Source organism: Bacillus cereus group sp. MG1 (genome assembly GCF_040460035.1).
GTDB classification, from domain to species: domain Bacteria; phylum Bacillota; class Bacilli; order Bacillales; family Bacillaceae_G; genus Bacillus_A; species Bacillus_A cereus.
Genome location: NZ_JARVGY010000001.1, coordinates 1,790,001 through 2,012,500, shown reverse-complemented (window position 1 = coordinate 2,012,500; position 222,500 = coordinate 1,790,001). Strand labels below are relative to the sequence as shown.

Below are 222,500 nucleotides of genomic sequence, written 5' to 3'. Positions count from 1 at the left end.
CTCCCAAGGCTAAATACTCCCTAGTGATCGATAGTGAACCAGTACCGTGAGGGAAAGGTGAAAAGCACCCCGGAAGGGGAGTGAAAGAGATCCTGAAACCGTGTGCCTACAAATAGTCAGAGCCCGTTAACGGGTGATGGCGTGCCTTTTGTAGAATGAACCGGCGAGTTACGATCCCGTGCGAGGTTAAGCTGAAGAGGCGGAGCCGCAGCGAAAGCGAGTCTGAATAGGGCGTTTAGTACGTGGTCGTAGACCCGAAACCAGGTGATCTACCCATGTCCAGGGTGAAGTTCAGGTAACACTGAATGGAGGCCCGAACCCACGCACGTTGAAAAGTGCGGGGATGAGGTGTGGGTAGCGGAGAAATTCCAATCGAACCTGGAGATAGCTGGTTCTCCCCGAAATAGCTTTAGGGCTAGCCTTAAGTGTAAGAGTCTTGGAGGTAGAGCACTGATTGGACTAGGGGTCCTCATCGGATTACCGAATTCAGTCAAACTCCGAATGCCAATGACTTATCCTTAGGAGTCAGACTGCGAGTGATAAGATCCGTAGTCAAAAGGGAAACAGCCCAGACCGCCAGCTAAGGTCCCAAAGTGTGTATTAAGTGGAAAAGGATGTGGAGTTGCTTAGACAACTAGGATGTTGGCTTAGAAGCAGCCACCATTTAAAGAGTGCGTAATAGCTCACTAGTCGAGTGACTCTGCGCCGAAAATGTACCGGGGCTAAATACACCACCGAAGCTGCGGATTGATACCGAATGGTATCAGTGGTAGGGGAGCGTTCTAAGGACAGTGAAGTCAGACCGTAAGGACTGGTGGAGTGCTTAGAAGTGAGAATGCCGGTATGAGTAGCGAAAGACGGGTGAGAATCCCGTCCACCGAATGCCTAAGGTTTCCTGAGGAAGGCTCGTCCGCTCAGGGTTAGTCAGGACCTAAGCCGAGGCCGACAGGCGTAGGCGATGGACAACAGGTTGATATTCCTGTACCACCTCTTTATCGTTTGAGCAATGGAGGGACGCAGAAGGATAGAAGAAGCGTGCGATTGGTTGTGCACGTCCAAGCAGTTAGGCTGATAAGTAGGCAAATCCGCTTATCGCGTATGCTGAGCTGTGATGGGGAAGCTCCTTATGGAGCGAAGTCTTTGATTCCACGCTGCCAAGAAAAGCTTCTAGCGAGGTAAAAGGTGCCTGTACCGCAAACCGACACAGGTAGGCGAGGAGAGAATCCTAAGGTGTGCGAGAGAACTCTGGTTAAGGAACTCGGCAAAATGACCCCGTAACTTCGGGAGAAGGGGTGCTTTCTTAACGGAAAGCCGCAGTGAATAGGCCCAAGCGACTGTTTAGCAAAAACACAGCTCTCTGCGAAGCCGTAAGGCGAAGTATAGGGGGTGACACCTGCCCGGTGCTGGAAGGTTAAGGAGAGGGGTTAGCGTAAGCGAAGCTCTGAACTGAAGCCCCAGTAAACGGCGGCCGTAACTATAACGGTCCTAAGGTAGCGAAATTCCTTGTCGGGTAAGTTCCGACCCGCACGAAAGGTGTAACGATTTGGGCACTGTCTCAACCAGAGACTCGGTGAAATTATAGTACCTGTGAAGATGCAGGTTACCCGCGACAGGACGGAAAGACCCCGTGGAGCTTTACTGTAGCCTGATATTGAATTTTGGTACAGTTTGTACAGGATAGGCGGGAGCCATTGAAACCGGAGCGCTAGCTTCGGTGGAGGCGCTGGTGGGATACCGCCCTGACTGTATTGAAATTCTAACCTACGGGTCTTATCGACCCGGGAGACAGTGTCAGGTGGGCAGTTTGACTGGGGCGGTCGCCTCCTAAAGTGTAACGGAGGCGCCCAAAGGTTCCCTCAGAATGGTTGGAAATCATTCGTAGAGTGCAAAGGCATAAGGGAGCTTGACTGCGAGACCTACAAGTCGAGCAGGGACGAAAGTCGGGCTTAGTGATCCGGTGGTTCCGCATGGAAGGGCCATCGCTCAACGGATAAAAGCTACCCCGGGGATAACAGGCTTATCTCCCCCAAGAGTCCACATCGACGGGGAGGTTTGGCACCTCGATGTCGGCTCATCGCATCCTGGGGCTGTAGTCGGTCCCAAGGGTTGGGCTGTTCGCCCATTAAAGCGGTACGCGAGCTGGGTTCAGAACGTCGTGAGACAGTTCGGTCCCTATCCGTCGTGGGCGTAGGAAATTTGAGAGGAGCTGTCCTTAGTACGAGAGGACCGGGATGGACGCACCGCTGGTGTACCAGTTGTTCTGCCAAGGGCATAGCTGGGTAGCTATGTGCGGAAGGGATAAGTGCTGAAAGCATCTAAGCATGAAGCCCCCCTCAAGATGAGATTTCCCATAGCGTAAGCTAGTAAGATCCCTGAAAGATGATCAGGTTGATAGGTTCGAGGTGGAAGCATGGTGACATGTGGAGCTGACGAATACTAATAGATCGAGGACTTAACCATATAATATGTAGCAATGTTATCTAGTTTTGAGAGAACATAAAAAACTTGTTGACTTTTAAAGTAAATAAGTTATAATAATGATTGTCTCAAAAGAATAATGTCTGGTAATGATGGCAGAGAGGTCACACCCGTTCCCATACCGAACACGGAAGTTAAGCTCTCTAGCGCCGATGGTAGTTGGGACCTTGTCCCTGTGAGAGTAGGACGTTGCCAGGCAATATTATTCCGCAGTAGCTCAGCGGTAGAGCTATCGGCTGTTAACCGATCGGTCGTAGGTTCGATTCCTACCTGCGGAGCCATTGGAGAGCTGTCCGAGTTGGCCGAAGGAGCACGATTGGAAATCGTGTATACGTCACAAGCGTATCAAGGGTTCGAATCCCTTGCTCTCCGCCATAGGATTTATAGTATTTGGCCCGTTGGTCAAGTGGTTAAGACACCGCCCTTTCACGGCGGTAACACGGGTTCGAATCCCGTACGGGTCACCACTTTGGAGGATTAGCTCAGCTGGGAGAGCACCTGCCTTACAAGCAGGGGGTCGGCGGTTCGATCCCGTCATCCTCCACCATATAAATTTTATATGAATAGTATTATCGCGGGGTGGAGCAGCACGGTAGCTCGTCGGGCTCATAACCCGAAGGTCGCAGGTTCAAATCCTGTCCCCGCAACCAAATGGTCCCGTGGTGTAGTGGTTAACATGCCTGCCTGTCACGCAGGAGATCGCCGGTTCGACCCCGGTCGGGACCGCCATTTTAATAAGGCTCGGTAGCTCAGTCGGTAGAGCAGAGGACTGAAAATCCTCGTGTCGGCGGTTCGATTCCGTCCCGAGCCACCATTTATTTTAATAAAATACGCCGGCTTAGCTCAATTGGTAGAGCAACTGACTTGTAATCAGTAGGTTGGGGGTTCAAGTCCTCTAGCCGGCACCATGTAAGTTTCGGAGGGGTAGCGAAGTGGCTAAACGCGGCGGACTGTAAATCCGCTCCTTCGGGTTCGGCAGTTCGAATCTGCCCCCCTCCACCATTTACATAGGGGCATAGTTTAAAGGTAGAACTGAGGTCTCCAAAACCTCCAGTGTGGGTTCGATTCCTACTGCCCCTGCCAAATATATTTACACAACATGGCGGTTGTGGCGAAGTGGTTAACGCACCGGATTGTGGCTCCGGCATTCGTGGGTTCGATTCCCATCAGTCGCCCCATTTTTATTTTAAAAATTACAAATAATCTAATGGATACTTACATATAATTAAGTAAGAATTCGATGGGCTATAGCCAAGCGGTAAGGCAACGGACTTTGACTCCGTCATGCGCTGGTTCGAATCCAGCTAGCCCAGCCATTTTTGCGGAAGTAGTTCAGTGGTAGAATACAACCTTGCCAAGGTTGGGGTCGCGGGTTCGAATCCCGTCTTCCGCTCCAATAAAATTTAATATGGCGGCATAGCCAAGTGGTAAGGCAGAGGTCTGCAAAACCTTTATCACCGGTTCAAATCCGGTTGCCGCCTTTTCTTTTGTGCCGATGTGGCGGAATTGGCAGACGCGCACGACTCAAAATCGTGTTCCTTCGGGAGTGTCGGTTCGACCCCGACCATCGGTATCATGAACGGTTAAGAGAAGAGATGAGTAATCATCTCTTTTTTTGCGTTTGTAAGCGGACAATATGCGAGAATACTACGAAATATCAAGCGTTTCCTACTGCGGTGGGAGACGCTTTTTTTATGCCCTAAGCGCACTAATTATGCGCTAATACTTCTCCGCCAATCGTGTACACCAATTATGCGCAATGATAGGAGGACAGGCGCTTGTGAGTAGACGTAAAAACGTATTAGACGATAGTGAATTAGCCATTATGCGTCGGACAACAAAATCGTATGTAGAGACGTTTGAGGATGCGATAATTCTCTTTTTAAAAGACTGCGAAATCCGCAATCTTAGACCCCATACCATGAAATTTTATCGAAGTGAATTAAATACATTCATTAATCACTTAGGAGAACAAGGTATAGATACTAACTTTTTAAAACCAAGTCATGTAACAGAAGAGCATATTAAAGAGAATGTAATCTTGTATCTACGAAATTATAAAGGAAATCGCATTGTTACCATTAATACACGATTACGTGCTTTACGTGCGTTCTTCAATTTTCTTTATAAAAACAAACACATTCCAAAGAACCCATTTGAAAATATAAAGTTGTTAAAAGACCGTAAACATGTAATTGCAACATTTACGAAAGAACAGTTGGACAAGCTATTTCGACAACCTGACTTAAAAACATTCACAGGGGTTCGAGATTACACGATGATGATGTTATTACTCGAAACAGGGGTAAGGGCGAATGAATTAATAGGTCTGTCCCTAGCGGATATTCGATGGGAAGACAACTTGCTATGTGTACGTAATGCGAAGAGTTATCGGGAGAGGCTAGTTCCGTTTCAATCGAATATGAAGAATCAGTTAAAGAAATATATTGCGATTCGTGGTTACGTAGAGGAGGATGCTTTGTTTGTAACAGTGGATAATTCACGATTATCTAAACGTGCATTACAGAATCGTTTACAAAAGTACGGAGAAATGTCGGGCATAAAAGATGTTAGATGCAGTCCGCACACTTTCCGACATACCTTTGCGAAGCTATCTGTACAACAAGGAGCAAATATATTTGAGTTACAAGCGATCTTAGGGCATACAAGTATGGAAATTGTAAAGACATACGTTAATTTATTTGGAAATGACGTGAGAGAAGCACATAAGAAGTTTTCGCCATTGAAAGTTTTAGAAAAACGATACGTTTAAGGTAGAGAACGAAAAAAGTCCCCGACGGCAATCGGAGACTCAAAACATTCACATATAAGTAAATAACCGATGACACCGTCATTCAGTACCTTCATTCTATCGAAAAAATTCGAAGATTGCAAGGCGTCTTTAGTAATGTCTTTTTTAGGTACTGATGCGGTAAGTCACGACGTGGAAGCCGTACCAAGTCGATAACTTAAAAACGTAAAAGGGGAGCTGAACCGCCGCAAACATCAGCGCTATACAATCAACGCATATCATTCCCCGTGCGTCGTATAGGTCTAGCCGATTGCGGGCATTGTACGGCAAGGGTGGAAATACGTTGTTACTACGGTAACAGGGTGTATCGAAAGATTTACGCACTATGGGACGTTTTGTAGTGTAGAAAGTCGATATGTGCGAAAGCACAAGGACGGGGAATGCGTTACTGAAAACCTCACACAACGAGCCGACGCTAGTTGTTAACGCCTTACCTCTATTCGCATTGATATATACGAAATCTGATGAAGTTTAAACGCTTCGTTATTTTTTTATCTTTGCGAAATAGGGGTTCAAATTGCGCCCTGCTTCCTACGACTTCCTCGCCTCAGCTAGTCGATGTGTCACCGCTTGTCAACAGCATAAATTCGGTATTAAACGTCACTAGCGGAAGCGAGTTGAATATCGGAGGTAGACACAGGCGCTATAAGAGGTGGAAGACTTACGTATGGAAAGCAGACTTACTATAAGACGATACGCAAATAAAGGCGAAGACATAAACACAACATTAAATAGAATAGCGATACTAGCTAAGGAAGAAGTGGAAGATTATTACACTGGAATATGCGATAATAAGTATGTAGAAAAAATTGAAGCGCATTACATACCGTTGATTGAGCGCTTAGCTAAAGATAACTGGTATAAGATAAATAACGAAGTACACTTTATCGATGATTGTTTCCGTAGAATAAGATATGCGATTAGAACGTTTGATATAAATAAGGGCGATTTCGATAAGAGGGTTAAGAGTTTTATTTATCAGGCTTTACGTAAATATTGCGGAGAAAGAGGAAAAAGAAGAACGGTACTTACACTTATAAGTGATATAAATGTACTTGAAACGCTAGGGGATTGTGCAGAAAATGCGGAAGAGAAAGCGATCTGTAATATAATGACTAACCGAGATACTTACGCAAAGCTATATGAAAACATATGCAAGAAGAAAATAGATTTCATTGTACTAGATACTATGATACATACGGTAGAGAATAACAATAGGGTTACAGAAGCCGAAATCTCTAGAGTATTATCGAAAAAGACGGGGCGATCATTTGATTCCGCTAGAAGTACGGTGAGAGGATTTAAGCAGAGAATCCGAAAAAGAAATGTTAGAAAGGAAGACAGGGCGTGAAGGATAGAAAGAAAGAGAAAAATACAAGGGCGAACCTGTTAATAGTTGCATTTGTATTGCTGGTTGTTACAAAGATAATCGGAAACGCCATTATAGGTGGCCTATCAGTATTATTTGCAATGGCTGTAGTCGCATCGGTTATAACTGCTAGGATTGGAGAGTTTATGCGGAAGAGGAAAGGAAAAGAGGACGTATAAAGGTTCAAAGAAAGAAGGGGAAATTACTATGAAATCATTTAAGAAAGTAGTTTTATTAGGTGTGGCGACAACGTCAATCTTTAGTGCTTGCTCAACGAAAGAAAAAGCGGACTATGAGCCATATAAGAAACACGAATCTGTTGAAACTGCGCAAGGAAAAGAGGAAAAATCCAATCCGACTAAGGTCGAAAAGGGTGAAGAAGAACCTACGCAGGACGCGAAACCGCAACAAGTGGAGGAATCTACGAAGGAAGATACGGAGATTAACGACAGACGTCCATATTATAAAGATGCGAATAACGATGCACCAACCGTGTCACTAGAACAGTATGACGACATCAAGGTCGGAATGTCTGCGAATAAAGTCAAAGAGATAGCGGGAACGCCTAGATTCATCGAGAAATATAAGTCGTTCTCTATTTACGGATATTTAGGTCATGGTGGAGAAGGTTCGATGACTATCACGTTTAACCCTGATGGAAGTGTAACGAAGAAAGAGCAAGATGGTCTTAGAAATAATGCGGTTAAAGACGCAAAAGCTAACGAAGATCGTGCGACAGGTAATGGTGACCGTAATTCTAAACCTGCTACGAAATCTAGTACTAAAATTCCGAACGATTACTGTGGACATGGACACGATGAAACGAAGGAACTAGCGCATGGTTGCGACAAGATTATTGATGAAGAGGCACACCGAAGGCATCTAGAGCAACAGGAAAGAGATTATGAAGAACAGCAACGTAAGGAAGCGAAAAAATACCAAGATGAAATGACCGAGGAAGATAAGGCGAGAATCCTACGTCAAGAAAAACGTTGGAATACGCCTAGCGGTGGTATTGGTGATAAGTGGCAAGATGAATTAAAAGAAATGGAAGAGCAGGGATAACAGAACTTAGTTACCACACTTGTCTTTGTTATGGAGTGATATAATAAATTTATAGAATCATATATATATATGAATTGGGGTAGGATAAATGAATAGTGTCGAATTAATTGAAAATGAAGTGTTTGGAATTTTAGATGAGATTAGTGGTATTTTTTCAGTTAAAATTACTGAGCAAGTACGTGAATTTTTAACGGTTACAGATGGGGAAGACTCTTTACAAATTGTTTTACGTGGACATTTATATGTGGAATATGAATTAGAAAGATTGTTAAGACATAATATAGAAAATCCAGATTCTATTTTAACTAATAGATTTATGTTCATGAATAAACTTAATTTAGCTACAGCCCTGGGATTATTGCCTGAAAGTAAGAAAAAGGCTTATAAAAAATTAAATGATTTAAGAAATAAGTATGCTCATAAAATTAGATTTGAAGTAAGCGATAAGGATTTAGAGGATTTTATAAGTGTTATGGATAGAGAGGTGAAGGATGATTTTGTGGAAAAGCATAAAGGTGTTCATGTGGCGGATACTAATCTAAAGTTAAAACATGCACTTTCAGCTTTATGGACGGATGCCTCTAGAACTGTATATTTCCGAGAGATAGAGAAGTATAAGGAAACTATGGAGTTTGTACGTGAGTTAAGTGGGGTTTTTGATGGTAATAGAGAGGAGTTTCTCAATTTTAAAAAACAAAAATTATTGGAGTTAAAAGGACGTATTGAATTTATAACAGATGAATATTAGAGGAAAAGTCGCTCTTTTATTGGAGGGGCTTCTTTTTAGCGCGGATGATGGTATTTTGGTAGTTCCTCTACTTGTTTATATGAATGTGTTTCTAATAATGATAGGGCGTGTTAACGTCACGTCCTATATCTTAAAAGATATTATAACACTTCCTTTTTGATATTTAATAGTTGATTGTACGCTGGTTTGATATGAAATAGTGTTAGTACTAAATATAGCGAAATAAACCGATTTACAAATATTTGTAGTGAAATGTAGGGTTATCCATCGATTTAACTGCAATATAAATCGTATAAGTGTATTCGTTTTTATAAAAGTGTAGTCAAGCGTAGTGTAATGAATTGAAATGTAAACTATCTGATAATCTAACGGAAAGTAATCGAATCTCTTGTGAGAGTAAGCGTTACACGCATGTGAATCAACGTAAATAAGTTTGCGAGAGTTTACGTATATAAGGGTGGGGAGAATATGCGCAGGAATTACGATAGGTTATCGATTTTATTTCGCCTATATATCTGCTGGAAAGGTCTAGAGCGAAGGGATTCCGAAATTCAGGGGGTTTGACGTTTTTATAGATTTCCACTATTAATATAGATCGCTGGAATTATCGAACTTCTGCGAAATAAGAAAAAGCACCAGCCTAGCCGATGCCTTATCTCTTATAGTACGAATGTATTAAGGTCGTTCTCTATTTCCTCCGATGTAATTCCGATATAAGTCAACGTAACTTGCGGATGACTATGATTAAGTATCGTTTGTAGTTTCGCAACATCTTTCGTTTGCTTATAGAACCAATAACCGAACGTTTTGCGCATTGTATGAGTTCCGACGCTTTCTACTTCTGCGAATTCCGACGCTTTTGTAATACTGCGATATGCTTGTGTAGGTGATATCGCCTTATCGCCTTTTCTCGAAGGGAATAACCATTCACTATCGTTAGATTTCGCATAGGCTTGCACCTCTTCGTATATGTTCGATAGATTAACTTCGCGAGATTTCTTTGTTTTACCTTCCGCAACCTTCACCACTTTTCTACGGAGCACATCCGATGTCTTCAACTTTAATAGATCGCTGACACGTAATCCTGTGTTAATACCAATAAGGAATAATATGTAATCTCTCTCGGAGCAATGACGGCGAAGCGCCCACTTCATATCTTCTATTTGTTGTCTAGTGCGGATTGGCTGGACATCCTTAATTTGATTCATGTTATTTCCTCCTGTTACAAACCCAATATTCATGCGGAAATGAATGTACGTTTTTTTAAGTTATTTATAATATACTACCTAATCAACACGAAATCAATGTTATCAATGAAATGAATGTACGTTTTTATCTAATTTCATACATTGAACCCACGGCACGTGATGTATATAAAAGACCCCGTTATATGTTTTATATTTTCACAAGTCTGCACATCATTCGACCAATAGCCTGCATCATACTACCAAACCACCAATACCTAATCGCAATCCTCTGACGCATATAGCCCGTCATACCACACGGACACAGAGCGTGCCACACAGGCTCATATAGGCGTTTCTATCTGCGTATGTATTGTAAGTATTCTAAGTAATTAACGGCTCGTTTGCGGTGCTCTAACGTTACTAAATGACGACCTATTCCATAATACACCACGCCAATAATACGCACACCATATCGTACTATCAGGTATCGTTATACTGCATCGTACATCATGAAGTACTGTGCGTTAGTGTTTGCGCTAAGTGTGTTCGAAAGAGTTATCGAAAAAGATTCTATTAATCTGTTCTCGAAAAGAGTTCAGAAGTCTTCGAAGAGTTATTCGAAAGTGATCGCTTTCTTTTATTCATCCTTTCATTCACTCTTTTCGATTCTCGTTGCGCATTTAAAACGTTATTAAATCAACGTTTCTTTTAATGCATAAAAGTTTATTCGAAATGAATGTGCGAAGAAACTTCGAAGAAAGCTTTTAAATCAACGTTTTCAAAGAACTTTCGAAAGTAACAAAAAGTCCTTCTGTTTCATTCAGTATGCAAGCGAATGAATATCGAATTCACCAAACCAGTTGTCCATTCCTCGAAATCTCATGACCCCCCAAGCCACCCTACCGCCCCCCTGAAGCAAGCCCCTACAAATAGCGCACACCATTTTTAACTCGGGGTGTTATTCCCTGCAATCTTAACCGAAATCTATTATCTGATTGCGTTTATAGGTACGTAGGGACAAGTTGACTATCATTATTAACCTTTTATCGCAATCTAGCGGACTTATTGTCTTATAAGGCGAGAGTAATCGTTTTTGTATCGCTACATATTTCATTGCATAAGTTACCGAGATATTAACCTATTTTGGGACAGCGACGCCCCTATATGAGTGTAAGGCAATCACGCATAACTAGCATTAGTGACGGTTTCCCCGCCGTCTCTCTTTCTTCTATTAAAGAGTATCTGCGCTTCGCTTCGAGTGTTCGCAGGCTCTCACAATAACTATTACTGCGTATCGATCTTTTAGGAAATTAACGCACTCTATCAAAATGATATTCCGCCGATAGAAGGAATGGCGCATGTGTAGTTGATGCGTCAAAGGGGTTCAATATTTACACAGATAACAGAGTACTTTAATGGGCAAATTCGTTTACATCCCGCACGGCTCTAAGGATGAAGCCTATTATATAAACAGTAAAATATGTGACAAATTCCGAGTCGAAGCAGTCGAATATGTGACAAGTGTACATTCGATTACATGAAGGAGGAAGAGAAGCAATGACAAAGAAACCTGAATTCAAGGCACTGAGTGACGCAATACACAACGGAGAAATAGCACTACCCGAGGAACTGCAAACGGCGTTAAAACAGGCAGTGGCAATTGCAGAGAATCAAAGAGTACGTACATCCGCCGAACTAGATGCGATTCGACACAAGGAGTTACGCAAAGAAGATACAAGGCGCTTCGTAATGGTTAACGGTAATGAAGGCGAGCAAACACGATATGACCAAGCTACACTCAATCAACTGGGCGTATTATTCAAACTATCGTTATACCTTCAAATGAATGCGGGCGGACTACTGATGCATGATACTGGGCGAGGGAAGTACGGTATTCGACCACTAACAACGAAGGATATACAGAAGTTACTAAAACGTGGGGAGAAATCGACACTCAAGGCACTAATGTATCTAGAGTATATCGGCGCAGTCGTTCGAGACAATTCGCAACGCCCGACGCTCTACTATATTAATGAGGATTTAATAAGATGCGGAAGAACTGACGGAACGTTCGACAACTTCACGAAAGTCTATAAAGAAGAAGCGAAACAACTCCTGTCGAAACTGTCAGACCGTCAAGCAGGCAGTATTTTCAAACTAATGCCATATGCGCACAAGGATACATATGTATTATGTACAAATCCGCAGGAGTTCGAGCCGTCACATGTAGAGATTCTAAGTTCCCGTGATATAGCGAAGATTCTAGGCATCGCATATAACTCAACACGCAATCTATTATCATCACTCATTAATGACGGGGCAATGATATCAGTAAGCGGTGCGAAGACTGGCGTTAAGGGTCGAGGCTATGTTATCAGCCCGTATGTGTGCGATAGAGGTGTGTTAAATAATCCGCTAGAAGGCGAGATTAAAGAATTATATCGCCAATTTACAGAAAAGTCGGCGTGAGTATGTAATCTTCGTCGGAAGAAATCAAGATTAAGTAAGAACTCTAATTCTAAGATGTTTGTGGTAATAAAATGCGAGAGGGTTTAGGTAGCCCTCTTTCATTTTTAGTAAATAAATTAAAGGATTTTGCTTTCAGTATACAAATAACATGGCGTTAGCAGCCGATATATAAAGAAGGAGACCATACAAAATACATGGTTTTTATATTACTAACTTAACTTTGCTTTGTGTTCACCTGCACTGAGCTGATTCATAGGGGACAGGCTTGACATACCTGTCCCCACCTCCATTTTAATTTTGAACCATATCAAATATATGGTGGAAATATCAATCAATTAAATATAAGGAGTTGATAGAAAGTGAGTGAAGCAACTAGGCGAGCAAATGCGAATAGGATACGTCTTATGAGGAAAATCCTCGGCATGAGCCAAAAAGAGTTTGCAAAGCACTTCGGCGTACAACCGCTTGCGGTAAATCGCTGGGAAAATGCGAAGCAAATCCCTAACGAGTACCGAATGCGTAAAATGGAACAATTAATCGGTAGTAATAACTTATACAAGTTAGACATTCTTATTAGGGATATAGCGACAAAAGGTGCAAGACAGGCGGTATCATCAGAAATCAAAAAGCTGAAACAGGAGGGGAGTGATCATAGTGACTAAGTCAACTAACGTAAATAAGCCGATTCTAGTAACAAATATTCATAGGTTATACGGCAAGGAGTTTCTAGTTTCGTATGTTTATGATTTCGGTAAACAAGTAGCTGAATTCGTAGTACCAGTCGATGAAGTGCGTCATTTACCAACACAATTTCGAGAGTACGTACATAAGAACTGCAAGGCGCATAATCCAGCGTTTGATTTATTAACCTGCACCGAAGAAATATTCAAAATGTGCATCAATGAAACAGATATCTCGCAATTCTTCAAGCATGAGTCGGAAGTTAGCGAAACATTCCGCACAATGGAACATCCGAAAGTTATTAATGCGTTATGTAGTATTTACGAATTAGTACCCCCTGAAGAAATACCAAAGAAGAAAGTATCTAAAGCAGAGAAATTCTTCGTTAAAGTATTAAACAAAGTAGCGGAAACACTTAATAAACCGACTAAATCAACCAAAGGAGATGTTAAGTAAAATGGAACGAATGCATTGGGATGGGAAAACTAGATGGCTATCGAAGAACACTAAGGAGAATGAGTTTGACGCGAAATACAAACAGGCTGTAGCAGAAGCCAAAGAATCCGTTAAAAAAGCGACCGAGAATTACGAAGCTATCTTATTGAAAGAGTTTGCAGGTGATGATGTAGTTGCTGATAAAAAGAAAGCGTTGGTATCCATTGAAAAGGCGAATAAGATACTAAAGATCGCCGAAGACGAATTAAAAAAAGCAGAGGAATATTCGTCAGTAAATCTAAGGGATAACATGACTATCGATGAGTTAGCGGATAGTTGGTGGCAATATAGAGCTGAAGTTCGTGCGACACAATTAGCGCCGATTATCGAACGGCAAAGAAACGCGTTGAAAGAGTTTTATGAATCCCTAATAGAGTATGAGAAGTTCGCAGATAAATATGAAGAGGACCGCCAGTGGGCTAGTGACTTAACGCGTAGAATTAGGGGGGAGAAGGGCTATTACTCCCTAGGCAGGATAACAGATGGGCGCGATATTATATATCCTTCTGACAATGAGTTAGAACTAGCACGAGTACAGAGACGTGTACCAACTAGATTACTAAAAGGAGATGAATAATATGAACTCAATGAATCTAAATGAAATGAGAGCAGATATTCTTAATAAGTTACGAAATGGTGTGGAATTAACACAAGGAGACATGACAAGCGCAAGCCGTGTCGCATTAGGTAGTGGGCATATTAACGATAAGGTTACATATGTAACGGTTAAACATACGTTACAGTCTCAATTAAAGAAAGTAGGTTCGGAACAATGATAGGGAAGGTAAAACCTTCCTTCTCATCTATTAAACCATATTAGGAGGATTCAATTATGAAAACAATTATTGAAATTGAAATTAAAAAAGGTAAGCAAATTAATTACAAAAATATTCAAAGAGTAATGTGTGGTCTACATGAAAGGCATGGTCAAGATATTACTGTTAAGTTTGAAGAGGACGGAACATACACAGCCGAGAAGAACTAATTGAGGGACATATCACAACAAGATATATATTATTTAATTAGAGAAAGGAATGAAAAGAATAAAGGGTAAGAGAAAGACATCGAATCTATTCAATTAATGAGAACTATTAATATATGTGAACAACAGAAGCGAGGGGAGTTAATCCTGTCGCCTTTTTGTTGCATTCAAACAACGAGGGGGAATTGAATAATGTCAGCGAGTGCAGGAGAAGTCAGGGCAAGGCTGGTCTTAGATAATACGCAGTTTCGTGCGGGAGTACAACAATCTCGTACGGATATGCAGGGACTAGAAAGAGGTTCGCAAGGAACTTCGAAAAGCATGTCAGCACTCGGTAAGGCGTCGGCTGTCGCAGGTATTGCGATGGTGGGCGCTATTGGCGCATCTATTAAATCAGCGATGAACTTCGAGCAATCTATGGCGAAGGTTAAAGCGATTTCAGGTGCGACAGATGCCGAGTTCAAGCAATTAAATGATACAGCGAAGCACATGGGTGCTACCACACAATTCAGCGCAAGTCAAGCAGCGGATGGTCTTTCATTTCTATCTATGGCGGGATTCAAGGCGCAGGATAGTATGGACGCATTACCAGCCGTTTTAAACTTAGCGGCGGTCGGTGGAATCGAACTCGGAAAGAGTGCCGACATCGCTTCGAACATTATGACTGGCTTTGGATTATCTGCTAAGGATACCGATAAAGCCGTCGATATTCTTGCGAAAACAATGACGACAGCAAATACCGATTTAGACATGTTAGGTATGGCGATGAAATATGTTGCACCAGTTTCGAATGCCCTTGGTTGGGGAATGGAAGATACGGCAACAGCAATCGCAAAAATGTCGGATGCAGGTATTCAGGGTTCGCAAGCAGGTACGTCGTTACGTGCGATGTTACTATCGTTAGCAAATCCGACAGGTCAGACCGAGAAGGCGTTCAAGAAATTAGGTATTTCCGTTACAGATGCGAATGGGCAATTCAAGCCATTACCTGAGTTAATCGGGCACATCAGCGGGAAGATGGAAGGTATGACAGATGCGCAGAAAACCGTAACCGCTGCCCAGTTAGTAGGGACGGAAGCATCCGCAGGTTTCCTTGCATTAATCAGTCAAGGACAAGGCTCATTACAGAAGTACAAGAACGAACTAGAACTGTCGGGCGGAACAGCCGAACGAGTAGCGAAAATCCAGCAAGAAACACTCAACGGTGCATGGACGCAAACTAAATCGGCAATGGAGGGCGTAGCAATCGCAATCGGTGAATCGTTACTTCCTGCGTTCACTAGCTTCGCCAATGGTGCGACAAGTATGGTCGGCATCTTAGGGAAACTAGACCCCCAATTAGTCGGATTCGGATTGACTGCTGGTGCGGTTACCGCTGGTACTGCGTTACTTGCTGTAGGTATTACAAAGGTAGTAACAGCAATGAAAACACTGTCTATGGCTATCGTGACGAACCCAGCTACGGCATGGATCGCTGGTGTTTCGTTAGCTGTCGGCGTACTATCGTCTGCTATGATACATGGCAAGAGTCAAGCAGAACAGTACAAGGCAGTCAGCATGGATACGTATAAGGAAATCGGCGAGCAAGCACGTACAGTCGATGACCTAGCGACTCAATTCGATACGATGCGTGGAAAAATCAACCTAAGTAATGACGAGCTACTTCGTTATAGGGATGTAATGAAAGAGGTTGAGAGAGTCGAAAATCCTGAAAAGAAAAAAGCGCTAGTTGCCGAAATGGATAGACTCGCTAAAGCATCAGGTGTATCGCATGAAGAACTGAAAAAGTTCTTAGGCGTTAACGACGAAATCATTGCGAAAGCACCTTCAACGGCGCAAGCTTACAGTAAAAACGGCGAAGCACTCGCATTAAATGCGGACGCAGCGAAAGAGTTGGTTTCTGCTCTTAAAGAGAAACAGAAACTCGAATTAGACCAGCAGTTAAATCAGTCGTACAAGAACCAAGCGAAAGACCTGAAGGACTACGCACAAAATGTCAAGGAAGGAAACGAGAAAATCGCCAATCGTAAGAATCTCGTTAAGGACGTAGAAACGCAACAGAAGAAAGTAAATGAATTGGAAACAAAGTACAACGAAGCAAAGGATAAGGGACAAAAAGGAACTGCACACATGCTCAAGAAGGAATTGTCTCATGAAGAAGCGATCTTGAGTAAGAAGAAGGAAAAGATAGATACGAATGAACTCGCAATCTCCCAGCACCGTACCGAGATTCAATCGATTGTAGACAAACGAAAAGAAGCGGAAAACATCGTACGTACTCGTGTAGCTGAAGCGATGCAAGCAACGAAAATCTCGTATGAAGTCGGAAAGGAAGTCGAAGCAATCGATAAGGCTCTCGAAGGTCATAACAAAACGATTGCATCTTACGAGAAGAAGCAAGCCAATCAGCAGAAGATTACCGAGAAACAACAGGAAGAGTACGATAATGCGGTAAAGAATAAGGGCGTGTTAGAAGAGACGAAGAACTCTATCGGAGAGTTGCGAGAGAAGCATGCGAAGAATACCGAAGAGTACGATAAGCAACTCGAAAAGGCTGGGAAGTTGAACGAGAAGACGAAAGAGCCTGTCGATAAGAAGGTGAATCTCGAAACTGACGAAGCTAAGTCGAAGAACAAAGAAGTCGAAGGTGAAATCGAAAAGCAGAAAGACAAAAAGATGGGAGTGGACGATAAGCAAGCGCAAGACGGTATCAAGAAAACCGAGAAAGATATCGAGAATAAAAAGGATAAGAAAATGGGCGTTGATAAGAAGGAAGCCGAGAAGGGAGTCGCTGAACTCGACAAGAAAGCAGTCGCCGAAAAGATTAAGAAAATCTTCGGTAACACGACAGCAGCGAAACTAGTTATCGACCTTCTCGACAAGCAAGCGACAGCCGAAAAGACGAAGAAAGTCAAGGCTGACAAGTCGCAAGCAGATAGAGAAATCGCCGATACTGACCGCAAAGCACTAGCGGAGAAAGTCAAGAAGATTCTCGGTGACGGAAAGCTGGCGGAAGGAGTCATCAAAGTACTCGACCAACATGCGGAGAAGAAGGCAACGAAACCAGTCGATGCGGATACATCAAGCGCAGATTCAAAGCACGAAACGTTACTCGGTAAACTTACCAAGACAGCGGTGAAGCGAATCTCCTTAGAATGGCTGGGCGACCTTAATCCATTAAAGTACTTCCATTCAGGCGGTACAGTTGGAAGTTCTCCTTCGAATAGGTCGGTACGTCCGAAGTTCCATAACGGCGGGAATCCTCGTGGACTAGTCGGAAGACGTCCGAGATTCGACGAAGTAGATGCGAGACTTCTGAAGAACGAGATGGTATTAACGCAAGCACAGCAAGCGAACCTGTTCAACTTCATTCGTACTGCGAATCGACCTTCGACAATGGGCGTCGCATCACCGAAGAAGGGCGGAGGACAGGTCGGAAATACTATGATGACTGTAAACGTCAATGTTGCAGAAATGAATGTACGTGACGACCAAGACTTACCGAAGTTGGCGAAAGAAATTAGTCAGGAAATGGCGAGAATGGAACGACAAAAATCAAGAGCGAGGGGACAGTGGTAATAACGAAATCAGGGCGGGGGCGCAATGCCTTCGCTTTATTAAACTAAACGAAATTACGAAGGGAAGCGAATGGAATGGCAGAATTAAAACAAACGTTATTAAAGCTACAAAATGCGGTAATGATCGAGGAAATCGGAAACATATTAAGTGAAGGTGGAGAACTAAGTCCCGACGCTTATTTAGAGATTACGAGAATTGAGCGAGAGGACAAAGGAGCGTCGATTACAGAAACGGCTCTAGTAAGTGCGGTTTGGAGAATCCGAGAGTTACAGAAAGAGATTAAACGACTAAAGGGCGATGCTTAATTGCGTTGCCTTCTTTTTTGGGGGTAGTAGGTCGTTAAATAGCGGAATATTTAAGTCAGTTATTTTTCTCTTGAAGAAGATTTTGGTAAAATAATACTAGTAAACTTATTAATAGAAAGGGGTAAACTATAATATATAATTTTAGCGAATATTTATTGAAAAGCCGAGAAATTACGTTGCTTGATACTTTAATGGTGGCAATCGTAGGTGGTATTGTTAGTGGTTTAGTTGTATACCTTATACCTAAAGTTGTAGGTGCAGTATGTAAGTTTGTAAAAAGCGTTACTATCAAATCAAAATACAAAATAAAGAAAAAAATCAAGTATTATAAAGGAGAAATCACTGCAGGAGATTATATGTATTTAAAGCAAAAACCTCCCGAAAAACTCACCAGACATGAGAGAAAAATAATAGAAGATACTGAACGGGTTTGGCAGGAACAAATGAAGGAGTTTAGCGAAACGCACAAAAACACTGGCATTACTAGTGTACAAGAACTTAGGGAAATGGTGCGGGACACGCAAAGTTTTAAAAAACATTAACTGTCGGGAAGCAAGGTGGAATTGGTGTGACGTTCAGACGGTTAATAATCAATACCATATAGAGAAAGATGCGCAGGAGTTGGCGGGGATGAGTTCCTCGCTCTTTCTTTTTGCGTAATATACTCGTATATAGGGCGGTATAGGTTCGTAGATGTCGCCGAGAGAACGATTTTAAGACGATTATCTTTTGTTTCGTGGATAGTAGGGCATCTAATTGTGTTAGAATCGCGCGTAGGGAAATCGATAGAATATCAAAAATATATTACTATATAATAGGGAAGCTTTTTTTCTCGTTGCGATCTTTAGCGTGATATAGTACAATGAATTTAATAATAAATAATCGTGTGTAACGATTTGAACGGAAAAGTAACTGCGGTGCAATTAGCGCTGAATACTTCGATAATATCCCGCATATATGACGGCTTACAAATACTTATCTACGACTCAAAATCGTGTTCCTTCGGGAGTGTCGGTTCGACCCCGACCATCGGTATCATGAACGGCGTAAAAAAGCTCTATACAATTAGTATAGAGCTTTTTTGTTTTCTTTTCATTACATGACAAAATAAGCAGAAAAAGTATTGTATATACAATATTTCTTTCGAGTACTCTAGAGAGAATTTCTCCACCCCGGTGACATGAAGTTAAATCCGATACCACCAGTAGATATTAGTACACTATCAACGGTTAAGTTTGTAATCTCTAAAAACTTCTTTTCAAACCCTTCTCTGTTGTACTTATACATAGTTGAGTGGCACGCCCACATATGCGTTGAAGTACTTAACCAGTCCCCTAAATCTTTTAATTCAGGGAACGACTCAAATTGAATTGGTTCATCTAATTTCATGAATCTCACTTGATAGATAGTTGGGTTTAACTTTTCTTCTATCCCTTTAAGACTATGTGCTTTTTTCTCATTTGAATGTGTCATAATTCTCCTTCTCTCTTTTCTTCAAATTTTTCCCTATTTTTATTATACAACAATAGAAAGTAATTATGGGAATAGGTGTCAGCAATATAAAAAGACTCTAACAGAAATGTTAGAGTCTTTTTGTTAAATTATACTATGTGCTTCTAAAATTCGTAATAAACGTAGGAATTCATGTATAATATAACTTGTCGAAAGAACAAAATGATAGTGATTTATATTATGTCTATAATATGAATCAAAAATGAACTTTTTATATTTCTTTTAAAAATGTGTTGAACACACATTATATTTCATATTAATATTTTTATGTAGATTTAAAACGGGAAAGAGAGTGGAAAGTATGGGCCGTAAATGGAACAATATTAAAGACAAAAAAGCATCAAAAGATGCAAATACAAGCCGTATATACGCGAAATTTGGGCGTGAAATTTATGTGGCAGCAAAACAAGGCGAGCCAGATCCAGAATCAAACCAAGCGCTAAGAGTTGTATTAGAGCGTGCGAAAACATACAATGTTCCAAGAACAATTATTGATCGTGCAGTTGAAAAAGCAAAAGGCGGTTCAGAAGAAAATTATGACGAGCTTCGTTATGAAGGATTCGGACCAAATGGAGCTATGGTTATTGTAGATACACTTACAAATAACGTAAACCGTACTGCAGCAGATGTACGAGCTGCATTTAGCAAAAACAGTGGTAATATGGGTGTGAACGGTTCTGTAGCTTACATGTTTGATGCGACAGCTGTTATCGGCCTTGAAGGTAAAACATCAGATGAAGTTCTTGAAATTTTAATGGAAGCAGATGTAGATGCACGTGACATTCTAGAAGAAGAAGATTCTGTTATCGTGTATGCTGAACCAGATCAATTCCATGCAGTACAATCTGCACTTAAAGGTGCTGGCGTTGAGGAGTTTACAGTTGCAGAATTAACAATGCTTGCACAAAGTGATGTAACACTTCCTGAAGATGCTCAAGCACAATTTGAGAAAATGGTTGATGCATTAGAAGATTTGGAAGATGTTCAACAAGTTTATCACAACGTAGACTTAGGAGAGTAATACGATAGATGACCCTTTTCGCTTAGCGGATAGGGTCTTTTTTATGAAGTTAATTAAGGTGATGAAGTATTAAAGGTATTTTGTTGTAGGTAGTGAATATGATTATAGGGATATACAAAATATTCATTATCTCTAGGAGGCTTAATATGGAACATAAGACACCAAAGCATATAGTTGCTGTAGCAGGTTATTTAACAAATGAAAAAAATGAAGTGTTATTAACAAAAGTGCACTGGCGAGCTGATACGTGGGAGTTGCCAGGAGGACAGGTAGAAGAAGGCGAAGCGCTCGATCAAGCTGTCTGTAGGGAAATAAAAGAGGAAACAGGGTTAACGGTGAAGCCTATCGGAATTACAGGGGTTTATTATAATACCTCTATGCATATTCTAGCTGTTGTTTTTAAAGTAGCATATATAAGTGGTGAAATAAAAACTCAACCCGAAGAGATACAAGTGGGTAAATTTGTTGATTTAAATGAAGAGAACATAGATGAGTATATAACGCGTCCTCATATGAAATCCAGAACGCTTGATGCAATGAGAGCAACACATTTTATTCCGTATGAAACGTGGGAAGTACAGCCGTATAATTTAATAGGAAGATTGTAAAGAAAAGAGTAGCCGATTTGAGATACATTCGAATCACTACTCTTTTTTGTATACTGTTTAAGAAAAAGGTCAAAATAATAATAGCACTAGTATTGATTTGCAGAACATTTGTTCTGTATAATAAATCTATATGTTATATACATTTAGATTACTAGATAGTCAAAAGTATATATATTTGTAGATGATATAATTAAAGTGTAAAGTGAAAATATAATAGTCTTAAGGGTTTCTCTTTTATTGGTTATTCGTGCTTTAACATAACCTATATTCAATATTTCAGATGAATAGTAGATAAAAAAATACTGTGATACAATACTTTTTTATCCCACTATTTGCTGGGCAGTAAGCTTGATTGATGAGGGCTCATTAAAGTTTCACTTTATACCTTACAATGATGTAAGGTACGTGTAAGAGAAATCGATGGGATATTTTTTTACAACAATGTATTCTTAAAGTAAGAGTTATATGCTGTGTGGAAAAGAGGTGTTCAAGATGAAAGAACGAGTATTATCTAGGGTGAACTATCATCAAAAAGTTGCATTAAATCCAATGACTAAACTTTTTTATAAAGCCATTATATTATTATTATTGTTAAGTTGTACGTTATTATTCGTTGGAAATGTAATGATTGAGAAAAGTGATATTAGTAAATTACATGTACCGGCTAAGTTAGAGGTGCCAGAATCATTAACACATGCATTTATTGCGACAGAAGATAAAAGATTTTATCATCATAACGGTTTAGATTATATAGCAATTATTAGGGCCTCAGTTGAGAATATAAAGGCTGGTGGTGTCGTGCAAGGAGGAAGTACGATTACACAACAGCTATCTAAAAATGCCTTTTTAACAAATGAACGTACATTTTCTCGTAAGTGGAAAGAGATTTTTTATACGAAAAAAATTGAACGCACATTTACGAAGGATGAAATTTTAAAATTATATGTAAGTAATATTTATTATGGAGAAGGAGCATGGGGAATTGAAAAAGCAGCAAACCTTTACTTCGGTAAAAAGGTGAACCAATTAACGTTGGCTGAAAGTGCAATGATGGCTGCTGTAGTAAAAGCACCTGCTTATTACTCACCTGCCCAAAACTATGATAAAGCAGTAGAGAGACGAAATGTCGTTTTGAGACTAATGGAGAAAGAAGGCTATATAAGCCATGATGAGTATGTTCAAGCAGTTAGTGAGAAATTAGTAATTCGTCATGATATAAAAATAGAGCAGTCGATGTTAAATAGCGCGCGTAAAAAAGCAGTAAGTTAAGAGAAGTTCCTACAGAGGAGCTTCTTTTTTTTGAATAAATTGTGACAAATTGTGACACAATATCGTCACAATTATTGTGTTTTTGTAATTTATGTGAGCGTGTTCATTGCGTGACGTATATAAGTGTTGATATTATGTGTATTGTGTACAATGCTGTATACAGAATATGAATTTAAAGAGGAATGTATATGAAATCAAATAAACTCATGGCTCTTGGTATAGTTTTTTCTATCGCAGTATTGATTGTAATTGGAACAATTGCGTATAGCATCATAAATGACAAAAAAGATAAAGGGAATGAGATGTTTGCTTATTCTACGCAACAATCTTTAGGGAAAGATGATGCTCCAGTTAAGGTAGTTGAATTTGGAGACTTTAAATGTCCTGCTTGTCGTACTTGGGATGTAACGGTATTACCTCGATTAAAAGAAGAGTATATTGATAAAGGCAAAGTGCAGTTATATTTTATTAACTTCCCATTTATCGGAAAAGACTCGGATTTAGGTGCAGCAGCTGGTGAAGCAATTTATAAACAAGATAAAGATTCATTCTGGATTTTCTATGATGAGATTTATCAAAATCAAAAGAAAGATACGGAAGAATGGATTACAGAAGATTTGCTTCTTAGCATTGTGAAAGAGAAACTTCCAAAAGTTGATGTAGAGCAATTTAAGAAAGATTTACACAGTAAAGACATTAAAGAAAAAGTACGTAAAGATTCAGATCGTGCTCAAAAATTAAAAGTTCAAGGTGCTCCTTCTGTATATGTAAACGGAAATCTTGCAAACCCTGATTTCGATAGTATGAAGAAGGCAATTGATAAAGAATTGAAAAAGTGATGAGGTCTCTCATCACTTTTTCGACTTTTTTCGATAAAATTCTTGCCTCTACTTTTTTTACATGCTATACTACTTTACATAAGTTATTCTAATATCTTATATGTAATTCATATTTGCGGGTGTAGTTTAGTGGTAAAACAAGAGCCTTCCAAGCTCTGGTCGAGAGTTCGATTCTCTTCACCCGCTCCAAATTTTATTAAATGTTTTTCTATAAATTGTGATCAACGCAGTGTTTCGTTTCCGAGATAAACGAGGCATTGCGTTTTTTAATGTTTGAAAAACCTAATTACATGCGAAAATAGAAGTAAATAATAGTATTCCAAAAGTGAATTACTAACCAATAGGGTCGTTACATAAGGGATGGATTCATCTGAGGAGGCGATTAGGAATGGATTTTGAACAATTAAAGCAAGATGTAATTGCGTATAGTAAAACAATTGGCATAGATAAAATAGGCTTTGCGAGTGCTTCTCCTTTTGAGGAATTAAAGCAGCGCTTAATCCAGCAACAACAATTAAATTATCAATCTGGATTTGAAGAGCCTGATATAGAGAAGAGAACGAATCCGCAACTGTTATTACCGGGTGCTAAATCAATTATTGCGATTGCTTTAGCATATCCTTCAAAATTAAAAAATGCACCATTAAGTAAGCGTGGAGAACGCCGTGGGATTTTTTGTCGTGCTTCTTGGGGACAAGATTATCATCTTGTTTTACGAGATCGTTTGCAAAAATTAGAAGCATATTTAATTGAAAAACTTCCGGATATAGAAGTGAAGTCCATGGTTGATACAGGTGAATTAAGTGATCGAGCTGTATCAGAGCGTGCAGGCATTGGATGGAGCGGTAAAAACTGCTCTATTATTACACCTGAATTTGGTTCGTACGTATACTTAGGGGAAATGATTGCAAATGTTCCATTCCCGCCAGATAAGCCGATAGAAGATCAATGCGGGGGCTGTACGAAATGTATCGATATTTGTCCTACCGGTGCTTTAATACAGGGGGGACAGTTAGATTCGAAGAAGTGCATTGCGTTTTTAACACAGACGAAAGGATTCCTACCTGAAGAATATCGCGATAAAATAGGAAATCGTATATATGGATGTGATACGTGTCAGACTGTTTGCCCGAAAAACAAAGGAATGGATTTTCATAATCATCCTGAGATGGAGCCGGATCCTGAGCTAGTTAAACCATTATTAACACCACTTTTAACAATTAGTAATCGTGATTTTAAAGAGAAATATGGGATTATGTCAGGATCATGGAGAGGGAAAAAGCCACTGCAAAGAAATGCGATTTTAGCATTAGCACATTTTAAAGAAACATCGGCAATTCCTGATTTAATTGGTGTTATGAAAGATGACCCAAGACCAGTACTACGCGGAACGGCAGCATGGGCACTTGGGAAAATTGGCGGAGATGGAGTAGGCGAAGCGATTGAGAAAGCGATGGAACGTGAGAAAGATGAAGAAGTGCTTCATGAAATGAATCGCGGGCTTGAATTGTTAGCACAGAAAAAAGAGTAGATAATATTTCCCTTTTTCATATTGTAATATGGGAGGGAGACAGAATGGTTGTAAAAACGAAGATTGAAAACCAAGTACAACAATTTTTAGCATATATAACGGAGAAAAGAACGAATGTGGATGGTATTGCTGAGGATTTACTACAAATGGCACTGAGAAAGAAACAATTGTTTCAAAGACGTAGTGCACATATAGTGAAAGCAACTGCGGATGTTTCTTTCATTAGACAATTAAATAGTAATGACCATCAAGAAATTGATTATCAAATACATTTTAAATATTTAATTAAGCATAAAGAATTATTTTATATTGAAGAGGAACAATTAAAACGAAGAGTTTGTTTAAATAATAGTCGAATTATAGGCGATTATGCTATTGAAGTGTCAGAAGAAATTAGAATGGGTGAGACATTAGAAAGGGAAATTACGAAAGAGAAGTACGGTTCTTATCAGTATAATCGTTTAGAGGCAGTGAAATATGCAGAGCGTTGGTGGGATGACCGAAATCCTATGTATCGTAATTTCCCTGATAATTGTACGAATTTCATTTCTCAATGTCTTCATACTGGAGAAGTACCTATGAGCGGATATCCTAATATTCGTAAAGGATGGTGGCAAAGGGAGAATCAGTGGAGCTGGAGCTGGGCTGTTGCACATTCTTTTTATTGGTATTTGTCAGGTGCTACAACAGGACTTCGAGCAGAGGCGGTAGAGAGGCCAGAAGAACTTATTCTTGGAGATGTCATTGCTTATGATTTCGAGGATGACGGAAGATGGAATCATACGACGATTGTAGTAGCAAAAGATGCAGATGGTATGCCGCTTGTAAATGCACATTCAGCGAATAGCCGTCGACGTTATTGGAACTATGAAGACTCTAGTAAATATACACCACAAATGAAATATAAATTCTTTCATATTATTAATGGGTAGAGATTTTTCGCTCAAGTGGTATAATACGTAGTAGACAAAAAACAGAGGTGAATATCGCGTGGGAGTACATGTTGTTTTATATCAGCCAGAAATTCCAGCAAATACAGGGAATATTGCTCGTACTTGTGCAGCAACTGGAACAGAATTACATTTGATTAGACCGCTTGGATTTTCAACGGATGATAAAATGTTAAAGCGTGCAGGATTAGATTATTGGCAGCACGTGAAAATTACGTATTATGATTCAATTGAAGAATTTTATGAAAAAAATAAAGACGGTGAATTCTTCTATTTAACAAAGTATGGCGAGAAAGCTCATACAGCGTTTGACTATAGCAAGCGCGAGAAGGATTACTATTTTGTATTTGGAAGAGAAACAAACGGCTTACCAGCTAATGTAATCGAAGAAAACTTTGATCATTGTTTACGTATTCCAATGACAGATAAAGTACGTTCATTAAATTTATCTAATACAGCAGCAATTTTAATTTATGAAGCGTTCCGTCAACAAAATTACCCTGGATTAGATTTAGAAATCGTTTATTAAAAGTCGCCATATGGCGACTTTTTTTTATAAAATAAAAATAATATATAATCATACATTTAAAAGAGAGGACATAATCATATAGAATGGGATATATGATTAAAAATAGATAAGACGGGTTGAGATAAATATGAAGGAAGAATATAGTAATCAAAATACCTTTTTAAGTATGATAGATATGGATTTAATTAGACAAGGATTATTACATGCTATTCAAGATTTAGTATTCATATTGAAAGTTATTGATAATGAAACGTTTCAATATATGTATGTGAATAAAATAGGAATGGATTATGCTAGGTTAAGCGAAGAGTGCTATGGAAAAACCTTTGCAGAAGTATTACCAAAAGATATAGCGGGGATATTGCAAAGGCAATATGCAAAAGTAGTGAGAGAAGCGAAAGCACACACCTTTTGTGATGTAGTCAATTTACCAAAAGGTGAGATACACTATGAATCTTCACTTAATCCTGTCTGCGACGAAGAAGGAATATGTCAATTTGTTATTTGTATTACAAGAGATATTACAGCTCAAATTGAGGAGAAGACAGAGATAGAGGAAAAACAAATGTTATTTAAGTCGTTACTGGAATATAATAATGACTCAATTATATCTATAGATTCTATAGGGAGAGTTACATATGCAAATCCGGCAACGTATGAAATATTTGGATACCGGTATGAGGAATTAAATAATAAATTTATTTTTGAATTCATTAATAAAGAATATGAAAAAGATTTTCAAATTATATTTAAGGGATCGATGCAAGGAAAAGCAAAACAAATTGTTTCAAAGAAATATGTTCATAAAGAAGGGTACGAGCTATATATTTCTTTGAGAACTATCCCGATTATTGTGAACGGTGAAATTGTTGGGATTTATATTGTTACGAGAGATGTTACAAGGCAAGTATTAAACGAAATGCGAACAGAATATTTAGCTTACTATGACCAGTTAACGGGATTAATGAATAGAATTTCATGTACAAATAAGTTAAATACTTTTTTAAATGAGAGTGTAAATTTTGCACTTGTATTTATAGATTTAGATGAGTTTCATCGTATTAATGATACATTTGGTCATAAAGAGGGAGATAAAGTATTACAAAAAGTTACAGAATGTTTAAGTAATCTAAAAATAGAAGATATGCACTTATTTAGAGAACACGATGATCAATTTGTTATGTTGATAGAAAATATAACGAAAGAATATGTAGAGGAAGTTGCAAAAAGCATATTAAAAAACATTAGTGAATATTTTGTAATCGAAGAAGAAGATGTATATTTAAGCGCGTCAATTGGAATTGTAATGGCTCCAACAGATGGAGAAGATGAAAAAATACTATTTCAGAGAGTCGATGCTGCTTTAGAAAAAGCAAAAGAAAAAGGAAAAGGACATTATCATTTTTATTGTAGTGGATTAGACTGTGAGCGTGAACAAAGGTTTATAATAGAAAACCAGTTACATCGTGCTATAGAAAAAAATGAATTTTTCTTATATTATCAGCCACAAATTAATATTGAAACGAAAAAAATAGCTAGTATGGAAGCTTTAATAAGGTGGGAGAATAAGGAATTAGGATTTGTTTCTCCAAACCAATTTATTCCGTTGGCAGAAAGAACAGGATTTATTATTAAGCTGGATGAATGGGTAGTAAATCAAGTGTGTCAGCAATTGCGCGAATGGTTAAATAAAGGGTATGATGTGGTCCCAATTGCAGTTAATATTTCAGCTAGACACTTTCGTTCTATTACATTAATAGAGATGATTACACGGGCTTTAAATAAGTACAATGTACCAACTCATTTATTAGCGATAGAGGTTACAGAAGGAGCTCTTATACATAAAGATATATCGAAGAGAGTGTTACTACAATTAAAAGAGCAAAATTTAAAGATTCATTTAGATGATTTTGGAACAGGCTATTCATCTTTAAGTTATTTAAAAACATATCCAATTGATACTTTAAAAATTGATCGTTCTTTTATGGAAGGTATACATATAGATGAACGTGATACGAATATTACAGCTGCAATTATTCATTTAGCTCATACTTTAGAATTAAATGTAATTGCAGAAGGAGTAGAAAAAAAGGAGCAAATACAGTTTTTGAAAGAAAAGAATGTGAAGCTTGTACAAGGTTATTATTATAGCCGACCACTATCCAAATATGATATGGAAAATATGTATTATAAATAAAAAAAATGATGTGCTAAAAGCACATCATTTTTTATGTGTACCTGGTTTGTCATTGTAACCGGATGTAAAAATAGCTGTAAGAAATGTGAGTGATACACCTAAAATTAATAATAATTTCATACTAATATCCTCCTTACTTTTTTCGGTTCATGAGTTTTATTTATTACCCAAAATGTATGTAAGGTTCTTAGAAGAAAAGAATTTATTTATAATGAATAGCAGTGTAAAAACGTTAATACCTATATTATACAGAATTTTCTTTGAATTTTGGAGAGAATTTTAGTGTGCTATTATATATTTCGTTTTGATTTAAAGAATGTTTAAGGACATCCTAGCATACCTTTTATAATAATCCGATTGAACAAGGAGATGGGGGAGGAGCTATAATGGATATTCTAAAAAAGATTGAACAGCATCGAGCAGCAGAAGAACGTTTACAATGGGAAGGTACGTTTGCAGAGTATTTGGAGCTTGTGAAAGAAAGACCATGGGTGGCTCAAACAGCACACTCTCGCATTTACAATATGATAAAAGATGCTGGAATTGAAGAAGTTGATGGTAGAAGAAAGTATAACTTCTTTAGTAATCAGCTCTTTGGATTAGAGGATGCTCTAGAACGTCTTGTAGAGGAATATTTTCATCCATCTGCAAAACGATTAGATGTTAGAAAAAGAATTTTATTATTAATGGGTCCTGTTAGTGGAGGGAAATCAACGTTAGTTACAATGTTGAAACGAGGATTAGAAACATATTCAAGAACAGATCGCGGAGCAATTTTTGCGATTAAAGGATGCCCAATGCACGAGGATCCACTGCATTTAATTCCACATCATTTACGAGATGATTTCTTTGATGAGTATGGGGTTAGAATTGAAGGGAATTTATCACCACTAAATGTCATGCGTTTAGAGCAAGAATACGGATCAAGAATTGAGGATGTAGTTGTAGAGCGTATCTTCTTCTCTGAAGATCGTCGTACAGGGATTGGTACATTTAGCCCGTCTGATCCAAAATCACAGGATATTGCAGATTTAACAGGTAGTCTGGACTTTTCTACGATTGCAGAATATGGTTCAGAATCAGATCCGCGTGCGTATCGATTTGATGGAGAATTAAATAAGGCAAACCGAGGAATGATGGAGTTCCAAGAGATGTTAAAATGCGATGAGAAGTTTTTATGGCACTTATTATCACTTACGCAAGAAGGGAATTTCAAAGCGGGAAGATTTGCGCTTATTTCAGCAGATGAATTAATTGTAGCGCATACGAATGAAACAGAGTATCGCTCATTTATAGCAAATAAGAAAAATGAAGCATTGCACTCAAGAATTATTGTAATGCCAGTTCCTTATAATTTACGAGTAAGTGAAGAAGAACATATTTATGAAAAAATGATTCGTGAAAGTGATGTATCGAATGTTCACATTGCACCACACACACTTCGCGTTGCAGCAATGTTCACCATTTTAACTCGTTTAAAAGATCCGAAGCGTCCGGATATTGATTTAATTAAAAAGATGCGTTTGTATGATGGGGAAACGGTAGAAGGTTATAATGCGATTGATGTAGAAGAATTACAACGCGAATATCAAGATGAAGGTATGAAGGGTATTGATCCTCGTTATGTCATTAACCGAATTTCGTCTACAATCATTCGAAAAGAGGTACCATCTATTAACGCGTTAGATGTACTTAGATCTTTAAAAGATGGGCTAGATCAGCATCCATCCATTAGTAATGAAGACCGTGAACGTTACATGAACTTCATCTCATTAGCGAGAAAAGAATACGATGAAATCGCGAAGAAAGAAGTACAAAAAGCGTTTGTTTATTCATATGAAGAATCAGCTAAGACGCTTATGGATAATTACTTAGATAACGTTGAGGCGTACTGCAATAAATCGAAATTACGTGATCCGTTAACAGGAGAAGAAATGAGTCCAGATGAAAAATTAATGCGCTCAATTGAAGAGCAAATTGGAATTTCAGAAAATGCTAAGAAAGCGTTCCGTGAAGAGATTTTAATTCGCATTTCTGCTTATGCCCGTAAAGGAAAACGCTTTGATTATAATTCACATGAACGTCTTCGTGAAGCGATTCAGAAAAAACTATTTGCTGATTTAAAAGATATAGTGAAAATTACAACGTCAACGAAAACGCCGGACGAAAATCAGCTTAAGAAAATCAATGATGTTGTTGCGCGTTTAATTGATGAGCATGGCTATAATTCTTCTTCAGCAAATGAATTACTACGCTATGTAGGTAGCTTGTTAAACAGATAGTTTGATAACAAAACGCTGTCTCTTGTATTTTGCGGGACAGCGTTTTATTATCCGTTCATATGTGTATAAAGTGTCATACCTTGTCCAAATGTAATAAATTAAGATGCAATTTTATGAATTTATTGTCAATTATTTTTACAATATGCATATGATAGAGTAACCAACCATTCATACGAAAAAAGCCAACACAATACAATATGTTGCAAAGTAAAAATATGTGCAACAATGCATTGTGTTTCTTTCTTATCAGTGGCTGAATATTTCTTTCTATTATGTGAGTGGCAAAATTTTGTTTAGGATGCTCGGGGTATTGTATGAAAAACGTTATAAATGTTTATGGGATGATTTTCTGTGGGCAGTTACCTTTCAAACATTCTAGCTTGCACATTACAGAACAAAATTTATAGATTGCTGTTCATACAGGAAGACAATTACAGTAAGGAGGGAAAGGAATGGGCGAAGAAAATCAACCAAATTATACGATTTCACAGGAAAACTGGTCCCTCCATCGCAAAGGATATGACGACCAACAGCGCCATCAAGAAAAAGTACAAGAGGCAATTAAGAATAATTTACCCGATCTTGTAACAGAAGAAAGTATAGTTATGTCTAATGGCAAGGATGTTGTAAAAATACCAATTCGTTCTCTAGATGAATATAAGATTAGATACAATTATGATAAAAATAAACATGTTGGGCAAGGAAACGGTGACAGCAAAGTTGGTGATGTCGTTGCGAGAGATGGATCAGGTGGTCAAAAACAAAAAGGGCCAGGAAAAGGGCAAGGAGCAGGAGATGCAGCTGGGGAAGATTACTATGAAGCTGAAGTCTCTATTTTAGAATTAGAGCAAGCGTTTTTCAGAGAGTTAGAACTGCCTAATTTAAAGAGAAAAGAAATGGATGAAAACCGGATTGAACATGTTGAATTTAATGACATTAGAAAAACAGGATTATGGGGAAATATCGATAAGAAAAGAACAATGATATCCGCATATAAACGAAATGCAATGAGTGGTAAAGCATCTTTTCATCCAATTCACCAAGAAGACTTAAAGTTCCGCACTTGGAATGAAGTATTAAAGCCAGATTCAAAAGCTGTTGTATTAGCGATGATGGATACGAGTGGATCGATGGGAATATGGGAGAAATATATGGCACGTAGCTTCTTTTTCTGGATGACAAGATTTTTACGCACAAAGTATGAAACAGTAGATATTGAATTTATTGCCCATCATACGGAGGCAAAAGTAGTTCCAGAGGAAGAGTTTTTCTCAAAAGGAGAAAGTGGCGGAACGATTTGTTCTTCTGTATACAAAAAAGCACTCGAACTTATCGATAATAAATATTCACCAGACCGCTATAATATTTATCCATTCCATTTTTCAGATGGTGATAATTTAACATCAGATAATGCTAGATGTGTAAAACTTGTTGAAGAGCTAATGAAGAAGTGTAATATGTTTGGGTATGGGGAAGTGAATCAGTACAACCGCCATAGTACACTCATGTCAGCCTATAAAAATATTAAAGATGAAAACTTTAGATACTATATTTTAAAGCAAAAAGCAGACGTATTTCATGCGATGAAAAGCTTTTTTAGAGAAGAATCAGGTGAGAAAATGGCATAACCTCTTTTAAAGAGGTTCTTTTTTTGTAAACTTTTTATTTTCCTAGTTGACAATGATAATGAAAATCATTATCATTTATTCGAGAAATGATTACATTTCGAATTATATATTTCGGAGGAGATGTAAAGTTGAAACAAAATAAAAGAAAACGTATAAATGCAATGATTATAGCGGCAGCGTTATCACTTCCGTTTGCTGTTTATTCAACACCTGCTTTAGCGGCAGTAGCAATTGAGGCGAATAAAACTGGACAAGGTTTAGAAGATGGTACATATGATGCTGTTATTAAAGCGTATAAAGATAAAACGAATGAAGAGTCTATGGCAGCTGTTTATATAAAGGATCCGAAATTAACAATTGAGAATGGAAAGAAAATTGTAACAGCAACATTAAGTGATAGTGATTTCTTTCAATACTTGAAAACAGAGGATATTCATACTCCAGGTGTGTTTCATGATGTGAAAGTAATATCAGAAGATAAAAAGAAAAATGGAACGAAAGTGATTCGGTTTGAAGTAGGGGAATTAGGAAAAAGGTATAATATGCGAATGCATATTTATATTCCAACAATGGCCTATGATAATAAGTACCAAGTACAGTTTGAAGTAAATACATTGAATTTAGAGAACAATGTTCCAGAAAAACAAAAGGAAAATAAAGAGGATAAAGTGGATCAACAAGATGGAATTGGAAATGTAATAGTAGATAAGCAACTACAAAGGCATATTAATAAATATAATTTGAATAGAGAAAATCTAGATACCCCAATAACTAAGGAAGATTTATTAAAAGTTAAAGCTTTAATAGTCGTTGAAGCTAAAAATAAAGGAATACAAGACGTAAGCGGTCTAGAATATATGACGAACTTAGAAAACTTAACTTTGGAAGAAGTTAAGTTAAAAAATATAAAATTTATCTCGGGATTGAGACAATTAAAATCATTAAGTATAACCTATGGTGAACTTGAAGATATTGGACCTTTGGCTGAGTTAGAGCATATTGAGTTTTTAACTTTGAGAAACAATAAAATCTCAGATTTAAGCCCATTAAGCCAAATGAAGAAGATTAAAATGCTAGATTTAAATAGTAATTATATAAAAGATATTAAACCATTATTTACAGTGAAATCTTTAAGGACTTTGACTGTGGCAAATAATCAAATTAGTAATGATAACCTTGCTGGAATTGAGCAATTGAAAAATGTAAAAAACTTATCTTTAAGTAACAATGGACTTACGAATATTGAACATATTACATCAATGAAAAAATTAGTAGAGTTAGATCTTGCTAAAAATGAATTAGAAAACATCGAACCTTTATCAAGATTATCTACTGTACAATCACTTAATTTAGAAGAAAACTATATTTCAGATATAACGCCACTTAGTCACTTAACAGACTTATATGATTTAAAGCTAGGTTCAAATGAAATTCGTGATGTTAGACCTGTTCAAGAGCTAGGAAAAAGGATATATATCGATATTCAAAGACAAAAAATCTTTTTAGATAATGTAGAAAAAGATAAGGAAGTTAAAATACCTATCTATAATTTACAAGGAGAGCCACTTGATACTATTCAATTGAAGAGTGAAGATGGGATAGTTAATAATGGTTCTGTTAAATGGGGGACTACTGGTGAAAAAATATATGAATTTACGTTGGATATAAAGCCAGAAGAGAATCGTATTAAGTTTAATGGAACAGTAATTCAAAATGTTGTTGAAAGATTAGACGAAATCAAGGAAACAATAAAAGAGGATAATGAACAAAAGGAAAATATAATTCTCGATAAAAATTTACAACAACATATTAATAAAGAGAATTTAGGTAGAGAGAATTTAAACGCTCCTATTACAAAAGAAGATTTATTACAGATTAAAAAATTAGAGATATTTAAAGAAAATGGAAATGAGATAAAAAATATAACAGGTTTAGAGTACATGACGAACTTAGAAAAACTCACTTTAGAAGGAGTAGGCCTGAAAAATATTGAGTTCATCTCAAACTTGAAACAATTGAATAATGTGAATGTATCTCATAATCAAATTGAAGATATAACACCACTATCTTCATTGGAAAATTTACAGTGGTTAAATCTTGCGGACAATCATATTAAAGATGTAACGGTTATTGGTTCCATGCTAAACTTATTTAGCTTAAATCTAGCTGGGAATGAGATTCGTGATGTCAGGTCGTTAATACAATTAGGGCAGTGGTTTACAATTGATGTTGGAAGACAAAATATCATTTTAAATGATGCAAAAATAAACGAAGAAATTCAAGTTCCTGTATATGATTTAGAAGGAGAAAGTATTGAAAATATTCAATTGACAAGTGAGGGAGGGACGTTTAATAACGGAGTAATAAAATGGAATACGCCAGGTGAAAAGGTGTATAAATTTGATTTAGATTCTGATGAAATTAGCATAAGGTTTAACGGAACAGTTATACAGAATATAGTGGAAAAAGAAGAAGTAAAAGAACCGGTAAAAGAAGTTGAAGAAGCAAAAGAAGAAGTGAAAGAACCAACAAAAGAAGTTGAAGAAACAAAAGAAGAAGTGAAAGAACCGGTAAAAGAAGTTGAAGAAGCAAAAGAAGAAGTGAAAGAACCGATAAAAGAAGTTGAAGGATCGAAAGAAGAAGTGAAGGAACCGGTAAAAGAAGTTGAAGAAACAAAAGAAGAAGTGAAAGAACCGATAAAAGAAGTTGAAGGATCGAAAGAAGAAGTGAAGGAACCGGTAAAAGAAGTTGAAGGATCGAAAGAAGAAGTGAAAGAACCTGCAAAAGAAGTTGAAGAGCCAAAAGAAGAAGTGGACGAGCTAACAACAGGAGTTGAAGAGTCGAAAGCGGAGGGGAAAGAAACAGGAAAAGAAATTGAAGGTTCAAAAGAAGCAGTAAATCCATCCGAAGTAGTCCAAGAACAAAACATGAATCATCAAGTTGTGAAAGAAAATAAACCAGTTGCTAATAAACAGGAAGAAAGTAAGAAATCATTAGGAGCAACAGGTGGACAAGCGAATACATCAAAGTTACTTTCAGGCGTAGTATTAGTTCTTTCAGCACTGAGTATGTTTGTATTTAGAAAGAGATTATTTAAGAAATAAATAACGTGTTATCTTATTATATTGTAAAATAATTGTATAAGTTTTTGAGAAGACATTATCATGGCAGTTTCATTTTGAAATAGGCTTATGATAATGTCTTTTTTAAGGGGGATATAAATGGAAAAGGTGTCGGAGAGCAGTTATTACAAGTTGCAATTCAGTATATTTTCTCCTTCCAAGGGATGAGAGAGATAGTACTATGTTTGAATACGAATAATGATCGTGCGATGAAATTGTACAAGAAAGTAGGCTTTGAGGAAAAAGCATGTTTACAACACTATATAATAGAGTGAAAAACCCATTCATATGAAAATGATATTTCATATGAATGGGTTTTATTACGGATTTAGAAGTGATTTGAGGCGCCAATCGTTACATAACCTTTTTTATTTTTTTCGGCACTTCTTTCGTTTGCAAATTAACATCTTCTTTTCGTAGCTCTTTAAAGAGTGAAGTAACCATAAGAACGACTACAATAGAAAATGGTAGCGCAGCAATTATAGCTGCGATTTGTAGTGCATTTAATCCTCCAGCTTGTAATAAAATAGCGGCAATTATCGCGATTGTTAATCCCCATATAAGTTTTAAACTATTTTTCGGTGATAAACTTCCGTTACTCGTTTGCATTGAAACAACAAATGTTGCTGAATCGGCAGAAGTAACGAAAAATGTGGCTACTAAAATTAACCCGATAATCGTTAAAAATGTAGAGAATGGTAGATGTGAAATAACAGCAAATAATCCAATCTCTGTACCATTTTTTGCAATTTCATCAGCTATTCCAAGCGATTGGAACATTTCCATATGGATTGCGGTACCACCAAATACTGCAAACCAAAATGTACAGATAAGAGTCGGGACTAATACAACTCCAAAAATAAATTCTTTTATTGTGCGCCCTTTAGAAATACGAGCGATGAATGTACCGACGAATGGAGACCAAGAAATCCACCATCCCCAATAGAAAATAGTCCAGTTTTCAATCCAAGAAGAAGATTTTTCATTAAATGCTCCTAAATTTAATCCCATACTAGGTAAAGCGCCGATATAAGAACCGAGTGTAGATGTGAAATATTTCATAATAAATACAGTTGGTCCTAAAAGTAAGAAAGAGATGAGTAAAATACCTGCAAGAGAGAAATTCAAGTTACTCAAATATTTAATCCCACGATCTAAGCCAGTTTGTGCACTCGTTAAATATAAAACGGCGAAGATAGCTATAAGTACGAGCTGAGTAAGTAAAGTGTTATGAATGGAAGGGAATAAATAGCTTAATCCTCCAGCAATTTGTTGAGCACCAATCCCAACAGATGGCACAATGCCAAATACTGTGGCTAAAACAGCTAGAATATCAACTGTTTTTCCAATACGAGAATTTTTCGATCGATTAAATAATGGAGTAACTGTAGCCCCGATAGTGCTACCTTTTTGTTTGCGGAATGTGAAATATGCAATTGTTAAAGCGACCATTGCGTATAGTGACCACGGAAAGAGTCCCCAGTGGAAAAATGAATATTGCATAGCGAGTTTGGCACTTTCCTCTGTCCCCGCTTTTCCTGTTAATGGATCTGTAAAATGTGAAATCGGTTCAGCGATTCCATAAAAGAGGAGTCCAATTCCCATTCCTGCCCCAAACAACATGGATAGCCAAGATGGATAATTATATTTTGGCTTTTCTCCATCTTTACCAAGACGAATAGAACCGTACTTAGAAAATGCTAAATAAACAGCCAAAATAATCATTGTAGTCATAAGTAGAGAGTAAAACCACCCAAATTTATTGAGGATAAATGAGTTTAAAGAAGATGTAACACTTTGTAAATCGTAGCCTTGTATCCAACTTGCTGGGGTAATTCCCCATATAATGAATAATGTTGTTAGCAAGAAGGAGATATAAAATACACTGTTTTCTTTTTTTATCATAGAATCCCACCCTTATTTAATAAAGTTAACAATTATAATAATCATAACAATTAAGTTTTTAATTGTCAAAAAATTACCTTTTTATAATGTGAAAGGATGCAATTTGTTTTAGGGAGGTAAAGAGCAATGTGTTCACGATATGTACAAATTATAGGAAGAAATAATATGAAATATTGCATTTTATATTGTTACATCCAGATTTTATGTTAAATTCTTGAATGGAATATTAAAATAGGGGGCAAGGATATGAACAAGAAATCAAAGATCAATAAAGTGATGCTTAGCATTAGTACAATGGCTTTATCGTTAGGCGCACTTCAAACTCATGCAGCAGCGGAAGAAAAAGTACCGTATAACGTGTTGAAAACGAAACCGGTTGGAATTGAAAAGTCGGTAGATGAAGTTGGACATATTTCAAAAGTTGATGAAACTTTATCATTTCAAGAACGTTTAAAAGTAGGAGATTTTTCACAGCGACCAGCATCTATTACGAAGAAAACTGCAGTAAAGCAAGTTAAAGAAAGCTATTCAATGGCTGATTTAAACAAAATGAATGATCGAGAATTAGTTGAAACGTTAGGCAGTATTAAGTGGCACCAAATTACAGACTTATTCCAGTTTAATGAAGATGCAAAGGCTTTTTATAAAGATAAAGGAAAAATGCAAGTCATTATAGATGAATTAGCTCATAGAGGTAGTACATTTACGAAAGATGATTCAAAAGGAATTCAAACGTTTACTGAAGTGCTGCGTTCAGCTTTTTATCTTGCATTTTATAATAGTGAATTAAGCGACTTAAATGAAAGAAGCTTCCAGGATAAATGTTTACCTGCTTTAAAAGCAATCGCAAACAATCCAAACTTTAAGCTTGGTACAGTTGAACAAGATACAGTCGTATCTGCATACGGTAAATTAATTAGTAATGCTTCAAGCGATGTTGAAACGGTTCAATACGCATCGAATATTTTAAAGCAATACAATGATAATTATACTACTTATGTAAATGATCGAATGAAGGGACAAGCAATATACGATATCATGCAAGGTATTGACTATGATATACAGTCGTACTTAACTGAAGCTCGTAAAGAAGCGAATGAAACGATGTGGTATGGAAAAGTAGATGGGTTTATTAATGAAATAAATCGTATTGCTCTTCTAAATGAAGTAACGCCAGAAAATAAATGGCTTGTTAATAATGGCATTTATTTTGCTAGCCGTTTAGGGAAGTTTCATAGTAATCCAAATAAAGGATTAGAGGTTGTTACACAAGCAATGCATATGTACCCGCGCTTAAGTGAACCGTATTTTGTTGCGGTAGAACAAATTACAACAAATTATAATGGTAAAGATTATAGCGGGAATACAGTAGATTTAGAGAAAATACGTAAAGAAGGAAAAGAGCAATACTTACCAAAAACGTATACATTCGACGATGGATCAATTGTGTTCAAAACAGGAGATAAAGTATCAGAAGAAAAAATTAAGAGACTATATTGGGCTGCGAAGGAAGTAAAGGCACAGTATCACCGTGTAATTGGAAATGACAAAGCGTTAGAGCCAGGAAATGCGGATGATGTATTAACGATCGTAATTTATAATAGTCCAGATGAATATCAGTTAAATAGACAATTGTATGGATATGAAACAAACAACGGTGGAATTTATATTGAAGAGACAGGTACATTCTTTACATATGAGCGTACACCAGAGCAAAGTATTTATAGTTTAGAAGAGTTATTCCGTCATGAATTTACTCATTATCTGCAAGGGAGATATGAAGTTCCTGGTTTATTTGGAAGAGGAGATATGTATCAAAATGAAAGGCTAACTTGGTTCCAAGAAGGAAATGCAGAGTTTTTCGCAGGATCTACTCGTACGAATAACGTTGTACCAAGAAAGAGTATAATTAGCGGATTATCATCTGATCCTGCAAGCCGTTATACAGCAGAGCGTACACTATTTGCTAAATACGGTTCTTGGGATTTCTATAATTACTCGTTCGCATTGCAGTCTTACTTATATACGCATCAGTTTGAAACATTTGATAAAATTCAAGATTTGATTCGTGCGAATGACGTGAAAAATTATGATGCATATCGTGAAAATCTAAGTAAAGATCCTAAGTTAAATAAAGAGTATCAAGAGTATATGCAGCAGTTAATTGATAATCAAGATAAATATAATGTACCGGAAGTAGCAGATGATTATTTAGCTGAACATGCACCGAAATCGTTAACTGAAGTGAAAAAAGAAATTAGTGATACGTTGCCTATGAAAGATACAAAAATGACAAAACATAATTCTCAATTCTTTAATACATTTACATTAGAAGGTACGTATACAGGTAGTGTCACAAAAGGTGAATCAGAAGATTGGAAAGCAATGAGTAAAAGAGTAAATGAATCTTTAGAACAATTGGCGCAAAAAGAATGGAGTGGCTACAAAACTGTTACAGCATACTTCGTCAATTATCGTGTGAATAGTTCAAATGAATTTGAATATGATGTAGTCTTCCATGGAATCGCAAAAGATGATGGAGAAAATAAAGCTCCAACGGTTAATATAAATGGCCCTTATAGCGGTCTTGTAAAAGAGGGAATTCAATTTAAAAGTGATGGCTCAAACGATGAAGATGGAAAAATTGTTTCTTATTTATGGGAATTTGGAGATGGAAGCACAAGTGCAGAAGTGAATCCAGTACATGTATATGAAAGAGAAGGTTCTTATAAAGTATCATTAAGAGTAAAAGATGATAAAGGCAAAGAGAGCAGAAGCGAAACAACTGTTACGATTAAAGATGGAAGTTTAACAGAATCAGAACCAAATAATCGTCTAGAAGAAGCAAATCGTATCGGGCTAAATAGTACGATAAAAGGCAGTCTTATTGGCGGGGACCACACTGATGTTTATACATTTAATGTAGCATCAGCGAAAGATATCGACATTTCTGTTTTAAATGAGTATGGAATTGGGATGACATGGGTACTTCACCATGAATCAGATATGCAAAATTATGCAGCTTACGGTCAAGCCAATGGGAATCATATAGAAGCGAAATTTAATGCAAAACCAGGCAAGTATTACTTGTATGTATATAAATATGATAATGGTGATGGAACGTACAAATTATCAGTAAAATAAGTGTCTTTCCAATGTATGTTTAACTTTACTTTTTGTGGAAAATAGTATATTATATAGATATATAATATATCGGTTATTTTCTAGGAGGAGCCTGTCACAATAGGTTTCTCCTGTTCTTTTTTAGAGGCCTGTCTTACAGGCTTTTCTTTAAAAGGTAAATAACTGAAAATTAAGAACTATAATCTTTGAAAGAGGTGGGGCATACATATAACAAAAAAGGGATTGTTTAAGAAAGGGGGATAAGAAATGGTCTTGTTTGGTTATCCACTTGAAACAATTTATTTATATGGATTTATTATTGCTACTATACTCACTGTTATTTATATCTTCTTTGGAGATATATTTGAATCGATATTTAGTTTTGGGGGCGGAGCTGTATCCGTTGTTACTTTATTACTTAGTTTCTTCGCCATGTTATGTGGGCTTAGTTATATAGGAGAATATTTGTTTTCCTTTAATAGTATTACTATTTTTGGGGCTGCATTTGCTATATCTTTTATCGGTGTTTTCATCATGAAAATACTAATTTTAAAACCGATTGCAGAAGCAGAGCAAAATACCGTACAACGTATGGATGAATTTATCGGTTGCAAAGGAGAAGTCATTACGACAATTCCTACAGAAGGATTTGGTGAAGTATTAATTTCATCCCAATTTGGAAGTAATGCAATCCCAGCTAAAACAGTTGGAAAAAAAGATATTTCGCAAGGAACAGAGGTTATTATCGAGGGAGTCCAAGATGGTGTTTTACTTGTACAAAACATCGCTTATTCTTTAAAAAAACCAAAATTATAAGGGGGAATTTACATGACGATTCCATTAATTATCGGTGGAGTTTTACTGGCAATTTTAATTCTACTCATTTTAGTATTCATTACGAAGTATCGTACGGTTGGTCCAGATGAAGCGTTAATTGTTACAGGGAACTGGCTTGGTGGAGGAAAGAATGTTGTTACCACTGATGATGGAAAGAAGATTAAGATTATCCGCGGGGGCGGTACTTTCGTAGTTCCAATTATGCAAAGAGCAGAACCTTTAAGCCTATTAAACTACAAATTAGAAGTTGGTACACGTGATACGTATACGAAGCAAGGTGTTCCAGTTACAGTAAATGGTGTTTCTATTATTAAAGTAGGTTCTACAATTGAAGAAGTATCTACTGCAGCTGAGCAATATTTAGGAAAAGAAACGGAAGAGTTAAAAGTAGAAGCAAAAGAGGTTTTAGAAGGTCACTTACGTGCAATCTTATCTTCTATGACAGTAGAGGATGCGTATAGTAATAGAGAGCAATTTGCTCAAAAGGTACATGAAGTAGCTTCTACAGATTTAAAGAAGATGGGACTTCGCATTGTTTCTTTCACAATTAAAGAAATAATGGATAAAAACGGATACTTAGATGCGCTTGGTCAGCCGCAAATTGCGACCGTTAAGCGTGATGCAACAATTGCGAACGCAGAGCGTGAAAAAGAAGCACGTATTGAAAAAGCACGTGCTGAAAAAGAGGCAAAAGAAGCAGAATATCAACGTGATGCACAAATCGCTGAAGCTGAAAAACATAAAGAATTAAAAGTACAGTCCTATAAGAGGGAACAAGAGCAAGCCCGTGCAGATGCGGATCTTTCTTACGAATTACAACAAGCGAAAGCACAACAAGGTGTTACAGAAGAGCAAATGCGCGTTAAAATCATTGAGCGTGAAAAGCAAATCGAGTTAGAAGAAAAAGAGATTGCGCGTCGTGAAAAGCAATATGATGCAGAAGTTAAGAAAAAAGCAGATGCAGATCGCTATGCTGTTGAGCAATCAGCGGAAGCAGAAAAAGTAAAACAAATTAAAAAGGCAGATGCGGATCAATATAAGATTGAAGCTGAAGCGAGAGCTCGTGCGGAAGAAGTACGTGTAGAAGGTTTAGCGAAGGCGGAAATCGAAAAAGCGCAAGGTCAAGCGAAAGCGGAAGTACAAAAAGCACAAGGTACGGCGGAAGCAGATGTTATTAGATTAAAAGGTTTAGCAGAAGCAGAAGCGAAGCAAAAAATTGCAGAGGCATTTGAGTTATATGGCCAAGCGGCAATTATGGATATGGTTCTTAAAATGCTTCCAAGTTATGCGAAGGAAGTTGCAAGTCCGCTTAGTAACATTGATAAAATTACAGTTGTTGATACAGGCGGCGGTGGTAAAAATAGCGGCGCCGGAAAAGTTGCGGGTTATGCAACTGATTTAATGGCAACGATGCAAGAAACGTTAAAAGCTTCTTCTGGAATTGACTTAAAAGAGCTATTAGAAGGATTTGCTGGAAAAGGAGCGGTACAACAATTATCAAGTGATAAACCTGTTGTATCTGTAGTAGAAGATGAGAAAAAAGAAGTAGAAAAAGATAAAGAATAGTAAGGTGGAAAGAACCTCTAGTAAGTGAAATACTGGAGGTTCTTCTGTGAATTATAATATTTCGAATAATATACATTTTTATATATTGTTTTAATTATTTAATTTATATAGAATGAAAAAGGTATGTATTAACTCTTTAATAGAAAAAGAGACAAAGAGTTAATACAATTAATCGTGTAATTTATATAAATAAATTAAATGTGAGATAATTACATTTAAAACGGTATGGAGGGGTAGAAATATGTTTCAAGGGAAATTAAGGAGTAGTAGTTTAAAAACAAAGTTACTTGTGTCATTTGTTATCATTTTAATTCTTCCAAGTATTGTAATTGGTTGGACGTCTTATCAACAAGCAAAGACAAATTTTAATGAAACAATTTTACAATCAGCGGAAGATAACGTAAAGATTTTAAATAATGTTATTAACAAGGAGATAGACAGTAAAAAGGTAGACGCAGTATATTTTACAAAGTTATTTAATGGAGTAAGTTACGGAACTGATCAGCTCCAAAATGTGCAAAATAAATTAGAAGAATATAATAAATTACATCCAGAAATAGAAGCAGTTTATACGGGATCTAGTACAGGACAATTTATTCAATCACCGTCTATTCAAATGCCAGATGGGTATAATCCTACCGAAAGAGATTGGTATAAAGAAGCAGCGAAAAAAAGCGGAGAAGTGGTTATCACAGCCCCATATAAGTCAAGTACAACAGGGAATATTGTTATTACAATAGCAAAACAAAATGAGGATAAAAGTGGTGTTCTCGGTATTGATTTAATTATTAATGATATTGTAAATACTTCAAAAATGGTCAATATCGGCAAAAAAGGATATGTAGCAATCTTTGACCAATCTAAAAATGTAATAGCGCATCCGACGATGAAGCCAGGTGACAAGGTAGAAGAAAAAGTGGAGAAGGAATTGTATAAACAAGAAACAGGTGATTTTAAATTCAAACTTGATGGTGATGATCGCAATATTACCTTTATAACAAATAAGCAGACTGGATGGAAAATAGCAGGAATTATGCCTTCAAAAGAAATTATCGAAGCAGCTAACCCTATTTTCTATAAAACAATAACTGTTATTGGTATTTCATTAGTAATTGGTGGGATTTTAATTTACTTCATAATTGCTTCTATTATTAGTCCGTTAAAACAACTTGTTATCTCATCGAAAAAGATTAGTGAAGGCGATTTAACAGAGTCAATTACAGTTCATTCTAAAGATGAAATTGGGCAGCTAGGAGAAAGTTTTAACGAGATGGCTGCATCGTTACAAAGTGTCATTTCCAATATAAACACTTCAGCAAGTCATGTAGCGGCATCTTCAGAAGAATTAACAGCTAGTATGAAGCAGACAAGCGAAGCAACGGAACAAATTACACAGGCGATAGAGCAAGTATCAAGTGGTGCAGAAATACAAACGAAAGAAGTTGAAGAAGGAGCAACATTGTTAGAAGAAGTTACAGAAGGAATTCAGCGTGTTGCAGATAGTTCTTCATTAGTATCTACAGCCTCTATGTATACGAAGAAAAAAGCTGAAAATGGTGGGAAGTTAGTTGAACAAACTGTGAATCAAATGCAATTAATTCATGAGTCTGTTTCACAGTCAGACAAAATCATTGGTTTGTTAGACGATAAGTCGAAACAAATTGGAGCAATCCTTGAAGTGATTCAACATATTGCAGAACAGACAAATTTATTAGCGTTAAATGCGGCAATTGAGGCTGCGAGAGCTGGAGAGCAAGGAAGAGGATTTGCAATTGTAGCAGATGAAGTGCGAAAGCTAGCAGAACAATCAGGACAGTCTTCTACGGAAATTGGGAAACTAGTGAAAGAGATTCAATTTGATATAAAAGAAACAGTAAGCTCTATGAATCAAGTTGGAGCAGAAGTACAATCAGGACTTGTAGTTGCAAATGAAACGAAGCAAAGCTTTGCTGAAATATTGAAATCTACGGATGATACAGTTGTACAAATTGATAACATGGTAGATGTAGCAAAACAAATGACGGTAGATGCAAAACAAGTAAGTGCATCTATTAATGAAATTGCAGCTACAATTGAAGAAAATGCAGCAAGCGTTCAAAATATTGCTGGTTCCTCTGAGGAACAATTAGCTTCAGTAGATGAAATAAATGCAGCAGCAGTCCATTTATCACAAATGGCAGAAGAATTACAAGAGATGATTAGTAAGTTTAAAGTGTAATAACGAATGTTAAGAAACGAGGTAGTAATTTTACTTCGTTTCTTTTTTTATGAAGAGAAAAAGAAATATAGAGTAACCGTGTTATGATTAAGTATAATTAAAGAGACTGTATATTCTTTAAATTCTATCTTTAATCATGTTAGGGGAATGGTTTTGAAGTTAAAAAAATTAAAACTCCAACCGAGAATTACATTAACTATTAGTATACTTATTTTAGTTGTACTTATGCTAACGAGTTATTTATTTTATTACATATTATCTGAAACGGTAGAAGAGCAAATTGGCAAAAGGGCTTTACATGTTGCGAAAACAGTTGCTGCTATACCTGAAATAAAGGAAGCTTTTCAAAAAGAAAACCCAGCTTCTATTATTCAGCCGATTGCAGAAAGAATTCGAATGGATACAGAGGCTGACTTCATTGTAGTTGGAAATAAAGAGGGGATTCGATATGCACATCCTGAGCGAGATAAAATAGGAGAAGCGATGATTGGTGGAGATAACAAAGGCGTTTTATTAGAAGGAAAATCATATGTTTCGAAAGCAACTGGATCATTAGGCCCTTCATTACGCGGAAAAGTTCCAATCCATAATCAGGAAAATGAAATCATTGGTGTTGTGTCTGTTGGATTTTCAATGGATGATATTCATGGAGCGGTAGAAGTGTATGGAAAGCGTGTATTTTGGATTACAATAATAGGGCTATTAATTGGAGTAATCGGCTCTATATATTTAGCGGCAAGTATAAAAAGAATGATGTTCGGTATGGAACCAGAAGAAATTTCATCTTTATATGAAGAGCATAGTACAGTGATTCAATCTGTACGTGAAGGGATTATTGTAATCGATAAAAATGGCATGATTAGTTTAGTCAATCAAGCAGCCTATGATATTCTTTCGCTAGATAAACAACAAAATATTATTGGGGAATTTATTTTAAATGTAATTCCTAATTCAACGATACTAGATGTACTTCAAACTGGTGAAGAACAGTTTGATCGCCAATTAAATATAAAAGGACAGGCTGTTATTGCGAACCGTCTACCTATTAAAGTAAAGAATAAAGTAACTGGCGTTGTATCGAGCTTACGTTTGAAATCTGAAATGGATCAGTTAACAGCAGAATTATCTCAGACGAAGCAATATACAGAGGCATTACGAGCGCAAGCGCACGAATATAACAATTTATTGTATACGCTTTCAGGTCTTATCCAATTAGAATCATACGAAGATGCTTTAGAGCTTATTCATAAGGAAACAGCGGTATATCAAGATTTTGTTCAATTTATTATGAAGCGGATTCAAAATCCATGGCTAGGTGGAATTTTAATTGGATTTTATAATAGAGCACGAGAGTTGAAGATTGATTTTATGCTAGATAGAGAAAGTGGTTTAGACAAATTAAGTCCACATATTGAGAGTAATTATGTCGTTTCTATTTTAGGAAATTTAATTACGAATGCATTTGAAGCAATTGAAAAAAATGAAGAGAATGATAAGAAAGTAAGGATGTTTGTAACTGATATTGGAGAAGAAATATTAATTGAAGTGGAAGATTCAGGGCAAGGGATTCATGATGAAATAATTACTAGCATATTCTATAAAGGCTTTTCGACGAAAGAAGGAGGAGAGCGAGGATATGGATTAGCAAAAGTGAAAGAGTTAGTAGAAGATTTAAATGGAAGTATTGCAATCGAAAAAGGGGATTTAGGTGGTGCGTTATTTATTATTGCACTACCGAAAGAGAGAGGCGAATAGTAATGGGTGAGGAGATTGAAGTATTAATTGTAGAAGATGATATTCGGATTGCGGACATTCATCGTCGTTTTACTGAAAAAATTGAGGGATTTAAAGTAATTGGAACGGCAACGACTGGAGAACAAGCGAAAGAATGGCTAGAGCTTGTGAAGCCACAGCTTGTTTTATTAGATGTGTACTTACCTGATATGCAAGGAACGGAACTTGTCACATATATTAGGAATCATTTGCACGATACAGATATTATTATGATTACAGCAGCATCGGAAGCAGATGTAGTGAGGCACGCCCTGCGGGGCGGAGTAACAGATTATATCGTAAAGCCACTAATGTTTGACCGATTTAAAGCAAGTCTGGAAGGCTATCAAAAAAAGATTATACAGTTAAAGAAAAACAATCAATTATCTACGGAACAAATTGAATATTTATGGTCTCAAAGAGGCGTGAAGGGAAATGAAATGGAATATGCCCCGAAAGGGATAGATCCTTTAACTTTAGCGAAAATAAAAAAGCATATGTTAACAGTTAATGAAGAAGGGATTACAGCAGAGGTACTAAGTTCAATGGTAGGCGTAAGCCGATCAACTGCAAGGCGCTATTTAGAGTATTTAATATCTGGGAAGAAAGTCCACGCAGAGCTAATATATGGGAGTGTGGGGAGACCGGAGAGACGGTATTTTCTTGTTTCTTCATAATAAAAAACAGTAGAGGATTTATTTCTTCTACTGTTTTTTGCGTCTTATATTGGAATAATCCCAATTACAATGCCAGTAATCAACATCACCATTGTCGTTCCAACTGCCCACAATAAAGTAAAACGTTGATGTTCACCAAAATCAACTTTTGCCATCCCAACTAATAAATAAGTGGAAGCGACAAGAGGACTTAATAAGTGAACGGGTTGCCCAAGTAAGGAAGCACGTCCCATTTCAGCTGCACTAATTCCGTAAGTAGCAGCAGCCTTAGTTAAAATAGGTAATACCCCAAAGTAAAATGCATCATTGGACATGAAAAATGTGAATGGCATACTGAGAAGAGCTGTAATAATTGGCAATTGTGGTCCAAGTGCATCTGGTATAAGAGTTACTACACTGTTAGCCATTGCATCTACCATTTTTGTTCCAGATAAAATACCAGTGAAAATACCGGCAGCAAATACGAGAGAAACAACTGCTAATACATTCCCTGCATGAGAAGCAATACGTTCTTTCTGTTGTTCTAAGTTTGGATAGTTAATCATAACAGCAATAGCAAAAGCGACTGTAAATAAAACAGGTAACGGCATAACTTCTAGTATGAGACAGACAAGTAATGTAGCGGTTAATAAAAAGTTAATCCATAGAAGTTTAGGACGTTTATGCACTGCGGCTTCGACAGTTGCAGCTTGCTCATCCATTGTTTGCATTTGTTTTAAATACTGTACATCCATAATTCTTAAACGTTTTCTTTCTTTTTTTCCAAGATAGTAAGCAACGAAAACAACCCAAATTGCACCAGCAATCATTCCTGGAATAAGAGGTGTAAATAATTCAGAAGCCTCAAGTCCAAGTGCGCTCATAACACGAGCTGTGGGTCCACCCCAAGGTGTAAGATTTGTTACCCCCGCCCCTAACATAACAACTCCAGCTAATATGAGGGGGTTCATTCCAAGGCGCTTATATAGTGGATACATTGCGGAAACTGTAATCATGTATGTTGTTGTACCGTCACCATCTAGAGAAACGATAATAGTCAATATAGCTGTTCCGACAACGATTTTTAAAGGATCTCCTTTTACAAATTTTAAAATCTTACTAATGACAGGATCGAATAAACCGCTATCAATCATAATCCCAAAATATAAAATAGCGAACATAAGCATAATACCAGTAGGTGCTAATTTTTGAATTCCCTCTAACATCATAGGCCCCATATTGGCATAGAATCCGCCAATTAATGCAAAAACACTCGGAATTAATATTAATGCTACTAGCGCTGACATACGTTTCGTCATAATTAAAAACATAAAGACAAATACCATCGCAAATCCAAGTAGTGCTAACATGTAATTTCCCCCTCAAAAGAATGATTGCGCTTTCAAAATAGAATAAAAATTCAGAAAAAGGTTTTTTATTTATAATAAAAGCATCTATTCAAATGGTAAATAATTTGAAAAATAACATCATTAGAAGCATAATTTTTATTTTGTTCATTTTGTTCATGGTAGTTAATTTGAATTTTTAAAAAGTAAGCTGCTCCTCGTAAGAATGGTAGAATAAGATGAAAATAGTGAAGTGTGAAATAGGGAGTAGATGTTATATGAAAACGAGAATTGAAGAGATTTATAGCTCTTATGAAGGAAAAGTAGAGGAGATTTTTATTAATGAATCTTCTTACGTATATGAATGGGAGAAATTACTGATGATCCGAAAAAATGACGGTGAGCTTAAAAAAATTGCAGTCGGGATTAGTGGAAATATAAGATTGGTAAATGTAGAAGTTGGACAGGAAATTAGTGAGGATACATTATTAGTTAAATTAGAAGATGATTTATTAATTACAGGTTGTGAGTGATGAGAGATGTGTAGAAATAACTACACATCTTTTTTTGTTTCCTATATTACAAAAAGCACATTGTTTTTTCACAAATCTCACACAACCTTTTGGTATTCTTTTCGTGGAGTATACGGTTTCTAGGGAGGAATATTGATGAAAGTAAAATATGTCGTACTTGCTATATGTTTATGTTTCGTATTTACGGTAGTCGGGTGTGGGAAAAAGGAAACAGCAGCTGTTGCCATTGATGAGAAACATGATAAATGTGATATTTGTCAAATTGGGGTAACAGATAATCAATTTGCAACAGAAATTATTTTAGAAAATGGAAAAGCGTTAAAGTTTGATGATATCGGTTGTATGTATAAATGGATGGAGATCAACTCAGGTGAAAAGACGAAAGAGAAATTTGTTCGAGATTATGATTCGAAAGATTGGATTTCGTTAGAAGACGCTACTTACGTATATGATAAAACAATAACGACACCGATGGCTTATAATGTCATTTCATTTAAAAATAAAAAAGATGCAGAGAGCTTTGTATCTAACTATAAGGGGAAAGTTCTTTCATATAAAGAGCTAGCAGAGCATAAATGGGAAATGAATAAAGAGATGATGGGGAAACCGAAAGCAGGAAATCATGGTGGACATCATTAATAATAGAAAAAGACAACTATATAGTTGTCTTTTTCTATTATTAATCAGGTGCAAATATAGAAAAGGTGTAAAATTTTTAGAAGAACGGTTACAATGGAATATAGTAACCTAAAGCAATCATTTATCCCGCATTAACGGGCAATAAGATCCCCACCTCAAAATTTAGTGAAAGCAAAGAAGTTAGGTGGAGTCGGGCTGCCCGTAAAAGCCCGATTGGTGTGGGCTAATAATTAGTGGTGGATGAACAAAACCCCCACTAATTAAAGTTTCACTTTATGTACTTTTTAGAAATGTATACAAATGCGGTAAAAACGTGCTAAACTAATTGCTTCATAATGTTAATGATGGGGCCATCAGGCGTATCATTTCAATAGGTTGAGAAACATAGTATAAGCTTAAGATAATCCGATTAAAGAAGGAATATAAAGGGCTTATGGATAAATGTACTCAAGAAGAGTTATTGTATGTGATGGAGGAATGGTTAAGAAAACATTATCTTTCATAGGAGCTGTAGTTGTGAGAAAACAAAAAATTTTATTATGTATTTTATTAGGACTTTTAATGACGGTAGTGGCTTGCGATAAGCAAGAAGAACCAGAATCGAAACCGGTTCATGTGAAAAATGAAAAGAAAAAAGAGAAGCATAAAGAACAGGAAGAATCTAAAGAAGAGAAAAGTATAAATTTAATGGACAAACAGTTGTTACTTTCAGCTACCCTTGGAGATACAGAGACAGCTATGAAGTTGATTCAGGATGGAGCGAATATAAACGTAGAAGGTGACAACGGAGAAACGCCTGTCCTTGCAGCGACGTACCAAAATCATGTAGAGACAGTTAAAGCATTAATTGGTGCAGGTGCTAATATTGAAATTAAAGATGAGAAAAAAAGTAATCCACTTCTTTATGCAAGTAGAGAAGGATATACGGATATTGTAAAAGTATTAATTAATGCAGGAGTTAATACGAAAGAAACGACTAGGTCAGGTGGGACAGCACTTATTTCTGCATCTGAGCGTGGCCATGTAGAGGTTGTTAAAGAATTATTAGAGCATACAGATATTGATGTGAATTATACAAATGAACGTGGTGGAACAGCGTTATTAGAAGCAATTGTATTAGGAAATGGTAGTGAAAACCATAAGAAAGTAATTCAATTGCTTATTGATCACGGTGCAGATGTAAACATGGCTAACAAGGAACATCTGACGCCACTGCAATACGCTGAAAAAAGAGGTTTTAAAGATATTGTAAATATGTTGAGGGTAGCTGGAGCGAATGAAGTAGTACAGCCACAACAGCCAGTAGAGTAAAAAACGAAAAATAATCCCATTTAGATAGACAGAATGAAGAAATCAGTTAGTATGATGGATTCAGTAATGTGTATTTGAATGGGATTTTTATTTTGAATATGAAAAATAGATTATGAATGGATGGTAAATGGAGTAAATAAGGAGGCAACCTTATTTGGCAATTGTAAAAAATGAAAAGGTAGTTTCTGTTTGTTGCAGTGCCAGAAGTACGCCCGTAGCTGCTGAGGCAAGTGTGGAAACTTTAGCGGAGTTTCAAGGGAACGGATATGGTACTGATGGTGTTACAGCCTGGGCGATATCAATAAAAGAAGAAAAAAGCATTCCACTTTATAGTACTTCTTGGAATAATTATGCTTCACAAGCCGTTGCGAGAAAACTAAAACTTATTAACTATGGAATGAATTTACATATCACTTAAATTTTAAAGATAGTTGTTTGCCGTTGGGATTTATTTGTATATCTAGATTAATATTAAGAAAATATGGTGAATATTAACATTTGATTAACACCTAATTAACAATCTATCAAAACTGACTTAATAAATGCGTAATATAGTAAAGGTAACAAAATAAATAGGGTAGAGAACATTTGAGAACACCCACTTACATATAATGTGCCACTTTCTTAGGTGTGCTCTATTCCCTAGAGTTCAAATAAGGAGAAAGGCGTTCTATGTAAGTAGGTGTTTTTAGTTTGGATAAAAATAGAACAGTTAGGTGGAAAAATGTTTAAAGAACCTTATATTGCGATGATAAAGGATTGGAAAGGATACAAAGCATACAAAAAATTGCCGAAAAAAGTTTTTCTTATGACTGGTTCAATGCTGGAATTACCAGAGCGTGTATATGAATTGCAGAAACATGGACATGATGTATTTCTTCATTGTGATTTTATACAAGGCTTAAATACGAATACAGAGGAAGCGCTTTTGTATATTCAAGATGTTATCGGGGCACAAGGTATTATTTCAACAAAGGGTTCAACAATTCGAAATGCTAATAAAATTGGATTGAAAACAATTCAACGTATTTTTATTGTAGATACTTTATCCCTTACTAAATCAATTGAAAATTGTAAAACGACTAAACCAAATGCAGTAGAGATTATGCCGGGGATTATGCCTTCTATAATTAAACAGCTAGTAGAGGAAATAGAGTTTCCTATTATTGCAGGTGGGCTGATTCAAACGCGAGAAGATGCGGAAATTGCAATTCATGCAGGAGCAAGTGCGATTTCAACAAGTCATTATGAAGTATGGATACAAGAAGAAAAAAGGAGTGCAACCTTGTGATTGAATTGAAAAATGTTTCAAAGGTATATAAAAATGCAGAAGAGACAGCGGTTAAAGGCGTATCGGTTCATATTAAGAAGGGTGAATTTTTTGTTTTAGTTGGACCTTCGGGATGCGGGAAAAGCACATTATTACGAATGATCGCTGGCTTAGAAGAGATTTCTTCAGGAGATTTAATTATTAATGAACGTGTTGCAAATGATCTAGAGCCGAAAGACCGTAATCTATCAATGGTATTTCAAAATTATGCATTATATCCACACTTATCTGTAGAAGAAAATATTTTATTTGGACTTAAGGTAAGAAAAGTACAAAAAGAAGAGCGACAAAAGCGATTAATGGAAGCCATTGAAATGGTAGGACTGAAAGAGTATGTGAAAATGAAACCAGGCCAATTATCAGGCGGACAAAGACAGCGTGTTGCACTTGCCAGGGCAATTGTGAGTCAAGCACCAATCTGTTTAATGGATGAACCACTTTCGAATTTGGATGCGAAATTACGTGCGCAAATGAGAATTGAAATTAGAGAAATTCAGCAGCGATTAGGAATTACGATGATTTACGTTACCCACGATCAAATAGAAGCGATGACTATGGGAGATCGTATCATGGTTTTAAATAAAGGAAGTATACAGCAAGTTGGAACACCACTTGACATATATAACGAACCAGCAAACGAATTTGTTGCAAGCTTTATAGGTTCTCCTTCTATGAATATAAATGATGGGGAAGTAAATAAAGAAAAAGGTGTATTACATATAGGGCAATTGCAAATTCCATTATCTATTAGACAGTTAAAGCAATTACCAGAAGGAACAATTCGCATAGGCATGCGTCCTGAGCATATTGCACTGTCTGAGGAGGGACAAGAAGTGACGTTGCAATCTGTAGAAGTATTAGGGAATGAATCTATATTGAACTTTGCGGTAAATGGAACAACTTGGAGTGCGAAAGTCATCGGACAGTTACTCTTGAACAAAGGTGACAAAGTAAAATTATTATTCTCGCAAGAAAAGTTATGCTTCTTTAATGAAAACACGAATGAACGCTTAAAAGTGGTAGCTGAAGAAGAGTTGAAAGTGGTGGCGAAATAATGATCGAAGTAAGTAAGTTACCAGTTCAAACAAAGGTGTCAAAAAAGAAAAAATTATGGGGGAGAACGAAAGATTTAAGAATAGGATTATTGTTTTTGGCGCCATCTATTTTGTTATTTTCGATTTTTTTGTTCTATCCATTGTTTAGGACAATTTACTATAGCTTTTATTTAACCGATATACATGGGGAAGCTAATCTTTTCGTTGGCTTAGAAAATTATCAATACTTATTCTCTGATCCAGCCTTCTACAAAAGTATAAAATCAACTTTATTATTTGTTTTATATACAGTGCCTACGAGTATTATATTTGCTTTGTTTCTTGCATTGATTGCAAATGGAAAAGTAAGAGGTATTGGGTTATTCCGAGTTCTGTTTTCTTCGACGATGGGAATATCAGTAGCTGCTAGTGCAGTGATTTGGCTATTTTTATTTCATCCAAGTGTAGGATTATTTAATAATATATTAGCCTCTATGAACCTTCCTGCAATCGCATGGTTAACGAGTCCGGACTGGGCACTATTCTCTGTATCAGTTACAACAGTTTGGGTGAATACAGGTTTTGCATTTTTAGTTATATTAGGTGGTTTACAAAATATCGATACGTCGTTATATGAGAGTGCATCTATAGATGGTGCTAGTTATTTATATAAACTTCGCCGTGTTACATTACCGATGCTATCACCAACTTTATTCTTTATTGTAACAGTAACATTAATTAGTGCGTTCCAAAGCTTTGGACAAATTGATATTTTAACGCACGGTGGACCAAATGATGCAACGAATTTGATTGTGTACTCGATTTACAAAGAGGCGTTTGTGAATCATCAATTTGGAACAGCAAGTGCACAAGCAATGGTATTATTTGTTTTCATTTTTCTTGCTACATTACTTCAATTTAAGTTTGCTGAGAGAAAGGTGCATTATAAATGATTGTTAAACAGTGGAAACAAAATTTCCTATTATACATGCTGCTCATTATTAGTGCAGTAATGGTATTTTTTCCTGTACTGTATGCATTTTTAATAAGTTTTATGACACCAGACGATATTCAAATGAGAAGGTTATTTCCGACCCAGTTTACTTTTGATAATTTCATTAATATTTTTCAAAAAGTACCACTTTTTACATACTTATATAACAGTTTAATTGTATCGACAGTCGTTATGATTGGACAACTTATCGTATCAAGTTTAGCAGCTTATGCTTTTGTTTTTCTTCAGTTTAAAGGGAGAAACTTAATTTTCTTCCTGTTTATTTCAACGATGCTGATTCCGTGGGAAGCAACGATGGTGCCTAACTTTTTAACGATTCAAAACTTTGGCTGGATCAATAGTTTCGCCGGGATGACAGTGCCGTTTTTTGCAACAGCTTTCGGTATTTTCTTGTTACGTCAACATTTTATGACACTTCCGAATGAACTAAAAGAAGCTGCGTTTATTGAAGGGATTGGAAATATAAGATTTCTATTCAGCGTTGTAATTCCGTATTGTAAAACGAGTTTTATTACGCTTGGAGTATATAGCTTTTTAACAACATGGAATATGTATTTATGGCCACTTTTAGTGACCACTGATGAAAAAGTAAGAACAGTGCAAATCGGTGTGAAGCAGCTTCAGTCTCAAGAAGTTGCAACTGATTGGGGAAGCGTAATGGCCGGTGTTACGGTTATCGTTATTCCAACATTGATTTTACTATTTTTAGGGCAAAAGCAATTACAACAAGGATTAACAAAAGTTGCAATTAAATAACTAAGAGAAGGTGAGATTTAAATGAGTCTAGTTAAAAAAGGTGCTGCTCTATTAATGGCAGCAACAATGGCATTATCTAGTGCCGCTTGTTCAAATAGTAAAACAGAAGGAAAACCTGAAGCACAGGCAAAAGTAGCACCAGTTGAAAAAAATGGTGATAAAACTGTAATTCGCTTCTGGCATGCGATGGGTGGAAAAACACAAGGAGTACTAGATGGTCTTGTTGCAGACTATAATAAGTCACAAAATAAATATGAGATAAAGGCAGAGTTCCAAGGAACATATGAAGAGTCTTTAACGAAATTTAGAACGATGTCTGCAACGAAAGAAGCGCCAGCTCTAGTTCAATCGAGTGAAATTACAACGAAATATATGATTGATAGTAAAAAAATCACACCAATTGATAGCTGGATAAAAAAAGATAAGTACGATACGTCAAAATTAGAAAAAGCAATTACAAATTATTATTCAGTTGATGGAAAAATGTATTCTATGCCATTTAATTCATCTACACCAGTATTAATTTATAATAAAGATGCTTTCGCAAAGGCGGGCTTAGATCCAGAGAAAGCTCCGAAAACATATGCGGAATTACAAGAAGCAGCGAAAAAGTTAACGATTAAAGAAGGCGGAAATGTAAAACAATATGGATTCTCCATGCTTAACTACGGTTGGTTCTTTGAAGAATTGTTAGCGACACAAGGTGCTTTATATGTAGATAACGAAAACGGCCGTAAGGATGCTGCAAAAAAGGCGGTATTTAACGGTAAAGAAGGACAGAAAGTATTTGGAATGTTAGATGATTTAAATAAAGCTGGCGCACTTGGAAAGTATGGAGCAAGTTGGGATGATATTCGTGCCGCGTTCCAGTCTGGACAAGTTGCTATGTATTTAGATTCTTCAGCAGGTGTTCGTGATTTAATTGATGCATCTAAGTTTAATGTAGGTGTTTCATATATTCCGTATCCAGAGGATTCGAAACAAAATGGTGTTGTTATTGGTGGAGCATCATTATGGATGACGAATATGGTTTCAGAAGAAACGCAACAAGGTGCTTGGGACTTTATGAAATATTTAACGAAGCCAGACGTACAAGCAAAATGGCATACTGCAACAGGCTATTTCTCAATTAATCCAGATGCATATAATGAGCCATTAGTAAAAGAGCAATATGAAAAATACCCACAGTTGAAAGTAACAGTAGATCAACTGCAAGCAACGAAGCAATCTCCAGCAACACAAGGTGCTTTAATTAGTGTATTCCCAGAATCAAGAGATGCAGTTGTAAAAGCATTAGAAGCGATGTATGACGGGAAGAATAGTAAAGAAGCGTTAGATGAAGCTGCCAAAGCAACAGATAGAGCAATTAGCATTTCAGCTCGTACGAGTCAAAAATAAGAGAAAGCCGTATCCTTAAAAGGGATACGGCTTTCTTTATAGGGAGATAAGGGATCAAAGAAATGATGAAGTCTTATCTCTTTTATATGAGTAAAGGGTCTAGAGTAAATGTTGTCCTTTTCATTATTTATTTAACTCCATTGTGACTTGTTTACCATTTACGAAAACCTCTACTACCGCTACTACAACTTCCATTACTTTTTTCATCTCTCATCTCTCCTTGTTTTTTGTTTCATTTCTTACTTTCAGTATAAGGAAATACAGTAATTACAACTATCGAATTGGATGACAAGAGACTTACATCGTTGTAAGGATAATCATTTTATTTGTAATAAATGTGATTTTAGATTTGAGTTCAGAAATTTCTGCCGTTTTGAACTATAATTAGAAAGAGGGGGGATAATATGAAAAGAATTCTTGTTATTAGTGATATTCATGGAGAGATAAAAAAGTTTGAACAGTTATTGGAAGAAGCTCAATATGATGCGAAACAGGATCAATTAATCTTACTGGGAGATTATGTAGATCGTGGTCCAAATGCGCGTGCTGTAATTGAAAAGGTAAGAGAATTGAAAGAAGAGGGAGCACTCATTTTAAAGGGAAATCATGAAGATATGATGATTAAGGCGTTAACGACAAATGAGGAACATTCATGGAACCATTGGGTAAAAAGAAATGGTGGAGATAAGACATTATATAGCTATGGATTTGTAGAAGAAGATATTGCGGTTAATGAGAAAGACTTCCAAAAACCGATTTTACACTCCCGTGTATTAGAGGAACATATAAAGTTTATTCAAGAATTAGATCATTACATTGAAACAGAAGAGTATATATTTGTACATGCTGGGGTTGAACCGATGAAACGAGTTTCTGAATCTGAACCATATACGTTAATGTGGATCCGTAATGAATTTCATAATGGATATAGCGGTGAAAAGGTTGTTGTATTTGGGCATACGGAAACAAAAACGCTTCATGGTAGTGAGGAGTGCGGAGTGTATTTTGGTAGTAATCGTATTATTGGAATTGATGGCGGGGCTGTGTACGGTGGTCAGCTAAATTGTTTGGAATTGCCGAGTAAAAAGGTATATGTAATAAAAAATTGAAAGAGATAAGAGGAATCTTATTTCTTTCAATTTTTTATTAAGCTAAATTTAAGACAAAGTTTTTATAATAAAACTTCAAAATTTTAGAAGGAAATAGTTAAAAATGAAAATACGTAATGTAACTACATTCTTTTGTTATGAAGAGAAGAAATGTAATAATAAATAGAATTGAACTATTTGATGGAAGGTGAGAGCATGCGCTTACTTGTAGTAGAAGATAATGCCTCGTTATTAGAGTCTATCGTACAAATTTTGCGTGATGAATTTGAAGTAGATACGGCAATAAATGGAGAAGATGGATTGTTTTTAGCGCTTCAAAATATATATGATGCAATTTTGCTGGATGTGATGATGCCAGGGATGGATGGATTTGAAGTAATTCAAAAAATACGTGATGAAAAGATTGAAACACCAGTCCTGTTTTTGACAGCGAGAGATTCTTTAGAAGATCGGGTGAAGGGATTGGATTTTGGTGGAGATGACTATATCGTTAAGCCATTTCAGGCCCCTGAATTAAAAGCGAGAATTCGCGCTTTACTACGCAGAAGTGGTAGTTTAACAACGCAGCAAACGATTCGTTATAAAGGGATTGAATTGTTCGGAAAAGATAAAGACGTTCAAGTAGATGGACAAAGTATTAAGTTGACATTGAAACAATATGAGCTACTAGAGTATCTCATTCAAAATAGCGGGAAGATTTTAATGCGTGAACAAATTTTTGATCGTGTTTGGGGATTTGATTCAGATACGACAGTAGCCATTGTGGAAGTGTATGTGCATCATTTGCGTAAAAAATTAGAACCATTCGGTTATCAGAAAGATATTCAAACTGTTCGAGGTATTGGATATATATTAAAAGAACAATGAAAAAGGGAAGTATGTTTCAAAAGACACGCATTCGTTTGACTATAGTGAATTCATTAGTATTTATCCTATTAATAGGTATATTAGGTAGTATTATTTATTCATACACATATAAGCGTATTTATAATGAAGTGGATCAATCTATAAAAATGATGGCTCAGTATAGAGAAAAATTAGATGTTAAAATACCACCAAGAAAACGTATGGAGAATATCCAAATTGGAGATCCGCGAGTAACTAGAATAACTTGGAATGGGAAAATAGTGAAAATAGAGGGCGATAATCGTAAATTCCGTTCAATTTTTGAAGAGAATTTGGAAAAGTTTTCTCCGGAAAAAATAGGGGAGTTACAAGATATCAAAGTACAAGGACGATATTTTAGAGCATCTTCGCTTCAAAAAGATGGAGAAATAGTTCAAATCGTGCGAGATATAACAGCGGAAGAAGGAATGTTAAATACTTTATTTTTAATCCTCGTTATAGGTTGTAGCATAGGAAGTTTATGTGCGATAGGTATCGGCTTTTTCCTAGCTGGCAGAGCACTCGTACCTATTCAAAATTCATGGGAGAAACAGCAGCAATTCGTTTCTGATGCATCACATGAACTAAGGACACCGCTTGCAGTTATTCAATCAAAAACGGATGTGTTATTTCAGTCACCATCCGCTACGATAGAAGAAAAAGCGATGGATATTTCTACAATTTCAAAAGAATGTAGGCGGTTATCAAAACTCGTTAGTAATTTATTATTACTAGCACGTTCTGATTCTAATCAAATTGAGATGGATAAAAAAACATTTGAACTTGATAAATTGTTAGAAGAAATAGTAGCTCCATATAAAGAGATTGCTTCTTATCAAGAAAAAGAAATGATACTAAAAGTAGAACGTGACGTATCTTTTATGGCTGATAGAGAGCGGATTCATCAAATGATGGTCATACTGTTAGATAATGCGATGAAGTATACAAACGAAGGCGGGCATATTCAAATTGATTGCACGCAGACGAGTAGTTCGATTCGCATACAGGTGAAAGATGACGGGATAGGAGTGAAAGAAGAAGATATTCCGAAATTATTTGATCGTTTTTATCAAGGGGATAGAGCAAGAAGTACGTCAGAAGGAGCTGGATTAGGTCTTTCAATCGCAAATTGGATTGTAGAAAAGCATTACGGAAAAATATCAGTAGAGAGCAAATGGGGAGATGGCACTTGTTTTGAAGTGATTTTCCCTAAAAACCAAAAAATATAAGTAAGAAGACGATCTTGTTTTTACAAGGTCGTCTTTTTTTAAGACAAAGTTAAGAAACTATTTATATTATATATGGCATGAAGAAAGTTCGTTACATGAAGAAGAGACTAGGTGTATGTGAGTGGGGTTTATCAATCATAATGTTATCTCAAGCAGCGATGAGATGTATGTATAGTATTAAAAAAACTAGGGGAATGATGGGAAAGAAAGTATAAGAGGGAGGAATTAATTTTGAAAAAGAAAATGATGACGGTATTCACTATTGGAGTAATGAGCTTAAGTATATTAGGGGGTGCCTCTCCTTCTGAAACATCAAAAGGAAAGACAGATTACACACAACGTAGTAAAGAACAATTAAATAATGGAAAGATACATGCTGTGCATACAGAAGAAAAGGCAGAGAATCTAGGTATTGAAACGGAAGGGAAAGAACAAATTACGTTAGAAAAAGAAATTCATGAGACAGAAGTAGGAAGAGAAGCGAAGCAGCTAGGAATTTCGATTGAAGGAAAAGATGTTGGGACGCTGTCAGAAGAAATCTATGAAACAAAAGTAAAGCAAGAAGCGTTAAAACTAGGCATATCTATAGAAAATACATCAATTGTAAATTTAATTAATCAAATTAATACGATTAAAATTAATGATGAAGCGGATAAATTAGGTATTTCGACAAATGGAAAAGAAATAGAGGACATTGCAGAAGAAATCTATGGAACGAAGGTAAGAGAGGAAGCAGGGAAGTTAGGTATTTCACCAAAAGGAAAAGAGATAGAAGTGTTAGCACAAGAGGTGTACGAACAAAAAGTGCAGGAAGAAGCAAAAAAATATCATATTGATTTATATGGGAAAGATATATATCAAGTATTAAGAGAAATTAATGAACAAAAGGTGCTACAATTGGCAGATGAGCTTAATATGGATAAAGCGAACATGAATATTCAAGAGCTAACAGAAAAAATAAAAAAAGATCAACCTGAGAGAGAAAAAGAACTAAATTTTGTACCAGTGATTCGAACGGATGCTGACGCATTTTATTCTTATTTAACGAACTAAAAAGGGCGTGAGAGTGATACGGAGGTTTAAGTGGTATATATGTATAGCATTACTAGCTATAGCGGTATGGAGTGTATATACAAATGGAATTACAAAGTATGGGGAGAAGTGGACATTCTTCAATATACAAAACGGGAAAGAACCGGAATTTAGTAATAATGATGAAAAGGTCATTTTATCAAGTGTACCATTAATTCAGCAACTACCAGAGCTAGATAGAGGCTGTGAAGTGACAAGCTTAGCGATGATGTTACAATACGCTGGTGTTTCAGTGGATAAGATGACATTAGCAAATGAAATAAAAAAAGTTGATTTTATAGACGATGGTGTGCGCGGGAATCCAAATGAAGGATTTGTAGGTAATATTTATACATTTTCTGAATCGGGATATGGTGTATATCATGGGCCACTTTTTCAGTTAGCGGAAAAATATTTACCTAATAAAGCTGTAGACTTAACAGGGAAGAATATAGAAGAAATTTATAAGAGGATAAAAGCAGGGCAACCTGTAGTCATGATCACAAATGCAACATTTGCACCATTAGATGCAGCTGAATTTACTACATGGGAAACAAATAGTGGAGATGTTTCTATTACGTATAATGAACATTGTGTTGTACTTATTGGATATGATCAGGAATTTGTATATATTCGAGATCCACTTGAGGATAGCTTAGATGTAAAAGTACCGAGAGAAACCTTTGAACAGGCATGGGTACAAATGGGAAGTCAGGCAATTAGTTATGTAAAGAGCGTCAAATAAATTAGGACGAAGAGTTTTAGTAATATGACTATAAGGCGAAGGGTAAAGATTTAAGGATTATAAGAGAAGTTTTATAGAGTAGAAGCTGTTAAGAAATAAGAGAACTTTAGCATATATAATGCTAAAGTTCTCTTATTTTTATGATTAAAATACGTATAAGGAGTGGATATGCAAAAATGCATAATTGACGAAAAATTTACATGTTATCATTATATATTGTTTTATGCATGTTAATTGTATAAAATGACACAAGTATCCACATTACATAAAGGAGGCTTATTATGCAAAAAATATTTAACTGGGTTAAATGTATGAGTATCAATAAAAAATTAATCATTTCATTCTTTATTATTTTAACTATACCAGGAATTATTATTGGTGGTGTTTCATATCAAACTGCCAAAACAAATTTTGAACATCAAATGACAGCTAAAGCAAAGGAGAATATTTCGATTTTAAATACTGTTATTTCTCAAAATATAGAAGAGAAATTTGTTGATGCGACGTACTTTGCAGACATCTTAACAGAAGATACATATCTAAATGGACAGGAAGAAATAGTAAGAACGAAGCTAGCGCAATATATAAAACTTCATCCAGAAGTAGAAGGTATTTATATTGGAACAGAGACGGGAAAGTTTATAAGAGAACCATTTATCCAAATGGCTGATGGATACAATCCAAGAGATAGATCTTGGTATAAAGAAGCACATGAAAATAAAGGGAAAGTAATTGTTACTTCACCATATCAATCAGCATCTACCAAAAATATGGTAGTGACAATTGCTAAAGAAGTAAAAGATGGTAAAGGTGTTATAGGAATTAACTTAAATTTAGATAACATCTTAAAAATTTCCAAAATGATTAATATTGGTGAAAAAGGTTATGCAGTTATTTTAGATCAAAATAAGCAAATTGTTAGTCATCCATCTAGAAAACCAGGTGCAAAAGTTACTGATCCTTGGATTAAACCAATTTATGAAGAAAAACAAGGAAATGTGTCTTATACAGAACAAGATGATAAAAAGAATTTAATCTTTGCAACAAATGAGAAAACAGGCTGGAAAGTAGTTGGTGTTATGTTCGATGAAGAAATTAACCAAGCTGCCAATCCAGTGTTTTATAAGACTTTGATTGTCATTGCTATTGCTATTGCATTTGGTAGTATATTAATTTATTTCATTACAAAGTCTATTACAGGGCCATTACGAAAAATAGCTGAATCGGCATATAAAATTAGTAAGGGAGATTTAACAGAGAAAATTACAATCCATTCCAAGGATGACATAGGGAAATTAGGGAATTCATTTAATGAAATGTCTATGTCTTTACAAGATGTTATTACCCAAATTAGCTTTTCAGCAGAACATGTTGCAGCATCGGCTGAAGAGTTAACAGCGAGCGTACAGCAAGCAAATGATGCGACAGATCAAATTACAATTGCGATGGAACAAGTATCAGGTGGGGCTGAGTCACAAAGTCAAGGTGTTGAAGAAGGTGCGGCTACATTACAACAAGTAAATACAGCAATTCAAGATGTAACTGGAAGCGCAGAGTCAATTTCTATTTCCTCATTACATGCCCGTGAAAGAGCTGAAGAGGGAGAAGATTTAGTTGAACAAACCGCAAAACAAATGCAGTCTATTTCTAGGTCGGTATCCGAGTCAGATGCTATTATTAAACTTCTTGATGAGAAATCAAAGCAAGTAGGAGCTATTTCTGAAGCAATTCAAAACATTGCAACTCAAACAAACTTATTAGCTTTAAATGCGGCTATTGAAGCAGCAAGAGCAGGTGAACAGGGACGAGGATTTGCTATTGTAGCAGATGAGGTTAGAAAATTAGCAGAGCAATCAGGAGAGTCATCTGGAGAGATTGCAAATTTAATTGCAGAAATTAAGGCGGATATTGAACATACTGTTAAGGCGATGGATAATGTGAATGGAGAAGTTCAACAAGGCCTTGATGTTGTAACAAAAACGAAAGTAAGTTTTACGGAAATTTTAAGTTCTACTACACATATTGTTTCTCAAGTTAATCAAATGGTAGAAACAACGAAGAGAATTGCTGGAGATGCAAATGAAGTGACAAATGCTATTGATGAAATTGCAGCTGCTGCAGAAGAAAATACAGCTAGTATGCAAAGTGTTGCAGCTTCAACAGAAGAACAGGTTAATTCCATGGAGGAAATTAGTTCAGCTTCGCAAAACTTAGCTGAGATGGCAGAAGAACTACAAGCGATGACTAGTAAATTTAAAGTATAATAACAGCAGATAAGTAAGGTGAAAATAATATCACCTTACTTATTTTTCTATTCAGCAATTAGGGGAGTCATTAACAGGATGAAAAAAAGAAAAAGACTATGGAATTTATGGAAAACGATTACATTGTTAGTTTGTACAGTTGTAATTTTTTCTTTACTTGTGACAGATATATTAATTAGTCATAATGTAGAACGGACGACGGAGGATAGCCAAGCAGAGAAAGCAAAAACAATTGCACACATTGTGGCGAATGATTCGATTGTAATCGATGGTTTGGTTGGGAAAGCAGATACCTCTGCAATCCAAACGTATACAAATAGAATATTACAAAACACAGGTGTTCAATTTATTGTAGTTATGGACATGAATGGAATAAGAAAGTCACATCCAAATCCTCAAAAAATAGGGCATCATTTTATTGGGGGAGATGAAGGGCCTGCATTGAAAGGAAAAGAACATGTATCGTTAGCAGAAGGAACTTTAGGTATTTCCATGCGAGTGTTTGTACCAATATTTTCTGAAACAGGTGAACAACTTGGAGCAGTGGCTGTTGGTATTTCAGCAGATAATGTAAAAGAGAGAGTTAAGGAAAGTAGACATATTATTTATATTGGTGTCGGAGTGGGTGTATTAGTCGGAATTATAGGAGCAATATTGCTAGCTAGACATATAAAGAAAAGTTTATTCGGTCTTGAGCCGCACAGGATAGCAAAAATTCTTGAAGAAAGAAATACGATGCTACAATCTGTAAAGGAAGGTATTATTGCTGTAGATAAAGAGGCTAGAGTAACGTTAATTAATAATGAAGCGAAACGTCTATTTAAAAAAAGCGGACTTGAAGAAGATTTTATCGGTAAAGATGTTGAGTTGTATATGCCAAATTCACGTATAAAAGAAGTATTGCAAACGGGAGAAGTACAATTAAACGAAGAACAAAATATTTATGGAATTACGATTGTGACAAATCGAGTTCCTTTATATGTAAAAGGAGAAATAGTTGGTGCAATTGCAACATTTCGTGATAAAACAGAGATTAGAAAACTAGCAGAGGAACTAACTGGTATTAGACTATATGCAGAAGCATTACGGGCACAATCTCATGAGTTTATGAATAAGATGCATGTCGTATTAGGGCTTACACATATGAAACAGTATGAAGAATTACAGAAGTATATAAGCGGCATGGTATCAGAGCATCAATATGAAATTGGTGGAGTTATGAAAAGAATAAAAAGTCCAGTATTTGCTGGTTTTTTACTAGGTAAGCTCAGCTATGCTAGAGAGAAAAATATAAAATTAATTATAAGTGAAGATTCTTACATGCCGGAAATAGATGTTGAAAGTATTACTCATGAACTTATTACGATTGTCGGAAATTTAATTGATAATGCATTAGAGGCAGTTACGAATTGTGAAAAGAAGCGAGTTGAAGTTAAGATACAACATGGGGATATACTAACTATTACAGTGCAAGATACAGGAAAAGGTATACAAGAAAAAGAAATAGAGGAATTATTTACGAAAGGTTATTCCACAAAGGGAGATAACCGCGGTTATGGTTTGTATCTTGTAAAAGAAAGTATACAGCGAATAAATGGGGAAATTCATATGCATTCATTAGTAGGAAAGGGAACAACGATAACGATTGAAATACCTAAAGGTAGGGATGAGAGGCAAATATGATTAAAGTTTTAATTGTAGAAGATGACCCGATGGTAGCAATGTTAAATACGCATTATTTAGAGCAAGTAGGAGGATTTGAACTTGTTCAAGCAGTTAACTCAGTAAAGTCAGCGATAGAAATATTAGAGAAATCACGAGTAGATTTAGTATTACTTGATATTTTTATGCCTGAAGAGACTGGTTTTGAGCTTTTAATGTATATCCGGAACCAAGAAAAAGAAAGCGATATTATAATGATTTCAGCTGTACATGATATGGGAAGTATAAAAAAAGCATTACAATATGGCGTAGTAGATTATTTAATTAAACCATTTACATTTGAACGATTTAAAAAGGCATTAACTATATATCGAGAAAAACTTACTTTCATGAAAGAACAACAAAAAATTAGTCAATCGGAATTAGATTCATTAATTTTACAAAAAGAAAAAAGAGAGCCTACTGTGACGAAAGAGCTTCCAAAAGGGTTAACGAAGCAAACGTTGCAATTAATTTGGCAGAAGATCGAGTCTCTGAATGGAAGAGTATTTACAACAGATGAAATGGCACAATTAGTTGGAATTTCAAGAGTTTCTATTCGAAAATATGTAATGTTTCTGACTGACATTGGGGTGTTAGAAAACGAAATGATGTACCAACATGTGGGAAGACCTGTAAGTAAATTAAGATGTGTTGATCAAAAGAAAATAGAGTTTTACGTATAAGCGACTTAACATAAGTCGCTTATACTTTTTTTAATTACAAAATCAATTACAAAACTTACAAAAACTATTTTTACTATTGAAAGCGTTTTAATATTGTTATTAAGAAAACGAGGGGGTGCCATATGGGAATTCAAAAGAATGTGGAAGCGGTATCATTTTCTGAAGGAAATGAAGTACAAAGAGAATCTTTCGCTTCTAAAATTATGAATGTAAAAATCGGTGTTATACCTTTACCGTTATATGTAGTATTGGCTGCTATTATTTATGGGGCATCTGTATATAATAAATTGCCAGCAGATATGATTGGTGGATTTGCAGTTATTATGATCATGGGGATTTTCTTAGGCGATATTGGGATGAGAATTCCAATTTTAAAAAATATCGGTGGTCCAGCAATACTTTCGTTATTTATTCCATCATTACTTGTATTTTTTAACTGGATGAATCCAGCTTCAATGGAAGCTGCGACTATGTTAATGAAAAAATCGAACTTTTTATATTTATATATTTCTTGTTTAGTAGTCGGAAGTATTTTAGGAATGAACCGTAAAGTGTTAGTACAAGGTTTCGTTCGTATGTTTATTCCTTTAGTAGTAGGGACGTTAGCTTCTGTAGCAGTAGGATTATTGGTCGGTTCATTATTTGGATTTGAAATGAAGCACACATTCTTCTTTATCATCATACCAATTGTGAGTGGTGGTATCGGGGAAGGGATTTTACCATTGTCGCTAGCTTATAGTGATATTTTAAATGAATCATCAGCAACGTTTGTATCACAGCTTATTCCAGCAGCTATTATTGGAAATATGTTCGCAATTGTAAGTGCAGGGTATATGAAGCGTTTAGGTGAGAAGAAACCGGAGCTTAGTGGTAACGGTGTATTAGTGAAAACAGACAATCAAGCAGAATTATTAAAAGAACAAAATACAGAGAAGCCAATTGACTTCTCATTAATGGGAGCAGGTTTATTAATTGCGTGTACGTTCTTCATCTTCGGAGGATTTGCTTCTAAGTTCATCGGTATTCCTGGGGCAATCATTATGATTTTCTCAGCAGCGCTTGTGAAATACTTTAAATTAATGCCAGCAAAAATGGAGCAAGGAGCATTCCATTTATATAAATTTATTTCGAAGAATTTAACTTGGCCTTTAATGGTTGGATTAGGATTGCTATATATTCCGTTAAAAGACGTAGCAGCAGTTCTTTCAGTAGGATATGTTGTTGTGTGCGCATCGGTTGTTCTTACAATGGTAGCATCAGGTTTTCTTGTAGGGAAAGTGATGAAAATGTATCCAGTTGAATCAGCGATTGTAACTGGATGTCATAGCGGTTTAGGTGGAACTGGAGATGTTGCTATTTTATCAGCTTCAAATCGTATGGAATTAATGCCGTTCGCGCAAATTTCGACTCGTTTAGGCGGAGCGGCAATGGTTGTAACAGCGACAATATTATTAAAGATGTTTTCATGATCAAACAAGCTAGCTATATTCATATAGCTAGCTTGTCAAATTAAGGGGAGATTATAAGTATGTTAGCAAATCAAATTAATGAAAGATCATTGTTATTGCATAAAGAATTAGTAGGAAAAATTGAAATTACAAGTAAAGTAGAAGTAAATTCAGCGGATGATTTAAGCCTGACGTATACACCAGGTGTAGCGGAGTCTTGTAAAGCAATTGCGGCAGATGAAGAAACGGTGTATGACTATACAGCACGTGGTAATATGGTGGCAGTTGTCTCAGATGGAACAGCGGTACTCGGTTTAGGAAACATTGGACCGAAAGCGGCTATGCCTGTTATGGAAGGGAAAAGTATTTTGTTTAAGAAGTTTGCGAATGTAGATGCTTTCCCATTATGTTTAGGCACAACGGATGTAGATGAAATCGTTACCCTTGTGAAAAATTTAGAGCCTACATTTGCAGGGATTAATTTAGAAGATATTGCAGCACCGCGTTGTTTTGAAATTGAAAAACGATTAAAAGAAGAAACGAATATTCCTGTATTCCATGATGATCAACATGGAACAGCTATTGTCGTTTTAGCAGCTGTTATTAATGCATTAAAAGTTGTTAGCAAACAAATGGATAATGTGAAAATCGTTATTAACGGTGCGGGTTCGGCAGGAATTGCAATTGGAAAATTATTATTAAAGGCTGGTGCAAAGCACATTACGCTAGTTAGCCTAGAAGGTATTGTTTGTGAAGGTGAAACATGGATGAACGAAGCGCAAATTGAAGTTTCAAAAAAGACAAATCGTGAACATGTGCGTGGAACGTTAAAAGAAGCGATTAACCAAGCTGATATTTTTATTGGCGTATCTGCTCCTAACGTATTAACGAAAGAACTTGTACAGACGATGAATGAGAAAGCAATTGTGTTTGCAATGGCGAATCCAATTCCAGAAATCTTCCCTGAGGATGCATTAGAGGCTGGGGCAGCTGTAGTAGGAACTGGGCGCTCGGATTATGCGAATCAAGTAAATAATGTATTGGCGTTTCCCGGAATATTCCGCGGTGCGTTAGATGTGCGCGCAACTGATATTACAGAAGAGATGAAATTAGCGGCAGCATATGGGATCGCTAACATCATTACTGATGAAGAACGTAATGCGAATTATGTAATCCCGAATCCATTAGATAAAAGAGTTGTTCCAAGTGTTGCGGAAGCAGTAGCGAAAGCAGCTATTGATTCAGGCGTGGCACAAATTACGAAAATACCACGTTATTAATAGCTAAAAGCAGTGCCTAAAAGGCACTGCTTTTTTGAGATAAGAAATCAAAATAATGAAGAAGTGTAGAATTATTTATGTTTCTTCACTATTTATTTAATTCCATTGCAACTTGTTTACCATTCACTAAAACCTCAGTTACTGCTACGATTACTTCTATCATTTTTTTCATCTCTCATCTCTCCTCGCTTCATTTCTTACTTTAAGTATAAGAGAAGAGAGATAATTCAACTATCGAAGTACATGACGTAGAAATTACATTGTTGTAAGAAAGTGGTTTATTTTTGTCACTTTACTTAGCGGTGATTACAAACTGATCATAATATTTTTCATTCACATAGATATTTAATAACCATAATCCAGATGAAGGTAGTGACATAGCGAGAGGGAGTTCGCTTGTAGTAGAATTGATTGTATTTGAAGTAGTCCAAGTTTGTTTGGAAATTTCTTTTTGAAAGAGTACTGGTGTTGGAGTTACAGATCCTTGTTTTAGCGCAATAATAGACAATTTTCCAGTAGGTATTTCAGAATCTAGAAAGTACCACATTATTTCATTTTGTTCATTTGCGATAATAGGACTATCAGCCATTGCGATTTTTCCTTCGATGCCTTTTAAAGGTATTTTTCCGTCTATGAATGAGGGGGCTTCTTCCCAATTTACATCTTTTAAAACACTAAGGTGAAAGAAGGAAGGTGCGTTCACTTGAGTGGATGAAGTTGCTATTACGTCTTTTTTTTGTTCTTTTGAATCCGGTTGAGTTTGTGTGCATCCAGTGATGAGGAGGGAGAGAAGTAGCATAGTTCCGATTTTTTTCATGGTGCCACACTCCTAGTTTTTATTGTTAGTGTAATTGTATTTGCTAGAAGGCGGGACAATTCCTTTAAAGTATAAAAAGAGGTCGTAAGTTTTGTACGACCTCTTTTGACATTTTTTATCCCGTAAAGCCCGATTGGTGTAGGTTAATAATCAGTGGGAGATAGCCCCACTAATTAAAGTTTCATTTTATATTTGTTCCGTTGTATAGGTTGGTTCGGTTTCTTTTTGAGGCATCGTCAAAAAAATAACGGACAGAACGATACATACGCCGCCTAATAATTGGTATGCTCCAAAAGCTTCATTTAGCCAAGTGATTGAAACGATGGCAGCTACAAGGGGTTCAATGCTAGATAAAATGCTTGTTTCTGTTGCTGCTAAATATTTAAGACTACCGATATATAGAAGGAAAGAAAGGGTACCACTAACAATGATAAGAATAAGCATAGAAAAAGTTTTCAGTGTAAGGGTTTGTGAAAATTGATTCCACCCGAATGAACGATTATAAATAAGTAGTGCAATTCCTCCGATTAACATTCCCCAACCAATTACTACAGTTGTCCCGCATTCTTTAATGAGAGAAGCCGGATGAAGGGTATAAAATGCAAATCCGATTGCTGTTAATAGTCCAAAAATAATAGCTTCTTTAGATAAAACAATATTTTCAATTGAGCCATTTGTAATAATAAAGTATGTTCCTATTAGCGCGGCTATAATTGCGAATAGTTGCATGGAAGCAGGGAATTTTCTTTGTTCAAATGCAACATACACGGTAATAAGAACAGGACCTAGAAATTGAAATAGCGTTGCAGTGACCGCGTTACTAATATGAACCGTTTCGATAAAGGCGTATTGTGCACCGAGCATGCCGAGAATAGAAAAAATAATAAGTTGTATAGAATATCTAAGGTGTTTCCAAATTTGAAATATGTTTTGTTTCTTTATAAGTAAGAAAGACAAAATAAATATTCCTGCAAGCAACAATCGAATTGTTAAAAAATCAATTGAGGATACATTAGTATGCTGAAATAGCCACTGAATCATTGGACCAGATAATCCCCATAATGTAGCCCCTGTAATAATCATAATAAGTCCGATACGTCTACCGTTGTTCATTATCATGTTTCTCCTCTCCAGTATTTGATTTTTGATGTGTGACATGATAAAAGGAATTATATATATAATCTGGTACTGTAAAAAGTATCAGATTTTAGTTTTATTAAGGGGTCAGATACTATGTTAGAATTAACGCCTAATTTAAATATGAATAGTAAAAAGGCATTATATGTGCAATTGTATGAGTATATAAAAAAAGAGATTAAAGATGGATCAATTGTCCCTTTTACGAAATTACCGGCTAAGCGAAAGTTAGCGATACATTTACAAGTAAGTAAAAATACAGTAGAGGCAGCGTACGAACAATTACTTGCAGAAGGTTATATTGAGTCGATATCGAGAAAAGGTTATTTTGTATGCAAGATTGAGCAAATGGTTCATGTAGAGGATAGCGAAGAGAGGATAGAAGAAGTCCCGTTTCAGGAGAAGCGTTATAAATTTGACTTTACACAAACAGGAATTGATACAAATGCTTTTCCATTTAATATGTATCGGAAAATTGTAAATGAAGTATGGCAGCCGCATAATAACGAACTTCTCTTTCTAGGACACCCTCAAGGGGAAGCAAGCTTAAGAGAAGAGATTACGAATTATTTGTATGAATCTAGAGGTGTGCGTTGTTCAGCTAGTCAAATTGTATTAGGAGCGGGAACACAAATATTAGTGAAACTATTGTTTCAATTGTTAAAGGGAAGCAATTATGCAGTTGAAAACCCAGGGTATCATAGAAAGATGGTTGTTTTTGAACAGGGAGAAGCAAGAGTCCAAATGTTATCTTTAGATAGAGATGGAATTTGTATTGCAGATTTAGAAAATAGCAATGCGAATGTTGTATTTGTTACACCTTCCCATCAGTTTCCATATGGAATGATTATGCCTATTACGAGAAGGATGCAGCTTTTACAATGGGCAAAGAAAGAAGAGAGCAGGTATATTATTGAAGATGATTATGATAGTGAATTTCGCTATTCTGGAAAGCCTATACCGGCGCTGCAAGGGTTAGATACAGAGGGGAAAGTTATTTATATGGGGACGCTATCTAAAGCATTATTGCCATCGCTACGGATGAGTTATATGGTGTTGCCGAAGAAATTAATTAAAAAGTATCAACAGCAATATTTATTTTACACACAAAGTGTTTCAAGAATGGACCAAGAAGTGATTAGAAGATTTTTAAATGAAGGCTATTGGGAAAAACATATTCATAAAATGCGTGTCGTCTACCGAAAGAAGAGAGATCGACTTGTTTTTGAAATAGAGAAGTATTTCTCTAATCGTGTTAAAGTGATAGGAGAAGATTCGGGATTACACATTTTATTAAAAGTGCATAATGGAATGCGGGAAGAAGAATTAATTCAAGAAGCTGCGAAATATAGTATCAAAATATATCCTGTGTCTACGTACTATAAAGACGGTACGGCGCCTGAGAGTGTAGTTTTACTTGGGTTTGCGATATTATCAGAGGAAGAGATTGCGAAAGCGATTCAATTATTACACACGGCATGGTTTACAAGAAAGTAAAAAACATCCTCCAAACATGAGGATGTTTTTTATTATTTATTTTCATCTAAGAATAAGACCATATGCTCTTCGTCCCAATATTGTCCGTTATATTTTAATGAACGTTCTTGTACACCGAATGTTTTAAAACCTAATGATTCATAAAGTTTTTTCGCTCCATCGTTGCCAACAACAACATCAAGCATAACTTGTTCTACTTCTAAAGATTTAGCAAGTTCAAGACATTCTTTAATAAGTGCTTTTCCTGCTCCAAGTCCGCGTGCTTTTGGAGATACATATACAGAACCGATTTTAGCTTTATGTTCTTGTTTTACATATGGTTTCGTTTCCAGCGTTGCAACCCCGATTAATTTTCCATCTTTAAATGCACCTAGCGTATAGTTTTCATCTTGTGCTAATTTTTGTGCTTTATATTCAATCGCACACTCTTTATTAATAATATCTTCATAAGAAGAGCTGAATGCTTCAGGGTTTTGCTTTAATCCTTCTACGCGAAGTTCTAAGTAAATTTCTGCTTCGTCTTTTGTTAATACATGGATATCCAATTATATCACCCTCCAAATCTTTGCAAATGTACCTTTATTTTATATTGAAATAAGAATAATTTCAAAAGCTTAGCTTATATGAGCTGTTTTTATGAACAAAATAACACCAGTAGTGTTTACTACTACTGGTGTTTTCACACGCATATTATTCAAAAGGTAGCTCGATTATAAAGTTTGTTCCCGCTTCTAATTGGCTTGTTACTAGAATAGAACCGTTATGCAATTCTACAATTTCCTTTGCAACAGCTAGCCCGATGCCTTTTCCGCCTGTAGCTCGTGTTCTGGATTTATCAACACGATAAAAACGGTCAAAAATATGCGGGATATCTTCTTCAGGAATACCTTCACCTTCATCTTGTACACTTATTGTAAAAGAATATGTTTCCATGAGTACACGTATCGTAATGGATGTGTTTTCTGGCGAATGTTGATAAGCGTTGTGTAATAAATTTAACATAACTTGTTCCATACGTCTTTCGTCTATACAAACTTCTAAATCATCTTTGCAATATACATGAAGTTGCATTTGCTTATTCGTTAATGTTGTTTTTGTTTTTTCAACCATTCGTTCTAAAAATGGCTGAAGAAGCACTTTTTGTTTTTTTATAACAAATTGGTGTTGTTCTAATTGTACAAGCATAAATAAATCTTGGACGAGATCGGTTACACTATCCGTTTCATCCTCAATGATTTGTAAGTATTCTTCTCGCGCCTCTTTTGTTAAAGAGTCTCTCTTTGCTACCTTTGCATAACCTTTCATATAGGTCAATGGAGTTAATAGTTCATGAGCGACACTAGCGAGAAATTCATTGCGCTCTTTTTTCATATACGTAAGCTCACTCGATAAATCTTCAATTGTTTTTGCTAAACTTCCGAGTTCATCATTTCGTTTAATACCTAATTGAATTGGCTTGTTTAATTTTGACATTTTTTCTGTCGCTCTCTTCATTTTTATAAGAGGATCTGTAATAAATTTAGAAAAAACAAAGACAGAAATAGTTGTTAAAATAATCGTCAAAATACTAATGATAAGAAATTGATGCAGGAGTTTAAGTAACATCTTTTCTAAGAAAGATGTTTTTAATAACATATGTAAATTACCTTGAAATCCTTGAATTTCAAGTGGACTTACTGTTGAGATGAATTTTGATTTTTTCCAGTTTCTTTCTACAATTAACCCGCTTTTTGGAATAGATTTTGTTTTACAAATAAGTTGTTTTTGCATTTCTTTCGTTATGGGTTCTGAGTTAGAAATAATTTTGCCGTTATTGTCAGTTATAATGATTGTGATATCAGTATTAGCAATTAATTCGGAACCGATTAAATCTTCAGCCGCATGCTCGATAGTGAAATCCTGATACCGAGGGTGTTTAGGACGTTCTGTGTATTGCTGTTGTTTAGAATGATCATTCCATCTTGCACGGTTTACAATCTTATCACGATACCGATTACCTTTCTCTAATAGAGCATCGGTTTCTTCTTTCACACGCATTGTTGAAAGGCTTTTATAAAAAGATACGAAAGCAATTGTTTCAATACATAAAGCTAATATTAAAAAGTATGTCCCAATTTTAAGGGAAAGTTTACTCATTTTCTCACCATACCTTATTCATAATTACTTCGGTCAGTGGTATACGATTTCCCACTGACCGAAGTAATTATTCACTTTTCCATTTATATCCGACTTTATAGACCGTTTCTAGGTAATCTTCAATCGGAAATCCTTTTTTGCGTAGTTTATCACGGATATTACGAATGTGTGAATCAATTGTTCTATATTCGATATCTGTTTCATAGCCCCAAATTTTTTCGATTAAATCATCTCGGCTATAAGCACGGTTTGTATTTTGCAAAAATAGTCCGAGTAACGAAAATTCGATAGGAGTTAGCGAGATTTTTTCATCGTACACTGTGACGGTATGTTTCGTTTTATCCCACTCAATACCATTGAAACTAACAAAGCCATCTTTTTTTGTACGGCGTAATATAGCCTCGATTCGTGCGACTAATACATGCTCATCAAATGGTTTTGTAATATAATCATCTGCGCCCATCGTGAGGCCTTTCACCATATCGTAGTTTTGGTTGCGAGCTGTTAACATAATGATAGGAACGTTAGAAATTTGACGAATTTGATAGCAAGTATCCCATCCATCCATATTCGGCATCATAACATCTAATAAAATAATATCGAATTCTTTTTGTTCGATTAATTTTAGTGCTTCAAGGCCAGAGGTAGCTTTCATACAAAAATAGCCGCGAGGGCTTAAGAATAGATCTAATAATCGTAACATACGTTCTTCATCGTCTACTAATAAAATTTTTACCATAATCTTGTGCACCCCAAACTGTTCATTCTACTTGTATAGTTTACATGAAAATAATAAAAAACTCTTTTTATGTGATTGAATGGAGGGATGATTTTTTCGCTCGGAGTAATTGACATAAAAAATGCACTAGTTTTGCACAACTATTTTTTATAATAAAAAACGTAGCGACACAAAATACCCTATGTTGCGACATAACGTCATGTCATTTTATTTATAAAATGACAATTCCATTCTATTGTGTATGTGAGATAGAGAGGGTTTTCGTATTCACCTCGCATCGGATAAGAAAAATTTCCTATCTCACACTTTTTTTAAAAGGAGATCATACACATGAATCCAAAAGAAGAAATTTCAAAAAAAGAAAAGCAAGATCGTAATACGGTTGTCATGTGTGTTGCCGTATCTATGGTTATTATTATAAGTTGTGTAAATAAAATTTTAGGGATTTTATAAAATAAAAAAGCTGATTGCTTCTTAAGAAGCAATCAGCTTTTTTCATTGTTAGGGGAGTATTCCTATATGATAAACCAAGGTAAAATTGCTAACCCAGAAGTTACAATTGCTGTAGTAAATATTAAAAGCATAGCTCGTTTGTTTTGTTTCATGTCACATTCTCCTCTATATATCAAGTACATGCGATCAGCGTGGGATGTAGTTCCCCACTGAGTAAAGTTTCACTTTATATTTTTAGTATAATAAATGGTAAGGATTGGTACGATCGATAAAGGTGACATGAAGATTACATTGTTGTAATGCAAAAAAACATCTTTCTTATTAAGAAAGATGTTTTTGCAGAGTGTTGGGAAACCCTTTAGGGTTCCCCACACTCTGGAATCATTTTGATTTTAGCGAATAAAAACAACATAAAATAATAGAGTTTCAAAAAAATAGCCCTCCACCAGACCTTTTTTGGTCAGATGGAGGGCTATTTTTTTCATGTTTTGACAAGTTGCGGTGAGATAAGCCTGCATTTGGACAGACTTCAGCCCCCGAAATCGAGCATATCGATAGCCATGTAGTTCTTTGGCGTCCGCAAAGCTTCGCTCTATAGTTGAACAGCGTACTTTGTACAACTTTTTCCCTGTAACTGTTAGTTTGTTTTTTCTAGCGATATCCTTATATTTCTCCCATATATGATGAGTGATAACTTTTTGTTTTTGTTTCTTTGAAAAACATACCTCACGTAGCGGACAAACAGCGCAGTCTTCTGGGTTGGATTTATAGTGACGATATCCTTCACGATCCGTTGTCGCATACTCTAAAATACACCCCACCGGACAAGCAAATGCATTCATTTCTTCTACATATTTAAATTGGCTTTTTGGTACTTCTTTATTTCGTTTTCCAAATCGGCGATACCCCATCACCATAAATATATTTCTCTCCGATAATTTCTTACAGATATACCCTGTAAAATAGCCTGCATCAAGAGCTACAGCTTCCACTTTAAATCCGAATTTATCAATTTGAGCTTGTAGACGCGCTAAATATGGCTCGGAATCTGCCATATTTCCAGCCGTTACATAAGTATCTGTAATAATATTGTACTTCGCATCAGTCGTACGATGGTCTAAGAAATGAAAACCGTTCGGTTTTCCATCTCTCATTAAAAATCCACTATCTGGATCCGTAGTACTTATACGAGTTTTTTTAGTGGGAGTATCACTTTCCTTTCTGGGTTTTAATTCTTTTTTTCGTGTACCTCACGATCTTCAATTACCGCAGCTTCTAGTTCATCTATATAAAACTTTGCCTTTTCTTTTTTATATTTATGTACAAACTTATTTTTATTAGCATTGGCCTTAATGTGCGTAGAATCTGTCATCAGCGCACGTCCTCCCACCATCCGGTGCTCTGTCGCTTGCCTCACGATCTCATCAAAAATTTCTTCGAAAATATTTGTATGAATAAAGCGAGTACGACGATTCCAACTGATTGTAGAATGATCTGGAATAGTATCTGATAGAGAAAACCCTAAAAACCAACGGTAGGCGATATTCGTTTTAATCTCTTTTTCCAATTGACGCTCCGAACGAATACCGTAAAAATATCCAATAAACATCATTTTAAATAAAACGATAGGATGGATTGACGGACGTCCATTGTTTTCACAGTAATAAGGGCGTAACTTCTCTTCAATAAAATCAAAACTAATTGTCGCTTCGATCGCACGAAGGAAATGATCTTGTGGAACCAACTCTTCTACAGAAACAGATACACGTTTATCACGATGATTTTTTAAAGCACCCATCATAAAAAATCTCTCCTTTACCTCTTTTTATCAGTGTTGACACATAAAAAGAGGTTCAGACACAAAAACAGGCTGTGGAGAAGACTTTCTCCACAGCCTGAAAAAACATCTTTCTTATTAAGAAAGATGTTTTTGGAAAACTACCCCGCTATTTGTGGGCAGTAACTCCCATCTTAAAATTCAGCGAATGCGAGGGAGTTAGGTGGGCGATAACTGCCCGTAAAAGCCCGATTGATTCAGCTAATACTCAGTGGAGGATGGAAAAATCACCCACTGAGTAAAGTTTCACTTTATATTGAAGTATTAATCATTTAAGAACAGAACCATATGTTCCTCGTCCCAATATTGACCGTTATGTTTTAATGAACGCTCTTGTACGCCGTAAGTTTGGAAACCTAATGACTCATATAATTTTTTTGCTGCATCGTTACCAACTACAACATCGAGCATAAGTTGTTCTACATGTAATTTATCGGCATTTTCAATAATTGCTTTAATTAGAGCTCGTCCTGCTCCAAGGCCACGCGCTTTTGGAGAAACAAAAACGGAACCGATTTTTGCTTTATGTTCTTGTTTAATAAATGGTTTTGTTTCTAAAGTAGCGATACCAATTAAATCATTATCTTTGAAGACACCTAGAGTATACTTATCCGGATTGCTTAATCGTTTAGCCATAGCAGCCACAGGATTTTCATGTTTAAGAACATCTTCATAAGAAGAGCTAAAAGCTTCCGGATTCTTCGTTAAACCTTCCATACAAACTTTTAAATATATTTCTGCGTCCTCTGTTGTTAATAAGCGAATTTCCATAGTTGTAACCTCCCTGGTGGATTTCAAATAAATCCATTACTTTTATAAGATTGAGTATATGTTTTGTTAGTATTCTCTTTTAATTTGTAAAAGAATGAAAAGATATATGCTACAATGTTTTGTTTTAATTATGTAATGAAATTATATATTAACTTTGTTAACTATTCAAGTGTTTAATATGTTACATTTTTATAACTAAAATAACTCCTCGATTGAGGAGTTATTTTTTAAACATTGGATTGATAGCCATCAATTCGTTTTGGATGTGTGTAAATATTACAAGATTCATTTCTAATAAACCCTACGACTGTAATGCCTAAATCATGGGCAAGTTGCAATGCCAGTTTTGTTGGAGCGGATTTAGATAGAACAATTTCACATCCGATTTTTGAAACTTTGAGTAAAATTTCGGATGAAATACGTCCGCTAAATGCGATGATTTTTCCTTTAATGGATATATCGTTACGCAAACAATGACCATATATTTTATCTAATGCATTATGTCTTCCAATATCCATTCTTGATAGGAGGATATTGTTTCGATCACATAGCGCGGTATTGTGAACACCGCCAGTTTGGCGAAATGTAGTAGAAGATTGTTGCAAGGTATTCATTAAATGAAAGCATTCTTCAGGAGTAATTTTTACATGTATATCATGTAAGTCTTTTGCTTTTGCTGCGTCGTTTACGAAAATAAAACCTTGTCTACCTTTTCCGCAGCAAGAAGTGATGTATCGTTTATTATATAAAGTTTGATAGAGCGGATTCACTTTTGATGATTTTACATGGACAATTCCGTTATCTTTTTGAACCCATAGTTCTTCAACATCTTTATAGGAAGAAATAATCCCCTCAGAAATTAAAAAACCAATTACCATATCTTCAATATAATTTGGTGTGCATACGACTGTTACATATTCTTCACCATTCAATTTAATAGTAATAGGAGATTCTGTAACAATCTCATCAAGTTGTTTTGAAAATGTACCAGATTGATAACGTACAATTGTATAAGTCTCTTGCGTAGGCCCCATATTTAATTCCCCTTTTATATGTATTTCTCTCCCACATTTATCATAAAACAATGGAAAAAATAAAAACACCTATTAAAAAGAAGATCACAGATTATTTTGGTTATTATTGTATATGTACGATATAATAGAACTGTAGAATAGTGATATTTTCAAGCTTTCGTAGTTATACCTTATAACATCTAGAATCGACTTCATAAGAAAGTATTTGGGTAGAGCGTTTCAAAAATATGTACAGTAATGCGATTTTGAAAACGGATTCATAATTGTGTTGTACAGTTGGTTGTAAGGAGAGGGGAAACTATGGCAGAACAGACAGTCCGTGTAACCGTCGATGGTAAAGAATTTTCTGCATCAGGTGAAAAGACGATACTACAATTATTTAACGAGAGTAATTTGGAACATCCTCAAATTTGTCATGTACCAGAAGTAGATCCAATTCAAACTTGTGATACGTGTATTGTAGAAGTAAATGGAAAGTTATTGCGTGCTTGTTCAACGAAATTAGAGAACGGTATGCATATCGAAAGACAGTCCCAGCGTGCAAAAGAGGCACAGACTGAGGCAATGGATCGAATATTAGAAAATCATCTATTGTATTGTACCGTTTGTGATAACAATAATGGTAACTGTAAAGTCCATAATACAGTACATATGATGGGAATTGAGGAACAGAAATATCCGTATGAGCCAAAAGTAAGTGCGTGTGAAGTGGATATGTCACATCCATTTTATCGATATGATCCAAATCAATGTATTGCTTGTGGGCAGTGTGTAGAAGTATGTCAAAACTTACAAGTGAATGAAACTATATCGATTGATTGGAGCTTAGACCGTCCACGTGTTATATGGGACAATGGTGTAAGTATAAATGACTCATCTTGTGTAAGTTGTGGGCAGTGTGTAACAGTATGTCCATGTAATGCGTTAATGGAAAAAACAATGCTGGGTGAAGCTGGATTCATGACAGGATTGAAACCGGATGTGTTAGATCCGATGATTGATTTTGTAAAGGATGTAGAGCCGGGATATAGTAGTATTTTAGCAGTTTCAGAAGTAGAGGCTGCGATGCGTAAGACGAAAGTGAATAAAACAAAAACAGTTTGTACATTTTGTGGTGTAGGTTGTTCATTTGAAGTATGGACGAAAGACCGCCACATTTTGAAAGTGCAGCCTGTTTCAGATGCGCCGGTTAACGGTATTTCCACATGTGTAAAAGGCAAATTTGGATGGGATTTTGTAAACAGTGAAGATCGTATTACAAAGCCATTAATTCGCCAAGGAGATACGTTTGTTGAAGCTTCATGGGAAGAGGCTCTGGAAGTTGTTGCATCCAATATGCAGCATATTAAATCAGAATATGGAAGTGATGCATTTGGATTTATTTCTTCTTCGAAAGTAACGAATGAAGAAAATTATCTTATGCAAAAACTAGCCCGTCAAATATATGGAACGAATAATGTAGACAATTGTTCCCGTTATTGTCAATCTCCAGCAACAGACGGTTTATTTAAAACTGTCGGTATGGGCGGGGACGCTGGAACAGTGAAAGATATTGCGGAAGCAGGCCTTGTCATTATCGTTGGAGCAAATCCAACAGAAGGACATCCTGTACTTGCAACGCGTGTAAAACGTGCTCATAAATTACATGACCAAAAATTAATTGTGGCAGACCTTCGTAAACATGAAATGGCAGAGCGTGCGGATTTATTCATTCATCCGCGCCAAGGAACTGATTACGTATGGCTCGCTGGTATTACGAAATATATTATTGATCAAGATTGGCACGATAAAAAGTTCATAGCTGAAAATGTGAAGAATTTTGATGAATATAGCAAAATGGTAGAAAAGTATACGCTTGATTATACAGAAGAAATTACGGGGATTTCGAAAGAAAATCTGAAAGAAATGGCTCGTATGGTATATGAAGCAGATGGTACTTGTGTACTTTGGGGAATGGGTGTAACTCAAAATACTGGAGGAAGTACAACTTCAGCAGCAATTTCAAATCTATTGCTTGTTACGGGTAACTATCGTCGTCCTGGTGCAGGAGCATATCCATTACGCGGACATAATAACGTACAAGGCGCTTGTGATATGGCAACATTACCAAACTGGCTTCCAGGTTACCAAGCGGTTTCAGATGATGCGCTCCGTGCGAAATTTGAAAAAGCATACGGTACTACAATTCCGAAAGCACCAGGTTTAAATAATATTGCAATGTTACTTGCGGCAGATGAAGGAAAACTGCGTGGTATGTATGTTATGGGTGAAGAAATGGCTTTAGTAGATTCGAATGCCAACCATGTACAACATATTTTAGCGAATTTAGATTTCCTTGTTGTTCAAGATATGTTCTTATCGAAAACAGCTCGTTTTGCTGATGTTATTTTACCGGCAGCACCAAGCTTAGAAAAAGAGGGAACATTTACGAATACAGAGCGCCGTATTCAAAGATTATATGAAGTATTGAAGCCGCTTGGTGATTCAAAGCCAGACTGGTGGATTTTACAAAAAGTAGCTCGTGCACTTGGCGGGGACTGGAATTATGAAAATCCAAGTGAAATCATGGATGAAATTGCATCGCTTGCACCTTTATATTCTCAGGCAACATACGATCGTTTAGAAGGATGGAATAGTTTATGTTGGGGTAGCCATGATGGTAGCGATACACCGCTATTATATGTGGACGGATTTAACTTCCCAGATAAACTAGCTCGTCTATCATTAGATGAATGGGTACCACCAGTTGTAGCACCAGATGAGTATGATTTACTTTTAAATAATGGTCGTATGTTAGAACATTTCCATGAAGGGAATATGACGAATAAATCGGCTGGTATTTTATCTAAAGTATCTGAAGTGTTCGTTGAAATCTCGCCTGAACTTGCCCTAGAGCGCAATGTGAAAGATGGTGGCCTTGTAGAATTAGCATCACCATTTGGGAAAATTAAAGTACAGGCACTTGTTACAGATCGTGTAACGGGGAAAGAGCTATATTTACCGATGCATGCAACGGTAAATGAAGAGGCAATCAATATTTTAACTGGAACGGCGACAGATCTTTATACGTGTACACCAGCGTACAAACAAACGATGGTAAAGATGCGTGTACTACGTGAAAAAGGGAATCGTCCGTTACCATCTTCAAACCCGAGAGATAAAAAGCGTAATCCGCAAAATGGTGTTGAAATCCAGCAAAAATGGCAAAGAAAACAATACGTATCACTTGTGGACTAGGGGGCGGAGATAGTGGCGAAAGAAATTACTATAATTAAAAAGAAAGTTGTAACAGAGGAAGAACAGAAACAGCAATTAGCAGATGAACTTCTAAATGAGCTATCTAATAATCGTGAAGCAGTAGAAGAAACGATGCAGCTTTTAGCACAGTTGCAGAAGGCTGGCATATTAGATGCAGCGATTAGTTTACTTGCTGCGAAGGAAGATGTTTCAAAAATCGCTGTGGAGCAATTAAATCGTGAACCAGTTAAAAATGCACTCAACAATATGATGGGGGCAGGAGAAGCGTTATCTTCAGTTGACCCAGAAATAACGAAGCAAATTACGTCCAGTTTAGTTACAGGATTGCAATTTGCAACAGATGAATTAAATAGTGGTAAAAAAACAAAAGTGATGGATTTCTTTAAAGTATTAAAAGATCCAGATATCAATAGAGCTATTACATTCGGTTTTAGCTTCTTGAAAGCATTTGGACAAGGGCTAGAGAAAAAATAGAATAAATGAAAAAGTGATGGGAAGTAGCCATCACTTTTTTCATTATATGTATAAGAGTGTTCATGTTAAGCGGAATATATTATTATTAAAAAGATGGATTAGAACTGGAAATATGGAATCCATCTCAAATATCGTTTTAGAATGTGGAGGAATATATGCAACACCGTAAAAAACTATCTATACCAGGAGTAATAGGACATTCCTTTCAAACAGTTAAATTTGCTTTTTGGAATGTATTAACTTTTCAACTTGCTTATAAATTATTAGCAGCGATTGTGTTTGTTCCACTATTTGGAATCATTTTTAATAAGTTATTGTATTTTGGTGGTTATGCAAATGCGACAAATGATGAATTATTAGCGTTTTTAAAGACGCCTTATGGGATCTTAGCAATCGTAATTTTATCATTGTTAGCACTGTTTCTTATCTTTACAGAATTTGCGGTGCTTATTATTATTTCGTATTTCGCTCATAAAAGACAGAAGGTGAAATTACGTCCGATTTTATATAAAACGGTAACGTATTTACCTACTCTTTTTACATATTGCTTACCAGGATTTATTTTATATGCTGTCGTATTGTTGCCTCTTTTAAATATGGGATATGAAACGGCATTAATCCCGCAAATTCAAATTCCTAACTTTATTACAGGAGAACTGTTTAAGACAACGATGGGACAAGTTGGTTATTACACGTTCTTTGCTGTAGTCGCGTATTTGAATCTTCGATGGATTTTCGTTCTACCTATTGTTGTTTTAGAGCAAAAACCATTTCGCGTGGCAGCACGTAAAAGTGCAACTTTAGTAAAGGAAAGCTTTTTTAAAGTACTATTCTTTTTAGTAGGGTTTTTTATTTCAATTGGAATTGTATATGTCGTGTTTTTGGGAATATATTTATTGTGCCTATGGGGTGTTTATGAATTTACAAACCCGAAAGGAACATTTGCATTATTAGCTGAATCAACGATTTCTGTATTTTTAACGAGCACATTGTATTTATTCAGCTTTATCGTGACGCCATTTTATATTATGGCGATTACGCGATTATACTTACAAAAGGTACCGGTTGAGGATGTTTTATTAGAAGAAGGATTAGATTATTCGAAAACGAAAGCAGATAAATGTTTTTTCCAAAAACATCGTTGGAAATTCATTGGCGTATACATTGTAGGAATTATTACTGCCGGAATGGTCGTTGCCTTCATTGTAACGTTTATTTCAAATTCGTATAAAGAACCGATTATTATGGCGCACCGCGGGTATATATCAAAAGGCGTAGAAAATACGAAAGAAGCTGTGCAAGGTGCGATTGATGCAAAAGCAGACTACGCTGAAATAGATGTATTACAAACGAAAGACGGTGAACTAGCGGTTATACATGATTTGAAGCTGAAACGTCTCGCAAATGCCAATGTGCATGTGTCAGATTTAACGATGGCGGAGTTAAGGCAACTTACCCTTAGTCAAGATGGACTTTCAGGACAAATAAGTACACTTGATGAAATCATTAAGCTAGCAAATGGCAAAATCAAACTTAATATAGAAGTGAAGCTTCATGGGGGCGAAAAAGATTTTGTAAACAAAGTCTTAAAAACGATTAAAGATAATGAATTTGAGAAGCAATGTGTAATTCAAACGTTACACTATCCACTTATTAAAGAGTTTAAGCGTGCAAATCCAGATATAAAAGTAGGGTATATATTGTATGCAAGTAGAGCTAACTTAAAGAATGTGAAGGCTGACTTTTACGTAGCAGAAGAATATATGTTAAATAAGAAATTAGTAAAAGAAGCAAGGAAGTTAAACAAACCAATTTACGTATGGACAGTAAATGATATGGAAAATTTAAAGGCATATTATAAGTTGAACGTAGATGGTATCATAACCGATTACCCTGAAGATGCACGTGAAACAATTAAGATGTTAAAAGAGCAAGAAGCGGAAGAAAGTGATCTGTTTGATAAAATTACTGAAACGACAGATGATTTATTTTCTAAGTTATTTATAAGTTACCCAGCTGCTGGCTAAATGCTAGTAGCTGTTTTTTTGTGAAAAGAATATATCTCTAAAGTATTGAGTAAAGTAATAACTGTATATGTATACGTTATCGCTTAGGTTTCTTACATTGTTACATTATTGTCAAATAATAAATGATTGCTGTTTATTTTGAAGCAGTATAATAAAAATAGAGTGAAAGATAATGAAATGACACGAAACACCTAATAGAATCAATGTTTTATATATTTACACTATTCTAAATATAAAAACTTTAGTAAAATGGTATGTTAGCGTTTTCATAACTTTTAAGTTATGCTAGAATAAGGACATAAGTTATTAATTATTACAAAAAGAAAAAAGAATCTCTTTTTTCTGTTAATTATAAGGGGGCATTTCATTATGCGTATTGGGGTACCAGCAGAAATTAAAAACAACGAAAACCGTGTGGCAATGACACCAGCAGGTGTTGTACATTTAATTCGTAACAATCACGAAGTATTCATTCAAAAGGGTGCAGGTTTAGGGTCTGGTTTCACAGACGCTCAGTATGTGGAAGCGGGAGCAAAAATTGTTGATACAGCTGAAGAAGCTTGGAACATGGAAATGGTTATGAAAGTTAAGGAACCAATTGAAAGCGAATACAAACACTTCAGTGAAGGCTTAATCTTATTCACATACTTACACTTAGCTCCAGAGCCAGAATTAACAAAAGCTTTAATCGAGAAAAAAGTTGTTTCTATCGCATATGAAACAGTACAATTAGAAAACCGTTCATTACCATTACTTGCACCTATGAGTGAAGTAGCTGGTCGTATGGCTGCGCAAATTGGTGCACAATTCCTTGAGAAAAATAAAGGCGGTAAAGGTATCTTACTTGCAGGTGTTCCAGGGGTTAAACGTGGTAAAGTAACAATCATCGGTGGTGGACAAGCTGGTACAAATGCTGCTAAAATTGCAGTTGGACTAGGTGCGGATGTAACAATCATCGACTTAAGTGCAGAACGTCTTCGTCAATTAGATGACATTTTCGGAAACCAAGTAAAAACTTTAATGTCTAATCCTTACAATATTGCAGAAGCTGTTAAAGAGTCTGATCTTGTAATCGGTGCAGTATTAATCCCAGGTGCAAAAGCTCCAAAACTTGTAACAGAAGAAATGATTAAATCAATGGAACCAGGTTCTGTTGTTGTAGATATCGCGATTGACCAAGGTGGTATTTTCGAAACAACTGATCGTATTACAACTCATGATAACCCAACTTATGAAAAACACGGCGTTGTTCATTATGCAGTTGCAAACATGCCAGGTGCGGTTCCACGTACATCAACTCTTGCATTAACAAACGTAACAGTACCATATGCAGTACAAATTGCTAACAAAGGCTACAAAGAAGCTTGCCTAGGTAACACTGCATTACTAAAAGGTATTAACACATTAGATGGCTATGTAACATTCGAAGCAGTTGCAGAAGCTCACGGTGTAGAGTACAAAGGTGCTAAAGAATTATTAGAAGCAGAAACAGTATCTTGCTAATAGAAGCATTATACAAAACAAAATCGAACAATATATAAAACAACATGATAAGGGCTAAGAGTGAAGATCTCTTAGCTCTTCTTGGCAAAAGGGGGCATACATCGTGGCCAACCTATTTAAAAAGAAATCCGTTACGCAATTGTTAGGGGAAAGTAAAAGTAAAACTTTGACGAAAACGCTAGGGGCATTTGACCTAACAATGCTAGGGATTGGTGCGATAATTGGTACAGGAGTTCTAGTATTAACTGGATTAGTAGCAGCAAGAGATGCTGGTCCAGCAGTTATTTTTTCATTCATGATTGCAGCCATCGTTTGTGGATTTGCAGCATTATGTTACGCAGAGGTTGCTTCTACACTTCCTGTTTCAGGTAGTGTGTACACATACTCATATGCAACAATTGGTGAGTTTGTAGCTCATTTAATGGGATGGACATTACTATCCGTATATGTTGTAACGACTGCCGCAGTAGCTGGCGGATGGACTGGTTACTTCCATAACTTAGTGAGTGGATTAGGGCTTGAAATTCCAAAAGCACTGCTAACGATTCCGTCTCAAGGTGGTATAGTGAATTTACCAGCAGTTATCGTTACATTAGTTATAACTTGGTTATTATCAAGAGGTACGAAAGAAAGTAAACGAGTGAATAACATAATGGTATTAATTAAAATTGGTATCGTTGTTTTATTCATTGCAGTTGGTGTATTCTACGTGAAACCAGAAAACTGGATACCATTTGCACCGTATGGTTTAAGTGGAGTTTTCGCGGGGGGGAGCAGCAGTATTCTTTGCTTTCTTAGGATTTGATGCATTAGCAACTTCTGCTGAAGAAGTAAAAAATCCGCAACGTGATCTACCGATTGGTATTATCGCTTCGTTAGTCATTTGTACAATCATTTATGTTGTAGTTTGTCTCGTTATGACGGGTATGGTTTCATATAAAGAGCTAGATGTACCGGAAGCGATGGCGTATGTGTTAGAAGTTGTAGGACAAGATAAAGTAGCTGGTATAATCGCAATTGGAGCTGTAATTGGTATTATGGCAGTAATTTTTGCTTACATTTATGCAACGACACGTGTATTCTTCGCTATGAGCCGTGACGGTTTATTGCCAGAATCTTTCGCGAAAATTAATAAAAAGACAGAAGCACCAACATTTACAGTTTGGTTAACAGGAATTGGTAGTGCTTTAATTGCTGGATTTATCGATTTGAAAGAATTGTCGAATTTAGCGAATATTGGAGCGTTGTTAACATTTGCGATGGTTGGTGTGTCAGTTATTATTCTTCGTAAAACACATCCAAAATTACAACGTGGATTTATGGTACCACTTGTACCGATCTTGCCGATTATTTCAATTGCATGTTGTCTATTCTTAATGGTAAACCTACCATTAAAAACATGGATGTACTTCGGTGCTTGGTTAGCAATCGGAGTAGTTGTATACTTTGTTTATTCGAAAAAACATAGTCATTTAAAAGACGATGGAAGTTCGCAGGATAATTTAGAACAAGCTAATTAAAGGGATATAAACACAGTAAGCCTTGTGCGTCTAGGGAGCGCGCAAGGCTTTTTCTTTTGTTGAAATAAAGGGAATGTATATTATTTTGTCGAATTTTTCTGTCGGAATATGAAAAAAGGGTGGGAGCGAAATGGAAGAAGCAAAAGTTGTTGTTGGAGCAGAGGGTTATAATAATAACCCTGGTTGGTTACATACGAATGAAGAAGAATTAAATTTATTACGGAGAGAAGCTTGGCTTGATAAATTTCAACCTAATTCTTTATCAGTAATTTTGGCAGAACATGTATGGGAGCATTTATCATATGAAGAAGGAATTGAAGCTGCAAAAATTTGTTATGAGTTTTTAATGGAGAATGGATATATTCGTTGTGCAGTACCAGATGCATTTTTTCCAGATGAAGAATATCAGCAAGGGGTACAAGTAGGTGGACCTGGTCCATTAGATCATCCTGCAGCAAGTCATAAAATTGTTCATAGCTATAAAACAATCACGTCCATGTTTGAATCAGCAGGTTTTCAAGTAAGGCTCTTAGAATACTGTGATGAGAATGGTAAGTTTCACTATAATGATTGGAATGAGAAAGATGGATTTATTTATCGTTCGAAACGTTTTGACCATAGAAATCGGGATAATCATTTAGGATTTGTTTCTTTAATTGTGGATGCGGTGAAAAATGAAAAGTAAGTAAAAAGGGGGGTGCGAATTGTGCATCCTTTTTTGTATGAGAATATAGAGAGTGCGAAAAATATGTATACGACTTATTAAAATGTGAACGGAATGTTCATAAAAAAAATTCAGATTTCATTGACACATATGAGTGGGCGCTCATATAATAAGAGTATAAGATATATGAATGATTGTTCATATGTTCAATTAAAGAGGTGAGCTATAATGGCTGGAAATAAAGTAGAAACACCACAAGAGACATGTTCTCAAACGATAATTCATGAAGAAGTTGTAGAGCAAGTAAAACAAACAATTCCAACTGATGAAAGTTTAAGTAAAGTAGCAGAACTATTTAAAGTATTAGGTGACCGTACACGTACGAGAATATTACATGCGCTATTTGAAGCTGAAATGTGCGTTTGTGATTTAGCTTATTTATTAGGAATGACACAATCATCTATTTCGCATCAGCTTCGTGTGTTAAAGCAAGCGAAACTTGTGAAGAATCGTAAAGAAGGAAAGGTTGTTTATTATTCGTTAGCTGACCAGCACGTAATTCATATCTTCGAGCAAGCGTTTGAACACGTAAACGAAGAAGAATAAAAGAACGCGAGGAGGGAGAACGATGGCTGAAGCATTGGTGAAAAAGAAACTGATGTTAGAAGGTTTAGATTGTGCGAACTGTGCAATGAAAATTGAAAAAGGTGTTGGGAATATAGAAGGAGTAAATTCTTGCTCTGTAAACTTCGCAACAAAGACAATGATCTTAGAAACAGCACAAAATAAAGAAAACGAAGTTGTTACGGAAGCAAAACAACTCGTTACAAAATTAGAACCGCATATTAAAGTTCAAGAAGAACAAAAAAATAAAATTGCTAAAGAAGTATTTATATTAGAAGGTTTAGATTGCGCGAACTGTGCAATGAAAATTGAAAATAAAGTGAAGGAAATGCCAGCTGTCTCAGAAGCAACTGTTGATTTCGTATCGAAGAAATTACGAGTAGAAGTTGCGAATAAAAGAGAACTAGAAGCGACTGTAGCAAATATAACAAATGTCGTTCAAAAGTTAGAACCAGATGTGAAAGTTGTTCGTGAAGAGAAGAACGGTCATGACCACGGACATAGTCACGATCATGGTGAAGCAAATGTGAAAAAGATGGTAGGGAGATTAGTGGTCGGCGGAATTTTGACAGCAATTGCTGCATTAGCGGGCTTACCACAAATGGTAACAATTCCGTTATTTGTCCTTGCTTATTTATTAATAGGTGGAGATATCGTTTGGAGAGCGATAAGAAACATAACTCGTGGCCAAGTATTTGATGAAAACTTCTTAATGGCAATTGCAACTGTAGGAGCTTTTGCAATTCAACAATATTCTGAAGCTGTAGCAGTAATGCTATTTTATCAAGTAGGAGAACTATTCCAAAGTATTGCGGTAAACCGCTCCCGAAAATCAATTACTTCATTAATGGATATTCGTCCTGATTATGCGAATGTAAAGGTTGGAAATGAAACGAAACAAGTATCACCAGAAGATGTACAAATTGGCGATTATATTATCGTTAAGCCAGGTGAGAAGGTGCCGTTAGACGGAAAAGTAATTGAAGGAACATCAATGGTAGATACTTCAGCATTAACAGGTGAATCTGTACCACGTGAAGTTGAAGTTGGAAATGATGTATTAAGTGGCTTTGTGAACCAAAACGGTGTGTTGACAATTGAAGTTACAAAAGAATTCGGTGAATCCACTGTATCGAAAATTTTAGATTTAGTTCAAAATGCAAGCAGTAAAAAAGCACCAACGGAAAACTTTATTACGAAGTTTGCACGTTACTACACTCCAGTTGTAGTTATTACAGCGGCGATCATGGCGTTTATTCCACCACTTATTTTAGAAGGAGCTACATTCTCTGAGTGGATTTATAGAGCTTTAGTGTTCTTAGTAATCTCTTGTCCATGTGCGTTAGTTGTATCCATTCCTCTTGGATTCTTTGGAGGTATTGGTGGTGCATCTAAAAGTGGTGTGTTAGTAAAAGGTAGTAACTATTTAGAAGCTTTAAATGATGTAAAATATATTGTTTTTGACAAAACAGGAACATTAACAAAAGGTGTTTTCAAAGTTACAAAAATGGAACCGAGCGAAGGTACTACAAGTGAAGAGTTATTAGAGTATGCGGCATTTGCTGAAGTATATTCTAACCATCCAATTGCCCAATCTATTCGAAAGGCATATGGAAAATCAATTGATGAAAAAATAATCGATGATTATAACGAAATTTCTGGTCACGGTACAGTCGTAAAAGTACAAGGAAAAGAAATTTTTGCAGGTAATGCAAAATTAATGAGAAAAGAAAATATTGAATTTAAGCAACCAGAAACAGTAGGTACATTAGTTCACGTTGCTGTAGATGGAAGATATGCAGGTTATATTGTTATCTCTGATGAGGTAAAAGAGGATTCGAAACAAGCGATTCAAAAGTTAAAAGAACTAGGTATTAAAAAGACAGTAATGTTAACTGGTGATGCAAAACCAGTTGGTGAAGCTGTCGGTAAAGAATTAGGCTTAGATGAAGTTCATGCGGAATTACTACCGCAACAAAAAGTAGAAGAGATTGAAAAAATTGATGCAGCGAAGCACGGAAAAGAAAAAATTGCCTTCGTTGGTGACGGTATTAACGATACACCAGTATTAGCCCGTGCAGACGTTGGTATTGCGATGGGTGGTTTAGGATCAGATGCAGCAATTGAAGCGGCAGACATCGTTATTATGACTGATGAGCCTTCAAAAATTGCGACAGCTGTAAAAATTGCAAAACGTACAAGAAGTATAGTGTGGCAAAATATCATCTTTGCTCTAGGTGTAAAAGGGATCGTTTTATTACTTGGTGCTTTTGGTATTGCAACAATGTGGGAAGCTGTTTTCTCAGATGTTGGTGTGACACTACTTGCAGTGTTAAATGCAATGCGTGTATTAAGAGTGAAAGATTTATAAAAAAGAGGACGCGACCCGCGTCCTCTTTTTTATTGGTGATTTTGTTGAAATTGACTCAATAAAATAATACCAAATATTATTTTACTTTTAAATATCGTTATATTAAAATTTACAAATAAAATACATTCGTCTTATTCTTTTAATATATTTTTTACAAATATCCATATAGTATTGAAAAAACAGAGAAGGGGAAACTTCTCTGTTTACTTTTGTATGTTTTTTTCGACTTGTTCTCGAACTGTTTGAATGTAATTCATTTTATGATCCCAGCACTCTTGGCTTAAATCGACAGGGTATTCTTCAGGATTTAAAGTTCGCATATATTCTTCCCAAAATAGAGAGAGACTCTGTTCATTATATTTTTGAATATCTAATATACTTGGTAGTTCATATGTTCTTTCACCGTTAACGAAAATATCTTTATGCAGTTCACGGGCTTCAAAGTTTGTTACGAATTTACTTATATATGTGTGAACTGGATGGAACATTTTTAAGCGCTCTTCTTTTCCAGGTTCTTCAGAATCTAATGCAATATAATCGCCTTCTGCATGATCATTTACCCGATTGATAATACGATAAATTCGTTTCAGTCCTGGAGTGGTAATTTTTTCAGGGTTAGATGAAATTTTAATCGTATCATTTAATTTTCCGTCAGTATCTTCAATCGCAACTAGTTTGTAAACAGCCCCCAATGCAGGTTGCTCAAAGGACGTAATTAATTTTGTCCCAACGCCCCATACGTCAATTTTTGCTCCTTGAGATTTAAGGTGCATAATTGTGTATTCATCTAAATCGCTAGAAGCGATAATTTTTGTATTTGTAAACCCTGCTTCATCTAATAGTTTTCGTGCCTTTTTCGATAAATAAGCCATATCACCACTATCAAGACGTATGCCATAGAAATCAATACGATCCCCAAATTCTTTTGCAACACGAATTGCATTTGGAACACCAGATTTCAATGTGTCATATGTATCAACGAGAAAGACGCACTTTTTATGAGTTTCAGCGTATTTTTTAAACGCGACGTATTCATCGCGATATGCTTGAACGAAAGAGTGAGCGTGTGTGCCAGCTACAGGGATCCCAAAGCGTTTCCCAGCACGAACGTTGCTTGTAGAGGAGAAACCACCAATAAAGGCAGCACGCGTCCCCCAAAGGGCAGCATCGAACTCATGGGCACGTCTTGTGCCGAACTCTAAAAGCTCATCATTACTTGCAGCATGTTTCATACGTGCTGCTTTTGTTGCAATTAATGTTTGGTAATTCACAATATTTAAGAGGGCAGTCTCAATAATTTGTGCTTCACCAAGTGGTGCATCAACACGTAATAAAGGCTCGTTATTAAATACAACTTCACCTTCTTGCATACTACGAATCGTCCCAGTGAATTTCATATTTTGTAAATAATGAAGGAATTCTTCTTCAAATTGTAATTCTGCTAAATAAGCGATATCGCTTTCAGTAAAACTGAAATTTTCAATGTACTCTACAATTTTCTCAAGGCCAGCAAAAACAGCGTAACCGTTCTCAAATGGAAGCTTTCGAAAATATAAATCAAAAACAGAACGGCGATTATGAATACCATCTTTCCAATATGTATAAGCCATGTTGATTTGATATAGGTCTGTATGTAAGGCATAACTATCGTCTTTATAATGAGTCATCGCGAGAACACCTCCATAATTTGGTTATAGTATACCAATTTTTCACCATTGGTAGCAAAGAAGAGATATTGATGTGAAGTCAAGAGAGAAAAAAATGAAATTATGCATATTTTTTAGAAAATTTATATTTATCAATTTATATTTCTCCAAATTTTATGTATTATTAGAGTAATGGGGTAATGAGAATGGAGGAGGACAATGCAACAAACATTAGAAAAAATAGGCAAACAAGTCTTTTACAAACGGCTTCAGCAAAAAATGACACAAGAAGAATTATGTCAGGGCATTTGTTCTGTCTCATACTTAAGTAAGATCGAAAATGGAAAGATCGAAGCATCAGAAGAAATTCTACAATTGCTCTGCGCAAGATTAGAAATTGCTGTGACGGATTTGAGAGATGTAGAAGAAGATGTGAAGGGGAAGCTGGATGAATGGTTGAATGCACTAGTTCATTTGGACAAGCAACAAGTAGAACGTATATATGAAGAGTTGCAAGGTGAAATGAAGCATGTGTTGGATTTTGAAATTATAAATTATTATAAACTGCTGTATACACGTTATTTAATGATGAAGCGAGATCTACCTGCTCTTGAAGAAGAATTGGACAGATTGAAGAAAGTGTACAAGAAATACTCACCCTTTCAAAAGTTATTGTATACGTACAGTAAGGCATTATTACTTAGTTTGCAATATAAGCATAAGGAAAGTTTAAAATATTTAATTGAAACAGAAGAAATGGCTAAAGAGCAAGGATATTATGAAACGGGGATATATTATAACCTAAGTCTTGCGTATAGTCATCTAAATATACCACATTTAGCCATGCATTTTGCTCATATTGCCATGGAGGGGTTCCGTAACGAATATAAATTCCGTTATGTAATAAATTGTCAAACGATTATTGCTTTAAGTTATGTTGAAAAAGCACAATATGAAGAAGCTCTAAAGATTTATGAGAGTATATTAAGAGAAGTAGATTCTTTTGCGGAAAAAGATATGATTAAAGCTATGACTTTAAATAATATGGGGGAATTATACCATTATAAAAATGAGCATGATAAATCTAAAGACTATTTTCTTCAAAGTTTCGAATTGCAGAAGACTGTCAATATGAATTATATTGAAACAATTTATGGACTGGCTAAGCAATACATTCATCTTAAACGTTATGAAGAAGCGCAGGAATGGATAGAAAAAGGAATTGATTGCTCACGGAGTGATGAGAAATACAATAAAATGATTTATTCATTCTGTATATTTAAGTATAAATATTTTGGAGAATCTCAAGAATTTAAGAGATTTTTAGAGAATGAGGCTATTCCGTTTTTTAAGAGTGTAGGTAGTATGAAGGAATTAAAAAATGCTTATTTAGAATTAGCTATGTATTTAGAGAATGAATTTAAGTATGAGGAAAGTAATAAATATTATAAAGAAGTTATTAAAGTTTTAGAAGAAAAGGAGGAATTGAATTGAAAAAGCGCATTTATGGTGCAGTAGGGCTTGGAATAGTAGCGATTCTTTCTTTAGGCGTTAATTATTCAAATCCAGACATATATGGGGTAAAGTCTTTAAAAGAAGGCTCAGTAAATTACTCTAATCCAGATATTTATGGATTAAACGCTTTAAAAGAAAGTAGTATAAAATATTCTAACCCAGATATTTACGGTTTTAAATTTTCAGAAGAAAAGGTTATAAATTACTCTAATCCAGATATTTATGGTTAAGAAAATATTGAAAAAACCCCTTTCCAATCGGAAAGGGGTTTTTTCAATATTTGTTCCTCAAAATTCTACAAAACTTGAGAGATAAATTAATTGAATTTTTAGTATATTAATAGTGGAAACATAATGCTAATATGAAACTACTCTTTTTCAAAAAATTTTTTATTAGGGGGAAGGTTATATGAAAAAGAAGAGTTTAGCATTAGTGTTAGCGACAGGAATGGCAGTTACAACGTTTGGAGGGACAGGCTCTGCGTTTGCGGATTCTAAAAATGTGCTCTCTACTAAGAAGTACAATGAGACGGTGCAGTCACCTGAGTTTATTTCTGGTGATCTAACTGAAGCAACTGGCAAGAAAGCAGAATCTGTTGTGTTTGATTACTTAAACGCAGCAAAAGGTGATTACAAGCTAGGGGAAAAGAGTGCACAAGATTCTTTCAAAGTGAAACAAGTGAAGAAAGATGCTGTAACTGATTCAACAGTAGTACGTATGCAACAAGTTTACGAAGGAGTGCCTGTATGGGGTTCTACTCAAGTAGCTCACGTAAGTAAGGACGGTTCTTTAAAAGTATTGTCTGGAACAGTTGCACCTGATTTAGACAAAAAGGAAAAGTTGAAAAATAAAAATAAGATTGAAGGCGCAAAAGCAATTGAAATCGCGCAGCAAGATTTAGGGGTAACACCGAAATATGAAGTAGAACCAAAAGCGGACTTATATGTATATCAAAACGGTGAGGAAACAACATATGCATATGTTGTAAATCTAAACTTCTTAGATCCAAGCCCAGGAAACTACTACTATTTCATTGAGGCAGACAGCGGTAAAGTATTAAATAAGTTTAATACAATTGATCATGTGACGAATGATGATAAGTCACCAGTTAAGCAAGAGGCTCCTAAACAGGATGCGAAAGCTGTTGTAAAGCCTGTAACAGGAACGAATAAAGTAGGAACTGGTAAAGGCGTACTAGGAGATACGAAGTCTCTTAATACAACGTTATCTGGATCATCTTACTACTTACAAGATAATACACGCGGGGCAACGATTTTCACATATGATGCGAAAAACCGTTCAACATTACCAGGAACATTATGGGCAGATGCAGATAATGTTTTCAATGCAGCGTATGATGCAGCAGCGGTAGATGCTCATTACTATGCGGGTATCACGTATGATTACTATAAGAATACATTTAATCGTAATTCAATTAATGATGCAGGAGCGCCGTTAAAATCAACAGTTCATTACGGAAGTAATTATAACAATGCATTCTGGAACGGATCACAGATGGTATACGGAGATGGTGATGGTGTAACATTTACTTCATTATCTGGTGGAATTGATGTAATTGGTCACGAGTTAACGCATGCTGTTACGGAAAATAGTTCAAATCTAATTTATCAAAATGAATCAGGGGCTTTAAATGAAGCGATTTCTGATATCTTTGGTACTTTAGTAGAATTCTATGATAACCGTAACCCGGATTGGGAGATTGGTGAAGATATTTACACACCTGGTAAAGCAGGAGACGCGCTTCGCTCTATGAGTGATCCTACGAAGTATGGTGATCCAGACCATTATTCTAAGCGTTACACTGGTTCAAGTGATAACGGTGGCGTTCATACAAACAGCGGCATTATTAATAAACAAGCTTATTTATTAGCAAATGGCGGTACGCATTACGGTGTAACTGTAAATGGTATCGGCAAAGATAAATTAGGTGCGATTTACTACCGTGCAAATACACAGTATTTCACGCAATCTACTACATTTAGTCAAGCTCGTGCTGGTGCAGTACAAGCTGCAGCAGACTTATATGGTGCAAATTCTGCTGAAGTAGCAGCAGTTAAGCAATCATTTAGTGCTGTTGGTATTAACTAAGGACTTAACGGATAGCTATTAATAAAATACCTCAAAAATAAAGAAGGAGCCTATGCTCCTTCTTTATTTTTTTCTCCATTTTTTCCACAAATAAAACAATCCAATAACGCCTGCGATTGTTACAACCCACTTCGCTTCATTTGTTCCGTTCATGACTTGGTATGCCGAATATACTTCAATCAATAAGGCCGGTATTTTACCTATTGTACTGGCAATACTGAAGGAGAGTAATGACATTTTCCCTAGAGCTGCAAATAAAGTAACGATACTTGATGGGATGAAAGGTATCAATCGAAACGATAGAACGAGTAGAAAGGCCTCTCTACCTTCTACATAAAGAAGACGCTCTACCTTTGGGTACTTATTGACTTTATCGTGAGTGAACTTTTGAAGGCCCATGCGATAAATATAAAACGAGATAATAGCCCCTAAGGCCTCACCTGCGATCGAAATGATTGTGCCATTGGTTACACCGAAGAGCTGTATGTTAATGGCGGTTAAAAAGATGCTAGGAATAACACCTAAAAGACTAATGATGATGTTAATTAAGATACTAAGTGGAATTGCGATTGAATAGTATTCTGTTAAGAAATTTTGAATCGTTTCAGCCATTGTTTAAAATCCTTTATCTTTTTTTGCATTACACCACATTTCGTTTGTATAGGCAAGGGTAAATTTACATAATGTAGAAAAACGTTGATGAGAATGGTGTTTATACCTTATACAGGTATTATGTATATAAAAACAGGGGTATTTTAAATTATTTTTAAAAACACTATAAAAACCTTTGTATAAAAGAGTTTTATAGTTATGTTATTGGCGATTTTATCTGGGAAATAATTATAAAATATAGGGGGTATATATTATAAAAGGCGAAAAATAGAGGGTTGATGAAATTGCGCGGTAAATATGGAAAAACAGATGAAAAAAATGAAAAATGATAGATTTTTTCGTTGTGAAATTGACTTTTAGTGAAGTTGCGATAATAATCATGGAAGAGGTGATATGATGAAACGAATAAGTAGTCTTTTCTTCAGTAGTTTATTGGCATTAATGCTGATCTTAAGTGGATGTGCAGGAAAAGAACAAAAATCAGAGAAACAGACAGGGAATCAAGCTGCATCGGTAGAAAAAATTAGTGATAATATTTTAGATGAAATGGAAGGACCACCTAAAAATGGTCATACGATTGAAAGACATGTAGGCAAGTCAGAAGAGGATTTGAAGAATCGCTTGAAGACAGATAAAGTGTCAGCCGCAAGTACATACTATGATAAAGAAACAGCGACGAAAGCTGTAAAAGATAGCTTGAAGCAACATGACAAGGAAATTCAAGATTGGTTAAAAAATTCTAAAGAGGCTCGTCTCGTATTAAATACAACTCATTCATTCCCTGTTGGAAAAACGGTAATAAAGAAAAATATGAGTGTAAAAGACAAGTTAGTAAAAACTGTTACTGTTTTAGCAAGAGATAAGTCAGGGGAATTAGGGTTTAAGATTATTACTTCTTATCCATCTGATAAATAAGAAGGGGGAGTACATTATGTATACGACATTACAATACTTTCTTAAATCGTACTGTACGTTAAGTATTCATGAGGATGAAATAGTAAGCGTGATGGAAGAGTTTATTGAACAAGAAGACGAAGAAATTGTTTTGAAATTACGTGATGAATTAATAAATATGAAGAAAAAGAACGCGTGGGAAGAGGCGTGTGTATTAGCTGCGAAGCAAGGAAATCGTATGTGGTCTTTAGAAGAAACGAAAGACCATCTTGAAACTTTTTTACTATTACTGCAAAAGAAAAAGGCGTGATTAAATCACGCCTTTTTCTTTATACTATTCGGTTGATAGTATCTATTCCTTTGGGGCGCTTTTATATACACTTTTTGAAATTTGTCCATTTGATATTACTTCCCCGTTTTGTGTTACTTTTTTATACGTAACCGCTGTGATTTTATCACTAGTCCTACTAATTACTTGAGAAGAAACTTCAACATTTTTACCAGTATTTGTACCGAAAATGCGTGTAGTAATACTACCTCCATTTGAAAATGCTTGAATATAAATATAATTGCCTGTATTATTTTTAAATTTTAAATCTGGACCATAATCTGCTACTGCTGCATCTTGCCCAAGTGGTAAATAATTTACTGGCATAGAATGATTGCTTCGAGAAACAATTCCTAAATCAGCCCTTAAAGCGGCGCTGTATAAAGTACTACTGACTTGGCAAACTCCTCCGCCTGCACTTTGTATTACTTTACCTTGTGAATATACTGCTGCAGATTTGTAACCATGTGCAGCATCAGTTACGCCAACGCGGCCGTTAAAACTAAATGTTTCATCAGGTGCCACAATAACCCCACTTAAAGTATTAGCTGACTTATTTACGTTAAATGATTGATTTCCGTTACGGCCAGCCATTGGAGTAGAATATTCAGCAATGACTTCTTTAATACCCATTTTCTGTATATCTTCTGTAGAACGTTCTGGTTTTATGAATGTAACTGGTAATGTAACATCTGATTTACCAGTAGTAATAGCTTCGTTTGTTAAACTGTTTAGTTTTCCTTTATCAATTTTTTCTCCGTTTTGGCTTTGACTAACATTTACTGTTGAGCCTTCAATGCTTAATTCTGCATTAACAGGATTTTTTAATGTTTCATTATATTTATCTTTTATAAAGGTTTCATAAGCTGTTGCATTTAATTGTGGTGTTAATTTATAGTCACGTTTTAATTCACCGTTTTCAGCTTGCTTGCGCATTTTGTAACGATTCATTACGTTTCCTTCTTGTTCTTTGAAGATTTTGTCAATAATATCTTTCTCTTTATAATTTACCCCTAAATCTTTCCATGTGTAAGTTTGTTTATCGTTTTGGAATATGTAGGTAAGGGATTTTTGATCTAATTCAGTTACCCTTTGATTAATAATTGCTTGAATATCTTTCTTATTTTTTCCATCGAGAGAAATACCTTCAAATGTAGTATTTGGTAATGCAGTAGTATCTAATTGATTATTTAATTTGGATACATATTGATATCCCCCAACACCGCCTACACAAAGTAATATGCCCCCAGCAATTGCAGAACCAATCAGTATTTTACTTAGCTTCATTTATTTCCCCCCAGAAATTTATGTATAAATATATGTATTACATTTTTTGTATAAAAATGATGAAAATAACATTATGTACGTACTAGTATACTATTATTTTCACTGTGTGTGTAATGTTTTCATAAAAAATGTTACATCGCTGTAATAATTGTCACTTCTTGTCACAATGTGTATGAAAAATATGTTGAAAAATATAATAAAAAGGCTGTCTAGAATGATCTAGCAGCCTTTTTATTATAATTTTTTATGTTCATTTTTATTCGTAACACCGAGATGTTTTTGAAGGGTAGTTGAAATAGTATCGACGCTTTTTTCATTTGGCACGTAATAATAAATACCACCTATATATTTATCTGTACCTTCTACTTGCATTTTTTCCATCTTTAAATTTGAATCCATTGAATTTTTTGTAATTGTCATCATATCATCAAAAGTTAAATTGGTTTTTAAGTCTTTATCGACAGCGTCTAGTAGGCCACCGATTTTATTAATGGAATTAAGAGATAGTGCCTTTTCAGCAATGGCCTCTAATACAAGCTGTTGTCGTTGGCCACGCATATAATCACTATCGATGTGACGAGTTCTAGCTAGTGCCAGTGCCTCTTCTCCATTTAAATGTTGACGTCCTTTTTTTAGATGAATTGCATCTGCTTCATCTTTACTATTTTGCTCTGTGAATTCAACTGGAACGTCCACAGTAATGCCACCAAGAGAATCAACAATTTTAATAAAGGATTTAAAATTGAATTTTACATAATAATCAACTGGAACATCTAAAAAGTTCTCTACCGTATCAATTGTGCTGTCTACACCACCGAATACGTGCGCATGTGTGATTTTATCGTATTTATCACGTGATTTAATGTAGACGCGTGAGTCACGTGGAATGCTTACAAGTTTAACGGATTTATCGTTTTTATTAATTGTTGCAAGTAATAACGCATCTGTTCGAGTTGCTTTTCCATAATCTTTTTCCCTAATATCACTTTCATCAACACCCATAATTAGTACGGAAATGTTGTCGGTCATAGGTTTAACAGCTTTTTCACGTTTACTGGACTTTTCTCCTCGACCTAGTTCAGCATAAGCATTATTTAAGACGGACTTTGCTTTACTGTATATATGGAAGGAGTAGCCTCCTGCTCCAAGTGCTACAATTAGTAATGGAATAAGAAGGAACCAAAGTAGGCGTTTTTTCTTTGAGCGTCCTTTTTTGGCTCGCGTATCGTTGTTCGTGTCGGATTTCATCATTTTTTCTCCTTTAAAACTATCAAAGTGTATACATTTAGAAGTGTATTCAAACACATAAAAAATATTTTACGCTAAATAAAAGCGATTGTACATGTATAAAAAATAGATGTCTTGATTATTTATCCGGTATTAACGAGCAGTAAAACGCCCACCTCAAAGTCCAGTGAATACAATGAAGTTAGGTGGGAGATAACTGCCCGTAAATACCCGATTGATGAAGGCTAATAATCAGAGTGGGGATAGCCCCACTCTGATTAAAGTTTCACTTTATAAGACACCTATTCGTTATTGTATACAAAAGATAGGGATAAGAAAATGATAAAATTTTACCTAATTACAACATAATGCTTACGATAATTGCAGATAAAATACTAACGAGAGTAGCTCCATATAGTAATTTAAGGCCAAACCTCGCAACAACGTTTCCTTGTTCTTCGTTTAGTCCTTTTACCGCACCTGAAATAATACCAATGGAAGAGAAATTGGCAAAAGATACAAGGAAAACAGAAATAATACCAACTGTACGGGGAGAAAGGCTATTAGAAATTTTACTAAGGTCCATCATTGCGACAAATTCATTCGTTACAAGCTTCGTTGCCATAATGCTACCAGCTGCTACAATTTCAGAGCTTGGTACACCGATAAGGAATGCGATAGGTGCAAATACGTAGCCAATTAATTGTTGGAACGTAATACCGAATATAATGAGGAACAAGTCATTAATACAACTAATTAATGCGACAAATCCGATGAGCATAGCGCCGACAACAATGGCTACACGAAAACCATCAAGAATATATTCTCCAAGCATTTCAAAAAAGCTTTGTTTTTCACCTTTGATTTCTAAAATATCTTCGTCATCTTTAACGTCGTAAGGGTTAATGATGAGTACGATAATAAAACCGCTAAATAAATTGAGAACGAGTGCAGTTACTACATATTTAGGTTCAATCATTGTCATATAGGCACCTACGATAGACATAGATACGGTTGACATAGCGGAGGCACAAAGTGTATAAAGACGGTGTTTTGGAATTTGAGCTAATTGTTTTTTCACTGTAATAAAAACTTCTGATTGGCCGACAATGGCAGAGGCGATAGCGTTGTAAGATTCTAATTTCCCAAGACCATTTATTTTACTAAGAAAGTACCCGATCCAATGAATAAAAAATGGTAGTATTTTGAAATGTTGTAATATACCAATTAAAACAGAAATAAAGACGATTGGTAATAATACAGTAAGGAAAAATGGCATTTCACCTTTATTTGCAAGACCACCAAATACAAAATTTACTCCATCAGCAGCATACTCGAGTAGCTTTGTAAACAAACTGGAAATGATTCTAATAAGTATGAGGCCGATTTCTGTATTTAATAGTAAATAGGTTAAAATTAACTGTATAATAAGCATGATAAAAATTGGTTTAAATTTAATATGCTTCTTATTATTGCTAGCAATATAAGCGAGCAAGAAAACAATAATTAATCCGACGAAAAAAGTAATGAATTTCATGGTAAGCCCCCTAAAAGAGATATTCTGCTATATATGTTTTTCATTTCAAGGGAGAATATGCATCTTTGGTAAAGAAAGGAATAGAGAGAGTATGAATATATGTAGAGTGCATCACGTTGCAATTATTTGTTCGAATTATGAGACGTCAAAGGATTTTTATACTAGAATATTAGGGTTTAAAGAAATGAATGAAGTATATAGAAAGGAACGAGATTCTTATAAATTAGATTTATGTGTAGGAGAAGAGTATCAAATCGAATTATTTTCATTTCCAAATCCGCCTGAGCGCAAAAGTTTTCCAGAAGCAGCCGGTCTTAGACATTTAGCATTTGCTGTTACAAATATAGAAGAAGCTGTGAAGCATTTAAATCAATGTGGTGTTGAGACCGAACCGATCCGTATTGATGAAATAACGGGGAAGAAATTCGTCTTTTTCCAAGACCCTGATGGTTTACCTTTAGAATTGTATGAGGTTTGAAAATTGGTGGATTTTATATAGAGTTGCTTTCCAATAATTGAAGAAACTAAAGTGAAACTTCTTTTTAAAAGGAGGTGTAACTTTAGCTAAGAAAGCTAAAGAGCATATGTGGATATTTTAAAATTATTGATGGTAGTCATTCTTATTGGGTTAACAGCATTTTTTGTGGCTGTTGAATTTGCAATTATTAAGGTACGTAGCAGTCGTATTGATCAACTCGTTAGCGAAAAAAGACGAGGTGCACTGGCCGCTAAAAAGGTAACTACAAATTTAGATGAATATTTATCGGCCTGTCAGCTAGGTATTACAATTACTGCTTTAGGGCTCGGGTGGTTAGGGGAACCAACCATTAAACATTTACTCGAGCCGTTGTTTTTAAAATTGCAATTCTCACCTGCAATTTCCAGTACAGTTTCATTTATTATTGCCTTTGCAGTAATTACATTTTTACATGTTGTCATTGGGGAACTTGCTCCAAAGACATTTGCTATACAAAAAGCAGAACAAGTTAGCTTATTGTTATCGAAGCCACTTATTTATTTTTACCGAGTTATGTATCCGTTTATTTGGGCTTTGAATGGTTCAGCGAGGGTTGTAACTGGTCTATTTGGATTAAATCCAGCTTCTGAACATGAAGTAGCTCATTCAGAAGAAGAATTAAGGTTAATCTTATCTGAGAGCTATGAGAGCGGAGAGATTAACCAAAGGGAATTTAAATATGTAAATAATATTTTTGAATTTGATAATAGAGTAGCAAAAGAAATTATGGTACCTCGTACGGAAGTTGTAGGCTTATATGAGGACGAACCATTTGAAACACATATTAAAGTAATCGCGCAAGAAAAGTACACGAGATATCCTGTATTTGGTGAAGATAAAGATGAAATTATTGGGATGGTTAATGTAAAAGATTTATTTATTCGTTATATGGATGGTAGTCGGGACGAGGAGTGCTCGATTATGCCATATACAAGGCCAGTTATTGAAGTGCTAGAAAATATTCCAATTCATGATTTACTATTACAAATGCAAAGAAAACACATTCCATTAGCTGTATTGTATGATGAATATGGTGGTACAGCAGGGATTGTTACACTAGAAGATATTTTAGAAGAAATTGTTGGAGAAATTCGAGATGAATACGATGAAGATGAGAATCCACCTATAGAGCATGTAAGTGAAGGCTATAAAATCGTAGAGGGAAAAGTGCTTATTAGTGAAGTAAATGATTTGCTTGGCATACATTTAATTGCTGATGATGTAGATACAATTGGTGGCTGGATTATGGTACAAAAACAAATCGTTGCTGAAGGAGATATTATTGAGAAACACGGTTTTTATTTTAAAGTCCTTGAAAAGGATATGCATCAAATTAAACGAGTGGAAATAAGGAAAGTAGGAGAATGATTTTCTATAAACTTTAATAAAAAGGATATACAGAAAAATAAATGTTTGCGCTTTCAAAAAAGGTACTATATAGTGAAGGTGGATACTGAAAAATTCTTCTGAATGATACTCGTGTTTTTAGAGGGCGGATTTTTTGGATAAGGATTTAGAATGAAAAAGTATAGGTGATAAAAATGATAGCAACGAAGGATATACGTATAGAAAAAGATTTTTTAGGTGAAAAAGAAGTACCAAGTGCAGCTTATTATGGTGTACAAACATTACGTGCCGTAGAAAACTTCCCAATTACAGGATATCGCATTCATCCATCACTCATTACAGCAATGGCAATTGTGAAAAAAGCGGCGGCGCTTGCGAATATAGATACTGGTTACTTAGCTAAAGACATTGGACATGAAATTGCAGAAGCAGCGCAAGAAATTGTTGATGGAAAGTTTCATGATCAATTTATCGTAGACCCTATTCAAGGCGGAGCCGGAACTTCTATTAATATGAATACAAATGAAGTAATTGCGAATAGAGCGTTAGAACGTATGGGATATGAAAAAGGGGCGTATGCGAAAATTAGCCCAAACACTCATGTGAACATGGCCCAATCAACGAACGATGCGTTTCCGACAGGAATTCATATTGCAACTCTTATGATGTTAGAAAAGCTTCTTATTACAATGGAGGAACTTCATTCTGCTTTTCTTAAAAAAGCAAAAGAGTTTGATCACGTTATTAAAATGGGACGCACACATTTACAAGATGCAGTTCCAATTCGCCTTGGACAAGAATTTGAAGCGTATAGCCGAGTGCTTGCGCGCGATATAAAAAGAATTAAACAGTCCCGTCAACATTTATATGAAGTGAATATGGGAGCGACAGCTGTTGGTACAGGATTAAATGCAAATCCTACGTATATTGAACAGGTGGTAAAACATTTAAGAACGTTTAGTGGGTTCCCACTTGTTGGTGCAGAGCATTTAGTTGATGCAACGCAAAATACAGATGCATACACAGAAGTATCTGCAGCACTTAAAGTATGTATGATGAACATGTCTAAAATTGCAAACGATCTTCGTATTATGGCGTCTGGGCCACGTGTTGGGTTGGCTGAAATTCAATTGCCAGCACGTCAGCCAGGTTCATCGATTATGCCAGGTAAAGTAAATCCAGTTATGGCAGAAGTGATTAACCAAGTCGCATTCCAAGTAATTGGAAATGATCATACAATTTGCCTAGCATCAGAAGCGGGACAATTAGAGTTAAACGTAATGGAGCCTGTGCTTGTATTTAATTTAATTCAATCTATTAGTATTATGAATAATGGATTCCGTGTATTTCGTGAATATTGTATTGAAGGAATTACAGCAAATGAAGAATTGCTGAAGCAATATGTTGAGAAAAGTGTTGGAATTATTACAGCAGTTAATCCTCATATTGGTTATGAAGCAGCATCTCGTATTGCACGTGAAGCGATTGAAACAGGAAAATCTGTTAGGGAGTTATGTTTAGAGCATGGTGTACTGACAGAAGAGGAATTGGATATTATTTTAGATCCATTCGAAATGACTCACCCTGAAATTGCTGGAGCTTCTTTATTAAAAAATAAAGAAATGTAATGTGAAAAACACCGATCCATTTGGATCGGTGTTTTATTTTTAAAAGATATTAAATACAGCGTTTAATTGAAGTAAGCTAATAACAGCTAAGAAGATTAAACTGTATTTCATTGCTGTTTTAAATAGAGCAGATTCTTTACCAACTAGTCCAACTGCGGCACAAGCAACTGCTACAGATTGTGGTGAAACCATTTTTGCCATTGTACCACCTACTACGTTTAAGGCAACGAGTGTAGAAGGGACGATGTTTAACTGGTCTGCTGTTACTGCTTGAAGTGGTGCGAATAAAGAACCACTTGAAACTACTGAACCTGTAATGAATACGCCAATCCATCCTAAGATTGGAGAAAGAATTGGGAATGCATTACCAGTAGAAGAGAATGCAAGTCCAAGTGTAGATGACATACCAGAGTAGTTCTCTACGTAAGCTAACGCGATAACGCTACAAATTGTATATACTGGAGCTTTTAATTCTTTCATTGTTTCAATCATTAATTCTTTAACCATTTTACCTTTTACGCGGTAAACGATAAGTGAAACGATAATTGCTAGTACAATCGCAGTAGTTGTAGAAGAGAATACATCAAATTTGAAAACAGCTGCGAAAGGTGTATCAGCTTTTGTAATTGGTGTAGTTTTCATAACAGCATTATGAAGACCAGGGAACTGAATGTTAAATACTAAGTTTGCTAACGCACCATCTGGAGCAAATAAAGCTTTAATCGGTTTTAAGTTAAAGATTGTTACAAATGCAGTTAAGAATACGAATGGAGACCAAGCATATAAAATTTGATTGAATGTATGTGATACTTTAGTTTCTTGTTTTTCTTCTTTAGTAGAAGATTTTGGTTGCCAAACACGTAAGAATAATGCAAGAGAGATCATACTTACAACGGCTGCGAAAATATTAGTAAGTTCTGCGCCTAAGAAGTAAGTTACAGCGAATTGAGTAATAGCGAAAGAAACACCACTTACAAGAATACCTTGCCAAGTTTCTTTAATACCTTTAATTCCATCGACCATTGAAACAAGTAAGAAAGGTAAGATAACACTAATGAAAGGTAAAATAAGAACAGTTTGACGACCAATAGTTAATGCGTCAAGTTGAGTTAATTGTGCTGGTACTGTAACTGGAATACCCATAGCACCCATAGCACCACCAGCAATATTAGCTACTAAACAAATACCTGCTGCTTTTAATGGATTAAAGCCCATACCTACAAGTAGTGCAGCTGTAATAGCAACTGGAACTCCTAGACCAGCTGCGCCTTCTAAGAAAGCACCGAAAGAATAAGCGATTAATAATACTTGTAAACGTTGATCATTTGTAATGCTTGAAATACTATCGCGAATAATATTGAATTGCTCTGTTTTAACAGTTAATTTGTAAAGGAAAATTGCGGCGATAACGATAGTACAAATTGGATAAAATCCAGATAAAACACCGAATCCGGCAGATGCTACAGCTACTGTTGCTGGCATTTTATAAACAAATATTGCAAGGATAATAGCGACAATTACACTATAAAGACCAGCCATGTAACTTTTCATTTTGAATCCCATTAAACAAATGATGAAACAAAAGATTGGAAGTGCTGCGATTAGTGCAGATAACCAAATATTGTTTAATGGGTCATAAATTTGTGTCCAAGTACTCATAATAATGACAACTCCTATCTATTATATGTGAAGAAATTCACATTATTTGTGAAACTATTCACAATCAACTTACATGCTTAGTATATTCTCCTTCAACACTATTGTCAACGTAAAAAAGTATAATTATTCCATAATAGTGTTAAAAGAAAAGCTTTGTTCATAAAGTAGACAAAAAACACACTCAAATGAATTTAAGTGTGCTGTATAAACTATGTGCATATTATTTTGCTTATTCAGATGGCATGTTCCTTATAGGCGTATATTAGATGAAGTCTTTTATATTAAGTATAAAGTTTGATATATGCAATTATCTGTCCTGTTTGATCTAGTGGGGGGAACGGTGAGTGGATTTAATAGGAAGTTTTGCACAACAATCCAACCGCTTGCAATACGAATAAAAAATAAGAAACAAATTTTTAATATCACATCATCTCTTTTTACTGAAAATTCCTTTTAGCGTAACAAAGAGGTTAATTATAGTTCAACTACATTACGATAGGTTATCAATTATAGACGGTATTTTACAATACCGTTACTGTGCATTTCAATGAGGTGAAAATATAACAAAAAGCCTGATAAAACAACGTTTGCAAGCAAAGTATTCGTAGGCCATTATTTTGCTTTTTCGTTATATCATATAGTATAATATTCAAAATCAGCAAGGATTTTTTCCTGAATTTTTGCTGATGAAGATGGAAAAATTTTTCGGCTTTATAGGTTGATAAAGTTATGTCGTAACAGGAAATATAAGAACAGATATATAAATAAATAAAAAGAACATAAAAACGCAAATAAAAACGAAAATGAGGGGAACTTTATGAGCCAAAATCAATTCGAATGTCGTATTTCAGAAGAAGATGTACAAATGTTAAGAGCGTTAGCTCACCCACTTCGTCTACGTCTAGTAATGGAACTTATGCAAAGAGGAACATGTAATGTAACACAGCTACAGGAAGTATTAGAAATTCCACAATCAACTGTTTCACAACATTTAACGAAGTTAAAGCAAAATAAAGTAGTACGCTTTGAAAGACGAGGATTAGAAGTGTATTATCAAATCCATAATGATAAAGTAAGTGCGGTAGTAAAAACATTATTTTCTTAAAATTTGAATATTATGGAAAAAGACGTGTAGAATATACGTCTTTTTTTATTTGTCAGAAAGGTAGCGAGAGAGTAAATATTAGCATGTTAGGAAGAAATGACTATCAATCAACATGCTGCCTTACGGAATATATTCTAAAAGGAAAAGAAAAAATAGAAAGGAGTGTAGTAAGCAAAAGGAGGGATAGTAGTATGGATGTGAAACGTGTGAAACAAATCTTATCTTTTTCAAGTAGAATTGACGTTACATATGAGGGCGTACCAGTATGGATTGAGAGCTGTGATGAGCAGAAGGGGAGTGCTCAAGTGTATGATGTATCTAATCCTGGTGAGAGCGTTCATGTGGACGTGACAGCTTTAGAGGAGAAGTAATAAAAAAGACGCTTCTAATTTTAGAAGCGTCTTTTTGTTATTCCATCATATGTGCAATTTTCTTAGAGAACATAAGAAGTACTAATCCCAGTACAATTACGATAATACCGATGCTTGCGAATACTTCTAAATATCCTAAAGATTGAGTGAAAGCGGCTAATTGTCCTGCTAATAAGTTTGCGAAGCCAGTACCAGCTAACCATACACCCATTAATAATGATGCTAATTTAACAGGAGCGATTGCACTTACCATAGATAATCCGATTGGTGATAAGAATAACTCACCGATTGTGTGGAACATGTAAGTGAATACAATGAATAGTAAGTTTGCTTTCATTGTAATGTTACTTTCATCGCTACCAGTTTTTAAAACAGCTAAAGTTAGAACTAAATATCCAATCCCTAGTAAAATCATACCTAATGCCATTTTTGTTGGGATTTTCAAATCGCCATTTTTTGTTTTTGAAAGTTTAATCCATAACGCAGAAACAGGTAATGCTAGTAAGATAATGAATAGTGGGTTTACAGATTGGAACCAAGGTGTTGGAATTGTAAATCCACCAATTGTACGATCTACGAACTTATCTGTGTAAAGTGTTAAAGAACTACCAGCTTGCTCAAATCCTGCCCAGAAGAATACAACGAAACAAGTTAAAATTAAAATTGCAGCAGTACGTTTTTTCTCTTGTGTTGTTAAAGGTTTTTTCTCAATTGCTTTTGCATTTTTTTCTTTAGATTTTTTTCCTACAACAGTTGTTCCGATAGACCCTAAGTAACGAGGTGCTAAGAAATTAAAGGCAAGCTGCCCAATAATCATACCGATACAAGCTGTTAAGAAACCGTATCTATAATCTGCGAAGTAACCGCAAATGAATGGAGCGATAAGAGCTCCTAAGTTAATCCCCATGTAGAAGATAGTGAAGGCACTATCACGACGAGAATCGTTTTCGCTATATAATTGACCTAATAAAGTCGAAATATTTGGTTTGAAGAATCCGTTACCAATAACTAATAATCCTAATCCTAAGAAAAGTCCAGTTTTTGTGTTCATTGAGAATAATACAAAGTTACCAATTGCCATGATGATACCACCAATAGTAATGGCATGTCGCTTCGTAATGAAATGGTCAGTTAACCAACCACCAATAATAGGTGTGAAGTATACTAACATTGTGAAAATACCGTAAATTTGAACTGCAACTGCTTTATCAAATCCTAAACCGCCGCTTACTAAGCTCGTTGTTAAATAAAGAACTAATAAGCCACGCATTCCGTAATAACTAAATCTTTCCCATGCCTCTGTAAAGAACAACAAGTATAACCCTGGTGGATGTTTTTTTGGTGATTGTTGCTCTCCAGCTTTGTCTAATTTTAAAGCTGCATCCATTTTTGTTTCCCCCTAATCCTGTATAACGGATATTTATGTAATCATTTTAATTTACAAAATATTTAGGAGTCAATAGAATTATATGGAAATAGAAAGAAAATTTCTAAAAAAGTTCTATTTTTCTTCGACCGTTACTGTATTTTGCCCTGAAAACGAGATGATAAGCGTTTTCAAATGTAATAATTGAATTCTAAAAGAAAATAAAATAGTGATTAATCAGAAAATTTAGATTAAAACATTTATTCTGATATAAAGAAAATATATTCTATTTACTTTCTCAATATAACATATTGGGAATAAAAATACAAAACGAAATAATGTGACATTTAAGTGAATTGAAAAATAACCAGCTCCACAGAAGGGAGCTGGTTAAGGAAATATTATTTAACAAAGCGTTTTTCGATGTCATCTAATAGTAGGTTAGCGGCCATTACGCCACCAGCTGTATTCCAAATAACGTCATCAACTTTGTATGCTTTACCATTTTTTACTGCATTTAAATTTTTAAATAGAGGATCGTTTATATACTCTTTTTCTAGTTCAGATCCTTTTTTCTCATTTCCTTTATCGAATGTGAAGTAGAATAATACGTCACCATCCATAGCAGAAATACGCTCTTTAGATACGTTACGCTCTGCAAAATCATCTTTATTTTGATCTCCAGGACGTTTAAATCCAAGTTCTTTTAAAATAACACCAGAGAATGTATCGCCATGATAAATACGAACATCACCAGGCATGAAACGAACCATAGAGATTTCTTGGTTTACTTTATCACCAAGTTTGCCTTTTAAATCTTTTATACGTGATTCGTAATCAGCTACAACTTTTTGACCTTCTTTTTCTTTATTTAATGCTTTTGCATAAAATTTGAAGTTATCTTTCCATTCACCACGTAATGTATCTGAGAACACAGTAGGTGCAATTGCTTTTAGTTGTTCGTACACTTTTTCGTGGCGCATTTTATTACCGATAATTAAGTCTGGTTTTAAAGAAGCAATTGTTTCAACGTTAACTTGTCCTTCATCACCAACAACTTTTACATCTTTCATTTTATCCTTAATATGTGGATACCATGGGTCACCAGTCCAAGACTTTACAGCACCAACTGGTTTCACACCTAATTCAAGTAAAGCTTCAGTTCCTTCATTTGTTAAGATAACTACACGTTTTGGATTAGCAGGAACTTCTGTTTTACCCATTGCATGTTCAACCGTAATCATTTCTTTTTTTGTATCTTCTTTCGTATTTGATTTTCCACAAGCACTTAAAAGTAGTGAAAAGGCTAATAAAAATACAAATACTGTAAACGAATTTTTTCGCATGAAATTCATTATGTACCCCCTACATAGTGAGAATTTTTTTCAATAGCAAGCATGATGTTAAGTCTTTATCTTTTTATTGTCAATACATATGGATGAAAATAATTCTCATTTCCGTTGACAATGAGAATTAAGTTGAAATACACTAACAACGTATCATTATACATTGAAGGGGAAACGCTGCATGTTATTAAAAACAAATCGAGCAAAATGGATTGGATTATTTGTTGGAATCATTGCAGTCGTTATTTGTATTTGGGGAAGTATTATTTTTGGATATACAAATACGAGTTGGAAACTAGCATTGGATGCTTTTTTCCATTTTAACGGTTCCAATGAACATATTATTATTCAAAACGTACGTCTGCCTAGGGCGTTAATTGCAGCTAGTGTTGGTGCTAGTTTAGCCATTGCTGGTTGTCTTATGCAAACTTTAACTAAGAATCCACTTGCTTCTCCAGATTTTATTGGATTAAATTCAGGTGCTGCGTTCTTCATAGTTGTAGCAATTGTAATCTTTTCAGTAACATCATTATCAGCTTTCACATGGATTGCCTTTTTAGGAGCGGCGGTTGCAGCTGTACTTGTATTTGCTTCTAGTTCTTTAGGAAAAGAAGGAACTACTCCTCTTAAGTTAACGTTAGCAGGGGTCGCAATTAGTGCGTTATTTTCATCATTAACACAAGGATTACTTGTGTTAAATGAAAAAGCACTTGAAGAGGTATTATTTTGGCTTGCTGGATCTGTGCAAGGGAGAAAGTTAGAAATTTTACAATCTGTATTCCCATATTTATTAATAGGATGGATTGCATCTCTTATGATGGCAGGGAAAGTAAATACATTGATGATGGGAGAAGACGTCGCGAAAGGACTTGGACAACGAACAATTTTAATGAAATCATTCGTGTTACTTATTATTGTACTGTTGTCTGGTGGTTCGGTTGCGGTTGCTGGCCCAATTGGATTTATTGGAATTATTACCCCGCATTTTGCCAGATTTCTAGTTGGAGTAGATCATAGGTGGAGAGTACCGTATAGCGGTTTATTAGGTGCAATACTATTAATCTTAGCTGATATAGCAGCAAGATATGTCATTATGCCACAAGAAGTACCAGTAGGAGTTATGACAGCATTTATTGGAGCTCCATTCTTTATTTATATTGCACGTAAGAGAGGGCTTAGCAAATGAAAAAATATATTCCGTTTCGTATAGGGAAAGGCGGGCCCTCGTTTTTAATGTATAAACGAGCTTGTCTCGTCTTATTTAGTTTATTAGTTGTTTTAATAGGATTATTTTTTGCGAGTGCAGGTATGGGAGACATGAAAATTGCTCCTTATGATGTATGGCAAGCGATCACTGGAAATGGCGATGCGATGTCTAACATGGTTGTAAATAAGTTTCGTATGCCGCGTATTTTAATTGCCATCCTCGTAGGAATTGCGCTTGCTGTAGCAGGATGTATTTTACAAGGTCTCGTTCGAAATCCACTTGCTTCTCCGGATATCATCGGGATTACGGGCGGGGCAAGTGTTGCAGTTGTATTGTTTTTAGCTATATTTAGTGATAAAAATAATGCGCTAACTGTAAGCATTCATTATATGCCGTTAGCAGCCTTTGTTGGGGCAACGATTGTGGCGCTTTTTGTATATTTATTTGCATGGAGAAATGACGGGTTATCGCCGATTAGTCTTGTTTTAATTGGTGTGGGGTTTTGGGCATTAACGAAAGCGGCAACGACTTTGTTTATGTTGTTAGCACCAATTTATCAAGCGAGTCAAGCGAATGTATGGATTACAGGTACTGTTTATGGTTCTTCATGGCAAAACGTTATGGTGCTTGCACCGTGGGTTCTCATTTTAACGGTAATATCATTTATAGCTGCTAGACATTTAAATGCGCAAGAGCTAGGGGATGATATTGCGGTAGGACTTGGTGTTCCTTTAACGAAGTCACGCGTATTCATGTTATTACTTAGTACGGCTTTAATTGGGGGAGCAGTTGCCTTCGCCGGAGGAATTGGATTTGTCGGTTTAATGGCACCTCATATTTCACGAAGGCTAGTTGGTTCTTTATACGGTGCATTACTCCCAGTTGCAGCTATTGTTGGTGCAATTCTAGTACTTGCTGCAGATTTAATTGGGCGTACAGTTTTCACACCACTTGAAATTCCAGCAGGGGTATTTACATCAGCAATTGGTGCACCTTATTTTATTTATTTACTTTATAAAAGTCGGAATTCATAAAGGGAGATGAATATGCAAAAAGCATTGGAGACGAAACGTTTGACGTTGTCTTATGGTGAAACAATTATTATTGATGAGTTGAATTTAGAAATTCCAAAAGGTGAAATTACAATCTTTATCGGTTCCAACGGTTGCGGGAAATCAACTTTATTACGTTCACTAGCTAGATTATTAAAGCCAACAACTGGTGACATTTTGTTAGATAATCAAGCTATTCAAAGTATGCAAACTAAGCAAATTGCTCGTCAAATGGCAATTTTACCGCAAGGACCGCAAGCACCTGAAGGGCTTACAGTATTGCAACTTGTAAAACAAGGACGCTATCCATATCAAACATGGCTGAAACAGTGGTCAGAAAAAGATGAGGAAATGGTACAGAAGGCACTTGCAGCAACAGGTATGACAGAATTTGCTGAGCGTGATGTGCATGCTCTTTCAGGTGGACAACGACAACGTGCTTGGATTGCAATGACGCTTGCACAAGATACAGATATTATTTTACTGGATGAGCCTACTACATATTTAGATATGACTCACCAAATTGAGGTGCTAGATTTATTATTCGAATTAAATGAAACAGAACAAAGAACAATTGTCATGGTATTACACGATTTAAATTTAGCATGTCGCTATGCAGATAACATTGTAGCCATTCAAGATAAACAAATATATGCACAAGGTAAACCTGAAGAAGTGGTAGATGAGAAACTAGTACGTGATGTATTCCGAATGGAGTGTCAAATTAGTACGGATCCGTTGTTTGGAACACCGCTTTGTATACCTCACGGAAGAGGAAGACGTGTAGTTAAAGAAGTTGCTCAGGCAATGAGATAAAAAAACGATGAGTGATTCATCGTTTTTTTATTTGGTACAAGAAAATAAGAGGAAGAGAGGAATACGTAAGCGACGTTTATACTCTTCTTCATTTTGAAAATAGGTTGGATTTGGTGTAGCTTCTTTTAATGATGTAATGGTAAATCCGGCTTGCTGTAATAATGTGAAATAATCTTCCGTTGTACGATGATATTTAATAACTTCTTGGTCAATCCATGGTTCAACCCGTTTGCCTAGTTTAAAGTAATCATCGACGAGCCAACTCATTCTTTTACCACTTGTTTGTAAGCTTTCAAACGAAGAAGTAATAACAGGATGTTGAACGCTAAAGGTAAAGGTGCCATTTGTTTTTAAAGTTTGAAACACATTTTGAAAAATGCTATCAAGATGTTCAATATAATGTAAGGCGAGTCTAGATGTTACTAAATCAAAAGTGGAAGAGGGGTAGGTATAATCTTTGAGGTTTAAAAAATGAACAGTTCCATTTTTATTTTCTAGTTGTTTTTTAGCTTTTTCATACATAAGTTCGGAGCCTTCAATGCCGGTGTAAGAGTAGCATCCCTTTTCTAATAATTCCGCGCCAAACTTAGCATCACCACAGCCTAAATCGAGAATTTGTTTTCCTCGTACATGACCAATGAGCTGAAAGAATATTGGTTTTTCAATGGATTCATTTGGGCTATTTTCTCGGTATCTTCGTTTCATATATTGTTCGAAAAATGCTGTGTTATTGTATACATCAGATTCTGTAAATGCCATGTTTGAAACCTCCTGAAATATTTTTTTAATTCTATCAAATATGAAAAGTAAATAATAGATTTATTGTAATGAATCATATATAATCTAAAATTGTAAGCGGTTACTTTAAACTATTTTTCTATAATAAATTCTGAAAACGTGTTAAGCTAGTAGAGGGATTATTAGAACTATTAAGACAATAATCCGCTTACATGAACGATGGGAGGCTTCACGATGTCTAGTAAAACACTTGCGAAATTTTTAGAAGAAAATTTAGAGGATTTAAAATCAAAGGGGCTTTATAACGTAATTGATCCGCTTGAGAGTTCAAATGGACCGATCATTACAATTGGCGGAAAAGAATATATTAACTTATCTTCAAACAACTATCTTGGATTAGCAACAGATAGCCGTTTGCAAGAAGCAGCAATTGGTGCTATTCATAAGTACGGTGTTGGAGCAGGGGCTGTTCGTACAATTAACGGTACTTTAGATTTGCATATTAAGTTAGAAGAAACAATTGCAAAGTTTAAACATACAGAAGCAGCAATTGCTTATCAATCAGGATTTAACTGTAATATGGCAGCGATTTCAGCTGTTATGGATAAAAATGATGCAATTCTTTCAGACGAATTAAACCATGCTTCTATTATTGATGGTAGTCGTCTATCAAAAGCAAAAATTATTGTTTATAAACATTCGGATATGGAAGATTTACGCCAAAAAGCAATTGCGGCGAAAGAATCAGGTCTTTACAATAAATTAATGGTAATTACAGACGGTGTCTTTTCAATGGATGGAGATGTTGCAAAACTACCAGAAATTGTTGAGATTGCAGAAGAGTTAGATTTAATGACATACGTAGATGATGCACACGGTTCAGGTGTACTTGGAAAAGGTGCAGGAACTGTAAAGCACTTCGGTCTTTCTGATAAAGTTGATTTCCAAATTGGTACATTATCAAAAGCAATTGGGGTAATTGGTGGATATGTAGCAGGGAAACAAAACTTAATTGACTGGTTAAAAGTTCGTTCACGTCCATTCTTATTCTCTACAGCATTAACACCAGCTGATGCAGCAGCTTGCATGAGATCAATTGAAATCTTAATGGAAAGCACAGAGTTACACGATCGCTTATGGGAAAATGGCCGCTACTTGAAACAAGGATTAAAAGAACTTGGCTTTAACATTGGAGAAAGTGAAACGCCAATTACACCTTGTATCATTGGGGACGAAGTATTAACACAAGAATTTAGTAAACGTCTAAATGAAGAAGGGGTATACGCAAAATCTATCGTGTTCCCAACTGTAGCAAAAGGAACAGGGCGCGTTCGTAATATGCCTACAGCAGCTCATACGAAAGAAATGTTAGATGAAGCAATTCTTAAGTATGAAAAAGTAGGAAAAGAAATGGGCATCATTTAAGTAACGACATCTTTTGAATAGCTTGCAAATGAGGAGTGGGGAAAATGAAAAAAATTCTAGTAACCGGTTCTTTAGGGCAAATTGGTTCTGAACTAGTAATGAAACTTCGTGATGTATACGGCGCATCAAATGTTATTGCAACAGATATTCGTGAAACAGATAGTGAAGTAGTAACGTCTGGTCCATTTGAAACGTTAGATGTAACAGATGGACAAAAACTACATGATATCGCAAAGCGTAATGAAGTAGATACAATTATTCATTTAGCAGCTTTACTTTCAGCAACAGCAGAAAAAAATCCGTTATTCGCATGGAACTTAAATATGGGCGGACTTGTAAATGCATTAGAAGCAGCTCGTGAATTAAACTGTAAATTCTTCACGCCAAGTTCTATCGGTGCATTCGGTCCATCGACGCCAAAAGATAATACACCGCAAGATACAATTCAGCGTCCTACTACGATGTATGGGGTAAACAAAGTGGCAGGAGAATTACTGTGTGATTATTATCATCAAAAATTTGGCGTAGATACGCGCGGTGTCCGTTTCCCAGGTTTAATTTCTTACGTAGCTCCTCCAGGAGGCGGAACGACTGATTATGCAGTTGAAATTTATTATGAGGCAATTAAAAAAGGTGCATACACCTCATACATTGCTGAAGGAACGTACATGGACATGATGTATATGCCTGATGCTTTACAAGCGATCATTTCATTAATGGAAGCTGATCCAAGTAAGCTAGTGCATAGAAATGCATTTAACATTACAGCAATGAGCTTCGAGCCAGAGCAAATTGCAGCGTCAATTCGTAAACACATTCCGACGTTTACAATGGATTATGCAGTAGATCCAGCTCGTCAAACAATCGCTGATAGCTGGCCAAACTCTATTGACGCAACTGCAGCAATGAAAGAGTGGGGCTTTAAAGCAGAATACGATTTAGACAAAATGACAACTGACATGCTGGCTAAGTTAAAAAAAAAGCTCACAGCTGAGTTAGTGATGAATTAATAGGAAGAGTCGATTCTTAGGAATCGGCTCTTCATTATTTTTGGGAGGAGAGAAGTCTTATGCAAAGAGTTGATGTCGTATACGCACTAATACATGACGAAGAAACAGATAAAATATTAATGGTACATAATGTAGAACAAAACGTTTGGTCATTGCCAGGTGGGGCTGTGGAAAAAGGTGAAATATTAGAGGAAGCACTAATAAGAGAAGTGAAAGAAGAGACAGGTTTAACCGCCTTGGCTGGGGGGCTTGTTGCGATCAATGAAAAATTCTTTGAAGAATCAGGGAATCATGCACTATTTTTTACATTCCGAGCGAATGTAGTAAAAGGGGAACTTATTGCGGAAGATGAAGGTGAAATTTCTGCAATAGAGTGGGTAGATCGAACAATTGCGAATGAGCGTTTCCCATACTATGACGGAGGATTTGAATCTTTATTAGAAGTAGCCATTCCATACAAGTTTCAACCAGAAACAAAGTAATTGAACGAAAAAACAGGAGCCATAAGGCTCCTATTTTCTATTCAATCGTCTTCAGTAATAGTTTTTTCAGCAATGGTTTAATCTTCAATCGTAAATCTTCAGCATGATTTGCAACTAAGAAGTGATGGTTATAAATGTTTTTCATCAATTGATAAGTTGCTTCTTTCGCTTCGCCTTCTTCGATGAAGATACCGATTACTTCCATACCACTTTTACGCGCGAGTTTAACAGCTTCATGCGTATCTAAAATTCCGTCTTGTTGATAGTCTAGCGCAGAAGGCTCACCGTCTGTGAAGACTAGTAAGAATTTATGTTTCTCAGGTCTTTTGGCAAGTTTTTCAGAAACGATACGAATAATATATCCGTCGCGGTTATCTTCTTCTTCACGAAGTTGCATAATTTCTGGACCAACGTTTGGCAACGTTGAGTTTTTATAATTTACAACTTCATGGATAACGTTCGGCTTATCTTCAGGTTTAGCGCTAGAGGCATCTTCCCAAAATCCGCTAATAGCGTGCGGGATTTTTAAAGACTTTAAAGCTTCATGAAATAGTACAACACTCTTCTTCGTTTCTTCCATTTTGTTATACATAGAACCAGAACAGTCAACTAATAGTTGGAATGCAACATCGAGTTCTTGTGACTCTTGTCCTTTTTTATAAAACATACGCGGTTGTTTTTCGGTATAAATACGAAGGAATTTCTTACGAAGTCTTCCGTAATATTTATCACTATTCGCATTCGTTTTATTTTCAATTGTTTTTTCGATAATTTTCTTTAATTCTTTTACATCTTTATTGACGACTGATTTGATAGCTTGGTAATCTTTTTTCTCATCTGAGTTTGGTTTGCGAGCTTCTTTAAATGTATGAGAAGCACCTACATTATACTTACCGTATGCACCGTCGTGCTGGCTAGAAGCGTGTGAAGCCCTTGCTTCTTCTGTATCAGCGCCATCAAAGTTGGATTGTGTACTTTTTTGTGAGGTACCTTGTACAGAACCAAGTGCTTGGTCGCCATCTTCTGATTCACGGGCAGTATCACCCATCATATTAGTTTTTGTTCCGCTTTCTAATTCAAAGCGTAAAAAGTTCTCGTTTTCGTTATTTTTATTTTCACGATGCCATGTGGAGAAACTTTCATCCATTTTGTTTTTATTTTCATCGTCATCTATAAGCTGCGTATCATCATTTGCTAAATCTTCGACGCGACAGTTCTTTTCGTCTGCAAGGACAGATAAGTAAAGTGGAGCATGTCCGAAATAGTTGTTAAGCATATCGCTTTCAAGAAGCGCCTCTAAGCGATAGCGAATTTTCTCAACGATATACATAATATCTTCAGTATTACGTGCTTGGAATGTTTCATGTAAAATCGCTTCAATTTGCTCAAAATATTCATTATTAAACATTTCGTATTTATCGCTAGTTAATGAAAGATAGCATAGGCAAAATAGACGATCACCGTGATAATTACGAACACGGTTTATTTCATTTTGAGAGCCGAAATAATTGCGGTACATTTCTTTTCGACGTTTAAAAACATGCTTCGTGCCAGGACGTAAGTTCTTTACGATTTCCTCAACGCGTAAATCTTCTAATAGAACAAATAATTGTGTTAAAAACTTTTTTAGGGGCGATTCTTGCAATTCAATCGCATAAGAGCGAATTAAAGTCATGTCCGAGTAATGTTTATTACCAAGTGCTTTTAAGAACACTTCGCTTTTTAATCCGATTACTGTATCTTCTTCTTTTCGATCATCCCAAAAGTGACTAATGACAACTTTCTTTTCAATTTCGTCGTAGTATGCTTTATAGCCATATTCAAGATAGGCATCGTCTTCTTTTAGAAGGGCATACATTAAGTTTTCCATTTGTAGAAACAGCGACGCATCAATTTTTTTGTCACTAAAAATTTGTCTCATAAATTATCCCTCAAAGAAATAACTTTCTGCTAATTCACGGACAGTCATTTGTTCTGTTTCATCATTAAGTTTTGCAATTATGCTTCGTTCAATCGCTCGCATAACAGGAATATATACACCTAAATCACATGCGTCGATAATACCACGAATACTTGCTGCTTCTTCACTTACACGTCCATCGCGAGCTAAAGGCATAAGGTCGCTTGCAAATGCAACAAACTTTTCAATTGTTGCAACATCATTTAATTTTGATTCTGCTAATAATAGTTCTTTTAATGTATCACCTTGAATGTAAGGAACTTCAATAATAACGAAACGGTTTTTTAACGCTTCATTTAGTTCACTTGTTCCAACGTAACCTTCGTTAATCGCAGCAATTACACGGTATTCGTCATCACCGTATACAACCTCTTGTGTAAATGGGTTTGTAATCATTTTACGGTAATCTAATGCGCCGTGAAGAAGTGGTAACGTTTCAGGTTTTGCCATATTGATTTCGTCAATATATAGGAAGTGACCGTTCTTCATTGCTTTCATAAGAGGACCGTTAACGAATGAAACTTCAGATGCACCATCTTTCGTTTGTAGTGTGTTGTATCCTAAAATACCCTCTACATCTAAGTCGACAGAGCAGTTAATGCTATGCATTGGTTTTTGGAATAAAGAAGAAAGAGTTTCCGCTAGTACTGTTTTACCACTACCAGTCGGTCCTTTTAATAGAATATTCTTGCCAAGAAGAAGTGCTGTAATCGCATCTTCAATAATGCTATTATCAGACGCTTTATATATTTTCGTTCCGATTAAATGTGCATTTTCACCAGCTTCTTGTTTATTCTTTTCATGAATCGTAGAAAGCTGTTGTTTTAAATCAGCATGTATATGAAATTGTTCTAACATGTATTTCCCACCTAACATTATTTTCATAAAGTAATACATCTTATGATAACTTGTTTTAATATGGTATGCAAAGAAAAGGAAGGAGGATAAAGGGAAAAGAAAAAGCAATCAAGATGAAGTTGATTGCCTACAGTAAAGGAGAAATGAGCCTCATGAAAGACTCCAATATGCGTTTTTTTATACTTCTTTTTTGGAAAGAGTTCCATTTAATTTCAGTTGAATGTTTAAAATCTTCTTCAAAATCACGTTTAATGTCGTGAACTGTTTTTGATTCATAAAGAACGCTAATAATTTCGTAATTCAATTCAAAGCTACGTACATCCATGTTCGCTGTTCCAATAGTTGCAATTGTATCATCAACGAGTACAATTTTTGCATGCATAAAACCATCTTTATAACTGTAAATAGAAGCACCAGCTTTTAAAAGCGGAGTGAAATAGGATTGAGATGCTTGATCACTAATGATGCTATCACTTTTACCTGGATATAAAATCCGTACATCTATTCCGGCAATTGCACTTAAGCGTAATAATGTTAAAGTTTCTTGATCTGGAATAAAGTAGGGTGTAGCGATCCAAATGGATTTTTTTGCAGAGCCCATAACAGCTAATAATGTATTACGAATACTTTTATCATCGGAGCTTGGTCCGCTTGCTACGATTTGAACAGCACCTTCTGCATTTGAAATCTCTTTACCTGGGAAGTATTGTCTATTCATGAATTGATCCCAGGAATAAGTATTTAAACCACTAGAGGCATAGAGCCAGTCTTCTAGAAAGATTGCTTGTAATTTATATAATGCTTTTCCTTCTATTTTTAAATGACTATCACGCCAAACAGGAAATTTCTTGGAACGGCCAAGATATTCATCACCGACATTGAGTCCTCCGGTAAAACCAATTTTTCCATCTACAATAACAATTTTTCGATGGTTACGATAATTGACAGTTTCAAGTAACCAAGCTGAAAAAATAGGGTCAAATTCTACAATTTCAATCCCAGCTTCTTTCATAGGTTGCAAAAATCGTCGTCGTAACGTATTACTTCCAAGGCCATCATAAAGGAAGCGTACAATAACACCATCTTTTGCTTTTTGTATTAAAGCATCTCGAACTTTTGTACCAATTTCATCAGATTTATAAATGTAGTATTGAATATGTATATGATGCTTTGCCTGCTCTATAGCTCGCAAAATCTCTGAAAATGTTTGATCTCCGTTTGTTAAAAGTTTTGTAGTTGTTTTATCTGCGGCAGGACCACCTCCAAATTTTTGTATGACTTCTGTTAAATGTATGGAACGTTCATTTAGTGGGACTGTGAGTAATAACTCTAGTCTTCTTCCTTCTAATATTTCACGGAATAATTTTCTTTGTTCTTCTGAACGATGGAGATGTTTTTTTCTTCTCCAGCGGCTGCGTCCGAAAATAGCGTATAAAAGCACACCTATAATAGGAAGAAGTGCTAATACTAAAAACCATGCTAACGTACTTTGTGGAGATCTATTTTCTATAAAAATAACGAATGAAATTCCGACAATTGTGATGGACCATAGAGCACCGACAAATGTATATAACGAAATATACGATGTATTTAATAGGAACAGAACGATAGATACAATTGTAAATATTAATAGTAATTGAACGATAGGCTTCTTCATTTCTATATAATTCCCCTAATCTTTTTTCAATATAGACTTCTTAAATAGAAGATGTAATATGACATCTTTATTATAAGGTGTTTTGCTTTTTTTACAAAATATAGACATTTCACCTATACTTTCCGCATTTGTCCTACATACAGTGTACTATCCCATTTTTTATCCCACTCTTAACGCATATGAAAATGAAAAAATCGAAAAGGAGCGGAGAAACATGAATTATATAGAAAATAATGGATTGTACTATCGAAATCATCATCATGGTGGACATCATCACCATGGAGGACACAATCACTATGATCACCATCATCATCACGGAGGCGGATGGGGCTGGGGTGGTGGTAGTTCATGGGGAGGCGGATTTTTCCCTGGAAGCTTTGCAGGAGGAGTGTTAGGCGGACTGACAGCTGGTGCATTAACAGGTGCAACAAGTGGAGGATATTATCCGGCTCCATATCCAGTAGCTTATCCATCACCATACCCTGTAACGTATCCAATGCCATACCCAGGTTATCAGCAAATACCATATTCGTATTAAACTAAAAAAGAGGCTATCCTCTTTTTTAGTTTAATACAGTATTTATTTATAAAATAATTCCAAAGTTAAGGTGGAAATATGTTAATATTTTGTTATTGTAATTCAAAAACATGCACATTAATGTAGATTTTCATATTATTATTTGTGAATAGTTATGTAGTATGATCTAATTTCTATTTCGTTATTAAAAACAAAGAGATCAGATATGAGTGGTATTAGTTGGAAACAAGGCTTGCATAGAGCTACTTAAAAGGATTGCGGTATAATAAGGCGCGAAGTAATTAGAGATATGGGAAGCTACCAGTTATAATTGAAACGGTATAATATTGCTTTTTATTACAAATAATATTATGTTATTTTAATCGGTTTATTTAAAAAGATAATTTATGTAAAGGGCTAGTATTAGAAAATGAAATATCTCTATTTCTATGAAGAGAAACAGGTTGTGTTTTAGTCAGATAGAAGCAAGGAGAGATGCGCATGCTAGAACAGAGAGGTCATGCATTATATGACTCTTCGTTGCGAGATTTAAAGTTAGCATTAGATGAGTCTTCAATTGTTGCAATTACAGATCGAAAAGGTCTTATTACATATGTAAATGATAAATTTTGTGAAATCTCTAAATACAAAAGAGAAGAATTAATTGGAAAAGATCACCGTATTTTAAATTCAGGTCATCATCCGAAAACCTTTTTTCAAAACTTATGGAAACGTATTTTGAATGGGAAAGTATGGACAGGTGAGATTCGGAATCGAGCAAAAGATGGTACATATTATTGGGTCAAAACAACAATTGTTCCATTTTTAAATGAAAAAGGAGAGCCTTACCAGTTTATCGCAATACGAAATGATATTAGTAGTAGAAAAGAAGCGGAACAGAGGTTGCGGCTAAGTGAAAGTCGTTATAGGGAACTTGCCTATCATGATGCTTTAACGAGTTTGCCGAACCGTTTGCAATTAATAACGACCGTTAATAAATTGATTGCAGATAAAAAAGAATTTGGTATGATTTACTTTGATTTGGACCGTTTTAAATTAGTAAATGATACGTTAGGTCATATGATAGGGGACTTACTTTTAAGCGAAGTCGCTTCAAGGTTGCATTATGTACTAGGAGAGAAAGATGTTCTGGCTAGGCTAGGTGGCGACGAATTTGTGCTGTTAACAAAAAATCATAGACAAGATGATATGAGGCAGTTAGCGACATCTGTGTTGTCATGTTTCCAGGCACCATTTATTCTTGAAGGCCATGAAGTATATATTTCAGCTAGTCTAGGACTTTGTTCTTATCCACAAGACGGACAAGACGTGGAAACATTATTGAAAAACTCCGACTTAGCTATGTATAGTGCAAAAGAACAGGGGAGAAATGCTGCATGTTTCTTTACAGATGAGCTACGCGCGAAAATAAATCGTAGAATGAAAGTTGAGTTTGCTTTGCAAAAGGCAATTCGTGATGAAGAGTTAGATGTAGTATTGCAGCCTATTATTGATTTGAAAACGAAGAGATATTCTGGTATAGAAGCTCTAGTACGCTGTATGACAGAAGACGGACCTATTTCACCAAACGAATTTATCCCGGTAGCTGAAGAGTCTGGACTTATTATAAAGCTAGGAGACTGGGTATTAGAAAAATCGTGCCGATTGTTTAAAACATTGCCCAATTATCAAGAAGGACTAAAGTTATCAGTGAATTTATCTATACAACAATTAATGCAGAAACGTTTTATTTTCTCTGTACGTAGCATTTTAAAGAGAACTGGTTTTCCTCCGAACCGTTTAATATTAGAAATAACGGAAAGCATAGCAGTCCGCCATTTTGATTATATTATTGCTACATTACAAGAATTAAGAAATATGGGTGTTTTAATTGCTTTGGATGATTTCGGAACTGGCTATTCTTCCTTATATTATTTAAAACAACTACCACTGGATATTGTAAAAATTGATCGTAATTTTATTCGTGAATTTCATTATGATCACGCACAACCAGAACGAACGATTGTAAAATCCGTTATTGAAATTGCTCATAGTTTAAATTTAGCAGTAGTTGCTGAAGGAGTAGAAACAGTAGAGCAAGAGAGTTTGTTACAATCAATGAGCTGTGATTATGTACAGGGATTTTATTATGCGAAACCTTTATCTGTAGGAGAGCTAAAAGAAAAGTTAATTACAGATTTTTAATAAAAAAGAGAAGCCAGCAGCTTCTCTTTATTTAATCCGTTTTTTGTGAGTCTTTCATTAGTATTGGATAAAGAATAAGACCTAATACGAACAATCCAATTCCTAAGAAGAATGTTTTTAAATCAGCAGTTCCCGTTTTGATAACCCAAATAGAGTATACCAACGCTAATGTCGTAATGATTCCATCTTTTACTCGAGATCCGGGCAGTATATCATACGTTTCTCCTGTAATAACTAATTTTAATTGGTACAAGGTAGAAACAAGGTATGGAATTAAATAGGCTAATGTTGCTACGACGATAGCGAAACTATACGCTTCTGAAACAGTACCAGAAATCGTTGAAAATAAGAAAATTTGCGTCATTATATTTGTAATCAATAGTGATTTTGAAGGACTACCTTTTTTATTTGTTTTCCCGAAAAACTTAGGGAAAAGTCCATTTTTTGCTGCCTGGTAAGGTACTTCTGAACTAACAACAATCCAGCCAACTGTAGATCCAAATAAAGATATAAGAGCGAGTAAAGCCATTATATATGCACCTTTATTTCCAATTGCTAAATTTAATGCGTCTACTAATGGTTTTTGAGACTCTTTTAAAGCATCTTGCGGAAGAGCTCCCATTGTAAGTAAAGTAATTGACATGTAAATAAGAAGAGCGATAATTAATCCGAAAATCGTAGCTTTTTTTACATCGCGCTGTGATTTTGCACGATTAGAAAGCATAACTGCTGATTCAATACCGATAAATGCCCAGAGTGTTGCAATAGCAGCTGAATTGATTTGGCCACCTAATGAGATTGATTGTCCTGCTTCATTCATAAAGGTTTGACCGTCTCCGAAATTAGAGGCGTTGAAAATGAACAATGTAATTACAATAAACATTGTAAATCCAATAATTTTTGCAATAGTAGCAAGTAGATTCATATTTCCAGCTCGATCAATATTTTGCGAAAGAATATATTGAATTCCCCACAGCATAAGGCTACATACGAGGAAAGTTAATCCTTTTCCGAGCTCCAGTGAAAATCCATTTATTGAAAAAAGAATTTGCTTACTTTGTAAAACTGGAAAGAATGTTGATAAATATCCAGCAAAGGAAATAATAACAGATGCTGTTGCAGCCCAGTTAGCAGCCCAATATCCCCATGCCATACTATATCCTGCAACTTTACCAGCTTTTTTTGAAGGAAACATCGCTTGAGCATAGCTTTGTGGTCCAGCTTTTAATTCTGGTTTCCGAATCGCTAAATTTCCAAATACAAGTGCAATCATAAATACGCCAAGGCCTGTAATACTCCATGCGAGTGTAGAACCCATTGGACCTGATACTTGTGCTAAATTTGCTGGAAGCATAAATACGCCACCGCCAACCATATTCCCGATAACAAATGCTGTTAAAACCCATAATCCCCACTTTTTCGTTTCCATTTTTGTTAACTCCTTTGTAGTAAGTTTTGCTTAAACATCATTTTTTACTAGCTTTTTGACAATAAAAAAAGAGCCATGTAGATAAAAAAATACCTACATGGCTCTTTTGCCAAAGCGTAGGTACAACGGGAATAACCCTTGTACCTACGCGTAATTTTTCCGCTAGGTTTCAAGGGTTACGTATGATGATGATGTTTTTGTGCAAATGTAACTACAGTTGTTGTATAAGTAAGCATAGTTCTTTGCTCCCTTTCTCCTCTGATTTTGAAGTTAGTATACTACATGTTTTTTTGAATGAAAAGAAAAATATAAAAATTTTTATAAAAATACGTTTTAAAGATTAAATATTTACCTATATTTTTCTTGTACTGGAAAATAAGTGAGAGATTGGCAGAAGAGTGAAGCATGTTATAATACATATAGAATTAGAAGGTGACAAGGGGCTAGTGTAGATGATGAGTAAGTATGAACAAATTTATACAGAAATCAGTAAATCTATTGATAATAAACAATTAAAAGAGGGATGCAAAATCCCATCAGAAACAGAATTAATGAAGCAGTATGAGGCAAGCCGAGGAACGGTAAGAAAAGCTGTAGATTTACTGCAAGAGCGTGGATATGTGCAAAAAATTCATGGAAAAGGTGTTTTTGTTTTAAAGCGAAAAAATATTGAATTTAATTTTGGCGGTATTGTAAGTTTCCAAGAAGAAAATGAACGTTTAGGACGTCATTGTATTACAGAAGTTGTGGAAATGGACAAAGAAAAAGCCACAAAAGAAATTGCAAAATTATTAAATGTAAAAGAAAAAACAGAGATTGACCATATTAAACGTGTACGAAATATTGATGGAGAAAAAGTAATTTTAGATATAAATCATTTTGTATCTGAGTTTGTTCCAGGATTAACGAAAGAAATTGCAACTGCATCGATTTATAAATACATCGAGAAAGAGCTTGGGCTACATATTAGTTATTCGCAGAGAGTAATTGAAGTACAGCCATGTACAGAGGACGATAGAAAGTACTTAGATTTAAATGGAACAGACTATGTTGTCGTTGTGAAAAACTTTACACATTTGTATGATGGAAGTCAGTTTGAATATACAGAATCACGCCATCGTTTAGATATTTTTCACTTTTCGGATGTGGCACGCAGGAAGTAAAGAGGTGGAACAAAATATTGTTTCATCTCTTTTTTTTATAAAAAAAAAACATAAACTCGTATATACGAGTGTTGACTAACTTATATATACGAGTTAATATGTAATTGTAAACGGTATCAAAAAAAGAAAAGAGGGACGGGAATATGGGGAAAGACTATCGTAAAACAGCAGAGGAAGTGTTGCAGTATATTGGTGGGAAAGACAATATTGAACAAGCTGCACATTGTGTGACGAGGCTCCGTATCGCTTTAAAAGATGAAAGCAAAATAGATAATGATAAATTACAGTCTGTTTCATTAGTGAAAGGAGCGTTTCATAACGCTGGGATATTTCAAATTGTAATTGGTCCAGGGGATGTAGATCGTGTTTACGCTGAGTTGATAACGCTTGCAGGTATGAAAGAATCGACTGTAGCTGACGTAAAAGACTCTGGAAATCAGAAGTTAAATCCAGCTCAAAAGTTTGTGAAAATATTTTCGGATGTATTTATGCCGATATTACCAGCGATCGTAACAGCTGGTTTACTAATGGGTATTAACAATCTATTAGGCGCAAAGGACTTATTTTTTGATGGAAAAAATTTATTAGATGTTTATCCGAACTTAGGCGGGCTTTGGGATTTAATTAATATGATGGCCAATACAGCATTCGTATTCTTACCAGCACTTGTCGGTTGGTCAGCAACGAAGCGTTTTGGTGGTAGTCCAATACTAGGGATTGTTATGGGATTAATGCTTGTGCACCCGGCCTTATTAAACGCTTGGGACTATGGAAAAGCAGCGACTGGTTTAGAGGGTCAAAAGATTGAGTACTTCAATATTTTAGGACTGTTCCAAATTGAGAAGGTAGGATATCAAGGACAAATTTTACCTGTTTTAGTAGCAGCATTTGTATTAAGTAAAGTGGAAATTTTCTTAAAGAAACATGTACCAAATGCAATTCAATTACTAGTTGTACCAATTACAACAATCGTTGTGACAGGTGTGTTAGCGTTAGGAATTATCGGTCCGGTTACACGTCATATTGGAGATTTATTAACAGTAGGATTAGTAGGTGTATATGAAACAGTACCAGTAGTTGGAGCAGTATTATTTGGAGCGTTATATGCACCGCTCGTAATTACAGGTATGCATCATATGTTTATTGCAATTGATTTACAATTGATTGCACAACATGGCGGTACATTTATTTGGCCGATGATTGCTCTTTCTAACATTGCGCAAGGTAGTGCGGCACTTGCGATGTTCTGGATTTCTAAAAATCAAAATGATAAAAGTATGGCATCAACATCAGCCATTTCAGCATACTTCGGTATTACAGAACCAGCGATGTTTGGTGTGAATTTACGAAATAAGTTCCCGTTTTATGCAGCGATTATAGGGTCTGCTGTGGCAGCGATATTCATTACATTAAATGGTGTATTAGCACCTGCTATCGGAATTGGGGGATTGCCAGCATTTATTTCTATCATTCCGAAATCGATTCCAATGTTTATTGTCGGAATGATTATTGCAGTTGTAATCCCATTTACTTTAACATGGTTATTTGCAAAAAGAGTGAAACAGAAGTAGGAGGAAGTTAAACATGAAGGATTGGCATAAAAGTGTAGTATATCAAATTTATCCGAAGAGCTTTAATAGTTATTACAATAGAGAAACCGGTGATATAAAAGGGGTTACAGAGAAACTAGATTATTTAAAAGAACTCGGAGTGGATTATATTTGGTTAACACCGATATACCAATCACCACAAAATGATAATGGATATGATGTAAGTGATTATTACAGCATTGATCCATCTTACGGAACGATGGAAGAGTTTGAAGAACTTTTAGCAGAAGCGAAAGTACGTAACATTGAAATTATGCTTGATATTGTTGTAAATCATAGTTCGACTGAACATAAGTGGTTTAAAGAAGCGAAGGAAGATAAAAATAGTCCATATCGTAATTACTATATTTGGCGTGATGAAAAAAATAATTGGCAGTCTAAGTTTGGTGGATCTGCTTGGAAATATGATGAGAAGACGGAGCAATATTATTTACATCTATTTGATGAAACACAAGCTGATTTAAATTGGGAAAATGAAAAACTGCGTGAAGAAGTATATGATATGATGCGCTTTTGGCTGGATAAAGGGGTAACGGGATTCCGATTAGATGTCATTAACTTAATTTCAAAAGACCAATGTTTTTTAAACGATGAAGGTAGTACTGCGACAAGTGATGGACGCAAGTATTATACAGATGGCCCGCGTGTTCATGAATATTTACAAGAGATGAACCGAAATGTTTTTGCAGGAAAAGATGTCATTACAGTTGGAGAAATGTCATCTACGACAATTGATAATTGTATTAAATATTCTAATCCTGAGCGTAATGAATTAAGCATGACGTTTAGTTTCCATCATTTAAAAGTAGATTATCCGAATGGTGATAAGTGGACGAAAGCAGAGTTTGATTTTATTAAATTAAAAGAGATTATGTCTAACTGGCAAATTGAAATGCAAAAGGGCGGAGGATGGAATGCGTTATTTTGGTGTAATCATGACCAGCCTCGCATCGTGTCACGCTTTGGTGATGATGGAAAGTACCGAAACGAATCTGCAAAAATGTTAGCGACAGCCATGCACATGCTGCAAGGAACGCCTTATATTTATCAAGGGGAAGAAATCGGTATGACGAATCCTAAATTTGAGTCCATCGAGCAATATCGTGATGTAGAATCGTTAAATATATACGATATAAAGCTAAAAGAAGGGCTATCAAAAGAAGAGATTATAGGGATTTTAAAGCAAAAATCTCGTGACAACTCTCGCACTCCGATGCAGTGGAATGAAGAGATGAACAGTGGTTTTACAACAAGTACACCTTGGATTTCAGCGGCTGAAAATTTTAAAGAAATAAACGTAGAGAAGGCATTAGAAGATAAAGAGTCCGTATTTTATCATTATAAAAAGTTAATAGAGCTTAGAAAAACGTATGATGTAATTACAGAAGGAGAATATGCTATTTTGGATAAAAATGATCCTAAAATTTGGGCATATACTCGTACTAAAGAAAGTGAAGTGCTACTTGTTATAAATAACTTCTATGGAGAAGAAATAACGTATTCAGTACCAGCGCACGTTCAGTTAGATGGAATGAAACAAGAAGTACTACTGTCGAATTATAAAGATGCCAGCAAGGATATTGCAAAACTTAACTTAAGACCATATGAATCAATTGTGTATCGATATACGAAATAAAAAGGTTGTATGCCCGAGCGGCATACAACCTTTTTATTTTAAGACACCACTATACAAAATGCTTACTTCTACTTCAGGTTTGAATTTTACTTTTGCATAATCTTTATTCCAATTTTTTTTCTTCCATAAGTTAGGATGATAAGCGATAAGATGTCTTCCAATACCGAAAGCATCACAATTTGCTTTTTGTAGTTTTCGTGTTATTTTTTTCGCTTCTTTCGTGAGTTGTTTAGAAAGTTCTTTATTTAGTTTTTCTCTATCGTCCATTGTATACATATTATCTCTTGGAGATTCAAGTGCTATAACTTTTAATTGGAGCTTAATGTGAGCATAAACATTTCCTTTTTTATCTGTTGTTATTTTTAAGTCGCGTTTTAATTTTCGATTACTAATTTCCATTGTTAAATAATCAGATGTCTTCTCAGATTCATCACTAGTCAGTTTTTGGGTTATACGGGCACTTGTTCCCATTTTTCCGGTTAATAACACGAATAAAACAGATTGTTGCAAAGGTAAATGCCCAGTTAATTTATCATTGTTAAATAAAGCTAACCCGTTTGTAACTACTTCTTTTCCTTTTATTTTTATAGAAGGAAGGGTAAAGTCTTTACCGGGATCTAACATTTTTGTAGCAGCTGTTTCTAAAGTTTCTTTTGGAAATACACTCATATCTTCTAAGCTTTTCACTTTTTTCTTTAGAAAATCTCCAATTAGTAAATTTCCTATTTTCTTTTTTTCGAGTATCTCCGATGTTTCACCATCTACTGCAATAAGTTTTACTAAAGCAGTTGGGTTTGTTGGATCTCGAAAGCTGACATCTAAATAGGGGAGTATACCCTTTTTTAGAATTTTGGTTCCGAGTAATTGAACACCATATTTAAAATAGCGAATATTCCCAGTCACATTTTTTTTTAGGGCATCGCCTGTATCCATTATGTTATGCCCGGTTGCTGAATATATTTCATTCTCAAATGAAGATTGCTCTCCGCTTGAACTTTTTACAAGCTCGATTGTTTGCTGGAGTTTATTCTCTTCCGTAATATCAGCTCCAACGCTATAAGCTAAACTTGCCTCCCTTAATGGTTCTTGATCCCAACAGCCAGAAAGGAGGGAACTAGTACATAATATTAAAAGTAATTTAACTCTTTTTGGGAACATACTGTTCTCCTTTCTTCTTTCTTATTATTGAATAAAGTAGAAATAAAAGAGGGAGGACAACGATGAAAATATAGGTGAACTTATCAGTGAAAGTTGAAATTACTTTTAATTCTTCAGGTGTATCTATAAATAAGGCTACACTAAAAGCAATAATACCAACGATTGGAACAGCCTTTTTATGATTAGCAAGGTTGAATATATGTCCAATTCCGATTGAAGCAGCGCAGTAATAACTAGCAATAGAAGCGACAACTGTTATCATCCAAATTGGGATGAAGATTAGGTCCGTTCGATCTATAATTCCAATATGCAAGGAGCGTAATAAGTAAGCAACTGGCTCTGGAATAAGCTCAATTTGCTTTGGACTAAATACGATAAAGCAAATCCAAACGGTAAAAGTATAAAAAAGAGTTACAAATCCATTGGCGATAGAAATGGCCTTCAGTTTTGCAATAGAACTCCCATTTACTTTTGGGAAAGCGATAAGAATAATTTCAAAACCATACATGGCTGTAATTGTTTCCTTGGATGCTTGAATTATATTCCACCATCCGGCTTCTGTAATAGGAAAAATATAAGAGAAATCAGCTCGTGAAAGCCCTAGGGCAATTAAAAGGGCCATTGGAATAATGAGAATAGAGGCCATGACATAAAATCGTACGATGACTTTAAATGTGTTATAAGCTACATAACAACAAGCTACTGTACATAATATGAGAATTGCAGACCACGGAGTTGCGTGTAAAACCCATACTTTAATGACGTTACAAGCATTCAACATAACCGTCATACCGATAAGGGTAAAATAAAAAACATAAGAAAAGCCCAATAGTTTTCCTAACTTATTACCAAATAGCATACAAACACTTTTATACATATCTGCATCAGGAAATCGTTTTAAGAAAAGCCACATAAGTAAAATAATAAGTTGAATGGCAAGCCCCGCGATGAGCGCAGAAATCCAACCACCACCTTTTGCTATCGGATGAAGCCGGTTAGGTAGAGATAGTATACCGACCCCAATTTGGCATTGAATAACGAAAAAGGTAAATTGAACAAGTGAAATTTTACTTTGCGTGTTTGTCACCGTCCTCATCCTCTCTCGTTACATGTTGGCGCTGCATTTTTTTCGGTTTTGGATCATGTGGTCTTTCCCAAAATGACCAAATTGGTAGTCTTATGAAAGAATCTTTCATATCTTTAATCCGCATCGGGGCAACAGGAGAAAGATATGGTGTATGAAATGAATGAAGCTGACATAAGTGAACGAAAGTTATAATGAGACCGAATGATATTCCTACATATCCGAATATGGCAGCAAGGAGCATTAATGGAAAACGAAGAATCCGAACTGCTGAACTCATATCGTTTGATGGAACGAGAAAAGATGAGATTGCAGTTAAAGCTACAACGATGATCATTGTGTAAGAAACGAGTCCAGCTTTTACAATTGCATCCCCAATTACTAAACCACCTACAATACCGATTGTTTGTCCAACGCGGCTCGGCAAGCGAATACCAGCTTCTCGTAATAACTCGAAAATTAACTCCATTAAGAGAGCTTCAAAAATAGGAGGAAGCGGTACTTTCTCTAATGAAGCTTTAATCGTATACACAAGTTCGAGCGGTAACACATCAGGATGAAAAGCAACAGTTGCAATATATAAAGCTGGTAAGAGAAAGGCAATTAAAAAACTTACTAAGCGAATCATTCGGACGAAAGAACCGACAATCCAACGGTTATTATAATCATCTGGTGATTGATAGAAAGCAAATAACGTAACAGGAACGATGAGCGCTGTTGGATCTCCATCAGATAAAATAGCAACACGCCCTTCCATTAAATTAGCAACAGTTCTATCTGGACGCTCTGTATTTAATTGCTGCGGAAATGGGGAGAAAGACGTATCCTCTATAAATTCTTGTATGTATCCTGGTGGCATAAGTGCATCCGTTTTAATGGTTTCCAATCTTCTTTTCACTTCTATAACTAAATCGTCATTCGCTATATTTTGCATATAAGTAATTGCCACTTTCGTGTGCATTTCTTCACCGAGTGTAAAATACTTAACAACTAAATTTGGACTCTTAATGAGTTTACGAATAGAGGTTAAATTAGTTGCTAGATCCTCTACAAAACCAGTATGTGGACCGCGCACAACTCCTTCATTATCAGGCTCTGCTATATCTCTCTTTAAAGATAAGGTTGTTTCGAAAATACAAAAACTGTCGACGTGTTCATGAAAATATAAGGATTTACCTTGTAATAAAAGTTGTATCCCATAATTTAAATTCGTTTCTTTTTTCATATTTAACGTAGAAAAAGCTTTATCTAAAGATAAATCTGATCGCGTTAATAATGGCTCAAGGACTAACTGATGAATTAGATTTGGATCTGCTAAAGATTCGATATATAAGATTGCTCCTTTTCCGTTTTGAAAAGGGAGATCTAATTTTTTTATATCATCAGAATGAGAAAGTTTATTTTCAATGTAATTAATGTTCTCCGGAAGTGATGGAAACATATGCTTTTGGTTTTTACTCTCTTGTTGTTCTTTTTGCTCTGTCATAATTTCCACCTCTCTTAAAGTGCAATTGTTTCTGTTAATTTTTGTCGTTTGTGAGAAATTTATGCTTGAATTATTTTAAAAAAAGAGGATTGAAGGTTACGTTACATTGTCTTTTGTGCATTATTCAATTTCATAGCAGTACTTCTAACATTTGTGTCGAATTAAGAAGATATATAGGAGGGATACATATGGAAATAGCTGTAGAACGTGTTTTTACAAAAGAGATTTTAAAAAGAGCAGCGAGTTTGTTTCATGTAACAGTGGAAGAAAAGCCACTTGGAGATTTTGAAAATTATATTTTTAAGGCAAAGGGTGATTGTGGCGAAGATTACGTATTGCGTTTAACTCACTCTTCTCATCGCTCCAAAAAAGAGGTAGAGGCTGAACTAGATTTTTTACGATATGTTGCGGAGAATGGGGCAAAGGTAGCAGGACCTCTTTATTCAACGTCTCAAAATCTTGTAGAAGAAATCGTAGCAGAGGATGAAACTTTCTTTTTCGCTTCCTTATTTACATATGCAAAAGGTGAGCAAGTAAAAGGAGAGGAATCGCCTTATTGGGGCGAGCCTCTCTTTGAAGCATGGGGAAAAGCGATTGGGCAACTGCATCGCCTTACAATGGAATATCCTAAAACAGACTATCGTGATACGTGGGAAGAAGACGAGAGTGGGATTGTTAATGAACTAGAAGATGATCAAGTGAAAAAAATCGCTGCGGTATTAATGGATGAGATAAAGGCTCTTTCAATTGAAAGAGAAACGTTCGGCCTTATGCACGGGGATATTCATCCAGGTAATTTTCATTATGATGGTAAAGAGTTAACAATCTTTGATTTTGATGATGCAGCTTATAATTACTTTATACATGATTTAGCGATGGTTCTTTATTACTCTGTTCTATTTACACCGTGGACAGCAGAAGAGAAGACAGATTTTGCTCGTAAACAGTTACAAGTGTTACGAAAAGGATATGAGTATGAGCACAGGCTGGCGGATAGTTGGTATGAATCGTTGCCACTATTTTTACGTTTACGTGATATAGGTTTATATGGAACGCTTCAGAAGAAGTTTAAAGGGAAAGATATGCCTGATAACTTCTTGAAATTATCAGAAGAGCTATACGAAAGAATTATTAAAAGAGAAGCAATTGTGAATATATAATACATTTAGTTCAAAACAAAGTATATAAAACAAATATATACTTTGTTTTTTTATACAAAAATATGTTTACTTTATTAAAATAATATTGTCCTAGATTCGGTATGCACTTATAATTTTATATATATTCTGAATATTCTTTATAAAGAAGGAGGGGGAATGTTGGGAACTTTCGTAAATTGGTTAAATAATATTGTTTGGAGTCCAGCACTTGTTTATTTATGTTTAGGAGTAGGTTTATATTTTTCTATTCGAACGAAGTTTTTACAAGTAAGGCACGTAGGAGAAATGGTGAAGCTGACATTTCAAGGAGAAAAATCAGAGGCTGGTGTTTCTTCATTCCAAGCGTTAGCACTTTCGTTATCAGGACGTGTTGGAACAGGGAATATCGCTGGGGTAGCAACAGCGGTTGCATTCGGTGGACCAGGAGCTGTATTTTGGATGTGGGCAGTAGCCTTTTTAGGGGCAGGATCAGCTTATGTAGAATCAACACTCGCGCAAATATATAAGACGAAACATCAAGGGCAGTTTCGTGGTGGACCTGCTTATTACATCGAAAAAGGTCTAGGAGTTAAATGGTATGCTTTAGTATTCGTTGCAGCGACAATTCTTGCAACAGGACTTTTACTACCAGGCGTACAAGCAAATAGTATTGCTGTAAGTTTAGAAACGGCTTTTGGTATTAATACTACCGCATCAGGGGCTATATTAGTTGTCGTATTAGCTCTTATCATTTTCGGTGGAGTAAAGCGAATTGTTAACGTAGCGCAAGTTGTCGTACCTTTTATGGCAATAGGCTATATTTTAGTAGCTTGCGTCATTGTTGCTATGAATATTGAAAAATTGCCAGAAGCATTTATGTTAATTATAAGAAGTGCATTTGCATTAGAAGCTGCTTTCGGTGGTATTATCGGTTTAGCAATCTCTTGGGGGGTAAAACGTGGTATTTATTCCAATGAAGCAGGACAAGGGACTGGACCACACGCAGCAGCAGCAGCCGAAGTATCACATCCAGCTAAGCAAGGTTTAGTGCAAGCATTTTCCGTTTACATTGATACATTATTTGTTTGTTCAGCAACAGCATTTATGATGATTATTACAGGCATGTATAACGTATTTGATGCAAGCGGAAAAAACTTTATCGTTAATAAACTAAATGGTGCTCAGCCAGGACCAGGATATACACAGGCGGCGGTAGAATCTGTTTTCCCTGGATTTGGAAACGGTTTCGTTGCAATCTCGTTATTATTCTTCGCGTTTACAACAATTATGGCGTATTACTACATTGCAGAAACGAATATTGCGTACTTAAATCGTGATAAAGACCGTCCTTGGATGTCTATGGTACTAAAGTTTGTATTTTTAGGAGCTGTATTCTATGGATGTATAAAAACAGCAGCAACGGCTTGGGCTTTAGGCGACATTGGGGTAGGAATTATGGCATGGGTAAATATCATTGCGATTTTACTATTACAAAAACCTGCATTAGTCGCATTAAAGGATTATGAAAAACAGAAAAAAGAAGGAAAAGATCCAGTATTCGATCCAAGGCCATTAGGAATTAAAAATGCTGATTTTTGGGAGCATGAATACGGGAAAGATAAGAAAGAAGAAGTATCTTAACAGAATAGAAATGAAGAAGCAAAGGGGAAACTCTTTGCTTTTTTTTATGGACAAATTGAAGCTAAAAGTTATTTTTGGGACTATTTTTGAATATAAAAAGAATGTACATGCATTGTTAGGGGAAGGGGGAGTATGTTGATAGAATTTCGTAATGTAAATAAATATTATGGTAACTTTCAAGTTTTGAAAAATATTAATGTGCAAGTGAAAAAAGGCGAAGTGGTAGTAGTTGTCGGGCCTTCAGGATCAGGAAAAAGTACATTGCTTCGATGTATAAATCAATTAGAGGCAATTACAGATGGAGAATTAATTGTACAAAATACAGAGGTACACAATAAAAAAACGGACATGAATGAATTGCGGCGAAATATTGGGATGGTCTTTCAACATTTTTATTTATATCCACATAAAACGGTTCTTCAAAATATTACATTAGCACCGATTAAAGTAAATAAAGTTTCCAAAGAAGAAGCAGAGAAAACAGCAATGTTTTATTTAGAGAAAGTAGGAATCCCGGAGAAGGCTAACGTATATCCACATCAATTATCCGGAGGACAACAGCAACGGGTGGCAATTGCTAGAGGACTTGCAATGCAGCCGGAAATTATGCTATTCGATGAGCCTACGTCTGCTCTTGATCCAGAGATGATTGGAGAGGTACTTGATGTTATGAAAGCACTGGCTAAAGAAGGGATGACAATGGTCGTTGTCACGCATGAAATGGGATTTGCTAGAGAGGTAGCAGATAGGATCTTATTTATGGATGATGGTCAAATTATTGAAGATACAACACCGGCGCACTTTTTTGTAAACCCTGAACAAGAAAGAGCTCGTTTATTTTTAAGTCGGGTGCTAAATCATTAGAGGAGGAATTTCATGCTTAAAATGAAAAAATTATTTACTTTAATCGTATTTTCATGTTTATTCGTGCTTGTTGTTGCTGGTTGCGGAAGTAAGAAAGATGAGGCAAAGGAAACAAATACGAAGCAAGGCGGGGCTGTTGAGCAAATTAAGAAACGAGGGAAATTAGTAGTTGGGGTGAAGAATGATACGAATTTATTTGGATTAAAAAATCCTTCAACAGGGCAGGTAGAAGGATTCGATGTTGATGTCGCGAAGGCACTTGCGAAAAAGATTCTTGGAGATGAAAAGAAGCTAGAGCTGAAAGAAGTAACGTCTAAAACACGTATTCCAATGCTGAAAAATGGTGATATTGATGCAATTATTGCAACAATGACAATTACGGAAGAACGCAAAAAAGAAGTGGATTTTTCAGATGTATATTTTAAAGCAGGACAATCGTTACTTGTGAAAAAAGGAAGCAATATTAAGAGTGTCGATGATATAAAACAAGGCGTTAAAGTATTAGCTGTAAAAGGATCAACATCTACAAATAACATTCGTCAAAAGTCACCAGAAGCGACTGTATTAGAGTTTGAAAATTATAGTGAGGCATTTACAGCGTTAAAGGCAGGTAAAGGTGATGTGTTAACGACAGATAATGCGATCCTTTACGGAATGGCAAAACAAGATTCTAATTATGAAGTAGTAGGAAAAATTTTCACAGATGAACCATACGGAATTGCAGTGCAAAAAGGGGCAGATGATTTAACGAAAGAGATTAATACTTTAATTAAAGACATGAAAGCAAGCGGGGAGTATGACAAATTATATGAGAAGTGGATTGGACAAAAACCAGAAAAGTAGATAGTAAAAGTGAGAGGATGAGAGTGCTCATCCTCTTCTTGTAAAGAAAGAGGGGAGAATATGTGCCTGATTTTTCTATATTAACGAATAACATTGATATGTATTTAGAAGGATTTAAATATACAGTTATGTCTAGTGTAATTGCATTGATAGGCAGTTTTATTTTAGGAGTAATTTTGGCAGTAATGCGTATTGCACCTATTCGTATTTTAAATTGGATAGGATCAGCTTTTGTGGAGTTTGTAAGAAATATTCCACTCGTATTAATTGCATTTATATTCTATTTTGCTTTACCTGTAATAGGAATTACTTTAAATGGTTTTGTAGCAGGAACAGTTACGCTTACGGTATATACGGCAGCTTTTATTGCAGAAGTAATTCGCGCTGGTATTTTATCAGTTGCGAAAGGGCAAATGGAAGCTGCCCGCTCTTCAGGGCTAACGTATGTGCAGGCGATGTATTATGTTGTCTTACCCCAAGCAGTGAAAATTGTAATTCCCCCTTTAGGAAACCAGTTTCTCAATTTAGTTAAAAACTCCTCAATACTTGGAATTATTGCTGGTGCTGATTTAATGTATCAAGGAGATTTAATTTCAACGAAGACGTTTGTTACGTTTGATGTTTATATATTTGTCGGGATGTTTTATTTAATATTAACAATTCCGCTCAGTATGCTAGTGCGTTATTTAGAAAAACGCTTGGCAAAGGAGGCGGTGTAAATGGATTTCAAGGGAGCAATTACAGGAGATCATATTCTATTTTTATTAAAAGGATTACTTATAACATTAGAGGTAGCGCTCATAGCAATTGTACTTAGTTTTATTATTGGAAGTGTAATCGGTATATTGCGCTACACGAAAATACCTGTCGTCTCACAAATATTAGGAGTTATAGTTGAAGTGATTCGAAACTTACCACTACTGTTAATTATATTTTTCACGTATTTTGCACTTCCAGAAGCAGGCTTGAAATTAGAAATTATAACAGCTGCAATTGTTGCTTTAACAATATTTGAGGCAGCAATGATATCTGAAATTGTTAGAAGTGGTTTATTGTCTATTGAAAAAGGGCAGGTTGAAGCCGCAAGATCTTCGGGATTAACTTATGTGCAAGCGCTTTGGCATATTATTTTGCCACAAGCATTAAGGAGAATGGTTCCGCCGCTTGTCAGTCAATTTATTTCATTGCTGAAGGATACGTCGCTAGCGGTTGTTATATCACTCCCTGAGCTTATGCATAATGCTCAAATTATTAGCGGGCAAAATGTGAATTACATGATTCCAACATTTATATTAGTAGCTTGTATGTACTTTATCGTAAATTATAGTTTATCAATTTTATCGAGAAGATTAGAACTTCGTTGACTCTTACAATATATGTAAGGGTTTTTTCCTTGTTTCTCCTTATTTTCCTCTAAATAGAATCTAAATCTTGCAATAATTCGATTTTTATATTATTTTATCAGAAAAGTTTTAATTTTATATAGAAAATATAATCGCTTTCGTGTATATTTTTATTATCAGAAAATTTTAACAAGATATAGGGGTATTGGTAGGGGGAGGATTTAGATGCAGCAACCAACGAATGAGAAATTACATCGTACGATGAAGAGTAGACATTTATTTATGATCGCACTTGGTGGTGTAATCGGAACTGGTTTCTTCTTAGGTTCAGGTTACACCATTAATCAGGCTGGACCAGGGGGAGCCATCCTTTCATATTTAGTAGGCGGATTTATTATGTATTTAACAATGCTTTGTCTTGGAGAGTTAACGGTAGCAATGCCAGTTTCAGGTTCTTTCCAAAAGTATGCAACGAAGTTTATTGGACCAGGAACGGGCTTTATGATTGGCTGGTTATACTGGCTTGGCTGGGCAGTAACAGTGGGTCTAGAATTAACGTCAATAGGTTTAATGATGAAAAGATGGTTTCCAAATGTTGATGTTTGGGTATGGTGCCTTGTATTCGGTGTTATTTTATATGCTTCAAACGCAATTTCGGCAAAAAGTTATGCTGAATTAGAATTTTGGTTTTCTAGTATTAAAGTAGTTACCATTCTTGCCTTTGTTGTTCTTGGTGGTAGTGCATTATTAGGGTTTATATCATATGACGGAAAAGAAGCAGCACCTCTTTTCTCTAACTTTGTAAGCGATGGTGGATTATTTCCGAATGGACTAGCTGCCGTATTACTTACGATGATTACAGTTAACTTCTCGTTCCAAGGAACAGAGTTAATCGGGATTGCAGCGGGAGAAAGTGAAAATCCAGAAAAAACAATTCCACGCGCGATCCGTAATACAGTATGGCGCATTATGTTATTCTTCATTTTAACAATGACGATTTTAGTAGGGTTAATTTCTTGGAAAGAAGCTGGCGTAATTGAAAGTCCATTCGTAGTCGTATTTGATAAAATCGGTATTCCGTATGCAGCTGATATTATGAATTTCGTTATTATTACAGCGTTACTATCTGTAGCGAATTCAGGATTATATGCGGCAACTCGTATACTATGGTCACTTGCAAATGAAGGAATGGCACCAAAGTCTTTCCAAAAAGTAAATAAACGTGGTATTCCAATTACAGCGTTAGTTGTAACAATTGCTGTAGCTGCTTTATCTTTATTAACAAGCTTCCTTGCAGAAGATACAGTATACATGTACTTATTATCTATAGCTGGTTTATCAGCTGTTTCAAGTTGGATCATTATTGCTTTATCGCAACTTCGCTTTAGAAGTCAGTATATAAAAGGCGGAGGAAAGTTAGAGGACTTAAAGTATAGAACACCACTATACCCAATCGTTCCAATTTTAGCTTTAATTACAAATAGTATCGTTGTTATTAGTTTAGCGTTTATTCCAGAACAAAGAATGGCGTTATACTGTGGTATTCCATTTATCATTTTCTGCTATATATATTATTATATTAGTAAGAAACGGCAGAAACCGATGAAAGTGGAGATGGAAAAAACAAATGAAACTAACAATCAAACACGATGATATAGAAGCAGATTTATCGTATGGTCAATTAGCGATTGGAAAAGAAAACGGTTATTCACCGTTACAATTACTCGTTTCTTCTATCGCAGGGTGTAGTGCAATTGTCTTTCGAACGATTTTAGAAAAGAAACGTATTCCATACGATACGTTTACAATCGAAACTGAAATTGGTAGAAGTGAAGCGTTATCGAAGCCAGTTGAAAGTGTTCATTTGCACTATAAAATTAAAGCGCAAAATATTACAGAAGAGCAGCTGGACAAGGCGCTGCAACTTGCAGTGAAAAATTGTACGATTGTTCAATCTGTAAAAGATAGTATAAAGGTTACGGAAACAATTGAACTAATAAAATGAAACATAAAAACGTGAGAATACGGCTCTCACGTTTTTATGTTTTTAATAAAGGGGGAAATATGATGGAATGTTTAGGGTGTAAATTAGCAGGCGGAGAGGAAATTATATATATAATATATGAAGATGATTATGTAACTTGCTTTTTAGATCATGCGCCTTTCTACCCAGGACATACTTTAATTGTGCCAAAGCAACATGTTGTAGAAGTAGATGAATTAAATGATGTTGTAGCAAAATCCGTTATGGATGCTTCTAAGCTTATTGCAAAAGCGATTAAGATAGTATATAAACCTGACGGAGTTACAGTTTGTCAAAATGGTGGAGTATTTAACGAGTTAACACATTATCATATGCATGTCGTACCAAGATATAAAGAGCGTTCGTTTGCTGAGTTTTATATGGTACAACCAGGAGAAAAGCAGAATCATAACTTGGAAGAGACACAGAATTTGTTAAAAGAAGCGATAGAGCATATGCTGCTTACTGAAAAGGCGTAGCGGTCAGGAAAATTCTAATATTAAAAAGCCCAATTTCTCAGTTAAAATAGAGAAATTGGGCTTTTGTTTATTCTATTATTAAATTTTATACATAAAAAGATTTTGCAGTGTCACAAAGTATAGCGCTTATTCGTTATATAGAGTGAGAGGAGGAATTATATGAAAGTTACAAACAACGATTATGAAAAGATGGAAGAGCTATATGAGTTGTATGAACAAAAGATTTATTATGTAGCGTATTCTATTTTAAATAATATTCAACAGGCTGAAGATGCGGTTCAAGAGACGTTTATTACTCTTTATAAGAACTTGGAAAAGCTCCATAGCTTGGCTACTCAAGAGCTTAAACGCTACATTTTGAGGGTCGCGAAAAACAAGGCGATTGATAGTTACCGGAAAAACAAACGACATGAAACATTTTTAGAAGAATATGAAAGAGAATCTGTAGAAGCAGTAGATGAAAATATTGAAGAGTGGGAAAAACGTAAAATGTCTGAGGTTCAAATTGATGCATTGCTAAAAGAGTTAAACGAATCTAATAGACAGGTGTTTAAGTACAAAGTCTTCTATAACTTAACGTATCAAGAAATTTCAAGTGTCATGGGGATAACCGAGGCAAATGTCCGCAAGCAGTTTGAACGCGCTCGAAAACGAGTCCAAAATATGATAGGAGGTATACAACATGACGAATTCAAAGAACTCCAAAGAAATATATGAACTTGCTGAAAAAATTGCTTTAGATGATTTTGATAAACTTGAAGAACAACATGAATTTTCACATACATATACGCGCAAAAAGAAATTGTTTATGGAGGAAATGAAGCCGCAAAATGGACAACCGCTGAAAAAGCGTAAAAGACATCGTATGTTAATCGCTGCTGCTTGCTTATTGATCGGCATGCCGACAACCGTTTTTGGAGCAGTAAAGGTCTATAATATGATTGTTCAAAAACAAAATTATGAAGTAAATATTTCAGTAACAAATAAGGACTCGAAAAAGGCTGATAAGTGGTATAAGCTGAAAATCGATAAATTACCAGAAAATATGGAAGCAATTGATGACTCTGCTATGAAATATTCCTTTAAAGATAACTACGCAATGGGTGGATTTTCATTCGTTCTTTGGAGAGTAGGAGGGAATTCAGATTTTCCAACTCTGTACTCGAAAAATTATGAAGAAAAAGAGATAAATGGTAAGAAGGCAGTAATTGTCCATAGAGAAAATGGTAATAAAGATTTAATGTTTAATAGAGTAATTTTTCTCTATTTTGAGGAAGAAGGAATTATGTTACAAAGTTATATTGGAAATGATATAAACGAAGAACAAATGATAGATGTGCTAGGGAGCATTTCACTTGAGCCCACGTCAAAAGAAAAGTCATCATATATAAGCGATTATGATAAAAAGTATTTTAGCCAAGAAAGTAAAACAACTAAGGTAATTCCTTTGAAGAAGGATAGCAAACGACTATTTCATATAGGACAAAAGGTTCCAGTAACGATATCTATGGATAACAGCCAAATTGAATATGTGATAGAAAAAGTTGAAGTTTTTGATTCAATCAAAGATTTTAAACAAGAGAACTTTAATGAACTTGGCCTAGAGATATTAAGCAAGAATAAGGCTTTAGATCAGACGGGAAAATTACTATCATACAGACGAGATGAATATAAATTAGGGAATGGTAAAGATTCAATTGATACATTAGTAGATTCGAAATTAGTTAATGTTAAATTTGTCTACTTAACAACAACAGTGAAAAATATTGGCAAAAAGTCGACAGAAGAAATCTATATGCATCCATCCATAAAACAGCTTAAATTTGAAGGGAATGCATGGAAATACGCTAAAGAAGAGGGGATGGACGCAACGCGTATTATGACAGGTGAAGTTGATTATTTAGAACCTCACGGAGATGGAAAAAGTTTTTACAATATTGGCAGTATCACACCAGGAGAAACGGTAAAAGTTAATTTAGGTTATTTTGTAGATGAAGATAAATTAGATTCAATCTTTTTGGATGCTTTCAATTACAGAGGGATTGGTGACACTGAAAATATGAATTCGAAAAATCGTTGGTGGTTTGATATTCGTCAATAATAAAACAATAGGAACAACAGGACAAAGAAGCTGCTTATATTTAGCAGCTTTTTTCGTCTTCATACATATGTAAAACTTCTTTCGCACGCATACGTAAACCATCTATCAATTCTGTCGGTTCTAAAACTTTTGCATCTTTTCCGAGTCTATAAAATAAAGGGGTAATAAAATTGATTTCTCCTTTATCAATTGTTGAATGTATATATCCTGTCCCGTTTTCGTTTGTTACAACGAATTCTTCAAGGTAAGGCACGCTTTTACATTGGCGTACGCCTTCTGGTGTCAGTAAAACATGTAACTGAGTAGGGATGTGTACTACGTTAGAGTTAGAGGAAAACCACTCTTCTAAATTCATGAATGTATCCTCATTTTCTTTCGTTGATAATATAGAAAGAATACGATCGATGCGATACAGTAATACTTTTTTCCTGTCATAGTCATAGGACGGTAAGTACCATAGCCCGTCATGAGCATATACACCGATAGGATGAACATGTTTTGTTTTTATCCCCGTTTTAGATTCGTATTGAAAGTGTAAATTTTTATTTTCAATAGCCGCTGTTAACACTTCGTTTAAAAGTGGTGTATCAATTGTTCTCTTTGGATTCCAAAAGGCGATATAAGAACGTATTTTGTCAACTTTCGCTTTCGCATCATGTTGTAGGGAGCTATATAGTTTATGTGTAACGGAATTTATTTCTGTGTTAAAAGGTAAGTCTCTGTAGTAGCTTAAAGATTGAAAGGCAAAAAAGATGGAGACTGCTTCTTCTTCGGTAAATAAAATAGGTGGAATTACTCTATTCGTTAATACTTTATATCCTCCGTTGCGACCTTGTTCAGCGTAAATGGGTAATCCCATATCACTTAAATCTAAAATGTATCTATGGACAGTACGAACAGAAATATTAAATTCATCAGCTATTTCTTGCGCTGTAAATGCTTTTTTCGCAGAAGCAAATATAAGAATATCTAATAAGCGTTTAGCTTTTGACAAATGTATCACCTTTTTTCTTTTTAAACATGACATAAATTGTCGTGTTTTATTGTTAGTATATTGTTTACAGCATAATGTTATCAAGATGAGATGTAAGGAGGAAAAAATATGTCACGTGAAATAGTTTTATTTATTGCGGCGAGCTTAGATGGATATATTGCGAAAGAAGATGATGATTTACAGTGGTTAATGGAAACCGAAGGGGAGGGAGATAACGGTTATACAGAAATGTACGAAACGATTGATACAATAATTATGGGAAAAAGAACGTACAATTATGTAGTAGAGCATACAGAAACATTCCCGTACTTAGATAAAAAATGTTATGTTTTTTCTAATTCGGAAAAAGGTTCAAACGGAAACGTGGAGTTTGTAAATGAAGATGTAGTAGAGTTTACAAAAAGGTTAAAATCGCAAGAAGGATCTAAAATATGGATGGTCGGTGGAGGGAATCTACTGAGAGAATTCTTTAAGAATAATCTAATTGATGAATATGTTGTCACGATTACCCCTCACATATTAGGTTCTGGAGTTCCGTTATTTCAAGATAAGAATCCGGAAATTAATTTAACTTTAACGGATACGAAACGTTTTGGGCAATTTGTAAATTTATATTATAAAGTAAAATGATAAAGAAACACGACTACTGATGGTAGTCGTGTTTCTTTATAGATGGCAATGAAATGATAAAGCAAGACCCGTAATCGACTTCGCTCGTTACAGTAATATTTCCGTCGTGTAGTTCTACAATTTCTTTTACGATAGATAGCCCTAAACCAGTTCCGCCTGTAGATCGTGTTCTTGCTTTATCTACACGGTAAAAGCGGTCAAAAATGTGAGGGAGGTCTTCAGGTGGAATACCTTCGCCTTCATCTTCAATTGTAATGGAGATACGTTTATGTTCTTCTGTGATAGAAATGTTTATATGAGAATGTTCTTTTGAATGTCTATAAGCGTTATTTAAAATGTTTACTATAACTTGTTCAAATCGCTGTTCATCTAAGTTTACTAGCAGTGTAGGAGGACAAGAGAAAGAAACTTTAATGCATCTTTCTTTATACATGGCATTTACTTTTTCGGCTATGCGAGTTAGGAATGTGTGTAAATGTACTTCCTTTACTTGAATAGAAAAGTTATGTTGTTCCATTTGTGCAAGTGAAAATAAATCTTGAACTAAGTTTGTAATGTAATCAGACTCATCTTTTATAATTGATAAATATCGCATACGTTGTTCAGAAGGGGTGCTTTCTTTTGAAGCAATGTCAGCATAACCTCTTACGTATGTTAACGGTGTTCGTAATTCGTGAGCAACACTTGCTAGAAATTCACTTCGCTCTGTTTTCATATAATGTAAATCATTTGCGAGCGTTTGAATAGATGATGCTAGTTCACCAATTTCATCATTTCGAGTAGTCGTTAATGAAACGGACAAATCGCCTTTACTCATTTTTTCAGTTGCATGTTTCATGTGTAACAATGGTTTTGTTAATAAACGTGATAATAGGAAAATTGTGATGACTGTGAGTAGAAACGTGATGGCGCCAGCAATAATGAATTGTTTCGTTAATCCATTTACCAACTTTTCAATGGATTCTGTTCCAAGAAACATATACACATACCCTTCATGTTTTCCAGCTACTATGATAGGACTAACTGTACATATATAATTAGATGTTTTCCAGTGATTTTCTATAATCGCTCCGTTATGGTCTGTTCGAGTCTGCATGCTACTAATGTGATTTTTTATAGTCGTGTTTATTTCGTTAGATTTAGCTAGCACTTCTTTATTTGTATTTGTAATAACGACAGTTGTTTCAGCTTCAGATTCCATTAATGCTACGTGAGAGATTGTTTGCTTATCATAATATTTTTCAAGTACATCACGATGACTGTTTCCACGTTTTAATAAAGCTGTCATTTCTTCATTTACTCTAGTGTTTACGAGACTATAATAGAGCAATACAAATAGAACACTTTCAATTAAAAGTGTAACAATTAAAAAATAAAATCCGAATTGAATTGAAATTCGTTTCATCGTTTTACCCCTTACTGTTCAGTATCAATCCATCGATAACCTACTCCATACACGGTTTTTAAATGATGATCAATAGGGAAATTTGCTTTTCGCAATTTATCACGTAAATTACGAATATGCGAATCGACTGTTCGATCTTCTGTATTTGTATTTAATCCCCAAATTCGTTCAATGAGCTGATCGCGGCTTAATACGTAGTTCACATGACGTAAAAATAATCCGAGTAAAGAAAATTCAATTGGTGTGAGAAGGAGCTCTTCATTATGGACAGAAACGAAGTGTTTTGTTTCATCCCATACAATACCGTGATATTGGATTTGTTTATGTTCATTTGTACGTCTTAAAACGGCTTCAATTCTTGCGAAAAGTTCTTCTTCATGGAAAGGTTTCGTTACGTAATCATCGGCTCCAAGTTTTAATCCTTGAACGACATCTACTGTTTGATCACGAGCTGTAACCATAATAATAGGAATGTTACTAAAAGATCGGATTTTTTTGCACGTTTCCCATCCGTCCATCTTTGGCATCATAATATCGAGTAAAACAAATTTAAAGTTTCGATTTTCTATATGTAAAATAGCTTCTTCTCCTGAAGTCGCACATACGCAGTTATATCCAATTGGTGTAAGATAAAGCGTTAATAATTCAAGCATTCTCGGTTCATCGTCTACGAGCAGTATATCAATCATAGAGAGCCCTCCATATTTATAATCGTTACTTAAAGTGTAATGCAAAATCATGAAGAAATGGTGCAGATTATGATGCGTCTGCATAATTTCTTCAGAATTGCTTGTTATTGTGGAGTTGAAATTACATTTTAGGTAATCATATTGGCTCAAAAATGATTAATACGGAGGCGGTATAGTGAAAAAAATGACCCGAATTTTTGGGATAACAATAATTACAGCAGTTGGTCTTACTGCATGCGGACAAACGAATACAGACCATAAAAACCATGAATCTACAAAAGAGAAGAAAACAGAGCAAAAGGAAATGAAAATGAATCAGGAGGTAACGGCGCCAAAAGAAATGAACGAAGGTGCATCTAATGATTTATTAACGACAAGTTTAAAAAATGTAACGAGATTAAACACAAATGACCCTTTGCAAATGGCAGTATTAACTTCGCAAACGATATGGCCAGCAACTCATAAGGAGAACCAGCCAGGTGCTGTTATTTTAGTACCAGCAAGCGAGTGGCAATTAGGTATTGCGAGTGCAGATCTTATTCATCATCCGAATAACGGGCCGATTTTATTTATAGAAAAAGAAAAGATACCGGAAATGACGTTAAAAGAAATAAAACGATTAAATCCAATCGGAACGAAAGATGGAACACAAATTATGGTGATGGGAGATGTAGGTACTAGCGCGCTTGAACAATTAAAAGGTTATAAAGTAAAACAAATAAAAGAAACGGACCCAGCTATATTTGCGAAGGATGTTGATAAGGAGTATGCCGATATAACAGGAAGCTATCCAAATAGTGTTATTATCGGTTCGTCTGCAGAAGAAGGACGTTTATATACAACCCCCGCTGTAAATTGGATTTCTCATATGCCGGAACCACTACTCTATACAGAAAAGAATAAAGTGCCAGAAGCGACAATAGAGGCATTAAAAATGAGAAAAGATAAAGCAAATATATATGTATTAGGGCCAGAAAAAATTGTTTCAAAAGAAGTAGAAAAAGAGCTAAGCAAATACGGGAAAGTAACGCGTATTAGTGGAGAGACCCCTACAGAAAACTCGATTGCGTTCGCTAAATTTAAAGATGAAAAAACAAAATTTGGCTGGGGATTCACAAAACCTGGTCACGGTTTATCATTTGTTTCAAGTAAAACACCAGATTTAGCAGTTGCTGGGGCACCTTTTTCACATATGGGTAAACATGCACCTGTTGTATTATTAGAAGAAGGTAAAGCTTCACAACCAGTGTATGACTTCCTTGCAAGCATTCAGCCGAAGTTTAAAGATGATCCAACACTTGAACCATATAATCACGGTTTCTTATTAGGAAGTACGAGTGATATTTCATTTGAAACACAAGGAATACTAGATGAGAGGTTAGAAATTGTTCAGGAAAGTGGTCAAGGACACGGTGGACATTAATAAAATGAGCAAAGACGCTACTGATATAGCGTCTTTTTCTTTAGGAAACTTTTACATAGTAAAAAATCTTCTACTCGTTATATAATAGCCTTCGTGCAGTCGGCTAGATTTTCTTATGGAGAAAATCAAATGATAAAGGAGTAGAGGAGTGGTATTTTGTTTCAAACGATAAAAAATGATTGGTTTTCTAATGTGAGAGGGGACGTGTTATCAGGAATTGTCGTTGCTTTAGCATTAATCCCTGAAGCGATAGCCTTCTCTGTTATTGCAGGCGTGGATCCAACAGTTGGACTATACGCAGCCTTTTGTATTGCAGTTACCATTTCATTTGTTGGCGGAAGAACTGGGATGATTTCAGCTGCAACAGGTGCAATGGCATTATTAATGGTAACGCTTGTTAAAGATCATGGTTTCAATCGGAACGTTTGATTGGAACTCTGTAACAACAATTCATAAAGTACCAAAAGGAAAGGCATTTGTTATGATCGTAACAGTTGTGATTGTCCTAATTACACATAATTTAGCATTAGGTGTAATTATCGGAACAGTAATTAGTGCGGTGTTATTTGCATTCAATATGGCAAAGATTCACGTGAAACATTTATATATTGAAAATAAGAAAATATACGAAATTCACGGTCAACTTTTCTTTGTAGCTACAGCCGATTTCATAAATAATTTTTCATTTAAAGAAGATGTAAAAGGAATTGAAATGAATTTTACTCATGCGCACGTATGGGATGATTCAGCAGTGGCATCAATTGATAAAGTTATCATGAAGTATGAACAAAGTGGTGTGAAAGTAACTATAACAGGATTAAATGAACGTAGTTCAAAACTTGTTGCAAATTTAGCGACTTATAATAAAAGAATTGCTAGTTAAAAGCCTCCTTTTTAGGGGGCCTTATTATATAATACGAGTAGGATAACGAAAAGGGGATTCAGCATATGTACAAACAAATTATATTAGCATGTGACGGTTCTGAACATGCACTTCGAGCAGCAGAGCATGCAACATATATTGCGAAATGTAGCGAAGAAACAAATGTTGAAGTTGTGTACGTAGTAGATAATAGAACGGCAAAATCAGATATTATACAAGGTCAAACAGATTTAGAAACAATATCGGCTAGTCGAAAAGATAAATTAAAAGAGATTGAAGGTTTATTAAAGAAAGAGAACATTTCTTATACAATTACGATATTACATGGTGATCCTGGAGATACAATTGTTCAATATGTAAATACAGGAGATATAGATCTTGTCATTGCTGGAAGTAGAGGGCTCAATACACTGCAAGAAATGGTGCTTGGGAGTGTAAGTCATAAAATAGCAAAACGAGTGAAATGTCCGGTGATGATTATAAAATGAAATAGAATGTAACGAAGACCTTAGTATAACTGAGGTCTTTTTTTATGTATAAATGACTCTTATTTGTGGAAATACTAGATATATAAGTTGAAAAGATGTTAACTTACAAATTTGTAAGTTAGTTGTTAGAGAAATCGATGTTATGAGATTTTTCCCATTGGTAAAATAAAAGTATCAAAGGGGAGATAGGGAGGATGGAAGTAATGAAATCATTTCAAAATTTGTCATATAGTCAAGGGGTAAGCTTAATTTGTCTAGGGGGATTTGCTACATCTGTTACGTTAGCTGTTTTAATAAAGGTGTTTCATCAAATCTTTTAATTTTATAGTAGGGAAGGAATTGGTTGTTATCATTAGTAGGAACAGCAATGAAAATAAAAAATAGCTCTTAGCATGTATGTAAATGCTAAGAGCTATTTTTATGCTTGTTATATGTTATTTAAGCTTGCTTTTGTTTTACTGACCCTGTATTTAAAGTAAGAGCAAGGAAGAACATTGCAAGTACGCAAGATGCAAGTAATAAGATGAATCCGCCATCCCATCCGAATGCATCTACGATAAAGCCCATAGCTGCACTAGCGAAAGCAGCTCCGCCTAAGTAACCGAAGAATCCAGTTAAGCCTGCTGCAGTTCCAGCAGCTTTCTTTGGTGCTAAGTCTAGAGCGTGTAGACCAATTAACATAACCGGTCCGTAAATTAAAAATCCAATTGCGACAAGTGCGATACTATCAACCATTGGATTACCAGGAGGGTTTAACCAGTAAACAAGAACTGCGATAAATACACCGACCATAAATAGAATACCAGCAGGTGCACGACGTCCTTTAAATAGTTTATCACTCATCCATCCGCAAAGAAGTGTACCTGGAATACCAGCCCATTCATATAGAGCGTAAGCAGTACGTGAGCTACTATGAGTAAAGCTGTAGAGTAGGAAGCGAGCGCCTTGTCATATTGCTATGATAGGTTTCTCAAAACCCCTCACCGAACCGTACGTACTCCTCTCAGAGTATACGGCTCTCCATCAATTGCTTGTCAAAGTTATTTTTTTCTGTTTTTCGCTATAAGTTCTACTCTCATATCATAGTGAATTTCATTATGGCAATCCTCACATACGGCTAATGTTTTGCGTCTACGGGCAATCATTAATTTTTGCCATTTGGCTTTGCCTTTCTCAACATCTTTCATTTTTCGGACATGGTGCATTACTAAGTTAGAATCGGTTTTACCACAATGTTCACATTTGTTGGCTGACAACCTATCCATAAGACTAGTTGTTGACATATGAACTCTTGAGGCTAACAAGTTGTCGATGTTATTTTCTTGTGTTTTCATCTTAGTTATATCAACCGTTCTAAATCCTTCCCTGTAGAAAGAATGAGAGTGTTGTTTGCCTTTTTTATCTTTGTAATTGACTATGAATACACCGTTTTTGCAATATTTCCCCTTAATTTTTCCGATTGAGCTTTTATATTTATTGGCGAATGTTTTATACATGCTGTATTCTAGAACGTAACTGAATTTTTGGAGTACCGTTGAATTAACTGCATATTTGTAGTAGTTGTACATCCCTCTGATCTGTAATACATAATTATGTAGTATTTCCAAATCATCTAGGTGTGCCATTTCCGGTCTATGCTTTGGTTTCCAAGTTTCTTTCCCATTCACATACTTCATTTCTAAAACATTCAGGGCAAGTAATTTATTTCGCCATGTTTCATGGGGGATTTCAAGTCTTACTTTTAGATTGTGATGTCTTCTTTTTGCACCTTTCACCGAGTATTTGGTAAATAACTCGTTTCTAGTGATATTGACGTTGTACCCAAGAAATGTTGCTTTCTTGCTAGAGTGGGTGATAAGTGTTTTTTCTTCTGATAAAGTTAATTTTAATTCTTCATTGAGAAATTGAGCTATATCAGATTTAATGGCTTTGGCATCATCTTTACTGCCGATTATCATTACAATAAAGTCATCAGCATATCTAACATATTTTAGTGACTTAAATTTATCCGACATTGGATTGTAGTAGGGACGTTGTCCCCTTTCCTTAACCCATTCGTTGACTTGCTCGATTAATTCCTGAGCTTCATTGTGTTTACCTTGTTCTCTTAGTAAGTCTGCTTTCTTACGCCCTCTTTTTATTTTGAGGTGTAAGTATTGATATCTTTTATCAACTTCTCTGTCTTTTGGTTGACCTTTTCCGAACTTTTCAGCGTATTTTTCCATGTATATATCTAGTTCGTTTAGATATATGTTGGCAAGAAGAGGACTGAGAATCCCTCCTTGTGGTGTTCCACTGAATGTTTTGTGGAATTGCCAATCCTCCATGTACCCAGCTCTTAGGAACTTCCATATTAATCCGATGAGTGTTTCGTCATTGATACGTTTTCTTAGTAGGTTAATTAGGATATGGTGGTCGATATTGTCAAAGAAACCTTGAATATCACCTTCAATAAACCATTTAGTTCCATTACCACTCTTTTTAATTTGTTTCAAAGCTGTATGACAACCCCTATTTTTCCTGAATCCATGTGAGTTCTCAGAGAAGTTTGGTTCATAAATTGCTTCTAAGATATACTTTATTACTAATTGGACAAGTTTATCGTCAAATGTCGGTACCCCAAGAGGACGTTTTTTCTTACTCCCTTTTTTATCAATATATACTCGCTTAACAGGAGTAGGTTTATAGTTACCATTTTTAATGTTGTTGATGATTTTAGATACTCTATTTTTTGAGAAGCCATCAACAGTTTTACTTATGGTTCCTCTGGTCATATTACCTGGATTGGCATATATTTCTTGATAACCTTTATAGTAGAATTCTGGATTATAAAGATTTCTATATAATCTTTTGAACTTATAGTTTTCTTTAATAGTATTCTTCGACAAGGTGTTCAATACATAAACTGGATTTCTCATCAGCATCTCGCTTCCTTCCTGTTTATTATCATCATGAACTAATTGACTACCTTCCTTCGCCATCCTGATTTCACAACCATGACCTAACGTAATTTGTCATACGTTAGTGTGATAGGCTTTCCCTATCTCTGACTACTACGAAGGCTCCGTTACCATATGGAATATTCAAGAGCCACATTTCTTGGTTTTTACCTTGAAATCATCCTCTATAGCCATAAATGGCGCTTCCACTTAGGTAATCCCCATTTAGTACCTTGTAAATAGTTTGTAGTAATGTCGGTTGGGACTTTCAATCTTTACTAATGTACTTTAGTTGGTTCTCTAGTGTGAAACACACCTCTCTCCACAAAAAATAGATGAGCTGAACTAGAGACATATCGTTTCAATGTCTATTTCGATATGGTCGTCGATAAGACCCCTTGATTTATCCTTCACGCAGTTTAGCATTCAACCTTGTTTACCACGGTACACCTAGAAATTCAGTCGCACTCATGACATTAGAGTGACTTATCCCGTTGCAGCCATGCTACACTCCCCGCTCACTTTCGATTACGGATAAGGCTACCGGTGTCGGGTTGTTATCTTGTTTCACTTCACCCGCTGATTTACTAAATCAGAGTTTACAAGGCCCTTATGGGCGCACTTTTTCCTCTACTAAATAAGTAGGAGCCCAGTCTACAACGCCGTAACGTACGAAATATACGAAAACGTTCGCAATAGCGATGTACCATAAAAACTTATTGTTTAATACGTATTTAAATAAAATTTCCTTTACTGAAAGCTCGCGTTCGCGGTCTTTTACTTTTTCATCTGGTGGATATTCTCCAGTATGTTCTTCAATAGAAGGTAGTCCACAAGATTGAGGCGTATCTTTCATCGTAATTAATACATAAATACCAACTAAAATTGAAAGAATACCTGGGAAGTAAAAAATACTTTTCCAGTCATCTGCGAAGAAGTATAAGCCTAATGTTACAAGTGAAGGCATAAGCGCTCCGCCAACATTATGAGCGACGTTCCAAATAGACATTTTTGTACCACGTTCGCTAATAGAGAACCAGTGAACCATCGTACGACCACAAGGAGGCCATCCCATACCTTGTACCCATCCATTTAAAAACTGAAGTACAAACATAAGTATAATGCTCGTTGTAATGAAAGAAAATGAGCCGAAAATAATATTAATGATACCTGATAAAAATAGCCCAGCTGCTAAAAAGTAGCGAGGATTACAACGATCGGATACGATACCCATAAGAAATTTACTTAATCCGTAAGCGATAGAAACTGCTGAAAGGATAACCCCAAGTTCCCCTTTACTAAAGCCTTGCTCGATTAAGTATGGCATTGCTAGTGAAAAGTTTTTTCGAACAAAGTAGTAACCTGCATAACCGATGAAGATACCTAAGAATACTTGTAAACGTAATTTACGGTATTCGCTATCAACGCGATCAGCTGGTAAGCGTTCCGCGTGGGGCGCAGGTTTAAATAATTGTGTGAAAAACATAAAATGAAAATCCTCCCCTAATTAATTCGAAGCGTTTTAAGACAGAGAACATAAAAAGGCCATGAAATATAAAAAAGTTTCCTTTTTTATGATTCATAGCCGTGTACTCCGTTTCTCCGTGACTGTCAATATTAACTTCGTCGAAAATTATACAACTTTGTGACAAAAATGTAAACGTTTTTATGAATAAAAGTATTGACGGATTTTGTTCGTGGGATTAATATTTAAATACATTAAATATTTTATTGTTTAAATAAGAGGTGGATAACATGCCAAATGATATGACGCATATCGATAAAATTCAAGCTCTTGCCTTTTCGATTGGAAAGAAAATGCAGACGGAGTTATTAGAACAAATGCAAGCGACAGGACTTACACCACCGCAGTTTTATATTTTAAAGATTTTAGATCATTATGGGGCTTCAAGAGCGACAACATTAGCAAAAAAGATGTATGTGAAGCCTAGCGCGATTACAGTGATGATTGATCGTCTAATCGATCAAGAACTTGTAGAACGCTATCACGACAAAGATGACCGTCGCGTTGTCATCATCGAGTTAACGAAAAAGGGGAAAGCTAGAGTAGAAGAGGCAATGACAGCTCGTAACGAGCATATTGCAAAATACTTTTCACATTTAGAGTTGCAAGAAAGAGAAGATTTATTACGTCTCTTTGAGAAGTTAGAAACCATTATTTGCGGGACACAAGAGAAAAAAGAGAATAACTAAGAGGAATTGAGGAGATTACATGGAGCAACAAGAAAATCAAAATAGAAAGTTGTTGTTAATCGGTTTAGTAATCGCGATGCTATTTGCTGCATTAGATGGAACAATTGTTGGTACAGCAATGCCACGTATCGTCGGTGACCTAGGCGGATTAAGTTTAATGACATGGTTAACGACAGCTTATATGTTAACATCAACGACAGTTGTACCAATTGCAGGTAAATTAGCGGATTTACTTGGTCGTCGTAACGTATATATAACAGGGCTAGTTATTTTCATGATTGGTTCGGCGTTATGTGGTATGGCGAATGGTATGACAGAATTAATTATTTTCCGTGGTATTCAAGGTCTTGGTGGCGGTATTATGATGCCAATGGCTATGATTATTATTGGAGATATGTTCACGGGAAAAGAACGTGCGAAATGGCAAGGTATTTTTGGTGCGTTATACGGTCTTGCTTCTGTAATTGGACCGCAAGTTGGTGGTTGGATTGTAGATGCAGTGAATTGGAGATGGGTATTCTACATTAACTTACCGGTTGGTATTTTAGCAACAATCTTTATTGCAATGGGATTAAAATCGCATAAACAAACAGGACCAATTAAAATTGATATCGCTGGAATCTTTACGATGATTCTCGGTGTTGTAAGTTTATTACTTGCGCTAACGTTTGGCGGAAAAGATTATGCATGGGATTCTTGGCAAATTATCGGTTTATTTGCACTAGCTGTAATTGGTATCGTTAGCTTTGTTATCGTTGAAACGAAAGCTGAAGAGCCAATTTTACCAATGCATTTCTTTAAAAATCGCACATTTACAATACTGAATGCGATTGGATTCTTTATGAGTATTGGAATGTTCGGCGCGATTATGTTCGTACCATTCTTCATGCAAGGTATTGTAGGAGTAAGTGCTGCTGAATCAGGAACAATTATGACTCCAATGATGATTACAATGATTGTGATGAGTATTATCGGTGGGCAACTTGTATTAAAAGTTGGTGTAAAACCACAAATTATCGCAGGTATGCTTATTATGGCCGGTGGTTTCTGGTTATTAACAACGATGGATATGCACACAACGAAGCTTACAGCTACTTCTTATATGATGGTTATCGGTTTAGGAATGGGTCTTGTAATGCCGACATTAACATTAGCGTTACAAGAAAGCTTCCCGAAAAAAGACCTTGGTGTTGTAACATCATCAAGTCAGTTCTTCCGACAAATCGGTGGTACATTTGGTATTACAATTTTAGGATCAATTATGAATAACACTTCAGGTACGACATTAACAAAGAATTTAGTACCTGTATTAGATACATTCCCGAAAGAAGCGGGACAAATGGTAACGAAATTTAAAGATATGATTCACACAGATCCACAAGGTTTATATTCGATGCTATTTAGCCCAGAGGCATTAAAACAAATGCCAGAAGCGTTCGCTAACAGTATTGTACCTATTTTGAAAAACTCTTTAGTAGACTCGCTTCATACTGTATTCTTAACAGGATTAGTATTTATCGTAGTAGGTGCCATCTTTACGATTTTCTTACAAAAAATTAAATTATCAGATCGTAAAAAAGATGCTAAAGAGCCTGTTGTAGAAGAAAAAGAAAAAACTGTATCATACTCGTAATGAAGAAGCATCGCCTTATGGCGGTGCTTTTTTGAGTATAACCTTAAAAGCTTTTTAGTGAGAAATGATTGACGTATTTTTAGAAATACGTTATATTATTTTCTGTAAACGGTTACATGAAATGAGGAGAAAAGAGAATGAGTACGATCAAAGACGTTGCGAAATTAGCGGGAGTATCTGTTGCGACCGTTTCCAGAGTTCTAAATAAAAATGGATATGTTCACGAAGATACATTAAAAAAGGTAGAACGTGCAATTGAGATGTTAGATTATAAGCCTAGTACAGTAGCGCGTTCACTGTATAATAAAAAGTCTCGTTTAATTGGCTTAGTTGTTCCAAATATCGTGAATCCATTCTTTCCGGAAGTTGCACGTGCCGTAGAAGATGTAGCACATAAACAAGGTTACACAGTTGTCCTTTGTAACTCTGATGAAAGTTTAGAAAAAGAGAAACAATATATTGATGTGCTTAGACAAAATAATGTAGATGGATTTATTGTAGCAACGAATCCACAAAATAGTGTTAATTACATGAATGTATCTGTTCCAGTTGTTGCGATTGACCGTATGTTTAATGAGCGTATTCCTACTGTATATGCAGATAACTATGCAGGAAGTCAGGCTGCGACAAAGTTGTTACTAGATAAAGGATGTAAACATATTGCACATATTCGCGGTCCACGTGATGTGAGTACTGCAAATGAACGCTTTGAAGGTTTTGTAGACGTTATTACGCAAAATAATCTTTCGTATATGATTGCAGAGAGTACGTTTGATCCAGCAAATAGTGAGCTTGTAGCGATGGAATTATTAGAAGAATACCCGCATATTGATGGTATTGTTGCTGGGAATGATTTAATTGCGATCGGTATTGTAAAGGCTGCACTTCAAAAGGGGATTGTCATTCCAAATGATTTACAAATTATCGGATTTGATGGCATTTCTTTAACGGAAATGATGTATCCATCTATTACAACAGTTGCACAACCGATATATGAAATGGGGAAAATTGCAACAGAGTTGTTGTTAGAGCAAATGGAAGGAAATACATTAGAAGAGAAACATTATCGTTTGCCGATTGAAATTATAGAACGAAATACAACGAAGTAAGGAGATGAAACAGATGCCAAATATTGCAGTAGTAGGGAGCATTTCAATGGACTTAGTGGCTGTTTCAAAAAAACGGCCGAAAGCAGGAGAAACAGTAATTGGTGAAGCGTTTCATACAATTCCAGGAGGGAAAGGAGCAAACCAAGCAGTTGCTGCAGCTAGATTAGGAGCAAATGTAGCAATGGTTGGAGCGGTAGGAAATGATGATTATGGAACAGTAGTTAGAAAAAATCTAGAGAACGAACGCATTTTTATCGATTATGTGGTACCGGTTACAGATAGAACGACAGGAATTGCTCATATCGTTTTAGCAGAAGAAGATAACAGTATTGTTGTCGTACAAGGGGCAAATGCTCTTGTAAATAAGTCAGTTGTAGATCGCTCCAAAGAACTTCTTGTAAAAGCGGATATGGTTGTTCTTCAACTAGAAATTCCACTTGAAACAGTAAAATATGTATTGGCTATTTGTGAGGAACATAATATTCCTGTTATGTTAAATCCAGCGCCAGCACAAGTTTTATCAGAAGACATTTTAGAAAAGGCAACTTATATTACGCCAAATGAACATGAGTGCCGCATCGTATTAGATGATTTCATCTCACCAATTGAAGATTTATTGGCGAAGTATCCAAATAAATTATTGATGACAGAAGGTTCTAACGGTGTTCGTTTCCATAATGGCACGGAGATTGTACATGTTCCTAGCATTGCTGTTGATGTAGTGGATACAACTGGAGCTGGTGATACATTTAATGGTGCGTTAGCAGTTGCACTTTCTGAAGGAGAGACACTTCAAAAAGCAATTCGTTTCGCGAATATTGCCGGTGGTCTTTCTGTAACGAAACTTGGGGCGCAAGGCGGCATGCCAACGAGAGATAAAGTACGTGAAGTGCAGGTGATTGTTGGATGAAGAAACACGGCGTATTAAACAGTGAGATTGCATCAATCCTTGCTTTACTTGGGCATACGGATACGATTGTAATTGCTGATTGCGGTTTACCAATTCCTGACGGAGTAAAAAGAATTGATTTAGCTGTTGAAATTGGAAAACCTAGCTTTTTAGATGTATTGCAAGTGGTAGCTGATGATATGGCAATCGAAAAAGTGACGTTAGCAGAAGAAGTCATTATAAATAATGCGGAAGTAAATAAAGAAATAGAGCAGAAATTAATAGAGCCAGCATTTGAGTATGTATCTCATGAGCAATTTAAAGAGCATACAAAGAAAGCGAAGGCGATTATTCGTACAGGCGAGGCTACGCCTTATGCAAATGTAATTTTACATGCAGGCGTGATTTTTTAATAAAGGGAAGTGATGGGAATGCATATTGAAATGAAAAACATTTCAAAGGCGTTCAATGGAAATCCTGTTTTGAAGAATGCACAGTTTATGATTGAAACAGGAGAAGTCCATGCATTGATGGGGGAAAATGGAGCGGGTAAATCAACGCTCATGAAGATTTTAACAGGTGTATACAAAAAAGATGGTGGGACAATCACGATCGATGGGCAAGAGCGCACCTTTAAAAATGCGAAAGAAGCTGAAGAGTACGGCATCGCATTTATACATCAAGAACTAAACATATTGCCGAATTTAACAGTAGCTGAAAATATGTTTCTCGGCAAAGAGTTAATGTATGGGAAAACAGGTATTTTACGCACTCGACAAATGAACGCGATTGCGCAGCAGCAACTAGCGGAGTTAGGGTTGCATGTAAGAGGCGCTATGTTAGCAGAGGAATTATCGGTTGGACAACAGCAAATTATCGAAATTGCGAAAGCATTAATGACAAACGCGAGCGTTATTATTATGGATGAACCTACTGCGGCACTGACGGATCGTGAAATCGAAACGCTCTTTACAGTAATCAATAAGTTACGTAAAGAAGGTGTTTCATTCGTGTACATTTCGCATCGTATGGAAGAGATTTTCTCAATATGTGATGCTATTACGATTTTGCGTGATGGAGAATTCGTCGGAAAGAGATTAATTCCAGAAACATCATTTGATGAAGTAGTGAGTATGATGGTGGGGCGCAGCATTGGTGAACGTTACCCAGAGCGAAATAGTCAAATTGGTGATGTCATTTTTGAAATGCGTAACGGAACGAAGAAAGGGAAATTTGAAAATGTTTCGTTTCAAGTGAGGAAAGGTGAAATCCTTGGTGTAGCTGGTTTGATGGGGGCTGGTCGCACTGATATTATGAAAGCGATATTTGGTTATGAACCTTTAGACTCTGGACAAATTTTTATAAATGGACAAGAAGTAAAGATTGATAGTCCAATAGATGCAATTAGACAAAGAATTGCTTTCATTACAGAAGATAGAAAGTCTGAAGGATTAGTGTTAGATTTTTCAATTCGAGAAAATTTAGCTTTACCAAATTTAGAAAGTCTTTCAAAGGGAAGTGTTCTAAGCAACGAGCTAGAACAACAGTTTACGGCGGATATGATGAAACTTCTTAATGTGAAAGCATCTAGCGGAGAGCAGGCAGTGAAATCTCTTTCTGGTGGAAATCAGCAAAAGGTTGTAATCGCAAAATGGCTAGGCATTCATCCGCAGTTACTCATTTTAGATGAACCAACAAGGGGTGTTGATGTTGGAGCGAAAAAAGAAATTTACTCTATTATGAATAAGCTTACGGAGCAAGGAGATGCCGTTATTATGGTATCATCTGAGCTTCCAGAAGTTTTAGGGATGAGTGATCGTGTTCTTGTTATTCATGAAGGAAAAGTAGGCGGAATTTTAGGGAAAGATGAGGCATCACAAGAGTCTATTATGGCACTAGCTACAGGGGGAGAGTAAGGATGACTAAGAAGGGGAATGTATTACAACAACTCGGTTCTTTAATCGGTTTAGTATTAATTATCGTCGTAATTACAGCTTTAAATCCAGCGTTTATTGAAATTCCAAATTTATTTAATATACTGCGTCAAGTATCGATTAATGCGCTTATTGCATTCGGAATGACCTTCGTAATTTTAACAGGGGGTATTGACTTATCGGTAGGTTCTATTTTAGCATTATCAAGTGCACTTGTTGCTGGAATGATGGCAAGTGGCATGGATCCGTTCCTTGCAATGGCAGTTGGATTATTAGCAGGTCTTGTAATGGGAATTGTAAACGGTATCATCATTGCGAAAGGAAAAGTAGCTCCATTTATTGCAACTTTGGCAACAATGACTATTTTTCGTGGGTTGACGCTTGTTTATATGGACGGACGTCCGATCACTGGTCTTGGTGATCATTTAATGTTCCAAATGTTTGGCCGCGGTTATTTTCTTGGTATTCCGGTACCAGCTGTTACAATGATGATCGCTTTCGCAGTACTGTACTTCATTTTGAAGAAAACGACATTTGGTCGCCGTACATTTGCAATTGGTGGAAATGAAGAAGCAGCAGCACTATCAGGTATTAATGTTACGAGAATTAAAGTAATGATTTACGGTCTTTCCGGAATTTTGGCAGCGCTTGCAGGTATTGTCTTAACATCACGATTAGATTCTGCACAGCCGACTGCAGGTACTTCTTATGAATTAGATGCAATTGCAGCAGTTGTATTAGGTGGAACAAGTCTTTCTGGGGGAAGAGGATGGATTGTTGGTACATTCATCGGTGTACTTATTATCGGTGTATTAAATAACGGTTTAAATTTATTAGGTGTATCTTCTTTCTTCCAACAAGTTGTAAAAGGACTTGTAATCTTACTAGCTGTATTAATTGATCGCAGAAAAGAAGCGTAATGGAGGGACAGTTCATGAAGAAATGGTTACTTATACTCGTTGCATGTATTATGGTCATTACTGCTGGTTGTTCAATGGAACCGCCAGAATGGGCAAAGGATTCTAGCGATAAAGGTCGAAATAAAACTATTAAAGTTGGATTCTCTGTTTCAACTTTAAATAATCCCTTTTTTGTAACTTTGAAAAAGGGTGCAGAAAAGAAAGCGAAAGATAGTGGCATCGAATTAATTGCTGTTGATGCACAAAATGATGCAGCAAAGCAAACGAACGATGTTGAAGATTTAATTCAAAAGGGTGTCGATGTAGTTGTTATTAATCCGACCGATTCAGATGCTGTTGCTTCAGCAGTAAGTGCGGCAAATGCAGCAAATGTTCCTGTTATTACAGTAGACCGCGTTGCGAATTCAGGTAAGGTTGTTTCTCACATTGCTTCTAACAATATCGAAGGTGGTCAAATGGCTAGTGATTACATTCGTGAATTAGTTGGCGAAGGAGCAAACGTTGCTGAGTTAGAAGGAATCCCTGGATCTTCCGCTGCTCGTGAACGTGGGAAAGGATTCCATAACGTAGCCGATAAGTCTTTAAAAGTAGTTGCAAAACAAGCAGCTGATTTTGATAGAGCGAAAGGATTATCTGTTATGGAAAACATTTTGCAAGCAAATGGTGATATTAAAGCCGTGTTTGCGCATAACGATGAGATGGCATTAGGTGCACTTGAAGCATTGAAGTCTGCTGGAAAAACAGATGTAGTCGTTGTTGGATTTGATGCAACAGACGATGCAGTGAAAGCGGTTAACGATGGGCGTATGGCTGCAACAGTTGCTCAAAAACCGGAATTAATCGGGGAGAAGGCGATGCAAACAGCAAAAGAGATAACACAAGGTAAAAAAGTGGACAAATCTATTCCGATTGAATTAGAGCTTATTAAGAAAAATAAATAAATATAAAATGAAAATTAGGAAGGAAGAACAACAAATGAAATTCTTTATTGATACAGCAAACGTTAACGAAATTAAAGAGGCAAATGAATTAGGTGTATTAGCTGGAGTAACGACAAATCCATCACTTGTAGCAAAAGAAGGCGTAGACTTCCACGAACGCATTCGTGAAATTTGCAACGTTGTAGAAGGACCTGTAAGTGCAGAAGTAATTAGCTTAGAAGCTGATAAGATGATTGAAGAAGGAAAAGAACTAGCGAAGATTGCTCCAAACGTTGTAGTAAAAGTTCCAATGACAACAGAAGGTTTAAAAGCAGTAAAAGCGTTCTCTGATTTAGGAATTCGTACAAACGTTACATTAGTGTTCTCAGCAGTTCAAGCATTACTTGCAGCTCGTGCTGGTGCAACATACGTTTCACCATTCTTAGGTCGCTTAGACGATATCGGTCATAACGGTATGGACTTAATTCGTCAAATCGCAGAAATCTTTGCAATTCATGGCATCGAAACAGAAATCATTGCAGCATCTGTACGTCACAGTGTTCACGTAACTGACGCAGCATTAAACGGTGCACATATTGCAACAATCCCAGCAAACGTAATTGCTTCATTAGTGAAGCACCCATTAACAGATCAAGGAATTGAGAAATTCTTAGCTGATTGGGAAAAAACACAAGAGAAATAATAGAAAAGCAAGAATCCTAGTTTAATTGACTAGGATTCTTTTTTTATTTAAAAGAATTTTCATGCAATTTTGCATATTGTCTTTTAAATTTGTTATATAAGATATTTAATATATATCACATAACTCTTTATTTTTCATATTTCGACATAAAGTGAAACTTTAATCAGTGGGGGCTTTGTTCATCCCCCCACTGATTATTAATTGAACCAAGGGATAAAAAGATAGAGGGTCTGACCAGAAAACTGGAGGGCATGATTCTATAACAAAAAGCTTAATGTTTATAGAATTATGTCTTTTTATATAGGGAGGGTAGTAAACAGAGATTTCGACAAAAACGCACTAATTTATCTGAATTTTAAGTTTTATAAAAGGGGAGAAATGGAATGAGAAGAAAAGCACCATTTAAAGTGTTGTCATCATTAGCAATTGCGGCAATTATCGGATGTACATCTGTAATGAGTGCTCCGTTAGCATATGCAGAAACGGCAGCAAAAAAGAAAGATAATGTATCTACAACACCAATTGATTACAATTTAATTCAAGAAGATCGTTTAGCGGAAGCACTTAAAGAAAGAGGAACAATTAATCCATCATCTTCTAAAGAAGAGACGAAAAAAGCTGTTGAGCAATATATTGAAAAGAAACAAGGAGATCAGGCGAATAAAGAAATTCTTCCAGATGCTCACTCACAAGAAACGTCTGATTTCACAAAAAAAGTAAAAGAGAAAAAGATGGAAGAAAAGGAAAATGTAAAAAAGGCTGAAAAAAATGTTAGCCTTGAGCAAAAGCCAGAACCAAATAAAAATCAATTGAATGGGCAAGTTCCAACTTCAAAAGCAAAGCAAGCTCCATATAAGGGATCTGTTCGATCAGATAAAGTATTAGTGCTACTCGTTGAATTTAGTGATTATAAACATAATAATATTGATCAAACACCAGGTTATATGTATTCGAAAGACTTTAGTAGAGAACATTATCAAAAGATGTTGTTCGGTAATGAGCCGTATACTTTATTTGATGGTTCAAAAGTAAAAACGTTTAAACAATACTATGAAGAGCAGTCTGGTGGTAGTTATACGACAGATGGATATGTAACGGAGTGGCTAACTGTTCCAGGAAAAGCATCTGATTATGGAGCTGATGGTAGCAGTGGGCACGATAATAAAGGTCCGAAAGGTGCACGTGATTTAGTGAAAGAAGCTTTGCATGCAGCTGCTGAGAAAGGACTAGATTTATCTCAGTTTGATCAATTTGATAGATATGATACAAACGGGGACGGGAATCAAAATGAACCTGACGGTGTAATTGATCATTTAATGGTAATCCATGCTGGTGTTGGTCAAGAAGCTGGTGGCGGTAAATTAGGTGATGATGCGATCTGGTCACATCGTTCAAAATTAGCAGTAGATCCAGTAGCGATTGAAGGTACGAAATCAAAGGTAGATTACTTTGGTGGTAAAGTAGCAGCACATGATTACACAATTGAACCAGAAGATGGAGCTGTAGGTGTGTTTGCACATGAATTTGGACATGATCTTGGATTACCAGATGAATATGACACGAAATATACTGGAAATGGTTCACCAGTCGAAGCTTGGTCATTAATGAGTGGAGGTAGTTGGACAGGGAAAATCGCAGGAACAGAGCCGACTAGTTTTTCACCACAAAATAAAGACTTCTTACAAAAGAATATGGGTGGCAACTGGGCAAAAATATTAGAAGTAGATTACGATAAAATTAAGAGTGGTGTGGGAGTTCCTACCTATATTGATCAAAGTGTTACGAAATCAAATCGTCCAGGCGTTGTACGTGTTAACTTACCAGGTAAAAGTGTTGAAACGATTAAACCGGAGTTTGGAAAGCATGCATATTATAGTACAAGAGGCGATGATATGCATACAACGTTAGAGACACCATTCTTTGATTTAACAAAGGGAACAAATGCAAAATTCGATTATAAAGCAAATTATGAGTTAGAAGCAGAGTGCGATTTCGTCGAAGTACATGCAGTAACAGAAGATGGAACGAAGACGTTAATTGATAGACTTGGAGAAAAAGTAGTCCAAGGAGATAAAGATACAACAGATGGGAAATGGATTGATAAATCATATGATTTAAGTCAATTTAAAGGCAAAAAAGTGAAACTACAATTCGACTATATTACAGATCCGGCTGTAACATATAAAGGTTTTGCGATGGATAATGTAAATGTAACTGTTGATGGACAAGTTGTATTTTCTGATGATGCAGAAGGACAGTCTAAAATGAATTTAAATGGTTTTGTTGTTTCTGATGGGACAGAGAAGAAAGCTCATTACTACTACTTAGAATGGAGAAACTATGCGGGATCAGATAATGGATTAAAAGCAGGAAAAGGTCCAGTGTATAATACAGGTCTTGTCGTTTGGTATGCAGATGATAGTTTTAAAGATAACTGGGTTGGGATGCATCCAGGTGAAGGATTCCTTGGTGTTGTTGACTCTCATCCAGAAGCGCTAGTTGGTAATTTAAACGGGAAACCAGCATACGGTAATACGGGCATGCAAATTGCAGATGCTGCATTTTCATTTGATAAAACACCAGCATGGAGTGTAAATTCATTAACACGTGGTCAGTTTAACTATTCTGGATTACAAGGTGTTACAACTTTTGATGATTCAAAAGTATATAGTAACAAGCAAATTGCAGACGCAGGAAGAAAAGTTCCAAACCTTGGACTTAAATTCCAAGTTGTTGGACAGGCAGAAGATAAATCGGCAGGTGCTGTTTGGATTAAACGTTAATAACATAAAAGCACATTCTTCATATGAAGAGTGTGCTTTTTAATTTGTACAGTAAGTTATTATTTTAGTTTATGTAATACAAGTTTTTATTCATGTGTAGTGTATCAAATTATGTGGGGAAAGGAAATATTTCCGAGGAAATTGTCGAAGTATCGTCAGTATTTATAAACTTTCTGTTTAAAAGAAGAGATGTATTATTGCCTTTACGGCTCAATTTATTTACATTGTTATTTGGTTATACACAAAAGTAATATATTCGGCAGTAAAAGAGCGCTATTGGATAGTGTTCTTTTTGTAGATAGAAAGGAGTTGAGTTAAATGAAAGAAATAATTGAATGTCCACAGTGTGAAGGAGAGATTACTGCGCAACATATTATTGATCTCCCGCATCCTTTTTCATTCAGATGTCCACACTGCAAGGTGAGGTTAAAAGAAATGAGAATCACACCGTGCTTAATATTAGCAGCAATTTGTATCATTCCACTGTTTATTATAATTGGAGAGAGTATTAAGGAATTACTAGTAAAATATTTTTCTATTATAGATGATGTACCAACTGTACTTATTTTCTTCTTATTTTGTTATCCATTGTATTATTTCTATGAAAAATATAATGCTATATTGTTTATTAAATACGGCTTATTGAAAGTTAAAAGTTGAATTGAATAGGAGATTATCATAATGCTTTGGAAAATATATTTAGTTATTGTAGCAATGTTAGCTATTATTTCGTTAGTAAGGGGCATGTTTCAAACACCAATTCAAAAGTTTGACTTTGTAGTTTCTATTATTACGTGGATAGGGCTCTTTGGTTTTGTATTTGATATACAAATATTAACCTCAATTGTTTGGAAATGTATCTTCTTGTTTAGCGTCATTTGGACTTTAACTGCAGTTTTTGTTTTTCGTTTATATGAAGAGCGAGATGAGCCGTTACCTTTTATATTTAAAGTAATTGGAATTATTCCAACGCTTCCATTATATTACGGATTATATCAATATGCATTTAAAAAAAGACAACGATGGATTATCCCATCATTGTCTTTTTTACTTTGCTTCTTACATAAATCATCCCAGCAAATGTTAATAAAAATGCTGTCCCGATAATGAAGCTGATGCTAGGTGATGCTCCGATTGCGCCGACTGTAAAGGAGCCAGCAACAACTCCTAATGAGAAGAAGGCATAAAATAATCCGAATGCCTTTCCGCGATTATCGTCTGTAGTATTTTCAACGAGTAAAGCGTTAATAGACGGGAAGAGGATTGCGAATCCAATTCCATAAATCATCATTACGATAAAGAGCATACCTTTTGTAGCAAATAATCCGAGTAAAGATAATGCGAATGCCATAACTGCAATTCCGATTAGCATTAGTTTCGAACGATTAAATCGATCGTAAATACGATTTGTTGGAAGCAAGAAGAAGAGGATAGCAGTTATACCAAATACACTTAACATCATGCCTGTTGTGGATGCTTTAAGCGCTAATGCCTCAACTTTTACTGGTAACATATAAGTGACAATTCCTTGTGAAAACATTAATGTGAAAGCACCAATATATGCTTGTAATAACGGTTCTGATTTTAAAAGTTCAACCATATCTTCTTTGTTCATCATTTGCGTTCTTGATGTATCTTTTCTTGATACGTTATTTGGTAAGAAGAATAGAGATACGATCGTACCAAGAGCCATTAAAATAGAAATAGTAATGAAGACCCATTCTACGCCAGCTGTTGCTTTCATAATACCGCTGAAAGCCGGTCCTACGATTGCGGCTGTTCCAACAGCAGCACCAGATAGAGCCATTGCTTTTCCTTGTTTTTTTGCAGTTGTTTGTTTTGATAAAAATGTAAAGGCAGCAGGAATTAAAAAGCCATCACTAAATCCATGCATAAAGCGAACAACTAATAGTTGTTCACCACTTTGAACAACGGTGTATAACAAGACTATGAAACTCGTAATTCCCATGCTTATATAAAGGATTTTTTTTGCACCAAATTTATCGACAGCTGCTCCAGCAATAATATTACCGATCATATTAGCGAATGAGTACATACCGACAACTAGCCCGATAATAAGAGGGGTTCCTCCAAGGCTTTGAGCGAAAGTACTCATAATAGGTAATTGTGAAAATGTATCTAAAAATGCCACGATAACGATAAAGTAAATAAAATATTTCAAGCGATATTCACCTCTCCTATGCTATTATGGCATAATGCTAATTTCACCTGCAATGAAATTGAATTAACAGATGTGGAAAAAAGTACAAAGTGACAAAATATTGAACGTTATTTGTAAAAAATTAGTAGAGATGCGATTGTTTTTTTGAAATATATGGATAGAAGTATTATAATAGAATTGTAAACTTCACCAGGTTAAGTATATACATAGAGAGGGATGTATAAAATGAAAGCACTACTTTGGCATAATCAACGTGATGTACGAGTAGAAGAAGTACCAGAACCAACAGTAAAACCAGGAACAGTGAAAATCAAAGTTAAATGGTGTGGTATTTGTGGGACAGACTTGCATGAATATTTAGCAGGGCCTATTTTTATTCCAACAGAAGAACATCCATTAACACATGTGAAAGCACCTGTTATTTTAGGTCATGAGTTTAGTGGTGAGGTAATAGAGATTGGTGAAGGAGTTACATCTCATAAAGTGGGAGACCGCGTTGTTGTAGAACCAATTTATTCTTGTGGTAAATGTGAAGCTTGTAAACATGGACATTACAATGTTTGTGAACAACTTGTTTTCCACGGTCTTGGCGGAGAAGGCGGCGGTTTCTCTGAATATACAGTAGTACCAGAAGATATGGTTCATCACATTCCAGATGAAATGACGTATGAACAAGGTGCGCTTGTAGAACCAGCAGCAGTAGCAGTTCATGCAGTACGTCAAAGTAAATTAAAAGAAGGGGAAGCTGTAGCAGTATTTGGTTGCGGTCCAATTGGACTTCTTGTTATCCAAGCAGCTAAAGCAGCAGGAGCGACTCCTGTTATTGCAGTTGAACTTTCTAAAGAACGTCAAGAGTTAGCGAAATTAGCAGGTGCGGATTATGTATTAAATCCAGCAACTCAAGATGTGTTAGCTGAAATTCGTAACTTAACAAATGGTTTAGGTGTAAATGTTAGCTTTGAAGTAACAGGTGTTGAAGTTGTACTACGACAAGCGATTGAAAGTACAAGCTTCGAAGGACAAACTGTAATTGTTAGTGTATGGGAAAAAGACGCAACAATTACTCCAAATAACTTAGTATTAAAAGAAAAAGAAGTTATTGGTATTTTAGGATACCGTCACATCTTCCCAGCTGTTATTAAATTAATTAGCTCTGGTCAAATTCAAGCAGAGAAATTAATTACGAAAAAAATTACAGTCGATCAAGTTGTTGAAGAAGGATTTGAAGCACTTGTAAAAGATAAAACACAAGTGAAAATTCTTGTTTCACCTAAATAAGATAGAATCGAATAGAGTAGCCCTTTTCTAGAAATAGAAGAGGGCTACTTTTTTTCTATACTGAAAGGTGATAGACTTTCCTTTGACTAAATGTATTTTTGTTTGGAAGGGAGAATCTAATGCTTTCATTTTTGTTAACTTTAAAGCGAATGTTAAGAGCCTGTTTACGAGCGTGGAAAGATAAAGAATTTCAAGTATTATTCGTATTAACAATTTTGACTTTAATATCGGGTACGATTTTTTATAGTACAGTTGAAGAATTACGTCCTATTGACGCTTTATATTTTAGTGTGGTCACGTTGACGACTGTCGGTGATGGGAATTTTAGTCCGCAAACTGATTTCGGAAAGATATTTACAATCTTATACATATTTATTGGGATTGGATTAGTGTTTGGATTTATTCATAAGTTAGCAGTTAATGTACAATTGCCAAGTATATTATCGAATAGAAAAAAAGAGTAAAGCTGGTCATCTCCCTGTCAAGTAGACAGAAATAAAAAGAGTATTATGCCACGGCCTTTTCCCGATATTCTATCGGGGAAAGGCCGTGAAGTTTTTCTTGGAATCTTTCTGTATTATAAAATTGAATATATTCTTGAATTGCTCGGTAGGCCATTTCATATGTTTTTGGGCACACTAAATACAACTTCTCTGTTTTTAAATGTGAGAAGAATGATTCGATACACGCATTATCAAAACAGTTTCCACGTCTAGAATGACTACCGACAAATCCTAATTTCTCTAACTGTTTTGCGTAGGATTTAGATGTATATTGAAACCCTTGATCTGAATGGAAAAGGGGCTTAGTAGTTAATGACTTCCCTTCTAATTGACGTAATGTAGTTAAAACCAAATCTAAATCATTTCTTGAAGATAGCTTCCAGGCAACAATTTCATTGTTGTATAAATCTAACACAGCCGACAAATAGGCAAATTGTTCTCCGATTCGTACATAAGTAATATCTGTTACGAATTTTTGATTTTGCTTTTCAGCTTGAAACTCTCGATTCAAATGATTTTTAAATACCACAGATGTTTTTCTTCCATAAAACGGACGTTTTTTTCGAATGATAGATTGAATACCCAGCTCTCTCATAAGACGACGAACACGTTTATGATTCATTACCATTCCTTCTCGAGCCAAAGCACGAGTCATACGTTTATACCCATAGTAAGGGTGCTGACGATGAATAGATAAAATATGTTCTTTATGCCACATATCCCTTTTCTGACGTAAACGCTGCACGTTATGATATTTCCGCCATTTATAGTAGCCAGCCTTAGAAACTTCCGCGATTTGAAGCAACCATCGGAGTGGATAGGCTTGGCGTAATGAATCGATAAGAGAAAATCGTTCTTTCTTTAGGACCATTCCTTCCCGTGTAGATTTGGATTGCGCTTTTTTAAATACTCAACCTGTGCCTTCAAATAAGCATTTTCTTCTTCTAGACTATTAAAATTCTTTCGATTCCAGACACCACGTTGATCATCAAAGGACTCCCCTTGTTGCGCACGTTTTACCCACTCAATAATCTGGGCATCGCTCTTCACACCGAGTTGTTCACGAATTTCTCGCAATGATTTTCTCTCTTCTAATCGAAGACGAACTGCTTCTCGCTTTAGTTCTTCTGTATATTTTTGAAATGATTGTCCTTTTCTTGCCATAAAAAAATCCCCTCCAGATAAAACAGTATTGAGTCCATCATATCAGATGGACTCTTTTTTTACTGTCTACCTATAGGGGATAATACCAAGCGTTCAGATGCTTTACTCTTTTTTTACATTAGTTTAGACAAGCCTTAATAATAGTTTATTAAAATGAAAGTGTATTCATTCATTATATTCACTGTGTATAAAGTTATAATGATATGAACATTTACATATTTTAATTTATTGATAGAAATTTCGTGAAAGGTGGGATATTCTAGTCATAGGTTAACCGGACGACATCATAGGATCCTAACAAAATGTTTACAATAATTCAATTATAAAATGGAGGATTTTATATGAAAAAGAAAGTACTTGCTTTAGCGGCAGCTATTACATTAGTTGCTCCATTACAAAGTGTTGCATTTGCTCATGAAAATGATGGGGGACAGAGATTTGGAGTTATTCCGCGCTGGTCTGCTGAAGATAAACATAAAGAAGGCGTGAATTCTCATTTATGGATTGTAAACCGTGCAATTGATATTATGTCTCGTAATACAACACTTGTAAAACAAGATCGAGTTGCACTATTAAATGAATGGCGTACGGAGTTAGAGAACGGTATTTATGCTGCTGACTATGAAAATCCTTATTATGATAATAGCACATTTGCTTCACATTTCTATGACCCTGACAATGGGAAAACTTATATTCCGTATGCAAAGCAGGCAAAGGAAACTGGAGCTAAGTATTTTAAATTAGCTGGTGAGTCTTACAAAAATAAAGATATGAAACAAGCATTCTTCTATTTAGGATTATCTCTTCATTATCTAGGGGATGTAAACCAACCGATGCATGCAGCAAACTTTACAAACCTTTCGTATCCACAAGGGTTCCATTCTAAATATGAAAACTTTGTAGATACGATAAAAGATAACTATAAAGTAACGGATGGAAATGGATATTGGAACTGGAAAGGTACGAATCCAGAAGATTGGATTCATGGAGCGGCAGTAGTTGCGAAACAAGATTACGCTGGCATTGTAAATGATAATACGAAAGATTGGTTCGTGAGAGCTGCTGTATCACAAGAATATGCAGATAAATGGCGCGCTGAAGTTACACCAATGACAGGTAAGCGTTTAATGGATGCACAACGTGTTACTGCTGGATATATTCAGCTTTGGTTTGATACGTACGGAAATCGTTAAGTATTTAAAAAAGGTCAAATCTCAGAATAGAGTATTTGGCCTTTTTATCACTATACAATACATGGAGGTATGAAACGTGAAAGGTAAATTGCTAAAAGGTGTACTTAGCTTAGGTGTTGGTCTAGGAGCTTTATATAGTGGAACGTCAGCTCAAGCAGAAGCGTCTACAAATCAAAACGATACATTAAAAGTGATGACGCATAATGTATATATGCTATCAACAAACTTATATCCGAACTGGGGACAAACTGAGCGTGCTGATTTAATCGGGGCGGCAGATTATATAAAGAATCAAGACGTAGTTATATTAAATGAAGTGTTTGATAATAGCGCATCAGATCGTTTATTAGGGAATTTGAAGAAAGAATATCCAAATCAAACAGCAGTATTAGGTCGTAGTAGTGGAAGTGAATGGGATAAAACGTTAGGAAACTATTCATCTTCAACTCCTGAAGATGGTGGCGTTGCGATTGTGAGCAAATGGCCAATCGCTGAAAAGATTCAATATGTATTTGCAAAAGGATGCGGGCCAGATAATTTATCGAATAAAGGATTTGTATACACGAAAATTAAGAAAAATGATCGCTTTGTTCATGTAATTGGTACGCATTTGCAAGCGGAAGATAGTATGTGCGGAAAAACTTCACCTGCATCTGTACGTACAGACCAATTAAAAGAAATTCAAGACTTTATTAAAAATAAAAATATACCAAATAATGAGTATGTGTTAATTGGTGGTGATATGAACGTAAATAAAATAAATGCAGAGAACAAGAATGACTCAGAGTATGCATCTATGTTTAAAACATTGAACGCTTCTGTACCATCTTATACTGGACATACAGCGACTTGGGACGCAACGACAAACAGTATTGCAAAATATAATTTCCCTGATAGTCCTGCTGAGTATTTAGATTATATTATTGCAAGTAAAGACCATGCGAACCCATCGTATATAGAGAATAAGGTGTTACAGCCGCAATCTCCACAATGGACTGTTACATCATGGTTCCAAAAATATACGTATAATGATTACTCTGATCATTATCCAGTAGAGGCGACTATTTCTATGAAGTAGTTTCAAAAAGTTTCTTCGTAAAGAAGAAACTTTTTTTATTTGCAAACAGGAAAATCACACTTTCTTTCCAATATGTATAAGACATATTGAGAAGAGGAGAGAAAAATGTGGATCGAGGAATTTTTAAAGAAGTTCCATTACCGTGTGCATTTTTGGATGAAGTGGCTTTAGATAGAAATATTCAATCGATTATAGAGTTAAGTGGAAATAAAAAGATTCGTATAGCGAGTAAATCGTTACGCTCTGTTCCGATTATGCAAAAGATACTAGCTGCAAATGATCGATTTCAAGGTATTATGTGCTTTTCACCTAGAGAGATTTTATTTTTAATAGAACAAGGATTTAATGATTTATTGCTTGGATATCCTGCTTACGATGAAAGAGCTCTGTATGAAATTAGTTTGTTAACAAAGAAAGGTTTCATTATAACTTGTATGGTGGATTGTGAAGAGCATATTGTGTATTTAGAAAACATTGCTGAGCAATCTAAAGGATGTTTTCGTGTTTGTTTGGATATTGATATGAGTAGTCGCTTCTTTCAATTTCATTTTGGTGTACAAAGGTCCCCAGTAAAAAATGTGCAGGATGCGTTGAAAGTAGTAGAAAAGGTGAGAAGGTCATCATATTTAATGTTAGATGGTGTAATGGGATATGAAGCTCAAATTGCCGGGGTGGGCGATTATATACCGAATCAATGGTTGAAAAGTAAAGTGATTTCGTATTTAAAGCAGAAATCAGTGCTAGAAGTTAAAGAAAGAAGAGAACATATTGTAAAAGCAATACAAAACATTGGTATTGAGCTAAGGTTTGTAAATGGAGGCGGAACAGGAAGCATAAAAACAACCGAGAAAGATAATTCAGTTTCAGAGATTACAATAGGTTCTGCTTTTTATTCTCCGAAGCTGTTTGATTATTATAAAGAGGTGAAATTTCATCCAGCGGTCGGATTTGCCTTACCAGTTGTACGTAAACCAGTCCCGTTTATTTACACTTGCCTAGGTGGTGGATATATTGCTTCAGGAGCAGTTGGAAAAGATAAAGAGCCTGAAGTTTGGAGACCGAAGGGTGCAAAATTATTAGCTTTAGAAGGTGCTGGCGAGGTACAAACGCCAATTTTTTATAACGGCGAGGAACGAGTGGATATAGGAGAGACCATTTTGTTTCGTCATAGTAAGGCTGGTGAATTATGTGAACGCTTTCCTTTTTTGTATCGTGTTAAAAAAGGAGAGATTGTCGGGGAGTATTCAACATATCGGGGGGATGGCCAATGCTTTCTATAAAGGGACAAAAGTGGAGAAATTGGACAGGGAATGTAGAAGGAACGCCGCATTATACGATGTATCCAGAAAGTATACAAGATGTAGTAGAAGTTGTGGGGCTTGCGCGAAAAAAGGGAAAGAAAATTCGTGTTGTCGGTTCAGGACACTCGTTTACCCCCCTTGTGCAAACGGAAGAAGTTTTAGTTTCTTTAGATGAATTGAAGGGTATTGTGAATATTGATGCAGAGAAGATGGTTGCTGAAGTATGGGCAGGAACAAAGTTATATGATTTAGGGAAGTTACTTGAGGAAAAAGGTTATGCGCAAGAAAATTTAGGGGATATTGATTCGCAATCTATTGCAGGAGCGATTAGTACGGGGACTCATGGAACAGGTATTACCTTTGGGAGTTTATCAACACAAGTTATAGAGATTACGGCAGTTCTATCTAATGGTGAGAGTATAGTTTGTTCGGAAGCTGAGAACGTAGAATATTGGAGAGCGTTTCAGTTGTCACTTGGAATGTTAGGTATCATTGTAAAGATAAAATTGAAGGTTATTCCAGCGTATTCACTCGTTTATGAAAGTGAAAAACAGTCATTATCCACTGTAATGAACAAACTAGAAGAATATAAGAAGCATCGTCATTTTGAATTTTTCGTTTTTCCTTATTCTGATGAAGTACAAGTGAAACTTACGAACGAAACAACGAATAAAGGCAGTGATTTGAAATGGCATAAACTAAAGGTGGAGTTACTTGAAAATAGGATGTTCTCTTTACTATCTAAAGGATGTAAATGGTTTCCTTCTATAAGTAAAGGCGTGAGTCGGTTATCAGCTAAAGCTGTACCAAACACAAAAATAATTGGCCCGAGCTATGAAGTATTTGCTACATCACGTACGGTGCCATTTTATGAAATGGAGTATAGCATTCCTTCAAAGTATATGAGGACGGTTGTAGAAGAAATCTCAAATCTTATTGAAAAGAAAAAGTATAAGGTGCACTTCCCAATCGAATGCCGTTATGTGAAAGGGGATGATATATGGCTTAGTCCGGCCTATGGAAGAGATTCAGCATATATCGCTGTTCATATGTATAAAGGTATGAAATATGCTGCTTACTTTGGCGAAGTGGAAAAGATTTTTCTAAAGTATGAAGGGCGTCCACATTGGGGGAAAATGCATACATTATCATATGAGCAATTACAATATATATATCCAGAATTTCATTCGTTTTTACAGGTGAGGAAATCTCTAGATGAACTTGGAATGGTTTTTAATCCTTATGCAGAAAAGTTATTTATCCCGCTATTTGTCGGGCAGTAACACTCTCGTCGCAAAATTCGGTGGGAGATAACCGCCCGGTTGGTGAGGGCTAATTAAAGTTTCACATTATGTATATGAAAAAGGTGACAAATAATTATTTGTCACCTTTTTTTAGTGTAATTGCATTTCTTGTATGACTAATATGTTCATAAAATAGTAGTTTATCACGGCTAAATACATGCAGTAAAACATGAATAATAAATAGGCCGTTAATGATGAATAGGAATAATAATGTAACGAGTAATACTAAAGGCTCTGTGTGATTTAAAATAGAGCTACTAGAAAGAATATAATTGATTCCACCTAATGCAAAATAAAATATACCGTAACGAATAAATAGTTCTTTTAATGTAATACGATTTGATTTTCCTTTCACGTGAATGCGAAGCAATGCTTTCCCAATTGTTTTTCCGTTAGTAAAGTATGGAATAATAATAAAGTAAATAAGGATTGAACACGTAATGAAAATGAGTTCATACATATTGGTGTAAGATTGCATATTAGAAACGAAGAAAGAATTTCCTTTGTTTTTAACGACAGGTACGACGATAGATAAGAAAATCCAATCAATTTGCATCGCGATAAGGCGACGAATGAATCCGACTGGTTTCGTTTCCAAATCAATATGACTATCTAACTCGTTTGTCTTCGGAAGGAAGTACGTAAATATTGGTGCAATGATAAAACCAATTACGCCACCTAATGTATTTAAAAACAAATCATCGATATCAAATAATCGGTATGCACAATTGTATATACCGTATAATCCAGTCACTTGTGTTAGCTCGAAAAATAGTGAAAGGAAAAAGGAAATGCAAATTGTTTGTAAGAAACTACGTCGGAAATAATAACGTAAGTAAATACCGAATGGAACAGTTAATAGAACGTTAAAGGCAACTTGTAAAAACGCAGACTCTTTTAATAAGTAGAAATAAGTAGCTGGTTTCGTTAAAACTGCCGATGTATGACTACTAATCTCTTGTATGAAATAAAATGGTGCGAGTTGCATGTGTTGTGTATTAGCCGGTTGTAGGCTACAAGTATCAAACGTTTGTGGCAACGGCAAAATAACAAGAAAATAGGCATTTAATAAGTAAAGTAATAATGAGTATAAAATAAATGAGCGCCATTTATTTAAATAACCGTATTTTCGATAATTAAATATTAAAAAAGGGATTAAAAGAAACATTGCTAAAAAAGGAAATAAAATAAATGCTGTTTTCACTGGAAATAAATATGCAGTCAAAGTAAAACTCCTTTCAATAAAAATTCGTTTATCATTATAGCGCTAAAAATATTTAAATACAAAGTTAAAACCTTTCGAAATAGAAAAAATTACTAATTTGATAGGGATTAAGTTATAATAAATTTAATATAAGGATATTGTGATTATATAAGTTGAGAGAGGGTACAAGAGATGCGATATGAACTTTTTTCTGTAAGTGGGGATCATATTACGACTTTTGAAAGTGCATGGCGTTTTCAGGAGGGAGAACAGATTTTTGTTCATGATGATCAAACAAAACGAAACTTTATTATTATTCGGCTGACGCATGATGTATTTCAACAAAATAAACATGTTATTCGTTTGTATTGTCAAGAGAAGAAAGTGTATGCATAAGAGAAGCCCTCTTACAGTATGAAAAGTAAGAGGGTCCTTATCTCGTTATTTGTGAACAGCCCAATTGATGAGGGCTGATTAATTTAACTTTATCATTTTGGCCCTCGTAAGGAATAAAAAGAGAAGGATTAATGCACATAGGTAGCATTTGATTTGGAAGAAAGGATATAGCCTTGTATTTTGTGCTTCAAAGTTTCATTGCCTTCTTTTTGAGAAAGCCATGTATGGTAATCTTGTTGTGTTTTCCATAACATACGAATCATATACTCTGCCTTATCATTTGTACGATGAACAGGTGAAAACTCTATGTTAATACAACCGTTCGTTCCGGGGGAAGGATAATATTGTTTAAGCCCATAAAGTAGCTCATTTTCATATTCGTACTTAATGTGAATGAGTTTAGTAACTATAAACATATAAACACCTCTTTTACGATAATAGTAGGAAAGATAGAATTACTGTAATAGTGAACTTGATAAATATTATACTATTCTGAAAATTATAAGTAAATAATAGGTTTTAACTTAATAAAGGTATAAAAAAGCGAGTCATTCTATTACACTAGATGACTCGCTTTTAATTTGTAAGTTTTACTTTATAAGAAAATAAGAGTAAGTACACCTACGATAATACAATAGAAAGAGAAATATTTTAAATTTCCTTTTGCCATAATGTTCATAAACCATTTTAGTGAAATATACGTCATGATAAATGTTGCGATGAATGCAACGACATATGGTACGAATAATGTGTCTAGATTTGGATCATTTGCAATGTCTGTAATGCTTAACAATAAGCCACCTAAGCTAACAGGAATGTATAGTAAGAATGAGAAGCGAAGAGCTGTTTCTTGCTTCATACCAAGTAACATTGCTGCTACGATTGTGGCACCAGATCGGCTTATTCCGGGAATCAGTGCGCAAGCTTGTGCTAATCCGACGATGATTGCATCTTTCATAGAAAGGTCGCCATCATTTTTACGACCGCGTAAATTTCTAATAATCCAAAGGCCGACAGCAGTAATAAGAAGGGAAATCCCAACCATCTTCACACCTTTTAAGTACTGATCGATGTAATCTTTAAATAAAACACCAATAACACCTGCTGGAATGGTTGCAATAACAAGATAAATAATAAAGAAGAAATCTGATTTTGCGTCTTCTGCTCTTGTAAATATATAAGAGAGACCATTCTTCGTTAGACGAATTAAATCATTTCTATAAATAAGTAATACAGCTAATAATGAAGCTGAATTAACAAGTAGTTCGAAGCTAAACCCTTCTATTTTTAGTCCTAGCAAATGTTGTGCTAAAACGAGATGACCACTTGAAGAAATCGGAATTGGTTCTGTTAATCCTTGGAACAGACCGAGAATTAAATATTTTAAAACGTAGTAAAATTGTTCCATAATAACCTCCTTGTTTATTAGTTGAAAGAAACAACTTTTCCAGTATAACAAAGATATGGATGAATATTGAAAAGAAATAAATATTCTAAATAAAATAAAAATCCCTTATAGCAGTATAAGGGATTCTTAATTTTAATTAAGAAGTCACTGTTCCTTGAAGACTTTTAGACAATTGAACATCGACTTTTTCAGCATCATGAATATGATTCATAATAGTAGTATTTAATTTTTGGAACATTTGTTGTGTGTTAGCAAATTCTCGTAATATGTCATCATTACAAGACTTTTGGTTTTCGATAGCCTTAATAACATTTGTAGCACCATTTTGTAACGTTTGAATCATAACTAAAATATTTTCAATTCTAGCATTTGTATCGGCGCTCATTTCTACACCTTCATCGACTAAATGTAAATTATCTTTTGTGTTATCATATGCTTTTTCAATTTCTTCTTGAATTTTTTTCGTTAAGTTGCCGATGTTTTTTGTACTTTCTGCTGTACTTTCCGCTAGTTTTCTTACTTCATTGGCAACGACAGCGAATCCTTTACCGTGCTCTCCAGCACGCGCGGCTTCAATACTCGCATTTAATGCAAGTAAATTTGTTTGTGCTGCAATGTTTTGAATGACTTCTACAATTTGCTCGATTTCCTTTGAGCGTTCGCTTAGATGATTCATACTATTAGACGTGCGTTGAGATTGTTCACCTAATTTATTAATTACAATAAGTAAGCGGTGAACGGATTCTTTTCCTTCATTAGAGCAGTCAATAATTTCTGCAATAGACTGAATTAAGCTTTGTTCCTTTTGTAACATTTCATTATTTAACTCATTGGAATGTGTTGTACGTGTTGAAACATTTTCGAAACATGAACTTAATTGTTGAACTAAATTTTGAAGTGTATTATGTTGGTTATTTACAAGTTGATGCTCTTGGATAACGCTTTGTACACGATCGTGGATAGTAGAAATAGTCTCCTGCTTTTCGATATCTTTTTGTTTTAATTCTGCTTCTAATTCTTGTATACGCTCTTGTAATTGAGCAATTGTATGTTGGAGTGATTTTTTTTGAGTAAACATGTATTTATTTCAACCGCCTTCGAAAGTTATATTTTCTCTATATTTGGATTTTAGCATCTTTTGTATTTTTTAAATATAGGAATTGTTAAATATTTAAGAATCTATTACATTTTATTCATAATTCTCTTTTTTTCGTCACGAAAAATAAACTGTATTTAATCGTTTTGTAAACAAACTGTAAAATAAATCATGTATAACTGTATAAGAAGGGAGTCGGATTATGAACTATTTTAAGCGAATCAGCTGTCTAGTATTAGCAGGAATTATCGGTCTTTCTAGTACAGTCGCTGTTAAAGCAGAGTCAAACGACGAGAAACTTAACAACATGCAACAGCAATTGCAACAAAACGATGCAGAAATGCAAAAGAAAGAGCAAGAGAAGCAAGCTGTTAGTAAAGAAATTAAAGGTATCGAAAACGAACTACATAATTTAAATAATACAATTGCAAAAAATAAAGAGGATCAAGCTGCTATTCAACGTAAAATCGATGAAACACATAAGCAGATTGAGCAAAAAAAGCAAGAAATTGTCGTTTTGGAGGATAAAGTCCTTGCTCGTAAAGATATTATGAGAAAACGTATGGTTTCTGTTCAAAACAGTTCAAATACAAGTTTAGTAGTAGAAGTTGTAGTAGAATCAAAAAACTTTGCAGACTTCTTACAACGTATGAACGCAGTTTCTACTATTCTAGAAGCTGATAAAGAAATTTTACGTCTACAAGAACAAGATCTTCGTCAAATTGAAGAAGATAAGAAAACAATTGACGAAAAAGAAGCATCTTTAGTAGTAGACAAACAAAAATTAGCAAAAGCGCAAGCTGAACTGCAAGATAACTTGAAAAAGCGTCAAGATAACTTACAAACAGTTCAAGCTAAATATAATGAAGTTGCAAGTCAACTTAATTTAGCAGCGGAAGAAAAAGCTAAAATTGAATCAAATATGAAGACAGTACAAGAAACGATTGCTCGTGAGCAAGAAGCAGCAAGAATCGCAGCGGAAGAGCGTGCAAAAGCAGAAGCAGCTGCAAAAGCAGAGCAAGAAGCTTTAGCGAAAGCACAAGCAGAAATTGCTGAAAAGCAAAAGCAGGAAAAAGCTAGTAAACCAGCTGAACCAGTTGCTAATAATAATTCGAAGGTAGAACCTGCACAACCTGAACCATCTTCTAAGCCAACTGCTGGTGGGAAAGAAATTTATGTAGAAGCTACAGCTTATACAGCTGATCCAGGGGAAAATGGTTATGCACCAGGTCAACAAGTATTTTCTGCATGGGGACCAGGTGGTAAAGGTTATAATCTAACTGCAAACCCAGGAATGAAATTAATTGCTGTAGATCCAAATGTTATTCCATTAGGTAAGACTGTAAATGTTGAAGGTTATGGAGTAGCAATTGCAGCCGATACTGGTGGGGCTATTAAAGGGCATAGAATTGATGTTTTAATGCCAGATAAAGGTTCATCAAGTAGCTGGGGCAGAAGAACAGTTAAAGTTACAATTTTAAACTAACAAGTAATCCAACTTTACAATACGTAGAGTTGGATTTTTTTATAATAATAATGTTAAGTTGAGTTTACATTTTGTTAAGAATAGCATACAATAATGGTGAGAGGTGGTAAATTTGACCATTTTAAACAGAGTAAAAGAATTAAGAGCTCGTTTTAACTTTACGCAAAGCGTATTAGCAGAAAAGGTTGGAGTAACGAGACAAACAATTGCAGCAATTGAAAAAGGGGATTACGTTCCTTCGTTGTTATTAGCACTTACGATTTGTGATGTGTTCCAGTTAAAGATGGAAGATGTGTTTGTTTTAAATAAGGAGGGAGAAGAGGATGAATAGAATTGTTTTTTCTTATATTATAAATGTACTCTATACTGCACTAGCATGTTGGACATTTGTTGAATTTTATAGTGTTATTACAGAGTTAGCACATATAATTAAAAACGAGAAATTCCCATTTGAAGTATGGTTTAATGGAGTACCATTCATTTTATTATTTATTGGAGCAATTATAGTTACAATTTTTTATAGAATTCAAAAGAAAAAATATAAGAATTTATCTTTTTGGATGTATCCATTATTATTTCCGCTAGAAGATGAACGTGAAAAAGCGATTACGGATAAAGCTTGCCGAACAACATTTGTATCGTTATGGTTTGTGTTACCTTGTGCAGTTGGATTTTTAACTTTTTCGCCTATTATTAATGAATATCTTCCTGGATACCCATTATATATTCTATTTTCTATTTTCTTTATTCAAATGACAGTATTTCACGTATCACTATACAGAAATAAATTAGCTTAAAAAGAAACCTTCTTGCACCGGCAAGAAGGTTTCTTTTTAAGCTAATACTTGTACATATGACGATATTATTTTATCATTTTATATAGAGTAAGATTTTGTAAGGGAAAGGAACTGTGTATGAATAAGCAAAGAATTTATAGTATAGTAGCAATTCTGCTATTTGTTGTAGGTGGCGTGTTAATTGGAAAGCCATTTTATGATGGATATCAGGCTGAAAAGAAACAGACTGAAAATGTGCAGGCTGTTCAAAAGATGGATTATGAAAAGCATGAGACGGAATTTGTAGATGCTTCCAAAATTAATCAACCAGACTTGGCGGAAGTAGCGAATGCATCATTAGATAAGAAACAAGTAATTGGTCGTATTTCGATTCCAAGTGTTTCAGTAGAACTGCCTGTTTTAAAAGCTTCTACTGAAAAAAACTTATTATCAGGTGCAGCGACAGTAAAAGAGAATCAAGTTATGGGAAAAGGAAATTACGCATTAGCAGGACATAATATGTCTAAAAAAGGTGTTTTATTTAGTGATATAGCTTCTTTGAAAAAAGGCGATAAAATTTATTTGTATGACAATGAAAATGAATATGAGTATGCGGTTACTGGTGTATCTGAAGTGACTCCTGATAAGTGGGAAGTTGTAGAGGATCATGGGAAAGATGAGATAACGCTTATTACATGTGTATCTGTAAAGGATAATTCTAAGCGTTATGTTGTTGCTGGTGATTTAGTAGGAACGAAGGCGAAGAAGTAAAAAAGAAGGTGAACTCTTTAAAGAGTTCACCTTCTTTTTTACTAATGTTGAGAAATAATAGAATATTTCGGTTCGTATTTAAGTATTCTTCTATTTATGTATAATAAAGTTAGAATTCTATATTTTGGGAGGAACAAGAGTGAGACAACAGGTGAAGAAACTTCTTTTAACAACGAGTATAGCGTTATTGGTAGCTCCAATTTCAGCTTATGCGCATCCAGGGCGTACAGATGCTAATGGCGGACATACGTGTCGTACAAATTGTGAGAAGTGGGGATTACAGTACGGGGAATATCATTATCACAATAAACCAGCTTCTAGTAGTGGCGCAACGAGCCCAGCTCCTAGTCAGAATAATAATAGTGCTGTAGAAGCTGAGAGACAAGCAGAAGCACAGCGCAATACTGAGGCTGAAAAACAACGTGCTGCAGAAGCACAGCGTAAAGCTGAAGAAGAGAGACAACGTGTAGCCGAGGAACAAAGAAAAGCTGAAGAGGCACGTAAGCAAGAGGAAGCGCAGCGCCAAGCTGATATGGAAAAAGGTCAACTTGAAGGTCAAAAGAATGGAGAAACTGATTTTAAAGCAGGAAAAAATGATGCAGAAGTGCATGTAGCTGGAAAATCTGATGCATATAAACAAGCGTTTAAAGCGACTTATGCAGCCGCATGGTCTTTAGAAGAGCAGAAGAAAACGCATTTTGAAAAGGAAAAGAACAAGGTTTAGCACAAGAGACGATGGACGATAGTCAAGTTGCTCCAGAGTTTAAGGTAAACTTTGCAGACGGGTTCAAAGTAGGGAATAAAGAAAGAACAGAAAAAATTGAAAAAGAGCAAGCTGAATTAGGGGAAAAGACAGGGAAAGAACTAGCTGAAAAGAATCCTGAAAATAGAGAGAAAGAAGTATACGTGAAGGCATATGAAACAGCGTATGAAAAAGGCTATAAGTCTACAAAAAAGGCAGTAGAAAAGGCTGGCTATAAGTATGCATTTGAAAACTATGATTTAAAAGTTCCTGCTAAGTATGAACGAAATGAATTGTTAAAGAAGTGGTTTACTGAAGGATTTAAATCGAATAAAAAAGCAGCGGAAATTCGAGAAGAAGGGTATAAAAAAGGAGACAGCTGGTTCTCATTCTTCTATAAGAGTTTCGTACCAAGTGAATATAAAGAACATAAAGAGCTGTACGAACAAGCAATAGAAAAAGGTAAAACAGCATAAAAAAGATGAGGAGAAATTCCTCATCTTTTTTAATCCATCCATTTCACTAATTTCTTAGAAATTAATAATAAAACACAGCCTAATACAATTGCCACAGCGCCAATAACTGTGAATACTTCAGCGTATCCAAGTGAAGTTGTGAAGCTTGCGAGTTGTCCGCCTAAAATGTTGGCGATACCTGAACTTGCTAGCCATACACCCATTAATAAAGATGCTAATTTTACCGGAGCAAGCGCACTAACCATTGATAGTCCGACAGGTGATAAGAATAGCTCACCTAACGTATGGAAAAGATACGTAAAGACGATAAACAGTAAGTTTGCTTTTTCTGTAATGTTATGTTCATCACTACCTGTTTTTAATGTAGCGATAACGAGAATGATATAACCGATACCGAGTAAGATCATACCAAGTCCCATTTTAGTTGGGATTTTTAAATCACCTTGCTTGCGAGTTGCAAGTTTTGCCCATAATGCAGAAATGACTGGAGCAAGTAAAATAATAAATAATGGATTGACCGATTGGAACCAAGATGTTGGAACTTCCCATCCGAACACAGAGCGGTCTACAAATTTGTTTGTATATAATGTTAATGAGCTACCAGCTTGTTCAAAGCCAGCCCAGAAGAAGACAACGAAGCATGTTAAAATGACGATAACTGCGGTACGTTGTTTTTCTTTTTTTGTTAACGGTGTATCTCCTACTGATGGTTGTCCAGCAGCTGTTTGTAAATCGCGAGTTGGTTTTTTACCGATATTACCAAGGAAGCGATTTGATAGTGTTGTAAATAAAATTTGTCCAATGATCATTCCGATTGAAGCGGCTAAGAAACCGTAACGGAATCCGTAATGTACAACGCCATCAACTGTTGTTTTGAATAAATTTTCTGATAAAAATCCGCAAACGAGTGGAGCTAAAAATGACCCGACGTTAATACCCATATAGAAAATGGTAAATGCACTATCACGTTTTGGATCGTTCTCTTCGTATAATTCTCCAACCAGTGTAGAGATGTTCGGTTTGAAGAATCCGTTACCTATAATAATAAGCGCTAATCCGAGGTATAGGCCTAATTGGTTTTGCAAGGCAAATAGTGTAAGGTTACCGATTGCCATTGTTATACCACCAATTGTGATTGCTTTTCGTCTACCTAGAAAACGGTCTGTTAAGTATCCACCAATCATTGGTGTGAAATAACAGGCTCCAGTATAAAATCCGTAAATAGAGAGTGCCCATGCGGGACTAAACCCAAGACCACCGCTTACTAAAGCTGTCGTTAAATATAATGTTAATAATCCTCGTAATCCATAGTAACTAAATCTTTCCCACATTTCTGTAAAGAAGAGTAAGTATAAACCTGGAGGATGTTTCTTTTTTCTTTGTTGTTCTCTTTCTAGTTGTATCGCTGATTCCATGTTATTTTCCTCCTGACACAAACAAAAACAAAGTTAATAATTTCGTACATTTAATATTTTACCTTATTAACTATTATAAGTCAATAAAGGTTGATTTTTCAGAAGAAATTGGAAAAGAGGAATAGCTATAGAATGGGTGTTTCTTTTGTGATAGACTATGGACTATGTTTTCTTTGTAAGGAAGCGGGTTATTGTACTTTTTATATGTGAAATTGATTTCATAAAAGATGAAATTAAAGAAGGAGAAAGAAATGAAATTGTTAGAGAAAAAAGAAATTTTACTTATTAGCCTTATGTTATTCTCTATGTTCTTTGGAGCAGGGAATCTTATATTTCCACCTTTCCTTGGATATGAAGCAGGAGAACATGTTTGGATTTCATTAGTAGGGTTTATTATATCAGCAACAGGTCTTCCTATATTAGGTGTTATCTCTATTGCAAAAGCAGGAAGTTTTCAAACGTTAGCGGGTAGGGTTCATTCTTCATTTGCAATTATTTTTCCATGTATCGTGTATGTATTTATTGGACCTGGGCTTGGTATACCACGTGCGGGAAGTTTAGCTTTTGAAATGGGGCCAGGTCAGTTATTCCCTGAAGCAGGAAACGGATTATTATTGTTTTACACAGTTATTTTCTTTAGTATTGTTTACTGGTTAAGTTTATCCCCATCTAAATTAATGGGGTTGTTTGGAAAAGTCTTGACGCCGTTATTATTATGTATGATTGCACTCATTTTTATAAAGAGTATGTTTACAACGGTAGGAGATATGAAAGAACCAATAGGGAACTATGGACAAGCTCCTATGTTTCAAGGGTTTTTAGATGGATATTTAACAATGGATGCGTTAGCTGCTTTAATCTTTGGAATTGTTATTGCAAATGCATTACGTGCAAAGGGTATTGAAGATGATAAAGGTTTAGCGAAATATATGAGTATTGCTGGCATTGGGGCAGGATTATTATTATCGATTATTTATGTCATCCTTGGATATGTGGGGGCAATTAGTGGCTCATTAGGAACATTTGATAACGGTGCGAAAGTGTTAGCACAAGTTATGATTACATTATTTGGACAGGGCGGAGTCGTTTTATTAGGTCTTATTTTTACTATCGCGTGTTTATGTGTTTCAATTGGACTTGTTACGTCTTGTAGTCAATTTTTTGCGAGTGCATTTCCGAAAGTATCTTATAAATTGTGGGCATTTATAGTAAGCGTTGTTAGTATGATTTTAGCTAATTTAGGGTTAACGCAAATTTTAAAAGTATCAGTACCAATTCTTGGATTTATTTATCCAATTGCGTTAACGCTTATTATTCTAGGGTTATTCCATCAGTATATTGGAAAGTATGCATACGTATATGCAGTAACTGTTTTGGTTGTAGCGATATTTAGTGCAATTGATATTTTAAATAAAAATGTAATGATGAATCAGTGGACGTCAGCATTAAAATACATTCCGTTTTATACAGAAGGTGTTGGGTGGATTGTTCCAGCTATTGTAGGCATGTGTCTTGGTTTCATCGTTAGCATTGTTCTAAATAAGAATAAATGAGTAAAAAGGTGTTTTCCTATTTTGGGAAGACGCCTTTCTTTTTTTGGAAAAATACTATTGAAAATGAATAGACTAAGAGTATGATAAAGATAATTGGTAATATATAGGTTTAATGAGAGTTACGAATGAGGGGGAGCGTATGAAGAAGGATTTGGATAAGAAAATAGAAGCACTCGAAACGGCAATTGAAACAATTCAAGAAGCACTTGCTGAATTAAAAGTAAAGCAAAGGGAAATAGAAGTAGAAAACGCTCAGCAACATGTTAGTAAGAACAAGAAAGAATATATTGAAACGGTAATGGAGGAAAAGCCAAAAGAAGAAATAGTTAAGATAAAAGAGCCTTTGCAAGAACGTCAGGTAAAACAAGTAGATATATCTGCTTTTAAACCAGAGCCATTTAATATTATTAAGTTTTGTCAAACATGGTTACCGCGTGTATTTGTCGGTATTATGTTGCTTGGAGTGATCTGGTTATTTAAAGCAGGGGTAGATGCTGGCTTATTAACACCAGCGATACGAATTGTGTTTGGTATCGTATTATCTATCGGATTGTATTATATAGGAGATATTCAAATTAAAAGAGAGCGGCAGGCGTTAGGGTTAGTATTAGCTGGAGGAAGTATTACCGGGATTGTTCTAACAACGTTTGCAGCACATTATTTATATGGATTTATTCCGGCAAGTGTCGCGTTTCTCTGTAATATTGCATGGGTTATTTTAGGTATTTATTTAGCGAAAAGATATCAATCGGAATATCTCACTATTTTCGTAGCGGTCGGAGCGTTCTTCGTACCATTCTTGTTAAATAGTACGACTCCTAATCCTTATATTTTCTTTGGATATGAGACAGTATTGACACTTAGTTTATTATGGTATGCGTTGAAAAATCGTTATAAATACTTATATATGATTTCTTACGCTGTTGCTGCCATTGTCCTTTTCGTTTTCTTTGCTGTTATGTCAATGTTAGTAGAGAACTTGCAAATACAGTTAACGATTGTATATGGTTTGATTCATTTACTATTATTTTGGCATATGTTTACGGAGAGAAGTTTTATACTAGAACCACGTTTGGCGATATTTAGTGCAAATGCAGTGTTCTTTATACTAGCTATTTCAAAAATACCTGATTTTACAACATGGGGATTAATTATTAGTGCAATCGTGCATGCCGCTATGTTCGTATTTGAATATAGGAAAAATAGACATTCTACATTTACAAATCTCTTATTTGGTTTCGCAATGGGAGCATTTAGTTTAGCAATTTTATATGAGTATAGTTTAGTGAATGCAGCGATTGTACTATTATTACAAGGTTTCCTCGGCATGGTCACTTCTATTAAAGTAAAACAACAGATAAAATTGTATGTTAGTGCGACGGTTTACGCAATTGGAATGATACAGACTATTTTTAGCCCGTTTGATCAATTTATTTCGGCAGGCTTTGTTGCTCATCTTATTTTAATAGGAACGTTCTATTATTGCATGAGAGAAGCGAAAGAAGTATTAGCGAGCTTCGGCAAATATATGTATTCTATAGTGCTCTATTGGTTTATGATAATTGTATTTATTACAATTACGAGAATCGGTGAAGTTTTATCTACAGATGGAAGCGTAATTAGTGTATCAGTATCGTTATTATGGATGGTATATGCATTATTTGCGGTTTGGTTTGGAAGAAATAGAAATATGAATGAAATATTATATGCTGGTTTAGTCGTTTTAGTCGTAACGGTAGGGAAGTTATTCTTACTTGACTTACCAGAGGTATCGATGATGATTAGGGCAGTGTTATTCCTAATCGTCGGTAGTATAGGTATCGTTATTTCAAGAATGTTTTTCTCGAAGGAAGAGAAGTGAGAAGAAGGCAATCCATGTATGGATTGCCTTTTTTATTATTTCTTATTAATTGTTACAGTTTCATTATATTTCGTTGTTGTATTTTGGCGTAGACGAAGCGTTGCTTGTCCAATTGTATTTGAATCAATCTGTACATTTACAACTTTCTCAGCAGAGCCTAAGCTGTTTGTTGTGAAAGAAAATGCACTGCTATATCCAAAAGTAGATGGCCAAGTGCCGTTTGCATTTTGTACTTTAGCCACTTGTGTTCCTCCAGTAGTGAAGATACCTAAAGAATAGTTGTTATAAGTTGTATTAGGTAGTAAGTTGTTTACTTGAATCTTCATTTGGAAAATTTCATTGTTTGGTAGAATGCTAGGGTGTGTAACGACGTAGTCGCTTGTTGTTACCGCACCATTATAACCGTATGAACCTGGTTTGAAAGTATTTGTATTAAACCATTGATAACCTGCATTTGGTGCACCCCAAGGTTCAGGTTGTGGTTCTGTTGATAAGCTTGGCTGTTCAAATGTCTGTAGAGCTGTAGGTGAATCAAGTTGTAAACCATTTACTTGATCTAAACTTGTAAATGTCTCTTTATTCGATAACCAATTTACGATGTTTTCTAATAAGATAGCATCGTTTTCTTCTTTATAACCATCGTAAGTTTTCTTTGTTTGGCCAGAATCTTCACGAACGTACTTTGGCGTAGCATCTTCAACAGGAGAAGAGTCACCAATAAAGGCAGCTTTTCCAAGTCCTACTTTTGCAATTGCAGCATATGGGCCTTCTGCAATACCACCGCCATTATAAACGCCACTATCAACAGCGTTATTCCATTTTGATGGATTTTCTGGAAGGTAAACAAGTCCTTTTGCTAGTTTTGGGTTTGTAATTGCTAGAGTAGAACCAGCATGCATTGCTACAGACGAAACACCTTTTGTAATTCCGAAAGATTGTTCAGGTGATACAATTGTTTTCGCTGAAACATCACCAAGTGCATTGTAGCGGAAGCGAATACCGAAGTTGTCAGAGAGCCAATCAGAGCTTTCTACTCCTTGCATAGCTTGTGAATTTGCTTCTTCATTAGACATTCCTTTTGCTGGATTATCCCAAGCACCGCGTCTATATCCATTAAATACTTCAGAAGAGTCCCAGCGATTTTTATTACGATCTGCATTGTAATGATCAGCAATAAAGAAGATACTACCACCATTTTTTACATATTGTAACATAGCGTCCTGCTCAGATTTTTTGTAAGGAATATTAGCTTCTGGGACGATAAATACATTGTAATCTTTTAAATCTTCGTACGTAATAGGTGTTGATTTACGAAGTTCCTTTACGTGATATCCGTTTTTTGCAATGCCGTTTCCGAAGTCAGAAAAGCCGCCGTCAATAACCCAGTCAGCTGTCCCAGCAGTTTGACCGTGTGTATTATCAAATAATACTTTCTTCCCATTGTTTTGATTTACAACTTTTGCAGCAATTTCAGGAGCTGGGTCTACAGAGCTTTCGGCATAAGTAGACGGTATGAACGAGGTCCCTATACTTAGTGTAATTGCTGTTGCTAAAGAAAATGTAATCCATTTTTTATTCTTCATAGAAGAATCCCCCTAATAATAAATATATGTGCTTTAATAATGTAATTTATTTTTCTGTAAAAATAAAGACGGAAAACATAAAAAATATTAAAAAATTGTAAAAATACCGTGAATTTTGTTGAGAAATATTTATATAGATATAAAAACATCCCTTCCAAGTAATAAGGAAGGGATGTTTTGCTTAACTAATTTTTGAGTTAGGTGTTTCATCAATCTTATGAAACCCTTTCATGTAATATACGATTGCTAAGCCGATAAGCCAAATTGGGCCGACAATCAATGCAATTCGTGTATCTTCTGAATACGCCATTATACATAAGACTAGTGCAAGGAAGGCAAGTGAGAAATATGAGCTTAATGGGTATAAAGGCATTTTATATGATAACTTTTGTTTATTTTGAGTAGGCAAGCTTTTACGGAATTTAATTTGAGCGACTAATATAATGCCCCAAGTCCAAATTGCACCGAAAGTTGAAATGCTAGTAAGCCATGTAAATACCTTTGCAGGTACAAGATAGTTTAATATAACACCAATTAGTAAAACGATAGCAGTTGCTACAATTCCTTGGCTTGGAATGCCATTTTTATTTAAACGACCAAATCTTTCAGGAGCTTTTTTCTGCTGAGCTAATGTATATAGCATACGGCCTGTACTAAATAAACCACCGTTACAAGAAGAAAGAGCTGCTGTTAATACGACAAAGTTAATAATACCTGCTGCTTTTGCGATACCAATTTGCTGGAATGTTAATACGAATGGACTGTCTTTCTCACCAAGTTCGTTCCATGGATAAATTGCCATCATAACGAATAATGCCCCAACGTAAAAGAGTAGAATTCTCCAAAATACGTTATCAATTGCCTTTGCGAGTGTTTTCTTCGGATTTTGAGCCTCACCAGCTGTAACGCCGATTAATTCAACGCCTAAATAAGCGAATAGTACCATCTGCATGGAGAGTAGTAACCCAGAAAATCCATTTGGGAACCAGCCACCATGTGACCAAAGATTTGAAATACCAGTAGCGATACCACCGTTTCCGAATCCGAATAAAATAATACCAGCTCCGACTACTATCATACAGATAATTGTGACAATTTTAATGAGAGCAAACCAAAACTCAAGTTCTCCAAATACTTTTACCGATAAGAAGTTAAAAGCGCTCATTAATAATAGAGCAAGTAATGCCCAAGTCCAGCGCGGGATATCAGGGAACCAGTACTGCATGTAAATACCAGCTGCTGTAATTTCAGCCATACAAGTAACAACCCATAAGAACCAGTAATTCCAACCAGTAATATAACCAGCGAGTGGTCCAATATAATCATATGCATATTTACTAAAAGAACCAGCAACAGGTTGTTCAATTGCCATTTCCCCAAGCGCTCGCATAATGAAAAAAATAACGAGACCGGCAATCATATAGCCTAGCAAAATAGAAGGACCTGCTAGTTTAATGGCGGAAGCGGATCCTAAAAATAGCCCAACGCCAATAGCTGAGCCCAGTGACATTAAAGTAATATGTCGTTCTTTTAAACCACGATTTAAAGTTCCAGATTTGTTTGTGTGCTGCATAAGAAGAATCCCCCTTGTAGAGTGAACGATATTTGAATGCGTTTACTAAATATTTAACTATTTCAAATTATAAAACATTTCTATCTGTTATGCTACAAAAATAATCATAATGAACTGTACTACATCTGTACTTGTCAGACTTAAACTTAAAATTCGAACTATTAGGGAATATATTGACTCTTCTTTTTATTGATTGTTAAGATTAAGTATTATATTTTCTCGCATACTAGTAAGAAAAAGAATGTGTGATAATAATTCAGGTGTAGGAAGGGTACATAAGCATGTTTCAATTACAAAAATATAACACTTCTGTGAAGCAAGAGTTTTTAGCTGGCATCACAACTTTTTTTACATTTGCGTATATTCTTGTCATCAATCCAAAAATATTATCTGATGCAGGTGTACCATTTGACCAAGCGTTTACAGCAACAATTATTGCAACCGTTGTTGGAACAGTAGGTATGGCGATTTTCGCGAATTACCCAATTGTTATTGCTCCAGCTATGGGAATGAATGCATATTTTGCTTATTCTGTTGTACAGAAGGCAGAAGGGATTACATATGTAGTTGCCTTTTCAGCTGTATTTGTAACGGGGATTATTTTTCTTTTATTATCTTTTACTTCGTTTAGGCAAAAGTTAATTTTAGCAATTCCTGATAGTTTAAAGCATGCAATTGCAGGTGGAATTGGACTATTTATTGCTTTTATTGGATTGCGCCTTTCTGGAATTATCGTGGATCATCCGTCTAATTTAGTTACGATTGGTGATTTTCATTCTCCAGCTGTTATTTTAACTTTAATTGGTTTAATATTAGCGGCGGTATTAATGACATTGCGTGTGAGCGGTGCATTATTTATTAGTATGATTGTGACAGGAATTATTGCCTTCTTTACAGGGCAATTGAAGTTTGCTGATAAAATTGTGGCGATGCCTCATTTACCAGAGGGTATCATCGTTTCAAACCCAATCAATGCCTTTTCAGATGTAATTGAATACGGATTATACGGCGTTGTATTTTCATTTTTACTTGTACTTTTATTCGATACAACAGGTGCATTACTCGGTTTAATTAAACAAGCAGGTTTAATTACAGACAATACAGAGAAGCGTTTTGGTAAAGCGTTTATTGCGGATGCAATTGGCGGGACTACAGGTTCTATCTTTGGAACAAGCCCAACAGCAGCGACGATTGAATCGTCAGCAGGTATTGCTGCAGGTGGTAAAACTGGATTAACAGGGATTGTAGTTGTTGGTCTAACAATTATAACGGCATTTTTTAGTCCTGTTATTGCTTCTTTATCAAGTGTAGCCGCTATTACAGCTCCTTCATTAATTATAGTAGGTAGTTTAATGGCACAAAGCATTCGAGATATTAATTGGAATGAATTTGAAGATGCGTTACCAGCATTTTTAATTTTTATAGGTATTCCGTTAACATCTAGTATTGCAAATGGAATCGCAATTGGATTTTTAGTATATCCAGTCTTGAAAATTGTGAAGGGTAAAGGGATGGAAGTACATCCATTACTATACTTATTTGCATTCTTATTTGGATGTCATTTATTCTTATAATATAAATATAGGAGAGGGCCTTCTTATGGGAGGCTCCCTTTTTGTGTATAATAAAGTGAAACTATGAGCAGTAGGGGATATCCTCACTGTGTATTAGCCCGCACCAATCGGGATAAGATGAAAACTTAATTGGTTTTGTAAAATATAAATTACTTAATGGAATATATATGTTACAATATAGATAGAGGAGGAACATGAATGGCTGTAAGTAAAATAAAAGTCGCGCGTGTTCAGTTAGATTTAACACAGCAACAATTAGCAGAAAAAGTAGGCGTTACAAGGCAAACGATTAGTTTAATTGAGAAGGGGAAATACAATCCATCTTTAGATTTATGTTTAAAAATTTGTTATGCAGTAGATAAAACGTTGAATGATTTGTTTTGGGAGGAAAAGGAGTGGTAGGATGAAAATCGTGAAAGATGAACGTTTAATGATTGAAGGGTTAAAACATATTAGATTAGCTTTCATCTTACAAAATATCGTCATACTAGCTATCGTCTTTTACCGCTATGTCTTGCAAGGGGCAGGATATGAAAGTGTTTCGGATTTATTAATGGTATTTATGGGCGGGATAATAATTATTAACTTTTTAAATCTGAAAAATTCAGTGGAAGTGTATGAGCATACGGGCGGAGTGTCGCGTCGTTATTTTATGAAGCTATTATTCATTCCGGTGGGTATTATTATTGGGATTTTAGCTATTTGTATCGTTGTAACACCAGATATTTCGATAAAGGAAATTAGTATGACAGGACTTATTATGTTTGCTTGTTTTTTAGTTCCTAGTTTGTTTATATACATATATATGAAAAAAATAAAAAGAGAAGATTGAAATATAAGAAAGGCTTTCCCGTATTGAGGAAAGCTTTTCTTATATCTTTTTATACAAAACTTTATGAAGGCCAATTGGTTCAAGTTCAAAAATTTCACCATGCTCCTGAAAGCCTAATCGCTTGTAATAGTCAGTTACAGTAATTCGGCCATTACACCATAACATATTTGCTTGACGCTCTTGTAAGATTTGTTCTGCATTCTGAATTAAGGAGCTTCCAGCGTGGTTGTTTCGAAACTCAGGTAATGTGGCCATTCCTCGTAGACGATAATGAATACCGGCTGGTAGGTCAGGGTATATTTCTTTTGAGAAGGAAGCGATACTAATTAGTTCATCGTTTATAAATGCGCCTAAGTGGAAGGTGTCTGTTTCATAATCGGAAGGATATTTACAATCTGCTAATGTTTGATTGGGGCGTAAAATTTTTTGACGTAATACGTAAGTTTCAGATCCCTCAATATTTTTCACGATAATCATATTAACATCCTTTCTTATAAGGCCTTTTCTGTTAATTGTATAAAGAAATAAGCAGGTGCGGCGAGAAGTCCGAGTATGCTAGCAGTTCCGAGAAGGAGTGAAAGTAGGAGGCAAGAATATTTTATTCCATTCGATTTTTTCCATCCGTAACTACAAATCTCAATACTAACACCGATGAGAATAATGGCAACGAGTATTTCTGCTAATAATAAAAGAGCTAAAGTTACAATAGACATAATGTGATCCATCCTCATAATATGTGATAGTAACATTTTACCATATGAAGTTAAAAAAATGCCCCTCAATTATGTGAGGGGCATTTTTTTACTCTAATATGTTTTTTAGTGTATCGATATGTTCTTTTGAACCTGTTACAAGTAATGTGTCACCGTGTTGTAGTCTTGTATCACCATGCGGTATTAATGCTTTGTTACCGCGGTAGATTTGAATGACAAGTACATCACCTAAAAACGGGAGGCGGCGAAGCGCAACGCCGTTATATTTATTGCTGCGCAGTTCAACTTCACGTACTGTTTCGTTTGCTGTTGTAATTAAGCGAACGAGACTAGGTTTATCAATAAGTGCACGTAATAAAATACGTGTAGAGTTAATTGTTGAGAATACAGCGATATGTTCTTGCGTTGCTTTTTCTTGTAGAAGTGGATCTTCTACACTTGCAATAACATGTTCAACACCTAGCTCTTTTGCATGTTCTGCCAATAATAAGTTTTGTTCATCATCGCTTGTTGCAACAACGACGCGATCTGCATCAAATGCTGTTTGTTCAGTTAATGATGCGATTGTGATGTCATCTAATTTCACGATAGGGAAGTCATGTGATTTCGCTTCTTCATCATTTATTTTGTTTTGACGCATCATATATAGCGTTACGTCATAATCTTCTCGTTTTAAATCTAGTGATAACGGAAGGGTAATTCTGCTCGCGCCAATAATAGCTACTTTTGGTTTTGGTGTTTCTACTTTTGGGAACATTTTTTTAAACAATATAGGTGCAAAAATACAAGTAATAACTGCGCTTAAAATAAGAGAGGCAGATAAACTTGGACTGATGATCTCCAGTTTTTCACCAATTTGTGCAGCCGCAATAACTAAAGAAAGTGTCGATGTTAATAAGATTGCACTTCCAAGTACGATATTACGTGGATACCATTTTCTTAAGACGAGTGATGGTAAGAGTTTCGAAATAAAGAGTCCTACAATTAAGATTGGAATCATTAGCATGCTAGAAGGTTCTTTGAAAATAGACCACACCTCTAGATTTACACCAACCATTACGAAGAAAATAGGGATGAAGAAACCATAGCCGATAGAATCAAGTTTTTCCACCATATCTTCATTTGGTGATAATAACGATACAAGTACACCTGCTAAGAAGGCACCTAAAATATTTTCTGCTCCAACAGATTCCGATAACCCAACTAAGATTAAAATGAGTGCAAAAACAGCTCGTGTATCAATTTGTACACTACCAGCTTTTAAACTATCTAAGTATGGAATGTTTTTAAAGCGTTTTGCAATAAAGTAAATGACAATACCGGCACCGAATAGAATAAGTAAGAGCCACATACTTTGACCGCTTTCGGAATTTAATCCGACGAAAACAGCGAGTAAAATCATTGTAACTAAGTCTGCAATAACAGCAACTAATAAAATGATTTGTCCGATTGCAGTTTTTCCTAGGTTGTTTTCTTTTAATGTTGGTACAACAACACCTAAAGAAATAGTTGAAATAATTAAAGTCATGAACATTGCATTATCTACAAATCCTAGCCATACGAATAGTAATGATAGGGCATAAGATAAGATGAAAATAAATAAGAAGATAATGCTTGCTACTTGAAATGTATTTGGCTCGTTTGTCGTATTTTTTTTCCCTTTTTGTTTAAAGATAGAAAAATCAATTTCTAAACCGCTTAAGAACATGAGGAAGATAAATCCTAATGTTGATAAAACTTGAAGCCATATATCTGGCTCAATAATATTAAACCCACTTTTACCTACAAAGATTCCTGCAATAATTTCTGCAACGACAACAGGAAGTGCTTTTAATTTAAAGCGTTGTAACAAAAGGGGAACGAAAAACGCGATTGCAACGACAACCATAAGTGATAGAACAGAAGTATGATGTTCCATTGCGTTCTCTCCCTTCAAATAAATATAGTACCTATTTAGCCATATAATAGGTAGAAAAGCAACGCATATGGATTCGATTTCATAAAGAAAGATTTTTCTTAACATTTGTCATAATAAGTATATTTTTCATGATTCTGTTGTTAATTCCGTAATGTGGATGTAACAGGGGAGGGGATAAAAAAAGACTGCTGAGGAATCTCAGCAGTCTTTTTCATGTACATTACATTGAGAAGAAGATCCATACAGTTAAACCAACTGTTGCAGTTGCAACGAAGAAACTGTATATCATTGTAAGAATTTGAACTCTTCCTTCTCCTTCTTTTAAATGCATGAACATAATTAATTGTAACAATGCTTGCGCAACAGCCATTATGATAATAGTTGTTAAGACTGTTGAAAGTGGCAATGTTGTGTAAAGTGCCACGTATAACGCTAGAAACGTTAATGCAAGCGATAAAATAAATCCGAAAACGTGTGACCAAGGGAATCCGCTATGCGCATGCCCGTTTGCTTGATTGTTGTTTTGAGCCATTTACGCCACCATCCCGTTCAAGTAAACTAGTGTGTAAATAAAGACCCAAACTAGATCAAGGAAATGCCAGTATAAGCTGATAATGAATACTTTACGAGCTGTAACTGGTGTTAAACCTCGTTTTAAAATTTGGATAATAACACAAGTTGCCCAAATGATACCGCCTGTTACGTGAGCTCCGTGCGTTCCAAGAAGAACGAAGAATCCAGATAAGAAAGCACTTGTTTGAATTGTTGCGCCTTCACCAATGTACATAATGAACTCTTCAATCTCAAAGAATAGGAAACCTGCACCTAAAAGTAATGTAAGGACGAACCATCCAAGCATCGCTTTTTGGTTATGCTTACGCATTTCATGAATTACGATACCGCATGTAAAACTACTTGTTAAAAGTAGTAATGTTTGAATTAAAAGCGTTTTAAGTTCAAACAATTGCGCTGGTGTTGGGCCATCTGCCGTACGACCAGCAAGGACTAGATAAGAGGCGAAAAGTGTTGCGAACAGCATAATTTCAGCCCCAAGAAAAATCCAGAATCCTAGGATATTCAATCTGCTTTGTTCGGATTGATATTCCAAAGGTAAGCTTTTATCTAAAGCCGCCATGTCATTTCACCTCTCATGCTATATGTTCTGTTTTTTTAATTTCATCAACACTGATATAGTAACCTTCATCATAATCGAATGAACGATAGATTAAGCAAGCTAAAATACCAACTCCACCGATTGCTGCAAGCCAGAACCAGCTAAATACTAATGCGAAACCTGCAAGACCGAAGAATCCAGACGCAATAATAGGCACACCAGAGTTACTTGGCATGTGAATTGGTTTAATATCTTCTGCTGCTGGTGTAACTGTTTCTCCGCGTTTTTTCATGTACCAGAAAGCATCAGCTTCTTTAATTTCAGGAAGCTTCGCGAAGTTGTAATGTTGTACAGGAGAGTGAGTTGCCCATTCAAGTGTACGACCATCCCATGGATCTCCAGTTGTGTCACGTTCACCGTGACGTGCACTCCAAATTACGTTGTAGCAAAGAAGTAGGAAGCCGATACCCATCATTACCGCACCAACAGATGCGATTTGGTTTAGCCATCCCCATCCAAGACTTTCAGAGTAAGTGTACATACGACGAGTCATACCGTCTAAACCTAAGAAGTACATTGGGAAGAAACAGATGTTGAATCCGCTCATAAAGATCCAGAATGTCCATTTACCTAGGCGTTCATTTAACATATGACCAGTCATTTTTGGATACCAGAATGTGAATCCAGCAAGCATAGCGAATACTGTACCTGCGATTAATACGTAGTGGAAGTGAGCGATTAGGAAGTAGCTGTTATGGTATTGATAATCAGCAGCTGCCATTCCAAGCATAACCCCTGTAACCCCACCGACTACGAAGTTTGGAATAAATGCCAATGACCAAAGCATTGGAACTGTAAAACGGATACGTCCTTTATACAGTGTAAACAACCAGTTAAAGATCTTAACACCGGTTGGAATCGAAATCGCCATTGTCGAAATCGAGAAGAATGAGTTAACCGCTGGACCTGCACCCATCGTGAAGAAGTGGTGAAGCCATACGACGAAACTTAGTAAAGAAATTGCAACCATTGAGTATACCATCGCACTGTAACCGAATAGACGCTTACGTGAGAATGTACTAATGGTTTCAGAGAAAATACCGAATGCCGGTAAAATAACGATATATACTTCAGGGTGACCCCATACCCAGAACAGGTTGGCCCATAACATCGGCATACCGCCGCTCGCCATCGTAAAGAAGTGAGCATCGAATAGACGGTCAAATGTCATTAATGCAAGAGCAACTGTTAATACTGGGAAAGCGAAAATAATGATAATTGTTGTAATTAAGATTGACCAAGTAAACATTGGCATTCTCATTAAAGTCATACCAGGTGTACGCATTTTTAAGATAGTAACAAGGAAGTTAATACCGGTCATTAGCGTACCGAGACCTGAAATCTGTAATGCAATTGCGTAGTAGTTATTTCCTACGCCTGAAGTAAACTCTGTACCTGCCATTGGGAAGTAAGAAGTCCACCCAGCGTCTGGAGAACCACCGATTACGAAAGCGATGTTGAATAACATTGCTCCGACAAAGAATAACCAGAAACTTAAAGCATTTAAGAACGGATATGCAACATCACGAGCACCAATTTGTAATGGTACTACAAGGTTCATTAATCCCATAACGAATGGCATTGCCATGAAAAGAATCATTACTGTACCATGCGTTGTAAAGATTCCGTTATAGTGTTCAGCGTTTAAATAAGTTGTTTCTGGGAATGTTAACTGTGCACGGATCATTAAACCATCCATACCACCACGGAATAACATGATAACCGCAGAAATAATATACATGGCTCCGATTTTTTTATGGTCAACAGTTGTCAACCATTCGTCCCAAAGCCATTTCCATTTTTTATACTTTGTTAGTACGAAAATGATTGCTAATGTCACAAGAACGATAGAAGCGTCTGCACCGTAAATAATCGGGTCACCTGTGACAAAGAATTCATCAAGCTTCACTGTGTTCACTCCAATCTGTTGGAATAATAGCTATTATTTTTTGTTTTTGTAGTAGTTATAATCACAATATTCAAGTGATTTTGGATCTACATAACTTAAGTGGTGACTAGAGAATGTCATACGACCAACTACACCTGGTTTAACAATTTCGTTGTACTTAGCTTCTGTTAGTTTAGGAGCAGTTTCTTGTACTTCTTTAACCCACTTGTCATATTTCTCTTTAGTTTTTGCTTCAACTTCGAACTCCATGTGTGTGAATCCTTCACCAGAGAAGTTCGCACTACGGCCTAGGTAAGAACCTGGCTTATCAGCTTGTAAATAAAGATCCATAATCATGCCATCCATTGTGTACTTCATACCACCAAGTTCTGGTACCCAGAAAGCATTCATTGGGCCGACAGAAGTCAGTTTGAATTGAATTGGTACACCAGCTGGGATGTTTAAATAGTTAACGGTTTCAATTTTTTCCTCTGGGTAACTGAATAACCATTTCCAGTTTGCAGATGTAACATAAATTTCAACTGGTTTAATATGTTTGGACTCTTTCGGAACCTCTTCCGAAGCATAAGTTGCTTTTACTGTTGGAATCGATAATGCGATAACGATAATAACAGGAACAAGCGTCCAAATAATTTCTAGTAATGTGTTACCGTGTTGTTCAGGTGGCTCATAGTCCATATTCTCTGGTTTTTCACGATAACGAATCAAGATGACTGTAAACAGAATGAATACAATTGCGATAATTAATGACATAAGCAAGAATGACCAAACAATTAAATCATACTGTGCTTTTGCAACAGGTCCTTGCGGATTTAATACTGCGAGTTTTTTATCACAGCCACCGAGGAACAGAAGTAATGATAACGGAAGAAGTGAAGCCAACTTCCAAAACGCTTTCTTTAGTTGCACGATTGAAAATCTCCTTTCTCCTTGGATTGAAACTATGCCAATAAAACAATATAAACCTATTAATTTATAGAAGGCAATAGTTTTTGATATATTGTTAAAAAATAGACACAAATGCACACTTTTTAAGGTGAATATCATTTGTAACTTGATTACATTGTAAACTATTTTCCAGAGAAAAACGTGATTGTGAAAATTTTAAGATAAATAAAGTTATACCAGGATATCCAAGAAATAGAAAAAAGCTATCTTATGATAAGGAAGATAGCTGAATATTTTGTATATTTAGTTTATTTCTTGTGTGACAGTTCGTGGCTGTTCAAGTGTGACAATTTTTTTATATTTAACTTGGTATAAAATGTAACAAATAATCATAAATGGAATGCCGCAATAAAGAGCAATTCTTTGATCTGGAATGAAAGCCAAACTAACAAATGTAATGAAATTGAGCGAGAACGCTACGATTGGAACGAGTGGATAGAGCGGTGTACGATATTTTAAATCATTTATGTTGCCACCATTTTTCACGAAATTTCTACGGAAGAAAAACTGTGAAGCGGCGATTGACATCCAAACGACAACGGCAGCCATTGCTGCAATAGATGTTAAAACTAGAAAGACAGTATCTGCCGCAAATACACTTGTTAGTAAGGACAGGCTAGCGAAAATTAGGCTGAAAATTAATGCATTTAGCGGTACACCTTTTTTAGTTAATTTCGTAAATGCTGGGCTTGCCATTCCTTGTTTTGCCATCGCCCACAGCATACGAGAATTTGCATATAGACCAGAGTTAGCAACGGATAATACAGCTGTAATAATAACAAAGTTCATAATATCTGCTGCATATGGGACACCGGCTACATCAAATACAAGTACAAAGGGACTTTCAACTAGATTAGCCTCTTGCCATGGGAGTAAACCTACAACAACTGATATCGCTAAGACGAAGAAGAAGAGAGTTCGCCAAATTGTATTTTTTATTGCTTTTGGAATTGTTTTTTCAGGATTTTCACTTTCTCCTGAAGCGATTCCAATTAATTCTGTTCCTTGGAAGGAGTAATTTACTGTAATCATCGTAAGAAGAACAGCTAATGCACCGTTGGGAAATAGCCCGCCATTTTCAGTGAAATTATGAAGCATTGGAGCTGGCTTTCCATTAAAGTCTAGTAGACCGAACATAACAGCGCCACCAAGCACGATGAAAATGACAATTGTCGCGACTTTTACACTTGCGAACCAAAACTCTGCTTCTGCATATGCTTTTGCTGATAAAGCGTTTACGAGGAAGAGTGCTGCTGCAAATGTAACGCACCAAATCCAGGAAGAAACGTCTGGAAACCAGCGTTTCATTAAAATACTTACAGTTGTTAACTCTACGCCAACTGTAACAGCCCAATTTAACCAATACATCCAACCGACAACAAATCCAAAACCAGGTGAAATGAATTTGCTTGCATAACTTTGGAATGAACCTGCTTCTGGCATAGCAACGGATAATTCACCAAGACATAACATCGTTAAATACATAACAAATCCACCGACTAAAAATGCAAGAATAGCACCACCAGGTCCGGCATTATGGACGATTTGACCAGATCCCATAAATAGCCCGGTTCCGATAACACCGCCGAGTGCAATCATAAATAGGTGTCTACTTTTCATTGTTCGTTTTAAATCTGTTTGTTCAATTTGTTGATTCATATGCCCCTCACCCCGTATTTTCTTGAATGTGTAAACTTCGTTTTATTCTGAGTTTTTAATCATTAGTGGGGGATGCAAAACACACTCGGTTTATTTGCTATGAAATGAATGGAGTATGTAAAAAACGAACTATGACTAAATACTCTAAGAATGTTTGTTAACATGGTGATATCTTCACTATGTTAACAATTTTGATTTTAGCAAAATATTCTGTAAATGTATATTTATTTTTCTTTTTATTAAAAATAATTAGAATTTTTATAATTAATTCTATGAGCGATAATTCACATGATCTTTCTAGCAAACTAGTAAGAAGAAGGGTACAATGATAAGAGGTGTATCTGTAAAATAATAATTAATGGAGTTTTGTTTATAATGAAAAAGTTAAAATATCTTTTTGTTTTTGGAATTATACTTGCTGCTGCATTTTTTATAGGAAAAGATAAAATCATGCAAAAGGCGCAAGTTCTACGCTTAGAGTTTCTATCTGAAATGAAAGAAGCAGCTATGATTGAAGATGTTCCGTTTATTAAACAATTACCAGAATTACCTCGAGGATGTGAAGTGACAAGTTTAGCTATGTTGCTGCAATATAAAGGTGTACAAGTAGATAAGATGCAACTTGCTAGCGAAATTCATCGTGTTCCATTTGAACAAAATGGTTTGCGTGGAAATCCTTACGAGGGATTTGTGGGAAATATTTATACAAAGGCAGAGCCTGGATATGGTGTATACAATAAACCAATCTTTGATTTAGCAGAAAAATATGTTCCTGAAAAAGTAATTAATTTAACAGGTAGAGACATGCAAGATATATATAAAGTAATTAGTTCTGGTTCTCCGGTATGGGTCATTATTAATACGACGTTTAAGCCGCTAGCTGAAAGTAGTTTTGAAACATGGAATACGAGTTCAGGCGAAGTGAAAATTACATATTATGAGCATAGTGCAGTAGTAATTGGATATGATCAAAACTTTGTATATGTAAATGATCCTCTTAAAAATAATCCGCGCTTGGCTGTTCCGCGAGCAGAATTTGAGAAAGCTTGGGAGCAAATGGGAAAACAAGCAATTACTATTTTATAATAATGAAAAAGTCATCTTTTGGATGGCTTTTTCTTTTTAGTTTACCATCACTGAAAATTCAGAAGATTCCTTTAAAAGTTAACAATTCACGTTATAATAACATTTAACTTGGTGAAGAAGGGGAGAAGAGAAATGGATGTTGCAAAGGAACTTGTTTTGTCAAAAAATCAGTTAGTTGAGTGGAGAAGGCATTTTCATAAGTATCCAGAGTTATCTTTTCAAGAAGAGAAAACATCGCAGTTTGTGTTCGATATACTTCGGAAATTCCCATATTTAGAAGTGTCACGGCCGACTAAATATAGTGTGATGGCAAAGTTAGTAGGTAAACATCCGGGCAAAACAGTTGCGATTCGAGCCGATATGGATGCTCTTCCTATTCATGAAGAAAATGAGTTTGATTTTATTTCTATATATAAAGGTGTAATGCATGCATGTGGTCATGATGGACATATAGCGATATTACTTGGGGTTGTACATAAGTTAGTAGAAGAAAGAGAGAAGATTAAAGGAGAGATTCGTTTTCTATTCCAACATGCTGAAGAGAATTTTCCTGGTGGTGCAGAGGAGATGGTTGCTGCAGGTGTAATGGAAGGTGTGGATTATATTATTGGTGCTCACCTTTGGGCGTCGTTAGAGGTTGGGAAAATAGGTGTTATTTATGGTCCTGCAATGGCTGCACCGGATGTTTTTAAAATTAAGATAGAGGGAAAAGGTGGACATGCTGGAATCCCTCATGAAACGGTGGATAGTATTGCAATCGGAACACAAGTCGTTTCGCAACTTCAGCAAATTGTATCTCGCCTCACGAATCCATTAGATTCTCTCGTAATATCTGTTACGCAATTTCATGCGGGGACAACTCATAATGTAATACCAGAGCAAGCCGAGATTGAAGGGACAGTGAGAAGTTTAAGACATGAATTACGAGGTGAAACAGAGAAGAAGATTGAGCGGATTGTGAAGCATATTACGGAATCTTACGGAGCGAAATATACATTTTCATATGAATATGGGTATCGACCAGTTGTAAATGACTATGAAGCTACAGAGCTTATTGAACAAACGGCATTACAACTTTATGGAAGGGATAGAGTTGTTCGTTTACAGCCGACGATGGCTGGAGAAGATTTTTCAGCGTTTTTACAAAAGGCACCGGGGACATTCTTTTTTATCGGAGCGGGAAATAAAGAGAAAGGTATTATATATCCTCACCATCACCCTCGTTTTACGATTGACGAAGATGCATTACTGATTGGAGTGGAAGTCTTTGTATCAGCCATTATGAACTTTATAAGTAAAGGAGAATGAGATGAAGAAAATACACATTCTAGCGCTTATCCCAGTTCTTTGTTTAGTAGTTGGGCCAATATTTGCGAATTCAGTTACTCCTTACGTATTAGGGATGCCATTTTTATTATTTTGGGTATTATTATCAGTGTTTATTACATCTTTTTGTATGGGGCTTGTGTACGTGTTTGATCCTGCTAATAAGGAGGATGTAAAATGACTGCATTACTTATCATTATTTTATTTTTGTTTCTCGCACTATTTTTAGGGATTCGGGCACAACATGGAAAAGATATGAATTTAGAGCAATGGTCAGTTGGGGGAAGAGGGTTTGGCACTATTTTTGTTTTTCTCCTTATGGCAGGTGAAATTTATACGACGTTTACATTTTTGGGAGGAAGTGGCTGGGCGTATAGCAAAGGAGCACCTACCTTTTATATTTTAGGTTATGGCGCTTTAGCTTATCTTTTATCGTATTTTTTATTGCCACCGATTTGGAAGTATGCGAAAGAGCATAACCTTGTTTCACAGTCGGATTTTTTTGCGAAGAAATATAGAAGTAAAGCGCTTGGGATTATTGTTTCAATTGTTGGTGTTGTTTCCATCATCCCATATCTTGTTTTACAGTTAAAAGGACTGGGAATTATCGTTTCAGAAGCTTCTTACGGAAGGGTGTCACCTGTTGTTGCGGTTTGGATTGGTGCTATTGTTATAACTATATATGTAATGGTTTCAGGTATACATGGTTCGGCTTGGACGGCTGCTTTGAAGGATATTATGATACTGTTTATCGTTATGTTTTTAGGTATATATTTACCGTATCATTATTATGGAGGATTTCAGCCGATGTTTGAGGCTGTAGAGGCAGCGAAACCGGGATTTTTATCTTTACCTGAAGAAGGAATGAGTATTTCTTGGTTTGTTTCTACTATTATATTAACGGCCCTCGGTTTTTATATGTGGCCTCATACATTTGCTTCTGCTTTTTCTGCAAAAAATGAAAAAGTATTTCGTAAAAATGCAGCAATTATGCCATTGTATTCTTTAGTTTTACTTTTCGTATTTTTTGCAGGATTTGCTGCTATATTGCAAGTTCCTGGGTTAAAGGGAGCGGATGTAGATCTTTCGTTATTCCGTCTTGCTTTACAAACTTTTGATCCTTGGTTTATTGGAATTATTGGTAGTGCGGGAGTATTAACGGCATTGGTTCCGGGTTCGATGCTTGTTATGGCGGCTTCTACACTGTTAGCGAAAAATATTTATCGAACGATAGTTCCATCTGCTTCAGATAGACAAGTTGCTAAGATGGCAAAATTATTTGTGCCTGTAGTAACGCTCGTGGCAGTTTTATTTACATTTAAAGGAGGAGAAACGATAGGAGCGCTTCTATTAATGGGATACAGTATTGTTACACAACTTTTCCCTGCACTTGTATGTAGCTTGTTTCCACGCCAAATTATTACGAAGCAAGGAGCGATTGCAGGAATAGGAGTTGGGCTGTTAGTGGTCGCATATATTACCTTATCTGGTTCAACTATAGCCACAATGTTTCCGAGTTTCCCGCAGTATATAAAAGATTTGAATGTAGGCATAGTCGCATTGTTAATTAATATGATTGTGATGTTTGTAGTTAGTGGGTTTACAAAAAGTGTATCTATAAAGAAAAACAATATAATAGTAGAAAAGTAATTCGTTTATCCCGCATTAACGGGCAGTAAGACCCTCAACTCAAAATTCAGCGGAAGCAAAGAAGTTAGGTAGGGGCCCTGCTGCCTGTAAAAGTCCGATTGGTGAGGGCTGATTAAAGTTTTACTTTATTAGAGCTATCTTTGAAAAGAGATAGCTCTTTTTTGTATATATTTTCTTCAATTAGCGGAATCTAACTAAAAACTTGTTGAAAAGGAAGTTAGGTGGGGAAATTGTTAGAGCTTGAAGGTAACTTATTTGAAGTTATGAAAGAAATTAGGGATGAGTTAGGTTCACCTAATGATTTAACAATTAGAGAAGTTGTTCTTGCTGGGAGTTTTACACGTTGTGCGGTTGTGTTTTTATGTGGGTTAACAGACAAGGATAATGTTTATAAATATGTAGTTCGTACTCTTCAATATGAAGAAGTGCAAAATGAAGCGGCTGTCGTTCAGACGTTATTGGATCATTTTATTTCTATTGCGGAAGTGGGTAAGAAGACAACGTTTCCGGATATTATAAATGCGATTTTAGCGGGAGATACAGTTATATTAATTGATAATATTCAAACTGCTATCGTTATTAATAGTAGGGCTTGGGAGAAGAGAAGTTTAGAGCCACCAGTGACAGAAGATTTAATACGCGGACCAAGAGTTGGATTAAATGAAGATATTAATGTGAATAAAATGTTAATCCGACGCAGTTTACGCGATCCAAAGTTGAGGTTCCAATCTTATATTATGGGGAAGCGATCGCAGAAAGAAGTAACCCTAGTATATATAGAAGATATTATTAATCCTCACATTGTAAAAGAGTTAGATCGCCGTCTTCAATCAATAGTGACAGATGTTATTTTGGAAACAGGTACGATTGAACAATTAATTCAGGATAATAATTTATCTCCATTTCCACAGTTTTTGAATACAGAGAGGCCAGATAATATTATAGCGTCATTAGCGAAGGGAAAAGCGGCCATTTTAGTAGACGGATCTCCGTTTGCTCTTATTGCACCGCTTGTGTTTGTTGATATTTTTCAATCTGTAGAAGATCATTACGAGCGCTGGGTGATTGGAACGTTACTAAGATTTTTACGTATGGGTTCAGGTATAATCGCGGTTTTGTTACCAGCTATGTATGTAGCACTTGTATCTTATCATCAAGGACTTATTCCTTCTAAACTGGCTTATTCAATTGCAGGTGCGAGGGAAGGTGTTCCGTTTCCAGCATATATTGAAACGTTAATGATGGCCTTGACTATGGAATTAATACGAGAAGCTGGAATCCGATTGCCCAAACCAATGGGACAAACGATAGGGATTGTAGGAGGTCTTGTAATTGGAGAAGCTGCGGTAAATGCAGGGATTGTAAATCCGTTTTTAGTTATTATTATTGCAGTTACTGCGATTGCTACGTTCTCGCTTCCTGTATATAGTATTACGATTACGTTCCGAATTTTACTTTTCGTCTTTGTATTAGCTGCAACGGCTTTTGGACTGTATGGGATCATTCTAGCTCTGATTGCACTTGCTATTCATATTACAAATTTAACAAGTGTTGGTATACCGTATACAACTCCCATTGCTCCTGCATTTTATAAAGATTGGAAAGAAGAATTTATTCGCATGCCAAAATCGATGTTGAAAGATAGACCAGAGTACTTACAAACAAAAGATTCTACAATACGTCCAAAGGAGCGAAAATAAGTGAAACCATTTGAGTATGGCGATGAAGAGATTGGATCTCGGGAAATTGGGTTTGCGGTATCATCGACCATTATTGGTATAGGGGCATTGTCTATGCCGAGAGATATCGCTAACCAAACTTTATTTTCGGACGGTTGGATTATCTTGCTTTTGGGTGGATTGATTTGCGCAGTTTTAGGCTGGTTTGTGACGAGAGTGGCTATCTTATTTCCAAAACAAAATTTTGTTCAATATACGAGTGCGCATTTGACGAAGCCTGTTGCATACACAATTAGTTGTATTTTAGTATTAACGTTTGCTGCTTTGACAGCATATGAATCGCGAATGATTTCAGTTATTTCTCAAACGTATTTATTTAGTGATACACCAATACAACTACTGTCTTTCTTCTTCTTATTAGTTGTTATTTATGGAATAGCAGGATCAAGAGCAGCCTTATTAAGGTTAAATGTTTTATTCTTACCTATTGTTTTAATTGCGATAGTACTTCTTTCTTTATTGAATATAAATTTAATGGAAATAAATAATTTACTACCAGCTTTTCAAACGAAAGTAAGTCAATATGCTGTTGGAGTTAAAAATTCTATTTTTACGTTTATTGGATTTGAAGTAGCTTTATTTTATGCGGTGTTGCTGAATGATAAGACAGCGAAAAAAGCGCCGATGGCAGTCGCGAAAGCGGTGATGGTAAACGTGCTGTCATACATTTTAATTTATGTAACTTGTATTAGTGTTTTTACGTATATGACAACACGTGGATTGACATATCCAACAATTGAATTAGGGAAAGAAATTGAAATTGGTGGAGGATTTTTAGAAAGGTTTGATGCGATTTTTTTTACGACTTGGATTATTACTATTTATAACACGACAGCAATGTACTATGATGTCGCATCTTTATTGTTTTGTGCTATGTTTCCGAAAGTGAAGAAACATATTTTTATTTTCGTAAGTGCCCCAATTATTTTTATGGCGAATATGATACCTAGTAGTTTGAATGCTTTATCAAGTTATGGGACTTATTTAGCTTGGATAGATATGGGGTGTGTTGTGTTAGCACCTTTGCTCGTTTTAATTGTATATAAAATAAAAAGAAGGAATGGTGGAAATGAAACACCTTCTTAAAATTATAATGGTTATGGCTTTAACTGGATTTATGAGTGGGTGTTCTGAGTTAGAAGAGATAGAAGAAAGAGGATTTGTAGTAGGAGCGGCTTACGATATCGTGAAGGAGAAGAAAGCGAATCCAATTATGAAAGGGACCTATCAGATGGTACTCCCCAGTAAATTGTCTCAACAGGGTGGACAAGGGGGTGGGGATAGCGAAAATTATATTAATGTTAGTGCAAAAGCAGATAGTGTATTTGAACAAATAAGAATAATCGCTAAAAAAATTAGCCGTACATTATTTTTCCCTCATATACAAGTGATTATTTTCTCTGAAGAATTACTTTCACATCCATACATTTTACAAAATACGTTAGATGTATATATTCGCGATCATGAAATGAGAAGAAATATTCGTTTGTTCGTTTCTAAGAAAAATGCAGAAGCTATTTTAAAACAAAGTGCCAAGCCTGAAAATTTACCGGCGCAGTATATTGATATGTTAGCTGAACACCCTCCGAAAAATGCCCAAATGATTGAGGCTGTAAGAATTGGGGAGGTACAGGAGAAGATGATCTCTAACCGCAGTTTTGTATTACCTATTCTTGAACTGACAAAACAAGGGGTACAAATGAACGGTGCAGCATTGTTTCGTGGAAAGGATAATAAATGTGTAGGCAATTTGAGTGGGGAAGAAACATTAGGGATGAATTATATAATAGGCAAAAAAATTGGAGGTTTTTTTACGATTCGTAAAAAAAATCAACTTATTACATATGAAATTCATAAGTTGCGTCGAAAAATTAAAGTATCTACAACGAATGCTACAAAACCAAAGTTTGATATTCATTTATCTCTGGAAGGCACATTGGCTGAGTTGCATTTCAGTGATCATAAAAAGGTTTTGAATGAAAAGCGTTTAGAGAAGGATATATCGGAAGAAATGGAGGAGCGTATTCAAAAATCGATTAAGCTTGTTCAAAAAAAATATAAGGTAGATGTATTAGAGTTAGGGGAAGTGTATAAGCGACATAATTATAAAGAGTGGACAAAAATAAGTAAGAATTGGGATCAAGGCGAAAATTACTTTAGTAATGCTGAAATTACTGTTCATGTTCATCCAACAATTGAACATTCAGGTTCAGCTTTACCGAAAAGAGTGAAATAAGGTGATGAAAGTTGTTTACTGGATTAGGAATTAGTTGCACGATATTAATGGCAGTTCTTCCAGGAACTATATATTTTATTCATAAAAAACTCACAACGTATGGAGCACAGCCGTGGAATACTGATGTGCAAAAAAAGAAACCTGAATAATTTCAGGTTTCTTTCGTGCAAAGCATATGTGAAGGGGGATACCTTCTATGTATGCTTTGCTTTATACAAGCCCTAACCAATGTACCAATTGTGTAGAGAGGAATGTAACAACAATGGCGATAACGGTAGGGATTGCAAACGATAAGAATGTCCATTTTGCACTTTTTGTTTCTTTGTATATATTAACAAGTGTTGTTCCGCACGGGAAATGAAGAAGTGAGAACAACATTGTGTTTAACGCTGTTAACCAAGTCCAACCATTTTCTAGGAATAGATTTTTAATTTGATTAAAATCATCTATTTCAGTTAAAGCCCCAGTTGATAAGTAAGACATTAATAAAATTGGGATTACAATTTCATTAGCGGGTAGTCCAAGAATGAATGCAGCTAGAATAAACCCGTCAAGTCCTAACATTTTAGCAAATGGATCTAGGAAGTTTACAAAATACATAAGTAAGCTTGTGTCACCGATAAAAATGTTAGCAAGTAACCAAGTTAATGCAGCCGCAGGGGCAGCAACAACTATAGCTCGTTTTAAAACATAGATTGATTTATCGAGTGTTGCGCGAACAATGGTATTCCAAACTTTTGGCTTGCGGTACGGAGGTAACTCAAGTGTGTAGTGAGTTGGAATCCCTTTTAAGGCTGTCTTTGATAGTACCCAAGAAACAGTTAATGTCATAATAACACCAATTACAACCATTCCAACTACAACGCCAGCAGTAACCAATGTTTGCATACTGCCTGTATAACCAGCAGCCATAAATAGTGAAGCCATTAAAATTAACATAGGCCAGCGACCGTTACAAGGAACGAAGTTGTTCGTTAAAATTGCTAGCATACGTTCACGTGGTGATTCAATGATACGTGTTGACATAATGGCTGCTGCATTACAACCAAATCCCATTGCCATTGTTAAAGATTGTTTCCCGTGTGCGCCGGATCGTTTGAATAAGCGGTCCATATTAAACGCGACACGTGGTAAGTATCCGTAGTTTTCTAATAGCGCGAACATAGGGAAAAAGATTGCCATAGGTGGTAACATAACGCTAATAACAGCACCGATACCACGGAACAAACCAAGTATTAAAATGCCATGTAACCATTCAGGTGCATGCGCTGCTTGGAACCAAGATGTTAAATATCCTTCGGCCCATCCGAAGAATTCGGCAATCATATCAGATGGTACGTTAGCGCCTGCAATTGTAAGATAAAAAATAATAGATAAAATACCGAGCATAATTGGGAATCCCCAGATTGGAGATGTGAAAATTTTATCTAGTTTTTCGGAACGATATAATTTATCAGTATTTGTATATTGGACAGATTCTTTACATATGCTTGCAGATGTTCGGTAAATATCTCCGACTATATCATCTCGTATATCTTCTTTTGAAAGTGTTTGTGCATGTTGAATAATATAGTCTAATGGAAGACCTTTACTGGCTGAGTGAGATTCCATTAATTACGACCTCCCTTACAAGTGGTTCATTATGGTGTTTTTGAAGTGTAGTTAAGAAATTTTTATCTCCATCTAATATACGTAACGCAATCCAACGTGCTGGATACGTATCACCGAACACTTTATAAATTTGTGGTTCTAATTCCTGAATCATATTTTCAATTTTTTCGCTGTAAGTAATTTTAATTGGTGTTGGAATTAGTTTTTTATTTGCTACTCTTGCAATAACATTTAGCAAATGACCAATACCTACTCGGTTACGTGCTGAAATTTTAACGACAGGTACACCAAGTGATTTTGCTAATTTCTTTTCATCGATAACAATCCCTTTTTTCTCGGCTTCATCAATTAAGTTAATGCAAATGACTACATTATTTGTCATCTCCATCACCTGGAGTGCTAAATTTAAATTTCTTTCCATAGCAGTTGCGTCTATAACAACTACAGTTACTTCTGGTTTTTCAAATATAATATAATCCCTCGCTACTTCTTCGTCTGCGGAATTTGAGTATAGTGAGTAAGTTCCCGGTAAATCTATTAATGTATAATTACTTCCGTTATGTTCATATTCTCCTTCAGCTTTTAAAACAGTTTTTCCCGTCCAGTTTCCAGTATGTTGTTTTAAGCCTGTTAAAGTATTAAATAATGTACTTTTCCCTGTATTCGGGTTACCAGCTAAAGCGATACGATGTTTGCTCATCTGAAATCATCTCCTATTAATACCCCGAAAATAAGGGAGCTTTCTTCTTTACGCAGTGCAATAGTTGTGTTGCTCACTTGATAAGCGACCGGATCTCCAAGTGGACTGCGTTGCAATACTTTAATCGTCGCCCCCGGGATAAATCCCAAATCTAATAAGCGTCGTTTCATAGTTCCTTCTAATTGTATCTTCTCAATTTGTACAAACTCTCCTATTTTAAATTCGGAAAGTGGTTTTATATTAGCCGATACCATAAAAGTTACCTCATCTCTATATTTTTAGTTTGAGTTCAAAAAGTTTCCTAAGGTAAACTTTTTGTTAGTAATATAGTAGACTACATTGGATTATGTTGTCAATTAGTACTTTAAAAATATTCATTTATTTTTAGAATTGTTCCAATTTATTTAGTTGTACTAAAAAATATTACTGAAATTATTTTTAATGTGCATAAATTAGGTGTGTAAAAATTACAAAATACAGCGGAATTGTAAATGTAACTTTAACGAAAAGGGAAAAAGATAGAAAAACATTTACATTGAATTTACATTGTTAAGAATATATTTACATTGCAGCGTAGTTAGTGTGGTTTTTGTTGGGTTATTTAACTATAAATGTTGGGATTTCTAGCTTTTAAGGATTATTATCGTCATTTACTTAAAATTAAAAATTGCTTAACACTCACATAATATTGTTGTCCTACAATGAATTTGTGTTCGAAAGAAAATGAATTCGAAAAGTGATAATCCAAATGGGGGTACAAGACATGGTTATGAAAAAAGGTATTAAATTTTCTTTAGCAGCTTTAGTGGTAGCAGGAGCATTAGTTGGTTGTGGGAAAGCAGAAGATACAACTAGTAAAGAAACTGCTAAAGGAAGCGATAATACAAAACAAGAATTATCAGGTACGATTGCAGCGGCTGGTTCTACAGCTCTTCTACCTCTTGCGGAGGAAGCTGGAAAGAAATTCATGGAGAAAAATTCAAAAGTTTCTATTCAAGTTCAAGGTGGCGGTAGTGGAACTGGGATTAACCAAGTAGCATCTGGTGCAGTGCAAATTGGTAATTCGGATGTTCCGTCCGGAGATAAAATAAAAGATGCTGAAAAGGCGAAAGAATTAGTAGATAACAAGGTAGCGGGTATTGCATTCGCTCTTGTCGTAAATAAAGATGTAAAAGTTGATAACTTAACAATGCAACAAGTACAAGATATCTTCACTGGAAAAGTAACAAACTGGAAAGAAGTAGGCGGAAAAGATGAAAAAATCAATGTAATTAATCGTCCGGCTTCATCTGGTACACGTGCTACATTTGAAAAAACGATTATGAAAGACGCGAAAATTAATGATGGAACTGGTACAACACAAGATTCTAACGGTGCAGTAGAGCAAGCGATTAACTCTACTCCTGGTTCGGTGAGTTATTTAGCAATGTCTTACATGGTCGGCGAGAAAAAAGGCGCACTACAAACAGTGAAAATTGATGGTGCTGAACCGAAAGTTGAAAACATTGCGTCTGGTAAATATCCATTCTGGTCTTACGAATATATGGTAACAAAAGGTGAAGCGAAGGAAGCGACGAAAGCTTACATCGATTATGTAAAAGGTAAAGATTTTGAAAAGCAAGTAGAAGATATGGGCTACATTCCAATGTCTAAATTAAATAAGTAATAAAATTTTATGGGGCTGGCTGCAAGGCCAGTCCTGTTCATTTCAATCTGTGAAGTGGGGTCTGTCCTGTGATGAAGGGGAAAAAACAAATTAATTACGTAAAAAGTGAATATATAGGAAGATCACTTGTTACGTTTTGTGGTATTTTTATTGTTTTAATTACATTAGCTATTATTGCGTTTATTTGTGGGAAAGGTATTCAATCTTTTACACAAAGTGGTATCTCATTTACTGAGATGTTAACATCGACAAAATGGAATCCAAATGCTGATCAAGGATCCTTCGGGGCTTTAATTTTCATTGTAGGTTCAACGGTGGTTTCGTTAGGTGCGGTTATTATTAGTGCACCAATTGCTATAGCTCTTGCTATATTCATGAATTTAATTTCGCCAAAGTTTGGAAATAAAGTATTGAAGCCTGTTCTAGAATTGTTAGTTGGTATTCCTTCGGTTGTATACGGATTATTAGGTGTTACGATTTTAGTACCACTATTACGTGATTCGTTTGGGGGAGTAGGCTTTAGCTTAATTGCAGGTATTGTTGTATTAAGTATTATGATTTTACCTACTATTGCTAGTATCGCTTCTGATGCAATACGTTCTGTTCCATTTGATTATTTAGAAGCTTCTTATGGTCTAGGATCAACGAAATGGCAAGCGATTAGCCGAGTAATTGTTCCTGCTGCGAAGAAAGGGATTTTAACAGGTGTTGTTTTAGGTTTAGCGCGTGCTTTTGGTGAAGCGCTAGCGGTTCAAATGGTAATCGGGAATACGATTAAATTACCAGAAGGAATATATAGTCCGACAGCGACGTTAACTGGTATTTTAACAATGGACATGACGAATACATTGAACGGAACTGCTTGGAACAATGCGCTATGGACTTTAGCGATGATTTTACTTGTTATTTCATTCCTGTTTATTTTAGTAATTCGAGCGATTGGGCAAAGAGGTGAGCGATAATAATGAATGCAAGAACGGTAAATAAAGTTTGGACAGGTATCTTTTATGCGGTTGCAGCTTTAGTTGTAGCTTTGCTAGTGTTCTTAGTATTTGAAATTTTACAAAAGGGATGGGGATTTTGGGATCCTAATTTCTTGTTTGGAGAACCAAGCAATACAAGAGCTGGTGGTGGGATTGGTCCGCAGTTATTCAATTCCTTCTACATGCTTGTTATAACGCTTATTATATCTATTCCTCTTGGATTAGGTGCTGGAATATATTTAGCAGAGTACGCAAAACAAGGACGTTTTTTAAATTTTGTTCGTCTATGTATAGAGACGATGGCGTCTTTACCTTCTATTGTTGTTGGTTTATTTGGTTTGTTAGTGTTCGTTACAATGACAGGTTGGGGATACACAGTAATGGGTGGTGCTCTTGCTTTAACTATTTTAAATTTACCAGGTTTAACGCGTGTTTGTGAAAATGCGATTTCAGAAGTTCCTCATAATGTAAAAGAGGCAAGTCTTGGATTAGGTGCAACGAAGTGGCAAACAATCGCTCGTATTATTATCCCATCGTCATTACCACAAATTATTACAGGGATTATTTTAGCGGCGGGTCGTATATTTGGGGAAGCGGCAGCATTAATTTACACAGCGGGTTTAACATCCCCGATTTTAAATTCAGCAGCGGATTTATCAAGTCCTGCGCATCCTTTAAATCCGTTTAGACCAGCTGAAACATTAGCGGTTCACATTTGGAAATTAAATTCTGAAGGAGTTATTCCAGATGCGAAGTTGATTGCGACAAAATCTGCAGCTGTATTAATTATTATGGTATTACTATTCAATGTTATTTCACGCTTGATAGCATCTATATTACACAAGCGCTTTACAGGAACGAAAAGAAAAAGTAAAACAACGAAAAAGGTAAAAGCGGCATAAATTATAAAGAAGAACTCTCTATTTATAGGTAGGGGGTTCTTTTGTATTTTAATATAGAAGGAATGGATGTAATGATTGTTGAATTTGTGATTAATTATAAAGAAGAACAGATGTAATTTGGATTGTGGATTCTAGTAAACCTATAGAGCAATATGTGGAAAAAATGATGGATTTTATGAATAAATAGAGAGAAGGCGTTATCTTCATTTGTGAAGGTAACGCCTTTTGTTTTTAAATATCAGGTGTTTCTGTAGAAGTGCTTATTTTCCTACGGGAGCGTCTTTTTCTCCCGATTTTATCTAATAGTTCATACATAACTGGAACGACTACTAATGTAAGAGCAGTTGAGACTGCCAAACCGCCGATGACGACGACGGCTAAACTTTTTGATACCATACTTCCTGCTTGGGATTGGCCAAATAGGAGTGGGAGCATAGCAACGATTGTTGTAATAGCTGTCATAATAATTGGGCGTAGTCTAGTAGAACCTGCTTCAAGTAAGGCTTCTCTAGTTTCCATTCCGTGTTCCCGATTTTGTTGGACTCTTTCTATTAATACAATAGCGTTTGTAACAACAATCCCGATTAACATTAATGCGCCGATCAAGGAATTTACATCAACAGGTGTTCGTGAAATGATTAATCCTAAAATACCACCGACAGCAGCTAACGGTAAGGAGAATAGGATTGCAAAAGGAGCACGTGCTTGCCCGAAGGTGATAACCATAATTAAATATACAATCCCGATTGCAATCCCCATAATTTTGAATAAATCTGTAAAATTCTCTTGCATAGATTCAGTAGCTCCTGCGATATTTACTTTTGCACCACTAGGTAAATCTAAGTCAGTCATCGCTTTATTTACTGCTGTGTTTACTTTACTCAAATCTTCATTTGAAGCTTCGGCTGTAATTTGGATTGTTTCTTTTCCGTCTTTATGGAAAATTTCTGTTTGCGTTTGTTTTTCTGAAATAGTTGCGATGTCTTTTAAAGGTATTGGTCCATTAATAGGTGATAGTATGTTTGTATTTAAAATATCTTCTTGTTTATTAATGTTTTCTTTTTTGTGTTCTATCATAATAGTAGCTTTTTCATTATTAATTGTAATTTCGCCAATAGGTGATTTCTTCATAAGGAATGCTACTTGTTGCGCAGCTATTTCTGGTGTTAAACCTAGTTGTTCAGCCTTTGTTTGATCAATATGAATTTGCCATTCTTTTTTAGAGTCTTCTAAATTTGTTTTTACTTTAGAAAGATCATCCATGCTTTTTAGTTTTGTTTCAACGATAGTAGCCGCCTCTTTTAAATCCGCTTCGTTAGTAGCTGTTACGTTAAATTGTAAGTTATTGCCGCCGCCAGAGCTTGAATAACTTGTTTTTATATAATCAAGTTCAGCAGGCTCAAAAGTTTTATTTTCCTTTTTTAACTCTTTAATATATTGATCAATATCAGAACCTTTTTTAAAGACTACGAATATACTAGCGAGGTTATTTTTAGTTGTTTGCCCCCATTGTGCATCTTCTGCGCTAGATCCCATTCGTAAAATAACGTCTGTTATATCTGAATTAGAAAGTAATTTCTTTTCAAAATCAAATGCTTTTTGTTTTTGAGATTCAGCATTATAATCGGCTGGAAATGTCATGTTAATAGATAACATTGTGTCGTCTTCAGATTTTATGTTTGCTTTCGGTAGTAATATATAAGCTGCAATTGATCCTACAAATAATAAAAATGCAGTAAGTAGAATAATGAATTTATGAGAAAGAGCCCACTTTAATGTAGCGACATATCGTGATGAAGAATTTGGCTTTCGATGCTTTGTTTTTTTGAGTAGTAAAAAAGCCATAAGTGGAACAACTGTTAGTGCAACGATTAAGGATGATAGTATAGAATATACAACTGCTAATACCATAGGTAACATTAATTTTCCGATTGCTCCCGCTACGAGGCCGATAGGTAAAAAAACAGCGACCGTTGTTAAAGTAGAAGAAGTAATTGCGACTGCGACTTCTTTCGTTGCATCGAGAATGATATCTTTAGAGAAAGAATCTTTTTGTAAACGGCGGAAAATATTCTCGATGACAACGATACTATCATCGACGAGACGTCCAACCGCAACAGCTAAACCACCGAGGGTTAAAATGTTAAGCGTAATGTTAGATTGATGTAGTAAAAAGA

Annotated in this window: 184 protein-coding genes, 16 tRNA genes, 2 rRNA genes and 10 pseudogenes (2 of these 212 cut by a window edge); 157 read left to right on the top strand and 55 right to left on the bottom strand. The window is 35.7% G+C overall.

The genetic code is table 11. The features are described 5' to 3' along the window. The 22 genes from QCI79_RS10445 to QCI79_RS10340 all read left to right on the top strand — a co-directional run. Window positions 1-2,460, top strand: a 23S ribosomal RNA gene (locus tag QCI79_RS10445); it begins 463 nt to the left of the window's first position. A gap of 100 nt (window positions 2,461-2,560) precedes the next feature. Beyond that, window positions 2,561-2,676, top strand: a 5S ribosomal RNA gene (gene rrf, locus QCI79_RS10440). A gap of 8 nt (window positions 2,677-2,684) precedes the next feature. Beyond that, window positions 2,685-2,759 (top strand) — tRNA-Asn (locus tag QCI79_RS10435). 2 nt (window positions 2,760-2,761) lie between these two features. Next, window positions 2,762-2,853 (top strand) — tRNA-Ser (locus tag QCI79_RS10430). A gap of 17 nt (window positions 2,854-2,870) precedes the next feature. Next, window positions 2,871-2,945: transfer RNA gene (locus QCI79_RS10425), tRNA-Glu, on the top strand. Between the two features lie 4 nt (window positions 2,946-2,949). Further along, window positions 2,950-3,025: transfer RNA gene (locus QCI79_RS10420), tRNA-Val, on the top strand. Between the two features lie 26 nt (window positions 3,026-3,051). Next, window positions 3,052-3,128, top strand: a tRNA-Met gene (locus QCI79_RS10415). Between the two features lie 3 nt (window positions 3,129-3,131). Then, window positions 3,132-3,207, top strand: a tRNA-Asp gene (locus QCI79_RS10410). Between the two features lie 9 nt (window positions 3,208-3,216). Further along, window positions 3,217-3,292 (top strand) — tRNA-Phe (locus QCI79_RS10405). An 18-nt stretch (window positions 3,293-3,310) separates the two neighbouring features. Next, a tRNA-Thr gene (locus QCI79_RS10400) sits at window positions 3,311-3,386 on the top strand. 10 nt (window positions 3,387-3,396) lie between these two features. Further along, a tRNA-Tyr gene (locus QCI79_RS10395) sits at window positions 3,397-3,480 on the top strand. 7 nt (window positions 3,481-3,487) lie between these two features. Beyond that, window positions 3,488-3,561, top strand: a tRNA-Trp gene (locus tag QCI79_RS10390). A 19-nt stretch (window positions 3,562-3,580) separates the two neighbouring features. Continuing rightward, window positions 3,581-3,656 (top strand) — tRNA-His (locus QCI79_RS10385). A gap of 63 nt (window positions 3,657-3,719) precedes the next feature. After that, a tRNA-Gln gene (locus tag QCI79_RS10380) sits at window positions 3,720-3,794 on the top strand. A 5-nt stretch (window positions 3,795-3,799) separates the two neighbouring features. Continuing rightward, a tRNA-Gly gene (locus QCI79_RS10375) sits at window positions 3,800-3,874 on the top strand. A gap of 14 nt (window positions 3,875-3,888) precedes the next feature. Further along, a tRNA-Cys gene (locus QCI79_RS10370) sits at window positions 3,889-3,959 on the top strand. Between the two features lie 10 nt (window positions 3,960-3,969). After that, window positions 3,970-4,051 (top strand) — tRNA-Leu (locus tag QCI79_RS10365). A gap of 207 nt (window positions 4,052-4,258) precedes the next feature. After that, window positions 4,259-5,251 carry a tyrosine-type recombinase/integrase gene (locus QCI79_RS10360; protein ID WP_021728041.1) on the top strand — a complete coding sequence of 331 codons (993 nt, stop codon included), beginning with the start codon at window positions 4,259-4,261 and terminating at the stop codon, window positions 5,249-5,251. A gap of 706 nt (window positions 5,252-5,957) precedes the next feature. After that, window positions 5,958-6,641 (top strand): hypothetical protein, encoded by a 684-nt coding sequence (locus QCI79_RS10355; protein WP_042991510.1) that lies wholly within the window; start codon window positions 5,958-5,960, stop codon window positions 6,639-6,641. Further along, window positions 6,638-6,838, top strand: coding sequence for a hypothetical protein (locus QCI79_RS10350; protein ID WP_021728368.1), 201 nt, complete (start codon window positions 6,638-6,640; stop codon window positions 6,836-6,838). Before QCI79_RS10355 ends, QCI79_RS10350 begins: the two co-directional genes overlap by 4 nt. 28 nt (window positions 6,839-6,866) lie before the next feature. After that, a complete protein-coding gene (locus tag QCI79_RS10345; RefSeq protein WP_021728369.1) occupies window positions 6,867-7,724 on the top strand; it encodes an outer membrane protein assembly factor BamE in 858 nt (285 codons plus the stop codon). An 88-nt stretch (window positions 7,725-7,812) separates the two neighbouring features. Beyond that, the gene (locus QCI79_RS10340; protein WP_021728370.1) at window positions 7,813-8,472 is read left to right on the top strand and encodes a DUF4145 domain-containing protein; all 660 of its coding nucleotides are present in this window, start codon (window positions 7,813-7,815) and stop codon (window positions 8,470-8,472) included. Window positions 8,473-9,131: 659 nt separating this feature from the next. On the opposite strand, the gene QCI79_RS10335 is transcribed toward QCI79_RS10340, so the two are convergent. Continuing rightward, the gene (locus tag QCI79_RS10335) at window positions 9,132-9,680 is read right to left on the bottom strand and encodes a tyrosine-type recombinase/integrase (protein ID WP_021728371.1); all 549 of its coding nucleotides are present in this window, start codon (window positions 9,678-9,680) and stop codon (window positions 9,132-9,134) included. Window positions 9,681-11,216: 1,536 nt separating this feature from the next. Here QCI79_RS10335 and QCI79_RS10330 point away from each other — a divergent pair. The 9 genes from QCI79_RS10330 (at window position 11,217) to QCI79_RS10290 (ending at window position 18,712) form a co-directional block, all read left to right on the top strand. Further along, on the top strand, window positions 11,217-12,128 hold the full coding sequence (locus QCI79_RS10330; RefSeq protein WP_021728372.1) for a hypothetical protein: 912 nt from the start codon (window positions 11,217-11,219) through the stop codon (window positions 12,126-12,128). A gap of 359 nt (window positions 12,129-12,487) precedes the next feature. Next, a complete protein-coding gene (locus QCI79_RS10325) occupies window positions 12,488-12,790 on the top strand; it encodes a helix-turn-helix domain-containing protein (protein WP_021728373.1) in 303 nt (100 codons plus the stop codon). Next, window positions 12,783-13,265, top strand: a complete 483-nt coding sequence (locus tag QCI79_RS10320) for a hypothetical protein (RefSeq protein WP_021728374.1) — start codon at window positions 12,783-12,785, stop codon at window positions 13,263-13,265. Before QCI79_RS10325 ends, QCI79_RS10320 begins: the two co-directional genes overlap by 8 nt. Window position 13,266: 1 nt before the next feature. After that, window positions 13,267-13,881 (top strand): hypothetical protein, encoded by a 615-nt coding sequence (locus tag QCI79_RS10315; protein WP_021728375.1) that lies wholly within the window; start codon window positions 13,267-13,269, stop codon window positions 13,879-13,881. Between the two features lies 1 nt (window position 13,882). Then, complete coding sequence (locus QCI79_RS10310) at window positions 13,883-14,080, top strand: hypothetical protein (protein WP_021728376.1); 198 nt, start codon at window positions 13,883-13,885, stop codon at window positions 14,078-14,080. Window positions 14,081-14,136: 56 nt separating this feature from the next. Next, window positions 14,137-14,289, top strand: coding sequence for a hypothetical protein (locus QCI79_RS10305; RefSeq protein WP_021728377.1), 153 nt, complete (start codon window positions 14,137-14,139; stop codon window positions 14,287-14,289). Between the two features lie 189 nt (window positions 14,290-14,478). Continuing rightward, window positions 14,479-17,865, top strand: coding sequence for a phage tail tape measure protein (locus QCI79_RS10300; protein WP_021728378.1), 3,387 nt, complete (start codon window positions 14,479-14,481; stop codon window positions 17,863-17,865). Between the two features lie 74 nt (window positions 17,866-17,939). Further along, a complete protein-coding gene (locus tag QCI79_RS10295) occupies window positions 17,940-18,170 on the top strand; it encodes a hypothetical protein (protein ID WP_021728379.1) in 231 nt (76 codons plus the stop codon). A 176-nt stretch (window positions 18,171-18,346) separates the two neighbouring features. After that, window positions 18,347-18,712 (top strand): hypothetical protein, encoded by a 366-nt coding sequence (locus QCI79_RS10290; protein WP_021728380.1) that lies wholly within the window; start codon window positions 18,347-18,349, stop codon window positions 18,710-18,712. A 610-nt stretch (window positions 18,713-19,322) separates the two neighbouring features. Here the strand turns inward: QCI79_RS10290 and QCI79_RS10285 are convergent. Next, on the bottom strand, window positions 19,323-19,643 hold the full coding sequence (locus QCI79_RS10285) for a DUF3884 family protein (RefSeq protein WP_000149815.1): 321 nt from the start codon (window positions 19,641-19,643) through the stop codon (window positions 19,323-19,325). Window positions 19,644-19,983: 340 nt separating this feature from the next. On the opposite strand from QCI79_RS10285, the gene QCI79_RS10280 reads away from it, so the two are divergent. The 13 genes and pseudogenes from QCI79_RS10280 to QCI79_RS10220 all read left to right on the top strand — a co-directional run. Continuing rightward, window positions 19,984-20,703: a YebC/PmpR family DNA-binding transcriptional regulator gene (locus QCI79_RS10280; RefSeq protein ID WP_000532952.1), complete on the top strand. Its 720-nt coding sequence runs from the start codon at window positions 19,984-19,986 to the stop codon at window positions 20,701-20,703. A gap of 146 nt (window positions 20,704-20,849) precedes the next feature. After that, the gene (locus tag QCI79_RS10275) at window positions 20,850-21,311 is read left to right on the top strand and encodes an NUDIX hydrolase (RefSeq protein ID WP_000400458.1); all 462 of its coding nucleotides are present in this window, start codon (window positions 20,850-20,852) and stop codon (window positions 21,309-21,311) included. A gap of 492 nt (window positions 21,312-21,803) precedes the next feature. Next, window positions 21,804-22,580: a transglycosylase domain-containing protein gene (locus tag QCI79_RS10270; RefSeq protein WP_000664720.1), complete on the top strand. Its 777-nt coding sequence runs from the start codon at window positions 21,804-21,806 to the stop codon at window positions 22,578-22,580. A 188-nt stretch (window positions 22,581-22,768) separates the two neighbouring features. Continuing rightward, window positions 22,769-23,419, top strand: a complete 651-nt coding sequence (locus QCI79_RS10265) for a DsbA family protein (protein ID WP_000841306.1) — start codon at window positions 22,769-22,771, stop codon at window positions 23,417-23,419. Window positions 23,420-23,534: 115 nt separating this feature from the next. Next, window positions 23,535-23,608, top strand: a tRNA-Gly gene (locus tag QCI79_RS10260). 199 nt (window positions 23,609-23,807) lie between these two features. Continuing rightward, window positions 23,808-24,950 (top strand): tRNA epoxyqueuosine(34) reductase QueG, encoded by a 1,143-nt coding sequence (gene queG, locus QCI79_RS10255; RefSeq protein ID WP_021728381.1) that lies wholly within the window; start codon window positions 23,808-23,810, stop codon window positions 24,948-24,950. Between the two features lie 44 nt (window positions 24,951-24,994). Further along, window positions 24,995-25,882: an amidase domain-containing protein gene (locus QCI79_RS10250; protein WP_000260592.1), complete on the top strand. Its 888-nt coding sequence runs from the start codon at window positions 24,995-24,997 to the stop codon at window positions 25,880-25,882. Window positions 25,883-25,940: 58 nt separating this feature from the next. Continuing rightward, complete coding sequence (trmL, locus tag QCI79_RS10245) at window positions 25,941-26,429, top strand: tRNA (uridine(34)/cytosine(34)/5-carboxymethylaminomethyluridine(34)-2'-O)-methyltransferase TrmL (RefSeq protein ID WP_000538147.1); 489 nt, start codon at window positions 25,941-25,943, stop codon at window positions 26,427-26,429. A 127-nt stretch (window positions 26,430-26,556) separates the two neighbouring features. Beyond that, a complete protein-coding gene (locus QCI79_RS10240) occupies window positions 26,557-28,626 on the top strand; it encodes a sensor domain-containing protein (RefSeq protein WP_000657169.1) in 2,070 nt (689 codons plus the stop codon). A gap of 386 nt (window positions 28,627-29,012) precedes the next feature. Beyond that, window positions 29,013-30,908, top strand: a complete 1,896-nt coding sequence (locus tag QCI79_RS10235; RefSeq protein WP_000353273.1) for a PrkA family serine protein kinase — start codon at window positions 29,013-29,015, stop codon at window positions 30,906-30,908. A 452-nt stretch (window positions 30,909-31,360) separates the two neighbouring features. After that, window positions 31,361-32,536, top strand: a complete 1,176-nt coding sequence (yhbH, locus tag QCI79_RS10230) for a sporulation protein YhbH (protein WP_000503518.1) — start codon at window positions 31,361-31,363, stop codon at window positions 32,534-32,536. Window positions 32,537-32,664: 128 nt separating this feature from the next. Next, the gene (locus tag QCI79_RS10225; protein ID WP_021728382.1) at window positions 32,665-35,640 is read left to right on the top strand and encodes an NEAT domain-containing protein; all 2,976 of its coding nucleotides are present in this window, start codon (window positions 32,665-32,667) and stop codon (window positions 35,638-35,640) included. A gap of 122 nt (window positions 35,641-35,762) precedes the next feature. After that, window positions 35,763-35,933: pseudogene (locus QCI79_RS10220) on the top strand (GNAT family N-acetyltransferase); the annotation flags it as partial. A gap of 79 nt (window positions 35,934-36,012) precedes the next feature. On the opposite strand, the gene opuD reads toward QCI79_RS10220, so the two are convergent. After that, window positions 36,013-37,563 (bottom strand): glycine betaine transporter OpuD, encoded by a 1,551-nt coding sequence (gene opuD, locus QCI79_RS10215; protein WP_000591579.1) that lies wholly within the window; start codon window positions 37,561-37,563, stop codon window positions 36,013-36,015. 246 nt (window positions 37,564-37,809) lie between these two features. Here opuD and colA point away from each other — a divergent pair, with 246 nt between their 5' ends. The 7 genes and pseudogenes from colA to QCI79_RS10185 all read left to right on the top strand — a co-directional run bounded on the left by colA (window position 37,810) and on the right by QCI79_RS10185 (window position 47,757). Beyond that, complete coding sequence (colA, locus tag QCI79_RS10210; RefSeq protein ID WP_001036424.1) at window positions 37,810-40,707, top strand: collagenase ColA; 2,898 nt, start codon at window positions 37,810-37,812, stop codon at window positions 40,705-40,707. 246 nt (window positions 40,708-40,953) lie between these two features. Then, window positions 40,954-41,502, top strand: coding sequence for an NfeD family protein (locus QCI79_RS10205; protein ID WP_000242433.1), 549 nt, complete (start codon window positions 40,954-40,956; stop codon window positions 41,500-41,502). Between the two features lie 12 nt (window positions 41,503-41,514). Then, window positions 41,515-43,089 carry a flotillin lipid rafts scaffold protein FloT gene (locus QCI79_RS10200; RefSeq protein ID WP_000155019.1) on the top strand — a complete coding sequence of 525 codons (1,575 nt, stop codon included), beginning with the start codon at window positions 41,515-41,517 and terminating at the stop codon, window positions 43,087-43,089. Between the two features lie 241 nt (window positions 43,090-43,330). Then, a pseudogene (locus QCI79_RS34990) lies at window positions 43,331-44,365 on the top strand (HAMP domain-containing protein); the annotation flags it as partial. After that, window positions 44,360-45,307 carry a methyl-accepting chemotaxis protein gene (locus tag QCI79_RS34985; protein WP_370512796.1) on the top strand — a complete coding sequence of 316 codons (948 nt, stop codon included), beginning with the start codon at window positions 44,360-44,362 and terminating at the stop codon, window positions 45,305-45,307. The pseudogene QCI79_RS34990 and the gene QCI79_RS34985, both read left to right, overlap by 6 nt. A 147-nt stretch (window positions 45,308-45,454) precedes the next feature. Further along, window positions 45,455-47,062 carry an ATP-binding protein gene (locus tag QCI79_RS10190; protein ID WP_021728383.1) on the top strand — a complete coding sequence of 536 codons (1,608 nt, stop codon included), beginning with the start codon at window positions 45,455-45,457 and terminating at the stop codon, window positions 47,060-47,062. Between the two features lie 2 nt (window positions 47,063-47,064). Continuing rightward, a complete protein-coding gene (locus QCI79_RS10185; RefSeq protein WP_000503466.1) occupies window positions 47,065-47,757 on the top strand; it encodes a response regulator in 693 nt (230 codons plus the stop codon). A gap of 44 nt (window positions 47,758-47,801) precedes the next feature. On the opposite strand, the gene QCI79_RS10180 is transcribed toward QCI79_RS10185, so the two are convergent. After that, a complete protein-coding gene (locus QCI79_RS10180; protein WP_021728384.1) occupies window positions 47,802-49,106 on the bottom strand; it encodes a CitMHS family transporter in 1,305 nt (434 codons plus the stop codon). A gap of 254 nt (window positions 49,107-49,360) precedes the next feature. On the opposite strand from QCI79_RS10180, the gene QCI79_RS10175 reads away from it, so the two are divergent. From QCI79_RS10175 to QCI79_RS10085, 19 genes and pseudogenes are all read left to right on the top strand, one after another. Further along, the gene (locus tag QCI79_RS10175; RefSeq protein WP_000857377.1) at window positions 49,361-49,615 is read left to right on the top strand and encodes a hypothetical protein; all 255 of its coding nucleotides are present in this window, start codon (window positions 49,361-49,363) and stop codon (window positions 49,613-49,615) included. Between the two features lie 135 nt (window positions 49,616-49,750). After that, a complete protein-coding gene (locus QCI79_RS10170) occupies window positions 49,751-50,254 on the top strand; it encodes a nitrous oxide reductase accessory protein NosL (protein ID WP_000865666.1) in 504 nt (167 codons plus the stop codon). A gap of 441 nt (window positions 50,255-50,695) precedes the next feature. Further along, on the top strand, window positions 50,696-51,565 hold the full coding sequence (locus tag QCI79_RS10165) for an ankyrin repeat domain-containing protein (protein WP_000287338.1): 870 nt from the start codon (window positions 50,696-50,698) through the stop codon (window positions 51,563-51,565). Between the two features lie 142 nt (window positions 51,566-51,707). Then, window positions 51,708-51,983: pseudogene (locus QCI79_RS10160) on the top strand (GNAT family N-acetyltransferase); the annotation flags it as partial. 306 nt (window positions 51,984-52,289) lie between these two features. After that, complete coding sequence (locus QCI79_RS10155) at window positions 52,290-52,856, top strand: glycerol-3-phosphate responsive antiterminator (RefSeq protein ID WP_002100736.1); 567 nt, start codon at window positions 52,290-52,292, stop codon at window positions 52,854-52,856. Then, window positions 52,853-53,950, top strand: a complete 1,098-nt coding sequence (locus QCI79_RS10150) for an ABC transporter ATP-binding protein (protein ID WP_000571387.1) — start codon at window positions 52,853-52,855, stop codon at window positions 53,948-53,950. The genes QCI79_RS10155 and QCI79_RS10150 overlap by 4 nt, the downstream gene beginning before the upstream one ends. After that, window positions 53,950-54,882, top strand: coding sequence for a carbohydrate ABC transporter permease (locus QCI79_RS10145; protein ID WP_000573803.1), 933 nt, complete (start codon window positions 53,950-53,952; stop codon window positions 54,880-54,882). Before QCI79_RS10150 ends, QCI79_RS10145 begins: the two co-directional genes overlap by 1 nt. Beyond that, on the top strand, window positions 54,879-55,700 hold the full coding sequence (locus QCI79_RS10140; RefSeq protein ID WP_021728385.1) for a carbohydrate ABC transporter permease: 822 nt from the start codon (window positions 54,879-54,881) through the stop codon (window positions 55,698-55,700). The genes QCI79_RS10145 and QCI79_RS10140 overlap by 4 nt, the downstream gene beginning before the upstream one ends. 21 nt (window positions 55,701-55,721) lie before the next feature. Further along, a complete protein-coding gene (locus QCI79_RS10135) occupies window positions 55,722-57,098 on the top strand; it encodes an ABC transporter substrate-binding protein (protein ID WP_000060579.1) in 1,377 nt (458 codons plus the stop codon). A 404-nt stretch (window positions 57,099-57,502) separates the two neighbouring features. Then, window positions 57,503-58,207: a metallophosphoesterase family protein gene (locus QCI79_RS10130; protein ID WP_000821994.1), complete on the top strand. Its 705-nt coding sequence runs from the start codon at window positions 57,503-57,505 to the stop codon at window positions 58,205-58,207. Between the two features lie 195 nt (window positions 58,208-58,402). Continuing rightward, on the top strand, window positions 58,403-59,074 hold the full coding sequence (locus QCI79_RS10125; protein ID WP_001238623.1) for a response regulator transcription factor: 672 nt from the start codon (window positions 58,403-58,405) through the stop codon (window positions 59,072-59,074). Next, entirely contained in the window at window positions 59,071-60,321 is a 1,251-nt protein-coding gene (locus QCI79_RS10120) for a sensor histidine kinase (protein ID WP_021728386.1), read from the top strand. The genes QCI79_RS10125 and QCI79_RS10120 overlap by 4 nt, the downstream gene beginning before the upstream one ends. 231 nt (window positions 60,322-60,552) lie before the next feature. Beyond that, a complete protein-coding gene (locus QCI79_RS10115; protein WP_000728596.1) occupies window positions 60,553-61,374 on the top strand; it encodes a hypothetical protein in 822 nt (273 codons plus the stop codon). Between the two features lie 13 nt (window positions 61,375-61,387). Beyond that, entirely contained in the window at window positions 61,388-62,137 is a 750-nt protein-coding gene (locus QCI79_RS10110; protein WP_000621163.1) for a C39 family peptidase, read from the top strand. A gap of 281 nt (window positions 62,138-62,418) precedes the next feature. Then, the gene (locus tag QCI79_RS10105) at window positions 62,419-64,401 is read left to right on the top strand and encodes a methyl-accepting chemotaxis protein (protein WP_001169205.1); all 1,983 of its coding nucleotides are present in this window, start codon (window positions 62,419-62,421) and stop codon (window positions 64,399-64,401) included. Between the two features lie 78 nt (window positions 64,402-64,479). Continuing rightward, window positions 64,480-66,084: a sensor histidine kinase gene (locus QCI79_RS10100; protein ID WP_000746423.1), complete on the top strand. Its 1,605-nt coding sequence runs from the start codon at window positions 64,480-64,482 to the stop codon at window positions 66,082-66,084. Beyond that, the gene (locus QCI79_RS10095; protein ID WP_000598669.1) at window positions 66,081-66,788 is read left to right on the top strand and encodes a response regulator; all 708 of its coding nucleotides are present in this window, start codon (window positions 66,081-66,083) and stop codon (window positions 66,786-66,788) included. Before QCI79_RS10100 ends, QCI79_RS10095 begins: the two co-directional genes overlap by 4 nt. A gap of 122 nt (window positions 66,789-66,910) precedes the next feature. Continuing rightward, entirely contained in the window at window positions 66,911-68,257 is a 1,347-nt protein-coding gene (locus QCI79_RS10090) for a 2-hydroxycarboxylate transporter family protein (protein ID WP_000512720.1), read from the top strand. Window positions 68,258-68,316: 59 nt separating this feature from the next. Then, on the top strand, window positions 68,317-69,516 hold the full coding sequence (locus tag QCI79_RS10085) for an NAD(P)-dependent malic enzyme (protein WP_000880782.1): 1,200 nt from the start codon (window positions 68,317-68,319) through the stop codon (window positions 69,514-69,516). Between the two features lie 292 nt (window positions 69,517-69,808). Here the strand turns inward: QCI79_RS10085 and QCI79_RS10080 are convergent, their stop codons facing one another. Together QCI79_RS10080 and QCI79_RS10075 are read right to left on the bottom strand one after the other, a co-directional pair. Next, window positions 69,809-70,333 (bottom strand): DUF4871 domain-containing protein, encoded by a 525-nt coding sequence (locus QCI79_RS10080; protein WP_000719695.1) that lies wholly within the window; start codon window positions 70,331-70,333, stop codon window positions 69,809-69,811. Window positions 70,334-70,519: 186 nt separating this feature from the next. Beyond that, window positions 70,520-71,446 (bottom strand): DMT family transporter, encoded by a 927-nt coding sequence (locus QCI79_RS10075; protein WP_001059047.1) that lies wholly within the window; start codon window positions 71,444-71,446, stop codon window positions 70,520-70,522. 120 nt (window positions 71,447-71,566) lie between these two features. Here QCI79_RS10075 and pdxR point away from each other — a divergent pair, with 120 nt between their 5' ends. Next, window positions 71,567-72,967 carry a MocR-like pyridoxine biosynthesis transcription factor PdxR gene (pdxR, locus tag QCI79_RS10070; RefSeq protein WP_000891882.1) on the top strand — a complete coding sequence of 467 codons (1,401 nt, stop codon included), beginning with the start codon at window positions 71,567-71,569 and terminating at the stop codon, window positions 72,965-72,967. A gap of 32 nt (window positions 72,968-72,999) precedes the next feature. Here the strand turns inward: pdxR and QCI79_RS10065 are convergent, their stop codons facing one another. The 3 genes from QCI79_RS10065 to QCI79_RS10055 all read right to left on the bottom strand — a co-directional run bounded on the left by QCI79_RS10065 (window position 73,000) and on the right by QCI79_RS10055 (window position 75,842). Continuing rightward, complete coding sequence (locus QCI79_RS10065) at window positions 73,000-73,512, bottom strand: GNAT family N-acetyltransferase (protein WP_000351212.1); 513 nt, start codon at window positions 73,510-73,512, stop codon at window positions 73,000-73,002. 145 nt (window positions 73,513-73,657) lie between these two features. Continuing rightward, window positions 73,658-75,103, bottom strand: coding sequence for a HAMP domain-containing sensor histidine kinase (locus tag QCI79_RS10060; RefSeq protein ID WP_021728387.1), 1,446 nt, complete (start codon window positions 75,101-75,103; stop codon window positions 73,658-73,660). Between the two features lie 67 nt (window positions 75,104-75,170). Beyond that, window positions 75,171-75,842 (bottom strand): response regulator transcription factor, encoded by a 672-nt coding sequence (locus QCI79_RS10055; RefSeq protein ID WP_000238956.1) that lies wholly within the window; start codon window positions 75,840-75,842, stop codon window positions 75,171-75,173. Between the two features lie 330 nt (window positions 75,843-76,172). On the opposite strand from QCI79_RS10055, the gene QCI79_RS10050 reads away from it, so the two are divergent. After that, window positions 76,173-76,295, top strand: a complete 123-nt coding sequence (locus QCI79_RS10050) for a hypothetical protein (RefSeq protein WP_001068392.1) — start codon at window positions 76,173-76,175, stop codon at window positions 76,293-76,295. A 392-nt stretch (window positions 76,296-76,687) separates the two neighbouring features. On the opposite strand, the gene QCI79_RS10045 is transcribed toward QCI79_RS10050, so the two are convergent. The 3 genes from QCI79_RS10045 to fdhD form a co-directional block, all read right to left on the bottom strand. After that, a protein-coding gene (locus tag QCI79_RS10045) for an IS1182 family transposase (protein WP_209291804.1) occupies window positions 76,688-78,096 on the bottom strand; the annotation gives its coding sequence in 2 pieces (ribosomal slippage) (window positions 76,688-77,538 and window positions 77,538-78,096; 1,410 coding nt in all). A 300-nt stretch (window positions 78,097-78,396) separates the two neighbouring features. Then, window positions 78,397-78,903 carry a GNAT family N-acetyltransferase gene (locus tag QCI79_RS10040; RefSeq protein WP_000405883.1) on the bottom strand — a complete coding sequence of 169 codons (507 nt, stop codon included), beginning with the start codon at window positions 78,901-78,903 and terminating at the stop codon, window positions 78,397-78,399. Window positions 78,904-79,130: 227 nt separating this feature from the next. Beyond that, window positions 79,131-79,937: a formate dehydrogenase accessory sulfurtransferase FdhD gene (gene fdhD, locus QCI79_RS10035; RefSeq protein ID WP_000529230.1), complete on the bottom strand. Its 807-nt coding sequence runs from the start codon at window positions 79,935-79,937 to the stop codon at window positions 79,131-79,133. A gap of 300 nt (window positions 79,938-80,237) precedes the next feature. Here fdhD and fdhF point away from each other — a divergent pair, with 300 nt between their 5' ends. The 8 genes and pseudogenes from fdhF (at window position 80,238) to QCI79_RS09995 (ending at window position 92,378) form a co-directional block, all read left to right on the top strand. Further along, on the top strand, window positions 80,238-83,174 hold the full coding sequence (fdhF, locus tag QCI79_RS10030; protein ID WP_000840675.1) for a formate dehydrogenase subunit alpha: 2,937 nt from the start codon (window positions 80,238-80,240) through the stop codon (window positions 83,172-83,174). A gap of 12 nt (window positions 83,175-83,186) precedes the next feature. Next, entirely contained in the window at window positions 83,187-83,669 is a 483-nt protein-coding gene (locus QCI79_RS10025; RefSeq protein ID WP_001040507.1) for a helical membrane plugin domain-containing protein, read from the top strand. A 155-nt stretch (window positions 83,670-83,824) separates the two neighbouring features. After that, the gene (locus tag QCI79_RS10020) at window positions 83,825-85,696 is read left to right on the top strand and encodes a glycerophosphodiester phosphodiesterase (protein WP_001164700.1); all 1,872 of its coding nucleotides are present in this window, start codon (window positions 83,825-83,827) and stop codon (window positions 85,694-85,696) included. Between the two features lie 369 nt (window positions 85,697-86,065). Next, complete coding sequence (gene ald, locus QCI79_RS10015) at window positions 86,066-87,199, top strand: alanine dehydrogenase (protein ID WP_001219744.1); 1,134 nt, start codon at window positions 86,066-86,068, stop codon at window positions 87,197-87,199. 103 nt (window positions 87,200-87,302) lie between these two features. Beyond that, window positions 87,303-88,719: pseudogene (locus tag QCI79_RS10010) on the top strand (amino acid permease). 130 nt (window positions 88,720-88,849) lie between these two features. Then, entirely contained in the window at window positions 88,850-89,404 is a 555-nt protein-coding gene (locus QCI79_RS10005; protein ID WP_000390569.1) for a class I SAM-dependent methyltransferase, read from the top strand. A 207-nt stretch (window positions 89,405-89,611) separates the two neighbouring features. Beyond that, complete coding sequence (locus tag QCI79_RS10000; RefSeq protein ID WP_000918378.1) at window positions 89,612-89,989, top strand: ArsR/SmtB family transcription factor; 378 nt, start codon at window positions 89,612-89,614, stop codon at window positions 89,987-89,989. Window positions 89,990-90,011: 22 nt separating this feature from the next. After that, window positions 90,012-92,378 carry a heavy metal translocating P-type ATPase gene (locus QCI79_RS09995; RefSeq protein WP_000796560.1) on the top strand — a complete coding sequence of 789 codons (2,367 nt, stop codon included), beginning with the start codon at window positions 90,012-90,014 and terminating at the stop codon, window positions 92,376-92,378. A gap of 203 nt (window positions 92,379-92,581) precedes the next feature. Here QCI79_RS09995 and QCI79_RS09990 read toward each other — a convergent pair whose 3' ends face one another. Further along, window positions 92,582-94,045, bottom strand: coding sequence for a nicotinate phosphoribosyltransferase (locus tag QCI79_RS09990; RefSeq protein ID WP_000150184.1), 1,464 nt, complete (start codon window positions 94,043-94,045; stop codon window positions 92,582-92,584). Window positions 94,046-94,243: 198 nt separating this feature from the next. Between QCI79_RS09990 and QCI79_RS09985 the strand changes: the two genes are divergently transcribed. The 3 genes from QCI79_RS09985 to QCI79_RS09975 all read left to right on the top strand — a co-directional run bounded on the left by QCI79_RS09985 (window position 94,244) and on the right by QCI79_RS09975 (window position 97,648). Continuing rightward, window positions 94,244-95,518 carry a tetratricopeptide repeat protein gene (locus QCI79_RS09985; protein ID WP_001187939.1) on the top strand — a complete coding sequence of 425 codons (1,275 nt, stop codon included), beginning with the start codon at window positions 94,244-94,246 and terminating at the stop codon, window positions 95,516-95,518. Further along, on the top strand, window positions 95,515-95,769 hold the full coding sequence (locus tag QCI79_RS09980) for a hypothetical protein (RefSeq protein WP_000746247.1): 255 nt from the start codon (window positions 95,515-95,517) through the stop codon (window positions 95,767-95,769). Before QCI79_RS09985 ends, QCI79_RS09980 begins: the two co-directional genes overlap by 4 nt. Window positions 95,770-95,947: 178 nt before the next feature. Then, the gene (locus tag QCI79_RS09975; protein WP_000730368.1) at window positions 95,948-97,648 is read left to right on the top strand and encodes a M4 family metallopeptidase; all 1,701 of its coding nucleotides are present in this window, start codon (window positions 95,948-95,950) and stop codon (window positions 97,646-97,648) included. Between the two features lie 63 nt (window positions 97,649-97,711). On the opposite strand, the gene QCI79_RS09970 is transcribed toward QCI79_RS09975, so the two are convergent. After that, window positions 97,712-98,260 carry a TVP38/TMEM64 family protein gene (locus QCI79_RS09970; protein ID WP_000852235.1) on the bottom strand — a complete coding sequence of 183 codons (549 nt, stop codon included), beginning with the start codon at window positions 98,258-98,260 and terminating at the stop codon, window positions 97,712-97,714. A gap of 396 nt (window positions 98,261-98,656) precedes the next feature. Here QCI79_RS09970 and QCI79_RS09965 point away from each other — a divergent pair, with 396 nt between their 5' ends. After that, on the top strand, window positions 98,657-99,175 hold the full coding sequence (locus tag QCI79_RS09965) for an RNase A-like domain-containing lipoprotein (protein ID WP_000822692.1): 519 nt from the start codon (window positions 98,657-98,659) through the stop codon (window positions 99,173-99,175). A 16-nt stretch (window positions 99,176-99,191) separates the two neighbouring features. Beyond that, complete coding sequence (locus QCI79_RS09960) at window positions 99,192-99,464, top strand: hypothetical protein (RefSeq protein WP_000288803.1); 273 nt, start codon at window positions 99,192-99,194, stop codon at window positions 99,462-99,464. Window positions 99,465-99,506: 42 nt separating this feature from the next. Here QCI79_RS09960 and QCI79_RS09955 read toward each other — a convergent pair whose 3' ends face one another. The 3 genes from QCI79_RS09955 to QCI79_RS09945 form a co-directional block, all read right to left on the bottom strand. Next, window positions 99,507-100,769, bottom strand: coding sequence for a VanW family protein (locus QCI79_RS09955; protein ID WP_000777363.1), 1,263 nt, complete (start codon window positions 100,767-100,769; stop codon window positions 99,507-99,509). 234 nt (window positions 100,770-101,003) lie between these two features. Further along, on the bottom strand, window positions 101,004-102,020 hold the full coding sequence (locus QCI79_RS09950) for an LCP family protein (protein ID WP_001986019.1): 1,017 nt from the start codon (window positions 102,018-102,020) through the stop codon (window positions 101,004-101,006). A 334-nt stretch (window positions 102,021-102,354) separates the two neighbouring features. Continuing rightward, complete coding sequence (locus QCI79_RS09945) at window positions 102,355-103,533, bottom strand: NupC/NupG family nucleoside CNT transporter (protein WP_000668849.1); 1,179 nt, start codon at window positions 103,531-103,533, stop codon at window positions 102,355-102,357. 91 nt (window positions 103,534-103,624) lie between these two features. Between QCI79_RS09945 and gloA2 the strand changes: the two genes are divergently transcribed. The 3 genes from gloA2 (at window position 103,625) to aspA (ending at window position 107,025) form a co-directional block, all read left to right on the top strand. Next, window positions 103,625-104,011 (top strand): SMU1112c/YaeR family gloxylase I-like metalloprotein, encoded by a 387-nt coding sequence (gloA2, locus tag QCI79_RS09940; protein WP_001017679.1) that lies wholly within the window; start codon window positions 103,625-103,627, stop codon window positions 104,009-104,011. A gap of 108 nt (window positions 104,012-104,119) precedes the next feature. Then, window positions 104,120-105,418, top strand: a complete 1,299-nt coding sequence (locus tag QCI79_RS09935; RefSeq protein ID WP_000353322.1) for a hemolysin family protein — start codon at window positions 104,120-104,122, stop codon at window positions 105,416-105,418. A gap of 173 nt (window positions 105,419-105,591) precedes the next feature. Continuing rightward, window positions 105,592-107,025: an aspartate ammonia-lyase gene (gene aspA / locus QCI79_RS09930; protein WP_000562127.1), complete on the top strand. Its 1,434-nt coding sequence runs from the start codon at window positions 105,592-105,594 to the stop codon at window positions 107,023-107,025. A gap of 39 nt (window positions 107,026-107,064) precedes the next feature. Here the strand turns inward: aspA and QCI79_RS09925 are convergent, their stop codons facing one another. Beyond that, window positions 107,065-108,684, bottom strand: coding sequence for an L-lactate permease (locus QCI79_RS09925; protein ID WP_000109103.1), 1,620 nt, complete (start codon window positions 108,682-108,684; stop codon window positions 107,065-107,067). An 817-nt stretch (window positions 108,685-109,501) separates the two neighbouring features. On the opposite strand from QCI79_RS09925, the gene QCI79_RS09920 reads away from it, so the two are divergent. Both QCI79_RS09920 and QCI79_RS09915 read left to right on the top strand, forming a co-directional pair. Then, window positions 109,502-109,789: an ArsR/SmtB family transcription factor gene (locus QCI79_RS09920; protein WP_000081428.1), complete on the top strand. Its 288-nt coding sequence runs from the start codon at window positions 109,502-109,504 to the stop codon at window positions 109,787-109,789. Between the two features lie 191 nt (window positions 109,790-109,980). Further along, window positions 109,981-110,160: an acid-soluble spore protein H gene (locus QCI79_RS09915; protein WP_021727687.1), complete on the top strand. Its 180-nt coding sequence runs from the start codon at window positions 109,981-109,983 to the stop codon at window positions 110,158-110,160. 37 nt (window positions 110,161-110,197) lie between these two features. Here QCI79_RS09915 and QCI79_RS09910 read toward each other — a convergent pair whose 3' ends face one another. Together QCI79_RS09910 and QCI79_RS09905 are read right to left on the bottom strand one after the other, a co-directional pair. Then, window positions 110,198-111,547 carry a peptide MFS transporter gene (locus tag QCI79_RS09910; protein ID WP_000338312.1) on the bottom strand — a complete coding sequence of 450 codons (1,350 nt, stop codon included), beginning with the start codon at window positions 111,545-111,547 and terminating at the stop codon, window positions 110,198-110,200. A gap of 380 nt (window positions 111,548-111,927) precedes the next feature. Next, window positions 111,928-112,881, bottom strand: coding sequence for an ABC transporter substrate-binding protein (locus QCI79_RS09905; protein ID WP_001010284.1), 954 nt, complete (start codon window positions 112,879-112,881; stop codon window positions 111,928-111,930). 172 nt (window positions 112,882-113,053) lie between these two features. On the opposite strand from QCI79_RS09905, the gene QCI79_RS09900 reads away from it, so the two are divergent. The 3 genes from QCI79_RS09900 to QCI79_RS09890 are packed head-to-tail and all read left to right on the top strand — an operon-like array spanning window position 113,054 to window position 115,947. Continuing rightward, window positions 113,054-114,058, top strand: coding sequence for a FecCD family ABC transporter permease (locus QCI79_RS09900; RefSeq protein WP_000925232.1), 1,005 nt, complete (start codon window positions 113,054-113,056; stop codon window positions 114,056-114,058). After that, entirely contained in the window at window positions 114,055-115,113 is a 1,059-nt protein-coding gene (locus tag QCI79_RS09895; RefSeq protein ID WP_000760070.1) for a FecCD family ABC transporter permease, read from the top strand. Before QCI79_RS09900 ends, QCI79_RS09895 begins: the two co-directional genes overlap by 4 nt. 12 nt (window positions 115,114-115,125) lie before the next feature. Further along, window positions 115,126-115,947: an ABC transporter ATP-binding protein gene (locus tag QCI79_RS09890; RefSeq protein WP_001167962.1), complete on the top strand. Its 822-nt coding sequence runs from the start codon at window positions 115,126-115,128 to the stop codon at window positions 115,945-115,947. A gap of 27 nt (window positions 115,948-115,974) precedes the next feature. Here the strand turns inward: QCI79_RS09890 and QCI79_RS09885 are convergent, their stop codons facing one another. Further along, on the bottom strand, window positions 115,975-116,706 hold the full coding sequence (locus tag QCI79_RS09885) for a class I SAM-dependent DNA methyltransferase (RefSeq protein ID WP_000885965.1): 732 nt from the start codon (window positions 116,704-116,706) through the stop codon (window positions 115,975-115,977). A 213-nt stretch (window positions 116,707-116,919) separates the two neighbouring features. On the opposite strand from QCI79_RS09885, the gene QCI79_RS09880 reads away from it, so the two are divergent. From QCI79_RS09880 to QCI79_RS09870, 3 genes are read left to right on the top strand one after another with little or no spacing between them, the layout of a single operon-like run. Then, window positions 116,920-118,110 carry a glycine C-acetyltransferase gene (locus QCI79_RS09880; RefSeq protein ID WP_000095905.1) on the top strand — a complete coding sequence of 397 codons (1,191 nt, stop codon included), beginning with the start codon at window positions 116,920-116,922 and terminating at the stop codon, window positions 118,108-118,110. Window positions 118,111-118,154: 44 nt separating this feature from the next. Further along, on the top strand, window positions 118,155-119,120 hold the full coding sequence (locus QCI79_RS09875) for an L-threonine 3-dehydrogenase (protein ID WP_000723125.1): 966 nt from the start codon (window positions 118,155-118,157) through the stop codon (window positions 119,118-119,120). 59 nt (window positions 119,121-119,179) lie between these two features. Continuing rightward, window positions 119,180-119,602 (top strand): NUDIX hydrolase, encoded by a 423-nt coding sequence (locus QCI79_RS09870; protein WP_001189940.1) that lies wholly within the window; start codon window positions 119,180-119,182, stop codon window positions 119,600-119,602. A gap of 37 nt (window positions 119,603-119,639) precedes the next feature. On the opposite strand, the gene QCI79_RS09865 is transcribed toward QCI79_RS09870, so the two are convergent. The 3 genes from QCI79_RS09865 to QCI79_RS09855 form a co-directional block, all read right to left on the bottom strand. Then, window positions 119,640-121,523, bottom strand: a complete 1,884-nt coding sequence (locus QCI79_RS09865; RefSeq protein ID WP_001248851.1) for a vWA domain-containing protein — start codon at window positions 121,521-121,523, stop codon at window positions 119,640-119,642. A 3-nt stretch (window positions 121,524-121,526) separates the two neighbouring features. Beyond that, complete coding sequence (locus tag QCI79_RS09860; RefSeq protein WP_000892973.1) at window positions 121,527-122,420, bottom strand: ATP-binding protein; 894 nt, start codon at window positions 122,418-122,420, stop codon at window positions 121,527-121,529. Between the two features lie 127 nt (window positions 122,421-122,547). Next, window positions 122,548-124,077: a cardiolipin synthase gene (locus QCI79_RS09855; RefSeq protein WP_000743031.1), complete on the bottom strand. Its 1,530-nt coding sequence runs from the start codon at window positions 124,075-124,077 to the stop codon at window positions 122,548-122,550. Between the two features lie 214 nt (window positions 124,078-124,291). On the opposite strand from QCI79_RS09855, the gene QCI79_RS09850 reads away from it, so the two are divergent. Continuing rightward, window positions 124,292-124,615, top strand: a complete 324-nt coding sequence (locus QCI79_RS09850) for a hypothetical protein (RefSeq protein ID WP_001106383.1) — start codon at window positions 124,292-124,294, stop codon at window positions 124,613-124,615. A gap of 480 nt (window positions 124,616-125,095) precedes the next feature. Continuing rightward, window positions 125,096-126,799 (top strand): putative bifunctional diguanylate cyclase/phosphodiesterase, encoded by a 1,704-nt coding sequence (locus tag QCI79_RS09845; protein WP_000893350.1) that lies wholly within the window; start codon window positions 125,096-125,098, stop codon window positions 126,797-126,799. A 31-nt stretch (window positions 126,800-126,830) separates the two neighbouring features. On the opposite strand, the gene QCI79_RS09840 is transcribed toward QCI79_RS09845, so the two are convergent. Next, entirely contained in the window at window positions 126,831-128,228 is a 1,398-nt protein-coding gene (locus QCI79_RS09840; protein ID WP_000448443.1) for an amino acid permease, read from the bottom strand. Window positions 128,229-128,680: 452 nt separating this feature from the next. On the opposite strand from QCI79_RS09840, the gene treR reads away from it, so the two are divergent. From treR to treC, 3 genes are all read left to right on the top strand, one after another. Beyond that, window positions 128,681-129,391, top strand: a complete 711-nt coding sequence (gene treR / locus QCI79_RS09835; protein ID WP_000987244.1) for a trehalose operon repressor — start codon at window positions 128,681-128,683, stop codon at window positions 129,389-129,391. Window positions 129,392-129,534: 143 nt separating this feature from the next. Next, window positions 129,535-130,962: a PTS system trehalose-specific EIIBC component gene (gene treP, locus QCI79_RS09830; RefSeq protein ID WP_000513935.1), complete on the top strand. Its 1,428-nt coding sequence runs from the start codon at window positions 129,535-129,537 to the stop codon at window positions 130,960-130,962. Window positions 130,963-130,975: 13 nt separating this feature from the next. After that, window positions 130,976-132,637 carry an alpha,alpha-phosphotrehalase gene (gene treC, locus QCI79_RS09825; RefSeq protein WP_000656143.1) on the top strand — a complete coding sequence of 554 codons (1,662 nt, stop codon included), beginning with the start codon at window positions 130,976-130,978 and terminating at the stop codon, window positions 132,635-132,637. Between the two features lie 33 nt (window positions 132,638-132,670). On the opposite strand, the gene QCI79_RS09820 is transcribed toward treC, so the two are convergent. Genes QCI79_RS09820 through gerKA form a run of 3 tightly spaced genes read right to left on the bottom strand, consistent with a single transcriptional unit; the run spans window position 132,671 to window position 136,365 of the window. Next, window positions 132,671-133,795: a Ger(x)C family spore germination protein gene (locus QCI79_RS09820; RefSeq protein WP_000484128.1), complete on the bottom strand. Its 1,125-nt coding sequence runs from the start codon at window positions 133,793-133,795 to the stop codon at window positions 132,671-132,673. After that, window positions 133,776-134,882 carry a GerAB/ArcD/ProY family transporter gene (locus QCI79_RS09815; RefSeq protein ID WP_000185796.1) on the bottom strand — a complete coding sequence of 369 codons (1,107 nt, stop codon included), beginning with the start codon at window positions 134,880-134,882 and terminating at the stop codon, window positions 133,776-133,778. Before QCI79_RS09815 ends, QCI79_RS09820 begins: the two co-directional genes overlap by 20 nt. Continuing rightward, window positions 134,863-136,365, bottom strand: coding sequence for a spore germination protein GerKA (gene gerKA / locus QCI79_RS09810; protein WP_000139248.1), 1,503 nt, complete (start codon window positions 136,363-136,365; stop codon window positions 134,863-134,865). Before gerKA ends, QCI79_RS09815 begins: the two co-directional genes overlap by 20 nt. Window positions 136,366-136,553: 188 nt before the next feature. Between gerKA and QCI79_RS09805 the strand changes: the two genes are divergently transcribed. The 11 genes from QCI79_RS09805 (at window position 136,554) to QCI79_RS09755 (ending at window position 146,798) form a co-directional block, all read left to right on the top strand. Further along, entirely contained in the window at window positions 136,554-137,525 is a 972-nt protein-coding gene (locus QCI79_RS09805; protein ID WP_000401655.1) for a phosphotransferase enzyme family protein, read from the top strand. Window positions 137,526-137,681: 156 nt separating this feature from the next. Further along, window positions 137,682-139,145 (top strand): alanine/glycine:cation symporter family protein, encoded by a 1,464-nt coding sequence (locus tag QCI79_RS09800; RefSeq protein WP_002100762.1) that lies wholly within the window; start codon window positions 137,682-137,684, stop codon window positions 139,143-139,145. A gap of 132 nt (window positions 139,146-139,277) precedes the next feature. After that, window positions 139,278-140,009, top strand: a complete 732-nt coding sequence (locus QCI79_RS09795) for an amino acid ABC transporter ATP-binding protein (RefSeq protein ID WP_003283181.1) — start codon at window positions 139,278-139,280, stop codon at window positions 140,007-140,009. Between the two features lie 12 nt (window positions 140,010-140,021). Further along, complete coding sequence (gene glnH, locus QCI79_RS09790; protein ID WP_000916491.1) at window positions 140,022-140,852, top strand: glutamine ABC transporter substrate-binding protein GlnH; 831 nt, start codon at window positions 140,022-140,024, stop codon at window positions 140,850-140,852. Between the two features lie 62 nt (window positions 140,853-140,914). Then, window positions 140,915-141,571, top strand: coding sequence for an amino acid ABC transporter permease (locus tag QCI79_RS09785; protein ID WP_001112667.1), 657 nt, complete (start codon window positions 140,915-140,917; stop codon window positions 141,569-141,571). Then, window positions 141,572-142,216: an amino acid ABC transporter permease gene (locus tag QCI79_RS09780; RefSeq protein WP_000345955.1), complete on the top strand. Its 645-nt coding sequence runs from the start codon at window positions 141,572-141,574 to the stop codon at window positions 142,214-142,216. Window positions 142,217-142,420: 204 nt separating this feature from the next. Next, window positions 142,421-143,848: an amino acid permease gene (locus QCI79_RS09775; protein WP_001187113.1), complete on the top strand. Its 1,428-nt coding sequence runs from the start codon at window positions 142,421-142,423 to the stop codon at window positions 143,846-143,848. Further along, window positions 143,823-144,200 (top strand): OsmC family protein, encoded by a 378-nt coding sequence (locus QCI79_RS09770; protein ID WP_000778834.1) that lies wholly within the window; start codon window positions 143,823-143,825, stop codon window positions 144,198-144,200. The genes QCI79_RS09775 and QCI79_RS09770 overlap by 26 nt, the downstream gene beginning before the upstream one ends. Before the next feature lie 62 nt (window positions 144,201-144,262). Continuing rightward, complete coding sequence (locus QCI79_RS09765; RefSeq protein ID WP_000388955.1) at window positions 144,263-144,697, top strand: HIT family protein; 435 nt, start codon at window positions 144,263-144,265, stop codon at window positions 144,695-144,697. Between the two features lie 159 nt (window positions 144,698-144,856). Then, on the top strand, window positions 144,857-145,414 hold the full coding sequence (locus QCI79_RS09760) for an RNA polymerase sigma factor (protein WP_000869272.1): 558 nt from the start codon (window positions 144,857-144,859) through the stop codon (window positions 145,412-145,414). After that, window positions 145,380-146,798 carry a hypothetical protein gene (locus QCI79_RS09755; RefSeq protein ID WP_000185113.1) on the top strand — a complete coding sequence of 473 codons (1,419 nt, stop codon included), beginning with the start codon at window positions 145,380-145,382 and terminating at the stop codon, window positions 146,796-146,798. The genes QCI79_RS09760 and QCI79_RS09755 overlap by 35 nt, the downstream gene beginning before the upstream one ends. 40 nt (window positions 146,799-146,838) lie before the next feature. Here the strand turns inward: QCI79_RS09755 and QCI79_RS09750 are convergent, their stop codons facing one another. Next, a complete protein-coding gene (locus QCI79_RS09750; RefSeq protein WP_042991513.1) occupies window positions 146,839-147,825 on the bottom strand; it encodes a helix-turn-helix transcriptional regulator in 987 nt (328 codons plus the stop codon). A gap of 75 nt (window positions 147,826-147,900) precedes the next feature. On the opposite strand from QCI79_RS09750, the gene QCI79_RS09745 reads away from it, so the two are divergent. Then, window positions 147,901-148,422 carry a dihydrofolate reductase family protein gene (locus QCI79_RS09745; RefSeq protein WP_000085777.1) on the top strand — a complete coding sequence of 174 codons (522 nt, stop codon included), beginning with the start codon at window positions 147,901-147,903 and terminating at the stop codon, window positions 148,420-148,422. Window positions 148,423-148,435: 13 nt separating this feature from the next. On the opposite strand, the gene QCI79_RS09740 is transcribed toward QCI79_RS09745, so the two are convergent. Together QCI79_RS09740 and QCI79_RS09735 are read right to left on the bottom strand one after the other, a co-directional pair. Continuing rightward, window positions 148,436-149,827 carry a sensor histidine kinase gene (locus tag QCI79_RS09740; protein WP_000822552.1) on the bottom strand — a complete coding sequence of 464 codons (1,392 nt, stop codon included), beginning with the start codon at window positions 149,825-149,827 and terminating at the stop codon, window positions 148,436-148,438. Window positions 149,828-149,838: 11 nt separating this feature from the next. Continuing rightward, the gene (locus QCI79_RS09735; RefSeq protein ID WP_000565481.1) at window positions 149,839-150,516 is read right to left on the bottom strand and encodes a response regulator transcription factor; all 678 of its coding nucleotides are present in this window, start codon (window positions 150,514-150,516) and stop codon (window positions 149,839-149,841) included. 175 nt (window positions 150,517-150,691) lie between these two features. On the opposite strand from QCI79_RS09735, the gene QCI79_RS09730 reads away from it, so the two are divergent. The 4 genes and pseudogenes from QCI79_RS09730 (at window position 150,692) to QCI79_RS09715 (ending at window position 153,630) form a co-directional block, all read left to right on the top strand. Continuing rightward, window positions 150,692-151,939: a hypothetical protein gene (locus tag QCI79_RS09730; protein ID WP_000738882.1), complete on the top strand. Its 1,248-nt coding sequence runs from the start codon at window positions 150,692-150,694 to the stop codon at window positions 151,937-151,939. 156 nt (window positions 151,940-152,095) lie between these two features. After that, window positions 152,096-152,822 (top strand): annotated as a pseudogene (locus QCI79_RS09725) (SulP family inorganic anion transporter). Window positions 152,823-152,887: 65 nt separating this feature from the next. Continuing rightward, a complete protein-coding gene (locus QCI79_RS09720; protein ID WP_000277998.1) occupies window positions 152,888-153,310 on the top strand; it encodes a universal stress protein in 423 nt (140 codons plus the stop codon). A 203-nt stretch (window positions 153,311-153,513) separates the two neighbouring features. After that, complete coding sequence (locus tag QCI79_RS09715; RefSeq protein WP_000834734.1) at window positions 153,514-153,630, top strand: DUF4027 family protein; 117 nt, start codon at window positions 153,514-153,516, stop codon at window positions 153,628-153,630. Window positions 153,631-153,748: 118 nt separating this feature from the next. On the opposite strand, the pseudogene QCI79_RS09710 reads toward QCI79_RS09715, so the two are convergent. The 3 genes and pseudogenes from QCI79_RS09710 to QCI79_RS09700 all read right to left on the bottom strand — a co-directional run. Beyond that, window positions 153,749-154,216: pseudogene (locus QCI79_RS09710) on the bottom strand (MFS transporter); the annotation flags it as partial. A 134-nt stretch (window positions 154,217-154,350) separates the two neighbouring features. Beyond that, window positions 154,351-156,228 (bottom strand): reverse transcriptase domain-containing protein, encoded by a 1,878-nt coding sequence (locus QCI79_RS09705; RefSeq protein ID WP_309009745.1) that lies wholly within the window; start codon window positions 156,226-156,228, stop codon window positions 154,351-154,353. Window positions 156,229-156,871: 643 nt separating this feature from the next. Further along, window positions 156,872-157,735, bottom strand: a pseudogene (locus tag QCI79_RS09700) (MFS transporter); the annotation flags it as partial. 269 nt (window positions 157,736-158,004) lie between these two features. Between QCI79_RS09700 and QCI79_RS09695 the strand changes: the two are divergent. From QCI79_RS09695 to QCI79_RS09640, 12 genes and pseudogenes are all read left to right on the top strand, one after another. Beyond that, window positions 158,005-158,463, top strand: a complete 459-nt coding sequence (locus QCI79_RS09695) for a MarR family winged helix-turn-helix transcriptional regulator (protein WP_001132365.1) — start codon at window positions 158,005-158,007, stop codon at window positions 158,461-158,463. A gap of 19 nt (window positions 158,464-158,482) precedes the next feature. Next, entirely contained in the window at window positions 158,483-160,096 is a 1,614-nt protein-coding gene (locus QCI79_RS09690) for an MDR family MFS transporter (RefSeq protein ID WP_000437646.1), read from the top strand. Between the two features lie 137 nt (window positions 160,097-160,233). Beyond that, window positions 160,234-161,205 (top strand): ribose operon transcriptional repressor RbsR, encoded by a 972-nt coding sequence (gene rbsR / locus QCI79_RS09685; protein WP_000104056.1) that lies wholly within the window; start codon window positions 160,234-160,236, stop codon window positions 161,203-161,205. Window positions 161,206-161,218: 13 nt separating this feature from the next. Continuing rightward, a complete protein-coding gene (gene rbsK, locus QCI79_RS09680) occupies window positions 161,219-162,115 on the top strand; it encodes a ribokinase (protein WP_001132870.1) in 897 nt (298 codons plus the stop codon). Then, window positions 162,112-162,507 carry a D-ribose pyranase gene (gene rbsD, locus QCI79_RS09675; RefSeq protein WP_000716154.1) on the top strand — a complete coding sequence of 132 codons (396 nt, stop codon included), beginning with the start codon at window positions 162,112-162,114 and terminating at the stop codon, window positions 162,505-162,507. The genes rbsK and rbsD overlap by 4 nt, the downstream gene beginning before the upstream one ends. A gap of 18 nt (window positions 162,508-162,525) precedes the next feature. Then, window positions 162,526-164,010: a ribose ABC transporter ATP-binding protein RbsA gene (gene rbsA / locus QCI79_RS09670; RefSeq protein WP_002100767.1), complete on the top strand. Its 1,485-nt coding sequence runs from the start codon at window positions 162,526-162,528 to the stop codon at window positions 164,008-164,010. A 2-nt stretch (window positions 164,011-164,012) separates the two neighbouring features. Then, entirely contained in the window at window positions 164,013-164,948 is a 936-nt protein-coding gene (locus QCI79_RS09665; protein ID WP_000162129.1) for an ABC transporter permease subunit, read from the top strand. Window positions 164,949-164,962: 14 nt separating this feature from the next. Then, complete coding sequence (gene rbsB / locus QCI79_RS09660; RefSeq protein WP_000758974.1) at window positions 164,963-165,889, top strand: ribose ABC transporter substrate-binding protein RbsB; 927 nt, start codon at window positions 164,963-164,965, stop codon at window positions 165,887-165,889. Window positions 165,890-165,923: 34 nt separating this feature from the next. Then, window positions 165,924-166,571, top strand: a complete 648-nt coding sequence (gene fsa / locus QCI79_RS09655) for a fructose-6-phosphate aldolase (RefSeq protein ID WP_000667698.1) — start codon at window positions 165,924-165,926, stop codon at window positions 166,569-166,571. 383 nt (window positions 166,572-166,954) lie between these two features. After that, window positions 166,955-169,354, top strand: a complete 2,400-nt coding sequence (inhA2, locus tag QCI79_RS09650; RefSeq protein ID WP_001252962.1) for a M6 family metalloprotease immune inhibitor InhA2 — start codon at window positions 166,955-166,957, stop codon at window positions 169,352-169,354. 318 nt (window positions 169,355-169,672) lie between these two features. Beyond that, the gene (locus tag QCI79_RS09645) at window positions 169,673-170,014 is read left to right on the top strand and encodes a hypothetical protein (RefSeq protein WP_000658667.1); all 342 of its coding nucleotides are present in this window, start codon (window positions 169,673-169,675) and stop codon (window positions 170,012-170,014) included. A gap of 21 nt (window positions 170,015-170,035) precedes the next feature. Beyond that, window positions 170,036-170,362: pseudogene (locus tag QCI79_RS09640) on the top strand (hypothetical protein); the annotation flags it as partial. 19 nt (window positions 170,363-170,381) lie between these two features. On the opposite strand, the gene QCI79_RS09635 reads toward QCI79_RS09640, so the two are convergent. Beyond that, window positions 170,382-171,536 (bottom strand): MFS transporter, encoded by a 1,155-nt coding sequence (locus QCI79_RS09635; protein WP_000873276.1) that lies wholly within the window; start codon window positions 171,534-171,536, stop codon window positions 170,382-170,384. Between the two features lie 225 nt (window positions 171,537-171,761). On the opposite strand from QCI79_RS09635, the gene bdhA reads away from it, so the two are divergent. Further along, window positions 171,762-172,814, top strand: a complete 1,053-nt coding sequence (gene bdhA / locus QCI79_RS09630; RefSeq protein ID WP_000645827.1) for a (R,R)-butanediol dehydrogenase — start codon at window positions 171,762-171,764, stop codon at window positions 172,812-172,814. 119 nt (window positions 172,815-172,933) lie between these two features. Next, window positions 172,934-173,278, top strand: coding sequence for a potassium channel family protein (locus QCI79_RS09625; protein ID WP_000948209.1), 345 nt, complete (start codon window positions 172,934-172,936; stop codon window positions 173,276-173,278). A gap of 43 nt (window positions 173,279-173,321) precedes the next feature. On the opposite strand, the gene QCI79_RS09620 is transcribed toward QCI79_RS09625, so the two are convergent. Beyond that, window positions 173,322-174,481 (bottom strand): IS3-like element ISBth8 family transposase gene (locus QCI79_RS09620; protein ID WP_087874946.1). Its coding sequence is split into 2 segments (ribosomal slippage): window positions 173,322-174,223 and window positions 174,223-174,481, totalling 1,161 coding nucleotides; the frame shifts between segments, so codons are not numbered across the junction. Between the two features lie 341 nt (window positions 174,482-174,822). Between QCI79_RS09620 and cerA the strand changes: the two genes are divergently transcribed. The 4 genes from cerA to QCI79_RS09600 all read left to right on the top strand — a co-directional run bounded on the left by cerA (window position 174,823) and on the right by QCI79_RS09600 (window position 179,336). Then, complete coding sequence (cerA, locus tag QCI79_RS09615) at window positions 174,823-175,674, top strand: phospholipase CerA (protein WP_000730997.1); 852 nt, start codon at window positions 174,823-174,825, stop codon at window positions 175,672-175,674. 76 nt (window positions 175,675-175,750) lie between these two features. Then, window positions 175,751-176,752: a sphingomyelinase C gene (sph, locus tag QCI79_RS09610; RefSeq protein ID WP_000676797.1), complete on the top strand. Its 1,002-nt coding sequence runs from the start codon at window positions 175,751-175,753 to the stop codon at window positions 176,750-176,752. A gap of 107 nt (window positions 176,753-176,859) precedes the next feature. Next, window positions 176,860-178,032 (top strand): amino acid deaminase/aldolase, encoded by a 1,173-nt coding sequence (locus QCI79_RS09605; RefSeq protein ID WP_000373747.1) that lies wholly within the window; start codon window positions 176,860-176,862, stop codon window positions 178,030-178,032. Next, window positions 178,020-179,336 (top strand): D-arabinono-1,4-lactone oxidase, encoded by a 1,317-nt coding sequence (locus tag QCI79_RS09600; protein ID WP_021727609.1) that lies wholly within the window; start codon window positions 178,020-178,022, stop codon window positions 179,334-179,336. Before QCI79_RS09605 ends, QCI79_RS09600 begins: the two co-directional genes overlap by 13 nt. A 94-nt stretch (window positions 179,337-179,430) precedes the next feature. Here QCI79_RS09600 and QCI79_RS09595 read toward each other — a convergent pair whose 3' ends face one another. Then, window positions 179,431-180,582 carry a VanZ family protein gene (locus QCI79_RS09595; RefSeq protein WP_000128014.1) on the bottom strand — a complete coding sequence of 384 codons (1,152 nt, stop codon included), beginning with the start codon at window positions 180,580-180,582 and terminating at the stop codon, window positions 179,431-179,433. Window positions 180,583-180,753: 171 nt separating this feature from the next. Between QCI79_RS09595 and QCI79_RS09590 the strand changes: the two genes are divergently transcribed. Then, window positions 180,754-180,957 (top strand): hypothetical protein, encoded by a 204-nt coding sequence (locus QCI79_RS09590; RefSeq protein WP_001268332.1) that lies wholly within the window; start codon window positions 180,754-180,756, stop codon window positions 180,955-180,957. A 128-nt stretch (window positions 180,958-181,085) separates the two neighbouring features. On the opposite strand, the gene QCI79_RS09585 is transcribed toward QCI79_RS09590, so the two are convergent. The 3 genes and pseudogenes from QCI79_RS09585 to QCI79_RS34980 form a co-directional block, all read right to left on the bottom strand. Continuing rightward, complete coding sequence (locus QCI79_RS09585) at window positions 181,086-181,373, bottom strand: hypothetical protein (protein WP_000471239.1); 288 nt, start codon at window positions 181,371-181,373, stop codon at window positions 181,086-181,088. Between the two features lie 179 nt (window positions 181,374-181,552). Beyond that, a complete protein-coding gene (locus QCI79_RS09580; RefSeq protein ID WP_000434794.1) occupies window positions 181,553-182,365 on the bottom strand; it encodes an undecaprenyl-diphosphate phosphatase in 813 nt (270 codons plus the stop codon). A 136-nt stretch (window positions 182,366-182,501) separates the two neighbouring features. Further along, window positions 182,502-183,002 (bottom strand): annotated as a pseudogene (locus QCI79_RS34980) (methyl-accepting chemotaxis protein); the annotation flags it as partial. A gap of 661 nt (window positions 183,003-183,663) precedes the next feature. On the opposite strand from QCI79_RS34980, the gene QCI79_RS09570 reads away from it, so the two are divergent. The 5 genes and pseudogenes from QCI79_RS09570 (at window position 183,664) to QCI79_RS09550 (ending at window position 187,712) form a co-directional block, all read left to right on the top strand. Next, window positions 183,664-184,947 (top strand): 3D domain-containing protein, encoded by a 1,284-nt coding sequence (locus tag QCI79_RS09570; RefSeq protein ID WP_001105788.1) that lies wholly within the window; start codon window positions 183,664-183,666, stop codon window positions 184,945-184,947. A 112-nt stretch (window positions 184,948-185,059) separates the two neighbouring features. Further along, window positions 185,060-185,278, top strand: coding sequence for a helix-turn-helix transcriptional regulator (locus QCI79_RS09565; RefSeq protein WP_000154019.1), 219 nt, complete (start codon window positions 185,060-185,062; stop codon window positions 185,276-185,278). Further along, the gene (locus QCI79_RS09560; protein WP_001080044.1) at window positions 185,271-185,744 is read left to right on the top strand and encodes a DUF2178 domain-containing protein; all 474 of its coding nucleotides are present in this window, start codon (window positions 185,271-185,273) and stop codon (window positions 185,742-185,744) included. Before QCI79_RS09565 ends, QCI79_RS09560 begins: the two co-directional genes overlap by 8 nt. Before the next feature lie 117 nt (window positions 185,745-185,861). After that, entirely contained in the window at window positions 185,862-186,494 is a 633-nt protein-coding gene (locus QCI79_RS09555) for a class A sortase (protein ID WP_001041724.1), read from the top strand. A gap of 139 nt (window positions 186,495-186,633) precedes the next feature. Beyond that, a pseudogene (locus QCI79_RS09550) lies at window positions 186,634-187,712 on the top strand (YHYH domain-containing protein). Between the two features lie 29 nt (window positions 187,713-187,741). On the opposite strand, the gene QCI79_RS09545 reads toward QCI79_RS09550, so the two are convergent. Continuing rightward, window positions 187,742-189,127: a peptide MFS transporter gene (locus tag QCI79_RS09545; RefSeq protein WP_000443143.1), complete on the bottom strand. Its 1,386-nt coding sequence runs from the start codon at window positions 189,125-189,127 to the stop codon at window positions 187,742-187,744. 251 nt (window positions 189,128-189,378) lie between these two features. Here QCI79_RS09545 and brnQ1 point away from each other — a divergent pair, with 251 nt between their 5' ends. Together brnQ1 and QCI79_RS09535 are read left to right on the top strand one after the other, a co-directional pair. After that, on the top strand, window positions 189,379-190,680 hold the full coding sequence (gene brnQ1 / locus QCI79_RS09540) for a branched-chain amino acid transport system II carrier protein BrnQ1 (RefSeq protein ID WP_000770492.1): 1,302 nt from the start codon (window positions 189,379-189,381) through the stop codon (window positions 190,678-190,680). A gap of 139 nt (window positions 190,681-190,819) precedes the next feature. Continuing rightward, the gene (locus tag QCI79_RS09535; RefSeq protein ID WP_000710928.1) at window positions 190,820-192,541 is read left to right on the top strand and encodes a DUF2339 domain-containing protein; all 1,722 of its coding nucleotides are present in this window, start codon (window positions 190,820-190,822) and stop codon (window positions 192,539-192,541) included. Window positions 192,542-192,576: 35 nt separating this feature from the next. Here the strand turns inward: QCI79_RS09535 and QCI79_RS09530 are convergent, their stop codons facing one another. Together QCI79_RS09530 and QCI79_RS09525 are read right to left on the bottom strand one after the other, a co-directional pair. Then, window positions 192,577-194,124 carry a DNA-binding protein gene (locus QCI79_RS09530; protein ID WP_000791508.1) on the bottom strand — a complete coding sequence of 516 codons (1,548 nt, stop codon included), beginning with the start codon at window positions 194,122-194,124 and terminating at the stop codon, window positions 192,577-192,579. A 181-nt stretch (window positions 194,125-194,305) separates the two neighbouring features. Further along, complete coding sequence (locus QCI79_RS09525; protein WP_021727611.1) at window positions 194,306-195,697, bottom strand: amino acid permease; 1,392 nt, start codon at window positions 195,695-195,697, stop codon at window positions 194,306-194,308. Window positions 195,698-195,978: 281 nt separating this feature from the next. On the opposite strand from QCI79_RS09525, the gene QCI79_RS09520 reads away from it, so the two are divergent. The 3 genes from QCI79_RS09520 to QCI79_RS09510 all read left to right on the top strand — a co-directional run bounded on the left by QCI79_RS09520 (window position 195,979) and on the right by QCI79_RS09510 (window position 198,103). Beyond that, window positions 195,979-197,271, top strand: coding sequence for an NCS2 family permease (locus tag QCI79_RS09520; RefSeq protein WP_000487191.1), 1,293 nt, complete (start codon window positions 195,979-195,981; stop codon window positions 197,269-197,271). A 198-nt stretch (window positions 197,272-197,469) separates the two neighbouring features. Beyond that, complete coding sequence (locus QCI79_RS09515; protein WP_000301183.1) at window positions 197,470-197,673, top strand: helix-turn-helix transcriptional regulator; 204 nt, start codon at window positions 197,470-197,472, stop codon at window positions 197,671-197,673. Between the two features lies 1 nt (window position 197,674). Continuing rightward, window positions 197,675-198,103, top strand: a complete 429-nt coding sequence (locus QCI79_RS09510) for a hypothetical protein (protein ID WP_000706629.1) — start codon at window positions 197,675-197,677, stop codon at window positions 198,101-198,103. Between the two features lie 39 nt (window positions 198,104-198,142). On the opposite strand, the gene QCI79_RS09505 is transcribed toward QCI79_RS09510, so the two are convergent. The 8 genes from QCI79_RS09505 to QCI79_RS09470 all read right to left on the bottom strand — a co-directional run bounded on the left by QCI79_RS09505 (window position 198,143) and on the right by QCI79_RS09470 (window position 206,424). Then, window positions 198,143-198,580 carry a GNAT family N-acetyltransferase gene (locus tag QCI79_RS09505; protein WP_000587682.1) on the bottom strand — a complete coding sequence of 146 codons (438 nt, stop codon included), beginning with the start codon at window positions 198,578-198,580 and terminating at the stop codon, window positions 198,143-198,145. 14 nt (window positions 198,581-198,594) lie between these two features. Continuing rightward, the gene (locus QCI79_RS09500; protein WP_044129536.1) at window positions 198,595-198,852 is read right to left on the bottom strand and encodes a DUF4022 family protein; all 258 of its coding nucleotides are present in this window, start codon (window positions 198,850-198,852) and stop codon (window positions 198,595-198,597) included. A gap of 52 nt (window positions 198,853-198,904) precedes the next feature. Continuing rightward, window positions 198,905-200,734, bottom strand: a complete 1,830-nt coding sequence (locus QCI79_RS09495) for a monovalent cation:proton antiporter family protein (RefSeq protein WP_000399972.1) — start codon at window positions 200,732-200,734, stop codon at window positions 198,905-198,907. Window positions 200,735-200,954: 220 nt separating this feature from the next. Further along, window positions 200,955-201,266, bottom strand: a complete 312-nt coding sequence (gene qoxD, locus QCI79_RS09490) for a cytochrome aa3 quinol oxidase subunit IV (RefSeq protein ID WP_000068425.1) — start codon at window positions 201,264-201,266, stop codon at window positions 200,955-200,957. Continuing rightward, complete coding sequence (gene qoxC / locus QCI79_RS09485; RefSeq protein ID WP_000729318.1) at window positions 201,267-201,869, bottom strand: cytochrome aa3 quinol oxidase subunit III; 603 nt, start codon at window positions 201,867-201,869, stop codon at window positions 201,267-201,269. A 13-nt stretch (window positions 201,870-201,882) separates the two neighbouring features. Beyond that, a complete protein-coding gene (gene qoxB, locus QCI79_RS09480; protein WP_021727612.1) occupies window positions 201,883-203,817 on the bottom strand; it encodes a cytochrome aa3 quinol oxidase subunit I in 1,935 nt (644 codons plus the stop codon). 33 nt (window positions 203,818-203,850) lie between these two features. Beyond that, window positions 203,851-204,726 carry a cytochrome aa3 quinol oxidase subunit II gene (locus QCI79_RS09475; RefSeq protein ID WP_001176165.1) on the bottom strand — a complete coding sequence of 292 codons (876 nt, stop codon included), beginning with the start codon at window positions 204,724-204,726 and terminating at the stop codon, window positions 203,851-203,853. A gap of 282 nt (window positions 204,727-205,008) precedes the next feature. Further along, window positions 205,009-206,424: an amino acid permease gene (locus QCI79_RS09470; RefSeq protein WP_001075761.1), complete on the bottom strand. Its 1,416-nt coding sequence runs from the start codon at window positions 206,422-206,424 to the stop codon at window positions 205,009-205,011. Between the two features lie 375 nt (window positions 206,425-206,799). Here QCI79_RS09470 and QCI79_RS09465 point away from each other — a divergent pair, with 375 nt between their 5' ends. The 8 genes from QCI79_RS09465 (at window position 206,800) to QCI79_RS09430 (ending at window position 214,610) form a co-directional block, all read left to right on the top strand. Beyond that, on the top strand, window positions 206,800-207,510 hold the full coding sequence (locus QCI79_RS09465) for a C39 family peptidase (RefSeq protein WP_000734488.1): 711 nt from the start codon (window positions 206,800-206,802) through the stop codon (window positions 207,508-207,510). Between the two features lie 132 nt (window positions 207,511-207,642). Beyond that, the gene (locus tag QCI79_RS09460; RefSeq protein WP_000382125.1) at window positions 207,643-208,818 is read left to right on the top strand and encodes an amidohydrolase; all 1,176 of its coding nucleotides are present in this window, start codon (window positions 207,643-207,645) and stop codon (window positions 208,816-208,818) included. 1 nt (window position 208,819) lies between these two features. Beyond that, a complete protein-coding gene (locus QCI79_RS09455; RefSeq protein WP_000719833.1) occupies window positions 208,820-209,017 on the top strand; it encodes a DUF3311 domain-containing protein in 198 nt (65 codons plus the stop codon). After that, window positions 209,014-210,486: a sodium:solute symporter family protein gene (locus QCI79_RS09450; RefSeq protein WP_000125929.1), complete on the top strand. Its 1,473-nt coding sequence runs from the start codon at window positions 209,014-209,016 to the stop codon at window positions 210,484-210,486. The genes QCI79_RS09455 and QCI79_RS09450 overlap by 4 nt, the downstream gene beginning before the upstream one ends. A gap of 221 nt (window positions 210,487-210,707) precedes the next feature. Beyond that, window positions 210,708-212,186: a spore germination protein GerLA gene (gerLA, locus tag QCI79_RS09445; protein WP_003283200.1), complete on the top strand. Its 1,479-nt coding sequence runs from the start codon at window positions 210,708-210,710 to the stop codon at window positions 212,184-212,186. Beyond that, on the top strand, window positions 212,187-213,311 hold the full coding sequence (gene gerLB / locus QCI79_RS09440; protein ID WP_000801992.1) for a spore germination protein GerLB: 1,125 nt from the start codon (window positions 212,187-212,189) through the stop codon (window positions 213,309-213,311). Then, the gene (gene gerLC, locus QCI79_RS09435; RefSeq protein ID WP_021727613.1) at window positions 213,295-214,461 is read left to right on the top strand and encodes a spore germination protein GerLC; all 1,167 of its coding nucleotides are present in this window, start codon (window positions 213,295-213,297) and stop codon (window positions 214,459-214,461) included. The genes gerLB and gerLC overlap by 17 nt, the downstream gene beginning before the upstream one ends. An 11-nt stretch (window positions 214,462-214,472) precedes the next feature. Next, window positions 214,473-214,610 carry a hypothetical protein gene (locus QCI79_RS09430; RefSeq protein WP_000493997.1) on the top strand — a complete coding sequence of 46 codons (138 nt, stop codon included), beginning with the start codon at window positions 214,473-214,475 and terminating at the stop codon, window positions 214,608-214,610. Window positions 214,611-214,671: 61 nt separating this feature from the next. Here the strand turns inward: QCI79_RS09430 and QCI79_RS09425 are convergent, their stop codons facing one another. Genes QCI79_RS09425 through QCI79_RS09415 form a run of 3 tightly spaced genes read right to left on the bottom strand, consistent with a single transcriptional unit; the run spans window position 214,672 to window position 217,026 of the window. After that, window positions 214,672-216,072: a nucleoside recognition domain-containing protein gene (locus QCI79_RS09425; RefSeq protein WP_000443624.1), complete on the bottom strand. Its 1,401-nt coding sequence runs from the start codon at window positions 216,070-216,072 to the stop codon at window positions 214,672-214,674. Next, complete coding sequence (locus QCI79_RS09420) at window positions 216,050-216,772, bottom strand: FeoB small GTPase domain-containing protein (RefSeq protein ID WP_000033868.1); 723 nt, start codon at window positions 216,770-216,772, stop codon at window positions 216,050-216,052. Before QCI79_RS09420 ends, QCI79_RS09425 begins: the two co-directional genes overlap by 23 nt. Continuing rightward, window positions 216,769-217,026, bottom strand: a complete 258-nt coding sequence (locus tag QCI79_RS09415; protein WP_000252982.1) for a FeoA family protein — start codon at window positions 217,024-217,026, stop codon at window positions 216,769-216,771. Before QCI79_RS09415 ends, QCI79_RS09420 begins: the two co-directional genes overlap by 4 nt. Window positions 217,027-217,535: 509 nt before the next feature. On the opposite strand from QCI79_RS09415, the gene QCI79_RS09410 reads away from it, so the two are divergent. The 3 genes from QCI79_RS09410 to pstA all read left to right on the top strand — a co-directional run bounded on the left by QCI79_RS09410 (window position 217,536) and on the right by pstA (window position 220,323). Then, the gene (locus tag QCI79_RS09410) at window positions 217,536-218,438 is read left to right on the top strand and encodes a phosphate ABC transporter substrate-binding protein PstS family protein (RefSeq protein ID WP_000245109.1); all 903 of its coding nucleotides are present in this window, start codon (window positions 217,536-217,538) and stop codon (window positions 218,436-218,438) included. Window positions 218,439-218,509: 71 nt separating this feature from the next. After that, window positions 218,510-219,400 carry a phosphate ABC transporter permease subunit PstC gene (gene pstC, locus QCI79_RS09405; protein WP_000676676.1) on the top strand — a complete coding sequence of 297 codons (891 nt, stop codon included), beginning with the start codon at window positions 218,510-218,512 and terminating at the stop codon, window positions 219,398-219,400. 2 nt (window positions 219,401-219,402) lie between these two features. Beyond that, on the top strand, window positions 219,403-220,323 hold the full coding sequence (gene pstA / locus QCI79_RS09400; protein ID WP_000994140.1) for a phosphate ABC transporter permease PstA: 921 nt from the start codon (window positions 219,403-219,405) through the stop codon (window positions 220,321-220,323). A gap of 231 nt (window positions 220,324-220,554) precedes the next feature. Here pstA and QCI79_RS09395 read toward each other — a convergent pair whose 3' ends face one another. After that, window positions 220,555-222,500, bottom strand: partial view of an efflux RND transporter permease subunit gene (locus QCI79_RS09395; protein ID WP_000375534.1) — the 3' portion only. Its footprint extends 1,099 nt past the window's final position; only the last 1,946 of its 3,045 coding nucleotides appear in the window; its start codon lies off the right edge, out of view — the gene reads right to left on this strand; the stop codon is at window positions 220,555-220,557.

Bases quoted from the DNA above. Each gene is read 5' to 3' on its own strand.
- QCI79_RS10055 (WP_000238956.1), bottom strand. From the start codon at position 75,842: ATGGTAAAAATTTTATTAGTAGACGATGAAGAACGTATGTTACGATTA.
- fdhF (WP_000840675.1), top strand. From the start codon at position 80,238: ATGGCAGAACAGACAGTCCGTGTAACCGTCGATGGTAAAGAATTTTCT.
- qoxD (WP_000068425.1), bottom strand. From the start codon at position 201,266: ATGGCTCAAAACAACAATCAAGCAAACGGGCATGCGCATAGCGGATTC.
- QCI79_RS10145 (WP_000573803.1), top strand. From the start codon at position 53,950: ATGATCGAAGTAAGTAAGTTACCAGTTCAAACAAAGGTGTCAAAAAAG.
- QCI79_RS09890 (WP_001167962.1), top strand. From the start codon at position 115,126: ATGCAAAAAGCATTGGAGACGAAACGTTTGACGTTGTCTTATGGTGAA.
- QCI79_RS10265 (WP_000841306.1), top strand. From the start codon at position 22,769: ATGAAATCAAATAAACTCATGGCTCTTGGTATAGTTTTTTCTATCGCA.
- QCI79_RS10280 (WP_000532952.1), top strand. From the start codon at position 19,984: ATGGGCCGTAAATGGAACAATATTAAAGACAAAAAAGCATCAAAAGAT.
- QCI79_RS10020 (WP_001164700.1), top strand. From the start codon at position 83,825: ATGCAACACCGTAAAAAACTATCTATACCAGGAGTAATAGGACATTCC.
- QCI79_RS10100 (WP_000746423.1), top strand. From the start codon at position 64,480: ATGAAAAAAAGAAAAAGACTATGGAATTTATGGAAAACGATTACATTG.
- QCI79_RS09925 (WP_000109103.1), bottom strand. From the start codon at position 108,684: ATGAGTACTTGGACACAAATTTATGACCCATTAAACAATATTTGGTTA.
- QCI79_RS10340 (WP_021728370.1), top strand. From the start codon at position 7,813: ATGAATAGTGTCGAATTAATTGAAAATGAAGTGTTTGGAATTTTAGAT.
- QCI79_RS09720 (WP_000277998.1), top strand. From the start codon at position 152,888: ATGTACAAACAAATTATATTAGCATGTGACGGTTCTGAACATGCACTT.
- treR (WP_000987244.1), top strand. From the start codon at position 128,681: ATGATGAGTAAGTATGAACAAATTTATACAGAAATCAGTAAATCTATT.
- QCI79_RS09500 (WP_044129536.1), bottom strand. From the start codon at position 198,852: ATGTTACTATCACATATTATGAGGATGGATCACATTATGTCTATTGTA.
- QCI79_RS09460 (WP_000382125.1), top strand. From the start codon at position 207,643: ATGGATGTTGCAAAGGAACTTGTTTTGTCAAAAAATCAGTTAGTTGAG.
- QCI79_RS09975 (WP_000730368.1), top strand. From the start codon at position 95,948: ATGAAAAAGAAGAGTTTAGCATTAGTGTTAGCGACAGGAATGGCAGTT.
- QCI79_RS10085 (WP_000880782.1), top strand. From the start codon at position 68,317: ATGTTAGCAAATCAAATTAATGAAAGATCATTGTTATTGCATAAAGAA.
- QCI79_RS09555 (WP_001041724.1), top strand. From the start codon at position 185,862: ATGAATAAGCAAAGAATTTATAGTATAGTAGCAATTCTGCTATTTGTT.
- QCI79_RS09525 (WP_021727611.1), bottom strand. From the start codon at position 195,697: ATGCAGCACACAAACAAATCTGGAACTTTAAATCGTGGTTTAAAAGAA.
- QCI79_RS09425 (WP_000443624.1), bottom strand. From the start codon at position 216,072: ATGGAATCTCACTCAGCCAGTAAAGGTCTTCCATTAGACTATATTATT.
- QCI79_RS10200 (WP_000155019.1), top strand. From the start codon at position 41,515: ATGACGATTCCATTAATTATCGGTGGAGTTTTACTGGCAATTTTAATT.
- QCI79_RS09600 (WP_021727609.1), top strand. From the start codon at position 178,020: ATGCTTTCTATAAAGGGACAAAAGTGGAGAAATTGGACAGGGAATGTA.
- QCI79_RS09530 (WP_000791508.1), bottom strand. From the start codon at position 194,124: ATGAAGAATAAAAAATGGATTACATTTTCTTTAGCAACAGCAATTACA.
- QCI79_RS09970 (WP_000852235.1), bottom strand. From the start codon at position 98,260: ATGGCTGAAACGATTCAAAATTTCTTAACAGAATACTATTCAATCGCA.
- queG (WP_021728381.1), top strand. From the start codon at position 23,808: ATGGATTTTGAACAATTAAAGCAAGATGTAATTGCGTATAGTAAAACA.
- QCI79_RS09495 (WP_000399972.1), bottom strand. From the start codon at position 200,734: ATGGAACATCATACTTCTGTTCTATCACTTATGGTTGTCGTTGCAATC.
- pstC (WP_000676676.1), top strand. From the start codon at position 218,510: ATGAAGGGGAAAAAACAAATTAATTACGTAAAAAGTGAATATATAGGA.
- QCI79_RS09515 (WP_000301183.1), top strand. From the start codon at position 197,470: ATGGCTGTAAGTAAAATAAAAGTCGCGCGTGTTCAGTTAGATTTAACA.
- QCI79_RS09770 (WP_000778834.1), top strand. From the start codon at position 143,823: ATGAAACTAACAATCAAACACGATGATATAGAAGCAGATTTATCGTAT.
- QCI79_RS10190 (WP_021728383.1), top strand. From the start codon at position 45,455: ATGGTTTTGAAGTTAAAAAAATTAAAACTCCAACCGAGAATTACATTA.
- QCI79_RS09915 (WP_021727687.1), top strand. From the start codon at position 109,981: ATGGATGTGAAACGTGTGAAACAAATCTTATCTTTTTCAAGTAGAATT.
- QCI79_RS10075 (WP_001059047.1), bottom strand. From the start codon at position 71,446: ATGAACAACGGTAGACGTATCGGACTTATTATGATTATTACAGGGGCT.
- rbsD (WP_000716154.1), top strand. From the start codon at position 162,112: ATGAAGAAACACGGCGTATTAAACAGTGAGATTGCATCAATCCTTGCT.
- QCI79_RS09795 (WP_003283181.1), top strand. From the start codon at position 139,278: ATGTTGATAGAATTTCGTAATGTAAATAAATATTATGGTAACTTTCAA.
- QCI79_RS09645 (WP_000658667.1), top strand. From the start codon at position 169,673: ATGAAAGAAATAATTGAATGTCCACAGTGTGAAGGAGAGATTACTGCG.
- QCI79_RS09690 (WP_000437646.1), top strand. From the start codon at position 158,483: ATGGAGCAACAAGAAAATCAAAATAGAAAGTTGTTGTTAATCGGTTTA.
- QCI79_RS10330 (WP_021728372.1), top strand. From the start codon at position 11,217: ATGACAAAGAAACCTGAATTCAAGGCACTGAGTGACGCAATACACAAC.
- treC (WP_000656143.1), top strand. From the start codon at position 130,976: ATGAAGGATTGGCATAAAAGTGTAGTATATCAAATTTATCCGAAGAGC.
- QCI79_RS09695 (WP_001132365.1), top strand. From the start codon at position 158,005: ATGCCAAATGATATGACGCATATCGATAAAATTCAAGCTCTTGCCTTT.
- QCI79_RS10050 (WP_001068392.1), top strand. From the start codon at position 76,173: ATGAATCCAAAAGAAGAAATTTCAAAAAAAGAAAAGCAAGATCGTAAT.
- QCI79_RS09985 (WP_001187939.1), top strand. From the start codon at position 94,244: ATGCAACAAACATTAGAAAAAATAGGCAAACAAGTCTTTTACAAACGG.
- QCI79_RS09945 (WP_000668849.1), bottom strand. From the start codon at position 103,533: ATGAAATTCATTACTTTTTTCGTCGGATTAATTATTGTTTTCTTGCTC.
- QCI79_RS09895 (WP_000760070.1), top strand. From the start codon at position 114,055: ATGAAAAAATATATTCCGTTTCGTATAGGGAAAGGCGGGCCCTCGTTT.
- gerLC (WP_021727613.1), top strand. From the start codon at position 213,295: ATGAAACACCTTCTTAAAATTATAATGGTTATGGCTTTAACTGGATTT.
- rbsK (WP_001132870.1), top strand. From the start codon at position 161,219: ATGCCAAATATTGCAGTAGTAGGGAGCATTTCAATGGACTTAGTGGCT.
- QCI79_RS10005 (WP_000390569.1), top strand. From the start codon at position 88,850: ATGGAAGAAGCAAAAGTTGTTGTTGGAGCAGAGGGTTATAATAATAAC.
- QCI79_RS10285 (WP_000149815.1), bottom strand. From the start codon at position 19,643: ATGACACATTCAAATGAGAAAAAAGCACATAGTCTTAAAGGGATAGAA.
- rbsA (WP_002100767.1), top strand. From the start codon at position 162,526: ATGCATATTGAAATGAAAAACATTTCAAAGGCGTTCAATGGAAATCCT.
- QCI79_RS10135 (WP_000060579.1), top strand. From the start codon at position 55,722: ATGAGTCTAGTTAAAAAAGGTGCTGCTCTATTAATGGCAGCAACAATG.
- QCI79_RS09855 (WP_000743031.1), bottom strand. From the start codon at position 124,077: ATGAAGAAGCCTATCGTTCAATTACTATTAATATTTACAATTGTATCT.
- QCI79_RS09875 (WP_000723125.1), top strand. From the start codon at position 118,155: ATGAAAAAAATTCTAGTAACCGGTTCTTTAGGGCAAATTGGTTCTGAA.
- QCI79_RS34985 (WP_370512796.1), top strand. From the start codon at position 44,360: ATGGCTGCATCGTTACAAAGTGTCATTTCCAATATAAACACTTCAGCA.
- QCI79_RS10270 (WP_000664720.1), top strand. From the start codon at position 21,804: ATGAAAGAACGAGTATTATCTAGGGTGAACTATCATCAAAAAGTTGCA.
- QCI79_RS10175 (WP_000857377.1), top strand. From the start codon at position 49,361: ATGAAAACGAGAATTGAAGAGATTTATAGCTCTTATGAAGGAAAAGTA.
- QCI79_RS10000 (WP_000918378.1), top strand. From the start codon at position 89,612: ATGGCTGGAAATAAAGTAGAAACACCACAAGAGACATGTTCTCAAACG.
- QCI79_RS10165 (WP_000287338.1), top strand. From the start codon at position 50,696: ATGTACTCAAGAAGAGTTATTGTATGTGATGGAGGAATGGTTAAGAAA.
- fdhD (WP_000529230.1), bottom strand. From the start codon at position 79,937: ATGGGGCCTACGCAAGAGACTTATACAATTGTACGTTATCAATCTGGT.
- gloA2 (WP_001017679.1), top strand. From the start codon at position 103,625: ATGAATATATGTAGAGTGCATCACGTTGCAATTATTTGTTCGAATTAT.
- QCI79_RS10305 (WP_021728377.1), top strand. From the start codon at position 14,137: ATGAAAACAATTATTGAAATTGAAATTAAAAAAGGTAAGCAAATTAAT.
- QCI79_RS09745 (WP_000085777.1), top strand. From the start codon at position 147,901: ATGTCACGTGAAATAGTTTTATTTATTGCGGCGAGCTTAGATGGATAT.
- QCI79_RS09775 (WP_001187113.1), top strand. From the start codon at position 142,421: ATGCAGCAACCAACGAATGAGAAATTACATCGTACGATGAAGAGTAGA.
- glnH (WP_000916491.1), top strand. From the start codon at position 140,022: ATGCTTAAAATGAAAAAATTATTTACTTTAATCGTATTTTCATGTTTA.
- QCI79_RS09470 (WP_001075761.1), bottom strand. From the start codon at position 206,424: ATGAATCAACAAATTGAACAAACAGATTTAAAACGAACAATGAAAAGT.
- QCI79_RS09805 (WP_000401655.1), top strand. From the start codon at position 136,554: ATGGAAATAGCTGTAGAACGTGTTTTTACAAAAGAGATTTTAAAAAGA.
- colA (WP_001036424.1), top strand. From the start codon at position 37,810: ATGAACAAGAAATCAAAGATCAATAAAGTGATGCTTAGCATTAGTACA.
- QCI79_RS10090 (WP_000512720.1), top strand. From the start codon at position 66,911: ATGGGAATTCAAAAGAATGTGGAAGCGGTATCATTTTCTGAAGGAAAT.
- QCI79_RS09585 (WP_000471239.1), bottom strand. From the start codon at position 181,373: ATGTTTATAGTTACTAAACTCATTCACATTAAGTACGAATATGAAAAT.
- QCI79_RS09905 (WP_001010284.1), bottom strand. From the start codon at position 112,881: ATGAATTTCATGCGAAAAAATTCGTTTACAGTATTTGTATTTTTATTA.
- QCI79_RS09465 (WP_000734488.1), top strand. From the start codon at position 206,800: ATGAAAAAGTTAAAATATCTTTTTGTTTTTGGAATTATACTTGCTGCT.
- QCI79_RS09900 (WP_000925232.1), top strand. From the start codon at position 113,054: ATGTTATTAAAAACAAATCGAGCAAAATGGATTGGATTATTTGTTGGA.
- QCI79_RS10275 (WP_000400458.1), top strand. From the start codon at position 20,850: ATGGAACATAAGACACCAAAGCATATAGTTGCTGTAGCAGGTTATTTA.
- QCI79_RS10140 (WP_021728385.1), top strand. From the start codon at position 54,879: ATGATTGTTAAACAGTGGAAACAAAATTTCCTATTATACATGCTGCTC.
- QCI79_RS09850 (WP_001106383.1), top strand. From the start codon at position 124,292: ATGAATTATATAGAAAATAATGGATTGTACTATCGAAATCATCATCAT.
- QCI79_RS10250 (WP_000260592.1), top strand. From the start codon at position 24,995: ATGGTTGTAAAAACGAAGATTGAAAACCAAGTACAACAATTTTTAGCA.
- QCI79_RS10180 (WP_021728384.1), bottom strand. From the start codon at position 49,106: ATGTTAGCACTACTTGGATTTGCGATGGTATTTGTCTTTATGTTTTTA.
- QCI79_RS09910 (WP_000338312.1), bottom strand. From the start codon at position 111,547: ATGGATGCAGCTTTAAAATTAGACAAAGCTGGAGAGCAACAATCACCA.
- fsa (WP_000667698.1), top strand. From the start codon at position 165,924: ATGAAATTCTTTATTGATACAGCAAACGTTAACGAAATTAAAGAGGCA.
- QCI79_RS10120 (WP_021728386.1), top strand. From the start codon at position 59,071: ATGAAAAAGGGAAGTATGTTTCAAAAGACACGCATTCGTTTGACTATA.
- inhA2 (WP_001252962.1), top strand. From the start codon at position 166,955: ATGAGAAGAAAAGCACCATTTAAAGTGTTGTCATCATTAGCAATTGCG.
- QCI79_RS09560 (WP_001080044.1), top strand. From the start codon at position 185,271: ATGAATAGAATTGTTTTTTCTTATATTATAAATGTACTCTATACTGCA.
- QCI79_RS09765 (WP_000388955.1), top strand. From the start codon at position 144,263: ATGGAATGTTTAGGGTGTAAATTAGCAGGCGGAGAGGAAATTATATAT.
- QCI79_RS09705 (WP_309009745.1), bottom strand. From the start codon at position 156,228: ATGAGAAATCCAGTTTATGTATTGAACACCTTGTCGAAGAATACTATT.
- QCI79_RS09420 (WP_000033868.1), bottom strand. From the start codon at position 216,772: ATGAGCAAACATCGTATCGCTTTAGCTGGTAACCCGAATACAGGGAAA.
- QCI79_RS09870 (WP_001189940.1), top strand. From the start codon at position 119,180: ATGCAAAGAGTTGATGTCGTATACGCACTAATACATGACGAAGAAACA.
- cerA (WP_000730997.1), top strand. From the start codon at position 174,823: ATGAAAAAGAAAGTACTTGCTTTAGCGGCAGCTATTACATTAGTTGCT.
- QCI79_RS10125 (WP_001238623.1), top strand. From the start codon at position 58,403: ATGCGCTTACTTGTAGTAGAAGATAATGCCTCGTTATTAGAGTCTATC.
- QCI79_RS09735 (WP_000565481.1), bottom strand. From the start codon at position 150,516: ATGATTGATATACTGCTCGTAGACGATGAACCGAGAATGCTTGAATTA.
- QCI79_RS10235 (WP_000353273.1), top strand. From the start codon at position 29,013: ATGGATATTCTAAAAAAGATTGAACAGCATCGAGCAGCAGAAGAACGT.
- QCI79_RS09885 (WP_000885965.1), bottom strand. From the start codon at position 116,706: ATGGCATTTACAGAATCTGATGTATACAATAACACAGCATTTTTCGAA.
- aspA (WP_000562127.1), top strand. From the start codon at position 105,592: ATGATAGCAACGAAGGATATACGTATAGAAAAAGATTTTTTAGGTGAA.
- QCI79_RS09845 (WP_000893350.1), top strand. From the start codon at position 125,096: ATGCTAGAACAGAGAGGTCATGCATTATATGACTCTTCGTTGCGAGAT.
- QCI79_RS09510 (WP_000706629.1), top strand. From the start codon at position 197,675: ATGAAAATCGTGAAAGATGAACGTTTAATGATTGAAGGGTTAAAACAT.
- ald (WP_001219744.1), top strand. From the start codon at position 86,066: ATGCGTATTGGGGTACCAGCAGAAATTAAAAACAACGAAAACCGTGTG.
- QCI79_RS09590 (WP_001268332.1), top strand. From the start codon at position 180,754: ATGCGATATGAACTTTTTTCTGTAAGTGGGGATCATATTACGACTTTT.
- QCI79_RS10155 (WP_002100736.1), top strand. From the start codon at position 52,290: ATGTTTAAAGAACCTTATATTGCGATGATAAAGGATTGGAAAGGATAC.
- QCI79_RS09740 (WP_000822552.1), bottom strand. From the start codon at position 149,827: ATGAAACGAATTTCAATTCAATTCGGATTTTATTTTTTAATTGTTACA.
- QCI79_RS09545 (WP_000443143.1), bottom strand. From the start codon at position 189,127: ATGGAATCAGCGATACAACTAGAAAGAGAACAACAAAGAAAAAAGAAA.
- QCI79_RS10345 (WP_021728369.1), top strand. From the start codon at position 6,867: ATGAAATCATTTAAGAAAGTAGTTTTATTAGGTGTGGCGACAACGTCA.
- rbsB (WP_000758974.1), top strand. From the start codon at position 164,963: ATGAAGAAATGGTTACTTATACTCGTTGCATGTATTATGGTCATTACT.
- QCI79_RS09625 (WP_000948209.1), top strand. From the start codon at position 172,934: ATGCTTTCATTTTTGTTAACTTTAAAGCGAATGTTAAGAGCCTGTTTA.
- QCI79_RS09415 (WP_000252982.1), bottom strand. From the start codon at position 217,026: ATGGTATCGGCTAATATAAAACCACTTTCCGAATTTAAAATAGGAGAG.
- QCI79_RS09990 (WP_000150184.1), bottom strand. From the start codon at position 94,045: ATGACTCATTATAAAGACGATAGTTATGCCTTACATACAGACCTATAT.
- QCI79_RS09840 (WP_000448443.1), bottom strand. From the start codon at position 128,228: ATGGAAACGAAAAAGTGGGGATTATGGGTTTTAACAGCATTTGTTATC.
- QCI79_RS10105 (WP_001169205.1), top strand. From the start codon at position 62,419: ATGCAAAAAATATTTAACTGGGTTAAATGTATGAGTATCAATAAAAAA.
- QCI79_RS09960 (WP_000288803.1), top strand. From the start codon at position 99,192: ATGTATACGACATTACAATACTTTCTTAAATCGTACTGTACGTTAAGT.
- QCI79_RS10080 (WP_000719695.1), bottom strand. From the start codon at position 70,333: ATGAAAAAAATCGGAACTATGCTACTTCTCTCCCTCCTCATCACTGGA.
- QCI79_RS09450 (WP_000125929.1), top strand. From the start codon at position 209,014: ATGACTGCATTACTTATCATTATTTTATTTTTGTTTCTCGCACTATTT.
- QCI79_RS09410 (WP_000245109.1), top strand. From the start codon at position 217,536: ATGGTTATGAAAAAAGGTATTAAATTTTCTTTAGCAGCTTTAGTGGTA.
- QCI79_RS09880 (WP_000095905.1), top strand. From the start codon at position 116,920: ATGTCTAGTAAAACACTTGCGAAATTTTTAGAAGAAAATTTAGAGGAT.
- QCI79_RS09755 (WP_000185113.1), top strand. From the start codon at position 145,380: ATGACGAATTCAAAGAACTCCAAAGAAATATATGAACTTGCTGAAAAA.
- yhbH (WP_000503518.1), top strand. From the start codon at position 31,361: ATGGGCGAAGAAAATCAACCAAATTATACGATTTCACAGGAAAACTGG.
- pstA (WP_000994140.1), top strand. From the start codon at position 219,403: ATGAATGCAAGAACGGTAAATAAAGTTTGGACAGGTATCTTTTATGCG.
- QCI79_RS09760 (WP_000869272.1), top strand. From the start codon at position 144,857: ATGAAAGTTACAAACAACGATTATGAAAAGATGGAAGAGCTATATGAG.
- QCI79_RS10205 (WP_000242433.1), top strand. From the start codon at position 40,954: ATGGTCTTGTTTGGTTATCCACTTGAAACAATTTATTTATATGGATTT.
- QCI79_RS09955 (WP_000777363.1), bottom strand. From the start codon at position 100,769: ATGAAGCTAAGTAAAATACTGATTGGTTCTGCAATTGCTGGGGGCATA.
- gerKA (WP_000139248.1), bottom strand. From the start codon at position 136,365: ATGACAGAGCAAAAAGAACAACAAGAGAGTAAAAACCAAAAGCATATG.
- QCI79_RS10130 (WP_000821994.1), top strand. From the start codon at position 57,503: ATGAAAAGAATTCTTGTTATTAGTGATATTCATGGAGAGATAAAAAAG.
- QCI79_RS09950 (WP_001986019.1), bottom strand. From the start codon at position 102,020: ATGATGAAATCCGACACGAACAACGATACGCGAGCCAAAAAAGGACGC.
- QCI79_RS09800 (WP_002100762.1), top strand. From the start codon at position 137,682: ATGTTGGGAACTTTCGTAAATTGGTTAAATAATATTGTTTGGAGTCCA.
- rbsR (WP_000104056.1), top strand. From the start codon at position 160,234: ATGAGTACGATCAAAGACGTTGCGAAATTAGCGGGAGTATCTGTTGCG.
- QCI79_RS09455 (WP_000719833.1), top strand. From the start codon at position 208,820: ATGAAGAAAATACACATTCTAGCGCTTATCCCAGTTCTTTGTTTAGTA.
- treP (WP_000513935.1), top strand. From the start codon at position 129,535: ATGGGGAAAGACTATCGTAAAACAGCAGAGGAAGTGTTGCAGTATATT.
- QCI79_RS09665 (WP_000162129.1), top strand. From the start codon at position 164,013: ATGACTAAGAAGGGGAATGTATTACAACAACTCGGTTCTTTAATCGGT.
- QCI79_RS10040 (WP_000405883.1), bottom strand. From the start codon at position 78,903: ATGGAAATTCGCTTATTAACAACAGAGGACGCAGAAATATATTTAAAA.
- QCI79_RS09750 (WP_042991513.1), bottom strand. From the start codon at position 147,825: ATGTCATGTTTAAAAAGAAAAAAGGTGATACATTTGTCAAAAGCTAAA.
- QCI79_RS10295 (WP_021728379.1), top strand. From the start codon at position 17,940: ATGGCAGAATTAAAACAAACGTTATTAAAGCTACAAAATGCGGTAATG.
- opuD (WP_000591579.1), bottom strand. From the start codon at position 37,563: ATGATAAAAAAAGAAAACAGTGTATTTTATATCTCCTTCTTGCTAACA.
- QCI79_RS09580 (WP_000434794.1), bottom strand. From the start codon at position 182,365: ATGGAACAATTTTACTACGTTTTAAAATATTTAATTCTCGGTCTGTTC.
- QCI79_RS09715 (WP_000834734.1), top strand. From the start codon at position 153,514: ATGAAATCATTTCAAAATTTGTCATATAGTCAAGGGGTAAGCTTAATT.
- QCI79_RS09860 (WP_000892973.1), bottom strand. From the start codon at position 122,420: ATGTTAGAACAATTTCATATACATGCTGATTTAAAACAACAGCTTTCT.
- qoxC (WP_000729318.1), bottom strand. From the start codon at position 201,869: ATGGCGGCTTTAGATAAAAGCTTACCTTTGGAATATCAATCCGAACAA.
- QCI79_RS09865 (WP_001248851.1), bottom strand. From the start codon at position 121,523: ATGAGACAAATTTTTAGTGACAAAAAAATTGATGCGTCGCTGTTTCTA.
- QCI79_RS09535 (WP_000710928.1), top strand. From the start codon at position 190,820: ATGAAGAAGGATTTGGATAAGAAAATAGAAGCACTCGAAACGGCAATT.
- QCI79_RS10185 (WP_000503466.1), top strand. From the start codon at position 47,065: ATGGGTGAGGAGATTGAAGTATTAATTGTAGAAGATGATATTCGGATT.
- QCI79_RS10060 (WP_021728387.1), bottom strand. From the start codon at position 75,103: ATGAGTAAACTTTCCCTTAAAATTGGGACATACTTTTTAATATTAGCT.
- QCI79_RS09780 (WP_000345955.1), top strand. From the start codon at position 141,572: ATGGATTTCAAGGGAGCAATTACAGGAGATCATATTCTATTTTTATTA.
- pdxR (WP_000891882.1), top strand. From the start codon at position 71,567: ATGTTAGAATTAACGCCTAATTTAAATATGAATAGTAAAAAGGCATTA.
- QCI79_RS10310 (WP_021728376.1), top strand. From the start codon at position 13,883: ATGAACTCAATGAATCTAAATGAAATGAGAGCAGATATTCTTAATAAG.
- QCI79_RS10300 (WP_021728378.1), top strand. From the start codon at position 14,479: ATGTCAGCGAGTGCAGGAGAAGTCAGGGCAAGGCTGGTCTTAGATAAT.
- QCI79_RS09995 (WP_000796560.1), top strand. From the start codon at position 90,012: ATGGCTGAAGCATTGGTGAAAAAGAAACTGATGTTAGAAGGTTTAGAT.
- QCI79_RS09520 (WP_000487191.1), top strand. From the start codon at position 195,979: ATGTTTCAATTACAAAAATATAACACTTCTGTGAAGCAAGAGTTTTTA.
- QCI79_RS09505 (WP_000587682.1), bottom strand. From the start codon at position 198,580: ATGATTATCGTGAAAAATATTGAGGGATCTGAAACTTACGTATTACGT.
- QCI79_RS10240 (WP_000657169.1), top strand. From the start codon at position 26,557: ATGAAGGAAGAATATAGTAATCAAAATACCTTTTTAAGTATGATAGAT.
- QCI79_RS09920 (WP_000081428.1), top strand. From the start codon at position 109,502: ATGAGCCAAAATCAATTCGAATGTCGTATTTCAGAAGAAGATGTACAA.
- QCI79_RS10170 (WP_000865666.1), top strand. From the start codon at position 49,751: ATGAAAGTAAAATATGTCGTACTTGCTATATGTTTATGTTTCGTATTT.
- QCI79_RS09570 (WP_001105788.1), top strand. From the start codon at position 183,664: ATGAACTATTTTAAGCGAATCAGCTGTCTAGTATTAGCAGGAATTATC.
- QCI79_RS10315 (WP_021728375.1), top strand. From the start codon at position 13,267: ATGGAACGAATGCATTGGGATGGGAAAACTAGATGGCTATCGAAGAAC.
- brnQ1 (WP_000770492.1), top strand. From the start codon at position 189,379: ATGAAATTGTTAGAGAAAAAAGAAATTTTACTTATTAGCCTTATGTTA.
- QCI79_RS09965 (WP_000822692.1), top strand. From the start codon at position 98,657: ATGAAACGAATAAGTAGTCTTTTCTTCAGTAGTTTATTGGCATTAATG.
- QCI79_RS09820 (WP_000484128.1), bottom strand. From the start codon at position 133,795: ATGTTCCCAAAAAGAGTTAAATTACTTTTAATATTATGTACTAGTTCC.
- QCI79_RS10095 (WP_000598669.1), top strand. From the start codon at position 66,081: ATGATTAAAGTTTTAATTGTAGAAGATGACCCGATGGTAGCAATGTTA.
- bdhA (WP_000645827.1), top strand. From the start codon at position 171,762: ATGAAAGCACTACTTTGGCATAATCAACGTGATGTACGAGTAGAAGAA.
- QCI79_RS10335 (WP_021728371.1), bottom strand. From the start codon at position 9,680: ATGAATCAAATTAAGGATGTCCAGCCAATCCGCACTAGACAACAAATA.
- QCI79_RS10355 (WP_042991510.1), top strand. From the start codon at position 5,958: ATGGAAAGCAGACTTACTATAAGACGATACGCAAATAAAGGCGAAGAC.